192 protein-coding genes, 4 tRNA genes and 1 pseudogene (2 of these 197 only partly in view) are annotated in these 230,686 nt (G+C 34.3%); 83 read left to right on the forward strand and 114 right to left on the reverse strand.

Annotated elements, in window-relative coordinates; translation table 11 throughout:
* The 6 genes in view from trmB to EOJ36_RS00580 are tightly spaced (at most 18 nt apart) and all read right to left on the reverse strand, a layout consistent with a single transcriptional unit that may run on beyond the window.
* Positions 1-244: the 5' end (the start) of a tRNA (guanosine(46)-N7)-methyltransferase TrmB gene (trmB, locus tag EOJ36_RS00555; protein ID WP_127802072.1), read on the reverse strand. Its footprint begins 416 nt before the window's first position; only the first 244 of its 660 coding nucleotides appear in the window; its start codon is at positions 242-244; its stop codon lies beyond the left edge, outside the window.
* 1 nt (position 245) lies between these two features.
* Positions 246-1,547, reverse strand: coding sequence for a bifunctional folylpolyglutamate synthase/dihydrofolate synthase (locus EOJ36_RS00560; RefSeq protein WP_127802073.1), 1,302 nt, complete (start codon positions 1,545-1,547; stop codon positions 246-248).
* A gap of 5 nt (positions 1,548-1,552) precedes the next feature.
* Positions 1,553-2,455 (reverse strand): hypothetical protein, encoded by a 903-nt coding sequence (locus tag EOJ36_RS00565; protein ID WP_127802074.1) that lies wholly within the window; start codon positions 2,453-2,455, stop codon positions 1,553-1,555.
* Between the two features lie 3 nt (positions 2,456-2,458).
* Entirely contained in the window at positions 2,459-3,460 is a 1,002-nt protein-coding gene (locus EOJ36_RS00570) for an HU domain-containing protein (protein ID WP_164847795.1), read from the reverse strand.
* Positions 3,460-5,163 (reverse strand): TonB-dependent receptor, encoded by a 1,704-nt coding sequence (locus tag EOJ36_RS00575; RefSeq protein ID WP_127802076.1) that lies wholly within the window; start codon positions 5,161-5,163, stop codon positions 3,460-3,462. The genes EOJ36_RS00570 and EOJ36_RS00575 overlap by 1 nt, the downstream gene beginning before the upstream one ends.
* An 18-nt stretch (positions 5,164-5,181) precedes the next feature.
* The gene (locus EOJ36_RS00580; RefSeq protein ID WP_127802077.1) at positions 5,182-8,205 is read right to left on the reverse strand and encodes a tetratricopeptide repeat protein; all 3,024 of its coding nucleotides are present in this window, start codon (positions 8,203-8,205) and stop codon (positions 5,182-5,184) included.
* A 170-nt stretch (positions 8,206-8,375) separates the two neighbouring features.
* Here EOJ36_RS00580 and EOJ36_RS00585 point away from each other — a divergent pair, with 170 nt between their 5' ends.
* Positions 8,376-10,157 (forward strand): M61 family metallopeptidase, encoded by a 1,782-nt coding sequence (locus tag EOJ36_RS00585; protein WP_164847796.1) that lies wholly within the window; start codon positions 8,376-8,378, stop codon positions 10,155-10,157.
* A gap of 309 nt (positions 10,158-10,466) precedes the next feature.
* On the opposite strand, the gene EOJ36_RS00590 is transcribed toward EOJ36_RS00585, so the two are convergent.
* Positions 10,467-10,904, reverse strand: a complete 438-nt coding sequence (locus tag EOJ36_RS00590) for a peptidylprolyl isomerase (RefSeq protein ID WP_127802079.1) — start codon at positions 10,902-10,904, stop codon at positions 10,467-10,469.
* A 48-nt stretch (positions 10,905-10,952) separates the two neighbouring features.
* On the opposite strand from EOJ36_RS00590, the gene EOJ36_RS00595 reads away from it, so the two are divergent.
* Positions 10,953-11,711 carry a tetratricopeptide repeat protein gene (locus EOJ36_RS00595; protein WP_164847797.1) on the forward strand — a complete coding sequence of 253 codons (759 nt, stop codon included), beginning with the start codon at positions 10,953-10,955 and terminating at the stop codon, positions 11,709-11,711.
* Here the strand turns inward: EOJ36_RS00595 and menD are convergent.
* From menD to EOJ36_RS00625, 6 genes are all read right to left on the reverse strand, one after another.
* Positions 11,697-13,403 (reverse strand): 2-succinyl-5-enolpyruvyl-6-hydroxy-3-cyclohexene-1-carboxylic-acid synthase, encoded by a 1,707-nt coding sequence (gene menD, locus EOJ36_RS00600; RefSeq protein WP_127802081.1) that lies wholly within the window; start codon positions 13,401-13,403, stop codon positions 11,697-11,699. The two genes, EOJ36_RS00595 and menD, sit on opposite strands and share 15 nt — an antisense overlap.
* A gap of 35 nt (positions 13,404-13,438) precedes the next feature.
* Complete coding sequence (locus EOJ36_RS00605; RefSeq protein ID WP_127802082.1) at positions 13,439-14,302, reverse strand: sigma-70 family RNA polymerase sigma factor; 864 nt, start codon at positions 14,300-14,302, stop codon at positions 13,439-13,441.
* A gap of 58 nt (positions 14,303-14,360) precedes the next feature.
* A complete protein-coding gene (pnp, locus tag EOJ36_RS00610) occupies positions 14,361-16,514 on the reverse strand; it encodes a polyribonucleotide nucleotidyltransferase (RefSeq protein WP_127802083.1) in 2,154 nt (717 codons plus the stop codon).
* Positions 16,515-16,618: 104 nt separating this feature from the next.
* Positions 16,619-16,894 (reverse strand): 30S ribosomal protein S15, encoded by a 276-nt coding sequence (gene rpsO / locus EOJ36_RS00615; RefSeq protein ID WP_127802084.1) that lies wholly within the window; start codon positions 16,892-16,894, stop codon positions 16,619-16,621.
* Between the two features lie 43 nt (positions 16,895-16,937).
* The gene (locus EOJ36_RS00620) at positions 16,938-18,413 is read right to left on the reverse strand and encodes an LptF/LptG family permease (RefSeq protein ID WP_317125889.1); all 1,476 of its coding nucleotides are present in this window, start codon (positions 18,411-18,413) and stop codon (positions 16,938-16,940) included.
* Positions 18,400-18,786 (reverse strand): START-like domain-containing protein, encoded by a 387-nt coding sequence (locus EOJ36_RS00625; protein WP_127802086.1) that lies wholly within the window; start codon positions 18,784-18,786, stop codon positions 18,400-18,402. The genes EOJ36_RS00620 and EOJ36_RS00625 overlap by 14 nt, the downstream gene beginning before the upstream one ends.
* 133 nt (positions 18,787-18,919) lie before the next feature.
* On the opposite strand from EOJ36_RS00625, the gene EOJ36_RS00630 reads away from it, so the two are divergent.
* Positions 18,920-18,993 (forward strand) — tRNA-Met (locus EOJ36_RS00630).
* A gap of 215 nt (positions 18,994-19,208) precedes the next feature.
* On the opposite strand, the gene EOJ36_RS00635 is transcribed toward EOJ36_RS00630, so the two are convergent.
* The 6 genes from EOJ36_RS00635 to EOJ36_RS00660 all read right to left on the reverse strand — a co-directional run bounded on the left by EOJ36_RS00635 (position 19,209) and on the right by EOJ36_RS00660 (position 25,828).
* The gene (locus EOJ36_RS00635) at positions 19,209-19,538 is read right to left on the reverse strand and encodes a hypothetical protein (protein WP_127802087.1); all 330 of its coding nucleotides are present in this window, start codon (positions 19,536-19,538) and stop codon (positions 19,209-19,211) included.
* A 132-nt stretch (positions 19,539-19,670) separates the two neighbouring features.
* The gene (locus EOJ36_RS00640; RefSeq protein WP_127802088.1) at positions 19,671-20,840 is read right to left on the reverse strand and encodes a DUF5060 domain-containing protein; all 1,170 of its coding nucleotides are present in this window, start codon (positions 20,838-20,840) and stop codon (positions 19,671-19,673) included.
* 57 nt (positions 20,841-20,897) lie between these two features.
* Positions 20,898-24,197: a beta strand repeat-containing protein gene (locus EOJ36_RS00645; RefSeq protein WP_127802089.1), complete on the reverse strand. Its 3,300-nt coding sequence runs from the start codon at positions 24,195-24,197 to the stop codon at positions 20,898-20,900.
* Between the two features lie 11 nt (positions 24,198-24,208).
* Positions 24,209-24,709, reverse strand: coding sequence for a T9SS type A sorting domain-containing protein (locus tag EOJ36_RS00650; RefSeq protein ID WP_127802090.1), 501 nt, complete (start codon positions 24,707-24,709; stop codon positions 24,209-24,211).
* 57 nt (positions 24,710-24,766) lie between these two features.
* Positions 24,767-25,195, reverse strand: coding sequence for a deoxycytidylate deaminase (locus EOJ36_RS00655; protein WP_127802635.1), 429 nt, complete (start codon positions 25,193-25,195; stop codon positions 24,767-24,769).
* Positions 25,196-25,315: 120 nt separating this feature from the next.
* Positions 25,316-25,828 carry an FKBP-type peptidyl-prolyl cis-trans isomerase gene (locus EOJ36_RS00660; RefSeq protein WP_127802091.1) on the reverse strand — a complete coding sequence of 171 codons (513 nt, stop codon included), beginning with the start codon at positions 25,826-25,828 and terminating at the stop codon, positions 25,316-25,318.
* A gap of 81 nt (positions 25,829-25,909) precedes the next feature.
* Here EOJ36_RS00660 and holA point away from each other — a divergent pair, with 81 nt between their 5' ends.
* On the forward strand, positions 25,910-26,953 hold the full coding sequence (holA, locus tag EOJ36_RS00665) for a DNA polymerase III subunit delta (protein ID WP_127802092.1): 1,044 nt from the start codon (positions 25,910-25,912) through the stop codon (positions 26,951-26,953).
* On the opposite strand, the gene EOJ36_RS00670 is transcribed toward holA, so the two are convergent.
* The gene (locus tag EOJ36_RS00670) at positions 26,950-27,687 is read right to left on the reverse strand and encodes an SH3 domain-containing protein (protein ID WP_127802093.1); all 738 of its coding nucleotides are present in this window, start codon (positions 27,685-27,687) and stop codon (positions 26,950-26,952) included. The two genes, holA and EOJ36_RS00670, sit on opposite strands and share 4 nt — an antisense overlap.
* A 136-nt stretch (positions 27,688-27,823) precedes the next feature.
* On the opposite strand from EOJ36_RS00670, the gene EOJ36_RS00675 reads away from it, so the two are divergent.
* The 3 genes from EOJ36_RS00675 to EOJ36_RS00685 all read left to right on the forward strand — a co-directional run bounded on the left by EOJ36_RS00675 (position 27,824) and on the right by EOJ36_RS00685 (position 30,142).
* Positions 27,824-27,896 (forward strand) — tRNA-Lys (locus tag EOJ36_RS00675).
* Between the two features lie 75 nt (positions 27,897-27,971).
* Positions 27,972-29,342, forward strand: coding sequence for a M20/M25/M40 family metallo-hydrolase (locus EOJ36_RS00680; protein WP_127802094.1), 1,371 nt, complete (start codon positions 27,972-27,974; stop codon positions 29,340-29,342).
* Positions 29,339-30,142, forward strand: a complete 804-nt coding sequence (locus tag EOJ36_RS00685) for a ThuA domain-containing protein (RefSeq protein WP_127802095.1) — start codon at positions 29,339-29,341, stop codon at positions 30,140-30,142. The genes EOJ36_RS00680 and EOJ36_RS00685 overlap by 4 nt, the downstream gene beginning before the upstream one ends.
* Here EOJ36_RS00685 and EOJ36_RS00690 read toward each other — a convergent pair.
* The 5 genes from EOJ36_RS00690 to EOJ36_RS11905 all read right to left on the reverse strand — a co-directional run bounded on the left by EOJ36_RS00690 (position 30,131) and on the right by EOJ36_RS11905 (position 38,358).
* Positions 30,131-33,880 carry a tail fiber domain-containing protein gene (locus tag EOJ36_RS00690; protein WP_127802096.1) on the reverse strand — a complete coding sequence of 1,250 codons (3,750 nt, stop codon included), beginning with the start codon at positions 33,878-33,880 and terminating at the stop codon, positions 30,131-30,133. The genes EOJ36_RS00685 and EOJ36_RS00690 overlap by 12 nt on opposite strands.
* A gap of 19 nt (positions 33,881-33,899) precedes the next feature.
* On the reverse strand, positions 33,900-34,592 hold the full coding sequence (locus tag EOJ36_RS00695; protein ID WP_127802097.1) for a hypothetical protein: 693 nt from the start codon (positions 34,590-34,592) through the stop codon (positions 33,900-33,902).
* 127 nt (positions 34,593-34,719) lie between these two features.
* The gene (locus EOJ36_RS00700) at positions 34,720-35,892 is read right to left on the reverse strand and encodes a helix-turn-helix domain-containing protein (RefSeq protein ID WP_127802098.1); all 1,173 of its coding nucleotides are present in this window, start codon (positions 35,890-35,892) and stop codon (positions 34,720-34,722) included.
* A 25-nt stretch (positions 35,893-35,917) separates the two neighbouring features.
* The gene (locus EOJ36_RS00705) at positions 35,918-38,128 is read right to left on the reverse strand and encodes a xanthine dehydrogenase family protein molybdopterin-binding subunit (protein WP_127802099.1); all 2,211 of its coding nucleotides are present in this window, start codon (positions 38,126-38,128) and stop codon (positions 35,918-35,920) included.
* A gap of 47 nt (positions 38,129-38,175) precedes the next feature.
* Positions 38,176-38,358 carry a hypothetical protein gene (locus tag EOJ36_RS11905; protein WP_164847799.1) on the reverse strand — a complete coding sequence of 61 codons (183 nt, stop codon included), beginning with the start codon at positions 38,356-38,358 and terminating at the stop codon, positions 38,176-38,178.
* Between the two features lie 124 nt (positions 38,359-38,482).
* On the opposite strand from EOJ36_RS11905, the gene EOJ36_RS11910 reads away from it, so the two are divergent.
* The gene (locus EOJ36_RS11910; protein WP_164847800.1) at positions 38,483-38,632 is read left to right on the forward strand and encodes a hypothetical protein; all 150 of its coding nucleotides are present in this window, start codon (positions 38,483-38,485) and stop codon (positions 38,630-38,632) included.
* Positions 38,633-38,638: 6 nt separating this feature from the next.
* Positions 38,639-39,337: a 6-phosphogluconolactonase gene (locus EOJ36_RS00715; protein WP_127802100.1), complete on the forward strand. Its 699-nt coding sequence runs from the start codon at positions 38,639-38,641 to the stop codon at positions 39,335-39,337.
* A 157-nt stretch (positions 39,338-39,494) separates the two neighbouring features.
* Here the strand turns inward: EOJ36_RS00715 and EOJ36_RS12090 are convergent.
* Positions 39,495-40,319 (reverse strand): annotated as a pseudogene (locus EOJ36_RS12090) (hypothetical protein); the annotation flags it as partial.
* 290 nt (positions 40,320-40,609) lie between these two features.
* Between EOJ36_RS12090 and EOJ36_RS00725 the strand changes: the two are divergent.
* The 4 genes from EOJ36_RS00725 to EOJ36_RS00740 all read left to right on the forward strand — a co-directional run bounded on the left by EOJ36_RS00725 (position 40,610) and on the right by EOJ36_RS00740 (position 47,468).
* Positions 40,610-41,242: a hypothetical protein gene (locus tag EOJ36_RS00725; protein WP_127802101.1), complete on the forward strand. Its 633-nt coding sequence runs from the start codon at positions 40,610-40,612 to the stop codon at positions 41,240-41,242.
* 90 nt (positions 41,243-41,332) lie between these two features.
* A complete protein-coding gene (locus EOJ36_RS00730; protein WP_127802102.1) occupies positions 41,333-43,153 on the forward strand; it encodes a T9SS type A sorting domain-containing protein in 1,821 nt (606 codons plus the stop codon).
* Between the two features lie 15 nt (positions 43,154-43,168).
* Positions 43,169-46,177 carry an amidohydrolase family protein gene (locus EOJ36_RS00735; protein ID WP_127802103.1) on the forward strand — a complete coding sequence of 1,003 codons (3,009 nt, stop codon included), beginning with the start codon at positions 43,169-43,171 and terminating at the stop codon, positions 46,175-46,177.
* Between the two features lies 1 nt (position 46,178).
* Positions 46,179-47,468, forward strand: a complete 1,290-nt coding sequence (locus tag EOJ36_RS00740; protein ID WP_238944367.1) for an amidohydrolase family protein — start codon at positions 46,179-46,181, stop codon at positions 47,466-47,468.
* A gap of 154 nt (positions 47,469-47,622) precedes the next feature.
* On the opposite strand, the gene hemN is transcribed toward EOJ36_RS00740, so the two are convergent.
* Positions 47,623-48,975, reverse strand: a complete 1,353-nt coding sequence (hemN, locus tag EOJ36_RS00745; protein WP_127802104.1) for an oxygen-independent coproporphyrinogen III oxidase — start codon at positions 48,973-48,975, stop codon at positions 47,623-47,625.
* Positions 48,975-49,973 (reverse strand): L-glyceraldehyde 3-phosphate reductase, encoded by a 999-nt coding sequence (gene mgrA, locus EOJ36_RS00750; RefSeq protein WP_127802105.1) that lies wholly within the window; start codon positions 49,971-49,973, stop codon positions 48,975-48,977. The genes hemN and mgrA overlap by 1 nt, the downstream gene beginning before the upstream one ends.
* 82 nt (positions 49,974-50,055) lie before the next feature.
* Between mgrA and EOJ36_RS00755 the strand changes: the two genes are divergently transcribed.
* Positions 50,056-50,949 carry a sugar phosphate isomerase/epimerase family protein gene (locus EOJ36_RS00755; RefSeq protein ID WP_127802106.1) on the forward strand — a complete coding sequence of 298 codons (894 nt, stop codon included), beginning with the start codon at positions 50,056-50,058 and terminating at the stop codon, positions 50,947-50,949.
* 34 nt (positions 50,950-50,983) lie between these two features.
* Here EOJ36_RS00755 and EOJ36_RS00760 read toward each other — a convergent pair whose 3' ends face one another.
* The 4 genes from EOJ36_RS00760 to EOJ36_RS00775 are packed head-to-tail and all read right to left on the reverse strand — an operon-like array spanning position 50,984 to position 57,207.
* The gene (locus tag EOJ36_RS00760; protein WP_127802107.1) at positions 50,984-51,325 is read right to left on the reverse strand and encodes a hypothetical protein; all 342 of its coding nucleotides are present in this window, start codon (positions 51,323-51,325) and stop codon (positions 50,984-50,986) included.
* A 19-nt stretch (positions 51,326-51,344) separates the two neighbouring features.
* The gene (locus EOJ36_RS00765; protein WP_127802108.1) at positions 51,345-52,727 is read right to left on the reverse strand and encodes a 3-oxoacid CoA-transferase; all 1,383 of its coding nucleotides are present in this window, start codon (positions 52,725-52,727) and stop codon (positions 51,345-51,347) included.
* Positions 52,711-53,913 (reverse strand): thiolase family protein, encoded by a 1,203-nt coding sequence (locus EOJ36_RS00770; RefSeq protein WP_127802109.1) that lies wholly within the window; start codon positions 53,911-53,913, stop codon positions 52,711-52,713. The genes EOJ36_RS00765 and EOJ36_RS00770 overlap by 17 nt, the downstream gene beginning before the upstream one ends.
* A complete protein-coding gene (locus tag EOJ36_RS00775) occupies positions 53,914-57,207 on the reverse strand; it encodes a glycosyl hydrolase (protein WP_127802110.1) in 3,294 nt (1,097 codons plus the stop codon).
* Between the two features lie 131 nt (positions 57,208-57,338).
* On the opposite strand from EOJ36_RS00775, the gene EOJ36_RS00780 reads away from it, so the two are divergent.
* On the forward strand, positions 57,339-59,231 hold the full coding sequence (locus EOJ36_RS00780) for a sialate O-acetylesterase (protein ID WP_127802111.1): 1,893 nt from the start codon (positions 57,339-57,341) through the stop codon (positions 59,229-59,231).
* Positions 59,232-59,249: 18 nt separating this feature from the next.
* Here the strand turns inward: EOJ36_RS00780 and EOJ36_RS00785 are convergent, their stop codons facing one another.
* The 10 genes from EOJ36_RS00785 to EOJ36_RS00830 form a co-directional block, all read right to left on the reverse strand.
* A complete protein-coding gene (locus EOJ36_RS00785) occupies positions 59,250-61,727 on the reverse strand; it encodes a PIG-L family deacetylase (RefSeq protein ID WP_127802112.1) in 2,478 nt (825 codons plus the stop codon).
* A 6-nt stretch (positions 61,728-61,733) separates the two neighbouring features.
* Positions 61,734-63,125: a sialate O-acetylesterase gene (locus EOJ36_RS00790; RefSeq protein ID WP_127802113.1), complete on the reverse strand. Its 1,392-nt coding sequence runs from the start codon at positions 63,123-63,125 to the stop codon at positions 61,734-61,736.
* A gap of 100 nt (positions 63,126-63,225) precedes the next feature.
* Positions 63,226-64,593, reverse strand: a complete 1,368-nt coding sequence (locus tag EOJ36_RS00795) for a Gfo/Idh/MocA family protein (RefSeq protein ID WP_127802114.1) — start codon at positions 64,591-64,593, stop codon at positions 63,226-63,228.
* A 4-nt stretch (positions 64,594-64,597) separates the two neighbouring features.
* Positions 64,598-65,980, reverse strand: coding sequence for a glycoside hydrolase family 30 protein (locus EOJ36_RS00800; RefSeq protein WP_127802115.1), 1,383 nt, complete (start codon positions 65,978-65,980; stop codon positions 64,598-64,600).
* Positions 65,981-66,095: 115 nt separating this feature from the next.
* Positions 66,096-67,679 carry a SulP family inorganic anion transporter gene (locus EOJ36_RS00805; protein ID WP_127802116.1) on the reverse strand — a complete coding sequence of 528 codons (1,584 nt, stop codon included), beginning with the start codon at positions 67,677-67,679 and terminating at the stop codon, positions 66,096-66,098.
* A 21-nt stretch (positions 67,680-67,700) separates the two neighbouring features.
* Positions 67,701-69,569: a proton-conducting transporter transmembrane domain-containing protein gene (locus EOJ36_RS00810; RefSeq protein ID WP_127802117.1), complete on the reverse strand. Its 1,869-nt coding sequence runs from the start codon at positions 69,567-69,569 to the stop codon at positions 67,701-67,703.
* A gap of 1 nt (position 69,570) precedes the next feature.
* Complete coding sequence (locus tag EOJ36_RS00815; RefSeq protein WP_127802118.1) at positions 69,571-72,066, reverse strand: YbcC family protein; 2,496 nt, start codon at positions 72,064-72,066, stop codon at positions 69,571-69,573.
* A gap of 54 nt (positions 72,067-72,120) precedes the next feature.
* A complete protein-coding gene (locus EOJ36_RS00820; RefSeq protein ID WP_127802119.1) occupies positions 72,121-72,480 on the reverse strand; it encodes a hypothetical protein in 360 nt (119 codons plus the stop codon).
* Positions 72,481-72,586: 106 nt separating this feature from the next.
* Positions 72,587-75,973 carry a HEAT repeat domain-containing protein gene (locus tag EOJ36_RS00825; RefSeq protein WP_238944368.1) on the reverse strand — a complete coding sequence of 1,129 codons (3,387 nt, stop codon included), beginning with the start codon at positions 75,971-75,973 and terminating at the stop codon, positions 72,587-72,589.
* 4 nt (positions 75,974-75,977) lie between these two features.
* On the reverse strand, positions 75,978-78,404 hold the full coding sequence (locus EOJ36_RS00830; RefSeq protein ID WP_127802121.1) for a TonB-dependent receptor domain-containing protein: 2,427 nt from the start codon (positions 78,402-78,404) through the stop codon (positions 75,978-75,980).
* A gap of 144 nt (positions 78,405-78,548) precedes the next feature.
* On the opposite strand from EOJ36_RS00830, the gene EOJ36_RS00835 reads away from it, so the two are divergent.
* From EOJ36_RS00835 to EOJ36_RS00850, 4 genes are all read left to right on the forward strand, one after another.
* Positions 78,549-79,250: a DUF4405 domain-containing protein gene (locus tag EOJ36_RS00835; RefSeq protein ID WP_127802122.1), complete on the forward strand. Its 702-nt coding sequence runs from the start codon at positions 78,549-78,551 to the stop codon at positions 79,248-79,250.
* Positions 79,251-79,349: 99 nt separating this feature from the next.
* Positions 79,350-80,552 carry a PAS domain-containing sensor histidine kinase gene (locus tag EOJ36_RS00840; protein WP_164847802.1) on the forward strand — a complete coding sequence of 401 codons (1,203 nt, stop codon included), beginning with the start codon at positions 79,350-79,352 and terminating at the stop codon, positions 80,550-80,552.
* Positions 80,552-81,622 carry a response regulator gene (locus EOJ36_RS00845; RefSeq protein WP_127802124.1) on the forward strand — a complete coding sequence of 357 codons (1,071 nt, stop codon included), beginning with the start codon at positions 80,552-80,554 and terminating at the stop codon, positions 81,620-81,622. Before EOJ36_RS00840 ends, EOJ36_RS00845 begins: the two co-directional genes overlap by 1 nt.
* A 32-nt stretch (positions 81,623-81,654) precedes the next feature.
* Positions 81,655-82,317, forward strand: a complete 663-nt coding sequence (locus EOJ36_RS00850) for a sulfite exporter TauE/SafE family protein (RefSeq protein WP_127802125.1) — start codon at positions 81,655-81,657, stop codon at positions 82,315-82,317.
* On the opposite strand, the gene EOJ36_RS00855 is transcribed toward EOJ36_RS00850, so the two are convergent.
* The 8 genes from EOJ36_RS00855 to EOJ36_RS00890 form a co-directional block, all read right to left on the reverse strand.
* Positions 82,314-82,763 carry a FixH family protein gene (locus EOJ36_RS00855; RefSeq protein WP_127802126.1) on the reverse strand — a complete coding sequence of 150 codons (450 nt, stop codon included), beginning with the start codon at positions 82,761-82,763 and terminating at the stop codon, positions 82,314-82,316. The two genes, EOJ36_RS00850 and EOJ36_RS00855, sit on opposite strands and share 4 nt — an antisense overlap.
* The gene (ccoG, locus tag EOJ36_RS00860; RefSeq protein ID WP_127802127.1) at positions 82,760-84,160 is read right to left on the reverse strand and encodes a cytochrome c oxidase accessory protein CcoG; all 1,401 of its coding nucleotides are present in this window, start codon (positions 84,158-84,160) and stop codon (positions 82,760-82,762) included. The genes EOJ36_RS00855 and ccoG overlap by 4 nt, the downstream gene beginning before the upstream one ends.
* A 39-nt stretch (positions 84,161-84,199) precedes the next feature.
* Entirely contained in the window at positions 84,200-84,403 is a 204-nt protein-coding gene (locus EOJ36_RS00865) for a YgaP family membrane protein (RefSeq protein ID WP_127802128.1), read from the reverse strand.
* Between the two features lie 63 nt (positions 84,404-84,466).
* A complete protein-coding gene (locus EOJ36_RS00870; protein WP_127802129.1) occupies positions 84,467-85,210 on the reverse strand; it encodes a cbb3-type cytochrome c oxidase N-terminal domain-containing protein in 744 nt (247 codons plus the stop codon).
* A 12-nt stretch (positions 85,211-85,222) separates the two neighbouring features.
* Complete coding sequence (locus EOJ36_RS00875; RefSeq protein WP_127802130.1) at positions 85,223-85,402, reverse strand: hypothetical protein; 180 nt, start codon at positions 85,400-85,402, stop codon at positions 85,223-85,225.
* A gap of 1 nt (position 85,403) precedes the next feature.
* A complete protein-coding gene (ccoN, locus tag EOJ36_RS00880) occupies positions 85,404-87,536 on the reverse strand; it encodes a cytochrome-c oxidase, cbb3-type subunit I (protein ID WP_238944369.1) in 2,133 nt (710 codons plus the stop codon).
* Between the two features lie 10 nt (positions 87,537-87,546).
* A complete protein-coding gene (gene ccoS / locus EOJ36_RS00885) occupies positions 87,547-87,708 on the reverse strand; it encodes a cbb3-type cytochrome oxidase assembly protein CcoS (protein WP_127802132.1) in 162 nt (53 codons plus the stop codon).
* Positions 87,709-87,754: 46 nt separating this feature from the next.
* Entirely contained in the window at positions 87,755-90,211 is a 2,457-nt protein-coding gene (locus EOJ36_RS00890) for a heavy metal translocating P-type ATPase (protein WP_127802133.1), read from the reverse strand.
* Positions 90,212-90,346: 135 nt separating this feature from the next.
* Here EOJ36_RS00890 and EOJ36_RS00895 point away from each other — a divergent pair, with 135 nt between their 5' ends.
* Positions 90,347-90,730, forward strand: coding sequence for a cyclic nucleotide-binding domain-containing protein (locus EOJ36_RS00895; protein ID WP_127802134.1), 384 nt, complete (start codon positions 90,347-90,349; stop codon positions 90,728-90,730).
* 66 nt (positions 90,731-90,796) lie between these two features.
* On the opposite strand, the gene EOJ36_RS00900 is transcribed toward EOJ36_RS00895, so the two are convergent.
* The 3 genes from EOJ36_RS00900 to dnaB are packed head-to-tail and all read right to left on the reverse strand — an operon-like array spanning position 90,797 to position 94,674.
* On the reverse strand, positions 90,797-91,606 hold the full coding sequence (locus EOJ36_RS00900) for an SDR family oxidoreductase (protein ID WP_127802135.1): 810 nt from the start codon (positions 91,604-91,606) through the stop codon (positions 90,797-90,799).
* Between the two features lies 1 nt (position 91,607).
* Entirely contained in the window at positions 91,608-93,023 is a 1,416-nt protein-coding gene (gene rlmD, locus EOJ36_RS00905) for a 23S rRNA (uracil(1939)-C(5))-methyltransferase RlmD (protein ID WP_127802136.1), read from the reverse strand.
* A gap of 58 nt (positions 93,024-93,081) precedes the next feature.
* The gene (dnaB, locus tag EOJ36_RS00910; protein WP_127802137.1) at positions 93,082-94,674 is read right to left on the reverse strand and encodes a replicative DNA helicase; all 1,593 of its coding nucleotides are present in this window, start codon (positions 94,672-94,674) and stop codon (positions 93,082-93,084) included.
* Between the two features lie 108 nt (positions 94,675-94,782).
* Here dnaB and EOJ36_RS00915 point away from each other — a divergent pair, with 108 nt between their 5' ends.
* On the forward strand, positions 94,783-95,742 hold the full coding sequence (locus EOJ36_RS00915; RefSeq protein ID WP_127802138.1) for a PhoH family protein: 960 nt from the start codon (positions 94,783-94,785) through the stop codon (positions 95,740-95,742).
* Positions 95,743-95,787: 45 nt separating this feature from the next.
* Complete coding sequence (locus tag EOJ36_RS00920; RefSeq protein ID WP_127802139.1) at positions 95,788-96,222, forward strand: GNAT family N-acetyltransferase; 435 nt, start codon at positions 95,788-95,790, stop codon at positions 96,220-96,222.
* On the opposite strand, the gene EOJ36_RS00925 is transcribed toward EOJ36_RS00920, so the two are convergent.
* Positions 96,219-96,611, reverse strand: coding sequence for a DUF3127 domain-containing protein (locus tag EOJ36_RS00925; protein ID WP_394342703.1), 393 nt, complete (start codon positions 96,609-96,611; stop codon positions 96,219-96,221). The genes EOJ36_RS00920 and EOJ36_RS00925 overlap by 4 nt on opposite strands.
* Positions 96,612-96,679: 68 nt before the next feature.
* Here EOJ36_RS00925 and EOJ36_RS00930 point away from each other — a divergent pair.
* The 3 genes from EOJ36_RS00930 to EOJ36_RS00940 all read left to right on the forward strand — a co-directional run bounded on the left by EOJ36_RS00930 (position 96,680) and on the right by EOJ36_RS00940 (position 98,132).
* Positions 96,680-96,761: transfer RNA gene (locus EOJ36_RS00930), tRNA-Leu, on the forward strand.
* A gap of 36 nt (positions 96,762-96,797) precedes the next feature.
* Positions 96,798-97,766, forward strand: a complete 969-nt coding sequence (trhO, locus tag EOJ36_RS00935; RefSeq protein ID WP_127802141.1) for an oxygen-dependent tRNA uridine(34) hydroxylase TrhO — start codon at positions 96,798-96,800, stop codon at positions 97,764-97,766.
* Between the two features lie 3 nt (positions 97,767-97,769).
* Entirely contained in the window at positions 97,770-98,132 is a 363-nt protein-coding gene (locus EOJ36_RS00940; protein ID WP_127802142.1) for an iron chaperone, read from the forward strand.
* Positions 98,133-98,154: 22 nt separating this feature from the next.
* Here the strand turns inward: EOJ36_RS00940 and EOJ36_RS00945 are convergent, their stop codons facing one another.
* The gene (locus EOJ36_RS00945) at positions 98,155-99,033 is read right to left on the reverse strand and encodes a nucleoside phosphorylase (protein ID WP_238944370.1); all 879 of its coding nucleotides are present in this window, start codon (positions 99,031-99,033) and stop codon (positions 98,155-98,157) included.
* A gap of 6 nt (positions 99,034-99,039) precedes the next feature.
* On the opposite strand from EOJ36_RS00945, the gene EOJ36_RS00950 reads away from it, so the two are divergent.
* A complete protein-coding gene (locus EOJ36_RS00950) occupies positions 99,040-99,462 on the forward strand; it encodes a hypothetical protein (protein ID WP_127802143.1) in 423 nt (140 codons plus the stop codon).
* Here the strand turns inward: EOJ36_RS00950 and EOJ36_RS00955 are convergent.
* Complete coding sequence (locus EOJ36_RS00955) at positions 99,451-99,945, reverse strand: GNAT family N-acetyltransferase (protein ID WP_127802144.1); 495 nt, start codon at positions 99,943-99,945, stop codon at positions 99,451-99,453. The genes EOJ36_RS00950 and EOJ36_RS00955 overlap by 12 nt on opposite strands.
* A gap of 52 nt (positions 99,946-99,997) precedes the next feature.
* On the opposite strand from EOJ36_RS00955, the gene surE reads away from it, so the two are divergent.
* Together surE and EOJ36_RS00965 are read left to right on the forward strand one after the other, a co-directional pair.
* Entirely contained in the window at positions 99,998-100,777 is a 780-nt protein-coding gene (gene surE, locus EOJ36_RS00960; protein WP_127802145.1) for a 5'/3'-nucleotidase SurE, read from the forward strand.
* 34 nt (positions 100,778-100,811) lie between these two features.
* The gene (locus EOJ36_RS00965) at positions 100,812-101,804 is read left to right on the forward strand and encodes a cation diffusion facilitator family transporter (protein WP_238944371.1); all 993 of its coding nucleotides are present in this window, start codon (positions 100,812-100,814) and stop codon (positions 101,802-101,804) included.
* Here the strand turns inward: EOJ36_RS00965 and EOJ36_RS00970 are convergent.
* From EOJ36_RS00970 to EOJ36_RS00980, 3 genes are read right to left on the reverse strand one after another with little or no spacing between them, the layout of a single operon-like run.
* The gene (locus EOJ36_RS00970; RefSeq protein ID WP_127802147.1) at positions 101,790-102,488 is read right to left on the reverse strand and encodes an SDR family NAD(P)-dependent oxidoreductase; all 699 of its coding nucleotides are present in this window, start codon (positions 102,486-102,488) and stop codon (positions 101,790-101,792) included. The two genes, EOJ36_RS00965 and EOJ36_RS00970, sit on opposite strands and share 15 nt — an antisense overlap.
* A 2-nt stretch (positions 102,489-102,490) precedes the next feature.
* The gene (gene folE, locus EOJ36_RS00975) at positions 102,491-103,192 is read right to left on the reverse strand and encodes a GTP cyclohydrolase I FolE (protein ID WP_127802148.1); all 702 of its coding nucleotides are present in this window, start codon (positions 103,190-103,192) and stop codon (positions 102,491-102,493) included.
* The gene (locus EOJ36_RS00980) at positions 103,152-103,574 is read right to left on the reverse strand and encodes a 6-pyruvoyl trahydropterin synthase family protein (RefSeq protein ID WP_127802149.1); all 423 of its coding nucleotides are present in this window, start codon (positions 103,572-103,574) and stop codon (positions 103,152-103,154) included. Before EOJ36_RS00980 ends, folE begins: the two co-directional genes overlap by 41 nt.
* A 79-nt stretch (positions 103,575-103,653) precedes the next feature.
* Between EOJ36_RS00980 and EOJ36_RS00985 the strand changes: the two genes are divergently transcribed.
* From EOJ36_RS00985 to ispG, 3 genes are read left to right on the forward strand one after another with little or no spacing between them, the layout of a single operon-like run.
* Entirely contained in the window at positions 103,654-105,006 is a 1,353-nt protein-coding gene (locus EOJ36_RS00985) for a Gfo/Idh/MocA family protein (protein ID WP_127802150.1), read from the forward strand.
* 1 nt (position 105,007) lies between these two features.
* On the forward strand, positions 105,008-106,219 hold the full coding sequence (locus EOJ36_RS00990; RefSeq protein WP_127802151.1) for a sugar MFS transporter: 1,212 nt from the start codon (positions 105,008-105,010) through the stop codon (positions 106,217-106,219).
* A gap of 36 nt (positions 106,220-106,255) precedes the next feature.
* On the forward strand, positions 106,256-108,241 hold the full coding sequence (gene ispG / locus EOJ36_RS00995; RefSeq protein WP_127802152.1) for a (E)-4-hydroxy-3-methylbut-2-enyl-diphosphate synthase: 1,986 nt from the start codon (positions 106,256-106,258) through the stop codon (positions 108,239-108,241).
* A gap of 42 nt (positions 108,242-108,283) precedes the next feature.
* Here the strand turns inward: ispG and EOJ36_RS12050 are convergent, their stop codons facing one another.
* The 3 genes from EOJ36_RS12050 to gldC are packed head-to-tail and all read right to left on the reverse strand — an operon-like array spanning position 108,284 to position 109,924.
* Positions 108,284-108,475, reverse strand: a complete 192-nt coding sequence (locus EOJ36_RS12050; protein WP_127802153.1) for a DUF6728 family protein — start codon at positions 108,473-108,475, stop codon at positions 108,284-108,286.
* A gap of 47 nt (positions 108,476-108,522) precedes the next feature.
* Positions 108,523-109,572 (reverse strand): thioredoxin family protein, encoded by a 1,050-nt coding sequence (locus EOJ36_RS01005; protein ID WP_127802154.1) that lies wholly within the window; start codon positions 109,570-109,572, stop codon positions 108,523-108,525.
* Between the two features lies 1 nt (position 109,573).
* Positions 109,574-109,924 carry a gliding motility protein GldC gene (gene gldC / locus EOJ36_RS01010; RefSeq protein ID WP_127802155.1) on the reverse strand — a complete coding sequence of 117 codons (351 nt, stop codon included), beginning with the start codon at positions 109,922-109,924 and terminating at the stop codon, positions 109,574-109,576.
* 39 nt (positions 109,925-109,963) lie between these two features.
* On the opposite strand from gldC, the gene EOJ36_RS01015 reads away from it, so the two are divergent.
* Positions 109,964-111,202 carry a competence/damage-inducible protein A gene (locus tag EOJ36_RS01015; protein WP_127802156.1) on the forward strand — a complete coding sequence of 413 codons (1,239 nt, stop codon included), beginning with the start codon at positions 109,964-109,966 and terminating at the stop codon, positions 111,200-111,202.
* 1 nt (position 111,203) lies between these two features.
* Positions 111,204-112,484 (forward strand): dihydrolipoamide acetyltransferase family protein, encoded by a 1,281-nt coding sequence (locus tag EOJ36_RS01020; RefSeq protein WP_127802157.1) that lies wholly within the window; start codon positions 111,204-111,206, stop codon positions 112,482-112,484.
* 104 nt (positions 112,485-112,588) lie between these two features.
* On the opposite strand, the gene EOJ36_RS01025 is transcribed toward EOJ36_RS01020, so the two are convergent.
* The 4 genes from EOJ36_RS01025 to EOJ36_RS01040 are packed head-to-tail and all read right to left on the reverse strand — an operon-like array spanning position 112,589 to position 116,896.
* Positions 112,589-113,350, reverse strand: coding sequence for an acyl-CoA desaturase (locus EOJ36_RS01025; protein WP_127802158.1), 762 nt, complete (start codon positions 113,348-113,350; stop codon positions 112,589-112,591).
* A gap of 55 nt (positions 113,351-113,405) precedes the next feature.
* Positions 113,406-114,128 (reverse strand): RsmE family RNA methyltransferase, encoded by a 723-nt coding sequence (locus EOJ36_RS01030; protein WP_127802159.1) that lies wholly within the window; start codon positions 114,126-114,128, stop codon positions 113,406-113,408.
* On the reverse strand, positions 114,125-114,676 hold the full coding sequence (locus EOJ36_RS01035; RefSeq protein WP_127802160.1) for a hypothetical protein: 552 nt from the start codon (positions 114,674-114,676) through the stop codon (positions 114,125-114,127). The genes EOJ36_RS01030 and EOJ36_RS01035 overlap by 4 nt, the downstream gene beginning before the upstream one ends.
* A 12-nt stretch (positions 114,677-114,688) precedes the next feature.
* Positions 114,689-116,896, reverse strand: a complete 2,208-nt coding sequence (locus EOJ36_RS01040; protein ID WP_127802161.1) for a glutamine synthetase III family protein — start codon at positions 116,894-116,896, stop codon at positions 114,689-114,691.
* A gap of 236 nt (positions 116,897-117,132) precedes the next feature.
* On the opposite strand from EOJ36_RS01040, the gene EOJ36_RS01045 reads away from it, so the two are divergent.
* Positions 117,133-118,146, forward strand: a complete 1,014-nt coding sequence (locus EOJ36_RS01045) for a glutamine synthetase beta-grasp domain-containing protein (RefSeq protein WP_127802162.1) — start codon at positions 117,133-117,135, stop codon at positions 118,144-118,146.
* 246 nt (positions 118,147-118,392) lie between these two features.
* Complete coding sequence (mtaB, locus tag EOJ36_RS01050; RefSeq protein WP_127802163.1) at positions 118,393-119,712, forward strand: tRNA (N(6)-L-threonylcarbamoyladenosine(37)-C(2))-methylthiotransferase MtaB; 1,320 nt, start codon at positions 118,393-118,395, stop codon at positions 119,710-119,712.
* An 88-nt stretch (positions 119,713-119,800) separates the two neighbouring features.
* Here mtaB and EOJ36_RS01055 read toward each other — a convergent pair whose 3' ends face one another.
* The 3 genes from EOJ36_RS01055 to EOJ36_RS01065 all read right to left on the reverse strand — a co-directional run bounded on the left by EOJ36_RS01055 (position 119,801) and on the right by EOJ36_RS01065 (position 122,972).
* Positions 119,801-121,141, reverse strand: coding sequence for an ammonium transporter (locus EOJ36_RS01055; RefSeq protein WP_127802164.1), 1,341 nt, complete (start codon positions 121,139-121,141; stop codon positions 119,801-119,803).
* A gap of 39 nt (positions 121,142-121,180) precedes the next feature.
* Positions 121,181-122,320: an outer membrane beta-barrel protein gene (locus EOJ36_RS01060; protein ID WP_127802165.1), complete on the reverse strand. Its 1,140-nt coding sequence runs from the start codon at positions 122,318-122,320 to the stop codon at positions 121,181-121,183.
* Between the two features lie 304 nt (positions 122,321-122,624).
* Complete coding sequence (locus tag EOJ36_RS01065) at positions 122,625-122,972, reverse strand: 4Fe-4S dicluster domain-containing protein (RefSeq protein ID WP_127802166.1); 348 nt, start codon at positions 122,970-122,972, stop codon at positions 122,625-122,627.
* Between the two features lie 149 nt (positions 122,973-123,121).
* On the opposite strand from EOJ36_RS01065, the gene EOJ36_RS01070 reads away from it, so the two are divergent.
* Entirely contained in the window at positions 123,122-124,126 is a 1,005-nt protein-coding gene (locus EOJ36_RS01070; protein ID WP_127802167.1) for an acyl-CoA reductase, read from the forward strand.
* Here the strand turns inward: EOJ36_RS01070 and EOJ36_RS01075 are convergent.
* Together EOJ36_RS01075 and trpS are read right to left on the reverse strand one after the other, a co-directional pair.
* On the reverse strand, positions 124,114-124,665 hold the full coding sequence (locus tag EOJ36_RS01075; RefSeq protein ID WP_127802168.1) for a phosphatase PAP2 family protein: 552 nt from the start codon (positions 124,663-124,665) through the stop codon (positions 124,114-124,116). The two genes, EOJ36_RS01070 and EOJ36_RS01075, sit on opposite strands and share 13 nt — an antisense overlap.
* Positions 124,666-124,668: 3 nt before the next feature.
* Positions 124,669-125,640: a tryptophan--tRNA ligase gene (trpS, locus tag EOJ36_RS01080; protein WP_127802169.1), complete on the reverse strand. Its 972-nt coding sequence runs from the start codon at positions 125,638-125,640 to the stop codon at positions 124,669-124,671.
* Positions 125,641-125,758: 118 nt separating this feature from the next.
* On the opposite strand from trpS, the gene EOJ36_RS01085 reads away from it, so the two are divergent.
* The 3 genes from EOJ36_RS01085 (at position 125,759) to trxA (ending at position 130,398) form a co-directional block, all read left to right on the forward strand.
* The gene (locus EOJ36_RS01085) at positions 125,759-126,436 is read left to right on the forward strand and encodes a DUF2461 domain-containing protein (protein ID WP_127802170.1); all 678 of its coding nucleotides are present in this window, start codon (positions 125,759-125,761) and stop codon (positions 126,434-126,436) included.
* 2 nt (positions 126,437-126,438) lie between these two features.
* Positions 126,439-130,011: a DNA polymerase III subunit alpha gene (dnaE, locus tag EOJ36_RS01090; RefSeq protein ID WP_127802171.1), complete on the forward strand. Its 3,573-nt coding sequence runs from the start codon at positions 126,439-126,441 to the stop codon at positions 130,009-130,011.
* Positions 130,012-130,074: 63 nt separating this feature from the next.
* On the forward strand, positions 130,075-130,398 hold the full coding sequence (gene trxA, locus EOJ36_RS01095) for a thioredoxin (RefSeq protein ID WP_127802172.1): 324 nt from the start codon (positions 130,075-130,077) through the stop codon (positions 130,396-130,398).
* Here trxA and EOJ36_RS01100 read toward each other — a convergent pair.
* Positions 130,395-131,597, reverse strand: coding sequence for an aspartate aminotransferase family protein (locus EOJ36_RS01100; RefSeq protein ID WP_127802173.1), 1,203 nt, complete (start codon positions 131,595-131,597; stop codon positions 130,395-130,397). The genes trxA and EOJ36_RS01100 overlap by 4 nt on opposite strands.
* Positions 131,598-131,656: 59 nt before the next feature.
* Here EOJ36_RS01100 and EOJ36_RS01105 point away from each other — a divergent pair, with 59 nt between their 5' ends.
* Together EOJ36_RS01105 and EOJ36_RS01110 are read left to right on the forward strand one after the other, a co-directional pair.
* On the forward strand, positions 131,657-134,257 hold the full coding sequence (locus EOJ36_RS01105; protein WP_127802174.1) for a DUF5686 and carboxypeptidase regulatory-like domain-containing protein: 2,601 nt from the start codon (positions 131,657-131,659) through the stop codon (positions 134,255-134,257).
* A 112-nt stretch (positions 134,258-134,369) separates the two neighbouring features.
* Positions 134,370-136,538, forward strand: coding sequence for a sodium-translocating pyrophosphatase (locus tag EOJ36_RS01110; RefSeq protein ID WP_127802175.1), 2,169 nt, complete (start codon positions 134,370-134,372; stop codon positions 136,536-136,538).
* 77 nt (positions 136,539-136,615) lie between these two features.
* On the opposite strand, the gene EOJ36_RS01115 is transcribed toward EOJ36_RS01110, so the two are convergent.
* The 3 genes from EOJ36_RS01115 to EOJ36_RS01125 form a co-directional block, all read right to left on the reverse strand.
* Positions 136,616-137,182, reverse strand: coding sequence for a 50S ribosomal protein L25/general stress protein Ctc (locus tag EOJ36_RS01115; RefSeq protein ID WP_127802176.1), 567 nt, complete (start codon positions 137,180-137,182; stop codon positions 136,616-136,618).
* Between the two features lie 60 nt (positions 137,183-137,242).
* On the reverse strand, positions 137,243-138,184 hold the full coding sequence (locus tag EOJ36_RS01120; protein WP_127802177.1) for a ribose-phosphate pyrophosphokinase: 942 nt from the start codon (positions 138,182-138,184) through the stop codon (positions 137,243-137,245).
* 71 nt (positions 138,185-138,255) lie between these two features.
* Positions 138,256-140,520, reverse strand: coding sequence for an aconitate hydratase (locus tag EOJ36_RS01125; protein WP_127802178.1), 2,265 nt, complete (start codon positions 140,518-140,520; stop codon positions 138,256-138,258).
* A gap of 98 nt (positions 140,521-140,618) precedes the next feature.
* On the opposite strand from EOJ36_RS01125, the gene EOJ36_RS01130 reads away from it, so the two are divergent.
* The 3 genes from EOJ36_RS01130 to EOJ36_RS01140 all read left to right on the forward strand — a co-directional run bounded on the left by EOJ36_RS01130 (position 140,619) and on the right by EOJ36_RS01140 (position 146,384).
* Positions 140,619-142,901 carry a DUF5686 family protein gene (locus EOJ36_RS01130; protein WP_127802179.1) on the forward strand — a complete coding sequence of 761 codons (2,283 nt, stop codon included), beginning with the start codon at positions 140,619-140,621 and terminating at the stop codon, positions 142,899-142,901.
* Between the two features lie 106 nt (positions 142,902-143,007).
* Positions 143,008-145,491, forward strand: coding sequence for a type I DNA topoisomerase (topA, locus tag EOJ36_RS01135; protein ID WP_127802180.1), 2,484 nt, complete (start codon positions 143,008-143,010; stop codon positions 145,489-145,491).
* Positions 145,492-145,493: 2 nt separating this feature from the next.
* Entirely contained in the window at positions 145,494-146,384 is an 891-nt protein-coding gene (locus tag EOJ36_RS01140) for a bifunctional 5,10-methylenetetrahydrofolate dehydrogenase/5,10-methenyltetrahydrofolate cyclohydrolase (RefSeq protein WP_127802181.1), read from the forward strand.
* Between the two features lie 8 nt (positions 146,385-146,392).
* Here the strand turns inward: EOJ36_RS01140 and EOJ36_RS01145 are convergent, their stop codons facing one another.
* The 5 genes from EOJ36_RS01145 to EOJ36_RS01165 are packed head-to-tail and all read right to left on the reverse strand — an operon-like array spanning position 146,393 to position 150,670.
* Complete coding sequence (locus tag EOJ36_RS01145) at positions 146,393-147,292, reverse strand: class I SAM-dependent methyltransferase (RefSeq protein WP_127802182.1); 900 nt, start codon at positions 147,290-147,292, stop codon at positions 146,393-146,395.
* The gene (locus tag EOJ36_RS01150) at positions 147,292-148,938 is read right to left on the reverse strand and encodes a hypothetical protein (protein WP_127802183.1); all 1,647 of its coding nucleotides are present in this window, start codon (positions 148,936-148,938) and stop codon (positions 147,292-147,294) included. Before EOJ36_RS01150 ends, EOJ36_RS01145 begins: the two co-directional genes overlap by 1 nt.
* Before the next feature lie 4 nt (positions 148,939-148,942).
* The gene (locus EOJ36_RS01155) at positions 148,943-149,347 is read right to left on the reverse strand and encodes an EVE domain-containing protein (RefSeq protein WP_127802184.1); all 405 of its coding nucleotides are present in this window, start codon (positions 149,345-149,347) and stop codon (positions 148,943-148,945) included.
* A 2-nt stretch (positions 149,348-149,349) separates the two neighbouring features.
* Entirely contained in the window at positions 149,350-150,174 is an 825-nt protein-coding gene (gene menB / locus EOJ36_RS01160; protein ID WP_127802185.1) for a 1,4-dihydroxy-2-naphthoyl-CoA synthase, read from the reverse strand.
* Between the two features lie 46 nt (positions 150,175-150,220).
* On the reverse strand, positions 150,221-150,670 hold the full coding sequence (locus tag EOJ36_RS01165) for a DUF2452 domain-containing protein (RefSeq protein WP_127802638.1): 450 nt from the start codon (positions 150,668-150,670) through the stop codon (positions 150,221-150,223).
* A 70-nt stretch (positions 150,671-150,740) separates the two neighbouring features.
* Here EOJ36_RS01165 and EOJ36_RS01170 point away from each other — a divergent pair, with 70 nt between their 5' ends.
* The 11 genes from EOJ36_RS01170 (at position 150,741) to EOJ36_RS01220 (ending at position 161,228) form a co-directional block, all read left to right on the forward strand.
* Complete coding sequence (locus EOJ36_RS01170; protein ID WP_127802186.1) at positions 150,741-151,796, forward strand: AMP-binding protein; 1,056 nt, start codon at positions 150,741-150,743, stop codon at positions 151,794-151,796.
* Position 151,797: 1 nt separating this feature from the next.
* Positions 151,798-152,535 carry a hypothetical protein gene (locus EOJ36_RS01175; RefSeq protein ID WP_127802187.1) on the forward strand — a complete coding sequence of 246 codons (738 nt, stop codon included), beginning with the start codon at positions 151,798-151,800 and terminating at the stop codon, positions 152,533-152,535.
* Positions 152,536-152,539: 4 nt separating this feature from the next.
* Positions 152,540-153,964, forward strand: a complete 1,425-nt coding sequence (locus EOJ36_RS01180) for an aldehyde dehydrogenase family protein (RefSeq protein WP_127802188.1) — start codon at positions 152,540-152,542, stop codon at positions 153,962-153,964.
* A complete protein-coding gene (locus EOJ36_RS01185; protein WP_127802189.1) occupies positions 153,955-155,031 on the forward strand; it encodes a hypothetical protein in 1,077 nt (358 codons plus the stop codon). The genes EOJ36_RS01180 and EOJ36_RS01185 overlap by 10 nt, the downstream gene beginning before the upstream one ends.
* Before the next feature lie 40 nt (positions 155,032-155,071).
* Positions 155,072-157,018, forward strand: a complete 1,947-nt coding sequence (gene thrS, locus EOJ36_RS01190; protein WP_127802190.1) for a threonine--tRNA ligase — start codon at positions 155,072-155,074, stop codon at positions 157,016-157,018.
* An 85-nt stretch (positions 157,019-157,103) separates the two neighbouring features.
* A complete protein-coding gene (gene infC, locus EOJ36_RS01195) occupies positions 157,104-157,664 on the forward strand; it encodes a translation initiation factor IF-3 (protein WP_127802191.1) in 561 nt (186 codons plus the stop codon).
* A gap of 73 nt (positions 157,665-157,737) precedes the next feature.
* Entirely contained in the window at positions 157,738-157,935 is a 198-nt protein-coding gene (rpmI, locus tag EOJ36_RS01200) for a 50S ribosomal protein L35 (RefSeq protein WP_127802192.1), read from the forward strand.
* Positions 157,936-158,012: 77 nt separating this feature from the next.
* Positions 158,013-158,357: a 50S ribosomal protein L20 gene (rplT, locus tag EOJ36_RS01205; protein ID WP_127802193.1), complete on the forward strand. Its 345-nt coding sequence runs from the start codon at positions 158,013-158,015 to the stop codon at positions 158,355-158,357.
* Positions 158,358-158,403: 46 nt separating this feature from the next.
* Positions 158,404-159,165 carry a DUF3050 domain-containing protein gene (locus tag EOJ36_RS01210; RefSeq protein ID WP_127802194.1) on the forward strand — a complete coding sequence of 254 codons (762 nt, stop codon included), beginning with the start codon at positions 158,404-158,406 and terminating at the stop codon, positions 159,163-159,165.
* Positions 159,166-160,296, forward strand: coding sequence for a cysteine desulfurase family protein (locus EOJ36_RS01215; RefSeq protein ID WP_127802195.1), 1,131 nt, complete (start codon positions 159,166-159,168; stop codon positions 160,294-160,296).
* On the forward strand, positions 160,293-161,228 hold the full coding sequence (locus tag EOJ36_RS01220; RefSeq protein ID WP_127802196.1) for an XdhC family protein: 936 nt from the start codon (positions 160,293-160,295) through the stop codon (positions 161,226-161,228). Before EOJ36_RS01215 ends, EOJ36_RS01220 begins: the two co-directional genes overlap by 4 nt.
* Before the next feature lie 53 nt (positions 161,229-161,281).
* On the opposite strand, the gene dnaK is transcribed toward EOJ36_RS01220, so the two are convergent.
* Complete coding sequence (gene dnaK, locus EOJ36_RS01225; protein WP_127802197.1) at positions 161,282-163,168, reverse strand: molecular chaperone DnaK; 1,887 nt, start codon at positions 163,166-163,168, stop codon at positions 161,282-161,284.
* 158 nt (positions 163,169-163,326) lie between these two features.
* On the opposite strand from dnaK, the gene EOJ36_RS01230 reads away from it, so the two are divergent.
* A complete protein-coding gene (locus EOJ36_RS01230; protein ID WP_127802198.1) occupies positions 163,327-164,316 on the forward strand; it encodes a fatty acid desaturase in 990 nt (329 codons plus the stop codon).
* A gap of 170 nt (positions 164,317-164,486) precedes the next feature.
* On the opposite strand, the gene EOJ36_RS01235 is transcribed toward EOJ36_RS01230, so the two are convergent.
* Positions 164,487-166,751, reverse strand: coding sequence for a family 65 glycosyl hydrolase domain-containing protein (locus EOJ36_RS01235; RefSeq protein WP_127802199.1), 2,265 nt, complete (start codon positions 166,749-166,751; stop codon positions 164,487-164,489).
* Between the two features lie 82 nt (positions 166,752-166,833).
* The gene (gene pgmB / locus EOJ36_RS01240) at positions 166,834-167,484 is read right to left on the reverse strand and encodes a beta-phosphoglucomutase (protein ID WP_127802200.1); all 651 of its coding nucleotides are present in this window, start codon (positions 167,482-167,484) and stop codon (positions 166,834-166,836) included.
* A 116-nt stretch (positions 167,485-167,600) separates the two neighbouring features.
* Here pgmB and EOJ36_RS01245 point away from each other — a divergent pair, with 116 nt between their 5' ends.
* From EOJ36_RS01245 to EOJ36_RS01280, 8 genes are all read left to right on the forward strand, one after another.
* Positions 167,601-169,271 (forward strand): alpha-amylase family glycosyl hydrolase, encoded by a 1,671-nt coding sequence (locus EOJ36_RS01245; protein ID WP_127802201.1) that lies wholly within the window; start codon positions 167,601-167,603, stop codon positions 169,269-169,271.
* Positions 169,272-169,278: 7 nt separating this feature from the next.
* The gene (locus EOJ36_RS01250) at positions 169,279-170,601 is read left to right on the forward strand and encodes an MFS transporter (protein ID WP_127802202.1); all 1,323 of its coding nucleotides are present in this window, start codon (positions 169,279-169,281) and stop codon (positions 170,599-170,601) included.
* Between the two features lie 71 nt (positions 170,602-170,672).
* Positions 170,673-171,386: an N-acetylmuramoyl-L-alanine amidase-like domain-containing protein gene (locus EOJ36_RS01255; protein WP_164847804.1), complete on the forward strand. Its 714-nt coding sequence runs from the start codon at positions 170,673-170,675 to the stop codon at positions 171,384-171,386.
* The gene (locus tag EOJ36_RS01260; RefSeq protein WP_127802204.1) at positions 171,383-172,537 is read left to right on the forward strand and encodes a MalY/PatB family protein; all 1,155 of its coding nucleotides are present in this window, start codon (positions 171,383-171,385) and stop codon (positions 172,535-172,537) included. Before EOJ36_RS01255 ends, EOJ36_RS01260 begins: the two co-directional genes overlap by 4 nt.
* Complete coding sequence (locus EOJ36_RS01265) at positions 172,524-173,156, forward strand: hypothetical protein (protein ID WP_127802205.1); 633 nt, start codon at positions 172,524-172,526, stop codon at positions 173,154-173,156. Before EOJ36_RS01260 ends, EOJ36_RS01265 begins: the two co-directional genes overlap by 14 nt.
* Positions 173,143-174,867, forward strand: coding sequence for an IlvD/Edd family dehydratase (locus tag EOJ36_RS01270; protein WP_238944372.1), 1,725 nt, complete (start codon positions 173,143-173,145; stop codon positions 174,865-174,867). The genes EOJ36_RS01265 and EOJ36_RS01270 overlap by 14 nt, the downstream gene beginning before the upstream one ends.
* Positions 174,867-175,619, forward strand: a complete 753-nt coding sequence (locus tag EOJ36_RS01275; RefSeq protein WP_127802206.1) for an SDR family NAD(P)-dependent oxidoreductase — start codon at positions 174,867-174,869, stop codon at positions 175,617-175,619. The genes EOJ36_RS01270 and EOJ36_RS01275 overlap by 1 nt, the downstream gene beginning before the upstream one ends.
* The gene (locus EOJ36_RS01280) at positions 175,616-176,695 is read left to right on the forward strand and encodes a dipeptidase (RefSeq protein WP_127802207.1); all 1,080 of its coding nucleotides are present in this window, start codon (positions 175,616-175,618) and stop codon (positions 176,693-176,695) included. Before EOJ36_RS01275 ends, EOJ36_RS01280 begins: the two co-directional genes overlap by 4 nt.
* A gap of 68 nt (positions 176,696-176,763) precedes the next feature.
* Here the strand turns inward: EOJ36_RS01280 and EOJ36_RS01285 are convergent, their stop codons facing one another.
* The 9 genes from EOJ36_RS01285 to fucP all read right to left on the reverse strand — a co-directional run bounded on the left by EOJ36_RS01285 (position 176,764) and on the right by fucP (position 185,311).
* Positions 176,764-177,858: a D-TA family PLP-dependent enzyme gene (locus EOJ36_RS01285; protein WP_127802208.1), complete on the reverse strand. Its 1,095-nt coding sequence runs from the start codon at positions 177,856-177,858 to the stop codon at positions 176,764-176,766.
* Positions 177,855-178,637, reverse strand: a complete 783-nt coding sequence (locus EOJ36_RS01290) for an L-fucose dehydrogenase (RefSeq protein WP_127802209.1) — start codon at positions 178,635-178,637, stop codon at positions 177,855-177,857. Before EOJ36_RS01290 ends, EOJ36_RS01285 begins: the two co-directional genes overlap by 4 nt.
* The gene (locus tag EOJ36_RS01295) at positions 178,637-179,467 is read right to left on the reverse strand and encodes an amidohydrolase family protein (RefSeq protein WP_127802210.1); all 831 of its coding nucleotides are present in this window, start codon (positions 179,465-179,467) and stop codon (positions 178,637-178,639) included. The genes EOJ36_RS01290 and EOJ36_RS01295 overlap by 1 nt, the downstream gene beginning before the upstream one ends.
* A gap of 102 nt (positions 179,468-179,569) precedes the next feature.
* Positions 179,570-180,418: a fumarylacetoacetate hydrolase family protein gene (locus EOJ36_RS01300; RefSeq protein ID WP_127802211.1), complete on the reverse strand. Its 849-nt coding sequence runs from the start codon at positions 180,416-180,418 to the stop codon at positions 179,570-179,572.
* Positions 180,419-180,420: 2 nt separating this feature from the next.
* Entirely contained in the window at positions 180,421-181,095 is a 675-nt protein-coding gene (locus tag EOJ36_RS01305) for an SGNH/GDSL hydrolase family protein (protein ID WP_127802212.1), read from the reverse strand.
* Between the two features lie 6 nt (positions 181,096-181,101).
* Positions 181,102-181,866, reverse strand: coding sequence for an SDR family NAD(P)-dependent oxidoreductase (locus tag EOJ36_RS01310; RefSeq protein ID WP_127802213.1), 765 nt, complete (start codon positions 181,864-181,866; stop codon positions 181,102-181,104).
* A 131-nt stretch (positions 181,867-181,997) separates the two neighbouring features.
* Positions 181,998-183,647, reverse strand: a complete 1,650-nt coding sequence (locus tag EOJ36_RS01315) for a UxaA family hydrolase (protein WP_127802214.1) — start codon at positions 183,645-183,647, stop codon at positions 181,998-182,000.
* Between the two features lie 4 nt (positions 183,648-183,651).
* The gene (locus EOJ36_RS01320) at positions 183,652-183,981 is read right to left on the reverse strand and encodes an L-rhamnose mutarotase (RefSeq protein ID WP_127802215.1); all 330 of its coding nucleotides are present in this window, start codon (positions 183,979-183,981) and stop codon (positions 183,652-183,654) included.
* A gap of 1 nt (position 183,982) precedes the next feature.
* Entirely contained in the window at positions 183,983-185,311 is a 1,329-nt protein-coding gene (gene fucP / locus EOJ36_RS01325) for an L-fucose:H+ symporter permease (RefSeq protein WP_127802216.1), read from the reverse strand.
* A gap of 89 nt (positions 185,312-185,400) precedes the next feature.
* Here fucP and EOJ36_RS01330 point away from each other — a divergent pair, with 89 nt between their 5' ends.
* Positions 185,401-187,881 (forward strand): M14 family zinc carboxypeptidase, encoded by a 2,481-nt coding sequence (locus EOJ36_RS01330; RefSeq protein ID WP_127802217.1) that lies wholly within the window; start codon positions 185,401-185,403, stop codon positions 187,879-187,881.
* 1 nt (position 187,882) lies between these two features.
* Entirely contained in the window at positions 187,883-189,310 is a 1,428-nt protein-coding gene (locus EOJ36_RS01335) for an alpha-L-fucosidase (protein WP_127802218.1), read from the forward strand.
* Here the strand turns inward: EOJ36_RS01335 and EOJ36_RS01340 are convergent.
* Genes EOJ36_RS01340 through ligA form a run of 4 tightly spaced genes read right to left on the reverse strand, consistent with a single transcriptional unit; the run spans position 189,276 to position 192,910 of the window.
* Positions 189,276-189,734, reverse strand: a complete 459-nt coding sequence (locus tag EOJ36_RS01340) for a hypothetical protein (protein WP_127802219.1) — start codon at positions 189,732-189,734, stop codon at positions 189,276-189,278. The genes EOJ36_RS01335 and EOJ36_RS01340 overlap by 35 nt on opposite strands.
* Positions 189,715-190,017 carry a Dabb family protein gene (locus EOJ36_RS01345; protein WP_127802220.1) on the reverse strand — a complete coding sequence of 101 codons (303 nt, stop codon included), beginning with the start codon at positions 190,015-190,017 and terminating at the stop codon, positions 189,715-189,717. The genes EOJ36_RS01340 and EOJ36_RS01345 overlap by 20 nt, the downstream gene beginning before the upstream one ends.
* Positions 190,017-190,907 carry a 4-hydroxy-tetrahydrodipicolinate synthase gene (gene dapA, locus EOJ36_RS01350; RefSeq protein ID WP_127802221.1) on the reverse strand — a complete coding sequence of 297 codons (891 nt, stop codon included), beginning with the start codon at positions 190,905-190,907 and terminating at the stop codon, positions 190,017-190,019. The genes EOJ36_RS01345 and dapA overlap by 1 nt, the downstream gene beginning before the upstream one ends.
* A gap of 2 nt (positions 190,908-190,909) precedes the next feature.
* Complete coding sequence (gene ligA / locus EOJ36_RS01355) at positions 190,910-192,910, reverse strand: NAD-dependent DNA ligase LigA (RefSeq protein WP_127802222.1); 2,001 nt, start codon at positions 192,908-192,910, stop codon at positions 190,910-190,912.
* 39 nt (positions 192,911-192,949) lie between these two features.
* Here ligA and rpe point away from each other — a divergent pair, with 39 nt between their 5' ends.
* From rpe to EOJ36_RS01375, 4 genes are read left to right on the forward strand one after another with little or no spacing between them, the layout of a single operon-like run.
* Positions 192,950-193,612 carry a ribulose-phosphate 3-epimerase gene (rpe, locus tag EOJ36_RS01360; protein WP_127802223.1) on the forward strand — a complete coding sequence of 221 codons (663 nt, stop codon included), beginning with the start codon at positions 192,950-192,952 and terminating at the stop codon, positions 193,610-193,612.
* Between the two features lie 5 nt (positions 193,613-193,617).
* Entirely contained in the window at positions 193,618-195,642 is a 2,025-nt protein-coding gene (locus EOJ36_RS01365) for an OmpA family protein (protein ID WP_127802224.1), read from the forward strand.
* Positions 195,635-196,768, forward strand: coding sequence for an acyltransferase family protein (locus EOJ36_RS01370; RefSeq protein ID WP_127802225.1), 1,134 nt, complete (start codon positions 195,635-195,637; stop codon positions 196,766-196,768). The genes EOJ36_RS01365 and EOJ36_RS01370 overlap by 8 nt, the downstream gene beginning before the upstream one ends.
* 2 nt (positions 196,769-196,770) lie before the next feature.
* Entirely contained in the window at positions 196,771-197,514 is a 744-nt protein-coding gene (locus EOJ36_RS01375; protein WP_127802226.1) for a glycosyltransferase family 2 protein, read from the forward strand.
* Here EOJ36_RS01375 and EOJ36_RS01380 read toward each other — a convergent pair.
* From EOJ36_RS01380 to EOJ36_RS01390, 3 genes are read right to left on the reverse strand one after another with little or no spacing between them, the layout of a single operon-like run.
* Positions 197,509-199,086 (reverse strand): hypothetical protein, encoded by a 1,578-nt coding sequence (locus tag EOJ36_RS01380; protein WP_127802227.1) that lies wholly within the window; start codon positions 199,084-199,086, stop codon positions 197,509-197,511. The genes EOJ36_RS01375 and EOJ36_RS01380 overlap by 6 nt on opposite strands.
* A gap of 54 nt (positions 199,087-199,140) precedes the next feature.
* Positions 199,141-199,713, reverse strand: coding sequence for a carboxymuconolactone decarboxylase family protein (locus tag EOJ36_RS01385; protein WP_127802228.1), 573 nt, complete (start codon positions 199,711-199,713; stop codon positions 199,141-199,143).
* Between the two features lie 46 nt (positions 199,714-199,759).
* Positions 199,760-200,299, reverse strand: coding sequence for a peroxiredoxin (locus tag EOJ36_RS01390; protein WP_127802229.1), 540 nt, complete (start codon positions 200,297-200,299; stop codon positions 199,760-199,762).
* Between the two features lie 94 nt (positions 200,300-200,393).
* Between EOJ36_RS01390 and EOJ36_RS01395 the strand changes: the two genes are divergently transcribed.
* Positions 200,394-201,317, forward strand: coding sequence for a LysR substrate-binding domain-containing protein (locus tag EOJ36_RS01395; RefSeq protein WP_127802230.1), 924 nt, complete (start codon positions 200,394-200,396; stop codon positions 201,315-201,317).
* Here EOJ36_RS01395 and EOJ36_RS01400 read toward each other — a convergent pair.
* Genes EOJ36_RS01400 through EOJ36_RS01415 form a run of 4 tightly spaced genes read right to left on the reverse strand, consistent with a single transcriptional unit; the run spans position 201,304 to position 207,574 of the window.
* Positions 201,304-202,620: an MFS transporter gene (locus EOJ36_RS01400; protein ID WP_127802231.1), complete on the reverse strand. Its 1,317-nt coding sequence runs from the start codon at positions 202,618-202,620 to the stop codon at positions 201,304-201,306. The two genes, EOJ36_RS01395 and EOJ36_RS01400, sit on opposite strands and share 14 nt — an antisense overlap.
* Entirely contained in the window at positions 202,620-205,424 is a 2,805-nt protein-coding gene (locus EOJ36_RS01405; protein ID WP_127802232.1) for a DNA gyrase/topoisomerase IV subunit A, read from the reverse strand. Before EOJ36_RS01405 ends, EOJ36_RS01400 begins: the two co-directional genes overlap by 1 nt.
* Before the next feature lies 1 nt (position 205,425).
* Positions 205,426-206,004: an NUDIX hydrolase gene (locus tag EOJ36_RS01410; RefSeq protein ID WP_164847805.1), complete on the reverse strand. Its 579-nt coding sequence runs from the start codon at positions 206,002-206,004 to the stop codon at positions 205,426-205,428.
* Positions 205,988-207,574: an NAD(P)/FAD-dependent oxidoreductase gene (locus tag EOJ36_RS01415; protein ID WP_127802234.1), complete on the reverse strand. Its 1,587-nt coding sequence runs from the start codon at positions 207,572-207,574 to the stop codon at positions 205,988-205,990. The genes EOJ36_RS01410 and EOJ36_RS01415 overlap by 17 nt, the downstream gene beginning before the upstream one ends.
* 29 nt (positions 207,575-207,603) lie before the next feature.
* Here EOJ36_RS01415 and EOJ36_RS01420 point away from each other — a divergent pair, with 29 nt between their 5' ends.
* Positions 207,604-209,532 (forward strand): thioredoxin domain-containing protein, encoded by a 1,929-nt coding sequence (locus EOJ36_RS01420; protein WP_127802235.1) that lies wholly within the window; start codon positions 207,604-207,606, stop codon positions 209,530-209,532.
* Here EOJ36_RS01420 and ruvC read toward each other — a convergent pair.
* Positions 209,525-210,097, reverse strand: coding sequence for a crossover junction endodeoxyribonuclease RuvC (gene ruvC, locus EOJ36_RS01425; protein WP_127802236.1), 573 nt, complete (start codon positions 210,095-210,097; stop codon positions 209,525-209,527). The genes EOJ36_RS01420 and ruvC overlap by 8 nt on opposite strands.
* Positions 210,098-210,113: 16 nt before the next feature.
* Between ruvC and EOJ36_RS01430 the strand changes: the two genes are divergently transcribed.
* Together EOJ36_RS01430 and EOJ36_RS01435 are read left to right on the forward strand one after the other, a co-directional pair.
* On the forward strand, positions 210,114-210,743 hold the full coding sequence (locus EOJ36_RS01430; RefSeq protein WP_127802237.1) for a polysaccharide deacetylase family protein: 630 nt from the start codon (positions 210,114-210,116) through the stop codon (positions 210,741-210,743).
* Positions 210,740-211,516, forward strand: coding sequence for a TatD family hydrolase (locus EOJ36_RS01435; RefSeq protein ID WP_127802238.1), 777 nt, complete (start codon positions 210,740-210,742; stop codon positions 211,514-211,516). Before EOJ36_RS01430 ends, EOJ36_RS01435 begins: the two co-directional genes overlap by 4 nt.
* On the opposite strand, the gene EOJ36_RS01440 is transcribed toward EOJ36_RS01435, so the two are convergent.
* On the reverse strand, positions 211,482-212,252 hold the full coding sequence (locus EOJ36_RS01440) for an ATP-binding cassette domain-containing protein (protein ID WP_127802239.1): 771 nt from the start codon (positions 212,250-212,252) through the stop codon (positions 211,482-211,484). The genes EOJ36_RS01435 and EOJ36_RS01440 overlap by 35 nt on opposite strands.
* A gap of 14 nt (positions 212,253-212,266) precedes the next feature.
* Here EOJ36_RS01440 and EOJ36_RS01445 point away from each other — a divergent pair, with 14 nt between their 5' ends.
* The gene (locus EOJ36_RS01445) at positions 212,267-213,742 is read left to right on the forward strand and encodes a xylulokinase (RefSeq protein WP_127802240.1); all 1,476 of its coding nucleotides are present in this window, start codon (positions 212,267-212,269) and stop codon (positions 213,740-213,742) included.
* A 33-nt stretch (positions 213,743-213,775) separates the two neighbouring features.
* On the opposite strand, the gene EOJ36_RS01450 is transcribed toward EOJ36_RS01445, so the two are convergent.
* From EOJ36_RS01450 to EOJ36_RS01485, 8 genes are all read right to left on the reverse strand, one after another.
* Positions 213,776-213,859: transfer RNA gene (locus EOJ36_RS01450), tRNA-Leu, on the reverse strand.
* A gap of 70 nt (positions 213,860-213,929) precedes the next feature.
* A complete protein-coding gene (locus tag EOJ36_RS01455) occupies positions 213,930-215,168 on the reverse strand; it encodes an ABC transporter permease (protein WP_127802241.1) in 1,239 nt (412 codons plus the stop codon).
* 92 nt (positions 215,169-215,260) lie between these two features.
* Positions 215,261-217,285 (reverse strand): glycosyltransferase family 39 protein, encoded by a 2,025-nt coding sequence (locus EOJ36_RS01460; RefSeq protein ID WP_127802242.1) that lies wholly within the window; start codon positions 217,283-217,285, stop codon positions 215,261-215,263.
* Positions 217,285-218,361, reverse strand: a complete 1,077-nt coding sequence (locus EOJ36_RS01465; protein WP_127802243.1) for a DegT/DnrJ/EryC1/StrS family aminotransferase — start codon at positions 218,359-218,361, stop codon at positions 217,285-217,287. The genes EOJ36_RS01460 and EOJ36_RS01465 overlap by 1 nt, the downstream gene beginning before the upstream one ends.
* Positions 218,354-219,565 carry an ABC transporter ATP-binding protein gene (locus EOJ36_RS01470; protein WP_127802244.1) on the reverse strand — a complete coding sequence of 404 codons (1,212 nt, stop codon included), beginning with the start codon at positions 219,563-219,565 and terminating at the stop codon, positions 218,354-218,356. The genes EOJ36_RS01465 and EOJ36_RS01470 overlap by 8 nt, the downstream gene beginning before the upstream one ends.
* A gap of 1 nt (position 219,566) precedes the next feature.
* Positions 219,567-220,367: an ABC transporter permease gene (locus EOJ36_RS01475; RefSeq protein ID WP_127802245.1), complete on the reverse strand. Its 801-nt coding sequence runs from the start codon at positions 220,365-220,367 to the stop codon at positions 219,567-219,569.
* Complete coding sequence (locus EOJ36_RS01480) at positions 220,360-221,400, reverse strand: hypothetical protein (RefSeq protein WP_127802246.1); 1,041 nt, start codon at positions 221,398-221,400, stop codon at positions 220,360-220,362. The genes EOJ36_RS01475 and EOJ36_RS01480 overlap by 8 nt, the downstream gene beginning before the upstream one ends.
* Positions 221,401-221,404: 4 nt before the next feature.
* Complete coding sequence (locus EOJ36_RS01485; RefSeq protein ID WP_127802247.1) at positions 221,405-223,999, reverse strand: polysaccharide biosynthesis/export family protein; 2,595 nt, start codon at positions 223,997-223,999, stop codon at positions 221,405-221,407.
* A gap of 31 nt (positions 224,000-224,030) precedes the next feature.
* Here EOJ36_RS01485 and EOJ36_RS01490 point away from each other — a divergent pair, with 31 nt between their 5' ends.
* Positions 224,031-225,917, forward strand: a complete 1,887-nt coding sequence (locus tag EOJ36_RS01490) for a DNA topoisomerase IV subunit B (protein WP_127802248.1) — start codon at positions 224,031-224,033, stop codon at positions 225,915-225,917.
* Here the strand turns inward: EOJ36_RS01490 and EOJ36_RS01495 are convergent.
* The gene (locus EOJ36_RS01495; protein WP_127802249.1) at positions 225,914-226,237 is read right to left on the reverse strand and encodes a tetratricopeptide repeat protein; all 324 of its coding nucleotides are present in this window, start codon (positions 226,235-226,237) and stop codon (positions 225,914-225,916) included. The genes EOJ36_RS01490 and EOJ36_RS01495 overlap by 4 nt on opposite strands.
* A gap of 44 nt (positions 226,238-226,281) precedes the next feature.
* On the opposite strand from EOJ36_RS01495, the gene EOJ36_RS01500 reads away from it, so the two are divergent.
* The 7 genes in view from EOJ36_RS01500 to truB are tightly spaced (at most 45 nt apart) and all read left to right on the forward strand, a layout consistent with a single transcriptional unit that may run on beyond the window.
* Entirely contained in the window at positions 226,282-227,016 is a 735-nt protein-coding gene (locus EOJ36_RS01500) for an electron transfer flavoprotein subunit beta/FixA family protein (RefSeq protein WP_127802250.1), read from the forward strand.
* 3 nt (positions 227,017-227,019) lie between these two features.
* A complete protein-coding gene (locus EOJ36_RS01505; protein ID WP_127802251.1) occupies positions 227,020-227,940 on the forward strand; it encodes an electron transfer flavoprotein subunit alpha/FixB family protein in 921 nt (306 codons plus the stop codon).
* 45 nt (positions 227,941-227,985) lie between these two features.
* The gene (locus EOJ36_RS01510) at positions 227,986-228,549 is read left to right on the forward strand and encodes a bifunctional nuclease family protein (protein WP_127802252.1); all 564 of its coding nucleotides are present in this window, start codon (positions 227,986-227,988) and stop codon (positions 228,547-228,549) included.
* The gene (locus EOJ36_RS01515) at positions 228,546-229,427 is read left to right on the forward strand and encodes a cell division protein FtsX (protein WP_127802253.1); all 882 of its coding nucleotides are present in this window, start codon (positions 228,546-228,548) and stop codon (positions 229,425-229,427) included. The genes EOJ36_RS01510 and EOJ36_RS01515 overlap by 4 nt, the downstream gene beginning before the upstream one ends.
* Positions 229,428-229,431: 4 nt before the next feature.
* Entirely contained in the window at positions 229,432-229,626 is a 195-nt protein-coding gene (locus tag EOJ36_RS01520) for a DUF3098 domain-containing protein (RefSeq protein ID WP_127802254.1), read from the forward strand.
* Entirely contained in the window at positions 229,623-230,411 is a 789-nt protein-coding gene (locus EOJ36_RS01525) for an undecaprenyl-diphosphate phosphatase (RefSeq protein ID WP_127802255.1), read from the forward strand. The genes EOJ36_RS01520 and EOJ36_RS01525 overlap by 4 nt, the downstream gene beginning before the upstream one ends.
* Positions 230,402-230,686: the beginning of a tRNA pseudouridine(55) synthase TruB gene (gene truB, locus EOJ36_RS01530; protein WP_127802256.1), read on the forward strand. It continues 399 nt past the right edge of the window; only the first 285 of its 684 coding nucleotides appear in the window; its start codon is at positions 230,402-230,404; the stop codon falls past the right edge of the window. The genes EOJ36_RS01525 and truB overlap by 10 nt, the downstream gene beginning before the upstream one ends.

The raw sequence follows: 230,686 nt of genomic DNA on the forward strand, positions 1-230,686 counted from the left end.
CGGCAGAAGCAAGGCGATCACCTTTTACATCAATTCCAATAAAATTCTTTTGTGGAAATTCCTGCGCCAAACCAATGGAATACTCCCCTTTTCCACAACCCAATTCTAAAACAATGGGATTATCATTTTTGAAATAGTCACTTTTCCACTTTCCTTTGCAATGATCAAAAAAATCTTTAGGTCGCTGAATTACGTTTTCTAGCTCCGTTGCTAATTGATACTTTACTGATTTTCTTCTACTCAATTTATAATTCGTTTATTTCTGCAATTAAATAGGTACTTCCTATCACTAAAACTAAGGGAAATTCATTAGCCTCTTCTCTTACCTGAAGTAAAGCTTCATTTACATTTTTACATGTTTTTCCCAATAGTCCCCTTTTTTTTGCCAATTCATCTAATTCCTCCACCGGCAATTTTCTTGGATTATTAATTTCAGTGAAAATATAATCAGCTTCTTTTGGTAAAATCTGAAGCACCTTATTAACATCCTTGTCTTTCACCATGCCAATGATTATTCGTAATCGTTGAGAATCGCTTATTTCAACTTGCTCTAAGACTTGACTGATTCCAGCCTCATTATGGGCGGTATCTACAATGATTTTTGGATTTACATCTTGTAAAATCTGAAATCTACCTTTTAAATTGGTATTGATCTGTACATTTTGAATACCTTTTTTAAGGGCTGCCAAGGGTATTTTCAAAATAGTTAATTTTGAAAGCTGACTACATAAAGCAATAATTCCTTGAATATTTTTCTGTTGATATAGTCCTAATAACGCTGAATAAACAGCAAAATCTCCATAAAATTGTGATTTTACATCATATTTTTGAAATCCTTTATAATCATTTTCACTTATTGAAACGAAACAATCCTCCTCAGAAAATTGGAAAGGTGCTCCTAAATTTTTTGCCTTTAGAATAAAAATATCTTTGGTTTCCGACTTGTATTCTGATATAGTTACGGGAATTTTATTTTTAATAATACCGGCTTTTTCGGAAGCGATTTCTTGTAAAGTGTTTCCTAAAACGTCTTGGTGATCGAAACTGATATTTGTTATAAGAGATGCTAAAGGCCGAATGATGTTAGTAGAATCTAAACGACCCCCTAAACCCGTTTCGATAATGGCAATATCTACTTTTTCTTCTTTAAAATATAAAAATGCAAACAATACGGTCCATTCAAAAAATGAAGCATTAGAATTTAGAATAAAATCTTTGTGTTTTATGACAAATTGGGTGATCCAATCTTCAGGAATTTCAATTCCATCAATTTTAAATCGTTCAGTAAAATTTTTTAGGTGCGGAGAAGTGTAAAGTCCTACTTTATAACCTGCTTCTTGTAAAATAGAAGCCATGAAATGACTTGAACTCCCCTTTCCATTAGTACCCGCTATGTGAATACATTTCAGATTCTCCTGCGGATTTCCAAAGGCTTCACATAAACTTATAATATTTTCTAAGCCTGGTTTTAATGCCTTTTTTCCCTCTCTGTGAAATACAGGAAGTTGTTGGTACAAGAAGTCAAGGACTTCTGAATAAGACTGCATAAAACTTATTTAGAATTAATTTTAAATAAGATGGTTCCTGTTGAAACTTCTGGACGGACACCAGCTGAGGTTGGTCTAAAGCTTAATTTTTCAATTGCCTTTTTGTATTTTTGAGCTACGGTTGCAGATAGTGTTGTCTCGATAATTTTTAAAGAAATAATCGAACCATTTTCATCAATTTTAATTGAAAAACGAATAATACCTGTTTCGTCGGAATCATCATTTACCTGAGGTCTTGAGGCTAAGGCCCAACCCGTTAAATTAACAGACATTCCGTTACCCCCACCAACACCACTATTACTTCCACTTCCAGCACCCTTTTGACCTTTATAAATAGCAGAATTGTTTATATCACCATTCAATTGTCCTTTATCGCCAAGTTTACCAACATCAGTTCCATTTGAATTGCCCCCTATATTTTGACTTGTTCCTTTGGTTCCATTGGTGGTTTTCTTTTTAAAAAGGGCATTCTCATCAATTTTAGGAGGAGCTTCTACCGGAATAATTTCTTTTTTTACATTTTTTACAGTTTCAACCTTTTTCGCCACTGGTTTATCTTCCAATTTAACGGGACTTTTAACTTTGGATGTCAATAAACTTGCTTCACTTGGCTTTTCCTTAATTGTCTTAACTTCATTTTTAGGGGGAATTTCTGCTGGTGCAGATTCTTCCTTGTTTTGAGATTCATTTACTTGATTGTATGACTGGATTTCGCCACCTCCGATTTCAGAATTGCCATAATTTACTTCAAATCCACCAGCGGGGATTTCCATTTTTAATTCTTCTCCAGACCAAATTTTTATAGTAAAGAATAAGAAAAATAAAAGTCCATTTATTACTAGGGTAATAACAAACGCTTTAATTCTATTTCTTTTCTCTTCTTCTTTTTGTGCTATTACTTGATTCATTTTCTATTTTTTTTCAAAAACCCAAATGTCTAATTTATTATTTTTTTTAATTGAATCGGCCTTTTCATACCCCTCTTCCATTGAGGCAGCTACACCTATACTGATTCTATAATATTTATCAGTTTCATTTTTTTGGACTAGGTAAGCACCATCAATACCTTTACTTTTTAATTCTTCAATTCCTTGATTTGCTTTTTTCTCTGTTAAAAAACTACCAGCTATTAATTCAATTTTTGATTGAACTACTTTAACATTTTCTTCCTTAATAGGTGACTCTGGTTTAGCCTCCACTTGCACTAGGTTTTCTTTTGGCACATTAGTGGGGCTGGCTTGATTCGTATTTTGTTTTCCTAAATCAAATTTTGGAATTGGACTCAAACTAGATTCATATTGATTAACATTTGGTTCAGTTAAAACAAAAGTACTGACAGCTGCAATAAAAAAGAATAATATTAAATAAACATACGTTTTAGTTGATTCTTTTTTTACAGAAATTTTTGGTAAAACAGTCTCTGGTTTTGAAATTTCTAGAATAGGATTTACTATTTCTGGTCGAACTAATTTGGGTTGTGAAGGTAAATTAATTATAGTAGAAACTGCTGGTAATCCATACATCGATGGATTGAAATTGTGATTTTTCGATGGAACAAACAAAATGCTTTTCTCATCATTTAATGTAAAATATCCAATTTCTCCGAAGAAAAGTGTTTCATTTTGGGATAATTGCTTTTTCCAATCTTGAGTTACCTTCTCTAATTCTTGTTTTACTTTTTTGGGTGATAAATTAAACTTATTGGAAATCTCCGAAACTAAAAAACCATCATCGGTTTTTAATTTCTCATTGAAGGCAATCCATCTCTTTTTAGGTTCAATTTTTTTTGAACTTTCTTCGAAATGGAATTCCATTGAATTTACTACAAATCCACCAAATTGAGGAATGATAACACAATCATTCTCAAAAAGAAGATCTTCTATTAAGGAAATTATGTTAGTTTGTGTTAGCATTAATTAAATGAATGAGATAATCCTACTGTATAATTTATTCCTTGTACTCTATAATTTAAATATTTTTGATATTGTTTATCTAAGATATTGTTAATACTCACACTGGCATTGAATTTTTTCGAAATCAAATAATTGACCTTTAAATTTAAATCAATTATATCATTCAATTTTACTTCTTTATTGGTTGCCGGATTAAAGCCATACAATCCATTCATGTAATAAATATCAGGAGATATTATGATACGATCCTTAAATGTTATGGAATTATTAAATGAAATATTTAATAAAGGCTTTGCATAGGGTCTTGCCAAGTCTCCAATATTTAAGTATTCATTGTATTCTAATCTTAATATGGACAATAATCGTTCATTCAATTGAAAATTAACCTGTCCAGACACATTATAATTTTGTACTTTCTTAGTACCACCTACATAAACCATTTTGTATTTGGATGTATCTGCAGCTGTTGGAATGAAAAATCCTAAATTAGCAAATTCTGAATAATTGAATTTGATTTCGTAATCTATATTCTTTTCATTAGAACCTTTGAAACCTGCAAATAAATTGGTGGTTTCTTGTGGATTCATCAATTCCAAATTTTTATCTAACCAAGGGTTTTGATTAATGTTTTGTAAATATGAATAAAAGTGGGTGTCTCCTCCTAATCCTGCAAACAAATGTAAAAATTGAGTTGCTTTAACATCCAATTTTACTACAGGGTACCATTGTGTGGTAATACTACCTTTTAATTTATCTTTTTCGTTTACCACATTGATACCAGCATGTACAGAAACTTTGTTTGTCTTATAAAAAAATGAAGGCTTGATTTTGTATAATTGTCTTCTATTGTTTTCAGTAGTCGTATATTCAGATAAAATCATTTGGACATCAATATAGGATGAAAGCTCATCATTGATTTTCATAATTCCATTAAATTTTGAATCCCAAATCCATTCCTTATCTAAATTAGAACTGGATGTGAAATTTAAACTTGAGGTAGCCAAATAATCAAATTTTGAATCAAGTTTAGAATTTGCAATGGACCCAGAGTATAAAAATTTATCATAGGACACCTCTAAAAAATTATTCGGATAATTAATTGGCTCAAACATTCTTCCATAATAATTGTTTACAGAATTATTATATGAAATTTGTCCATTCAAAATATATTTTGAAGTATACGTTTTGCTGTATAATTTAATTTCATTTTCACTCCTACCAGAATAAACGGAATTTGTTGGTCCTCTTCTATTGGCATCGTGGTAAACATAAATTCCTCTAAATTGATTGGAATCTGGAGTAAAACCTAAATGTGCATTGAAATAAGTATGTGCATAATTTCCAATGCCAAATTTTAACATGTTTTTGTATTTGCCACCAAATTCGGAGGAAATGTCCTCCCCGCTTCTTGGACTTATAACTTGACTTGTAACTGTAGGTAATGAATTATCATCTAATTTACGTTCAGTAAAGTCGTATTTCATTTTTCTCCCTTTTCTTTTGTTTTCAATTTCTTGCAAAGGGTCAAATGTTCTTGAAATTTGCGGTTGCAATTCAATTTTTCTCTCTTTATCAATGACAATATCCTCATTTTGGATCGAACCTTCTTTTTTGGTTTGTTGTCCAAAAGCAAAATTGCTTAGCATGAAACTCAAACCGAAAATTGAAATGCTTAATAGGCTATTTTTAAAATATTTGATCATGTTCGTTCTGCTATTATATTATTTGGAAGGTAATGTGGCCAATTTAGATTTTGCTAATTCAACTACCTCTTTATCTTCTGAGTTATCAATAATTGATTTTAAAGTTGCTTTTGCCTGAGGAAGATTATTCAAGGCAATAAAATTATTTGCTAATAACAAATATGCTTTTCCAACAATATTATCGGAGGCTTCTGCAAAATCGTTTCTGAATTTATCCAAAATCATTTCACTAGATTCCTTGTATTTCTTTTGATCAAACAATATTTGTGCAATACGTAATTGACTTGTAGCGGCAAGGTCGCCTTTATCATAAGCCAAAGATTTTTGCAGCCAATTTACTTCACCCTCTTGATTCTTTAAATTTATCTGAATATCGATAAATTGTTTACATAATTTGAATTTTTCATCATTGCCTAAACTTGAATTCGCTAATAATCTTTCCGCAACAACTGTTGCAGAATCTATCGAATTACTTTCTAAAAAATTACGAAGAATTCCGAAATCGGAGGAGATGAATTCATTTGCACTGATATTTCTTGTTTGTAATTTTTGATACAAAACTGTTGATGCAGCATAATTTTTATTTTCGAATTCAATTTCTGCACTTCTTTGGATTGCTTTATTAACTTGAGGATGTACGTTTTGATTTATTATTTTTCCATAAAATTCTAAAGCTGTAGGTTTGTCACCGATTCTATTGGCAGCATCGGCAATAAGGTAAGTCACTTCAGTAACTCGTTCGTTTTCTGGATGTTTGCTTAAAAATCCTTTAAGAGCAGGTATGGCTTTGTCATATTTCTCTCCTAAATAGATGCTTTTTGCGGCATTAAATTGTAAATCAATATTTTCTTCAGTTTCTGGGGCCCCACTTTGGAATGCACTTAGTAATTCACCAAATTCTTCAGGACGGCCTACTTCGTTCAATTCCTCTTGCAAACCCAACAAAGCTTCTTTTGCATTTTTATCAGTTGCAAAACTTGTTATTATTTTTTTATAGTCTTTAATCGCCAATTCATGTTGATTTGTATTGCCGAAACTTTGTGCTCTTTTTAATAAAGCAGAACTTAAATAAGGACTGTTTGATTTGTTTTCAATTAAATCCGTAAATCCAACAATTGCATCTTTATACTTATTATTATTAAAAGAGATTAAATTTTCTTGATAAATCGCATCGTCTAGGTATTTAGAATTCGGATAATCTGTTCTAATTTTTCGAAAGGCTTGTTTAGCTTCAGTTTCCTTATTCAAATAGCTTAATGTCAATCCTCTTTGATAAATGGCATAGTCTTTATCTGTTTTAATTTGGTCAATCGCTTTGGTATAATAAACTAATGCATCATCGTAATTTTTGGAAACTAAATACGTGTCAGCCAAACGTAATAAAATGTTTGGATTTCCTTTTGATTCAGGACTTGCCAACATTTTGTCGGCATAGGTTTTGAATAAAACATTTGCCTTTGTAAATTCTTTGATATTAAAATAGGCATAAGCCAAACCCAAACGTACTTTTTGTTGAAAATCTGATGGATTTGCAACTTCAGGTTGACTCACCAATAAGGGGCTATAAATTTGTATGGCCTCCTGGTAATTTTTTAATTGAGAATATGCCTCTGCTTTGCCAAAGGTTGCATTGGCTTGAATATCCTTACTTTCACTTATAGAAGCCGCATTATTAAATAGAGTGATAGCTTCTTCAAGTTTATTTTGGTTATATGCACTAACACCTAAATTATAACTTAAGGTCTGAAAAGCTAAATTTAATTTTGGAGTTTTGTTTTGAATCCCTTTAAGATAATCCAATGCAGCATTTAGGTTGTTGGAATTAATAAAGGCATCTGCTACAATTTCACTAGCTTCCTCAGCATATTTACTTCCAGGAAAGGTCTTATTGAAATTTTGAATTTCATAAATCGTTTCACTAGCTTTTCCCATGTCCAATAAAACCTTTGCATAATTGAAGGCTGCATCTTCTTGGATATTTTTATTAAATGATAAACTTTTTGCAATGGATAAGGCATCTAAAGTTGCTTCCAAATTACCCGCTTTTAATTGTGCAAGTCCCAAGGTCATAGATGCATATTGACTCAAGGTATCTTTTTTAATGATCAAAGGTTTTAAAACATCTGCTGCTTTAGCAAATTGATTGGTTTTATAAAGAGAGTATCCAAAACGGTATTTCACTCCATTATCAATGGCACTTGGATTTAATTTTTCTGCTAATCCAAAATTATAAACGGCTTTTTCGAAATAGCCTAATTTAAATTGAACCTCTGCTACAAGTATAGAAAGTCCATCTAGTTTATAAGAATTTGAATTTTGCTTTAAAATAGGTTCAGCATAATTTAAAAGCTCATTGAATTTACCTTGGTGATAATAACACATGGAAACCCAATTTGGAATTTCAGCTCTAAATTTTGAGCTATTTTCAGCCCTTTGAAAATCACTTACTGCATCTGCAAATCTTTTTTCTTGGAAATTGATTACAGCAGAATAATATGAAGCAGCAAAAGCAAATTCTTCTTCTCTTTCAATTTTTATTTCATCGAAAATCTTTAAAGCATTTTTTAAAGATTTCATCTCATAATAAGAAACGCCTAATTTATATTTCGCTTCCAAATTAGTTTCAGAAGACCGACTTAAGTATTTTATAGCTTTGGTATAATCGGCATTTTCATAAAAAAAGTTTCCAATTCCCCTTAACAATTTAATGGATTGCGGATGCTCTGGATGATTGGATACAAATCTTTCTGCCAAAACCTCTGATTCAGGTTGTGATAAATACAGGGAACTCATAGTAATATAATACTCCGCCAAAACTTTTTGACCAGCTTGCTCTCCATTGATAGGTTCTAATTTTTGAAGATATTGAGTGAATTCTTCCTTGGCGGCAACATAATTTTTAGCATCAAAGTATTCTTTGGCTTGCCTAAAATGTAAACTATGATCTCTAAAGCTTAAAGTCTGTTGGGAAAATCCTAGATGTGCAGTAATTAGAAATGTGCAAAAATAAATTACACGATAAGTTATTTTATTTTTCTTCATTATTAGATGATTATAATAATCGCTTTAACTACAATAATACGAAAAAAAAGCCTAAATATTATATCATAAATGGAATAATTAGATACATTTTCTCGCAATTTTTATTCAAGAATTTTATTGTTTATTTTTAAGCTTTGAATTGAAAACTTTATTAGCAAATTAATATGAAAATGAAAATTACCATTTACCTTTTTGTGTTTGGAATTCTAAGCTCATTTGGCGTTGAATCTCAAATACTTACTCACCAACTTTCAATGTCTCAGCCCCAATCCCATTATTTTGAGGTGAGTACTAGTTTGGATATTAGTAAATTAAAAAATCATAATAAATCGTTTGTTGATTTTAAAATGGCGGCATGGACTCCGGGTTCCTATTTGATCCGAGAATTTGCCAAAAATGTGGAGCAGGTAAAAGCCAAATTGAATAATGAAACCGTTTCAATTCATAAAATAAATAAAAATACATGGAGAGTAAATTTTCCTGCTGGATTAAAAACGGGTATTATTCAGGTTTCTTATTTAGTATATGCCTATGAAATGTCGGTACGTACTTCTTTTTTAGATGATGCCCATGGATATTTGAATCCTGCCTCAATATTTATGTATGTAGAGGACCTTGCCAATCAGCCTATACAATTAAAAATTATACCCCATTCAAGTTTTTCAAAGGTTTCTACAGCGCTCTCTCCTTCTGGAAATTTTCAATATGTGGCTAAAAATTTAGATGAATTGATTGATTCACCAATTGAAATTGGAAATCACCAAGAATTTGAGTTTAAAGTGAAAAACATTCCACATAAAATTGCTTTTTATGGCCCAGCGAAGGTAAATTCAGAGAAGTTTTTACAAGATGTTCAAAAAATGTGTGAAACAGCCATGAACGTGGTTGGAGATCATCCATGTGATCATTATTTGTTCATCATCCATAATTTGAATCGCGGAGGCGGTGGATTAGAGCATTTGAATTCAACAACTTGTCAGGTTACACGTTCTGCTTATGAAAATGAAACAGGCTATACGGGTATTCTGAATTTATTAGCTCATGAGTATTTCCACCTATGGAATGTAAAGCGTATTCGCCCTATGGCTTTGGGACCATTTGATTACGAAAATGAAAATTATACTCACAATTTGTGGTTTTCAGAAGGAATTACATCTTATTATGCAGATTTGATTTTATTTAGAGCAGGATTTGTTTCAAAATCTAACTATTTAAAAGGATTAGCTGATGAAATTACTGCAGTTGAAAATACTCCAGGAAACAAGATTGAATCAGCTGCTGACGCAAGTTGGGACGCTTGGATAAAATATTATCGTCCTAACGAAAACTCTAGAAATTCTACTATATCCTATTATGATAAGGGTTCTGTTTTAGGAGGTGTTTTAAATCTTTGGATAATCAATGCTTCAAAGGGGAAAAAATCTTTAGATGATGTTTATAAGTTTCTCTATACAAATTATTATCAAAAATTAGGTCGTGGATTTACCGATGCTGAATTGGAAAATGCCTTTTCAGAGGTAGCAGGTGTTTCGGCAAAAGATTTGTTTAGCCAATTGATTTATGGAACCACTACCCCATCCTATGCAAATTTATTCAAAGCGGTGGGTTACGATTGGAATAATTTAAACGAAACCAAAGAATTGCCATTTTTAGGCCTTTCCACTCAAGGGACACGTGTTTCTTTGATTTATAGAAATGGTCCAGCTTATAATTTTGGATTAAATGTTGGTGACGAAATATTAAAGGTGAATCAAGAGAATTTTGAAAGCATAGATAAGCTTTTGGCCAATAAAAAAATAGGTGATTCTATCCTATTTACGGTTAAACGCGATGGTATGGAAAAAAATTATATGATTCCTGTGGTTAAAAGTCCTTTATCCCAATTTGAAATTAAGTCAATTGACAATTCAAGTGCTCAGCAGCAGGAATTGGAGAAAAAATGGCTGAAATGAGTTATGAGTTATGAGTTATGAGTTATGAGTTATGGGTTATGGGTTATGATGATTTTCGATAATTCATGCATATTTATAATAATTTGATTTATAATAGAGGGACTAGTTACTAGTTCCTCTATTTCTTTTTGCGAGGTAAAATCTAAAATTGAAAATTTAATAGTTTGCTCCATATACGGAGTTTCAAATTTTACAATGTATTTTGAATTCCACTCATAGAGCAAAATTTTAATTTCATCACAAGGAATTTCTTTTAAAAAATGCATAATTCATAACTCATAACCCATAACTCATAACCCATAACTCAATTTATTCCTCAACAATTTTAACAGAAACAATCTTATCTCCTTGTCTGATATCGTCAATAACTTCTAAACCTTCAACCACTTTACCAAAGCACGTATGCTTACGGTCTAAATGGGCTGTGTTTGTTCTGCTGTGACAAATGAAAAACTGAGAACCACCTGTGTTTGGACCTCTATGAGCCATAGATAATACGCCACGGTCGTGGTATTGGTTGTTTCCTGTTAATTCACAAGGAATTGTATAGCCTGGTCCACCAGCACCTGTACCAGTTGGATCTCCCCCTTGAATGACGAAATCAGGAATTACTCGGTGGAAAGTTACCCCATCATAATATCCCTTATTTGATAAATCGATGAAATTTTGCACGTGAATAGGTGCATCTTCTTGAAAAAATTCGATTTTCATTAAACCTTTGTCGGTCAACATTTCTGCGTATGCCATAATATCTTTTAAATTTGTTACCAAAATACAAAAGTACGCAAAATGCCTATGAAAATCTCGTTTCGAAATTTAATTGTCTTACTAATTGGACTATTTATCCTGCAATCTTGTCAATCTTCTGAAGAAAAAAAGAAATTAGAGGCGAGTAAGTTCTTTTTAAAGGGAAATCAGAAATTTGCTGAAAAAGAATATCGTGATGCTTTAAAATGGTATAATGAGTCCATTGAAAAGCAACCTGATTTGTCGGATGCCTATTATAATCGTGGTCTGGCCTATGTCGAAATTGATAAAATGGAAGAGGCTTATGCTGATTTCAACAAGGCGATTGCCCTAGATCCCAAATTTGCTCAGGCCCGCTTTAAAAAGATTGAAACCTTGCAGAATTTAAATCAGTTGGAAAAGGCAATGGATGAAGCGGAGGCTTTTGCGAAGGAATTTCCAGATTCTTCAGCAAATTTCAGACTGTTAGGCGATGTATATTTACAAAATAAAAAGCTGAATAATGCCAAATTAGCCTATAAAAGAGCCATCAAATTGGATTCTAAAAATTATGAGGCCATGATTAACGAAGGGGTGGTATATCAAGAGGAAGGTAATTTGGACTCAGCAGAAATATGCTTTAAAAAGGTATTATCAACAGGGAAATACACTGATTTGGTCTATAACAACCTCGGTTATTTAGAAATTCAACGCAAACAGTGGAAACTTGCTAAGAATTGGGTAGATAAAGCCTTGGATATTTCCCCTGAAAATGAATTGTATTTGAAGAATTTGAAGAAAATCGAAGACGAATCAGGACTTAAATAAGTTCATATATTCGGCCAATACATTTGCATTAGTATCTGGATTAGTGAATACCTCCAATATCATTCCAGAGTTACTTTTACTTGAAAGTTTAACTAGATTTTCATGTAGTTCTGCATTTGAATGTACAGCTAAATAATGCAATCCGGCATCATTTGCAGTGTTTTGTGCAGAGTTTGTCTGTCGGGTAGAAATTAGTGATTCTAATTCTGGTAGATCCTTTGCCCCTTCTAAATTTCTGAAGATACCACCTCCTGAATTATTCAAAACGATAATCCGCAAGTTTGGATTTAGATATTGATTCCACAAACCATTTTTATCATATTGAAAGGATAAATCACCGATCATTAAATAGGATAAATTGGTGTTTTCAACATTAGCTCCCACATAAGTTGAAAGTGAACCTTCTATCCCACTGGTTCCTCTATTACAATATATAAAATGCGCTGAAGTTGTTTGGAATGGTAGCCAATTGCTGTAACGAACGCTTAAGGAATTACCTAAGAATAGTGAACTCGGTCGCTGGGAAATATATTTCAAAATGGAATTGACAGCAATTAATTCTGACCATGTTTCTTGGGACTTATTTAAAAAGTCCATTTGCTTTTTGCTGACAATATTTGACAATTCTTTCCAAATACCTGAAAATGAATTTTGGTATTTACTGTTACTTAAATTTGTATTTAATTCAGTTAAGAATTCTAATGTTTTGCAATTGAAAATTTGACTTAAATTTTGAAAATTGTCAACTATTTGCTCATTATCTCCTTCATTAATCCACCAGGTAGAGGCATGTTTTTGTGCTCTTAAAAATAATTTAATTCGCTTTGAAACATGAGATTTTCCGATGTGAATGACAATATGTGGCGATAATTTACTCCAATTGGATTCGTTTGCTAAAACTAAATCGTGGTTTTGTATCACATGGTTTGCCCCATTGCTGGTGGTGTCCCCCACGCAAACGACTCCTTTGTTTTGAAGGTTTTCTAAAAGTGGTAAAATGGATTCAGTATCATCCATTTGCCCGATAGAAATCAATATTTTTTTATCAGCAAATTTTTGAGATTTGAAAAACTCTTGCAGGAATAAAGAATTAGTTTTTTTGAAGTTTAAAAATTGTACTTTTTTTATTTTTTCAGGAAATTTAAACTCTTCTCCTTTTGCGGGATAAAAGGGTTCAATTATCGGTATATTGATATGAATTGGTCCTTTTTTATTACTTACCAACTGTATCAATGCCTCATTTAGTAGCCTTTCTTGAAACCAGGATGTATTTGGATTAGCTGGATTAGAAACTGGGAAGTTGTACGACTTTTTAACAACAGTTGCTAAAAAATTCTCTTGTCGAATGGTTTGTCCATCCCATTGGTCAATCCACTCGGCAGGTCTATCGGCTGTTAAAACTAAAATGGGTATTTCCTGATGAAATGCCTCGACTATTGCTGGTGCCATGTTTAATCCGGCCGAGCCTGATGTGCAACAAATGGCAATAGGTTTTTTGGTAATAATGGCTCTACCTATGGCAAAAAACGCTGCAGAGCGTTCATCAACTAAAGAATAGGTTTTTAGTTCTTTATTTCTTTCGAAGGAAACAATTAATGGAGCATTTCGTGAACCAGGACAAATGATAACCTCTTCAATTCCATGGGCGGAAATGAGTTTAGATAAGGTCAAAAGTTCTTTTGGAAATGCCATAAACTAAAAAAAAGCCTCATTTGAGGCTTTTAAATTTATCCTAAATATGTTTTTAAAGCTTTACTTCTTGAAGTATGTCTTAATCTTCGGATTGCTTTTTCTTTGATTTGGCGAACTCTTTCACGAGTTAAATTGAATTTCTCACCAATTTCTTCTAAGGTCATGGCATGTTCACCATTTAATCCGAAATAAAGAGTAACAACGTCTGCCTCGCGATGAGTCAATGTAGATAAAGCTCTTTGAACCTCTCTGCGCAATGAATCATTGATTAAGCCAGTATCTGGTTTATCTTCAGAATCGTTCTCTAAAACGTCTAAAAGCGAATTTTCTTCACCTTGAACGAATGGTGCATCCATTGAAACGTGACGACCAGAGATTTTCAAAGTATCTACAACCTCACCCGTTGAGATGTCTAAAACTTCTGCTAATTCTTCTGGAGATGGTTCGCGCTCAAATTTTTGCTCTAATTCAGAGAAAGTTTTTGAAATTTTATTCAAAGAACCCACACGGTTTAAAGGCAAACGAACGATACGAGATTGTTCAGCCAATGCTTGAAGGATTGATTGACGAATCCACCACACTGCGTAAGAAATGAATTTAAAACCACGAGTTTCATCGAAACGTTGCGCTGCTTTAATTAAACCAAGGTTTCCTTCATTTATTAAGTCGCCAAGGCTAAGGCCTTGATTTTGGTATTGTTTAGCTACAGAAACTACGAAACGTAGGTTAGCTTTTGTTAATCTTTCTAAAGACAACTGGTCCCCATCACGTATTTTCTGGGCAAGAATTACCTCCTCGTCTGGAGTTAACAAATCAACCTTACCAATTTCTTGTAAGTATTTGTCAAGGGATTGACTTTCCCTGTTTGTAATCTGTTTGCTAATTTTTAGCTGTCTCATACGGCTTTTTTATGGGATAAAATGAGTTGGGGTTTCCAACTCATATCATATACTCAAATTAATTTTCAGACTTTTCTGTTTTCTCCGGTCTTTCAGGTTTTGGTAAAAGAGCTTTTGCCGATAATCTGAATTTACCAGTTTTCTTATCGATTTCTACCAATTTAACCTTTACAGCATCTCCTTCTTTGAATACTCCATCCATGGTTTCGATGCGATCCCAAGAGATTTCAGAGATATGTAATAAACCATCTTTTCCTGGTAAAAATTCCACGAAAGCACCAAAAGTTTGAATATTTTTAACTTTTCCGTCGTAAACTTCACCAACTTCAGGAATTGTAACGATTCCCTTCACCATGGCAACAGCTTTGTTCATAGCCTCTCCATTTGATGAGAAAATACTTACATAACCAGCATCTTCTTTTTCTTCAATGGTAACAGTTGCACCTGATTGCTTTTGAATGTCTTGAACTACTTTACCACCTGGTCCGATTACAGCACCAATTTGCTCTTTCAAGATTTTGATTACTTCGGCACGTGGAGTTTGTGGCTTGAATTCCTCTCTTGTTCCTTCAATAGCCTTCTTCATTTCACCTAAAATGTGCAAACGACCTTCTTTTGCCTGATTTAAAGCTTCTTCTAAAACAGAATACGATAAACCATCAACTTTGATGTCCATTTGACAAGCAGTGATACCTTTTTCGGTACCAGTTACTTTGAAGTCCATATCTCCTAAGTGATCTTCGTCTCCTAAGATATCTGATAAAACGGCATATTTTCCAGTATGTGGGTCAGAAATTAAACCCATTGCGATACCAGAAACAGGAGCTTTGATTTTAACACCTGCATCCATTAAGGCTAATGTACCAGCACAAACAGTTGCCATAGAAGACGAACCATTTGATTCTAAGATGTCTGAAACCACACGAATTGTGTAAGGATACTCATCTAATTTAGGTAAAACCTTCTTTATTGCACGCATTGCCAAGTTTCCGTGTCCTACCTCTCTACGTCCTGGTCCTCTATTTGGCTTCACTTCACCGGTTGAAAAACCTGGGAAGTTGTAGTGCAACATGAATTTATTATAACCTTGGAACATTGGTTGATCAATAATTTGCTCATCCATTTTAGTTCCTAAAGTAACAGTAGTCAATGACTGTGTTTCACCGCGAGTGAAAACAGCTGAACCATGTGGAGTTGGTAAATAATCAACTTCACAAGCAATGTTACGAATTTGGTTCAATTTACGACCATCTAAACGGAATCTTTCTTGAATTACCATTTGACGAACCGCTTCTTTCTCAATATCGTGGAAATAGTGCTTAGCCAAACCTAAATTTACTGTATGGTCTTCAGGTAAGCTATTGATATAGCCATCAATAATTGCATTGAAAGACTCTCTACGTCCAGATTTGCTTGGATTAGCCAATTTGGCTACATCGTAAAAGCTTTGGTAGTAGTTTGCCCACAATTGATCTTTTAATTCATCATCATGTGTTTCGTGGCAATATTCTCTTTTGGAGGTTTTTCCAACCGCTGCTTCTAATTCTTTTAAAGCAGCACATTGTAATTGAATAGCTTCATGAGCAACTTTTAATGCTTCAAGCATTTCAATTTCAGAAATCTCGTTTGCTTCACCTTCAACCATCAAAATATCCTTTGAATTAGCTGCAACGATCAATTCAAGATCTGCATTACTTAATTCAGAAGCATTAGGATTGATGATCAATTCACCATTGATTTTAGCAACACGAACTTCAGAAATTGGTCCATTGAATGGAATATCAGAAACCGCTAATGCAGCAGCAGAGGCTAAACCTACGTAAGCATCTGGTAAAACTTCTAAATCTGCTGAAATCAATTGGATGTTAACCTGAACATCTGCATGATAGTCTGATGGGAAAGTTGGACGTAATGCACGGTCCACCAAACGAGAAATTAATATTTCGTAATCCGATAAACGAGCTTCTCTTTTTAAGAAACTACCTGGAATACGGCCATTTGAGGCGAATTTTTCTTGATAATCTACTGAAAGTGGTAGGAAATCGGTTCCTTCTTTGTGCGTTTTAGCAGCCACAACGGTTGCTAATAACATCATGTTTCCAACACGCACGACAACAGATCCATCAGCTTGTTTTGCAAGCTTTCCGGTTTCGATAAGGATTTCTTTGCCATTAGGCATTGAAATACGCTTTTGAACTATATTATATGACATAAAAATTTTTGTAAATTCAAGAATGACTTGATTTTTGGTAGGTAATGTTAAGTGATGTGTTTAAGTAAACAGGGCTTCCCGTAAAGAAAACCCTGTTTATTACCTTATTTACGAATACCTAATTCCGCGATAATTGCACGATAACGTGTAATATCTTTACGGTTTAAATAATCAAGCAAAGAACGACGCTTACCAACTAACTTCAAAAGGCCTAAGCGTGTGCTATGATCTTTCTTGTTTTGTTTTAAATGGGCAGTCAAGTGATTGATTCTGAAAGTAAATAACGCAATTTGCGATTCTGCAGAACCAGTATCGATTTTTGACTTTGCTTTACCTTTTGATTCGAAAATCTCTTGTTTTTTTTCAGGTGACAAATACATCTTTTACCAGTTTAATGTTTAAAAAAATAATGAATTGACAAAATTACACTTTTTTTGCTGGATTAGCAAATTTCTTCGGCAATCTCGTCTTGAGGTTTTCCCAATACATTTTATAGACATCCCATTCGAAGAGTCGAGAGTCTTTGAGGGCAATACGCATAAAATAAAATCCGATGAGTCCTAAAATGATATTGGCCATCCAGGCACCTATTTGTAAAAGTATTTTACCTTCTTTGGCCATCTTCTCTCCTTGCTGCGTGATGATATACATCAATATGAAGAACGAAACAGCTACCACAATAGGTACACCAAACCCACCTTTTTTGATAATAGCGCCCAAAGGAGCTCCGATAAGGAACATAACTAAAATGGCCAAACTATTCGTGAATTTGTGATGCCATTCTAAATTCGTTTTTTTCAATTCTAGATTTTGAGAATCAATGGCTGATTTGTTGGAACTTCCAAAACTGATTAAATTTTGGGCAGCTTGAAATGCATCCGATTTGATTTTAGGCTTATTTACAATTCCTGAATCTAATTTATTGATACGAGCTGCAACCCAAGAAGTATTGTGTTTTAGGGTTTTTAGAGCAATACTCGGATCTTTTCTGAAGTATAAAAAATAGACATTATAGGAAGCTTTGTAGCCGTTTTTGATGGTATTGATTATTTTTTTCAAAGAATCGGCATCATAACTTAGCTCCACATTATTACGCATGATTTGGTTTCTGGAGAATTGGCTTTCGTCAGTTTTTTGTAAATCAAAAGCATCGAGCGACATCACCACCTTGCTTTTCCTAAATTGGTGAATGGCCACATCAGATTGATCTAAATTGGATCCCCTATCAGCATCTTCCAAATAATCTTTTCCGTTAAACAACTCAAATACTAAGTACCTTTTGTTTAAAATCGTGTACATTTTAGCTGAATCAGCTATGGTAACGTGTCGATTTCCATCGTTTAAGGTATGGTCGTAAATTAAGACGTTTTTAAGTGTTTTATTGTCGGGATATTTTTTACTAACCTTGATGGCATACCCTGGTAAATCGGTGTAAAAAATACCTTCCTTTATATTTAAAGTCGTTTTTGTTGTTTTGATATCATATAATAAACTCCAACCTTTCAAATTTGCCCATGGCAAGGCGATGTTGGTAAACCAAAACATGAATACTGAGAAAAGGACCGCCAAGGCTATGATGGGTCTAAAAATTCGGATAATAGATATTCCAGCACTCTTTAAGGCAGTTAGTTCGAAGTTTTCACCCAGTTTCCCAAAGGTCATTAAGGATGACATCAGGACTGCCAGTGGCATTGCCAAAGGTAAAGTGATGAGAGAAAAGTAAAAAAGTAATTGGAAATAGACTTCAATGCCTAAATCTTTTCCGAATAGGTCGGCGAAATAGAACAGCAAAAGTCTTAATAAAAAGATAAAAATGACAACGATTAAAGTGAGAAAAAAGGGTCCTGCAAAAGCCTGAAGAACCAATTTGTCAATTTTTCGTAGATTAACTCCCAACAATTTCCTTTAATTTTTCGGTTAAAAATTCCCAAAGTTCTTCCGCATCCTCATCTGATTTGAATTTTGAAGCGCTATCAATTATTTGTAGGTAAGTTGTATTAGAAACTTCACTTACATTTAATGACATATCTAAAATTCTTTTCGAGTCCCCTCCTCCATCAAATTCAAATTTGACAAATTTATTCAATTTACTTGAAACGAGATTAGCAAGGTGACTTTCATTGTCCCAAATCAAATTGAATTGTGTTGCGTTTTTCACAGTTACTTTGTCGGCAAACCATTGTTGCAAACCCGAAGCTGTACTTAAATAGGGGTACAAAACTTTAGGGGAAGCTTTTATTTCGAATTCAAATTGATATGCCTCGGATGCCATAAACTTGGGTTTTAATTGCCTGTCTAACAAAGATATAAATATTCTGTAGAATAGCAATTATTTACAAATTTACGAAGAATAATAAATAGTCCTTGCTTAAATTCGGCTTTTTTATTACTTTTGCAATCGATTTGGCGGGGTAGCTCAGATGGTTAGAGCGTTGGATTCATAACCCAAAGGTCGGCAGTTCGATTCTGCTCCCCGCTACGAAAAAAAGACAAGCGAAGGCTTGTCTTTTTTGTTTGTAACAAATCAAGCGGAGCCTTCGAGTTTTCTCGCTTCGCTCGACCTCAGGCTCCTATTTCGGTTTTTAAACAAATCCTCATAAATAAAAAAAAATTAAAGATACCTTTCAAACTCAGGTGTCAGTATATAGTTTAAGGAGACTGAGGCCGAGCGAAGCGAGGAAACTCGAAGCCTCCTTAAACACTTTCCACAATCAATACAAACGCCTGCCCTTTCCACGGAGAGGAATAGGATTTAAACATTTGATAAGTTTCAATTTCTTCTTTTGTTTCTCCAGTGAAAATGTTAAAATAAGTAACTTTTACTTGGTTGCTTTCCGGTTTTGGGATAACTGTATTAATGAAATCATTTTCTTTTGGAACAAAGTACAGATACAAACTTTTGTCGTTTGTTAAAGGATATCCGCTGGTGGAGAAATTATCAATTCCTATCCTACTGTTAATCGTTAATTTGGGTTTGTAGGCCTTTAATTCATTGAAATTGTACTTTGTAAATAGAGTGTTCAAATGTTTGTAATAATCAAACCTTGGTTTGGGAATTTTATTGAGTTGAAGCGCATCGTAAATCACAATATCCCAAGAAGTATTTTGCCAATAATAGGTGGAGTAAACTCCCGCAAAAACACATTGATAATTACGCTATAAACAGATATCCGGATTGGTATAATTTCCCACAAAGGTTGCATAAGGTCCTTTTTCATAGCCCCCATGTTCAATATTCATAATGGGTTTATTCGGATACTTTTGAACGGCATCAATCGTATTGGAATACAAATCCGATCGCCAATTTTGAATGGAAATGAAATCTACTTTTTCGGGTTCGCGAGAACAATATTCGTAGTCGTGCACCGTAATTAAGTGCTTGTAGGCATCATTTTTGCGAATTCTTTCAATACGCTCGTTGATGTAAGGGATGTCGCAGCGACCATAATCTAAAGCTTCCTTCGACACATCCCAAATGATGTTGGGATAAGCTTGGTATCTTTTAATAATGTAATCAAAATACTGATTATCTTCTTTGGAATACATTTTTGGCCAATTGACTTTCTTGTTCCAAACGTAAATCATTAAATGAGAGGCTAATCCATTTTCGTGCAATAATTGAATTTTTCGATCCAAGTTTTTGAAAAAATCGATATTTAATTCAGTGAAATCGGGCGATTCATTAGTGCCTTTAAAAACACTGTAATTCGGCTTTTTATAATCATATTGTGCAGGAATATCCTTTGCAACGGGCCAACCAACGTTGTAGGCATAAACATTCATTACGACCTGGTTAAATCCATTGGATTTGATGGATTCAATAATTTGTTTGGATTGAATTAAATTGTTGTTTTCGGGGTAATCCAAAGCAAACAACCAATCCAATTCAAAGGCTAAAGCGAAATAAGGTTTATCGTTTTGGTAAGCAAATTTTTGTGGATTTTTTGAATCGATTTGAATTTTGGGAAGCTTAGTAAGGGAACTTTGCGCCTTAGAAATTACTTGTCCAGATAAGCCATTTAAGTCTTTTTGATCAGAATTTACTTGGAATGTATATTTTCCTATTTTCTCCGGATTAAAACGAATCACAAATTCATCATTTCCATTGTAAAATCCAGGCACAGAAATGGATTCCTTATTTTCAAAATTGAAAACGGCTCGAAACTCAACATCAAAAGGTTTGGCTTGTTTAGATTTAAAAACAATATCTATCGGCTGATTTTGTTCAGTTGAATAGGTTTGTTTAGGTTTAAATGGTAAGTAATCTTGAGAATAACTCAAGAAATGTAAACTTATTAAGAGAAGAATTAGGGATTTTTTAAACATTCCTAAAATTAACAATTAACAATTAACAATTAACAATTAACAATTAACAATTAACAATTAATATATCTGTTGTAAGGTTACAATTAAAGAAGGAATTTCTGGCCTGATGGGACTAGTTCTAGCTCCTTGCGATTTGATAATTAAATTAGTGGCTGATCCACTCCACATAATTTCAACATAATCATTTGCATTTAGGTTCAGGAAAAAATTCCAAGCTGCAACAGTAGGTGCTGAGGTAGCAGTTCCTCCTGTGATTGAAATGTCTGTAGCAGAGTATGCAATGTCTGATTCATTTTTACGAAGCCAGATAGAAACATCTTCTGCAGATGTTCCTGTTGACCGATCCAATTGGGCAGAAAACTGCAAATTGTATTTTCCTGCATTTGCAACTTTTATTCGGGTTGGTACACCATTTCCATTCGATTCAATCGATACTCCGGAGGCAAAATCGGTAGTATTTAATTTCATGGCGTAGGCTGTATTTGCTAGAGCTAAGGTTTGAATTGATGTGTCATAAAATGCCCCATAGGATGCAGTTGAAACAGAATTTGTACCCTTTCCAAGGAGAATTCCATTTAAATTGGCTGTTCCAGTTCCTCCTTTGTTTACAGAGATTGTTGAACCATTCCACGTACCAGAGCTGATGGTACCCACAGAAGTTAAACTTGAGGATACTATATTTGATGCTAAGGTTGTACCTGTTAAAGCGGAGGCTTCTGCTGGAATGGTAATATTTGTGGACCCATCAAATGAAACACCATTAATATCTCTTGCGGTAGATAATTTTGAGGCAGTAGTTGCTGAAATAGCATTTGCATTTTGCTCTAATTTGTTGTCTAATGCAGTTTGAGTAGCAGTAGAAATAGGCTTGTTCAAATCTGAAGTGTTGTCTACGTTGCTCAAGCCTATTGTAGCTTTATCTAGTGTTTGAAATGTTTTATCACCTCTAAAATATTGAGAGTTAGTTCCTGCTGAAATACTTGGTTCAGCACCCAGAGCTGTTCTTGCGTTGGCCGCATTAGTTGCACCTGTACCTCCATTTGAAATTGAAATTGGAGTTCCATTCCAAGTTCCAGAGCTGATGGTACCCACAGAAGTTAAACTTGAGGATACAATATTTGATGCTAAAGTTGTACCTGTTAATGAGGAGGCTTCTGCTGGGATGGTAATATTTGTGGACCCATCAAATGAAATACCATTTATATTTCTTGCTGTAGTCAATTTTGTCGCTGAAGTTGCTGAAGCTGCATTTGCATTTAGAGCTAATTTGGTGTCTAATGCAGTTTGAGTAGCAGAAGAAATGGGCTTGTTCAAATCTGAAGTGTTGTCTACGTTGCTCAAGCCTATTGTAGCTTTATCTAGTGTTTGAAATGTTTTATCACCTCTAAAATATTGAGAGGTAGTTCCTGCTGAAATACTTGGTTCGGCACCTAGGGCAGTTCTCGCGGTGGCAGCAGTAGTTGCACCTGTACCTCCATTCGCAATTGAAATAGTAGTTCCATTCCATGTTCCAGATGAAATTGTTCCCACGGAAGTTAAACTCGATGAAATAACTCCTGATGCTAATGTAGTACCTGTTAAGGCAGAGGCATCTGTGAAGCCACTTCCACCGGTTGGAATGGTGATGTCGGCAGTGCCATCAAAAGCTACTCCATTAATGTTTCTAGCAGTGGCCAGTTTTGTGCTAGTGGCTGAATTACCAGCCATACTTCCTGAAACTGTATTTTCAATAAAGGTTTTTACGGCTAATTGAGATGGGTATCTGTCGTTATTTGCAGATGCTCCTCCTAAACTAACGCTATTTGATTTATTGCTTAGATCTTCTTTGTTATTAATAGCTGTTAATGTAGCTGAGGATACAGGTTTGTCTGCATCAGAAGTATTGTTTACATTGCCTAATCCTAATGCTGTTCTAGCAGTTTCAGCGGTAGTGGCTCCTGTACCTCCTTTTGCAATTGAAATTGTAGTTCCATTCCATGTTCCAGATGAAATTGTTCCCACGGAAGTTAAACTAGATGAAACAACTCCTGATGCTAATGTAGTACCTGTTAAGGCAGAGGCATCTGTGGAGGCACTTCCACCGGTTGGAATGGTGATGTTGGCAGTGCCATCAAAAGCAACACCATTGATGGTTCTTGCTGTAGTTAATTTAGTAGCAGAATTTGCAATAGTAGCAGAATTGGCAGTTGTGGCAATGGTAGCTGTAGCTGCGTTTCCGCTTGTATTTTGATTCCAAGTTGGAACTGTACCTGTTAATAAGGAGTATGGAATTCCACCTGCAGTTAAATTTCCCACGGAGGTTAAACTAGAAGATACAACTCCTGATGCTAATGTAGTACCTGTTAAGGCAGAGGCATCTGTGGAGCCACTTCCACCGGTTGGAATGGTGATGTCGGCAGTGCCATCAAAAGCAATACCATTGATCGTTCTTGCGGTAGTCAATTTAGTAGCAGAAGTGGCATTTTCATTAATGCCTAATTTGTTTGCTAAAGCCGATTGAGTCGCTGTTGAAATAGGCTTGTCAGCATCTGAAGTATTTTCAACATTCGAAAGTCCTACTGTATTTTTAGTTAAAATTTGCCATGTTTTATCTCCTCGAAAATATTGGTTTGTATTTCCTGAAAGTATCAATGGTTCATCACCTGTAGAAGTAGTAATTGTAATATCTGAAGTGCCATCAAAAATAATTCCATTTATTTTTTTTGCATTTAATAATTTTGTAGAAGTAGCCGCATTTCCTTTAATATCTCCAATAATTTTACTTCCTTCTAAACCAATTATTTTTTCATTTGGAATTGGAGTATTGAATAAATTATCTACATATACCTTAGAAGTTTTCAGGCCTAATTGAATGTTGTAAGGTTTAAGCATGGAGCTTGTATCGGCAATATTCAATTTTTTTTCTAGTCCAATTACATTATTTGCTGTGATGGCATGAGGGACAAGTCCTATTGGTGAAGTTCCTAAATCAATTAAGTTACCAGAATATTCTAATCCATTGGAAAAGTTTTCTGGTAAGATGGCAATTTTAATATTTAAAAAGTAATTGGATTCTTGCCATAAAATATCTCTGATGGATGCATTTAGTCCGTCAATTTTTTTTCCAGTGCCAAGTTGTAAATTAAATATCCCAGATTCGTTCGTTTTAGATAAAAAAACCTCTTTTAAACATAATTGGCCATTTACATTTGAATTTAAAATACTTGTTTCAATAAATAGTGATTTTCCTTTGGCAGGATTATTAAATTGATCTCTAGCTAGGGCCTGAAAATGAATACCACTTGTGTTTTGTGCAATTGAATAAAATGAAAAAAAATAACTTATTAAAATGATTGTTATGGATAGGTTCGCTTTCATAGATATAAAATTTAATCAACTTTCAAGACTTTAGTAGAAGTTATAAAAAGAGGAGATTCTATTGAAATAAAATAAGTTCCTGGTGCTAGATTACTAAAATCTATGTTTAATCCATTTAAAATTGAAATTCCAGTTTCTTCACTCTGTTTGACTATTAATCCTAGAATTGAATAGATTCTTAAAATATATTTATCTTCTAACGGTATTTGCTTTGCAAATTTTACCAGTGCATTAGACTTAAGAGGATTAGGGAAAATAAGTAGATAATTGTCTTTTAATTGATTGGATATTTCACAGGTGATTACAAATTCACCTGTAGATCTAGCACCCAAATAAATAATTAAACCGTTTTCAATTTGTATACAGGAATTATTATTTTTAAAAACTGTGGGGTTTGAAAAGGTTGGGTAGCTATTTAGGTTTCCAAAACTGGACATACTGAATTGTTGTCCGAAACTAAGGCTAGGATTTATAATAGTAAAAAATATAAATAGATAAAGTAGCTTTTTCATCGAAAAGCATTTTTTCCTCAATCTACAACATTTTTTTTATGGACAATAAATTAATCTTTAATTCTTTACATACTGCACCACCTCAACCCCAAATCTCCTCAGAAAATCAACCCCTTCATCGCTTGGTATTCCTTTGTAGGCTGCATAAGATTTCAAAAAAATCACCTTTTCTATCTTCATTGAATAGATAATTCTTGCACATGAAATGCAAGGAGATAATGTCACATAAAGGGTTGAACCTTCTACACTTGCTCCGTTTTTAGACGCATAAAGTATTGCGTTTTGTTCAGCGTGCAATGCCAAGGAGCAAGAACCTTTAGAGTCTCTCGGACATCCATCTGGCCCAAATTCTTCATCGCAATTATGTGTTCCAGCCGGCGGACCATTATACCCAATTGATATAATGCGTGTGTCTTTTGTCAACACAGCCCCCACTTGTGCCTTGGTACAATGAGATTTTTGCGCCAAATTTTGCGCTAAATCCATGAATATTTGATCAAAACCGATTTTCACAATTAACAATTCACAATTAACAATTAACAATTAACAATTCACAATTAACAATTCACAATTAACAATTAACAATTAACAATTAACAATTAACAATTAATGTTGCACCCCACCTGTTCCATGAACGTGTCCGTGGTCGATTTCCTCTGCAGTTGCAGCTCTTACCTCTAATACCTGGCCTTTAAACATTAATGTTTTTTCTGCTAAAGGGTGGTTAAAGTCCATTGTAACCGTTTCTGGTTTGATTTGAATGATCATACCTTGCATACGATTTCCTTGATCGTCTGTCATCGGGATGAAATTTCCGATTTTTAAAAGCTCTTCATTGTCTTTTCCATCAATTTGGAACAGATTTTTAGGCAAATCTACAATGGCATTTGGGTCAATTTTGCCATAAGCATCTTCTGGTTCTATGGAAAAATCAAACGTATCTCCAACTGCTAGGCCTTCTAAATTATTCTCAAAGCTTTCTGGTAAGCCACTCATGCCTTGAATAAAGCCCATGGGCTCTTCTGCATTTACGATTTCTGCTAATTCAGGATTTCCGTTTTCGTCTGGGAAAGATAATTCGTAACTTAAAAGTACGACTGTATTTTTTGTGATCTTCATCCTGTAAAATTATAAAAAATAAGGGAAAATAAGAATTTAGATTAATTTGAAAGAAAGCTTTTCTATCTTTGCAGGGTCAATATGAATAAAAGTCCACAAGAAGTTTTAAAGGACATTAAGTCCAAAAATTTAGCCCCAATTTATATAATTCATGGGGATGAGCCATATTTTATCGATTTATTGACAGATTCATTTGAGGCCAATGTTTTAGATGAATCAGAAAAGGGATTCAATCAATTTATTTTTTATGGTAAAGACCAAACCCTAGCTGCTATTCTTTCGAATGCTCGTCGATTTCCAATGATGGCCGAAAGGCAGGTTATTTTGGTAAAAGAGGCAAGTTTTTTAGAAAGTATAGGGAAGGGAAAATCGGATAGTAAAGATAAAGGAATTGATGATTTGAAGCTTTGGGAAGAGTATTTGAAAAATCCCATGCCTTCTACCCTTTTGGTTTTTACGGTTAAAACTGCCTTGACTGATAAAGCTAAAATATTTTCTTCCGTAAAAAATCAGGCGGTGGTGGTAAGTTCTCCAAAGGTGAAGGAAGATAAAGTGGCTGCTTGGTTGAAAGATTATTTGTTGCAAAATGGACTTCAAATTAATCCCGAGACATTAGATTTGATGGTATCCTTTGTGGGAACAGATTTGAAACGAATTGCTTTTGAGGCCGACAAATTAATAATTAATTTACCCAAAAATACAGTTGTAGGTTCAGAAGAAGTTGAAAAATACATTGGATTAAGTAAAGAGTATAATTATTTTGAATTGCAAAAAGCTATTGCCTATAAAGATGTGGCTAAGGCATCTAAGATTGCTTTTCATTTTGCACAGCAGGTAAAACAAAATCCGATTGCACCTTGTTTGATACAATTGTTTAATTTTTTCACTAAGGTTTTATTGGCCCATGATGCTGGAAATGTTTCAGATAGTGAATTGGCTCGCGAAATTGAGGTAAATCCTTATTTTGTTCGTGATTATGTGATTGCCCGAAAAAATTACAGTTTACCTAAGGTGGTTCAGATTTTGGAACAGATTAAAAATGCGGACCTAAAATTTAAAGGTATTTTAGGCAATCCATCTGAGGCAGACCTTTGGCTCGATTTAAGTTTTGCGATATTACACTAGTCGATAAACAATAAATCTTTGGTTTTGATATAACCAATTTCCCCTTCAATCAGGCAAGGGACCCAATCTCCCCTTTTGAAAATGTAATTTATATGTGTGCCCTTTGGTAGAATTTGAACCACAGGTGCTGCAGAAGAGGCAAAGTTGCGTGCATAGGTTTTTGTATTTGCACAAAGTCCTTGCGAGATAAACGATGGAAAATTATTGATTGCCAATAAGATAATGAGGTAGATTAAGAAAATTCCAACTTGATTTTTTGAAAAAGATTGGTTTTGGATTTTTTTAAGAAAAAGGCTTAGTCCCATTAAAATTGCGGGGAAAATTAAAATAGAAATTATGTAGCCGTAATAATTGAAGTAAAACCATTGTAAACGCGCCCAGATGTCCAGATCGTATCCTTTAAGCTTTCTTTTTTCGGCTATTTCATTCATTCGTTTAGAAATGGCCCAGCTGGCTTTTTGGGATTGATAAGAAGACAAGAAATATAATTCGTCTAACCAGTTATTTTTTTCTTTGGCAATGAAGGCAAGTTTTAACAAGATTTGTTTCTGTGCGGGTTTATTGCTTTCTAAATTTTGGTTATAGATTTTTTCAGCTTCTAGCAAATGGTTATTTTTAAATAACAAATCTGCCTTTTCAATTTCTACTCTATCTATTTGGGAATTAGCAATTTGAGCGATTGTGAAAAAAAAGATAAAGAAAAATATAATTTTATTTAGGGATTGTATTTGCATAATTCAAAAAACTATCTTAGTTTTGCACCGCAATAAGGGAAAAAAGTTTCTGATTTGCAAATGAGACTTGCCAGTGGCAAAGGCTCACATAGGACTCCAGAGTGGGTCACTAAAAATATACAAGCGTAAGCTTGATGATTCCGTAGCTCAGTTGGTAGAGCAATACACTTTTAATGTATGGGTCCTGGGTTCGAATCCCAGCGGGATCACAAAAAAAGCCTTTCAATCGAAAGGCTTTTTTGTTTTAGATTCCCTATCTTTAAAAGCATTTTCCTTATTTATCTATGAAATTACATTTCCTGCCTTTATTGGCATTGCCTTTTTTGTCAAATGCTCAATCAAACATCGATAGTTTATTTATCAAAAAGATGTCGGATGAGATCATGACAAATGGGAAGGCCTATGATCTTTTGTATGAATTAACTAAAAAAATAGGTGGTCGATTGGCCGGCTCTCCGCAGCAACAAAATGCAATTGTGTGGGGGAAGAAAAGTTTAGAGGCGATTGGGGCTGATAAAGTGTATTTACAGCCTTGTAAAACTCCCAATTGGAAACGCGGTGGTAATGATTATGTTGCAATCGTTGGAGTCAATGGTGAAGCAAGAATGCAACCACTGGCAGCATTTGCCTTAGGAAATTCGTTGAGTTCTAATGGTTTGATAGAAGCCGAAGTAGTAGCTATTACAAGTTTTGATGAATTGGAAAAACGAAAGGATGAGGTGAAAGGCAAAATTGTTTATTACCATAGTGTTTTCGATCCAACGAAAATTCAAACATTTAAGGCCTATGGCGAAAGTGGCGCATTTCGTAGAGCTGGGGCTAGCAGAGCAGCAAAATATGGTGCAAAAGCGATCATGATTCATTCTTTGAGTACTGCTCCTGATAATATGCCCCACACAGGAAGCATGACGTATGATGAAGCCTATCCAAAAATACCAGCTGTAGCCTTGGGTCCCAATGACGCAAAAATGCTGTTTGGACTAGCAAAAAGTGGACCTGTTAAAGTTCAATTACAGACTTATGGATTCTTCCTTCCAGATGCCGATGAAAGCAATGTAATCGCAGAAATTCGAGGATCTGAATTTCCTGATGAATTCATTACTTTAGGTGGACATTTAGATTCCTGGGATGTGAACGAAGGAGCGCATGACGACGGTGCTGGAATTGTACAAACCATGGAAGTTTTGCGGGTTTTTAAAACCTTAAACTATAAGCCGAAACGAAGCATTCGTTTTGTGCTTTTCGCCAATGAAGAAAATGGAGTACGTGGCGGTAACGAATATGCAAATCAAGCCAAAATCAATAAAGAAAATCACATTTTTGTTTTCGAAAGTGATGAAGGTGGATTTACACCACGTTCTATAGGAATAACGGCCCCTCCTGCCCAATTGGCTAAATTTCAGTCTTGGACTCCCCTTTTGAAGCCCTATGGATCTGAAATTACTACTGGAGGTGGTGGAACGGATATTGCTCCAATGTTAGGTGTTAATAAATCAACCATCTTGGCAGGCCTCATCCCTGATAGTCAGCGCTATTTTGATTTACATCATGCGAAAACGGATGTGTTTGAAAATGTGAATAAAAGAGAATTGCATTTGGGTGCAGTGAACATGGCAGCAATAATTTATTTAATTGATAAATACGGAGTAAAATGATTAAAACTACCATTCTATTTCTTTTTTGTGCTTTTTCAACCTTTGCACAACATTCGTTTTCAGTGTTGGTTTATACGAAAAACGGAACAGGTTACGTTCACGATAATATCCCTTCTGCTGTTGCGGCCGTTCAGCAATTAGGAAAAGAAAATCACTTTAAGGTAGATGTTTCTGCAGATCCTTCAGTTTTTGAAGAAAAGAATCTATCAAAATATAAGCTTCTGATTTTTACAAGTACTAACAATGATGTTTTCGACAATGATCAACAGCGCTTAGCCTTTCGTAGATATATGGAAGCTGGAGGTGGATTTGTAGGCGTTCATTCAGTTACAGGCACCGAACGCAAGTGGAACTGGTTCAAAATGATGGTTGGTGAAACATTTACTTGGCATGCGAAATTCCAGCCATTTAAAGTTATCAATATTGCACCTTCTCACTCATCCATGAAGGGAGTTCCCTTGAAATGGACAAAAGAAGACGAGTGTTATTTTGGAGCAGAATTATACCCCGGTATCCAAACACTAATGATGCATGAGGTTTCAAGCTTAGATATTTCGCAAAAAGACCTTATCGACAAAAATAAAGGAGTATTTGGTAATTATTTTCCAGCAGTTTGGACCCAAAACTTTCAGGGTGGACACGTTTGGATTACAACCCTTGGCCATGCCAAAGAAAATTACCAGGACCCCACCTATTTGAATCACCTTTTACAAGGTATTAATTTCATTGCCAAACAGGTGAATAAAATTGATTTCTCCAAGGCTTTTGCAAAAGGAAAAGACGATGGGTTAAGGTTTTAGTAAAGAATTTACAATTTTCTCTAATTTTTCAATTCGCTTGTTTTGTGTCTCTATTATTTGTTGTTGTTCTTGGATTCCTTTGGTAAGGATTGGGATAATCCCTATGTAATTTAAACTCAAAATTTTATCCTTATCGTCTGATTCTTTTACCAATTGGGGTAATATTTTTTGGACTTCTTGGGCAATGAATCCGTTTTCATGAATTGCATATTTATCATCTTTTAAAGTTTGTTTTTTATCATATTTGACTGGATTTAATTGTTTAATTAAATCAATTGAATTTTTTAAGGGAAAAATATTTTGTTTTAATCGAATATCTGAGCTTATTGAAATGTTACTAGATTCTATGGTGCCATCTACATGTAAATTTCCGTCACTATTTAACCCCATTCCTTTTTTTTGGCCAGCTTCAGGTCCAATTCGGAAATTAATTGTTGAATAATTTGGCTGTAATAATTGACCTGGGTCATTGAAATTATCAAAATACATATCCGCCTGCATGGTTCGGAAAACCATATTGCCATCCCCATCTAATTGGAATAGACCCTTATAAGGAGATGATGGGTTATTTGTTTCTGATACAAATCCAATAGAAGAACCATTTGCACTAGAAGGAGTTTTTTCTGGAGAAGATAATTGAATGCCGTATTCATCTGTACTATTTTGTCTAACTACTAGAGGAAAATTTGGAGTGTTCATTCCAATGCCCAACCTCTTAGTTAAATTGTTCCAGTATAATTTTGAGTCTGAATTAATACTATTTGTCCCATCATAAAAGGCTAATTCACCGGTATTGTTTGTGCCAGTTCCTGTAATTGGATTTGTCAGGGCATCTTGCTTGTTATCAAATCGTGTATAGTCAGTAGAGGTTAACAATCCTGTTGTGGATGTATTAGCATCTGGAATGTTATTAGCTCCACCAACAGTAGGTGCTTGCCAGTCGGCTGTTCCATCTGCCTGTATAGTTAGTACATCTCCTGTATCCCCTGAAACGCTTGGGAATTGTGTATTTCCAATTTTAATTAAACCAGGGAATCTAGTTGATCCATCATCACTGAAATACCATGTTTGTAAATTGGCTGGATCTCCAGTAAATAATTGGACACCTTCTTCTGTATACTTGCTGCCAGAAATATACGTAGGATGGTAATTGGCATCATTGTATTGTATGGTGAAGTCGTTATTTGTAGTGGTGATGGTCGTTGGATCAATTGAATTATTTCCCAGAAATATATTTCCAGGAACATAGGTAGCTCCATCATCTTTAAATCGCCATCTATACTGGTTTCTATTAGGATCTCCCACTAAAATGTTAGCATCATCTTCGGTAAACTTTATTCCAGTAATATAAGTTGGATTTTGATTGTCATCATTATATCGCAAGGTAAAGTCAGGATTCGTTGAACTGATAGTGGTCGGGTCATCTGGATTGTCTCCAACAATTAAATTTCTCGGAAATATTGCGTTACCATTATTACCATTAAAAGTCCATTTTAAAGGACCAAATTCAATTGTGGATTCGTTTTCTTTAAGTGTTAAGTAATTATAATTGCCATAATTTAGTTGAGTCCATTCTGCCCCCCAAGGTGCAAATAAATCTATAGAACCTCTCGAATCAGGATCCATTTCATTTATATTTTGAATGTCTCCTAATTTACTTCCATTTTCAAATTCAATAATTGAAGGAACTCCATTCGGTTTTAGATCCATTCCAATATTATTTCCAAAAAGTTTGAATCCAGTAATGCTCTGATAGTCTGTTGTCCTGTCAACAAAATTTTGATCTACATAGCTCTTGTTTGCTTTGGCATCAAGAGCAGTCTGCTGTGCTGTTGAAACGGGTTTATTGACATCAGCGATATTGTCAACGTTTCCTAAATTCACAGCAGATTTATCCAATGTCTGCCAAGATTTATCACCTCTGTAATATTGCGAGCTGGTTCCAGCTAAAATACTGGGTTCTTTTGTCAGTAATCCGGGAACAGTTGGTGAGTCTGCCGTGCCGGCTAAATCGCCAGTTAATTTAATTTTTCCTTTTAAACTTGATGAGGCATCAGCTACCCCCGATGAAACAGTGGCATCTACATAGTCTTTGATAATTTTTACGGAAGGATATTTTGTTGTGGATGTTGCATCTGCAGTAATATCAGTTGATTTATTATTGGCATCTTCCTTCAACGCCAAAGAAGTATTTACATCCAAGGTATTTGCTTTCAAGTTCAGCGCAGTCTGCTGTGCCGTTGAAACAGGTTTGTTGACATCAGCGGTATTGTCGACATTCGCTAAATCCACGGCCGATTTATCCAATGTCTGCCAAGATTTATCACCTCTGTAATATTGCGAACTGGTTCCTGCTAAAATACTGGGTTCTTTTGTCAGTAATCCGGGAACAGTTGGTGAGTCTGCCGTGCCGGCCAAATCGCCAGTTAATTTAATTTTTCCTTTTAAACTTGATGAGGCATCAGCTACCCCCGAAGAAATAGTGGCATCTACATAGTCTTTGATAATTTTTACGGAAGGATATTTTGTTGTGGATGTTGCATCAGCAGTAATATCAGTTGATTTATTGTTGGCATCTTCTTTTAATGCCAAAGAAGTATTTACATCCGACGTATTTGCTTTTAGATTCAGCGCAGTTTGCTGTGCTGTTGAAATGGGTTTATTGACATCAGCGGTATTGTCGACATTTCCTAAATTAACTGCCGTTTTATCTAATATCTGCCAAGATTTATCACCTCTGTAATATTGCGAACTGGTCCCAGCTAAAATAATGGGTTCTTTGGTGATATCTGTGACTGAAGAAGTAGCGGTACCAATCGTTGCATCAACATAATCTTTGATAAGTTTTACTGAAGGATATTTAGATGTTGAGGTTGCATCATTTTGGATACTTGTTGATTTATTATTTAGATTTTCAAAAGTGCCTCCTAAATTATTGACAGTACTTTGGATGGTTTCTGAAAAATGTAACACCTGTTCAATTTGATTTGAATTATCGTTTAACCGTTTATTGAACGCAGCTTGTGCATTATTTAATGTAGTAACCGAATTTGCTAATTGTAAAATTTTTGTTGAATCTGTTTGCAAGGTTGAGTTGATGGAATGAATTTGTTGATCAACAATTAAAAATGCATTCGCATTTTTTGATTCAAAGTTTGATAATTCGGTACCAAGTGACAATATGTTATTTGTGTTATTTTTAATCTCCTTGTTAATGGGTTCCAAATCTTTATTGACCAAAAAACCTACATCATTGGCGAAATCACTTAAGTTTTTGGGTGCAGATCGTACATTTTTATAATCTACAGATTCTGCATAAAAGGCATAAGGTGTGTAATTTAAGGGTTGATTGCTGACTTCTTTATAATTATTTCCTCCATCAAAATTGATACTTACTTGTAAAGATTTTGTATTTGAATCCCATTGAATGGCATCAAAATTTGGGTATTTTCCATTATTTTTTAAAACTTCTCCTTTTCCAATGGTAAGAATTATTAAACCAAATTCATCAGTAATAGTTTGTTGAACCTCCTCGTATTCAATTTCGGAGATATTTTTTAATGAAAATTTAACCCAAACTTTTCCATTGGATAATGGTTGGCCGGTAATTGCTATCCCAGGAACATCTAAAGGTTTTGGATCTAAAATTACTGCCTGGTAATGAATACCCTTCTCACTTTGCGAAAAAGAATGATTTGAAATGAAAAGAAGTAAAAGAATTGCATAAAATTTTTTCATCAAATTATTGTTTTTAAAACTAGTTTATGGCAAGTGTTAGTCCAATTGCCAGCAATTGACTGTCTATGGTTAATTTTCCTGTGTTTGATTCCGAAGGGATTAAGGAAGATTGATAATTGTAGGAAATAATTAAGTCAGTAGTTGTATTGACTTTGGCAGTAATTGCAAGTCGAAATCCTTTGAAAAATTTTATTCCATCAAACTGTGAATTTCCTGAAAGCGAATAAAATGAGCTGGCAGTTTGTTGTTGTCCTTGAAGTAATTTATTAGCAATTATTTGTGTTTCTGCATGGATGGAAAATCGTTTTACCAAATGAAGCACATAACCTAAGCCGATCGTGGCTCCTAGGTAATCTGTGTTATAAAGCAGGGCAATTTGTTGGATATTACCTACGGCATTTAGTTGGGACATTTGGATGCCTGCACTATATGTAAATTGACTTAAAATTTTCGATAAAAGTGGTTTTTTTGAAAATTTTAATACCTTTTCAGGAGATTTTGATTGTAGGTTCAATGTATCTAAAAAATTCCCTAAAAATGTTGCTTGTATTGTATTACCAGTTCCAGATTTTAAGTAATCTACTTGATAGCCTTGAGAATTTTCTAAATGATAGGTCGATATATTTCTACCAAAAGATAAGTTTAGTTTTTGACTATATAGGTTGGGAGTAATGAAAAATAAGGTCAATAGTTGTAGAACTATTTTTTTCATGTTAAATGCATTTATTTATTTGAAAATAAAACTACATTTAGCCAATAATATCGCCTATTATTTTTCTTTTAGGTTTATCCCATATTCCGAATCTGAAACTAATTACAAATTTGTTTACACATAATTTTTAGATTTCAAATCCAGAAAGATATTCAGATGGTGTACTGTTATAAAAACGGTTAAAGGCTCTATAAAATGAGCTTTTGGATGAAAATCCAGATTCTAAAGCAACGGCCTCAATTGTAAAATTATTAAGTGTTTCTTTATTTAGCTTTTGTAAAAAATGCGATAATCGCTTTTCATTTAGATAATCATTAAAGCGCTTATCGTAATAATTATTTATAATATAAGATAAGTCTCTAATAGGGATATTTGCTTCAACTGCTACCTGACTTACTGTCAAGTTGGGTTTTAAATAAGCTTTTGAATTATCAAAATAAGTTTCTAACTGTTCAATTTCTTTTGAATAATCTCCATAAATAAATGGAATTTTATCCAATTCATTTTCAATAAGTTTAGATTTTGTTTCTTTATATTTTACGAATGGTAAACCAGTAAGTGTTTGTGGATAAATTAGCAAATAAGTACAAATAACAAAAAAAGAAATTCCAAGTAAAAGGTTGGGTATTAGGTTTAAGAAATTGTTACTAAATAAATTTTCAATTGAAAAATATAGTGCAATTGAACTTAACAATGCTAAAAGTATACAGGTATTTGCTGCAGTAAAAACTTTCAACCAATTAAGGACTAATTTTATTTGAATTGCTATTTTTTGATTAGGATTTTTAGAATTGAATTTATAAATGAGTTCCCATTGAAAAATTAAATAAATAATAGCTTGAATTGGTCTAAATAAAAAAAATAGATTTTCTGAAAATAATCCTTGTTGTTTTTGAATGGAAAAATTTTTGTCATTTATAATTTGAATAATCAGTTGAATTTTTTCCGAATTAGGACGCAAATAAAAAGGTAAATAATTTATACTAAAGAAAAGGAAGGGTAATAAATGTAAGATGTCTATTTTATTGAACTTTTGTTCATTAAATAACATAGATCTTACATAAAAATATCCTAATGGTGGAATTAAAAATGTTATTGGTGCAGCTGTACGGTAAAAGAAGGGAACTTCTAAAATGGTTCCAGTAAAAATTAAAATGTAAATAGTAACAGTCCAAATTTGAAATAATATAAAAAAAGATAATACGTAATCTGAAAAGGATCTTATCGCATTTTTTTTAACAAGTAAAACAAATACTGAAAGTAAACCACAAATTATACTAGCTTTTAGGAAATCTATCATCTTATAAAACTTTTACAATTTATTCTCAGCTAAGTTCCTCCACAAACGGCTGGTTATACAGCCTCTTCCCTTTAGCTTGATACAAGGCATTTGCTAAGGCCGCAAATACGGGTGGATAAGCGGGTTCTCCCATGCCAGAGGGGTCAATTTCGTTTTTTACATATTGCACATCAATGGCTTTTGGGGCTTCATTCATGCGAATCATGCGGTAAGTATGGAAATTGTTGGCCTGTGGTACGCCGTTTTCGATGGTCATTTTGCCGTACATGGCCGTTCCGATACCGTCTACAATGCTTCCTTCTGCCAAATTATATAATCCGTCGGGATTAATGACAATTCCACAATCGATGGCGCAATATACTTTATTTACGATAGGCTCTCCATTTTTGATTTCAAGGTCAATTACGTGGGCAGCGTATGAATCGTGACAGAAATAGGCAGAAAAGCCTAATTTTTTTGATTTTTTTAGTGTATCCCAGTTCGATTGCTTTCTGGCCAATTCAATTACTTTCGCATAGCGATCTGCTTCGTACTCATTGTTTTGGCCCACTGGTTTTTCTTGGGCTCGATGCAATAATTCCAATCGGAAATCTATGGGATCTTTTCCTGCCACTTCAGCCACTTCATCCAAAAAGGATTGTTCTGCTGCCGCAATAAAATTGGAACGTGGTGCACGGAAGGAACCGACAGTAATGTTAGAATCAATGGTCCAATCTTCAGCCAAATAATTGTCCACCGCTCCTGCTGGGAAACGGTTGGCATATAAGGGTGACTCTGGAATTCCACCAGCTTTTACATGGAAACCAATCAAATTGTTATTTGCATCCAAGGCAGCTCGATACGTTGCGGTATAGGTTGAACGGTAAATTCCGGCTGTCATGTCGTCTTCACGGGTGTACAATAAATTTACCGGTGCTTTAACTTGTTGCGATATTAAAGCGGCTTCTATTAACCAGTGGGCATAAGATCTTCGACCATATCCCCCACCTAAGCGAGTCATTTTAATGTCGATGTTTTCAACTGGGATGTTTAATCGGGCCGAAAGAGCTTGTTCTGTAAACTCGGGTTTTTGCAAGGGGCCTGATAATTCTATTTTATCGCCTTTCACATCTGCAAAAAAATTCATAGGTTCCATACAATTGTGGGCCAGATAAGGACCATTGTACGTCCTTTCAATCACTTTTGCAGCATTTTTAAAGGCTTCGTCTACATTTCCGTCTTTTCTTCGAACAGTGGCTGGTTTGTTCAATTGTTCCTTCATTTGGGACAAATGAGTGTTGGTATTTTCCAATCCTGCTGGAATTTTTTCCACCAATTTCCGGCCCAACATGTTTCGATTTTGCGTGTAAGAAGTAATCGGCTGCCATTCAGCTTTTACTTCTTTTTTAGCTTTCATAACTGCCCAGGTTGAAGTTCCAACAATGGCAATCACCTCATTAAATGTGGTGGTATCGAAAAAGGTTTTTTCGTAGTTTTCGTTAAAAATTTTGATGGAAAAGGCATCTACAATGCCTTTCATTTTTTTGATGGGTGTTGCATCAAAACTTTTTAACGTTAAACCAAAAGCTGGTGGATGTACAACCATGGCATGCAACATGCCTGGTTTATGGGTGTCTATGCCATATAAAGGTTGACCGGTAACAATTTTTTTGATGTCAACATTTTGTTGCGAATGTCCAATGATGTTGAAGTCTTTGACCGATTTCAAAGGAACATTTTTAGGAACCTCTAACTTACTTGCCAAATCGGCCAATTCGCCATAAGTAGCTTTTTTGCCAGATTTTTGATGGATTAAGACTCCTTTATCAGTTGTAATTTCTTCTACCGGAACTTGCCATTGTTGAGCTGCCGCTTGGCGTAATAGTTGTCGAGCCGTAGCACCTGCATTGCGAAGCGTGTTCCAACCCGAATGAATGGCCTGACTGCCTCCTATAAATTGTCGGGTAAAATGCTTGGTATCTAAATCGGCTTGAATAACTTGAATTTTTTTAAAATCAACATCCAACTCCTCTGCCACAATCATGGGCATTGAGGTTTTTACGCCTTGTCCCGCCTCTGGGTTCGGCGACATAATCTGAATGATGTTATCAGAAGTAATTTTAACAAATCCATTTAACTCTGTTAACGAATTTGTGGCCTGTACAGATGTTGATTTTCCTGTGGCAAACACAGAAAAACTTAACATAAATCCGCCCCCTGCCAAGGCTGTTGATTGTAAAAAGGATCTGCGGTTCATAGGTTCTTATTTTACACTCCCGCTCAGCTCTGCTGAGTGGGAGAATACTAATTTAATCCTTTTTTCGCTAAAAACTCATACAATAAATCAGCAATTTTTATCTTTCTCAAAATCTTCTTTTTTGATTCCAATGGCACAAACCGAATCCGATGAACTGGCAATGTAGTAGGATATCGTTCCATAGATACTGTTGCTTCATATATGAACGAGGAGGCAGTTGGAAATGCCATTCAGCAGAGTTGCTAGGGAAGATTTGTTTATTACAACCAAATTGTTGATTCAAAGAGATGGATTTGATGATGTTTGGTGCAGAAATTATTGCTGCTGTCAATCAAATTGTATACCAAGTCTCGAATGATTGAAAATTTCTCCATTTTCGATTTTGCTTTAAGTGAATCGGATCTAAATGAAATAAAATCCTTAGATTTGAACTCTAGTCAGTTTTTTGACCATCGAGATGTTAATATGATTCAGTGGATGGCCGACAGAGATTTGAAAATATAGTTTTTTATGAACATTACTTATTTAGATTCATACGCAGCTCTTTCTGAAAAGGCTTCATCTATTATTGTACAAGAAGTGGAGGCAAATCCTTCTCTTCTATTTTGCGCTGCTACAGGTGGAAGTCCTACTGGAATGTATGCAGAAATGGCTAAAAAGAAGGAAGTTTTTCAGCAAATGCGCGTGATTAAAATGGATGAATGGGGTATTATCCCCTTGTCGCACAAAGATTCTTGTGAAACCTACCTGCATCAACATTTGTTAGGTCCTTTAGGCATTCCAACATCTCGTTATACCACATTTGATACCTCTCCCGAAATGGTGGAGGCAGAATGCAAGCGAATCAATGAATTTATTGGGGTAAATGGTCCTTTAGATATTTGTATTTTAGGATTAGGTAAAAATGGTCATATAGCCTTCAATGAGCCTGCAGAAACTTTACAGCCTGATTTTCATAAAGCTATTTTGGCTGAAAGTACTATTCAACACGACCCTGCGCTTTCAGCTGGTTCAGAACCCGCTTATGGACTTTGCGTGGGCATGAAAGGCATTATGCAATCGAAAAAGATTATCTTTTTAATTACCGGCAAGGGCAAGCAAGATGCTTTGAAACGAATTTTGACCAAGCAAATTGGCAGCGACTGCCCTGCTTCTTTTTTATGGTTGCATCCAAATGTTGAATGCCTAATTGACTCGTCTGCGGTTTAAATTTAAACGGACTTCTTTGATTCCATACTATTTTAGGCTCAAGCAAAGGAAAAATCCAAGATAAATTTTGGTGAATTAGAGGGTTTGTATGGCGCATGAAACCGATTAATTCAACCGGCTCTGCCCCTATTGAACTTTTAATTTCAAGGGCAGTTCGACCAAAATTTATACTTGAAAAATGTTGGGCAATTCCACAAGCAATTATATCGTACAACATATTCAAATACAGCATTTTTTCTCGCTGTATACTTTCTTCGTACCCTAAGAAATACGTTTCTAATTCCTTTCCATGACGGATTATTGTAGTGAATCCAACCAATTCATCTCCTAAATAATATCCACGTAAGATGAAATCCTCTCCCAGCTGTTTTTTAAACTCGTAAAAATGATTCTCTGGTAGAAAAAATGTATTGATAGGCGCATTTTGCGCCACATGTAAATAAAGTTGATGAATTTTTGCTTGGTTCGATAAGATATCCTCTACGCTCAGTTCTTTTGAGATAAGCTCTGCACCTTTTTTTCTACATCGTTTGAATTGATCTCTGTATTTTTTTTGCAAATCATTTACATAATCTGCTTCACTTTTCCAATTCGATTCAATGGAAAAAAGCATGGCAGGTTGTGTCGAAAATTCAAAATCATTTTGGAAAGTTGATGAGGTATTTTGAGTCACATTAAAATCTTTGATAAGTTTAATGTGGGCCTTTTTGTTCCAATTTTTAGCGATTAAATCTAAGGTTTCAACAACTTTTTGTTCATTTGCTTGGGGAGAAACGGCATAAGCATTTTGTCCGCTCAACATATTATTTCCCCAAATGAAAATTTTAGATGAAAAATTTTTGAAAAGAAAATTTCGAACTTGACTTTTAAAACAATTATCTCGATTGCCAAAACTGTTCAATGCCTCTAATTCAAGTTCTTGGATAAGGGCAGTTGCCACTAATTCCTTTTCATCAAATAAACCTACAAAAGTGCATTGCATGTTTTTGGGTGCAGCATTTTCAAGAACTTTTAAATACTTTGTTTGAAGAAAAATGCAAGAAGATGAAACAGAATCCCAGGAATTTGGTAAATCCTTTACAGAATTGAAAAACTGGTACGAATAATTGTTTGTCAAGGTGTTGGTAATAATAAGTTTAAACAAACTCAAATGGACTAAAAGTTCCCTTTTTCAGATATTTTTTATTTTAGACAAAAATTGTACTATTTTAATATGTCGATAAAATTTATTAATTTTGTTTTTGCATTTAAAGTTCAAATTGTATTTAATTTATGAAAAAATATCTATTATTAATCGTTTTTTTATTTTGTGTTTTTACGGGATATTCTCAAGTGGGTTCCATTGAATTGAGCACAGGAGGATTTTCATTTATTCCTGCATTTACCTCAAAAGAGCCTAATATTATTATTAATGCAGGTACAAATCAGACAAAGAAATTAACTGGAAATATCATGTTTATGACAAGGGTGAGAAGTATGACTCCCAATACGGTTGTAATCATGACACGCTACAAATTAATTGACCGTAAGTTTAAAGCTATTTTAGGAGTTCATTTACCCGCTATGCAGGTAACACCAGATTATCAAGTTACTAGTTTTTTTGGACAAGAATTAGCGACCTCCTATCCTATTTCAAAAGAATGGAACATCGGAACTTTTACCTTGCATGGAAAAGGGAGAAATTCAGATTTTGAAGCCCTATTGTTGGCAGGAAATGCCATATTTCATAAAAAAAGTTGGGGAGTAATGAGTCAGGCTTACTATTTAAATGTTGGTAATTTAACAGGGTTGGCAGAAACGCTAACTTATGATATCAATAAAACATTTCAATTGAAAGGTTTTATAAATTATACATTTACGGATGCTTCGGTAATTGGAACGGTTGGTGTGAAGTATAATCTGTAAGATCAATTTTATATTTTGGGGCTTTAAAAAGAAATTATTTGATTAATTTTTCAAAGAGATTATATTTGTTATTGCAACAATAATAATTGAATGATTAAAAAAATACTTTTTTTCTTATTTATAAATTTTATCTTTTTCCCGACTTTTAGTCAAATCATAGGTGATTTTTCATTTACTGGATTACCACAAGATAATCAGTTGTATCCTAGAAATTCTGCAAATGTTTCAGAAATAAGAATTTCTTGTGTTTCTGCAAAAACAACTTCTCCTAACCTAAAGATGTTTTTATATAGGAATCAAGCCTTCAAACAGGTTGTTTTACCTATTAATCAAATTTTCACGTTTTCTGTAAAATCTGAATTGGCAGAATATGATTTGTCCTTTTACTCTTATACTGGTAAAGATTCTGTATTAATAGTTAAAAGATCAAATATCGTTTCAGGTGATATAATTTTAGTTTCTGGACAATCCAATGCCAAGCTTGGGCCGATGAACAAAAATGTGTATCAAGGTGAGTTTTTAAGGACATTCGGTAAAAATTCTGATCAAGAGATTGATTTGAGTTCCTCTTATAATTTGTCTGATACATTATGGAGTCAACATAAGTTGAATTTAAATCTTGATCCCATTGCGGCAGATTATATGGGCTTGGGCCTTGGTCCTTTTGCTTCTGAGGTTGGTAAAAATTTAATCGAATCTGAAGGAATACCCATTGCAATTATTTCCAATGCTCAGCCAAGTTCCACAATTGATTATCATTTAAATTTATCAGGTGATTTGAAGAGTCCCAAGGGAGGTGATATTATGTATTATAAATTGGCTAAAGCCAAATTATTGGAAGCTGTCAAAACCATTATTTTCGTTCAAGGGGAAGCCGAAATATTAGGAAATGTGGCAAATACCTGGGTTTCAAAGTTTAATTTATTAAAGTCGAATTACTTAAAGTATTTTCCAAATTTAGTAAACTGGGCAGTACCTCAATTGAATATTTATCCTTTTAAATCTAGTTATTCAGCATTTTTAAGAGATGAACAGAGGCGAATGTCAACCCAAACTAACATGATTTCATGGGCTACTGTGGGAAATACTGGATTTGATGGTTTACATTATTTTGGAAATGCCTATAAAAGTGATCCTAATAATTTATATGCCTTCGAAAATCAAGGATATTTTCAAATGGCAAAAGAAGTTTCTAGAATTATTAGTAAAAAGGTTTATAATAAAAATTATGATCCGCAAATTCAAAGTCCAAACATTCAAAGAGCTTATTTTCCTGATGGAAAAATAAGAAATAAATTGATTTTGGAATTTGATGAAGGTCAAGATTTAGTTTTTTCTACAGACACTACAGTAACTGATGCTTCTGGTAAAAAAGTTACTCATTCGTTGAAAAATAACTTTTTTTGGCAAGCCTATAATCAAGGATCAATGGGCGCCTATATTACACAAATTTCAGCTTCAGGTAATAAATTGACTTTAAATTTTAATGTTGATTACGATGGAGAAATAATTAGTTATTTGCCAGAATTTCAAGGCGATAATTCGAATACGACTAATCCAGAAAACTATCCATTTCCAGGTCCTTTCCTTAAAAATAAACTCGGAATGCGTGCTTTTGCATTTAGTAATATTAAAATTGAATCTATTTTTCAAAATTTGGATGAATTCGAATTGTATCCAAATCCTGCTGGAGAATTTCACGATTGGATTGAAATGAAATGGCCTAAAAAAATCAATGGAACGGTAAGTATTTTAGATTTATCTGGACGAATAATTTTTACTAGGAAAATAACTGATCAACAAATTATTAATATTAACCTATTTGCAGCTGGATTAAAACGAGGAAAATATTTTATAAACTTCCAAAGTGATGCTGGTGGAAGTTTTTCAAAAACAATCATCAAATACTAAAAAAACAATTTATCTATGAAAAAACTTATTTTGACCAGTGGGTTTTTCATGAGCTTTTTATTCCTTAAAGCCCAAGAAACATTGCCCATTAATGGTATCCGCGACGTCCGATCTGGAACATTTGTATTCACCAATGCTACCATCATTACCCAGCCGAATACTAAATTGGAAAAGGCCAGTATACTCATTAAACAGGGTAAAATTGTAGCAATTGGAACCCAAATTAGTATTCCAACCGATGCGCAGGTAATTGATAGTAAAGGAAGATTCATTTATCCTTCGTTTATAGATGCCTATACCGATTACGGATCATCCTCGCCCCAAAATACAGGTAGATCATTTAATTGGGGAGCACCAGCACAATTTAAATCCAATAAACCAGGAGCTTTTGCATGGAATCAAGCCTTGCATCCTGAAATAAATGTTGTAGAACAGTTTTCTGCAGACGAAAATATCGCTTCAAATTTCAGATCGAATGGTTTTGGTACTGTTTTTACCCATTTGAAGGATGGAATAATCCGAGGCACAGGTGCAGTAGTTTCACTAGGTAAAAAAAATGATCAATTATTGGTGTTAAAAGCTAAAGCTGCCCAAGTATTTAGTTTTGACAAAGGTACTTCTACCCAATCTTATCCAACTTCTTTGATGGGAAGTATTGCACTTTTGCGACAAACCTATTTAGATGCCAAATGGTATCAAACCAAGCCTCTTTCTGAAGGTTTAAATTTATCACTTGAAGCTTTTAATTCGAATCAATCTATACCACAAATATTTTTGGCAGGAGCAGATAAATGGGCAGCCGTTCGGGCGGATAAAATTGGAGATGAATTTGGTGTGCAATACATCATTCGAGGTGGTGAAAGTGGGTATCAAAGAATTGCCGAGATCCAAAAAACAAAAGCGAGTTATATTTTAGATTTAGATTTTCCTAGTACTCCAGATGTTGAAGATCCTACACAGGCTAGATTATTGTCTCTGGCAGATATGCGCCATTGGGAATTGGCGGCAACCAATCCAGGCGTATTTGAAAAGAATAATATTTCATTTGCCTTAACTCAAGATATGAAGGATTCTAAAAGCTTTTTGTCGAATTTGAAAAAAGCAATTTCCTTGGGATTAAGTGAATCAAAAGCTTTAGAGGCCTTAACTAAAACTCCTGCTCAAATGTTGGGAGTTTATGATCAGGTTGGTTCCTTGGAAGTGGGTAAATTGGCTAATTTTATCATTACCGACTCTCCTATTTTCTCCTCAAAAGCTAAAATTTTAGAAAACTGGATTGCTGGAGATAAATTCACGATTTCAAGCGCTGATTACCCAACTTTCAGTGGTAAATACACTTTAAAAATCAATGAAAGCAATTATCAAATTGAGCTTTCAAAAGATTTGAAATTAAAAGTAATAGGAAAAGATACACTAGATGGAAAGGCATCCTTTGCCAATAACACGGTAACCTTAAGCTTTGCAGCGAGTAAGACTTCCAATGATTTGATTCGTTTAAATGGAAATTTATTGGGCTCTGAATTAACTGGAACAGGTTTTGATGCAACTGGACAATCAATTGTTTGGAATGCTTCTAAAGTATCCGAGGCATCTGAGAAGAAATCAGAGGAGGAAAAACAAAAATCCAATGACTTGATTTCTAAAATTACCTATCCATTTATGGGATATGGAAATGAGGTTCAACCTGCGCAAGAAACAATTTTAATAAAAAATGCAACCGTTTGGACTAATGAAAAAGACGGTATTTTAAGTCAGTCGGATGTCTTATTAAAAGCTGGTAAAATTCAAAAAATAGGTAAAAATATTTCTGAGGCAGGTGCTAAAATCATCGATGGAACAGGTAAACATTTAACAGCTGGTATTATTGATGAACACTCGCATATCGCCACCGTTTCTATCAATGAAGGTGCACAGTCAGTCACTTCAGAGGTTCGTATTGGGGATAATTTAGATCCAGAGGATATAAATATCTACCGTCAATTGAGCGGTGGAGTTACTTCTTCTCATATTTTACATGGTAGTGCTAATACCATTGGAGGACAAACGCAGTTGATAAAACTTCGTTGGGGAACAAATGACGAAGGTTTGAAATTCCAAGGGGCTGATCCATTTATCAAGTTTGCCTTAGGTGAAAATGTAAAAAGAACTACTTCTATGTCCAATAATCGCTACCCTGACACGCGTATGGGAGTTGAAGAAGTATTAGTCGATGCTTTTGACCGTGCGGCTGAATATGATAAAAATATGAAGGCCAACCCTTTGCTTACAAGAAGAGATTTAGAATTAGATGCTTTAGTGGAAATTATGAACAAAAAGCGTTTCATAACCTGTCACTCTTATGTTCAACCTGAAATTACCTATACCATGCGTGTGGTTGAAAATATGAAAAAGCAAGGTTATGACTTCAATATTAATACGTTTACACATATTTTGGAAGGCTATAAAGTAGCTGATAAAATGAAGGCACATGGAGCAAATGTTTCGACATTCTCCGATTGGTATATGTACAAAACTGAAGTTCAGGATGCTATTGCCTATAATGCTGCCATTATGTATAACATGGGATTGAATGTTTGTATCAATTCAGATGATGCAGAAATGGCGCGCCGATTGAATCAGGAAGCAGGCAAAACAGTTAAATATGGTAATGTACCAGAAGTAGATGCACTGAAAATGGTTACATTGAATCCGGCAAAGGCTTTACATGTTGATTCTAAAGTAGGAAGTATTAAAGTTGGAAAAGATGCAGATGTTGTACTCTGGACTGATAATCCTTTAAGTATTTATGCGAAATCACTTTATACAATTGTAGATGGAGTGGTTTATTTTGATAGAGAGAAAGATGCTCAAATGCGAGTTAAGATCTCTGAGGAGCGTAATGCTTTAGTCCAAAAAATGCTGAATGATAAAAAGTCAGGAGCAGCAACTAAACCTGTAAAACCAAGTGGTAAGGCACTTTTATTATGTAGCGACCATGATGAGCAGGATGAAAATCATACACATGAATCTCAAACTATTGAATAAGATGAAAATATATATAAAATTAAGTTTAATTACCTCCATAGGTTTTATACCTTTTATGGGTAATTCTCAAGAAACGATCTACCCAAGTTCTGCCCAAAAGGGAATAACCGCTATTACTCATGCAACAGTTCATGTGGGAAATGGAAAGGTTTTGGAAGATGCAAATGTGGTCTTCGAAAATGGAAAAATAACCTCAGTCGGGCAGGCCACTATCCCATCCTCCGCAACAATTATTGATGCAAAAGGGAAAAAAGTTTATCCGGGATTAATTTTGCCAAGCTCAGATATTGGTTTGCATGAAGTAGGAAATGGAGTGCGCGGAAGTAACGACTTTTTAGAAATTGGCGAAAATAATGCCAATATTCGCTCTATTGTGGCTTATAATGCCGATTCTAAAATTCTTGGCGTATTGCGTGAAAATGGAATTTTATTGGCAGGTGTAGCTCCAAGTGGATCTTTAATAGAAGGCCTTTCTTCAGTAGTTCAATTTTCTGCTTGGAATTACGAAGATGCTGCATATAAAATGGATAATGGGTTATACATCAATTTTCCAAATTATTCTACAAATCCCAATGCACATGGTCCTGCTAGCTCTTTGCAAAGGTCAAATGAAAGATTAGAGACAATTCGCCAATTTTTCAATGATGCAAAAGCTTATTTGGCTGAAAAGAACCATGTCTCCACAAATCTTCGCTTTGAAGCTATCAAAGGCCTTTTCAATGGCACTCAAAAATTGTTTGTTCGCGCTAACGGGGTTAAGCAAATGCTATTAGCAATTGAGTTGGCGCAATCTATTGGATGTCCACTGGTGCTTGTAGGTGCATCAGATTCCTATCAAATTGCTCCTATTTTGGCAAAAAACAAGGTCGCAGTTATTTTGGAGGAAGAACATGCCTTACCTTCCATGGAGGATGATGATATCGATCAACCGTATAAAACAGCATCCGTTTTACAAAAAGCTGGAGTTTTATACTGTCTAAACGATGGTCATACAGAATCTCGCTATCGTAATTTGGCATTTAATGCAGGTACCGCTGCCACCTATGGCTTAAGCAAAGAGGAAGCCTTAAGTGCCATTACCAAAAATACAGCTGAAATTTTAGGTATTGCAGATAAAACAGGAACTATCGAAGTAGGAAAAGATGCGAATTTGTTGATCTCAAAAGGTGATATTCTTGATATGCGAGGAAATCAGCTTGAAAAAGCATTTATTCAGGGAAGAGACGTTTCTTTGGATAATAAACAGAAGCAGATGTATGAGAGGTATAAATTCAAGTATAACTTGAAGTGAAAAGTCTAACGCTCAGCTGTGCTGAGTGTTGAATATTTTCAAAACATATTGTTTTGAAAAAAAAAATAAAAGCCGAGAGTTTAAACCCTCGGCTTTTATAAAAACTACAAGTTTTTTTCATAGCCAACACTCAGCACAGCTGAGCGTTAGTATTTTAAATTGCGCGACTAAAGGTTTTTGTTGTTCCAACAGTTTTCAAATCAAACGCCCTACAAATATTCCTTAGAAAGTGGAGGCCTAAAGCAGTTATTTGAAGTCCTTTTTCATTCCAATTGATGAATTGATCTTTTTCAAGTTCTTTAAGAATTGGAAATGAAAATTTCTTTAACAGTTCTAAATCTTTTTCTTGAAACTCCGTTTTACCGTTGCATGCAATATCTAAAATGTATTTTCGCATGGATTGGTCCGTTTCGCTTAAAAAATAACCTTTAAAAACTGCTAAGTGGCCTGATTGTATGCGTGCATAATAATCGTGAATGGTTTTTTCATTTTGAGCAAATCCATAAAATGCATCAGAAATGCTCGAAACACCTAATCCTAACAGTAATCCCGTTTGCTGTACCGTATACCCCATGAAATTTCGATGCAGTTTACCCTCATTTCTGGTTTTAACCATTAAGTCAGTAGGCAGTGCAAAATGATCCATTCCAATGTCTTCGTAACCGTTTTCTGTAAATAATTTTCTTCCTAATTGATACAAAAGTATTTTTTCATTTGCTTTGGGTAAATCATTTTCATCAAATAATCGTTGAACTTTACTAGTCCAAGGCACATGGGCATAACTGTAAAAAGCAATTCGGTCGGGCTTTATTTCCAAGGCGTCTTGAATGGTTTTTTCCATTCGTTCAAGGGTCTGCAAGGGTAAACCATAGACTAAATCTAAATTGACCGATTCATACCCTATTTCTCTAGCCCATTTAACCACCTGAATAACATTCTCTTGGGGTTGGATGCGATTTATAACAGTTTGTATTGCCGGATTACTATCCTGCATGCCAAAACTAACCCGATGAAATCCTAAATCAAATAGCGTTTTTAGGTGCTCATAAGTCGTATTGTTGGGGTGTCCTTCAAAACTATATTCTGGATTTTGGGGAACTATAGAATCTTTGAAAATATGCTCAAATATTCGTTTTAGGTTATTTGGCGAGAAAAATGTGGGTGTTCCTCCACCAATATGAATTTCCCTCAAAATTGGTTTTTGAGAAAATAAGGCCCTATATATATCCCACTCTTTTTGAAGGGCTAAAATATACTCCTCCTCAACATCGTGCGTATTGGAAATTTTTCGATTACAACCACAAAAAGTACAAAGTTTCTCACAAAATGGTAAATGCAAATACAGGCTGATCCCCTCCTTTTCATTACACTCATTAAACCTTTTAATCAAAAACGACTTCCATTTTTCTTGATCCAAATTTTCCTCCCAACTCATAACGGTTGGGTAACTTGTGTACCGGGGAACAGGAACATCGTATTTTTTTAATAAATCAAGGGAAACCTCCATTAAGCTTTTAAGATTTGGTCAATTTGTGTTAATTCAGGTTGAGTGAATGTTAAATTATCCAAACACTTTATGGAATCTATTAATTGTTGCGGACGACTAACCCCTAAAATGGTTGAAGTTACTCGTTTATCTCTCAATGCCCAAGATAAAGCCATTTGAGCCAAACTTTGTCCACGATCTGCAGCCAAATTATTTAAATTATGAATCATCTTCAATTGATGTGGATCTATTTGACCTGATTCGATTGCACCATTTCCTCTCCCAGAAGCAGCACGTGAATCAGCTGGAATTCCTTTTAAATATTTGTCGGTTAACAATCCTTGTGCTAAGGTTGAAAAAGTGATACAACCCATTCCTTCCTCCTCTAAAACATCCAATAAACCATCTTCAATCCAACGGTCTAACATAGAATATTTTGGTTGGTGAATCAAACAAGGAGTTCCCAATTGTTTTAAAAAAGTGGAGGCCGCCTTTGTTTCTTCTGGAGAATAAGATGAAATTCCTACATAAAGCGCTTTCCCTTGTCGCACAATCAAATCCAAAGCCGCCATGGTTTCTTCTAAGGGAGTATTAGGGTCTGGACGATGGTGATAGAAAATATCTACATAATCTAATCCCATGCGCTTTAAACTTTGGTCTAGGGAAGCTACCAAATATTTTTTGGATCCATAGTCCCCATAAGGACCCTCCCACATTTTCCATCCTGCTTTTGTAGAAACAATGATTTCATCTCTATGCGACTCAAATCCTTCTTTCAATACCTTTCCAAAAGTTGTTTCAGCTGATCCTGCAGGTGGACCATAGTTATTTGCCAAATCGAAATGTGTGATACCTTTGTCAAAAGCCAAATGAATCATTTCTTTGGCATTTTCATAAGAATCAATCGCTCCGAAATTGTGCCAAAGTCCTAAGGAAATGGCAGGTAATTTAATGCCACTGTTACCACAGCGATTATATTTCATTTTTTCGTATCTGTTGGGATCTGCTTTATAATTCATTTGCTAATAATTAAGAAATTAAACACTAAATTAGTAACTTAATGTTTTAAATTTTTAAAAAAGTAAAATTCTCATTAAAACTATGAAAAGAATCAGTTTTTTAAAGCCGTTATTAAGCCTTTCGTTGGTTTTTGCGGTGGCCTTAGTAGGTTTTAAACCAGTATCAACTGCATTTAATGCAGACAAGCCTTTCGGTGGATTGGCACTTTACACCGTTCGTGACGCTATGACTAAAGATGCTAGAGCTACTTTGCAAGCGGTTGCTCAAGCAGGTTATGTAAATGTTGAGTCGGCAGGTTACAATAATGGAAAATTTTATAATTTATCTCCAGCAGATTTCAAAGCTTTATTAGCCGAAATGAAATTGACTCCAATTTCTGCTCACCAAGGATCAGTAACATTTGATAACGTAGACCAACAAATTGCAGATTTGAAAGCAGTTGGTTTTAAGTATTTCGTTATTCCAGTTCCTCCTATGGGATTATTTGGTTACGATGCGGTTAACAAGAAAATGACAATGAAAGGTGGAGCTAAAAATTTAGCGGAAATCTTAGACAAATTAGGTGAAAAATGTGCAAAAGCTGGATTAGAGTTGTTGTACCACAACCATAATTTTGAATTTCAAAAAGATGCAGATGGAATTGTAACAATCGATTATTTGTTAGAGCATTGCAATCCAAAGTATGTAAACTTCCAAATGGACTTATATTGGGTTACGAATGCTGGTGCAGATCCAGTTGAATATTTCAAGCGTTACCCAGGTCGTTTCAAATTATGGCATGTAAAAGATATGGATGATCAAGGACGTTTTGCACCAGTTGGAAACGGTAAAATTGATTTCAAACGTATATTAGCGAATAAAAAACTTTCTGGAATGAAATATTATTATGTTGAGCAAGATGCTTGTTTCAACGAAACTCCATTAGAAGCAATTGTGATTTCACACAAGGGTTTGCAGAATATTGGGTTTAAATAAAAAAAAAGCCCGCTCGAATGAGCGGGCTTTTTTTTTATTGCGCTTTCCTCAAATCAAATTCCAAATCGTTATTCATAACGTTCATTTTCATCTTTAACACATCAGCTGTTAAAGTGCCAGAAACCTCTACTTCATTGCCCATTACCTCAATGAAGAATTTGATTTTATCTCCATCTACGCTTCCTTTTTTGATTTCAACATCTTGACCACTTGGATCTTTTGTTGTACCAGTTAAATTAGCTCCATCTGCTTTGAAGGTAAAAGCAATATCATACTGGTCCATGATTTTTCCTACCCACTTACCATTGATATCTGCGCAAAACGCAGCAACTGTTGTGAATAACATCAAACTTAGGGTAAAAAATACTTTTTTCATTGTGTTTATTGTTTAAGGTTTAAAATTTCATTTCAGGAATTTCTCCATTAATTATTAATTTTCCAATCGTTGCGGCTTTTATTTGGTCTACACTTACCCCTGGGGCTCTTTCTTTTAAGATAAACCCTCCGTCGGGATGAATTTCAAAAAAGCCTAATTCTGTCACAATTTTCTTAACACATCGAATACCCGTAATGGGTAAATCACAATTTGTCATTAATTTGGAATGACCATCTTTGCTTACATGTTGCATGGCCACAATGATATTTTTTGCCGAGGCAACCAAATCCATTGCACCGCCCATTCCTTTGATCATTTTACCAGGAATTTTCCAATTGGCAATGTCGCCATTTTCCGAGACTTCCATGGCACCTAAAACGGTCACATCCACATGTCCACCTCGAATCATAGCAAAGCTTTCTGCTGAATCAAAAAGGGACGCACCGTCTTCCATAGTGATGGTTTGTTTACTCGCATTGATTAAATCTGGATCAACTGCATATTCAAATGGAAAAGGTCCAATCCCTAAAAGTCCATTTTCTGCTTGCAGAGTTACTTTTGTGTCCTCTGGTATGTAGTTAGAAACTAGTGTTGGAATTCCAATTCCTAAATTAACGTAATCACCATTTTTTAATTCTTGGGCAATTCGTTGCGCTATTTGTTCTTTTGAAAGACCTAATCCTGACGATGCAGCATGTTTTTCAATGATTGTTGGTACATGAATTGTCCGCTTCTCTATGCGTTTTTCATAATTTGTACCTTGGAAAATTCGATGAATATAGATTCCAGGTACATGAATGGCAATTGGGTCCAAATGACCAGCTTCTACCAATTCCTCCACTTCTGCAATCACAATTTTGCCCGCTTTGGCCATCATCGGATTGAAATTTTGAGCAGTACCCCTGAAAATCAGATTACCCTCTGTATCTCCTTTCCATGCCTTAATTAGTGAGAAATCGGCCGTTAAGGCCAATTCCATTAAATAATCTTTCCCATTGAAATTGCGAATTTCCTTTCCTTGGGCAACTTCAGTGCCAATTCCTGCTGGAGTGTAAAAAGCTGGAATTCCAGCGCCACCACATCGAATTTTTTCAGCTAATGTTCCTTGAGGCAATAAATCAACTTCTAGTTCACCTGAAAGCATTTGTCTCTCAAATTCCTTGTTTTCTCCCACATAGGAAGAAATCATTTTCTTGACTTGCTTTTGGTGTAATAGCATGCCAATTCCGAAATCATCCACTCCGGCATTGTTTGAGATGCAGGTTAAATTATTGATACCGCTATTTTTAAGGGCATCTATGCAATTTTCAGGTATTCCACAAAGTCCAAAACCACCCAACATGATGGTTGATCCTGAACTTATATCTTTACATGCCTCAATAGCATTATTTACTACTTTCATATGAAATGGATTCAATTAAAATGGCTGATGCTCCTCCTCCACCGTTACAGATGGCTGCAATACCTAATTTTCCTTTGTTTTGTTGTAATTGATGCGCTAAGGTTACCACAATTCTGGAACCAGAGGAACCTAATGGATGTCCTATTGCAACAGCTCCTCCCCAAATATTAACTTTTTCATGTGTAATATTTAGTTCTTTCATGGCTATCATTGGCACCAATGCGAATGCTTCATTTATTTCAAAAAAATCAATATCATTAACCGATAAGTTGTTTTTTTGTAATAATTTTTGAATGGCTAAAACGGGTGTGCTGGTAAAATGTATGGCTTCCTGTTCTGCTTCGGCGTAATCCAATATTTTTGCAATTGGTTTAGCCTGATTATTTTCAGTAAATTCTTCTGATGCAATGAATAAGGCACTCGCCCCATCATTCATGGAACTTGCATTTGCGGCGGTAACCGAACCTTCCTTTGTGAAGGCTGGTTTCAAGCTTTTCATTTTTTCAAAATTTACCTTTTTGTAGGATTCATCTTCTTCAAAGCTGATTGTTTCACCTCTTTTTTGTGGAATTTCAATGGCACAAATTTCCTTTTTAAAATTTCCATTTTCGTAGGCTTTGGCAGCACGATTGTAGCTTTCGATCGCAAAAGCATCTTGATCTTCTCTGCTAAAACCAAATTTTTCAGCAGCAATATCTCCACATTCTCCCATGCTTTTTCCTGAAGAAACATCTGTTAAACCATCTTTCAATAGTCCGTCAGTCATTGCTAAATGACCAAATGATTTTCCTGTTCGAATATTGGATTGATAATAGGGAACTTGTGACATAGACTCCATACCACCTGCAATGCCTGAATCTATTTTACCTAAAGCTATGTCTGAGGCAATCATATCAATAGCTTTCATACCTGAGGCACAAACCTTGTTGACAGTTGTAGCACAAACAGAATTGGATAATCCTGCTAAATGAGCAACTTGTCGGGCAGGTGCTTGTCCTACATTTGCTTGTAATACATTCCCCATCACAATGCTTTCTGGTTCGGTCTTGATTTGTACTTTTTTGAGAACATCTTTAACGGCAAAGGCCCCAAGTTCTGGGGCCGAAATTTGCGCTAAACTGCCTAAGAAACTACCCATTGGGGTTCTTGAAGCAGCTAAAATATAAACGTTTTTTAAATAAGGCATTTAGTTTAAAATATTAATCTTCACAGGTCCTAATAAACCGGAAGGTTCAGTTTTCGATTCAGCTCTAATCACTGGCATCGGTATAAAAGTAATTTTATTTGCACCTGGTTGAGCATCTCCTACGAGTCTGTTTACCCAAGAATTGATCACTTTTACTTCTAAAGAATTTCTCCCAATGATAAAACTATCTGTAATATCGACAACAAATGGCTTTTTCCAAACTGTTTTTAGATATTTTCCATTTAAATATACTTCGGCAAGGTTTTTCACATCCCCTAAATCAATTTGTACTCGCTCCCCTTTTGAAATTGAATTTACTTCAAATTTATTACTGTAAGTTGCTTCTCCAGAGAAATATTTTACCCCCGGATCAGCATGTTGATCCAATGATTGTAAAGCTGATAAAGTAATTTCAGCGGGTGCTGAACGGTCTTTTTGAAAGGTAACTTTCCAAGGACTTTCAATCGTTTTTGTAGAAGCTATTTTAAAAGATGGGATGGTTAATTTTTGCTGTTTTGTTTCTCCATCAAATACGATGAAGATAGCATCCCAAGGCTTGAATGAATATCGGATTGTAGTTCTTCCTCCTTTTGTTTCATACGAAATCGATGAAATTTCACCTGTTTCTGGATTATACAATTTTGGAGTTTTCCCTGAAACTCTAAAAGATAATTGGGCAGAATTTTCGTTTTCAGTTCTGCTGTTTAACCAATAAATTTCTTTTTCACCATTTTTTCTGTGTTGAAACAATATTTCAGCAGTATTTTGTGAAATATTTACATCAGGAGAAACCCCTTTCGAAGATAATAAATTACTTAAATCTTTTCCAAATTGAACATTTGGTAAGGATTTTAATTGAGTCAACACTTGAGAATAAGTAGCTGAGTTATCTGACAAACTTGGACTGGCTTCAGGTGCAGTTCCGCCCACGATAACTCCCTCTTTTGCTAGGGAAAGTACTCTATTTAAGGTACCTAAGGTCATTTTTTGAGCCGAGGCATCCAAATACAACACTTGGTAAGAAGTACCACCCTTACTTACTAATTTTTTATTAGATGCTGAAATGGCATCTTTTAGAGCTGAAGAGTTTACAAAATCGAATTCATATCCTGCTGGAATTTTAGGAAGAGCCTCTTGGCACAATGCAGTGATGTTGTAATTCTCACCATAATAGTACAAAACATCGGCTACGTTTTTGCCTTCTTGTAGCAAATACGAGCTTCTACCTAAATAATCGCCCCAAACACGTGCTTGATTAGCCCAAGTTTCTTGTCGGGTAAACCATTGTCCGAAAGGCCCAAGTGAAAACCCTGGAATTAAATTATCCATAGGTTGGTGTACAGAAGTATGGATGACGAAACGGTTCAATCCTGAAGCTAATTCCATGTCAGCCGTTCTTTTCAAGGAACCTGGATGTGGTTGGTAGGAATTTCCTGCGGTTGTCATTGATTCACCAGCTACGATGTTTTGTCCATAAATATGTGCCACAGATGCAGATTCACGGATATCACCTCTTGAACGCACTTCTTCATCTTTTCCTGCTGCTAATGCCCCAGGTTGCCACATAGCAGCCATTGGGATATCTGCTTTTCTTTTCACATCCATTCCATCTGCAAGGAAGATTCGTCCATTTTCATGCGATTCGGTATAGCGTTTCATTCCTCTTTTGGCTAACAATTCGCCTATCAATTCGTAGTGATTTTCTACGATTAATTCACCAATGGTCTTTCTAAAGTCCCATAAAAATTTTTCACTATCTGCTGCAGAATTAACGATTCTACCTGCTAAAACAGGCATCCAAGGTTTTAAATCATACCCCCTGCGTTTTTGGAATTCATCAAACATGGCAGGAGTCCAAGTCATGTGTCCAGCCTCATACGAATCCAAAACCATGTGTGTAAGACCTTCTTTCCCCATGTTGCCACCGGATGCATCTTTGTACTGATCCAAATAGTTTTCTAGGTAACGAGTAACGGCCTCACGGTCTAATTTATCTACTTCCAAACCGGTTGCTTCTGGAGATGCAGGGTGATTTTTCTTACCAGTTAAAGAATAGCCAAATCGTAAAATGGCCCATTTGCCAGCTGGAGCATTCCAATTTAAACTTCCATCAGCATTCATTTTAGAAGTTAAATCTACTATTTCAGTTGATTTTGCACCTAATTCGGAAGGAATTGTTTCCATGTTATTCTCTTTCCAAGGCACAAATCCTGCCTTTGCTTCAAATAAATTAACTTTTGGTGTTGTATGTACCACAAATTCTGAAACCTGAGTTCCTTTGGGTTTTGTATCTGCTTTACCTCCAAACATGGCTTCAAATCCTGCTGGCGCTGGTGGCATAGTCTTGTACACCAAGCGAATTTTTTTGATGTTTAACGGGGCAAATGTTAAGGTATTTTGAGAAGTGATCAATCCTGGAACTTTAACTAATTCTTTAAAATTCACACCATCTTCTGAATATTGAAAGGAACGATTGTTTCCTGCACCCCTAAAAACTGCCAATTCTCCATAACCTTCATTGGCGAAGGTTACGCCATAAATTTTGGTTGGTTTTGAAAACTCATATTGAATATAGGTGTCCTCACCAGGAGTTTTGGGTTCTAAATAATCGAAATTTTCTAAATCGCCATCGGTTAATTTGGCCAAATTGAAAGTACCACCAGTGCTTGTAACAATGGGTGCCAATTCTTGCGTTGATTGCTCGTTTCCTTTGATAGGATAGGCAATTACGGCCACGTCTTTATAGAATTCTAAGGGTTTATGTGGTTTACCATCAGAAGATTCGAATCCACTATCTGCAATTCGTGAATTTTGCATAGGACCCGTGGAACCCGAAGGTTGTTTTAATTTATCATTAAATGGTTTTCCACCTTCAATGATGGTTTCTGTCCATACGTATTTTTTCATGGCATCACCCGGATTCACCCAGGGTCCACCTGTAACCGACCATCCTGGAGAACCTGCAATGGCCATTTCTAAACCTTTTTGCTTGGCTAAGTCCGTTGTAAATTTGAAGGCATCTTTCCATGGGGCAGTCATGTAGGAAAGTTTTTCCTTCACCATAACGGGCGTCATTAAGGAAGCATCAAAATTTTGGAAACCTCCAATACCTGTGCGCTCCATCCACTCCAAATCCTTTTGAATACCCTCTTTTGAAATATTTCCATTCATCCAATGCCACCAAACACGTGGTTTAGCAGATTGTGGAGGAGATTTAAATAATTGTGAATTTTGGGCAAATGCCAATGGAGTTAAGCCTAGTAAAAGTAAAGGCGTTAGAAATCTTTTTTTCATGTTTTCAGGTTTAATGCTCAAAGATTTAACTTATTTTTAAGCTAACTTTCCTTATCAAGTATAAGGATAGTCTATTATTTATTAAAAATTAGTAAATAATTTGATTGGATGTATAAAAATGTCTAAAAAATATGAAAAAAATTATTTTAGGAATGTTATTGTGTATTCCTTTTCTAACATTTTCTCAAATTAAATTACCTAAACTTATTTCAGATGGACTCATTTTACAAAGAGATCAGGCTATTCCAATCTGGGGTTGGGCCTCTCCTTTTGAAAAGATTGAAATAAAGTTTGGCAATCAAAAGGTTCAAACACAAGCAGATTCTGAAGGAAATTGGAAAGTTCTTATGAGCAAACAAAAGGCTGGTGGACCATTTGTCATACAAATTAAAGGTAAAAATACACTGGAAGTAAAGGATGTGTATCTGGGCGATGTTTTTCTTTGTTCCGGGCAATCGAACATGCAATTGTGGATGGGTCGATTAAAATACAAATATCCTGAAGAAGTTAAATCTGCCAATTTTCCATTGATTCGACAATTTAGAGTACCGAATGAATATTACTTTAAAGGTCCCAAAACAGATTTTACAGATGGAACTTGGAACTCAGTCAATCCAAAAACGATCCAAGATTTTTCGGGTGTAGCTTATTTTTTTGCCAAAGAGTTATATCAAAAATATCAAGTGCCTATCGGAATTATCAATTCATCTTTAGGTGGTTCCCCGATTGAGGCTTGGTTATCTGAATCGGCTTTGAAATCTTTTCCAGAAGCATTTCAGGAATTACAAAAATTTAAAGACGATGCATTAATCAAATCAATCGAATCAACAAATCAATTACAAAACAAGGTTTGGTATCAATACACACAGATATTTGATTCTGGTAAAAATACATCTGATTCAGATTGGAAAACCATTCAATTACCAGGTGTAATTCCTTCAAACAATCCTTACGGTGTTTATTGGCTTCGAAAAAAGATTCAAGTGCCTGCAAATATGGTTGGGAAAGAAGCGCTTTTGGAATTAGGTCGGGTGGCGGATGCGGATTCAGTTTTTGTCAATGAACAATTTGTGGGCACTACCTCCTATCAATATCCACCCAGACGTTATCCATTACCCAAAAATTTATTAAAAGTCGGAGAAAATAGTATATCTGTTCGTCTGATTAGTAATGGAACGATTCCAGAATTTATAATGGATAAACGTTATGAACTTACCACTTCTACCGATACCGTTTCTTTAGCTGGTGAATGGAAATTTACGCAAACAGTTAAAGCGAATGCCATTCCTGATCAAGTTTCGGTACGTTTGAAACCCGGAGGATTGTTCCAGGCAATGATTGCACCTTTGCAACATTTGAAACTAAAAGGAGTTCTTTGGTACCAAGGGGAAAGTAATGTGAACAATGCACCTAAATATGGAGAACTTTTAAAAACCTTGGTTCTGGATTGGCGAAATACCTTTCAAAATAATCAATTACCATTCATTGTGGCCCAAGTACCTAATTATTTGGCTACTCGGTTGGAACCCCTAGAAAGTAATTGGGCTGTTTTGCGTCAACAACAACTTTCTGTTTTAGAATTGCCTCTTACGGGAATTACCAACAATATAGACTTAGGCGATTGGAATGATATACATCCAGAAAATAAATTGGATGTAGCAAAAAGATTCGCGAAAGGTGCCTACCATTTGATGTACAATGAGGCCATTCTAGATGCTTCAGGACCTATTTGTACAAAAGCAGAAGATAAAGGAAAATACATTTTATTGACATTTTCGAATGTTAAAAGTGGATTACAAATAGTTGACAATCGGAATGTCAAAAATTTTACTATTGCAGGAATTGACAAAAATTTTACCAAAGCAAGCGCAGATATCAGTGGAAATCAAATTCGCGTGTGGAAAAGTTTACATTCTGATGTAAAATACATACGTTATTCTTGGGCCGATAATCCAATGCCTGTGAATGTATACAATAATGAGGGAATCCCCATGTTTCCTTTTGAAATAGAGATTTTAAAATAAAACCTCTATTTCAATTTTTTATTTGGAATTTGGATTGGATAATAAATTAGCAAATAATCTATAGGCACCTGGTACTGCAGCAGGTAATTCTCTGAAGAAAACTATTCCTGTGTAAATAAAACGACCTTTACCGTATTTCATTACAGCAATGTTTCCTTTGTCGTTCGACTCATTCGGATCATTGAAAACCAATGGAAATTCAACTTTGTCGGAATCAGAAACAGCGTTATAAATACTTCTTTCTTGTACCCAAAGATCAAAATCCTTTTCAGTAATTTTATTTGGGAAATTTAATACCTCATGATTTGGTAGCGCAAAAGTAGGTTTTGCATCTTCTAAGGTAATTCGATTTCGAGTAACAGTTAAAGGATAAGGTGACATATCAGCCTTCAATGGTCCTAAATTGCTCGCAGTATTGTACTGAACTACATAATTACCGCCATTTTTAATGTATTTCATTAATTCACGATACACATTGTTTCCCAAATAGTCGAGCGTATTGTAAGCTCTTACACCCGTTACAACGGCATCAAATCGTTTTAAATTATCAAATGTTAAATCGGATTCATTCAAAAAAACGATTTGATAACCAAGTTCTTTGATAGCTTCAGGAACCTTATCTCCAGCCCCTTTGATGTATCCAATTAATTTACCCGTTTTAGCAATTTTTGTATGGATGATTTCTAAATTGGCTGGGGTGAAATAATTTTGTTCTGGAATATGGTCGTAGGCAATGGTATGTTGCTCAAGGGAGTCGGTCCAAGAAGTATTTTTATTGATAAATCGCACTTTTAATCCCATTGTTTGCTTTTCTGCTGAGCCTAAAGAAGATTCTTTAATGTTTAAATTAACTTTAATTTTATCGCCTTTTTGCAGGTTCCGCTCATTGTAATCGGAATATAAAACCGTGTTTTTTCTATCTACAATTTCTATTCCGTTGATTTGAATAGCGCCCAAAGTTTGAATTGAAACCTCAACATTTTTGCTCGTTTTTGAGCCTTCGGGTATCATGATCACATTGGGCGATAAGGAAATTGAAGTTTTAGGAGTAAAATGTATAGGTTGTAAAATTTCCCCTTTCACAGGATCAATCGTTTGTTCTTTAATCCCTTTTGCAAATTCAAAATGTTCACCCAATAAGTCAAAACTCAATTGAACTTTCATGGCTGCATCCACATCTGCTTGTCCAACTTTTTCTGGATGTTCATTACCAAAATAGCCAACACTTCTAGGTTTTTCTAACCAATATGCTTGTGTGATGGAGTTCCCTGCCTTAATAGATTGGTTCCAAATCAACTTTTGATAAGGTTTTAATTGATTCAAGATCGTGTCTTTGTCAGCAATTTTTAATTGCAGGTTTTGAACAGGAATATTTGATCGAATGATCAATTCCGTTTTAACTTTAAAACGATCTCCTAAGGCTATATCACCATTATTGGTAGAAGAGCCAAAATAGATTACCCCTGCATTTTGAATCCATTCATCAATTTGTTGGATTTTTTTCTTTTTCCAAAAATCATTTGTATTTGATTTTACCAATTTGCGAAGTTCAACCATTTGTTGAATTGACGCTTCCGGATGATCAAATTTGAAGCTAGAAATGATTTCTTGTAGCTTGCTTTCGATCATTTTACCATTATCCACTCGATTCCAAGAAATGTCTATTCCATCATAAATTTTGTCTTTGGGCGCATCACCTTTTAAGGTTTGAAAGTACTCAACAGCATTTCCACGTTCTTGTGCCACTCCAAATCCTTGACTTTTGTGCTGGGACCTAGACAATGCGGCTAATTCACCGGTCGACATCCCTAATGCTGGCTGGTAAAAGCCTATAGGTACTTTAAATTGATCTTCTGAAGTAGTGACAGTACCTCCAAATCGAAACGTATTCCAAAGTAATCGTTTGGCTTGCCAGGTAGTAATTCCGTTTTTCAATTGTTCTGGAAAACGATTGGGATCCGCTGCAGCAGAAAAAGCTTCAATAGCTAATACAGCTGAGGCAGAATGTTGTCCATGTCCAGCACGGGAATCGGGTGGAAAACGTGTAAAAATGATATCAGGTCTAGTTTTACGTATAACGTAAACTAGGTTTGAAAGGATTAGCTCTTTGTTCCAAATTCGCAAGGCCTCATCGGTAGATTTTGAAAAACCAAAATCAATAGCTTGAGAAAAAAATTGGTTGGCACCATCTAGGCGTCTGGCAGCTAATAATTCTTGTGTTCGAATGAGTCCAAGAGCAATTCCTTGCTCATCACCAATTAAATTTTGACCCCCATCACCTCTTGTGCAGGAGAAATAATTGGTTTCCCAATGTTGGTCTCTTGCAAACCAAGTCAGCATATTGGTACTTTCATCGTCGGGATGTGCCGCCACATGCAAGACTGTTCCGAGTGTATTGATGGCCTTTAAATCTTCAAATAATTGCGAAGAATTGGCTTGTTGAGAATAGGCTGAATGCGCCCAAAGTACAGTAAATGCTAGAATTATTTTTTTCATAAACTTTTATTCTTCCCAGTTATCGGTTCTAAATAAATTTAAAGGTAAGCCTTCTTTGGAGAAAACATTTGGCATGGCTTCATTTGAAAAGGCGTAGCGAACAGCAACTGGATTGGGTACATCTTTCGACCAAACTACCATTGCATTTTTCTCCAATTTTGATTCTGCTGGATAAAATTTATGGTCTTCCCCAGCAATAAATAAATCGCCAACTGAATCCCCAGATTTTAAAACTAATTTATCCCCAACCTCTTTGAAATAGACTTTAATTTTATTTTTAGTTACTTCGTGACGGTCATATTTTGGATAAAAAATCGGTCCAGCTTCTTTGCCATAAACTTTAACTAATGCCAAATTGGCAAAACGATTAGCAACCTCAATTTTCAGATTTGGGTGAATATTTTTTACATCATCTACCAAATCAGTTAATACAACCATTGCAGTGTTTGGAGTTTGTAAAGAAATAGTTTGTTGCTCTCTTAAGCGTGCCCCTAATCCTTTAGCATAACCTGAATATGGTGCAATTTGTGCAAAATAAAAGGGTAATTCTTTATTAAATGCTGTTCTCCATGAAAGAATCAATCTATTCATCAATTGAGCATAAGTTGAATAATTTTCTACATTGCTCTCGCCTTGGTACCATAAAACTCCTGCTAAATTGAAGTTTTTGATGGGATGAATCATCGCATTGTAGTTATCACCCGGAATACTCGACCACCAATTATACGTTTTTAGTTTTTTGGCACTGACTAATAATTCTGGATTTGTGATAAATTCGTCTTTCGGAGTCCAAACTTCTGCTGGAGTACCGCCCCAATTGGAGCTAATTAATCCAACCGGTACATTCATGGTTTGGTGTAATTTTTTACCAAAGAAATAGCCAATGGCTGAGAAAGATTTCATGTCGTTAGGGTTACAAACTACCCAACGCGCTTTTACGTCTTCTTGAGGGGAATCAGAAACTGTTTTAGGGATGTAAAAGAAGCGAATACCATCAAAATTCGCATTTGGCGCTTCATCTAAGGCTTCTTTTAGGTTTTTGATTCCGCTCCATTCCATATTACTTTGTCCGGACAACAACCAATTTTCTCCAAATACAATGTCGTTTATTTGCAAAGGTTTTCCTTCGGAATGGATTGATAATTGATGTTTTCCTCCAGATTTCGGTGTTTGAATTTCAATTAACCATTTGCCATATCGTGCTTCGGTTTTGTAGGTGGTGGTGTCCCAATCGGATTTGACCTTTACAATTTCATTGGGATTGGTCGACCAACCCCAAATTTTAACTTTTGTATTTTGTTGTAATACCATGTGATCGCCAATAATGGCTGGTAGCATCACATCAGCAAATAGTCCGAATGGTAGTAAAATTGAAATTAAAACAATTATTTTTTTCATAATTAATAATTAATAATTAATAATTCATAATTCATAACCCAGGGTTGTCACCCCGGGCTATTTAAAATTGAACCCTTTCAGGGTTCGTTGAATTTTCAATTTAAACTTTTAATTTTTCCCTCGAATATGGTGCTCTGTATTCTCTAGCCAATAAAGCGGTTGCTTCAGGATCATTTTTGATCACTTTATTAACCGGATCATAGACAAGTGATCTACCTAATTTCATCGATAAATTGGCAATGATGCAACTGGCAGTTGAAATATGTCCTTGTTCAATATCTGCTACAGGTTTTTTGTTTTGATCAATGGCAGCTAGGAAATCCAACATGTGCAAACGTGTTGCTGGAGCTGCATTTAATTCAATTCTTTCTTCCGTATTGTCTTCAGGGTATTTTTCTCTTTCAAAAACACAATCTAAATGGATTTTTTGTCCCTTCGGATCAACTGGAATGAAATCTGCTCGCATGGTAGATAATTTCAATGTTCCTTTTTCCCCATATATGAATAATGCCCAAGGATAATCCGGATCTGGTGGGGTTCCCCACGTTCTGTGATTCCAAACGCAGTTGATATTTTCGTATTCAAAAACTGCAGTTTGCGTGTCTGCAATATTGGAAACGCCATCTTTTTGCACATAAATTCCTCCTTCAGCAGTGATTTTCTTCGGCCATCCTAAACCCAACATCCAACGTACCGTATCGAACATGTGTACGCACATATCACCTGTGATACCATTTCCATATTCCATAAAGGTTCTCCACCAACGAATGTGCGGAAGTCCGTCATATCCACGTTTTGGAGCAGGTCCACACCACATTTCATAATCTAAAAATTCAGGAACTTGTTGAATCGGTGGATTTCCATTGTTTCTCATGTGTAAATAACAACACATTTCAACATGGGCAATTTTCCCTAAAAGACCTTGGTCAACAATGTCTTTTTTTGCCTGAATGATATGTGGAGTACTTTTTCTTTGTGTACCCACTTGAACTGTTCTGCCATATTTTCTAGCAGCTGCCACCATTGCCTCTCCTTCTAAAACGTCAACTGAAATAGGTTTTTGTACGTAAACATTTGCACCTTTTTTAACAGCTTCAATCATAGTTAAAGGATGCCAATGATCTGGTGTGCCAACCAATACGATGTCGAATTGATTTTCGGCTAACATTTTTTGGTAGTTACCATATAATAAAGGAATCTTGCTTGTTTTGGCACGTTCAGCAACTAGTTTCCCAGCCTGATTCAGCATATTTCTATCTACATCACATAATGCAACCACTTCAACTGGAGCAACTTGCATTAAACGAAATAAATCACTTTTTCCATACCAGCCTGTACCAATAAGTCCTACTCTGATGGGCTTGCTTGGATTGACTAAATCTAATCCATAGGCTCCAAATTGTTGCATGGCCATCACTGCCGATGCGCCTTTTAGGAAATTTCTCCTGTTAATGTTAAATGTATTCATAGGTTTAGAGAATGATGTGACTTGTCGTACTGTTTTTGGGAACAAAAACGTGGGCAAATCTATTGTTTATTTTTATAGTTAAATCTTGGTCTTTTCCAGTTTCATTTTGAATTAACAATGCAAAACTTCCATCAGGTCTTTGTACAGCTACTTGCTGAATACCGGGTAGTTCACTTGAATTAATTCGAATGGAATTAGTCGGAATAAATTTACTTGCTTGTGCGATAATGTAGTATCCTTGGTTACGGGCTAAAACCGATTTTCCAATAGTTAATGCTCCCAAACATTCCGTACAACCACCTGGAGAATGCATTTTTAATTCAGGATCATTACTAATATTCCATTCCAATGCCGTTCTGGAATGATTTTTTAAGGAACCAATCACGACATTTTTGATGTGCCAATTGAAATCCCCTGCAAACTCTCCTTTTACCCCAGTCCACTGTTCTGTAAAAAATAATTCTTTATCGGGATGTGCTTTTTTTACAGTACTCATTGCCGAAATATCTCCATTGTATAAATGAAATGCACTTCCAAAAACATATTTTTTTGCTTTGGGGTCATTTAATATTTCAATAGGATATTCAGGTTTGTCGCAATTATGATCATACACAATGATTTTTGAGGTCAATTTTGCCGTTTCTAATGCTGGACCTAGGTGATTTTTGATAAATTCTGCTTGCGATTTAGCAGGCATGAATAAACTGGGGTTGTTTCCCGGATGCAAAGGTTCGTTTTGGGGAGAAAAAGCATAAATAGGTAATCCCAATTTTTTCATTTCTTGCAAATATTTCACTAAATAATTTGCATAAAGTCCATAATAATCAGCTTTTAACTCACCTCCTTTCGTTGAATTGTTTGTTTTCATCCAAGCGGGTGGACTCCATGGGGCAGCAATTAATTTAATACCAGGTTGAATCTTTTTGATTTTCAGTAAAAGTGGTATCAGGTATTTTTGGTCTCTTTTTAAACTGAAAGTTTCTAGTTTTAAGTCATTGGATTTTTCACAATAATCGAAAATTTCCTCGTCCATATCAGATGCAGCAATGCTTAATCGGAGGACAGAAATTCCAATTCCATCGTCCTCTAATTGAAATAATTCATGTAATAATTGATCTTCTTGAGCTTTGGGAAGACTTTCTATCATTTGGGCAGATGAACCTGTTAATGTAAAACCAAAGCCATCAATCGTTTGAAATTTTTGCTGCGGAAATAGTTCAATGCTTGGAAAAGAAAATGCTTTATCGCTTAAGAGATGATCTTCTTCGCGATAAAGCATTTTCTTTGTATCTGGACTCGAAATCCAGGATTGAATATAGGTTTGTCCTAATACCTTAGGAGCTAAAAATCCAATTAAACAAGTGATTAAAAGTATTAATTTTTTCATAGGTAAATATCTACCTATAAATATAAGAATTGTTAATTGTCAATTGTTAATTATAAATTAAATTTTTTAACCATTAACCATTAACCATTAACAATTAACCATTAACCATTAACATTTACTTCCTCTTCCTTGCCGCCAACTTATGCTTCGATACCGGTTCGTGCTCATGAAGTCCCATTATTTCCACGGTACCTCCCGTATGCTCATAATCATGTTTGAAGTGTTGGATGTTTTCCATTACCGAGTGGTCTACTAATTTGGTTTTGGTGAAGTCGATAACCACGTGGAATGTTGGAGGAATAGCTTCTAATTTTCTTTTTATTCCTAAGAAATTAGTAAACACTGCGGCTTCAGAAATTTCAACTAAATATTCATCATCAGTGAATGAAACTTCTGTTGGAGCATTGAAAATTGCCTTTAAAGGTTTTCCATTTACTAGGTTCACTATAATTTCTGTTAAAATACCAGCACCAATACCCACTAAAAGGTCAACGCCTAAAGTAAAAATAATGGTTACCACAAAAATCAATAATTGCTCTTTTCCGATTTCAAAACTGTGAATGAATTCTTTTGGATGAGCCAATTTAATACCCACAGTGATCAACATGGCAGCTAATGCTGCATTTGGAATCAATTCAATCAAATGTGAACCTAAAAGTACAAAGGCTAAAATAAAGAATCCGTGGAAGAAATTTGCCCATCGTGTTTTTGCTCCGTTAGCAATGTTGGCAGATGAACGCGCAACCTCTGAAATCATTGGTAATCCACCTAAAATTGCAGCTAATGTATTTCCTAATCCAGTTGCAATTAAATCTTTATTTGCATCCGACTTTCTTCTGAATGGGTCCAACATATCCATCGCTTTCACTGTTAATAAGGATTCTAAAGAACCTACTAAAGCGAACATTATCACGAACTTAACAAATGTTCCAGTTTGTGAAAATCCTGAAAAATCTACATTCCATTTGATATTGTCTAATAAATTTCCGATATGTACTAAAGCATATTTAGGTTCGGTAGTTTGGAAATCCATGTATAATTCGGCTGGAATTGCAATCGCTAAAACCACTAAAGGTGCAGGTATTTTCTTAATAATTGGATTTTTGATTTTTGGCCAAAACATCATAATTGCGAAACTGATGGCACCAATTAAGGTAGCACGTGGGTCCATTTCACGAATAAACTCAGGAATTGATGCAAATAACTCTAAAGGCTCCTTCCCTTTTGTTAAGGCAGGATTAACATCTAAAAATACCGGAATTTGTTTACCAATGATGATTAGTCCAATGGCTGCTAACATACCATGAACAGCAGATAAAGGAAAGAAATCCATCAATTTTCCCAATTTGAAAACCCCAAAAAGGATTTGTACTATTCCTGCGACCACCATGGCTCCTAAGGCTAAATGCCAGCCCATTTCTCCCCCACCAAATTCACTCACTGCACCTGCAACTATTACGATTAATCCTGCCGCTGGACCTTTAATTGACAAACGCGATCCCATAAATAGGGATACTACCATACCACCAATAATGGCAGTTACTAAACCCATAATGGGAGGAAAATCAGAAGCTTTTGCAATACCTAAACTTAATGGTAATGCCAATAAAAAAACGATGAAACCCGAAGTTGCATCAGATGCAAGATTTTCTCTCAATCCTGCAAAGCCATCTTTTGGCAAATTTTGTGTTGATTTCATAAAGTATATAATGTAAGTTTTTTAAAAATATCTATTGGAAAATGTAGAATGAGTTCTATAATTGGGCCCAAGGAATACTCGCGCATAAATTCGAATCGCAGATAATCCGTCCAAAATAAAACTCAAAGAAATTAAACTAGCCAAAACCAATTGGTCTTCACGAATGTGCGTGAAAATTAAATCTTCACCAATAAAGGTTGGAGTAATTGGAAAACCTGTAATTCCTAAACTGCACAAAAAGAATGCAAAAGCGATTTTAGGATGATTTTCAACCAAACCTTGAAATCTGTTTAAGGTTATTTTTCCTTCTTGTTTAAATAACCTTTGTAAAGTTATCGCACCGATAATTCCTGCAATCAAGATACCAACCAAATAAATTCCAGTTTCCTTTAAATAGTAATTTCCATTGATCGTTAAGGCCATGGCAACCCAAAAGTGATTAAACACAATTAGCCACCAGCTCATGCGAACACTTCGTCTTTGTGTAAAGGCTTTTAAAACTAAAATTAGGGCAATTCCTGCAAAGATTTCTGGTAAAAATGCTGTAACCTCTGAAGGTAAATTTTCCTTATTAATGTACAAATAAATGGCTAATCCGTAGGTTAAAACAAAACTTAGGATAAGTCGAAGTCCATTGAAGAAATTAAATTTTGACCCAATTTTTTTCAAAGGATTCCACAAATATTGGTACATCATTGAATCTAAATTCCACTCTTTCAAACACAAAACATAAAGGGTGTTTTGTAGTTTTGTTGGAAATGAATCTTCAATCGTTTTTCTTCTTGGTTCAAAATCATAAAATTGTTCTCTGATTAAATAGCTCACAACTGAGGGTGATACTAATAATTGATAGGTTCTTAAAAAGGCATTTCCAGCAAAATGGAAAAGTGCCAAATTTTCAAAACCTAAAGCAATTTCAATGAAAATTAAACCAATTTGCGCCAAGGAAGCATAGGCAATCTGACTCTTGACCGAGGATTGAACTCTTGCAATTCCTGTACCAATTAAAGCTGTCACCAAGCCCACCGCGGCAATTGCAATGCGAACAGAACTTTGATATTCCCAAAATGGAAAGGTTCTAATTAATAAAAATACCCCAATATGTACCGATAAGGAACCATAAAAAATGGCAGAAGATGGTGTTGGACCTTCCATGGCTCTTGGTAGCCAAGAAGAAAATGGCATTTGTGCCGATTTCGCCATGGCGGAAATCAAAAACATACTAGAAATGAACACACCAATCATAGAATGTGCATTTAAATGCTCATGTACCAACTCAGCATTATTCAACTGGTAGAAAGTGATATTTTGATGCCATAAATGGTGACTAGCCCACATGGCCAAAATAATACCTACATCAGCAACCCGATAAATTGAAAATACTTTTACAGCGTTTTTAACAGGTAAATAACGCTCTCTGTAAAAGGAAATCAATAAAAAGGATGAAATGCCGAGGATTTCCCACCCAATAAATAAGGTTTCTAAATTGCCCGATAAAATAATTAAACAATACCCCAAAAAGAAAAATAAGGTGGTATTGAAAAATCTTTTATAACCTGCTTCTCTGTGTAAATAATAGCGAGAATAAAGTGTAACTAAAAAGGTCAAAATAGAACCCACCAGCAAATAAACAGCTGTAACTCGATCAAATAAGAAATCGATTTGAAATACGTATTCTGGATTTTGATAGAGAATAACTTCCTTGATTTGAAGCGTCTCCGCACCTCCCAAAATCCATAAAACAATAAATCCTGTGGCAAGGGCTAATTGCAAGCCAACCAAACTAAAGGCCCAAACTGAAATGTAACTTTCATTCTTTTTGGGTAATACCAGGCTGATTAAGAATCCAATCAGGGGTATTAGGATGAAATAAGGAATGATATTTTGCATCTTACGCTTGATTAAATAAATAAACAGGGAAATTCTCTTGGTGACTCTCAATTAATTTGTCAATATCCTTGACTACCTCTATTTGTGTATTTAAAGGGATATATTCTTCAAATTGTCCTTTTTTAAACAAATACGTTTTTCGAGTTTCAGGATCAATGGCCACTAAAACCACCCATTCATTGATGAACCATTCGTACGTTGCAGGATTTTTTTGAATGGTATCCAAAACAACTTGTGGGTAATGTTCCACCATCAATAATAAACGAATTGGGTCATGGACTTCCGTCATTTGTGCGGGTAAGCCAGGACGTAAGTCGCCATCTATACCATTAGCCACACCAAATAATCCCATTACATTATGTGGTAATTTTGTGCCAGCGCCTAACTTTTCTTGGTCAACTCTTGAGAAATAATATTCTAAATTGATACCTCCGCAAACGGGTGCAGCCGCATTTAAAATATTGAGTAAGTATTTTCCCTCTGGATCTACCTTGAAGTCAAAACTATTTAAAAAGGATCTACGATCTAAGAAAAGACCTTTTGATAATTCCCTTTTACCCACTAAACAAAGCGCGTTTGTTGCATGATTTAACTCTGGCCTCGGTTCAAAAAGTGAAACGGAACGCAATAAGATTTTATCATGAATTTCTGCTGAATCTAAGGTTGTATCAATCGATTCAAATCTTCTAGAACGCTCTTTGGCATTATTATCTAAGGCAGTTTTAAACGTCAAGATTTGTGATTCATGTTGTTGCTTATAAATGGAGTTAGTAATTTCCTCATCATAAAATACAACTTCATCGCGTGTTGTGTCATGCAAGGCCCCTACAAATAAGGTGGTTTCAGGAATATTAATTCCTCTTTCCTTTAAAATGGCTCTTACTTCTGGTTTGTTGGCCATTTGACTCACCACACGTGCATTTACAGAACCTGCTCTTCCCGAACACGCCCCACAATCATAGGCTGCATAATGTGGATTATTCACTGAGCTAGCTCCATGTCCAACTACATAAACGATATCCGCAAAATGTTCAACCAAGCCAATACTTTTTAATAAAGCCTCTACCCGATTGGCCATTTCTTCGATTTTAAAACCTACCTGTAAATGGTTTTGCTGGGTTTCAAGCTCATCAAAATCAATTTTTAGATTGGAAAATTTATCAATATGACGCAAGGACGAGGCAGTTGCTGGACTCATTCCTGGTCTGAAAATATTGACAAATAATTTAATAGCCGACCAAAATCCCAAGGTTTGAGACATAATCCAACCAGTGTAGAAATTATGATTGTGCTTAGAGAAATGTAAATCTTTTTCTCTTTCCTTTCCATCGCCTAATTCCTTAATTAAATACTTTGGGGTAACTGGGGCTGGGCAAAGTTTAGTCAAGAATTTTCCACCAACAGGTTGATAGAAAAATTCCACACCGAAAAATCCGGGCGTACCGAATGTTTCACAGTTCGGATCCAATGATTCCAAATGTCTTCTTAAAGAACATTCTCTATCATCTATACAAAATAGTCCTTGGAAACTTTTATTTTGACTTTTAAAGACATTAGGATTATTAAATTGAATTCCTGCCAAAACTTGGTCATAAAATGTCCACTCAAAGGCTTCTTGCCAAATAGAAAGTACTTCCATTAACTCAGAAGGTTCAATTTCTGCATTAAAGGGTACCAATTTATCTATTAAATTATTTTCTAAAGCTTTCCAGTTTTCCTCACCTAATAAATAATTTAGGGAATCAATTTCAAGAATTAATTCGAACTGAATTAATTCCTCTAAACTAATTTTTCTAGAATCTAATAAACTCTGCGGTAAATCTTCTACCGTAGAAACCATTCCCGACCATCCTTGGTGGGCAAACTGTTGGTCAAATAAATATTGTTCGTATAAAGCAGAATTTGAACCTACAAGTTTTTTCAATAAAAACTCAATAGATAATTCAGTAGTAAACAATAAATTCTTGGTTGATTTGCTACGGAATAAACTAGAAAACGAATTGGATTCTAGTTTTTTAATAGCCTCTAAAAAAGATAAGTTTTCTAAAGGAAAATTCCATATAGAAATTCCTTGATCTAAAAATCCACCAACAATTCTAAATAAATTTGGGTGAATTAAAGAATCTAAATCAATTCCATATTGTTTTTTCCAAAGTCCACGTAAACGTCCCACTCGGGGTTCAAAATTGGCATCATATTGTCCAAATAAAAGCTTATTTTTCCAATTTGATGCATTGATTCCTTTTTTATCTTCTAAAATTCTAAGCAAAATCTTTTCATCAATTCGACCTTGATCAAAAAGTTTTCTGAATTCTTCTAAGGATAGATAAACTTGATAGCCTAATTTCTCATTTGCTGTATGTAATGCTTCGTGAAATGAGATATGTTGGAAGGCATGCAAGGTATTGTGATGAACAAAGTCCATCAAGGGCGCTTGTGCCGGTAGATAATGCTTCAATTCATGAAGCACTTCTTTTTCATCAAAATGCTGTTTCATCTTATTACAGAATAAATGCTAGTAAAATTTAATTAAATCGAAATTCAATAAATCCTACAGCCTTATATTTCTGAATACAATAAATAATGGGGTATGGTAAAATGAAAAGTACGCGATTTTTTTCTGAAGCGAAAATTGTACTTTTTTTATAAATTTTTGAAAAGAAAAGTTGCTTTGAAACTCATAAAACAGATTGAAATCTTGACCTATTTCATCTTCGTTTTCATCTATATCTTCCTCTTCTACAAAGAAACTGTAACCGCTTTTTTTATCTTCTTTAGTGGTTTTTTTGACAATATGGCCTGCATTTAGAGCACTGTTTTCAAATGAAAATCCATACGTTTTTTCAATGGCAAACAAATTGTTTACCATTGAAAAAAGTATTAAAAACAATATGATGTTTTTGATTTTCATTTTTCAAAGATACATATTTTAAATTATGAATTATGAGTTATGAATTATGAATTAGTCAAAAAAGTTAAAAACTCATAACTCATAACTCATAATTCATAATTCATAATTACTTCAAACTACTCAAATACTCCACCACATCTCTAATCTCTCTTTTTGTTAATAAACTACCCATTGGTGGCATACCTGATGGGAAATTTTCTCTTTTCTTAATTCGACTAACAGCGATTTTCAAAGGTTCTGCTTCTCCAGTTTTCAATTGAATTTCATGCTCATTTTCAATTAATAAGGTTCCTGATACTTCTTGTCCATCTTCTAAGGTAACAGAAATATTTCCGTAACCTGGAGCGATTCTAGCACTCGGTTCAATCAATGCTTGTAAAATTTGCTCCCTTGTTAATCTACTACCTACTCCCTTTAGTGAGGGTCCAACTTCTCCGCCTTGTCCACCAGCATTATGGCATCGAATACATTCTGCCGATTGATTTCTCAGGAAAACGTTGCTTCCTGCTTGAATTTCTCCACCATACAAAGCATCCATGAATTCATCCATTGGACTACCCGTTGAAATCTTCAAAGCATCTAATTGTGCAATTAATTTTTCATTTTTGCTTTTTTCAACCGCCTCAACCAAATCTAATCTGATTTCCTTAGGTAATTCTTTTTTTACCATTCTAGCCATCAAATCTTTTAATGTACTTTCAGATTTCTCAGCTTTCAATCTACCTAAACTTTGTAAAATAGATTGTTTCTCAGATAAACTGCCTTTTTCTAAAATTGGTTCCACAATACCTGGTAATTGTTTTGCGTCCAATTCAATTTTATCTACACTTGATAAGGCTAAACTTCTAATGGATTTGTCAGAATCTTCAATTCCTTTTTGAATTAAAATCGCCAAATTAGGATCATTTAAGGCAATTAATGAATTTAAAAATGCCAACCTAACCTTTGAATTCTTATGGTTTAAAAATAGTTGAATTTCCTCCGATCTGTAATTTTGAATATTCAATTCCCCCAATAACTTTGCTGTTGAAATTAAAATTTCTGGATTTGCCGATTGTAAATAACTTGGGATTTTACTTTCAACAAGTTTTGCTACATCAGCTGGATTTCTTTCTAATGGTCCACGATGGCGACCATCAACTCGGTCCATAACCGATGGATTTGCCCAAGAACCCAAAGTTGCAATTGCCTCTGCACGTAACACATCTGTAATTCCTTTTCTCTCTGAATAGTTGATCAATAATGAGATTTCTTTTGTTCCGCCAACACGCAAACAAGCATTTATAGCTCTTCTAATTAATGGCTCACTGCTGAATCGTTCATTTCCTAAAACAGCAGCCAATGCAGGTAGAGCATCTGGAATCGACTCATCGTCGTTAATGGCTCTTGCTGCTTCTGTAACAATATATTCATCTGAATCGTTTAAGAATTCTGCAACTTGTGGACTTTTTAATCTTCTTAAAACCAGTACTGCTGCTATGCGCAAACTTCTATTTGTAGAAGATTTTAAGGCAACAATGGGTTCTGTTTTTCCAATTCTACTTAATGCCAATACTGCTGCATGTCGAATGTATAAGTCTTTGTCAGCATTTTGTTCAATTACTTTCAATAAACTTGGTAATGCTTTTTCTGATTGTATTCTTCCCAGAGCTTGTGCCGCAAAAAATACTACTCGAGGCTCTGAACTTGATAAATTATCAATTAATTGGTCTTCTGCTCCTTTATCATATAAATCTCCTAGTACTTTGGCCGCTTGAGCCTTGATTTCGTTATCTGAATCTTTTAATAAATCATAAAGCAATTTGCCAATTTCAGCATGTTTTCCTGCCTGAATTCCCACTCCCCAAATACCATGAATACGTGCTAATTGATTTTCCTTTTGATTAATCGCATTTAAAAAGGCCTTGGTTCCTTCCTCCTTTCTGGTAACTAATTCAAATTGTGCCTTCTGGCGAACTCTTAAATCCGAATAAAACAATAATTCATACAATTGCGCAACAGTTTGACTTTCATAATTCATTTGAATCAATTGTTCAGTTCTCTTTCTTTCCTCAACCAAGTCTTTTTCGTTTTCAGCAACATCAATTTTCCAAATTCTACCAAAGTTTTTGGTATCCCATCCAAATACCCAATCCGCTGCATAAAGTGCTCCATCTGGTCCAAAACGGATACCTGTTGGTAAAATACCACTGGTTACATCAACTTCTGAATTAAAATCGAAACTTGCGCCTTTCGGCTTCAAATCAAATGACCAAATATGTGATCTACTTCCAAGTCCAATAAATTCTACTAAAAAGAATTTATTTAACCATTTTTTACCAAGGGCTGTACCCGGATTAAATAACATTCCGGTTGGACCGTTGTGGTAATTACGAATCGGTGGAATGATATATGCCGCTTGGCCTTCCCAACGTGGCACATACAATTTTTCGTCCATCCAAACCTTATATAAATTGTTTTTCGGATCAGTATATTTACCATATTGCCAATTCGATCTCCACCCTGCATCTGAACCTTCTACAACATGCACCAATCGCTCACTTTCTCCTGGATGATCTCCGTCGTTGTCAGAACTGATTAAATTGCCGTACTGGTCAAAAACAAATTCATGCGTATTACGTAAACCTGACGCAAAAACCTCAAAATTGGTTCCATCTGGATTCGAACGTACAATAACACCTGAATTTGGATGCTTAAAGGTTTTACCATCTACACTGGTAATATTTGCTCCAATATCTCCAATTTGCCAATAAATTTTTCCATCAGGACCTTCCGTAAGTCCCGACATACCGTGACCACCAAATCCTATATGAACTGCATAACCATGTGAAATGGATTTGGGATTGGTTAATAGTCCTTTTTTATTCGTATTTTCTAATCTCCATAAATCAGGTCCAACTGCTGCAAATGCATCTTTTTTACGAATTAAAATACCACCCGTAACGTCTGTTACTTCATCATTGAAGCCATTGAAAATTCGGGTAGAGCGATCAGCGAAACCATCTTTATCTTTATCTTCAATTTTCCAGATTTCCTCTTTTTCAACTGCTAAGTCTTTCCAATCATGCGAGCCATCTCCGTTCAAATCCTTTAACCAAGTATTTTTTTCTGAGTTTTCAGGTGCAAATATTTTGTGCAAAAAAGCTCTTCTGTCTTCAACCGATTGCAATCCGATCGATTCAGTCATCCAATCTCGGTGTCCACGGATATCAAATTCCGAATTTTTTTGACGATTTGTCCTAGCCAAGTAGATAGCTCCCTGATCATCTACGTCAATCGCAACGGGATCTGGAGCCAAAGAATCAGATGCCCAACGTGTAATTTGTAAACCATTGGCAATTTTGATGCCTAATTTATCCTTGGCTGCTTGTGCTTTTTGAGCTAAATTTTCCGGGTCTTCTAATAAGATTTTGTAAGTGTCTTTTTCATTTTGGTTGACACAAGAAATCGTTAAAAACGGCATTGCTGCCAGTAGGTAAAAAATTTTCTTCATAGTTCTATTGTTCTTCATCCATCATACTTCTGCGTTGCTTAGCAGCTTGTTTGGTGGTTTTAAATCTGTAATTAAAGGTCAAATTATAACTTCTTAAACGTCCTTGCATGTTGGAAGAAGTATAAAAAGTATCTCCGAATGTTTCGGAGCGCATAATTCTTGAATTAAAGATATCTAAAATATTTAAGGTTAGTGTTCCATTTCCTTTTAAAATATCTTGAGAAGCAGAGAAATCCATCCAAGCCAATTCTCCCCTTCTACCTTGTGCCGTTTTTTGAGGTGCCTCGTAATTGGCACGAATTTGCACATCTATTTTTTGGGCAATTTTTAAGCGAGAAGTGTGTCGTACAAACCAAGAAAATGTTTCTGCTGTGAAATTCTGATTGATGTTTGAGGCATTAATTTTAGCTCTAAAGAAATTCAAATTTAAATCTGCTTTCCAAATTCGATTCATGTTTTTAGAACCTGTCATTTCAGCTCCCATTGATTCTTCGTCAGCGATATTTTGTGGTAAAGTTTTGGAATATCCATTGGCATCGACAGTTCTAATTCGTTCTATTTTTCCGGTTGTGTATCGATAATATAATGAAGATGAAATACTTCCCTTATCGTAATAATGCACATTTCCTAGGTCAAATGACTCGGTAAATTGTGGATTCAGATTGGGATTTCCAGAGAAGAAATTTCGGTTGTCTGAAAAAGTTACAAATGGACTTAAATCATTATAAGTAGGTCTTCTTACCCTTCTTGAATACGAAAGTTGAAAGGAATTATCTTTTGATTTTGAATAAGTAAAATGAGCACTTGGAAACAAATTCGAATAATTTCTAGGGTTCTTCTCTCCTGTTTGTTGTAACTCTGTTTGAATATCCGTTAGTTCTCCTCGGATACCAAATTGATACGAAAACTTGTTTACCTTATTTCCAATGATAGCATAAGCTGCTGAAATATTTTCCTTGTAATCAAACAAGTTTTTTAAACCAGGAACATAATTAAAATTTCCATTTGCATCTTTTTCTTTTACCCAATAATCGTTGATCATATCTCGGAAAGAAGTTCGTAAACCAGTTTCCAATTTAATGTCTTTTGAGATTGGATTTACATAGTCTGCTTGTAAAATCCATTGGTGTTCAAATTCATCGTTTATAGAAGTTTGAACCTTTGAATTGGCTGTATATGGACTTCCATCTGCATATTTACTGACTTGTGTAAACAATTGGTCAGATTTTTCCCAATAATCCAAATAACGTAAATCAGCAGAAAATTCTTTCCCTTTTTTGGCAAATGATTTTTTAAAAGTTAAAGCATATTCCGCATTGGGTTCGGCTTCTTTTTCATCTTGTTGACGATCTGTAATGCTAAATAAATTTGATAAAGAACCTACATAATCTTGGTAATGAAAATCAGATATTCTTCTAACATCTGTCCGTCTGAAAATGTATGAACCTGTTAAAATTGTTTTATCATTGAAGTAATAATCAGCTCCACCACGGATATTATTTACTAATCCCGTTACATTATTTGAATTATTTTGTTTTAAATAACGTCTGCTGCCATCTGTACTATAAACTTCTTGGTAAATATCTGATCTTCCCGGCGTTCTTCTGTAGAACAATCCATAATTGATAAAGAAGTTTAATTTGTTTTTTCGATAGTTTAAAATTGCAGTACCTCCAAAGTTTTCTGGATATCCCGTATTGATTTCATAAGCAGCATTAAATCCATTGTTTTGGTTCTTTTTCAAAACTATGTTTATAATTCCTGCCATTCCTTCGGCTTCATAACGAGCTGAGGGATTGGTAATCACTTCTACTTTTTCAATTAAATTACCCTGTAAAGAGGATAATCCTGAGCTACCATTTGTACCTAATAAAGTAGACGGTTTTCCATCAATTAAAATTCGGACATTTTCTGATCCACGCAATCGGACTCCCCCTTCACCATCCACTTGAATGGAAGGTAAATTTCCTAAAATATCGGCTGCATTTGCTCCTTTGTTGGCTAAATCGGTTCCAATTTGAAAGGTTCTTTTATCTAAACCTAATTCCATTGAAGCCTTTTGACTCTTTACAGTTACTTCTTGCAATACTTTTTGAGAAGGTTTTGCAAATAAATTTCCCAAATTTTGACTTGATTTATCAGCATTAATTGAAATATTCTTTAATTCAAGTTTCTCAAATCCAATACTTTCTATGAGTATTTGATAATTTCCATAGGGTAATTCCAAAGAAAATCCTCCTTTTTCATCACTTATCCCACCTGTAATTAATTTTGATGGGTTTCCAGCGAATGCTCGAATACTTGAATAGGGAATTGCAGTCTGTGTTCCTTCTTCAAAAATTTTGCCTTTTAATTGGCCTTTTGGGGTTCCTTGTGAAAATGAATTGAAAAGGATGCAGAATAATAAACTAATACTTAGGTAATATTTCATAAATAGGTTTTGAACAAATATATAAAGGCAATTTCATATTCTTTATAATGATTTGTCAATTTTATAAGCTAAAAAATACTGTTTGGTCGAATAATTTGTTGAAAATTTAAAAACCTCTTTAATTTTAATCATCATTTATATTATATGAAAAAGAAAAATTTAATTTCCCTTACCATCGCATTTGCGTTTTTAATTTTAGGTACTACAGGTATTTTATTATGGTTAAAACAAAAGGCTCATCCCATTGAAATGGCTCACACCATTTTTGGTTTAATGTTTGTAGGGTTCGCTATATTTCACATTGTAAACAATTGGGATTCTATTACAGGTTATTCAAAAAGCAAAAAGACGGGAAGTTTTCAAAAAGAATTCATTTTTGCTTCAATCCTAGCCTTGGTTATTTTAGTTGGGGCTTTAACAGAAGTTTTAGAACCGGTAGCTGAATTTGGTAGAATTTTTGCAAAAGGTGGTCGCCCTAAGAATTTTGGCATCAATTTTGAAGAAAAAATAACCAATGATAAAATTGCTGGTAAAGATATATTTCTCCTAGTTCAAAAAAATCAAGAAGATGCATTTTCAAAAATTGCAGTTTCGATTCAAGATACCACTGGTAAATTAATTGATCAAATAGTAGAATTAAACCCAAAAGCCGAAGGTCCTCAGGCAAATTTATTTATCAACTCTAAAACCAAGGCAAAAGCCCCTTATGATTTAGTGGTGGAACTAAGTAATCCAAAAGAATCTTCTTCTAAAAAATTTAGAATTAATTCTGATCAATCGGGAGTTTATCGATTATCAACTGATTCAAGTTTAAAGATTAAGCAAATTTTGTTCGAGATTAAATAATTTCTGAATCTATTTATGAATTTAAAGCCGACGAAAGTCGGCTATTTTTTTTGTATAAGGCCTTTTAATTATGTAAATTTAAAATTGTATCATTTTCTTATGTTAACAAATTTTCATTTTAAAGCAATATTCAATGAAGCTGCCATTGGCATCTTGTTAACAGATTCAACTAGTACAATTTTGCTTTCAAATCCTTTTGCAGATAATTTGTTGGGATATGATGCTACTGAATTATTGGGACAAAATGTTTCTGTGTTAATACCTAATCATTTAAAAGAAAGGCATTCAGGGCATCTTGCTAATTATTCAAAGGATCCACTCGATAGACCTATGGGAGTTGGATTGGACCTAAAAGCCAAAAGAAAAGATGGTTCTCTTTTTCCAGTAGAAATCAGTTTAAGCCACTTTCATGACCAAGAAAAAATGTATTTCATTGCTTTTATAAGCGATGTGACTCTTAAAAGAAAAGTAGAAACTGAATTAATTTTACGCAATAAGGAAATCAATCAATTGAATGAAAACCTCGAAGAAGAAGTTTATTTAAGGACGCAAGCTTTGCAAAACACACTTGAAAAACTAGAAGCAAATAATGTAATTTTGGAGAATTCATTGCAAAAGGAAAAGGAATTGGGCGATTTAAAAACGCGATTTGTTTCCATGGCTTCACATGAATTCAGAACTCCCCTAACCTCAATTCTCTCTTCTGCTTCTTTGATTGAAAAATATGAAAAAACAGATGATCAAGCAAAAAGATCTCAACATATTAACAGAATTAAGTCATCAGTAGCTCATTTAACAGAAATTTTAGAAGAATTTTTATCTGTTGGTAAATTGGAGTCAGGTACTGTAGAAATTCACCCTTCTAGACAAGGTTTTAAAGAATTTTTAGATGATTTATTAATTGACTTAAGACCTTTAGAAAGTGCAACTCAACGAATTTTATTGGAATTTGAATCTGATTTTATTTGGGAAACAGATTTTTCAATTTTACGCAAAATATTGATCAATGCCCTATCAAATGCTTTAAAATTTTCTCAGAAAGATGTTTTTTTGAAAGTTAAAAAAGAAGATTCCTATGTTCAAGTTAAGGTTAAAGACCAAGGAATTGGAATTAGTTTGGAGGATCAGAAGCATCTCTTTGAAAGATTTTTTAGAGGTTCGAATGCAACCGTAATTCCAGGTACTGGGCTTGGACTTCATTTAATTGATCGGTATATTAAATTGTTAGGTGGACAATTGAATTTAGAAAGTGAAATTGATAAAGGAACTGAATTAACTATATTATTAATTAAAAAAGAATAATGAATACAAAAATTGTCATTATTGAAGATAGCGAAGATATTCGTGAAACAACAGCTGAACTTTTAGAATTATCAGGTTATACCGTTTTTCAAGCTGCCAATGGTTTAGAAGGTGTTCGTTTGGTTAAAGCTGAATTACCAGATTTAATTATTTGTGATATCATGATGCCGCATTTAGATGGTTTTGGTGTTTTGCAAGTATTAGGTCAAAGTCCAGAATTAGCACGAATTCCTTTTATCTTCCTAACTGCCAAAACTGATCGCTCAGATTTGCGCAAAGGAATGGAACTAGGTGCTGATGATTTCTTGACCAAACCTTTTCAAGAAATTGAATTGTTAAAGGCCATTGAAACTCGATTGAAAAAGAGCAAATTAGTAGAAGAACCGGCTCGCAATTTTGATAATTACGAAAAGTCAGATGTTTTATTAGCTCAAAAAGCACTTGAATTTTTAGATTTATCTACCTTTAAGGGTGATGTAAAATCTCAGAGTTTTTCAAAGAAAAGTTCAATTTATAATGAAGGAGACTCCCCATCTCGTGTTTATTTTTTAGAGTCGGGGAAATTAAAAACCTATCATACGAGTCAGGAAGGAAAATTATTTATAACCTCTTTTGTTAATGAAGGAGATTTTTTTGGATTTGTTGATGTTTTGGAAAATCAATCTTATCGAGAATCAGCAGAAGCTTTGGAAGATTGTAAGATTTTAAGTATTTCTTCAAGCGATTTCTTACGTTACATCAATGAAAATGTTCATTTAGAAGTATTTTTTAGAAAAGCTTTGACGGCCTATCTGTTCCAAAATGAAAAAATATTGTTCTCAATGGCCTATCAATCACTTCGAAAGCGCGTTGCTTTAGCTTTGATTGAATTGGCAGAAACGTTTGGTGGGACTATTAATAAACCTTTTACTATTCGACTTTCAAGAGAGGATTTGGCGAATCGTGTTGGTACTGCCACAGAATCAGTTATAAGAACTTTGAGCGAATTTAAAAAGGAAGGTTTAGTGGAAGTTAAGGGTGGAGAAATGACTATTTTGGACTTAAAGGCTTTGATGGGGCTTAAGTATTAGAGACGAGGGACAAGAGACAAGAGAAGAGAAATATGTACGGATTTTTATTGGGACTTACGGGATCTTGGCATTGTGCGGTTATGTGCGGACCGTTACAATCTTTTTTCTTTAATTCCTCTCAAAAAAACTACTGGGCATTCATAACTTATCAAATTGGTCGAATTTTCATTTACGCATTATTAGGATATTTAGTAGCCTATTTAGGTGTTTTAGGACTTTTTGCAAAGTTTTGGTATGTATATTTTGTATTGGTAGCCATATTTATTGCTCTACTTTTATTGGGTATAATTAAAGATCAAAGTTTTACTTTTTTGCATAAATTTTTCGGGAAACCTTTGCAGGAATTCGGTAAAAAGTTGGGCAATTTTCGATTTTTACTATTCGGAATGTCTAATGGATTTTTGCCATGTGGTTTGGTAATGGGTGGATTAGGAATTTCATTAATTCAAAATTCACCAAAACTTGGAGCCTGGAACATGGTGATTTTTGGTATTTCGACCCTCCCAGCACTCATTTTAACGCATTTGGGATTCCAGAAATCACTTTTAAGTTCTCAAAGTAAAGTTGGTAAAATCCTTCAATGGATTTCATGGTTCGTGGTTTTTGGTCTTCTTTTTCAAGGATTTTGGGGAATTTTGGCACAAGTTTCAGAAGCAGTAAAAAATCATCCCCTTACTCCTATTATTTGCCATTAAGGTTTGGTGATTTTTATTTCGGTTTCTTCCAAATACTCCTTCCCATCTTGCTTCCATGAAATGTAAATTTTCCATTTCCCCACATTAAGTTTTTGGGTTTCAATAGTAATTATTTCAGATGGAACAGCATAAGTAAAATGTTGGTCTAATTTTGCATCTCCCGGGAAAAAAAAGTCAACTTTTAAATCTGTTTTATTACCTGAAACTTTTAGCGCAAATGAATTTTCTTTCGCATCAAACATATATTCAACCTTATCAGAAAGTTTCTGGGTTTCCGACATTCTGTTTAATTTCTCTTGAAATTTTTGGCCGTCTTCGTAATAATGGTCGCCCACTAAATCTATTTGTTGCCTACTCATATTGACATAAAAATAGGCCATAAATCCTGCAAAGGCTATAAACGTAAGGACAATCCCATGCCCCCAATTGAATGAAAATTTACTCATGGTGCTATAAAACTTGATTTTAGACGTTCAGATTGTCCATTTTTATTTTTAATCTCAATATACACCTTTTTCCCTCTTTGCCAGTTGCCTTCTTTAATTTTTAGGAAGAAATTCCCCTTAATTAATTTACCTTTTTCCACTTGATTAACCGGATTTCCAATCCAAACCAATTCAAATGGTTTATCAGGTACTATTTCAAATTGTTCATCTTGAAAGGATTTGTTCAAAATTTCAATTTGATACATGTTGCTAATTTCATGGGTTTTCTCATTACTTTGAAAGGTCATTCCTGGTGTTCGCAAAATCGTGCCTTCCCAAGGTTTGCGGGTAATTAATAAATATGAAATAAATCCCAATAATAAGACTAAAACTAAACTATATGCCCCAATTCTTTTGTTGAATTTTAACTTCTCACCTTTTAAAACACCGTTTAAGGAGTCATAACGAATCAATCCTTTAGGTTTATGAATTTTATCCATCACCTCATCACAAGCATCTATACATGCTGTACATCCAATACATTCAAGTTGGTTGGATCCGTTTCGGATATCAATCCCTGTTGGACAAACACGAACGCACCAATGGCAATCGATGCAATCTCCTGTTTTGGGCGCTTCTGAATTCTTTTGAATTTTGCCTCTTGGTTCCCCTCGAACTGTATCATATTGCACATTGATCGAATTGTTGTCGAGTAATACTCCTTGTAAACGACCATATGGACAAACAACCATACATACCATTTCTCTGAATCGAGCAAATACAAAATAAAATACTCCAGTGAATATCAGAATCAAACCTAATCCTTTTAAATGCTGGATTGGTGGTTCCGTTACCATTTTTAACCACTCTGGATTACCCATAATATACATTAAAAAGGTATTTGCAATTGCGAAGGATATTATAAAAAAGATAAGGTGTTTACTGCTCTTTTTGACAATCTTTTCAGTAGTCCATGGACTTTCTGCCAATCGCCTTTGTGCTTTATCATCTCCTTCAATTAAATATTCGATTTTACGGAATAGCATTTCCATGAATATGGTTTGTGGGCAAGCCCAGCCACACCAAATTCGACCGAATAATACAGTAAAGAGACTAATGAAAATTAAAAATGATACTAATCCTAAGGCAACTAAATGAAAATCTTGAGGGAAAAAGGGTACACCAAAAAAGATAAATTGTCGCTCTATTACATTAAACATAAACAATGGATGTCCTTGATATTGCAACCAAGGCAATCCAAAAAGCAAAATCAATAATACCCATGAAAATACGGTACGCGCTTTGTATAGTTTTCCAATTATACGACCAGGGTAAATCCAAAGTCGTTTTCCATCCTTAGACTGATTATACAAATGATTTCTAAAATCCTCGTTCTCTAAATTAAATTGGGCAGACATAAAAAGAAAAGGTCCGTTGCCGGACCTCATTTTGTTTAATTATTTTTCACGGCGTGTACTTATTCCAAAGGGCATATAAAGTGGGCAAACTCTGATTAATCCTGTTAATGCAAACACAATTGCTATAATATATGCTACTAATTGGAACTCATTCGGAATGATTTCTGAATAAGCCAAAATTGCCAACACTGCGGCAAGCGCAAATCTAAAAATTCTGTCAAATTTACCTACATTAGCTTTCATAAAATTTATTTTAGTTTTTTATTAACAATTAACAATTAACAATTAACAATTAACAATTAACAATTATTTTACCTCCTCTCCTTGAGGCTCTTTCGCTCCTGGAGGATTCGTTCCTTTCAAACTTAAAATATAAGAAGCAACTTTTTGTACTTGAATTGGATTCAAGGTCTTATTCCAGGCAATCATACCTTTTTCAGGTACCCCTTGGGTAATCGTATGGAATACATTTTTGATTCCACCACCATGTATCCAATAGTTGTCAGTTAAATTTGGACCAACGCCACCTTGACCTTTATCTCCATGACATGCTACACAATTTGTTGCATACACCTTCGCTCCTTCTTCTAATTCTGCTTTTCCAGTTAGAGCTTTCGCATTATCCTCATTTACAGAATTAGCAAATTTCTTCATATACTCTTCTTTTGCTTTTTCTGCAATGGTAACTTCCGTTGTATATTCTTCGTCTTGCGATAAGCTGCTGTTTGGACTCAAATGATAATAGAATAAGTAAATTCCAGCAAAAATAATAGTGATGTAGAACAGGTACATGAACCACGGTGGAGTGGGATTATCTAATTCTACAATTCCATCATATTTATGCTCCATAGCAATTTCACCCTCTTTTTCAATTGGTTTTAATCCTTTGAATTTATCCCACCAAGATAAGTTTTCCTCCTCATCAACTTGGTTAGGGTCTTGGGTTAATTTTTTTAATACAGTAGAAAGTTGCAAGGTTACAACTAATACTATGATGCTGGTTATAATTAAAAGGCTAACCAACCATATTTCTGTTAATGAAAGATTCATAATTAGTTTGATTTAAGATTTTGAATCAGTTTGAGCATCTCCCATCGGAAGCTCTTCCATTTTATTTAAATAGCTTTTGTCCATTTTTAGGAGGTAAATACCCACTAATATAAAGAATACCAAAAACAATAACAGTGAGAATATCATGTATACATCTGCACCCGGAATGTTAGAAATGAATTGCTTAAACATATTATTGGTCTTTTTTGATATCTGTTCCTATTCTTTGTAAATAAGCGATTAAGGCAATAATCTCCTTGTCGTCCGACACTTTGATTTTCTCCTCTGCCAATTTGGTTTGAATATCTTTAGCCTGAGCCTTCAAATCATTTACGGCATTTTTGATTTGATAAGCATCATAAGGGACTCCTAAAGTCTTCATAGCAGAAAGCTTATCCTGTGTCTTGTCGGTATTTAATGTTTGATCAAATAACCATGGGTAAGATGGCATGATAGAACCTGGAGACATTGAGGTTGGATCCATCATGTGGTGATAATGCCATGAATGTGGGTATTTGCCCCCTTCTCTTTGTAAATCTGGCCCTGTTCTCTTTGAACCCCACAAGAATGGATGATCATATACATATTCCCCTGATTTACTAAATTCACCATATCTCTCCGTTTCACTACGGAATGGTCTTACCAATTGTGAGTGACAAGAAACGCATCCCTCACGAATATAAATATCTCTACCCTCTAACTCTAATGAAGTGTATGGTTGAACACTACTGATAGTAGGTACATTTGACTTAACCATAAAAGTTGGAATTAATTCAACTAAAGAACCAATTAAGATGGCAATTAAGGAGAATACTAACAATTGGAATGGTTTTCTTTCCAACCAACTATGCCAGTGTAATCCTTTAAATTCAGATTCATCAGTTACTTTTAACAAAGGAGCAGCTTCCACTTCTTCATCAGCAATTAAACTGCCTTGTGCCATGGTTTTAAACAAGTTGTAAGCCATAATAATTGCACCAACTAAATACAAAGTCCCTCCTAAAGCACGCATTTGATGCATTGGAATTAATTGCAAGGTAGTATCTAAGAAATTTCCATATTGTAAAGTACCTTCTGCAGTGAATTGCTTCCACATCATACCTTGAGTAAATCCAGAGATATACATTGGAATGGCATAAAAAGCAATACCTATGGTTCCGATCCAAAAGTGGGTTTTAACCAATTTCTCCGAGAATAAGGTCGTATTGAAAATTCTTGGAACTAACCAATAAAGAATTGCAAAGGTCATGAATCCGTTCCATCCTAAAGCCCCAACGTGAACGTGTGCTACAACCCAATCTGTAAAGTGTGCAATGGCATTGATGTTTTTTAATGACAACATAGGTCCTTCAAAAGTTGCCAAACCATAAGCCGTAATGGCAACAACCATGAATTTCAAAATATTGTTTTCGCGAACTTTATCCCATGCACCTCTCAAGGTTAACAATCCGTTGATCATACCTCCCCAAGATGGAGCAATCAACATAATGGAGAATACAACACCCAATGATTGTGCCCAATCTGGTAAAGTAGAATATAATAAGTGGTGAGGCCCAGCCCAAATGTAGATAAATATTAATGCCCAAAAGTGAAGAATGGATAATCTGTACGAATAAACCGGACGATTGGCCATTTTAGGCAAGAAATAATACATCATACCCAAATAAGGGGTCGTTAAGAAAAATGCTACTGCATTATGTCCGTACCACCACTGCACTAAGGCATCCTGAACTCCAGAATACACATAATAACTTTTTAAGAAACCAATCGGTAATTGAACTGAGTTAACTAAGTGTAATACAGCAACTGTAATGAAAGTAGCGATGTAAAACCAAATAGCCACATATAAGTGTCTTTCTCTACGTTTTACAATGGTTCCAAACATATTGATACCAAATGCAACCCAAACCAAGGTGATTAAAATATCAATTGGCCATTCTAATTCAGCATATTCATGAGAAGTTGTAATACCTAATGGAAGTGTTACTGCTGCCAATACAATGACAGTTTGCCAACCCCAGAAATGGAACTTAGATAAAAAATCACTAAACATACGCGCTTTCAACAAACGCTGCATAGAATAATAAGCCCCAGCAAAAATAGCATTACCCACGAATGCAAAAATTACCGCATTGGTGTGGAGTGGTCTAATTCTACCAAATGAGCCATATTGCGTCACGTTTGCTGCTGGTTCAAATAATTGCGTTGCAACGATTACACCAACTAACATGCCAACAATCCCCCAAATAATGGTGGCTACTGCAAAGTTTCTGACAATTTTGTTGTCATAACTAAACTTTTCTAATTGTACAGATTGTTCTTTCATATGTAAAGATTTATTTTTTTTCAGAATCAGATTTGATTTCATCCATTAATATACGCATTCCAGGAGTTACTAGGTCGTTTTGTTGTCCTGATTTGACAGACCAAATGAAGGCCCCTAAGAATCCAAGGGCTAAGACAAAACTTACACTTATTAATACGTAGATGATATCCATTTCAAACAAAGTTCAACTTTTTAAGGTACTTTTTTTATGACATTTATCAGTTATTAGGTCGCAGGCTGCTGACATCAATAAGGTTTTGCATCTTCCTACCTTTAAAATTCATTCCTAAGGTAGCAATTAGCAACATACTCAATGAATTTACTGGCATTAAAATGGCTGCAACTATAGGAGAAAGTGTTCCTTGAACCGCAAAACTCAAACCAAATAGATTATAAATTACAGATAATGCAAAACTGTATTTGATTACCTTCATTCCAAATTGGGCAAAAGTTAAATATTTAGCTAGATATTTAACATTCTTTCCATTTAGAATAGCATCACTAGCAGGTGTAAATTGTAAATGATTTTCTGAAACGGCAATGCCTACTGATGCCTCTCGTAAGGCTCCAGCATCATTGAGCCCATCTCCTACCATTAATACTTTTTTGCCCGACTTTTGTAAACTCTGAATGAACTCCATTTTTTCCATGGGACTCATCTCAAAATGAATATGGGATTCACCAGGAAACCAATCTGATAGAGGACCTGCTGCTTGTTTTTTATCTCCTGAAAGTAAATAAAGTTCATAATTCATGCGTAAATTATGTAAAAGAGCTTCAATGCCTTCCCTGTTTTCCCAAGGAAAATCCATAAACCCAATAAATTCATCTCCAATTTTAATATAAATTCTTGATTCAGAATGGAAATAATCTTCGGGTTCTTCCTTAGGTACTCCCAACCATTTAGGAGAACCAATTTGATAAAGAGTTGAATTCCATTTTCCTTGTAATCCCTTAGCAGTTAATTCTTTAAAATTAGAAATAAATACACGTTCTGAGTATCCTAATTGTTCTATGTATTTTTTAAGTTGTCGAGATAAAGGGTGAGTTGATTGTAGCGATAAGGAATATAATACGTTCCATTCTTCAGGTAATAAACCTCTAGTAAAATGTATTTTTGGCGATTGTTCCTTGTGTAGGGTTAAAGTGCCCGTTTTATCAAATACAATGGTATCAATATTTGCAAATCTTTCGAGTGATTGCGTATTTTTAAAATATAAATTAAACTTGGATAACCAGCGCATTCCATGTCCCAAAGCAAAAGGGTAAGATATTGCCAAGGCACATGGGCAGGCAATAATTAACACACTTACTACAGCATTAGACCATATTTTGGGATTAACGATTCCCCAATATACCCCTACCGAAATAGCCAGGGTAAATAATAAAATGGTAAAATACATGCCTGTTTTATTGGCAAAATTTTCCCAATTTTCAGTTTTATATAAGGGGTTTTTAAAAGAGTTTTGTTCCCATAATTGGGTTAATTGACTATGCTGAAGGTCCTTGATTACTTCAATTTCAATCATTTCACCCGTGTGTCGCCCGCCAGCAAATAAGGAATTTCCTTCCTTTATTTCAATAAAATCACTTTCTCCTGTGACAAAACTGTAATCTAATTTTCCACTCCCTTTACGCAAAATAGAATCAGCAGGAATAATTTCTTGATTTCTAATTAAAAGTCGGTCTCCAACTTTAAGTTCAGCTAAAGGAATTTGGATTTCACTTTTATTGATCCATTTGCTGACACTCATTGGAAAATAAGAAGTATAATTTCTATTGAACGAAAGAAAGTCAAATGACTTTTGTTGGAACCATTTACCTACTAACAAGAAAAATATCAACCCCGTTACTGAATCCATATATCCAGCCCCATGATGACTTATAATTTCATAGGCAGAGCGACTATATCCTACTACAATTCCCAATAATACGGGTGCTTCAATGGTAAGTTTTTTAAGTTTCAAATGTGACCACACATTTGAAAAATAATCGCTAGCAGCATAAAATACAGAAATACTACCTAAAAATAAATTTAAATACCCAAACCAAACAGCCAACTTGGGGTCATCTAAACCAAGGTATTCGGGAAAGGAAAACAACATAATGTTGCCCGTACAAAATCCTGCAATTCCTAATTTTAGCAAAAGCTTTTTGTCTACAAACACATTATTTCTTTTCGAAGTAGCTTCATCCTCAGATTGAATTAAGGGTTCATAGCCTATTTTGCTAAGCAAATTTGCCAATTGACCAATACTCAAATCTTTTTCCTTAAACCAAACAGTTAATTCCTTTTTGCCAAAGTTTAATTGACTCTTAATTACATTTTCGTTGAGCTTATGCAGATTTTCTAATAAATACAAACATGACCTGCAATGGATGGAAGGTAAATAAAAAGTTAGTTTGGAAAATTCATTATTAGCAAATGTAATTAAGCGATTTCGAAATTGCGGACTATCTAAAAATTCAAATTGATGTGTACTTGGTGAAATACCTGGATTTACATCACAAGTATAATAATCCATTAAATCTTTGTCGTGCAGTAATTCATAAACCTTCTGACAACCTGAACAACAAAAATCCTTTTGATCAAAAATGATGGGTTCCTCTTGACAAACCTCGCCGCAATGGAAACATTGGGCCTTTTCTAAGGTGATTTTGGATTGATGATTCATAGAGGAGCAAATAATACATCAAATTTCTATGAATATACAGGATGTAAAACTGATAAAAAACATTTATTGTGATGAAATTAATCAGTTACTACTTTATTTATAGGATGTACCTTCGTGTCGATATCAATTTAATTGATGAAAAACTTATTTAAAGATACAGAAGACAAGTTATTGGCCAGTGGGATAGAAATATCTTATCTGCCAGATGAGTATTTGTTTCGGTTTGGTCAGAAGGCAGATTTCGTTTTTTATGTTTTGAAAGGTAAAATTTGTTTGGAAACACCAGATAATAAGGGGTATATTTTAGAAGATCAACCAATGTTTTTAGGAATTGAAGAATTGGTGAATCAAAAAAAACACACATTTTCTACTCACACGATTGATTCTTCAAAGTTTTTAGTCTATGAAAAGAATTATTTCCTTTCATTGATTCAAGAATTTGATTTAGAAAATGATTTTATAAAAGCAAAACAAAATGAATTGAATGATTTTTTCCAAACTTCTACGCCTAACCATTAAAGATTTTACATAGAGTGGTAAGTTAAAAGGGTGCAAAAAGCCAAAAGATTATTTCTTTTGGCTTTTTTATTTTAGCGGACTATCTTTTTCCTTTTTCAAGGTATTGTAAACCATCTTATCGATAAAACCACTAAACAACTTGTTTAAAAATACTGTCAATTTTCCCTGAAAAGTCAATACCAAGGTTTTCTTTTTGCTTTCAAATGCCTTGTAAATTTCCTTTGCTACTTCCTCTGAACTCATCATCTTTGATTCTTCTCGCATGGTCTCTCCTGTTATTTTGCCTTCGGAATTAAGAGATGCATTTCGAATATTAGAAGCAGTAAATCCAGGACAAGCGATTAACACATGAACACCTGTTCCAATAAGTTCTGTTCTAAGGGCTTCCATGAAGCCATTCATTGCAAATTTGGAGGCCGAATAGCCTGAACGTACGGGTAGTCCTCGGTAACCTGCTATAGAAGAAATCCCAATAATTCCCCCCTTTCGTTCTTTGATATAAGGCAATGCCGCATGAGTTGAATAAACTGTTCCCCAGAAGTTGATATCCATTACTTGCTTCATTACGTCCATTTGAACACTTTCAAACATCGAACGCATGGAAATACCTGCATTATTAATCAATATATCAATTCCTCCAAATTCTGAAACAACTTGTTGAATCATTTGTTTAGTTTCTTCCTCATTAGCAGAATCACATTTAATGCCCTTTGCTTGTATGTTATTTTGAATCAATTCATTTTCAACGGATTTTAGGTTTTCAGCATTTCTACCTGTTATTACAACAGTATATCCATGATTTCCGTATTCAAAGGCCAATGATTTTCCAATTCCTGAGGAACCACCAGTAATAATTACAACTTTAGAGGAGTCCATATTAGCGTAATTTTAATTTTACAATATTTTCTACGTGATGTGTCTGAGGGAACATATCCACCGGGTGCACCACCTCAACATGATAGGCTGCATCTAATATAGCCAAATCTCTGGCTTGAGTGGCAGGATTACAACTCACATAGACAATTGTTTTTGGTAAAACCTTTAAAATTTGTAGAGTTACATCCTCATCCATCCCAGCCCTAGGTGGATCCGTAATAATTACATCTGGTTTGCCATGAACAGAAATAAATTCATCTGTTAATAACTTTTTCATATCTCCAGCAAAAAAAGTGGCATTTTCAACCTGATTGATTTGGGCATTTACTTTAGCATCTTCTACCGCCATTTCAACATATTCCAAACCAACTACTTTTTTTGCTTGATTGGATAAAAATAAGCCGATAGTTCCTGTTCCAGAATACAAATCATAAACTACTTCATCCCCTTTTAAATCAGCATATTTGCGAACCAATTGATACAAATGAAGTGCTTGTTTGGAGTTTGTTTGGAAAAATGATTTCGGACCTATTTGAAACGATAAATTTTCCATTTTCTCCACAATAAATGGTTTTCCATGGTAATTTATCACCTCTAAATCATGAAACGTATCATTTCCTTTCTGATTTACCACATAATTCAGGGAAGTAATTGATGGAAACGATTTTTTGATGAATTCCATCATTTTTCCAATTTCTTCCTCAGTAGCAAAAGCAAATTGAACAACTACCATCCATTCGCCTATACTGGAATTTCGAATGATTAAATTTCGAAGTGCCCCCTCCTTTTGATTTTTTAATTCATAAAAGGAAATACTCTCTTTTTCAGCAAAGTTGCGAACTGCATTTCTTAGAGTATTTGATGGTTCAGGCTGCAAGTGACAATTGTTCACTTCAAGGATTTTATCAAAACGACCAGGAACGTGAAATCCTAATGCATTTAAAGAACCTAAGTCCTCTTTGCCAATTTCATCTTCAGTCAACCAACGCGCTTGGGAAAAAGTGAATTCTAATTTGTTTCTATAAAAATAGTGTTCTGAAGAGCCACTTATTGTTTCAAACGCAGGAAGCTGAACTTTCGCGATACGTTCTAAATTATCTTTTACTTGTTGATTTTTAAATCCTAATTGAGCCTCATAACTCACATGTTGCCATTTGCAACCTCCACACACTCCATAATGCTCACAAACCACTGGAACATGATCTTTAGATAAAGCTTGAATATTAATAGCCTGAGCTTGCTTAAACTTCTTTTTATTTCGGATTATTTTTAAATCACAAACGTCGCCTGGCGCTACTTGTCCTTGAACAAATATGATTTCGTCATTTACTTTTGCAATACATTTGGCCTCTGCTGCATAGGCCAATATGGTAATACCTTCTATGATTTGCTGTGTTTTATCTTTCCTTCTACTCATTTTGCAAAGGTAGGAAAAAGTGAGCGAGTGAGAAAGTAAGCAAGTGAATAGTCTTGATTTACATCGGTTCCTCAAATGGATCGAAATCTGCACTTGGTGCAGCATTAGAATTATTTAATTTAGAACCTTTGAAAATTGATTCCTCCTTGGCATTGTCAAAATCTCCACTGGTATCTCCCAAATTGCCTAAATTTCCCAAGTTGCCTTCAAATTGGTCTGCATCCAAATCACAATATTTTGTGTATTTGCCAATGAACTTCAACCAAACATTTTCTAAAGAACCTGAACGGTTTTTAGCCATAATGATTTCTCCCATGCCCATTACAGAGTTACCGCTGTCATCTTGGGTGATTCCATAATAGTCTGGACGATAGATAAACATTACTTGGTCAGCATCTTGCTCAATGGCTCCCGATTCACGAAGGTCAGATAATTGAGGTTTTTTGTTTCCTCCGCGAGTTTCCGTAGAACGATTTAACTGGGAAAGTGCAATAACTGGTATATCCAATTCCTTTGCCAATTGTTTTAAAGCTCTTGAAATCTGTGAAATTTCTTGTTCACGATTACCACTTGGCCCTTTTCCAGATGAATCACCTGTCATTAATTGCAAGTAGTCGATAACAACCAATTCGATGTTTTTCTGCGCTTTTAGTCTTCTACATTTTGCACGTAATTCTAAAATGGAAAGTGCTGGGGTATCATCTATATAAATGGGTGCATCATACAATTTTTTGATTTTTGTATGCAATTGCTGCCATTCGTGTGGTTCTAATTTCCCTTTTCTGATTTTCTCCGATTCAATCTCTGCTTCGGCAGAAATGATACGATTTACCAATTGAACCCCACTCATCTCAAGCGAGAACAAGGCCACAGGTTTATCAAATTCTACCGCTGCATTTCTACAGGCCGAAACAACAAAGGCCGTTTTTCCCATACCCGGGCGTGCTGCAATGATGATTAATTCTTGTCGTTGGAATCCAGATGTTAATCTATCCAATGCGGTAAAGCCTGAAGGAATACCTGTTAAGCCACTTTTTTGTAATTGTTTTTTTTCCAATTCATCTACTGCCTTTTTCAAAATATCCGACATGCTTTCGTAGTTCTTACGGATATTTGATTCGGCAATAGTGAATAATTCCTGCTCCATTTTATCCAAAATTTGAAACACGTCAGAGGTGTCTTCATAGGATAACTTTTGGATTTCGGATGAGATGGAAATTAATTGTCTTTTTAGGTATTGTTCAATGATAATCCTTGCGTGAAATTCAACGTTTGAAGATGAACTTACACGTGAAGTCAATTGGGCCAAATAACTTGCGCCTCCAGTTGCTTCTAAATTCCCATTGGTTTTAAGGTAATTATGAACAGTTAATAAATCAACTGGCTGAGAGGCTTGAAAAAGACCTTGTATGGCTTGGAAAATCTTTTGATGTGCTTCTTTGTAAAAGGAATCAGGTTTCAATAATTCAATAACGTTGGTCAACGGTTCTTTTTCCAACATTAAGGCTCCCAAAAGGGCTTCTTCCAAATCAACAGCCTGAGGAGGCAGTTTTCCTAAGCCCAAATCGCCCAAACGAACGGGACCATTTGACCTTGAAATACCTGATGAATTACCTCTCCTAACTTGATTTGATGAACTATTTATTTCCATACAACAATTTTACAAAAATTTTATGGAAAATTATCATCTTTCTTATAGGATTAAACTCAAGGATTTGATTATTTTTATGTTATTGTTTTAACCCAAATAAAATAGCTCTTGTTGGAAAAAATTATTCAATTGTCTGAGGTATCCCTAATCGATTTTTTAGGCGCTGCCAATAGTAATTTTCAATTGTTAGTGGCGGCTTTTCCACAAACCAAATTAATTGCACGTGGTGAACAACTTACGGTAAGAGGTTCCGACGACCAAATTGCCTTGGTGGAGGCCATTGTTAACCAATGTGTTCAACACCTTGAAAAACATCACACCCTTTTACCAGTTCATGTTAAAACGTACATAGATGCAGTTTTAAATCCTACAGGTGAAGAGGTTGTTACTCCTTGGGTCGATGATAAGGATGTTTTATTGTTCGGAAATAAAGGTTTAGTCATTAAGGTAAAAACGCCCAATCAACGAAAATTGGTGGAGGCAGCGGCTAAAAATGACATCGTTTTTGCTATTGGACCCGCGGGTACAGGTAAGACTTATACAGCAGTTGCTTTGGCTGTAAAGGCCTTAAAAAATAAAGAGGTAAAGAAAATTATTATTACGCGTCCTGCTGTGGAGGCTGGTGAAAATTTAGGTTTTTTGCCAGGCGATTTAAAAGAAAAAATTGACCCGTATTTGCGACCAATTTATGATGCCTTGGATGATATGATTCCGGCTGAAAAATTGAAATTTTACATTGAAAATAGAACGATTGAGATTGCGCCATTAGCCTATATGCGTGGTCGAACTTTAAATAAAGCATTTATTCTTTTAGATGAGGCTCAAAATACGACCTCCATGCAGATGAAAATGTTCTTAACCCGTATGGGTATTCAATCTAAAATTATCATTACAGGTGATAAATCTCAGGTGGACCTACCTAAAAATCAAGTTTCTGGATTAGGTGAATCACTTCATATATTGAAAGGAATTAATGGGATTTCTTTTGTGGAATTAGATGGAAGTGATGTGGTTCGACATAAGTTGGTGAGGGCAATTATTGAGGCATATGAGAAGAAAGTGAGCTAGGGAGTCAGTGAGCCAGTGATCCAGTGAGCAAGTAATTTTTGAGAAATGCAATATCAAATAATAGAGGCAAAAAGTTTAGAGGAAATACAACAGGTATTCCAAATTCGAATTGAAGTATTTGTGGATGAGCAAAAGTGTTTACCCTCAGAGGAATTTGATGAATTGGATGCTGAGGCGAGACATTTTTTGTTATTTGTCGAAGGAGCACCAGCTGCAACGGGTCGATTTAGAAAAACCGATAAAGGAATAAAAATTGAGCGGATAGCAACTTTGTCAAAATACAGAGGTAAAAAATTGGCTACCTATATCATTCAACATATAATAAAGGTAGCCAAAGAACAATTTCCAGAAATAAATAATTTTTATTTACATTCTCAACAAACGGTAATGCCATTATATGCTTCTTTAGGATTTAAACCTTATGGTAATACCTTTATGGAAGCTGACATCGTTCACCAAGCAATGGAATGTGTTTTTTAGAATGGTAAATCATCGTCCCCTTCAGCTGCTGCTGCCATTGGAGGGAATTTCGCAGCTCCTGTAGAGGCATTAAATTCAACATTCGAAGGTACGCTTGAAGGTGCAGTTGTCTCTGCTCCCATTCTTTCGATTCTGTAGGCTCTTAATTCAGTGTACCAACGCTCGTTGTATTCTCTTGATTCTGGAGAAAATTGAATTTTTAAAGTTTCGCCATCAGCAATTTGACTTAAATCTTGGGTTCTGTCTCCCCAAGCTGCTAAACAAACTTTTTTAGGATATTGCTCCTGTGTTTCAATAACAAACTCTTGTTTAATCCAATTTGTACCGTTTTTTCCCGTTCCGGTTACCTCACCTAATTTCTTAATTAATTTTCCGCTAATCTCAGCCATGATTTTTGTCTTGATTTAATTTTTTCGATTGGCAAGTAAGTAAATTATTGGTAATTTTGAAAATCTTTGGCGATGTGGTGGAATTGGTAGACACGCTACTTTGAGGTGGTAGTGCCGCAAGGTATGGGAGTTCGAATCTCCCCATCGTCACTTTTAATTTTTTTTTAACGGTAAATCATATTGAAAATGAAGCCTTACAGCGTGTTACTTTACTATAACTATACTCCAATTCCAAATCCCGAAGAGTATAGAGAAAAACATCACCTATTTTGTTTAAAAAATAATTTACTTGGCAGAATTATTGTTGCTTCTGAGGGATTAAACGGAACAGTCTCTGGTTTAAAAGAAGATTGTGATTTGTATATGAAATGGTTGGAAAACGATCCCATTTTTTTCGGTTCTGATTTCGATTTTAAAATTGAAGAGCACGATAAACATACATTTGCAAAATTACATGTACGCGTTAAAAATGAAATTGTTCACTCCGATTTACCTGTAAATCCGCGGGTTCGAACAGGCAAGCATTTAAAACCTGCAGAATTTAAAGAAATGCTTAAAAATGACCCAGAAGTGGTGTTGGTCGATATGCGTTCCAATTACGAACATGAATTGGGCAAATTTAAAGGTGCTTACACCTTTGATATGGAGAATCTACGCGATTTACCAAACCATGTTAATGAAATAGATCATTTAAAAGACAAAAAAGTTATCACTTATTGTACAGGTGGAATTAAATGCGAAAAAGCGTCTGCCTATCTTTTAGATCAAGGATTTACGAATGTATACCAATTGCATGGTGGAATCATTAAATATGGATTAGAAGAAGGCGGAGAGGATTTTGATGGCTCATGTTATGTCTTTGATAATCGAGTAGCTACAGCCGTAAATTCAGTTAATCCAGAAGTGATTTCAAAATGTCATGTTTGTTCCGAAATCTCTGACCACATGGTCAATTGTGCGAATCCAGAATGTAATGAACATTTACCAATTTGCCCATCTTGTTTAAAAGAAATGGAAGGTGCTTGTTCTAAGGAATGCAAAGAACATCCAAGAAAGCGCCCATATAATGAAAAAGGATATTTTTCTAAAAATTCAGACGGATATTCCCCAGAATTGGGTTATAAATCATTTTCAAGAAATGAGATCAAGGTATAAGGTATGAAGGAAAGTTTAGCAAAAAATATTGATGAGTTTATATTGTCTCAGACACCTGAATTGGTTGAGAAATTAAGTGAATTACGCTTTGTAATTAAGGAGGTTTGTCCAGAAGCAGAGGAATCAATTAGTTATATGATGCCAGCTTTTAAATATAAAGGTAAACCTCTTTGTTATTTTGGAGTTTTCAAAACTCATATTGGTTTTTTTCCTACACCAGGCCCTATTGCCTTTTATGAAAATGATTTGAAAGGTTATAAATGTTCAAAAGGAACTGTTCAAATTCCTTTTAAAATTGAATTACCAATCGAATTAATTAAGAAATTAGTTGCCCATCGGATGAAAACAATTTCAATTAACTCATAACTCATAACTCATAACTCATAATTCATAACTCATAATTTATTACAAGTTCAATTAATCGCTCTATTTGGAAGTCCGGTTTTTTAGAAAATTCTTTTGTAACTCGATTCGCCAAGATCGCATTGAAAGATAAGACTTTATGTCCCAATAGCTTTCCAAAAGCATAATAAGCTGCAGTTTCCATTTCCAAATTGGAGGGTTTTAATTGACCCAATCTACAATTTCTGATTTGTTCCAAGTAATTTTTTTTATTGTTCTTAAGTCGAATTTCTCTGCCTTGAGGTGCATAAAATCCAGGTGTTGAAACGGTAAGTCCCTCAATGAAATTCAAGTTTTTGTATTTTTTTACTAATTCATCACTAGATTTTGAAAGATAAAATGAGGTGTTTTTTGGAAAATTTTGTTTAAAAACTTCGACCTCATCTGAATTAAAATCCTTTAAATTTTCATCAAAATCATAGAAATCAGACAAATTATCTATACCAATTGCAGCTTTTGATACAAGGAAAGAGTCTACTGGAATATCTTCTTGGATGGAGCCTGAAGTTCCAATTCTAATCAATTGTAATTTTCTTTTATGTGATTTAATTTCTCGAGTTTTAAAATTAATATTAGCCAATGCGTCTAATTCTGTCATTACAATTTCTACATTGTCAGGCCCAATTCCTGAAGAAATAACTCCAATTCTTTCACCATTTTTTTCTCCAAAATGACTTACAAATTCTCTTTTATGAATCTTATCCGTTATTTTGTCAAAATATTGAGAAACCATCGGTACTCTTTCTGGGTCTCCAACCATAAAAATTCGATTAGGTAATTGATCCGGATGAATGGCCAAGTGGTAAGCTGTTCCATTAGAATTGATGATAAGATCGGTACTCGATATAATATGATTTGAATTCATTTAAATATGTTGGAACTTAAAATTAAATTAATTGAGAGGATTACAAAAGAAATCGGGGATAAAATCCTTGAAACTGAGAAATCTTATCAATTAGCGAAAGAGTCTAGAGATAGTGATACTAAAAGTAGTGCTGGAGATAAATATGAAACAGGTCGAGAAATGATGCAGAAAGAAATGGATAAAAATCTGGCACTCATACATCAATATAAACAACAATTAATTGAATTGAATAAAGGCAGCTCAAAATTTATTCGAACATCTCAAGGTGATTTTATCGTTTGTATTGGTTTAGGTAAATTAGTTATTGAAGGCAAAAATTACTTTGCTATTTCTTGGGATTCCCCAGTTGGCCAACAATTAAAGGGTAAAAATTCGGGCGATTCGTATGTTATTAATGGAAAAGAATTTAAAATTGAATCAATTTTTTAAATCCAATTCCATGATATAATCATTCATGAAATATCCATTTCCAATTTCTAAATCTATCTCAGATGCAACTTTAAAGCCTTTTTTTAAATAAAATTCGTAGGCAGAGTTATGGCGATTGACATTTAATTCGATTGTTAGTAAACCTTGTGAAATAGCCAATTTCTTAACGGTTTCTAAAAGTAAAGTCCCCGCTCCTTTTTCTTTTGTGAATGGATTTGTATATAACTTATGTAATTTCCCTTTTTGTTGATTTATTTTTTCAAATGCTGCAAAGCCCATAGCCTGATTGTTTTCATTTTCTAAAATGAAAAAATGTATTCCCTTTTCAAATTGTTTATTCAGTGAATCATTTGAATACATCATTTCAAGCATAAAAGCACATTGTTCTTCACCAATTATGTGTAAATATGTTGGTCGCCAGGCGGCTTCTGCAATTATCTGAATATTGATAATATCGTTTTTGTCTGCTTTTCTTACCTTCATTTCTTAAATTTCTGACTGCAAATTCGTATTTTTGTTTTTAAAATCAAAAGATATGAGCACCACAAAACCTCTCATTTTAATTGCCAACGACGATTCCATTTATTCTAAAGGAATTTGCGTTTTAACCGAAATTATGGCGGAAATGGGCGAAGTTGTAGTTGTTGCTCCAGACACTGTTCAATCTGGAATGGGACATGCAATTACTTTAGGTTCACCACTTAGGGTTACAGAAACACAAGATTTTGGTCCAAATATTAAATCCTATAAATGTTCGGGTACTCCTGCCGACTGTGTAAAGTTTGGAAAACACTATTTGTTAAAAGGTAGAAAAATTGATCTGGTTGTGAGTGGAATTAATCATGGATCAAATGCCTCTATTGCAGTTTTATATTCAGGTACTATGTCGGCAGCCATTGAAGCAGCAATGGAGGGAATTCCTGCCATCGGGTTTTCTTTATGTGATTACGCCCACGATGCAGATTTTTCGCATTGCCACGATTTTGTCATTAAAATTGCTCAACAAGTGCTTATTCATGGTCTTCCTAAGGGATTAACTTTAAATGTTAATTTCCCTGCGAAATCTGCTGAGATTCCCAAAGGAATCAAGGTTGGAAAACAGGCTAATGCGGTATTTAGAGAATCCTTTGCTGAAAGAAAAGATCCTTATGGACAACCTTATTATTGGATGGATGGTGAGTTGGAAAATTACGATTTAAACAATAATACCGATTTAGATGCCTTAGAAGAAAATTATGTTTCTATTGTGCCGGTTAAATATGATTTGACGGATTATGAGGAGCTAGAATTAATGAAAAAGGAATGGGAGCTTTAAATAATTATGAATTATGAATTATGAATTATGAATTATGAATAAAAAGCAGTGGATCATTTCATTGGCATTTGGATTAAGCCTTGCAATTATGTCGGCAAAATTCTATGCTTATTTTTTAAGTGGATCCACTACCCTGTTGACGGATGCATTAGAATCAATTGTAAATGTGGTTGCTAGTGGTTTTGCATTTTATTCTATCTATTTGGCCTCTCTACCTAAAGATTTAAATCACCCCTATGGTCATGGTAAAATAGAATTTTTTGCCTCAGGGTTAGAGGGTGTGTTGATTTTCCTTGCAGCTTGTTATATATTTTTACATGCCAGTCAACATCTTTATTCACATCCACCTATTGAATCTTTAGATATAGGAATCTTAATTTCCTTGGTTTCGGCCGTATTGAATGGACTTCTTGGAGCCTTTATGATACATATCGGTAAAATAGAACGTTCATTAACTTTAGAAGCGGATGGTAAACATATTCGATTAGATGCCTTGAATGGATTATTTATCGTTTTTGCCCTTGCCATTACCTATTTTACAGATTGGCTTTGGGTCGATTCGGTAGCATCCATTTTTTTCTCCATTTTGATGGTTATTCAAAGTATATCTTTGGTTCGACAAGCCGTGGCTGGACTAATGGATGAAATGAATCCGTCTGTGTTTAAAAACATGATAGATTGGATCACCAAGCACCAGAAATCTGAGTGGATTGATTTACATAATTTACGTATTCAACAATATGGTGGCGATTTACATATTGATTGTCATTTGACCCTTCCACGATATTGGGATTTGAATCGTGTCCATGAAGAAATTCATGAGTTTGAAGAAACCATTAATTCAGCATTGACATCTCACATAGAAATATTTGTTCATGCAGATCCATGTCTGGATGAATGTTGTTCACATTGTACAATATCAGATTGTCCCATAAGAAAAAGTGAATTGATTAGGCCAATTCAATGGAATCAAGTGAATTTGGCATTAAATCAAAAACATTTTAATGAGCAATTACAAGGGTTTTAAGGTACTTAATCCCCCGTCTAGGTGTAAAATTTGACCTGTCATCCAAGAGTTTTTGGGAGAAAGTAAAAAATAGGCTAAATCGGCAATTTCTTCGGGTTCACCTATTTTGTTCAAGGGATGCCTTTTAGCAGCAACTTCAATTTTCTCAGGTGAGTTTACTAAAGCTCCTGCAAGTTCTGTTTTAGTTAAAGAAGGTGCTATTGCGTTTACTTTGATGTTTAAAGAGGCGAATTCAGCTGCTAATGATTTTGTTAGTCCTTCAATTGCACCTTTAGAACTTGCAATGGAAGCATGAAAACTCATTCCAGTTTGAACGGCAACTGTTGAAAATAAAACAATAGATGAAGAACCAGCTGCTTTAAGCTGTGGTAGCAAGGTTTGAATGACTTCAACAGCCCCTAAAAAATTGATTCTAAGGTCTTTTTCGAAGTTTTCAATCGTAAATCGATTGAATGGCTTTAAGTTAATAGTACCGGGAGCATATACCAATCCAGCTATCGGTTCATTAACAGACTGGAAAATTTCTGATGCAGATGATTCTGCATCCCAAATAAAATTTTCAATTCCTTGTAATTCTGAGGCTGTTCTGGAAAAATTAATTACTCGATGATTTTCTTGGATTAATTTTAAAGCAATTTCTTTACCAATTCCCTTACTAGCACCAACAATTACATAAGTTGCCATACTTATAATTCTATAGAAGTTAAAAACTCTTTTCTAGTATCCTGATTGTGAAAATTTCCACCAAAAAAAGATGTTACTGTAGATGTGGAATCATCTTTAATACCTCTTGATGATACACAAAGATGTTTTGCATCCATAATAACTGCCACATGTTCTGTGTTTAATACTTTTTGCAGATGCTTTCCAATTTGAATTGTCAAACGCTCTTGAACTTGAGGTCTTTTTGAAAAATAATGTACAATTCTGTTCAATTTGGATAATCCGATAATCTTACCTGAGGAAATATAGGCAATATGAGCTTTTCCAAAAATAGGAACAAAATGGTGTTCGCAATTGGAATAAAAGTTGATATTTTTTTCTACCAACATCTCATTGTATCCAAATTTGTTTTCGAATAATGTGGCAGCTGGTTCATTTTTAGGATCTAAACCACTAAAGATTTCTTTAACAAACATTTTTGCAACCCTTTTAGGCGTTCCTCTTAATGAATCGTCAGTTAGATCTAATCCAAGTGTTTGCATGATTTCCTTAAAATGACCTTCGATTTTTTTGATTTTTTCATCATCTGTCAAATCAAATGCATCTTCCCTCAAAGGAGTATTTACAGAGGAGCCAATATGATTGTCCCCCATTTCTTTTTCCTTGGCAGAAAAGGCATCAGAATCAATAAGCAGGGAATTCAACGAAATTTCGTTCGGTTTCATATAGTTTAATTTTAAGGTCAATGTTTGTTGGAATAACTTTTCGGAGCTTTTCGTAAACCACAACTGCTATATTTTCTACAGTAGGATTTAAATTTTTAAACTCTGGTACGTCTAAATTTAAATTTTTGTGATCAAATTTTGAAATAATTTCTTCTTGAATCCAATTTGATAAAATTTTTAAATCAACAACATAGCCTGTCTCTGGATTGATATGTCCAATTAATTGTACTATCAACTCATAATTATGGCCGTGATAATTGGGATTGTTGCATAAACCAAAAACTTCGTTGTTTTTCTCATCGGTCCAATCGGCATTATATAAGCGATGTGCAGCATTAAAATGCTCTTTTCTAAAAACACTAATTTTTTTTGCTTCTATCATATTTGAAAAAATCCTATAAATTTACGTTACTATTTATGAAAATTACCTTTAAACAAACAAAAAATACTATTTAATCTTTATGAAAAGAAGGAAGTTTATTACTAGTTCCTTGATTATAGGCTCAACTGCCGCCATTTATCAACCATTTTCAGATTCTAAATCATTAGAACAAAAAAATGTTCGATTAGGTTTCATTGGTGTTGGACTTCGTGGTCGGAATCATTTAGAAATGGCATTGTATAGAAATGATGTGGATGTTGTGGCAATTTGTGACGTTGATCCTAAAGCATTGGCCCTTGCCCAAAAGATGATTTCTAATAAGGGAAGAAATCCTGCAATTGAATATGGAAAAGGAGACCACGATTTCGAAAACCTTGTTAAAAGGGATGATATAGATGGTGTGATAATTGCTACTCCATGGGAATGGCATGTACCAATGGCCCTAGCTTCCATGAAAGAAGGGAAATATACTGGTGTAGAGGTTTCTGCTACTGTAACCCTAAAGGAAAGTTGGGATTTAGTCAATATGCACGAAAAAACTGGAGCACATTGCATGATTTTGGAAAATGTTTGTTACCGTCGAGATGTAATGGCTGTATTGAATATGGTTCGCCAAGGTATTTTTGGAACTTTATCCCATGTGCAATGTGGCTACCAACACGATTTACGTGAGGTTAAATTTAACGATGGTATAAATCCATATGGAGGTGGAGTTGAATTTGGTGAAAAAGGATTTTCTGAGGCAAAATGGAGAACACAACATTCTGTAGATAGAAATGGAGATTTGTATCCAACGCATGGCTTGGGTCCAGTTGCAGAAATGCTGAATATTAATAGAGGAAACCAGTTTTTATATCTTACTTCCATGGCATCTCCTTCCATGGGTTTACACGATTACATTGTGAAAAAAGGTGGAGAAAATCACCCAAATGCAAAAGTGAAATTCAAATTAGGAGATGTGGTTCAAACCATGATTAAATGTGCAAATGGAGAAACAATTTTGATTACTCATGATACCAATTTGCCTCGTCCCTATTCTTTAGGTTTCAGAGTTCAAGGAACCAATGGAATTTGGACAGAAGATAATAAATCTATTTATCTGGATGGAGTTTCGCCTAAAAAACATTCTTGGGAGGAATTTAAGCCTTATCAAGAAAAGTATGATCATCCTCTTTGGAAAAACCATGCTTCAGATGCCGAGAATGCAGGACATGGTGGGATTGACTATTTCGTTTTAAGGGCCTTTATTGAAGCTATTAAAAACAAAGTGGCCCCTCCTATTGATGTTTATGATGCTGCAGCTTGGTCAGCCATTTCACCATTATCAGAAGAATCGATTAAAAAAGGCTCAACAGCCGTTCAAATACCTGATTTCACTCGTGGAAAATGGAAAACAAATAAACCTATTTTTGGACTAACTAACGAATATTAAAATGACCTCACAAAAATCTTCCGGAAACGGAGCCTTACTTATTATTGGAATATTATTCTTTGTATTTGGTTTTGTAACCTGGGTAAATTCCGTATTAATTGCATTTTTTAAATCTGCTTTTCATTTAAATAATTTTCAGTCGCTTTTAGTAGCCTCTGCTTTTTTTATTTCGTATTTCGTGATGTCAATTCCCTCTTCCTGGGTTTTGGCTAAATCTGGATTTAAAAATGGCATGTCTTTTGGTTTATTCGCTATGTCGATCGGTACTTTACTTTTTATTCCTGCAGCAAATTCAGAGAATTATGCTTTATTCTTATTGGGATTGTTCATTATTGGTTCAGGCTTGGCTCTGTTACAAACTGCCTCCAATCCGTATGTAACAATTTTGGGTCCAAGAGAGAGTGCTGCAACCAGAATCTCATTCATGGGGATATGCAATAAAATTGCGGGAATTTTAAGCCAATTTATTTTTGGTAGCCTATTATTATCAAATGAAATTGGTGACAAAGTTGATTTAGGTATAGTTATCAAGCCTTACGCAATAATGACTTTAGTTTTAGTGGCCTTAGCTATTTGGATTCGTTTTTCTGCTTTGCCTGATATCGATTCAGATGAGGAAGATTCTGAGCAAGAAATTGCTACGAAAAAGACATCTGTGTTTCAATTTCCAAATTTGGTTTTAGGTCTTATTGCATTTTTCTTGTATGTAGGTGTAGAGGTAATGGCTGGTGATACCATTATCAATTATGGTACTTCTCAAGGATTTGCAATGGATGAAGCGAAGAATTTTACTTCTTTTACATTGTACGGAATGTTGGCTGGTTACATTGCAGGAATACTTTTTATTCCCAAATTAATTTCTCAACAAACTGCATTAAATATTTCAGCCATCTTGGGAATTGTATTTTCTTTAGGTACGGTATTTGCACCCAATCCAACATTATCAGTAGGTAGTTTAGCATTTTTAGGATTGGCAAATGCATTGATGTGGCCTGCATTGTGGCCATTAGCAATTGAAGGATTAGGAAAATTTACTAAAATTGGTTCTGCTTTAATTGTGATGATGATTGCGGGAGGAGCTATTTTGCCTTTGGCATATGGACATATAGCAGATTTAATTGGCGATACAAAAATGGCGTATTCGATTATGCTACCTTGCTATGTGTTCATTTATTATTATGCAGTAAAAGGTCATAAAAAGAAGTCTTGGTAAGGAATTTTGCCTATTTTTGTATTTTAATTTACAGTTTTGGACGCATCTCAATCTCTTATAAAAAATAGTAATATTTATGCACCATCTTTGGTGAGCTATGTTCGTCGACAAACCATTCCAGTTCAGATAGGTGACTTGATGATGGGTTCGGATTATCCAATTCGAGTGCAATCTATGACAACCGTGGATACAATGGACACATTAGGTTCTATTGAGCAATCCATTCGAATGATTGAAGCAGGATGTGAATTAGTTCGAATTACTGCTCCTTCTGTCAAAGAGGCTCAAAATTTAGAGAATATAAGAAAAGGTTTGCGCGAAAGAGGCTATACTACTCCCCTCGTTGCAGATATTCATTTTACACCCAATGCAGCGGAATTAGCGGCAAGAATTGTTGAAAAAGTTCGCATCAATCCTGGAAATTACGCAGATAAAAAGCGTTTTGAGACGATTGATTATACAGAAGCATCTTATGCTGCTGAATTAGAAAGGATTCGAGATAAATTTTTACCGTTAGTAAAAATTTGTAAGGAATATGGAACTGCCATGCGAATTGGCACCAATCATGGTTCATTGTCAGACCGTATTCTAAGTAGATATGGCGATACCCCTCTTGGTATGGTGGAGTCAGCCCTAGAGTTTTTGCGGATTTGTGAAGATGAGAACTATTTCAATATTGTCATTTCAATGAAGGCTTCCAACACGCAGGTGATGGTAGAGGCTTATCGATTATTGGTTCAGCGGTTAAATGAGGGTCAATTTAAACCATACCCATTGCATTTAGGAGTTACTGAAGCAGGAGACGGTGAAGATGGTCGAATTAAATCTGCTGTGGGTATTGGAACGCTTTTGGAAGATGGCTTGGGAGATACGGTTAGGGTATCTTTGACGGAAGATCCAGAATTTGAAATGCCAGTAGCACGAGATTTGGTCAATCGTTATTCTCAAAGAAAGAATCTTTCAGGTAAAATTGAAGCCTTCCATACAGAAAATACAAATTTTGATTCGCCAATTAATCCATTTGTACACCAGAGAAGAAAAACTTTTGAAAATCATACATTAGGTGGACATCAAGTGCCTCGTGTTATTGCTGATTTTTCAAATGAATCCAAAATTAATTTAGCTTCATTGAAATCTATTGGTCATTTTTACTTGCCTGAACCAGATAAATGGGCGATGAACGATCTGGGTGCCGATTTTATTTATACAGGCCAACAGCAGGTGGATTTTATGTTGCCCAATGGATTGAAACAAATTCAGGACGTAAGTTTGTGGGCAAATTCAACTGATGAAAATGTATTTCCTCTATTTACCCTAGCTGAATTGACATCTTTTGCTCAGCGAAATCCAATTTTGAATTTTGTAAAAATAGATGCAGATGAGGTTATTCAGAATAAAAATTTTATACAAACATTATCAGCAGATAAAACCTTAATTCCAATTATTCACTCGAATAATGAACACAATATGCCTGAGATTCGTCGGGCAATGTTTGAATTGATTCAAAATGAAGTACAAAATCCGGTAATTTTCCATTTTACCTATAAAGATTTAAATGCGGATCAAACACAGTTGTTTGCTGCCACTGATGCTGGTGCATTGTTTTTAGATGGATTGGGAGATGGCCTGATGATAAGTTTGGATGAAAATCGAAATGAATATCTAAAAACTTCTAATTCTTTGGCCTTTGGAATACTGCAAGCAAGCAGAATGAGAATTTCAAAAACAGAATATATTTCCTGTCCCTCTTGTGGTAGAACTTTGTTTGATTTACAAGAAACTACAGCCAAAATTCGAAAGCAAACAGACCATTTAAAGGGAATTAAAATTGGAATTATGGGTTGTATTGTAAATGGTCCTGGAGAAATGGCAGATGCTGATTATGGTTATGTGGGTATTGGGAAAGATAAAATTTCCTTATATCGTGGACAAGAAATAGTTAAACGCTCCGTCCATTCAGATACCGCTGTTGAGGAGTTGATTCAATTGATCAAGGATGATGGGAATTGGAGGGAAATATAATTATGAATTGTAAATTATTAATTATTAATTATTAATTATGAATTAGTTTCTCGTTACAAATCGGTAAATAATAACGATTAAACAAATCAAAAACATAATAATTGATATTTTGTTGATAGTATGCATCGCTCGAAGGTTAAAATTTCTTTTTTCACCTTCTTTTGGCTTTTTAAATACTCTAATGAAATAATAAAAAAGCTCTCCTAATTTAAATTGATCTTTTATTCTGCTCATTTTTTTGTTTTTTTATAATTAACAATTAACAATTAACAATTAACAATTTATTTCGTTCCAAAGGCACAATAATTCTTTTTTGCAAATTGAATGGTTTTCGGGTCTTTGGTTTTGGACTTGATGAAGTCGCATAAAAACTGATATTCTTTGGGTCCAGGTGCGCTAGGAAGGGCATCTAAAACCTTTTGAATGATGGCTAAAGCCTCTTTGTTTTTCTTTGCTTTAAATAAAATTCCACATTCAACCATCCAAGTTCTTCGTACAATAGAACCATCGTCTAAACCAACTTTTTTCATCTGGATCTTCAATTTTTGTAGACCAGTATTACTCATTTTATTTGCCTGAGAACTAGTTAATACAATTTGAAAAATGTTTTCATAAGTCATGCGGACAGAATTTGCATCAAATTGTCTTTGATATACCCCTAAATTGCTAACAAAATAATCAAATAAAGGATTTTCATTATTCATCAAGGATTTACCTAAAAAATTAAATGAATTCCTGCTTGAATATTGATTGGCGGGAATTAATTTAATGTATTCGTTTAAGGCTTTAATGTTGGTTAAAGTATCACCAGAAATACGTGCGATTTCAGCATAATTCAATAAAAATCCAGGATTCTTCTCCCCTTTTTTTAACCTTTCAGCCATTTTATCATAATGTTCAGCAGTATTAGCGGCTTTTTGACCAATAGAATTAACATTTATCACCGAATTTTCACCTTCTCCAAAGATTCTTGCCTGCACCAATTTCATCGTTTTGGGGTCAAAAAATAAAAAAGTTGGTGTAGCATTGATGATAATTTTTAATTGGCGAAGAATTTGATAATTCATCTGCTGACGTAAATCCAATTGATAATTTATGAATTTTGCATTGTAAAGTGCTCCTACCTGGGGTTGTGCAAAAGTGCCTTTAAATGACTGACAAACATGGCAATCGGGGGCATAAGCCTCAACAAACAAAAGCTTATTTTGTTGTTTGGCTAGTGCAATAGCTTGATTAAAGTTTTTGTTAGTCAAAAATTGAATTCCTCTTTGGGCATAAATATTTTGAAAAGCACAAAAGAGAAATAGGGATAAAAAGGCTTTTTTAAGCATTTTATTGTTGTTTATTTAATGTTTCTATTTCCTTTTTCAAATTCAAGGATAATTTTCTACACACGCTATCAACTTCTTTCGCAAACTCTTCATCTCCAGTTGCTTGAGCAGATGCGTCTGAAATTGTTCCCAATACTTCAATGAAAAAACGTTTCATGTCCAATACTTCCATGTCTTTTGTCCAAAGAGGCAAAGTTAAAGTTCCTTTATGGTAAGGGTCCCAAGTAGCAACTAAAATAGCTTTTGTTTCTTCAATTCCTTCATTTGGATTGTCGGTTGCAGACCAAGAAATCTGTTCAGGAATATTTTGATCGTCTAATTGTATTTTAAAGTTAATTTCAGAATGTTTCATTTAATTTAAATCGTATTTTTGTAAAATTACAAAAACTAAATGGTTCGAGCAGAAATAATTACAATTGGGGACGAGATTCTTTATGGACAAATATTGGACACCAATACCCAATGGATTAGTCAAGAGTTAGATAAACTTGGGATTAAAACTGTTCGTAAATCGTCTGTAGGCGATGCCCGTGAAGCTATTGTGGGGATTTTTGATGAAACACAAGGACGTGCAGATTTAGTGATTATCACTGGAGGATTAGGGCCAACAAAAGACGATTTAACAAAAAAAATATTAGCAGATTATTTTGGTTCGGAATTGGTTTTACACCCTCAAGCATTGGAAGATGTTACTGAGTTTTTCAAAATTCGGGGAAGAGAATTAACCGAAATAAACCGTTCTCAGGCGTTTTTGCCAGCTAATTGTACATTTATTCGGAATGCTCAGGGAACTGCACCTGCCATGTGGTTTGATGAAAAAGGAATCATTTGGATATCCATGCCTGGCGTACCTTTTGAGATGAAGGCAATTATGGAAAAGGAGATTTTACCAAAATTGGCAGGTCATTTTAACACGCCTACAATTGTTCACAGAGTTATCAAAACTGTTGGAATTGGCGAATCTTATTTATCAGTTTTAATTGAAGATTGGGAGAATAATTTACCCGAACATATTAAATTGGCTTATTTACCAAGTTTGGGCTTAGTAAAATTACGATTAACTGGTTTTGGAAATGATGAAATTCAATTAAAAAAAGATATTGCAATTTGTGAGACCTCCCTAAAGAAAATTGCAGGTGAATATATTTTTGGATATGAAAATGACGAATTGGAATCTGTAGTGGGTGAATTACTAAGAAATAAAAATGAAACAATTTCGGTTGCAGAGTCTTGTACAGGTGGATTTTTGGGGCATAAATTTACTTCCATAGCTGGTAGTTCTGATTATTTTGTAGGTGGAGTCTTGGCCTATTCAAATGAAATAAAATGTAACTTATTAGGAGTTGAGTCAGAAATTTTAAAGAATTTTGGTGCGGTAAGTGAAGAATGTATTCGCCAAATGGCTGATGGTGTCAGAAAAATGACTGGTTCTACTTATGGACTTGCTACCTCTGGAATTGCAGGCCCCGGTGGTGGTACAGAGGATAAACCTGTTGGGACAGTTTGGATTGCCTTATCGGGTCCGAATGATACCATTACCCAAAAATTGACTTTGGGCGGTTCTCGAAAACATAATATAGAATTGAGTACAATAGCTTGTTTGAATTTATTGCGAAAGAAAATACAGTAATATGGCATTGACAGAAATTATTATGCCCAAAATGGGTGAAAGTATCATGGAAGCTACTGTTTTAACTTGGTTGAAAAAACCGGGGGAATTTGTGGAAGCGGACGAATTTATTTTAGAAGTTGCAACAGATAAAATCGATACAGAAGTGCCAAGTCCCATTGCAGGGGTAATAAAAGAGGTTTTGGTTAAAGAAGGTGAAATTGCAGAAATTGGTAAGCCCATTTGTGTGATTGATGCTTCAGAAAATCAGCAAATAAATTCAGAAATTCCTTCGCCTGTATCCTTTCAAGACGTATTTCAAGCAAATGATTCTTTGGCTAATTTAACAGATTTGTCTTTGTCGAATCCGGAGGATGGAGAAACAGGTAATCCATGGATTTCACCATTAATCAAACAAATTTGTTTGCAAGAAAATGTTTCTCAGCGTGAATTAAGTACTATTAAAGGTACTGGTTTAAATAATCGCATCACCAAAAAAGATGTATTGAATTACATTGCTATTCGTAATTCTAAGCATACAATTTCCTCAGGGACCTTGAGTCAAGGTGCTGGCATGCGTTTGCCAGGAGATGTAGTTACAGAAATGGATCGCATGCGTAAAATGATTTCTGAACGTATGGTGGATTCTAAACGTGTTGCTCCCCACGTTACTTCCTTCATTGAGACAGATATGACTGATGTGGTTTTATTTCGTGAAAATTTAAAAACTCATTTCAAAGAAAAATATAAGGAAGCTTTTACCTATACGCCTATCCTTTTAATGGCAACGGCTAAGGCCTTAAGTGATTTTAAAGGTATGAATATTTCAGTTGAAGGTAATTTTATTGTTCAACATGACCAAATTAATTTAGGAATGGCAGTTGCCTTACCAACAGGTAATTTAATTGTCCCAGTTATTCATGAGGCTGATAAGCTGTCATTGCTTGAATTAACTCAAAAAGTAAATGATTTGTCTAATCGGGCTCGTTTAAATAAACTTAAACCTGCAGATTTGGAAGGAGGTACATTCTCTGTTTCCAATATAGGTTCATTTGGAAATATCATGGGTACTCCTATTATAGTTCAACCGCAAGTTGGAATTTTAGCTTTTGGAGTCATTGAAAAGAAACCTGCTGTGATTACTACGAAAAACGGAGATGAAATTGCTATCCGTTCAAAAATGTATATTTCTCACTCTTATGACCACCGTGTAGTTGATGGTTCCTTAGGAGGAAGTTTCTTGAAACGTGTTTCAGATTATTTAGAAAAGATATTAGATTGGGTAGAGGTGAAAGAGTTATGAGTTATGAGTTTTGAGTTATGAAGTTAAAATAAAAAAGAGACGAAAATGCAATTGCAAACTCGTCTCTTTTTTTGTCTCTAGTCTCTTGTCTCTAGTCTCTGATCTTAAAACTTAGCATCAGCTGGTTTAACATTCATTTTGATAATGCGTAACCAAATAAGAATTTTGATTAATGGGAAAGTCGGATCGAATTCAAACCATTTAGTTGCAAAATTTTCACGATTTGGTAATTTATGGTGATTGTTTTGGAACAACTCTCCCATCATTAAGAAATCGAAAATTAATGAATTGCGTGAATGGTCGTGATTATCGTAATTTTGGTAACCATATTTATGTCCTGACCAGTTAACAATTGCACCATGAACAGGACCCATAAGGAAGTGAACAGGAAGTAAAAAGAAAAATGCCCAGTGCATGTCGAATTTTACAAAAGCAAAAATGTAAAATGATGAATAGGCAACTCCCCAGAAAATTCTAGAAATCCATGAATCACCAATTGACTCTATCGTTTTTGAAACAGGGTAATTGTGCTCAAAACGATCTTCAACATTTGTTCTACGGTTTAAAACAGCATTGTAAATATCTTTTGTTTTCCACATCATAGTGAAAACATTACTTGAAAACATTGGGCTATGTGGATCCTTAGCTGTATCTGAAAATGCATGGTGCATTCTGTGTAAGATCGCATAGGCACGTGGCGATAAAAAGGAAGATCCTTGAGATAAATAGGTTAAAAAGTAAAAGAACTTTTCCCAGAATTTATTCATTAAGAACATCTTATGAGCCGAATAACGATGTAAAAAAAACGTTTGGCTAAATAAAGAAACGTACCAATGAATAAAAAATGCAGGAAGTACTAATTGCATGATATTTTGTTTTTGTTTAAAAATATGGCACAAATTTACTAAAAAAAATGTAAAACTAGGCTTTTAAATCACCTTTTTGGATTGCAAATGCGGCAGTACAAATGAGTCCGGCCGTTTCAGATCGTAAAATTGATTTTCCTAATGAAAATGGTTCATATTTATTTTGTTTTAGAGTCTCAATTTCTTCCATTGAGAAATCGCCTTCTGGTCCAATTAAAATATGAGTTTCTGATTTCTGTTTGGCTATTTCCGCCAAACTTGATATATTTTCATTTGAAATATAAGCAAATGCTTTAACGCTTTTTTCTGAATTTAATTGTGTGATCAGGTTTTTGAAACTTAGAATTTCGGATAATTGTGTTTTATATAGCTGTTTGGATTGTTTTAAAGCAGAAACAATAATTTTATCCAAACGATTTAATTTAATCTCTTTTCTTTCAGAGTTTTTTGAAACAAAAAATCCTATCGATTTAATGCCCATTTCTGTACATTTTTCTACCATCCATTCCATTCGCTCCATTTGTTTGGTTGGGGCAATCCATAAATGTAGTTTTTGCGGGTTTTCTGGTAAATTTTCGACTACCTGTAATTCTTTGAAATAAACTTTTTTCCCTTCAATCTTTATGATTTTGGATACATATTTTGTTCCATTTCCATCCAACAAATAAAATTCGCTTCCTACCCCCATTCGCAATACCTTACTTGCATGGTGAGAATCCTCATCACTTAAGTGTGTAGTTTGGGTCGGATTTTCTAGAAAAAATACTGGAAGGTTCAATTTTCTTCATTTTTAAAGGAATACATGGTCTCATCTGCTTTAAATGTGCCATTATTGAAATTTTGAATAAAATTTTCGATTACATCATCCTCTAAAGTTGGAACATATAAAGCGGCTTCTATGCCTATTCCGAATTCAAATTGCTCATCTAATTGAATAAATTCAGAAACTTTTATTTCATCGGTTTCTTCTAATTCCTCAATTACCTCTAAAATCATCATTTCAACTTCTTCATCCAATTGTTCATTGGCCGTGTAAGTTTCATCTCTACTTTCTATTGGTATATATAAAGGGTATTCATTCATTACTTCGCGCTCTGCTTCTTCATAAATTACACTTGAATAATGTAATTGCAAAGTGTAAAGCATGGCGTCAAACACGACCTCTCTCCCATTGTAATTTCCAATGAATTGAATGTGTGCCATTTCTTTGTCATTGCCAATTGGCAAATCATCATCTTCTATGAAAATGAATGATTTGCCTTCAGCTTGACATTTTTCTTTAACTTTTTGAATTTCTTCGGCTAAAAAACCTGGATTTGAATTCATGAAATGTATAAATTACTTGATTAATAATAATTCACGATACTTTGGTAAAGGCCACTCATCATCGTCAACAACAAGTTCTAATTTATCCACAGCATATCTGATTTCATCAAAGAAACCTTTTACTTTCGTACTGTATAAGTGTGCTCTTTCTGCGATATCATCTACATTATTAGCTTCCTTACGAGCTTCTGTCATTTCGTTTTGTAAACGAACAATTTTCGAAGTATACTCAGAAATTTTCTTAATCATTTCAATAGTAGGCTCATAGAAAGATTTATCTATTCCAATTTCTTTTTGACCTTTTACATTTTCTACCAAAGATGTTTGGTATTTAATAGAAGTTGAAACAATGTGGTTAATAGCCATATCACCAATTACACGAGATTCAATCTGAATTTTCTTGATATAATTTTCTAATTCAATTTCATAACGAGCGTGCATTTCTTCTTTTGAATAGATGCCGTATTTGGTAAATAATTCAATGGATTCTGGTCGTGTATAAACATCTAGTGCTTCTGGAGTAGATTTCAAGTTAGATAAACCTCTTTTTTCTGCCTCTTTAACCCACTCGTCTGAATATCCATTTCCTTCGAAACGAATCTTTTTAGACTCTTTGACATATTTTTTCAGAATCTCCATAATAGCCAATTCTTTCTTTACGCCTTTGTCTAAAACAGCATCAACATCTTTTCTGAAAGCAATTAACTGGTTTGCAACAATAGTATTTAGAATGGTCATTGGAGCTGCAGAGTTTGCTGACGATCCAACAGCACGGAATTCAAATTTGTTACCGGTAAATGCAAATGGTGAAGTTCTGTTTCTATCTGTGTTATCCAAAATCAATGATGGAATTTTGTTGATTCCTAATTTTAGATAAACATTATCTCCTTTTTCTAAGGTAATATCCTCAATATCTTTCATTTTTTCCAAATCGTCAAGAACTTGACTCATGGTTGAACCCAAGAAAGCAGAAACAATAGCAGGAGGAGCCTCATTCGCACCTAAGCGGTGCTCGTTGCCCGCTGATGCAATAGAAGCGCGTAACAAATCGGCATTGTCATGTACGGCCTTCAATACATTTACAAAGAAGGTTAAAAAGCGTAAGTTTTCTTTTGGTTTTGAAGAAGGGCCTAATAAATTAATTCCTGTATCAGTTGCTAATGCCCAGTTGTTGTGCTTACCTGAACCATTAATACCAGCAAATGGCTTTTCATGGAATAATACTTTGAATTTGTGCTTTGTAGCCACTTTGTTCATTAAATCCATTAATAAAGCATTGTGGTCACAGGCTAAATTTGCTTCCTCAAAGGTTGGAGCTACCTCAAATTGAGCTGGGGCAACTTCATTATGTCGAGTTCTAACTGGAATTCCTAATTTCAAGGCTTCAATTTCAAAATCTACCATAAAAGCATTTACGCGATTAGGGATGGATCCAAAATAATGATCTTCTAATTGTTGTCCTTTTGCCGGCGCATGTCCAAATACAGATCGTCCTGCCATCATTAAATCTGGACGAGCATTGTGTAAGGCTTCATCAACCAAGAAATATTCCTGCTCAATACCAACAGTTGGAATTACCTTATTTACATCACGATTAAAAAATTCTTTAATGACAGCCGTAGCAGCTTTGTCAATCAATTCGATTGATTTTAAAAGAGGTGTTTTATAATCAAGGGCCTCACCTGTATATGATACAAATACAGAAGGAACGCATAAGGTTGCAGTTCCAGTAGAGTTTTCCATGATGAATGCTGGCGATGAAGGATCCCATCCGGTATAGCCTCTTGCCTCAAATGTCGATCGAATACCTCCATTTGGAAAAGAAGAAGCATCTGGTTCTTGTTGAACTAAGGCAGAACCCTTGAATTTTTCAACAGCCTTACCATTGCTTAAGTCAATATCAAAAAATGAATCGTGTTTTTCAGCTGTAGTACCTGTTAATGGTTGAAACCAGTGTGTATAATGAGTTGCTCCTTTTGAGATAGCCCAAGATTTCATGGCAGCTGCAACTTCGTCTGCTGCATCACGGTCAATTTTAGACCCGGTTTGAATTGCGGTTGTGATTTTCAAATAAGCCTCTGGAGATAACAAGGAACGCATCACTTCATCATTGAAAGTCATGCTACCATAATAATCTGTTACTTTTTCTGAAGGAACCTTAACATTGGTACTCTGTCGCGTTTGAGCAAGGTCTAACGCTTTAAAACGATTGATAGCCATATTATGTGAATTAATTTTAGTAAAAATAGCCAAAATTTCCCTTGATTTAAAATTTGAAAAATACTTTAATTGGATTGTTTTTTGGGGATTATTTAGAGAAAAATTGCATTTAATAGATTTTGTGGTTCAAAATTAGTTAATTTTTTAAACAAAAGTATTGTTTTTGTCAAAAGTAGGTTTAATTTTGTATTCATAATTCACGAAAAAACTATTTTTCAGCAAAAACAAGTATAAAAATGGCAAAGTCAAAATTAGAGTACATTTGGTTAGATGGTTATAAGCCTACTCAAAGTTTACGTTCAAAAACTAAAATTGAAAACAACTTCTCAGGGAAATTAGAAGATTGTGATGTGTGGAGTTTTGATGGTTCTTCTACAGAGCAAGCTGTTGGAGGTTCATCTGACTTATTATTAAAGCCAGTTTTTATTTGTGCTGATCCTGCTCGTAAGAATGGATATTTAGTAATGTGTGAAGTATTGAATTCTGATGGTTCTGCGCATGAGTCTAATGGTCGTGCTACTATTGAAGACGATGATAATGATTTCTGGTTTGGTTTTGAACAAGAGTATTTCTTGTGGGATCCAGAAACTAACAAGCCATTAGGATTTCCAGTAAATGGATATCCAGCACCACAAGGACCTTATTATTGTTCAGTAGGTGCTGCGAACGCATTTGGTCGTGATATTGTTGAAGAACATTTAGATTTATGTTTAGAGGCTGGTTTGAACGTAGAAGGTATCAATGCTGAAGTTGCTGCTGGACAGTGGGAATTCCAAATTTTTGACAAAGGCGCTAAAGGAGCTGGAGATCAAATCTGGGTTGCTCGTTATATTTTAGAAAGATTAGGTGAAAAATATGGCGTTGCTATTAACTGGCATTGCAAGCCACTTGGACAATTAGATTGGAATGGTTCAGGTATGCATGCTAACTTCTCAAATACTACATTGAGAACTTGTGGTGACAGAAAAGTTTATGAAACAATCTGCGAAGCATTTGCTCCCGTAGTTAAAGAACATATTGAAGTTTACGGTGCTGATAATCATTTACGTTTAACTGGAAAGCACGAAACTCAATCTATCGATCAATTCTCTTATGGAATTTCTGATAGAGGTGCATCAATTCGTATTCCAATTGTAACAGTGGAAAAAGGATGGAAAGGTTGGTTAGAAGATCGTCGTCCAAATTCGGCTGCAGATCCATACAAAGTTGCTTCTAGAATTATTAAAACTGTAAAAACAGCTAAGTTATAATTTAATTTTGCATTTATATACTATTGAAAATGGCGGGATTTCCCGCCATTTTTGTTTTAAAATCAACTAATAGATTTTAAATATAAGTTTAAAATTTGTGAAATTCTTTCTTCTTATTTAAGGGGAAATACGTACCCTTACCCCCTGCAATATACAGCAAAAAAAGTTCAGTTGTTTGATAAATTAATTTTCTCAAATTCGCTCCTTAAATGCAATTTTATTACCTTTGCGGGCTAATAAGTTTACATGAAAAAGGTTGCATTTTATACGCTAGGTTGTAAATTAAATTTTGCTGAGTCAAGTGCCATAGCTCGTTCTTTGGAGCCATTGGGATTCTCTCGTGTAGATTTTGCTGAACATCCTGATTTATTTGTGATCAATACTTGTAGTGTGACCGATCATGCAGATAAAAAATGCAAAAAGGTGGTTCGAGAAGCTAAAAAAATCAACCCCAATTCAGTTGTAGCAATAATTGGCTGTTATGCTCAGTTGAAACCAGAAGAGATTGTTCAAATTCCTGGAGTTGATTTGGTTCTTGGAGCAAATGAAAAATTCAAATTACCTGAATTAATTCAGCCATATTTAAATAAACCTTCCGAACAACATCCTAAAATTATTGCTTCGGAAATTCGATACGATTTAGATTACCATGCCTCCTATTCTTTAAATGATCGTACAAGAACTTTTTTGAAGGTACAAGATGGTTGCGATTACCCTTGTTCCTATTGTACAATTCCTCTGGCACGTGGACAAAGTAGGTCAGGAAAAATAGCTGAAATTTTACCTTTGATTGAAGAGATTGGAACAAATGGAGTAAAAGAAATTGTTTTGACAGGAGTAAATATTGGTGATTTTGGTATTCAAAATGGTCAAAGAAATGAATCGTTTTTCGATTTAGTGAAAGCAATTGAAAACCAAAACGATGTACATCGTTTTAGGATTTCTTCTATTGAACCGAATCTACTAACCAATGATCTGATAGAATTTTTGGCTTTAAGTCAAAAGTTTGTACCCCATTTTCATATTCCTTTGCAATCAGGATCCAACGCAGTGTTGCGATTGATGAAAAGAAGGTATCAGAGAGAATTGTATGTAGATAAAGTGGAGAAAATTAAACATGTGATGCCGAATGCATGTATCGGAGTTGATGTAATTGTTGGGCATCCGGGAGAAACGAATGAATTGTTTTTGGAAACATTTGAGTTTATCAATCAATTAGATGTAGCTTATTTGCATGTGTTTCCCTATTCCGAGCGACCAAATACTTATGCCGTGGCTATTCAACCCAAGGTGATAAGTAGGGATAAAACAGAGCGTGCGAAAATGTTACATATTCTTTCTGAAAAGAAAAAAAGAGCATTTTATGAATCTCAATTAGGCCTGAAAGGGCAAGTTTTGTTTGAGGAATCTGCTGAAAACGGTATGATGGAAGGTTTTTCTGAAAATTATATACGTGTTTCTGTGCCGTATGATCCTTTATTGGTAAATACAATTCAGCCTGTCCGCTATAAATCCATTGATTCTAATGGATTAATGAAATCTGAAATTTTATTGCAATTGGTTTAAAACAAAAAAGCCGGAATCTAAAAGTTTCCGACTTTATTTGAAACAAAACCACAAGAATCATTAATCTGTGGTTGTATTTAATTGTTTTTTAGTTGATTGATTCGTCGTGTTGTGAAATATCTAAGCCAATTTTTTCTTCTTCTTCAGTTACACGTAATGGAATTAATGTATTTGTAATGATAAGTAAAATATAGGATCCAATAAAAGCAAAGGCAGAAACAATTACCAATGCAAGTAGGTGTTTGAAAAACAAGCCAGTTTCTCCATAAAATAATCCATTAGTTGTTACAGCAGCATTTACAGCGCTTGTAGCAAAAATACCAGTCATCAACATTCCAACCATTCCTCCAACACCATGACAAGGAAATACATCCAAAGAATCATCCAATTTAGAGTTTAATCTCCAATGAGCTAAAATGTTTGAGATTATTGCCGCAACAACTCCAATAAAAATAGCAACTGGAACTGTAACGAATCCAGAGGCTGGAGTAATTGCTACAAGACCAACTACTGCACCAATACAGAATCCAAGTGCACTTACTTTTTTACCTTTTGTTACATCAAAAAGTACCCATGATAAACCAGCAGCTGCCGCAGCAACGTGGGTTGTAGAGAAAGCAGTTACGGCTAAAGAAGAGGCTCCTACCGCCGAACCAGCATTGAATCCAAACCATCCGAACCATAATAAACCAGTTCCTAATAAAACGTATGGAATGTTGGCAGGAGGTAAAATGTTTGATTCAATATGTGATTTTCTTCTTCTTAAATACAATGCTCCAGCTAATGCAGCCCATCCAGCCGACATGTGAACAACTGTTCCTCCTGCGAAATCTAAAACTCCTAAGTTGAATAAAAATCCATCAGGATGCCATGTCCAATGCGCCAAAGGTGCATAAACGGCTACACAGAATAAAATCATAAACAATACAAATGCTTTAAAGTTAATTCGTTCAGCTAATGCCCCAGAAATAAGTGCAGGAGTGATTACAGCGAATTTCATTTGGAAAAATGCAAATAGAGCAAATGGAATTGTGAATTTTAATTGATCTGCAGAACCTAAGGCTAATTTATGATCGAAAACATGGTTGAACATGAAAAAAGTTCGAGGGTCTCCGATGAATCCTCCGATGGAGTCTCCAAATGCAAGAGAAAATCCAAAAATAATCCAAATTACTGAAATAACCCCCATGGCAATGAAAGATTGCAACATGGTTGAGATTACGTTTTTGTGATTGACCATACCACCGTAGAAATAAGCTAATCCGGGAGTCATTAATAGTACAAGTCCTGATGAAACTAACATCCAGGCGGTATCTCCTGTATCGACTCCTTCAGTGGGCATTGTTCCTGGTAATTCAGTGTATAATGCAAGAATGGAGAGTCCAATCAATACCAATAAAGGTATCCAAGTTGATTTTGAGTTTGCCATAATTTTAAATGTTTAAATGCTTGATTAATTAGTTTTGTTTTAAAATTTGTAAATAAATACTGTTCCAAAAGTGGTTTGTGAGCTGGTGGCTTTTCCTTTGCTATCTACAAATTGATTTGTTTTGTAGGCATCGGTTCTTATTTCTGGTTTGATTAAAAGATGTCCTTCCGCAGCAGTAAAAGTAGCTGTAAGGGTTAATGATTTGACATCTGTACCTGTAGAATTTCCGTCAGCATCTATATAACGTAATGCTCTTGCACCAGAAGTGTTATCAAATACCTCATAGCGTGCTCCAAGGCTAAATTTATCAGTAAAAGCATAATTACTATAAAAGGCTACTCCACCCCATGTTTTATTGTTTCCAACGTTTCCGCCTCCTTGATAGTCACCTGTTTGGGAGCCATATGCAGCATTTAATCCTACAAAATATTTAGAAGTTAATTGGTAGGAAGTTGTTAAATCCAATAAATTGTAACTACTCCCATCATTGTCATTAGACTCGTCTGATGTAATTCCATTTAAATAAACGTTCCAACCTTCTTTAGGTGATATAAAATATTGAGCAATTAATCCTTTAGATGAATTGTTGTCATTTAAATTGTCGACATTATTTACAACCCCTACCATCACTGATGATTTTTCTGAGAAGGCATAGGCAGCTTTCGCTCCAATATGGTAAAATGGTCCATTGTTAAACAAATTGGATAAGGAATAATTGTAGTTGACTGGTGCGTCAATTACTTCGTAACCAATATGGGTACCGAATTGTCCAGCTGTAAAGGTTAATTTTTCACTTGCCTTCCAATTGAAATAGGCTTGTTTGATCGCGATGGCTGATGTTGCCTTTCCTTGGCCTAAAGGACCAATTACGTTGCCATATTGGCCAAGGTCTGCATTGGGGCCAAAAGTTAAATCAACTACTACGTCTGAACTTTTAGTAGAGTAGTTGAATTTAGTTTGAACTAGTCCTAAGGAAAATTGATTTGATTTTTGATCGAATGCTCTTTCGTATCCAGAAACTCCCAAATTGCTTCTTGATGCAGGGCCATTTCCGTTAAATAAATAATACGAGTCGATGTAACCGGAGAAAGAAAATTTTGAACTTTCAGTTACCGTTTCTTGTCCAAATCCGCAAAATGCTAAAAGGGCTAAAACGAATGTTGTAAAGGACTTTTTCATAGGCTTGATGATTTTTTTGTTATAAATGCTTGATTACTGAAACAAAGATTAGGATATTTTTCAGTAATTACAAGAAAAAACAATAAAAATTAAACCTATTTTTTGTGTTTTTGCAAAAAATATGCAAAAAGTGGTTAAAATTTAAACTTAAAAATTAATATTTTGCAAAAATGAAGAACAGGAACGAGAGACTAGAGACGAGAAAAGAAATGAGAGACGAATTGATGGAATAAAAAAAGACGAGAGAAGCATTTCGCCATCTCTCGTCTTTTGTCTCTAGTTTCTATTCTCTCGTCTCTATTATCTATTCCGCATGCAGCCAAGCTTTTTTCGCCAACAAGGTTTCCTTGTCTTCTTCGTGGTCCGGATCTGGTACGCAACAATCTACAGGACAAACAGCCGCACATTGTGGTTCCTCGTGAAAACCTGTACATTCAGTACATTTATCAGGAACGATATAATAAAATTCATCAGATATTGGATCAATTGGTGCTTTAGCATCCATAGCAGAACCATCCTCCAATTCAACTTCAGTTAAGGCTGTTCCTCCAGCCCAAGTCCACTCCACTCCTCCTTCATATATAGCTGTATTTGGACATTCTGGTTCGCAAGCCCCGCAATTGATACATTCTTCTGTAATGATGATAGCCATTTCTATAAAATTTTAAAAGACTTAGGTCTTTGTTGCTAAAAAATTTACGCAATTTACGAACAGAATTTTGAATAGTATATATTTTTAGTTGACTATTGTAAAAATTTTAGAACTTTGTATTAAATTATTTAATTGCAAACGTCAAGATTATGTCAAAAAATACCTTTTTGGATTTAATTACCTACCTAAAAGAATATTTTACATCTTCATCCAATGAAGAAAAAATTGAACTTTTCATAGAAAAAGCCTTGGGGCAAAATCCCTGGTTTACTCGTGATTTGGTTGATTATTCAATGGATGCCATTCAAAAGCAATTCTTTGACAGAAATAAATGGGAACATTTTTTTGAAGAACAGGGACTGCCTAAGCAAAGTACTCCTAAAAAAGTTGGAATTGTTTTACCAGGAAATTTACCTGCAGTAGGTATGCACGATGTTTTGATGGTTTTAGCCTCGGGAAATATTTGTTTAATCAAATTGAGTTCTCAAGATACTCCCCTAATGCAATTATATGTAGAGGTTATTCAATCCTTTGGAAAATTTGAAATTCAAATAGTTGATAAAATTAAAGATTCTGAGTTTGTAATCGCTACAGGTTCCGACACCACAGGTAATTATTTTGATCAATATTTTAAAGATATTCCACGTATTATTCGTAAAAATCGAAGTTCATTGGCAATTCTTTGGGGAAATGAATCGAAATCTGATTTTGAAGGTTTGGCAAAAGATATTTTTACGTATTATGGTTTGGGGTGTAGAAATGTATCCTCTATTTTTATCCCAAAAGATTACGATTTAATTCCTTTATTTGATGTGCTGACCACCTATCAGTGGGTAATGGAACATCATAAGTATTCAAATAATTACCAGTACCAAAAGACTTTATTTTTATTAAATCAAGTCCCACATTTCGACTTAGGCAATTTATTGGTTCTTGAAAAACCAGAATTAGTTTCTGCAGTGGGAGTTTTACACTTGCATTATTATTCTAATGAGCAAGAATTAAAAGAAATGCTTGTAGGTTTTGAAGAAAAAATTCAATGCAAAGTCGGAATTGGCCAGGATTTAATTCCGTTTGGTTTGGCGCAAGAACCTAGTTTAAGTGATTGGGCAGATGGGGTGAATACTTATAGAATTATGAATTATGAATTGTAAATTATTAATTCATAATTCATAATTCTTTTAATCCCAAAAGCCACTCCCATTCCAATCAATCCCCCCACAATTACATCTAATGGGTAATGAGCTCCCAAGTAAATTCTACTATATGATATAATTGAAGCCCAGGCTATTATTAAATATAGCATGTTTTTGTTTTTTGTAATTAAATATAATCCAATTGCTAAGGCAAATGAATTAGCAGCATGAGATGAACAAAAACCAAATTGTCCACCGCAACCATCTGCTAAATGAATCCAAGATTGAAAGCTTGCTTCATGACAAGGTCTTAGTCGCTGTATCCAAGGTTTAAGGATTGAAGAACAAATTTGATCCGAGATTGCAACTGATATAATTAAATAAACAATTGGCTTCCAAGATTGTTGTTTGAATTTTCGAATTAAGTAATAGATTATCAAAAGATAGAAAGGGATCCAAACATATTTATTAGAAAAAAATATCATTACAGAATCAAACAATTCCGTATGGTGAAGGTTTATCCATTTAAATAATTCGCTATCCCAACTTGGCCACATAAATTAAAATTTAAAAACTTCTCGGACGCGTTGAATTGTTTTTTGTGCGATGGGTTCTACCTTCTTCTCTCCTTCTTCCAGCTTTTGTTCAATTATTTTTGGATTGTTCATGTAGTAATCAAACTTTTCACGCGCATCAGCAAATTTTCTCATCATTACTTCGTGAAGTGCTTGTTTTGCATGTCCATAACCGAAGCCACCAGCCAAATAATTAGAACGCATTTGGTCAATTTCTTCTTTACTAGCAATCAAATTAAATAATTTGAAGGTGATATCATTTTCAGGATCTTTCGGATCTTCTAAAGGAGTCGTATCAGTAACGATTTTCTTTATTTGCTTTAACAAATCCTTTTCAGGCAAGAAAATATCAATGTAATTATTGAGCGATTTACTCATTTTCTGGCCATCAATACCTGGGATAGTCATCACTTCTTCACTTATTTCAGCTTCTGGAATGACAAAAATATCTTGCTTAGCTAAGCGATTTACAGCTGAAGCAATATCTCGTGTCATTTCAATATGCTGCCGCTGGTCTTTTCCTACGGGAACAATATTTGCATCATACAACACAATATCTGCCGCTTGTAAAACGGGATAGGTAAACAATCCTGCATTTACATCTGCCAATTTGCTCGATTTATCCTTGAAGCTATGTGCATTTGCTAGCATTGGAAAGGGCGTAAAACAGTTTAAGTACCACATTAATTCGGTATGGTATGGCGCTAATTTAGATTGACGATAAAAGAAATTTTTGTCAGTATCAAATCCAAAAGCTAACCAAGCGGCAGCAATAGCTAATGTGTTATTTCTAATAGCTTCACCATCTTTTAAACTAGTTAATGTATGTAAATCGGCAATAAATAAAAATGATTCATTTCCCGATTTTTTAGATAACTCAATTGCAGGAATGATGGCCCCGAGGATGTTTCCAAGGTGAGGTCTGCCTGAAGATTGAATTCCGGTTAAAATGCGCATAAATTTTGTTAAAAAAAATTTCACAAAAATCAATAAATTCATTCAAATATCCACCATTTTTTCTGTCAAAATCCTAATATTTTTTTTAAATTCGTTATTCTTTCCCTAAACGAATTTTATGTCCCTCTCATCTGAGTTAATTTCTTTTTTATGTAACCTTAAAGCTAATAACAATAGAGAATGGTTTGCAGACAATAAAAAGGAATTTCAGGTGGTTAAAATTCAATTTGATGAATTTGTAAGTTCCCTAATTCATGATTTTTCAGCTTTTGAAAACATGGCAGGTGTAGAGGTGAAAAATTGTGTATTTCGAATTTATCGAGACGTGCGTTTTTCAAAAGACAAAGCACCTTACAAACCTTGGTTTTCTGCTGCGTTTTCTGAAGGTGGTAAAAATTCCCCCTACATGGACTATTACCTACACATAGAACCGGGAGGAAAATCGTTTATTGGAGGTGGAATGTATGCGCCCGAACCAGCACATTTAGCTAAATACCGTCAAGAAATAGATTACAATGGTGACCATTTGGTAGCACTTATTCAAGACCCAAAATTTGCTGCGAACTTTGGACAATATCAAGGTGATGCCTTGAAAAAAGCTCCCAAAGGCTATTCAGATGATCATCCCAACTTAGAATTATTAAAACAAAAACAACTTTTCTTTTGGAAACATTTTACAGATGATGAATTGTTGAAAAAAGATTTTCAAGAAAAAGTTATTCATAATGCTAAACTTTTAAAACCTGTTCTAGACTTTTTAAACACCTCAATTTTCGACAAAGCCCCAACTGAATAAATATGCAATTTTCCCATTTACACAATCATTCACAATTTTCATTACTAGACGGGGCGTCTAAGATTTCTGCAATGTTTAAAAAAGCAAAAGCAGATAATATGCCAGCCGTGGCCATAACAGACCACGGTAACATGTTTGGTGTATTTCAATTTGTAGCCGAAGCTGGAAAACATGGGGTTAAACCCATTGTGGGCTGTGAGTTTTATGTGGTTGCAGACCGACACAAACAATCTTTTACCAAAGAACAAAAAGATAAGCGGTATCATCAGTTGTTTTTAGCTAAAAATCCGGAAGGCTATCAAAATTTGGTGAAACTCTGTTCATTAGGTTTTATGGAAGGGATGTATTCTAAATATCCCAGAATTGATAAAGAATTAGTTTTAAAATATCATAAAGGCCTTATTGCTACTACTTGCTGTTTGGGAGCAAGCGTCCCTCAGGCTATTTTGCGCTCAGGTGAAGAGGAAGCTGAAAAGGAATTTAAATGGTGGTTAGACCTATTTGGAGAAGATTATTATGTAGAAGTTCAAAACCATTTTATTCCTGAGCAACAGCAAGTTAATGATGTATTATTAAAGTTTGCAAAAAAGTACAATGTAAAAGTAATTGCTTCTAACGACTCCCATTATTTAGATCGTAAAGATGCCAATGCACATGATATTTTATTGTGTATTAACACAGGTGAGAAGCAGTCCACTCCTACTTATAAAGATGTAGAAAACGATATGGATATGCGTGGAAAGCGTTTTGCTTTCTATAATGACGAGTTTTATTTTAAGTCTACGGAGGAAATGACCCAATTGTGGTCGCATATTCCTGAGGCGATTGATAATACCAATGAAATTGTTGGAAAGGTAGAAACCCTTGAATTAAAAAAGGATGTATTACTTCCTAATTTCCAAATCCCTTTAGAGTTTGCCTCTCAAGACGATTATTTAGAACATATAACTTGGGAAGGCGCTAAAAAGCGTTATGGTGATATAGATCAGGTTAAAGAAGAACGTATCAATTTTGAATTGCATACCATTCGAACGATGGGTTTTGCTGGTTATTTCTTAATTGTTGCCGATTTTATTAATGCGGGAAAAGATTTAGGCGTTTACGTGGGTCCAGGTCGTGGTTCTGCCGCAGGTTCTGTGGTTGCTTATTGTTTGGGTATTACAAATATTGATCCCATTAAATATGATTTACTATTTGAGCGTTTTTTGAATCCAGATCGTAAGTCATTACCCGATATTGATACGGATTTTGATGACGAGGGTCGCCAAAAGGTTATTGATTATGTGGTTGATAAATATGGCAAAAATCAGGTAGCACATATTGTTACTTATGGTACCATGGCCGCTAAAATGTCGATCAAGGATGTTGCCCGTGTTTTGGATTTACCTTTATCCGATTCCAATGCCTTGGCCAAATTGGTACCTGATAAGCCTAAAATTTCATTAGACCGTGTGGTAAACGCACCTTTGACGGGCGATGGTTCTTTGGCAGATAAGGAAGGGTTAAGTGCAGATGAATTGGAACAAGTTAAACAATTGCGTGAAATAAAAGCGCAAGGAGGTTTGGCTAGTAGAGTGATAGATGAAGCGCTTGTTTTGGAAGGCTCTGTGCGTGGAACAGGTATTCATGCTGCAGGTATTATCATTGCCCCATCTGATTTAACTGATATTTTACCCGTTGCAACCAATAAAGATGTTAACTTATTAATTACCCAATTTGATGGTGGTGTAATTGAAAATGCTGGAGTAATTAAAATGGACTTTTTGGGCTTGAAAACCTTGTCTATTTTGAAGGAAGCAGTTCGACTCATCAAGAAAAATCATGGTGTAGATATCGTTTTGGATGATATTCCTTTGGATGATGCAAACACCTATGAGTTATATCAGCGAGCAGAAACCAATGGAACTTTCCAGTTTGAATCTGCTGGAATGCAAAAACATTTAAGGGACTTAAAACCTGACCGTTTCTCCGATTTAATTGCCATGAATGCCTTGTTTAGACCAGGACCCATGGTTTATATACCCAATTACATTGCCCGTAAACATGGTAGAGAGGCCATAGAATATGATTTGCCTGAAATGGAAGAATATTTGGCAGATACTTATGGAATTACGGTTTACCAGGAGCAAGTAATGCTTTTATCTCAAAAATTGGCAAATTTTACCAAAGGTGATGCCGATGTATTGCGAAAAGCCATGGGTAAAAAGGATAAGGCAACCATCGATAAAATGAAAGGTAAATTTATGGAAGGTGGTGCAACAAATAATCATCCGGCCGATAAATTAGAAAAGATTTGGACCGACTGGGAGGCATTTGCCCAATATGCATTTAATAAATCGCACTCGACCTGTTATGCTTTTGTAGCCTACCAAACAGGTTATTTGAAGGCAAATTATCCTGGAGAATACATGGCTGCCGTTCTTTCCAATTCATTAGGAAACATTGAAAAAATTACTTTTTTCATGGATGAATGTAAACGAATGGGTATTCCATTATTAGTTCCAGATGTAAACGAATCTGAAAGAGCATTTGCTGTGAATAAAAAGGGACAAATTCGTTTTGGTTTGGGTGCAATTAAAGGTGTTGGTGAGGCTGCAGTTGATATTATTGTTGAGGAGCGTCAAAAAAATGGTGATTTTGTAGATATTTTCGACTTTATTTCACGGGTAAATACTCGAGTAGTTAACAAGAAAAACTTTGAAAATTTAGTTTATGCTGGGGCATTTGATTGTTTCAAAGAGATTCCAAGAGATGCCTATTTTGCTGTAGATCCTTCAGATAATATCGGTTTCATTGAGCGAATCATTAAATATACGGCTAAGGTTATTGAATTAAAATCTACAGCTTCCACTTCTCTATTCGGAGATATGGGGGCAGATAGTGGATTTGATATTCCGAAACCTAAAATTCCCCAAGGAGAAGGTTGGTCAATTATGGAGCAATTGAAATACGAAAAGGAAGTTGTTGGGGTCTATATTTCTGGTCACCCCTTAGATGATTATAAAATTGAAATTAAGAGTTTTTGTAATTCAACAGTTGCACAATTAGAAACTCGACCAAATTCCTTACAATCCTTTGCCGGAATTGTAACAAAAATGCAAACGAGGACGGCCGGTAACGGAAATCAATTCATGATTTTTAGTATAGAGGATTTAACTGGAACTTATGAATTCGCCTTATTTTCAAAAGATTATTTAGAATTTGAGCGATATGTTCAACCCGATCGGCTGTTGTTTGTACAAGGAACTTATCAGGCAAAGAATAAGTATTCAGATCAGATGACTTTCAAGATTAGTTTTATGGAATTGCTTTCTGAGGTTTTGGAAGACAGAGCCAAGGAATTACGAATGACATTTAATATCAAAGATATGAACCAAGCAACATATGAATCTGTTGCAGAAATTTTGGAGGAAAATAAAGGGAATAAAAAACTCATCATGGAGGTTTATGATGAAGAAGCAAAAATTAGTTTAGAATTATTGAGTAGAAAAAGTCAGGTAAATATTTCTAAAAAACTAATAAAGCAACTTGATAACTTAGAAAATGTAAATTTTAAATTGATTTCTAAAAATTAATGGAATTATTTAGGGCAATTTTGTGTTTTAACTTAAATTTGAATTTTAAAAATAAAAAATAACATGGGAAAATATGTAGAGGCAACAGATGCCAATTTTCAAGAGTTAATAGGAACAGACACTCCAGTTTTAGTAGATTTTTGGGCTGAGTGGTGTGGTCCATGCAAAATGATTGGTCCAGTTGTGGAAGAGTTAGCTGGGGAGGTGGAAGGAAAGGCAATTGTTGCTAAAATGAATGTAGATTTAAATTCAAATGTGCCTGCATCTTTGGGTATTCGTTCAATTCCAACTTTGATGGTTTTCAAAAATGGTGAAATGAAGGAAAGATTAGTAGGCGGAAATATTCCAAAGGCAGTGTTAGCAGAAACTTTATTAAAGCACGCTTAATCAGCTTTTGAAACCTTATCAATGGCTTGTAACAAGATGTTGCAGGCCATTTTTATTTCCTCTGGAGTGATAATTAAAGGTGGCGCAATGCGTAAAGAATTGTCGCAAAAGAGAAACCAGTCTGTAATTAATCCTAGCGGAATTGCTTCATCGATAATGGCTTTTACCGTTTTGAAATCTTTAAATTCCAGCGCCATCATCAATCCAGCATGTCTGAAATCCTTAATTAATGGATGTTTTAGAAGTTCTAGAAATATTTTTTCCTTTTCTAAAACTTGATCAACCAGGTTTTCGTCTAAGATTACTTGTAAAGTTTCTAATGAGGCGGCGCATGAAACTGGATTCCCTCCAAATGTTGTGATATGACCAAGTACTGGGTTGTCCATCAGGCTCGACATTTTTTCTTTCGATGAAATAAATGCACCCAAAGGCAGACCTCCTCCCATTCCTTTGGCAGTAAGTAAAATATCTGGTTCAATCCCCATTTGTTGAAAGGCCCAAAAAGTACCTGTTCTGCCAAATCCAGATTGAATTTCATCGATAATTAATAACGTTCCCGTTTCGTTACATTTTTTTCTTAAACCTTGAAAATAGGATTTCGGGGCGGTCCTCACTCCTGCCTCACCAGCAACTATTTCAATGACCACTCCAGCTGTTTTAGTAGATATTTTTTCTAGATCTGCTAAATTTCCATGTTCGATATGTTTGATATCCGGTAAAAGTGGTCGAAAACTATTTTTGAAAAATTCATCACCTGCTAAGGATAAGGCTCCTTGGGTAGCCCCATGATAGGCATTTTTACAAGCAATGAATTCGGTTTTTCCCGTGAATCGCTTTGCCAATTTCATGGCACCCTCGGTTGCTTCTGTTCCAGAATTGGTAAAATATACCTGTTGTAAATGGTTGGATTTTGTGGTTTCAATCAGCTTTTTTGCTAATTGAACTTGTGGCGATTGAATATATTCTCCATACACCATCAAGTGCATGTATTGATCTAATTGGTTTTTAATGGCCTGAACAACCCGAGGATGTCTATGGCCCACATTTGATACTGCAATCCCTGAAATTAAATCGATATATCTTTTTCCTTGAGTATCAATTAAAAATATTCCCTCAGATCGTTCAATTTCTAAAGCCAGCGGTGCGTCAGACGTTTGAGCAATATGATTTAAAAAGAGTTGACGTTGGGAAATATTCATATAGTAAAATTAACTATATTTAAGTATCCTTTTAAAAACTAAACCACTAAATTTATCTCATGCGCATTAAATTATTTATCCTCTTTGTATTTGTAAGTATTCAAAGTGTTTGGTCTCAGTCAATTTCTGGAATCATAAAAAATACCAAAGGGGAACCACTTCCTTTTGCTAGTTTATGGGTTTCCAATTTAAATAGAGGTACTTTGGCCAATGAAAATGGTGAATTTCTAATGAATTTGGGTACTGGCGAACATGAAATTACTTTTCGATTTTTAGGACATGTTCCGCATTTGGAAAAAGTTGTTTTTCAAAAGGATTCAAAAGATAAGAAATTTGAAATAAGATTAATTGAGCAGTCTATTTCATTGAAAGAGGTACAAGTTGGGGCACTCAAGGAGGATCCGGCAATTCTTATGATGAGGAGAATGATTGCAATGGCCCCATTTCATTTACAAGAAATTCGAAATTATACAGCAAAAGCTTATATAAAAGGTACTGGAAAGGTAAACTCTATTTCTCCCCTCATGAATAAATTGATTGGGAAGAAAATGGAAAAAGAATCTGGTATCAAAGCTGGTTCTACTTATGTTTTAGAGGCAATTAATGTTTTAGAATATAATAAACCCAATCAATTAAAAGAGCGAGTAATTTCAAATAGAAATAATTTGCCTGCACAGCTGAAAGCCCAGGATTCACCAAATTTACGAATTGCACAAACAAATTTTTATAGAAGTAAGGTTTGGGGCAGTTTGATCTCTCCCCTTTCCTCCAATGCCTTTTCTTATTACAATTTTGCCTATTTAGGCAGTTTTAAATTGGGTGAGCAAACAATAAGTAAAATTCAGATTCGTCCCAAAATGATTTCGGATGATTTATTGAGTGGAACGATGAATATTGTAGAGGATACTTGGAGTATTTATTCATTAGATTTACTCATTAAAACAAATAATACGAGTAACCACATGTATGAGCAATGTGCAAATTTTAATGGGGTTTGGATGCCCGTTCAGTATGAGGTTAGTTTGGCTATAAATATGATGGGAATTGATGCCAGTTTTAAATATATTACACAAATTAAGCAATATAACATCCATATCGATCCAAAGTTTTTGGTGAAACCTCAAATAATTGATGAGCGGGTGCAAAAAGGTTTAGCCAAGGAGATTGACCAAGAGAAAATAAAAAACTCCAATCAGGCAAGTAATTCATTTTCTCAAGAAATTACTCGGAAAAAATTAAGAAAGGCTCTTCAACAAATTTCAAAAGAAGAAAAGCAAAAAGTTACATCTGAAAAGAAACTTACCTATCAAAATGAATATGATTTTGAGATAGATTCATTGGCGAGTAAAAAATCTGAAGATTATTGGGAAAAAGAACGCGAGGTTCCTTTGGTGGAATCTGAAATTAAGGGTTATAAAGAAGCTGATTCCATTTATGCAGCTGGAGCAAAAAAAAGGTTAGAAGATTCGGTTAGAAATCTACCGAAATTTAAATTTTATCATTTGTGGACAGGTAAAACTTATGATTACCAGAAAAAACAAATTGGAAATAAAATTCATTTGGACGGTATTGGAATTTATTATAGTGCTTTGGATGGCTTATATCTGACCAACAAATTAGAATTTTTACATGCCAATTCCCGACAAAATTTTGTAAATATTTCAGGTGATTTAAGATATTCAACTGGACTTAATCGATTTAATTATTCAATTGATTTTCAAAAATCTTATGATGGTAGTCGACAATATATAAGGTTCAGATTTGGTGATGAAATTCAACAAAAAAATACGGAAAGTATTATTTCTGAAAAAATTGCAAGTTTATATGCCCTATTTCATAATCAAAATATTGTAAAATTTTATGAAAATCAATTTGTGAATTTAACTTATCGATATCGTTTAAATTCTAAATTTCTATTTTCAACTATATTAGAATATCGGCAAAGAAATGATTTGGTAAATACTAAATCTAAAGGAATTTTTAATTTAGATGGAAAGGAATTTGAATCCAATGATCCTTTGAATTTAGAGATGGGTCCCACTAAAATTTGGAATGACCAGCAACTGTTTTATCAGTTTGGAATTAAATATCAACCATTTTCAATTTGGAGAAGATTTAATCAATATTCCTATTTAGGTGATCAAAATAAATTAGTTGCTGAGTTGAAATATAAGCAAGCACAATTGGATAATTCATTTTCATCTATTGAATTTTCCATCAAACAAAAAATAAATCTGGAGCGATTTGGAGAATTTTCTTATTTTCTTGGTGTCAATACTTTTATTAAAAAGCCTTCTAATTTTCTAGATTTTAAGCATTATTCAGGAAATGAAATTCTTTTTATTGGGAAAAATTCTTCTAATTTTTTGGCTTTACCTTATTATTTAATGAGTACTGCCGGAAATAGTATTTGGGGTAATATTGAGTATCATCCTCGAAAATTATTATTAAATAGAATTCCTGCATTATATATGTATGGAATTCGTGAATCATTGAAATTTAATTTTATTCGAAATGAAAATTCACCAAAATCTAAATTATATCAAGAGTTGTCATATGGTTTTGATGGAGTTTTAGGTGGATTTGGCATTGATATTGTTAAACCTTTTGGTGATTGGATTCCTCAAGATTATAAAGTGCGAATTCGTGTTCCATTATAATTGGATATATGGGTCAATTATCTTATTTTCGTTCTAAATTTTTTTTAAATAGTACCAAATGCACTTTGCACTACCTACTATTAACTTTTAACAATTAACTATTAATTTTTTTATGAATTCAATTGTTTACTTAGTTCCTGCTTTTGGTTTAGTAGGTTTATTGTACACTGCATGGAAGTTTAGTTGGGTTTCTAAACAAGATGCAGGAGACGACACCATGCAAACTTTATCTGGTTATATTGCCGATGGAGCCATTGCCTTTTTAAAAGCTGAATGGAAAATTTTAGCCTATTTTGCTATTCCTACTGCCTTAATTTTGGCTTGGTTGGGTAGTCAAGAAGGTGAAGGATTCCACTCTTCTCCCCTTATTGCCGTTGCATTCTTAATTGGGGCAGTATTTTCTGCAACAGCTGGATATATTGGTATGAAAGTGGCAACTCAAGCAAACGTTCGTACGGCTCAAGCTGCTAAAAGTTCATTAGCCAATGCACTTTCGGTTTCTTTTACAGGTGGTTCTGTAATGGGTATGGGAGTTGCCGGTTTAGCAATTTTGGGTTTAGGAGGTTTATTCATCTTATTCTACCAAATTTTTGCAGCTGGTCAAGGTCTTACTTCAGTTGAAATGAAAACAGCTATCGAAGTATTAGCTGGTTTTTCTTTAGGAGCTGAATCAATTGCTTTGTTTGCTCGTGTTGGTGGTGGTATTTATACAAAAGCTGCTGATGTTGGTGCCGACTTAGTAGGTAAAGTTGAGGCAGGAATTCCTGAGGACGATGTGCGTAATCCAGCAACAATTGCGGATAACGTGGGAGATAACGTAGGTGATGTCGCTGGTATGGGTGCTGATTTATTTGGTTCTTATGTGGCAACAATTCTTGCAACTATGGTATTGGGACAAGAAATTGATGTTTTAGATAATTATGGTGGATTCTCTCCAGTATTGTTACCTATGTTAATCGCTGGAGTTGGTTTATTAGCCTCTTTGGTTTCTACATTTTTTGTACGTATCAAAAGTGAAACATCTTCTGTACAGAGTGCATTGAATATGGGTAATTATACTTCAATCATCATAACGTTTGTTGCGTCTTATTTCTTAGTGAATAATATTTTACCATCAAAATTAGTATTAAGAGGATTTGAATTTTCTTCAATGGACGTATTTTATGCTATCATTGTAGGTTTGGTTGTGGGTACTTTGATGTCAATTGTAACGGAATATTATACTGCTATGGGTAAGCGTCCAGTTGATTCAATCGTTCAGAAATCTGGAACAGGGCATGCAACAAACATAATTGGTGGTTTAGCTGTTGGAATGGAATCTACAGTTATTCCTATTTTGGTTTTAGCTGCTGGTATCTTCTTCTCATATAAGTTCGCTGGAATTTATGGAGTTTCTATTGCAGCTGCAGGTATGATGGCTACAACAGCTATGCAATTAGCTATTGATGCGTTCGGACCAATTGCAGATAATGCAGGTGGTATAGCAGAAATGTCACAATTACCTTCAGAGGTTAGAGAAAGAACAGATAATTTAGATGCTGTTGGAAATACTACTGCTGCAACAGGAAAAGGATTTGCTATTGCTTCTGCAGCCTTGACTTCATTAGCTTTATTTGCTGCTTTTGTAGGTACTTCTGGAATTACTAAAATTGATATATATAAAGCAGATGTTTTATCTGGTTTATTTGTAGGCGGTATGATTCCATTTATTTTCTCAGCATTATGTATTTCTGCGGTAGGTAAAGCTGCTATGGAAATGGTGAATGAGGTTCGTCGTCAGTTTAGAGAAATTCCAGGAATTATGGAATACAAAGCAAAACCTGAATATGAAAAATGTGTGGCTATTTCAACGGAGGCTTCTATTCGTCAAATGATTTTGCCTGGCGCTATTGCTTTATCTGTACCAGTAATCGTTGGATTTACCATGGGTCCTGAGGTTTTAGGTGGTTTATTAGCTGGTGTTACAGTTTCAGGTGTTTTGATGGGTATTTTCCAGTCTAATGCTGGTGGTGCTTGGGATAATGCAAAGAAATCTTTCGAGAAAGGTGTTTTAATTGACGGACAAACTTTCAAGAAAGGTTCTGAACCTCATAAAGCTGCTGTAACTGGTGATACAGTGGGAGATCCATTCAAAGATACATCTGGACCATCTATGAATATTTTGATCAAATTGATGTCAATTGTTTCTTTGGTAATTGCTCCTTACATTGCTGTGAAAGATTCTTCATCAGCAAAAGTTGAGAAAGCACCGATTGTAAAATCGATTGTTGCTAAGAAATAAATTGCTCGGTCGAGTAAAAAAATAACCACCTGAAAAGGTGGTTATTTTTTTGTCTCTATCAGAAAAATCCGTTTGAATTAAGCAGTTAATTTACCTCTTAAAGCTCTTGGGATATCGATTGTTGCAACTGGATTGCTTGGTGGATTTAAAATCTCACAACCTTCAACAGTTAATTTGTTTACTTTAACAGTTTGACCTAAATCTAAACCAGAAATATCAGCTGTAACGAAATCAGGAATATTTTCAGCTAAACCTTTTAAAGAAACTTTACGTAATTTTTGTACCATTTTACCCCCTTTGATAACACCAGGAGAATTTCCAATTACTTTGATAGGTACATCAATTTTAATTGGTTTGTTTGCAACGATTTCTAAGAAGTCAACATGTAAAATCATTTCATTTACTGGGTGAAACTGTGCATCTTTTAAGATTGCACGATAGATATCGCCTTCAATGTTTAATTCCACTTCGTGTACCTCTGGAGTGTACAATAAGTCGCGGAATAAAATCATTGGAACTGCAAAGTGAATTTGGTCTTTTCCACCGTATAAAACGCATGGAGCTAATGATTCAGCACGTAAATCTTTTGCACTTTTTGTGCCTAGAGTTGATCTTTTGTAACCTACAACCTCTAATTTTTTCATTTTTTTGTTGTTTGTGTTTTTAGTCTTTCGCCGTGGCTATCCCCTAAAAACGGTTAATAATTAGTACTTTATAAATAATGAACTGATAGATTCATGATCTCTGATTCTTCCGATTGCCTTTGCAAATAATTCAGCTACAGAAAGAACCTTAATTTTATCGCAAACTTGTTTTTGAGGTATGGTATCTGTTACCAATAATTCTGTTAAAACAGAGTTTGAGATATTGTCGTACGCATTTCCAGATAAAACTGGGTGAGTTACCACGGCACGTACAGATTTTGCACCTTTGTCCATGATTAATTGAGCAGCTTTGCACAAAGTACCTCCTGTATCAATTAAGTCATCCACTAAGATTACATCAGCACCTTCTACATTACCAATTAATTGCATAGAAGCCACTTCATTGGCACGTTTACGGTGCTTATCGCAAATAACCATTTCTGCATTAAAGAATTTGGCCATATTACGTGTTCTTACTACCCCTCCAACATCTGGTGATGCAAATAAGATTTTTTCTAAATTTAACGATTTCAAATACGGAACAAAGATTGCATTGCCTTCCAAATGATCTACCGGGAAGTCCATGAAACCTTGAATTTGTCCTGCATGTAAATCGATTGTCATCAAACGATCAGCTCCCGCTGCAGTCAATAAATTAGCCACTAATTTAGCTCCTATACCAACTCTTGGGCGATCTTTGCGGTCTTGACGAGAATATCCAAAATAAGGAATAACAGCAGTAACATAGTGTGCAGAAGCTCTACGTGCTGCATCTATCATCAACAATAATTCCATTAAATTATCTGCAGTTGGGAATGTTGATTGAATGATGAAAACATCACATCCTCTAACAGATTCATCAAAACTTGGCGAAATTTCACCATCCGAAAAGCGAAGAGTTGTTACTGCTCCAAGGTCTTTGCCATAATATTTAGCAATATCTTTTGCTAAGTATTGGGAGGCTGAACCTGAAAAAATTTTTACGGCATTGATGGCGGCCATTGTGTTTGATGTATTAAGTATTTAGAAGAAATAAGGCGCAATATTAGTTTTTTTGCGCCTTAATAACAAATTTATTTTACAGAAGCTCGGATGATGTTTAATGCACCACCTGCCTTAAACCACTCAATTTGCTGCGCATTATAAGAGTGATTCACTGAGAATGATTCTTTTGAACCATCTTTATGTGTCAATTCAATTGTCAAAGTTTTCTCTGGAGCAAACTCTTTTAATCCTAAGATTGCAACTGTATCATCTTCTTGAATTTTATCGTAATCAGCTTCGTTAACAAATGTTAAAGCCAACATTCCTTGTTTTTTCAAGTTTGTTTCGTGAATACGAGCAAAAGATTTTACCAATACTGCGCGAACACCTAAGTGACGTGGCTCCATTGCCGCATGCTCCCGTGAAGAACCTTCACCATAGTTGGTATCTCCTACTACAATTGAACCAATTCCTGCTGCTTTGTAAGCTCTTTGAGTAGCTGGAACAGCTCCGTATTCACCAGTCAATTGATTTTTAACTGAATCAGTTTTCTCATTAAAGAAGTTTACAGCTCCAATCAACATATTATTAGAAATGTTATCTAAGTGTCCACGGTACTTCAACCAAGGACCTGCCATTGAAATATGGTCAGTAGTACATTTTCCTTTTGCTTTGATCAATAATTTTAATCCACTGATGTCGTTTCCTTCCCATGCAGCAAATGGATCTAATAATTGTAAACGATCTGATGTTGCAGCAACTTTTACTTGAACAGCTGAACCATCTTCTGCTGGTGCTTGGTAACCTGCGTCTTCAGCAGCGAATCCTTGCTTTGGTAATTCATCTCCACTTGGAGCTTCCAATTTAACTTGTTCTCCTTTTTCGTTGGTCAAGGTATCAGTTAATGGATTGAAAGTTAAATCACCAGCGATAGCTAAAGCTGTTACCAATTCAGGAGATGCAACGAATGCGTAGGTATTTGGATTACCGTCAGCTCTTTTTGCAAAGTTTCTATTGAATGAGTGTACAATGGTGTTCTTCTCTCCTTTTTCAGCACCTGGTCGAGCCCATTGACCGATACATGGTCCACACGCATTTGAGAACACAGTTGCACCAATTGAATCAAAAATTTCAATTAAGCCATCTCTTTCAATTGTATACCGTACTAATTCTGAACCTGGTGTAATTGTAAATTGCGCTTTTGTTTTTAAACCTTTAGCTGCAACTTGTTTTGCTAAAGATGCAGAACGTGCGATATCTTCATATGAAGAGTTTGTACAAGAACCAATTAAACCCACCTCAACTTTAGTTGGCCATCCATTCTTTTCAGCTAATTCCTTCATTTTTGAAATTGGAGTAGCCAAATCTGGAGTAAATGGACCATTTAAGTGTGGTTCTAATGTATCCAAGTCGATTTCAATAACTTGATCAAAATAAGCTTCTGGATTTGCATAAACCTCTGGGTCAGCTGTTAAATGTTCTTTAACACCGTTTGCCAATTCAGCAACATCAGCACGACCAGTTGATTGAAGGTAACGAGCCATTGAATCATCATATCCGAAAGTTGAAGTTGTTGCTCCAATTTCAGCACCCATGTTACAAATAGTTCCTTTTCCTGTACATGACATAGAAGTAGCACCTTCTCCGAAATACTCAACTACACAACCCGTACCACCTTTTACGGTTAAGATACCTGCAACTTTAAGGATAACATCTTTTGCAGAAGTCCATCCGTTTAATTTACCTTTTAATTTAACACCGATTAGCTTAGGGAATTTCAATTCCCATGCTAAACCAGCCATTACGTCGCAAGCATCAGCTCCACCTACACCAATGGCAATCATACCCAAACCACCTGCGTTAACCGTGTGAGAGTCGGTACCAATCATCATTCCACCTGGGAATGCATAATTTTCTAAAACTACTTGGTGAATAATACCAGCACCTGGTTTCCAGAAGCCGATACCATATTTATCTGAAACTGAAGATAAGAACTCATACACTTCTTTGTTTTTATCTACAGCAACTGCTAAATCTGTATTTGAACTAACTTTTGCTTCAATCAAGTGATCACAATGAACAGTTGAAGGAACAGCAACCTTTGGACGACCCGCCTGCATGAATTGCAATAAAGCCATTTGGGCAGTTGCATCTTGCATCGCCACACGGTCTGGTGCAAAATCAACATAAGATGCACCTCTTGAAAAAGTAGAACTTGGCGTTCCTTCCCAAAGGTGACTATAAAGAATCTTTTCTGTTAATGTCAGCGGTTTGCCTACAAGCTTTCTAGCAGCTTCTACTCTAGCAGGCATTCTTTCATAAACCGCTTTAATCATTTCAATGTCAAAGGCCATATCAAAAATTAGTTTTTATAAAATTGTCCGCAAAAATAATAGATTCTTGCCAATTTTTGACTTTTTTTGTACATTATTTAATCTGTATTTAGGCAATTTTGGGCTTTAAACGTTTACTTTTCTTTTTTTTACAATTTGTTTTAGTAGTTTTTTCAAAAGAAGCTATCGCTCAAGCTATTTTGGCAGATTCTGTTTTGAAACTTATTATTAAAAATGCGCCCTATAAATCTTCTCAATTAAAAGGCTATTCATTTAAAGCATCGGTAACTGAACGTGGAAAATTTGATCATATATTAGGTGTTGGTAAAAACCGAATTGCTAAGACCGAAGGAATTCTTGAAAATAAATGGTTTGGACAGAAAAACACTAATAATGTTCAGGTTATTTCCTTAAATCAAACGCAACAAGAAGTAGAGAAACTTGAACTTTATTCCAAAAAAAGTGGTAAACCTACCCCTTTTTTCTGGCCAGATTTTTACCAAGATTTAGTAGGTCCCTCATGTGTTTCACCATTTAACTATTTTGCAGATTATTACTACAATTTAAACTATCAAAGAGATACACTAATTCAAGGTCAAAAATGTTTTACCTATAATTTTTCTCCAAAATTCACTACAGATAGATTGTTTAAAGGGTCATTTATCATTTCAGAAACTGGATTTTTGGTGAATATGCAATCGATTGTTTCTTCCGATGCAATTGATTATCAACTAAACCTGACTTATCAATTTTCTTTAAACAAATGGTTACCTCTTAAGGCTAATTTTAAAGTAATTGGAGGGGTTTTGGGGAATAATGGTGTTTTTGAGTTGGAAGAAAATGTTATTTCAGAAATCACAGCTTCCAAGAATGTTGAACTTTTGCAAATCCCTTCAAAAATTCAGGAGAAATTAAATATTGCAGAACGTGTATTTGATGAAGTTTTCGTTTCTCAAATGTTGGGAACTTTACATGATTCGATGATTCAAAAATGGAAACAAAGGCCAGAAACAGGTGTTGAAACTATTGATTCCATTCGTTATAGTCCAAATTATACCATTCTTTATCAAGAAAATTTAAACGATGAAAAAGAGGGAAATATTGAATTTGACGCATTAAAAACCTCTAAATTTCAACCTTATCAACTAATTTTTAGTAAATCATTCTTCTGGGGTGAGCGACAAAAAGATTTTTATCCATATGAGATCTATTACAAATCACCTTTGTTTGATTCGAATTACAATACTGCGGAAGGGTTTGTTTCGGCCGCAGGTTTGGTTTTCAGAAGAAGATGGTCACGCTACAGTATGTTCGAAATGGAATATATGGCCCGACATTCCTTTCCCTTGGATCGAACTACGGGATATGGGAAAGTACGATTTAAAACAGATAAATCAGATGTTGTGTTAACTGGTGGTGATTATGTACAACAATATAATTCTGAAATAAGTATTTCCCCCGAAATGAACTCATTGGCTACCCTTCTTTTGAAAAATAATCAAATGAAGATTTATAGAAAGCAGTTTGGGAGTTTATTTTTCAATCATAAGTTTTCAAGTAAATTCTTCGTAAAAACTTGGATTGAATATGCCAAAAGGATTCAAATGAATAATATCACCGATTATTTTTGGATCAATTATTTGAATCGTGATTTTACTTCTAATAATCCCACTAATGCTGAATATGCTGTAGAAGGATTTGCAGATCACAAAGCATTTACAACCACTTTTCATATTGGATTCAGGCCTAATTTGACCTACACTTATGTAAATGATGAAAGAAAACCGGAGTTAGGTTCCTCTCCTCTTTTCTTATTCAAATATCGTGCTGGCTGGAAAGGAGTTGGCGAATCAGTTGCCGATTTCCATCATTTAGAATTATCCTACATTCATAATGTTGAGTTTTCGCCCTGGATAAAAAGTGGAATACAAATAAATACTGGAACTTTTTTAGGACATTCTCCTGATTATTTTATCGATTACAAACATTTTAATGGAAATTATAACTTATTGATGACTGGAGAAAGTTTAGCCTCTCATCGTTTGGTGGGTTATTATCAGAACATAACCACGGGTACCAATCAGCGTTTAAATGTAAGTCACTATACCTACTCTACTGGAGGTCCTTATCTGGAAGCCTTATCAATTACTCAATTTTCAAATCTTTGGTTGAAGCCCTTTTTAGGAACAAAAAAGGCCTACGTGAAAGAATTGTTGATTGCCAATTTTGTTTATTTGCAAAACAGAAACCTGATTTATAATGAAATAGGTTACGGTTTAGATGGAGTTTTTAAAATATTGAGATTAGAAGGAATTGCAAATTTTACCAATGGTAAATTCAATTACATTGGTTTTCGTATCAACATCAATACAAGGATTCGAGTTGGAAATGTAATTGATTAATCAAAAAATTGATTTTTTCTTAGTTTGGAAAAATTATTGATTGCATTTGTTTAAAGTAGACTTATATTTGAAGTCCGATTGAAATTTTGAAGGATTTTTTAAAGCAATGGCAAAGAATTTAGTAATCGTTGAGTCGCCTGCCAAGGCAAAAACCATAGAAGGGTATTTAGGAAAAGATTTTGTAGTGAAATCATCGTTTGGTCACGTGCGTGATTTACCTACAAAAGGCGATAAAGCTATTGATATAGAGAATGACTTTGCCCCTAAATATGTCATTTCAACTGATAAAACCAAAGTTGTGAATGAATTGAAATCTTTGGCAAAATCTTCTGAAGAGGTATGGTTAGCAACTGACGACGACCGTGAGGGTGAATCTATTTCTTGGCATTTAAAAGAGGCTCTAGGACTTAAAGATGACACAAAACGAATCGTTTTTAGAGAAATTACGAAGTCGGCCATACAGAATGCAATCCTTCATCCTCGTACTATAGATATGGATTTGGTGAATGCCCAACAGGCTCGTCGAATCATGGACCGAATCATTGGATTTGAACTATCGCCCGTTTTATGGACTAAAGTTCAAAGGGGTTTATCTGCTGGACGTGTGCAATCGGTAGCAGTTCGATTAATCGTTGAACGTGAAAAAGAAATTGAGGCATTTGTACCTCAAGGTTCCTATAAAATTTCTGCCTTATTTAATTTACCAGGTGGGAAGATTTTGAAAGCCGAATTACCTAAGAATTTTGAAACAGAAAAAGATGCTATGACTTTTGTAGAGGCTTGTGTAAATGCAGAATTTTCTATCAAATCTTTGGAAACTAAACCTGCCAAAAAATCACCAGCTCCTCCATTTACCACTTCTACGCTTCAACAAGAGGCTTCCAGAAAATTGGGTTATGCTGTGGCAACAACGATGTCTGTAGCTCAAAAATTATACGAATCAGGACGTATTTCTTATATGCGTACGGATTCTACAAGTTTATCCCAGGAGGCTCGTGATAAAGCAAAGCATGCAATTGAAGCCAATTATGGCCCTAAATTTCATCATGCACGACAGTTTAAAACCAAAAATGAGTCGGCACAGGAAGCCCACGAAGCCATTCGTCCAACTGATTTTGAAGTAAATACCATCACAGGGGATTCTCGTGAAAAGAAATTGTATGAATTAATTTGGAAGCGTGCTATTGCATCTCAAATGTCGGAAGCACAAATTGATCGTACTACTGCTCAAATCGCTATTTCTACTTCTAAAGAGGTATTAGTTGCAAGTGGTGAAGTAATCACTTTTGAAGGTTTTCTAAAAGTATATTTGGAAGGAAAAGATGATGAGGAGGAGGATGAAAACCAAGATATGTTGCCTCCTTTAAATGTAGGGCAAATATTAGATTTAAATGAACTAAGGGCTGCAGAACGTTTTACACGTCCAGCTGCTAGATATACCGAAGCTTCCTTAGTTAAAGCTTTGGAAGAAAAAGGAATTGGTCGTCCTTCAACTTATGCACCAACCATTTCAACTATTATTAAACGAGAATATGTGGTTAAGGAAGATCGTGAAGGTAAAGAGAGATCAGCTAAATCAATTGTTTTAAAAGACAAAAAGATTACTGCCAGTACAAATAAAGAGGTTTTTGGAACTGAAAAAGCAAAATTATTCCCAACTCCAATTGGTACTTTAGTTACTGACTTTTTAGTGGAAAATTTCGATGATGTTGTAGATTACAAATTTACAGCGGACATGGAAGATGAGTTCGATAACATTGCCAAAGGTAAATTATCATGGACTCAAATGATGAAAAATTTTTATGGTGATTTTCATAAAACCATAGAAGAATCAAAATCCATTTCAAGAAGTTCTGTGGGTTCTGCAAGGGAATTGGGCGTTGACCCAAAAACAGGTAAAAATGTTTCAGTTCGCTTGGGTAAATTTGGACCCTTCGTTCAATTAGGTGATGCGGGAGAAGAAGAAAAGCCCACTTTTGTAAATTTAGACAAGAGCCAAAATCTGTCTACACTAACCTTTGAGGAAGCTTTAAAATTATTGGAGCGCCCAAAATTGCCTCGTGAAATTGGCATTTATAAGGATGAAGCTGTAATTATTGGCGCTGGTAGATTGGGTCCTTACATTCGCTTCGATAGCAAATTTACTTCTTTACCTGCTTCCTATGATCCTTTTACAATTGAATTAAAGGAAGCAATTGAAGTGTTGGAACAAGCTGAAAAAGCTGCTGAGGCAGATGGTTTAGGACAATTTGAAAATGAATTGGTAAGTACTGGTAAAGGTCGTTTTGGACCTTATGTAAAACATGCCGGTAAATATTATTCTTTAGGAAAGGGCGAAACCCTAACATCAATTACCTTAGAAAAAGCCATTGAATTAATTTTAGCCAAACGAAATTTAGAAGCCAATAAGTTTTTAAAGGAATTTCCAGAAAATGATTCCATTAAAGTGGTTAACGGAATGTATGGACCCTATATTCAAATTGGAAAGAGAAATGTTAAAATTCCCAAAGGTACAGACCCACATAGTTTAACCTTGGAAGATTGTATTAAATTAGGAGAAGATGCTCCTACAACAAAGAAGAAAAAATAAAAATGGGACAAATCATAGATGGTAAAATGGTTGCCGAATCCATGAAGGCAGCAATTGGTGAGGAGGTTAAAGATTTACTTGCAGCTGGTAAAAGAGCACCTCATTTAGTTGCAATTTTAGTGGGTAATAATGGTGCTTCTGAGACGTATGTAGCCAATAAAGTTAAATCATGTGAAGAATTAGGATTTGCTTCTACCCTTTTACGTTTTCCTCCGAGTATTACTGAACAAGAATTATTAGCTGAAGTTGAAAAGGTAAATAATAATGCTGATATGGACGGATTAATAGTTCAATTACCATTGCCAGATCACATTAACCCAGATAAAGTTATGGAGACCATTCATCCTTCGAAAGATGTTGATGGTTTTCATCCAATCAACATTGGACGAATGGCTAAAGGATTGCCGGCCTTTATTTCAGCAACTCCACAAGGAGTTTTGGATTTGTTGGCATACTATAAAATTGAAACATCTGGAAAACATTGTGTAGTAGTTGGAAGAAGTCAGATTGTTGGATTGCCGATGTCTATTTTAATGCAAAGGAATCATCCCGTGGGTAATTGTACGGTAACACTTACACACTCCAAAACGAAAAATTTAGAAGAAATTTGTTCTCAAGCAGATATTGTAATTGCTGCTTTAGGAAGACCCGAATTTATCAAAGCCAACCATATCAAGCCTGGTGCAGTGATTATAGATGTCGGATTAACACGTGTGGAAGATCCAAGTAAAAAATCTGGATTTGCATTAAAAGGAGATGTTGATTTTAATGATGTGTTTGAAAAATGCTCTTATATCACACCTGTACCTAAAGGTGTTGGACCTATGACAATCGTTTCTTTAATGAAGAATACCTTGCTTTCTGCAAAAGGAAAGATTTATCCTAAGGCCTAATAAGGCCTTTATTTTTTATGAAATCTGTGAAACACTCCTAAAGGTAATTTTCTTTTGTAATTATCTTGGATATACAATTCACCACTTTCAAAATCCTTAGGAACATCAAATATTCCATCCATTAGGTTATTAATAATCAGTGTTGAAAAGCCCATTGAGTATAAATTGGATAATACTAAATGCTCTTTTGAGTCGATGATTTCTTTGACTGAACGTAATAAATCATCTATTTGTTCTTCTAATACCCATTTTTCGCCATCAGGACCACGTCCATAGGCAGGTGGGTCAAGTAACACTCCCTGATAAAAATTACCTCTTCTAGCCTCTCTTTTTACAAATTTCAAAGCATCTTCTGCCATCCATCGGATACCATCCAATTTTGATTGCTCCATGTTTTCACGTGCCCAAGATAAAACGGGTTTTATTGAGTCAACGTGGGTAACATCTGCTCCAGCTTGTTTGCAAGCCAAACTTGCACCACCTGTGTAGGCAAATAAATTTAAAAATTTAGGTTTGCTAGAAAAGGTTGGTATTTCTTTAGCTAAATATTCCCAATTAGAAGCTTGTTCCGGGAAAATCCCAACATGCTTAAAGGAAGATAAAGAAATTTTAAATTGAAGATCTAATGTATCAGATTTATAAGGCATAAACCATTTGTCAGGTACTTTTTGATGTGCCATCCAAATTCCTTTTTCTTGACTACCCTTTTCTTTTTTGAAATTGGCATCAGCTAATTTTTCCCATTCAGATTCACTTAAATGCCTTTGCCAAACAGCCTGTGGTTCTGGTCGTCTAGTAATAAACTTTCCAAAACGTTCTAGTTTTTCGAAATTACCTGTATCAATTAATTCGTAATTTTTATCCCAATTCAGAGGTGTTTCAATGGAAATGTGCTGATTTTGCGCCATTATTTAATATTAATTTTGTTTAAGTAAAACACAGATCTTTTACCCTCATCCTCATTCGAAATATTTTGAAATCCATTGGCCAAGAAATAATTTCCATACCAATAATTCAATTCTGTTTTACTTGTTTTCTTTACTTTATCATTTTCATTCAAAGATTCAATTTCGTGAACTTCTTCCTTTTCGTCTGCTCCATTCATTGGAATCGTTTTGGAAACAATCTGATTACCTATAGCATAAGAAAGGATGATTTGATCTCCCTGAATAAGGGTTTTAACCTTTTGCGTTAACTTATCTTCTTTAGTGTTTTTTAAATCAATACTTTTATCCCAAAGTAAATTTCCATCTTTATCAAATGACATGATGATACCATGTGTATAAACCCAACCATCAAATTGTTGTTGATTACCATACGAACCGTATCCTCTGTAACCCCAAGGACTGTAATAACTTGAAAATGGGGAATAAAGTCCATAGTTTCCATATCCCCAACGGAATGGGCTGTACAACATAGACCAAGGAGAATAAAAACTGTATGGACTTAGCATATAACCTGGCATAGAATATACTCCATACATAGTTCCATATGGATTAAAAGCTGAATATGCATATTTGTAATCCGCATAAAATGATTCTGCAACTACTAAATATTGATCGCCTTGCTTAATTATATCGTGAACAATAAATCGATAATCTAAACGTAAATCTTCTCCTTTATCTTCTTTGCTTTTAATCTTTTTTTCTTGTTTTTCTTTTTGTTTTTCACCTAAAAAATTGAAGAAATTTTGAAATTTGGTAAAACTATAAAATTTTGAGTTTTGTACGGTTCCATCCAAAAAAGAGGCAAAAAACATCCCCTGAGAAGTTGGTCCTTTACTTGACCCAATTGTATTTTTATGTCCATAGGTACCAACCACAACCTGTAAACTATCATTTAACTGATTACTTTTTGCATTCATCATTGCAAATTCATCATTGGGTTCCATCACAATTTGATTGTATTGATTTCCCGCTTCGTCGAACGAACGAACAATTAATTGATAATTTTTAGGCTTATTTCCAGAGCTGTAGGTAATATTTACTAACTTTTGAGTTGTATCTATGTCCATGGATTGGATTTCCGATTGTCCTTTTACAACAGAAGGTAAGATTCTTGTAGATTTTTGAGACAAATTGGTGTATAAAACCATTGGCTGTGAATTGATAATTCCACCAATGAATACCGATTTATTTAGTACTCTAAAATTGGAAATTTCCATTCGATCAACAGAATAAATCTGGTATTTTTCGTATTTACCATTACTTAGATCTATCCTAAAAATGGCATAGGCATTACTTTTAAATCGGCTAAATAAAAGGTGAACATATCTGCCGTCATAACTATGCGTCACATAATCCATGGATGCGTCAATATTCCCCGAAAAGGTCCAATTTTGATGAAAATCGGTATCCAATTTGGCTAAATGAAAATCTGTTTTGCTAACTTGTGTTAAAACAATTAATCCTTTTTCTCCTAACGGAATATTAAAAATGGCCGCATCACTATTTTTGACAGGTATTTCTAATCGATTTAAATTTTGAGCATTAGTTTGAAATTGTCCAAAAATTAAAAGGCAAATAATTGAGAAGGAAAGGCTAATGTTTTTCATAAATTTATTCACTTAGGGCTATTATAATATCAAATTCTTCTTTTAAAACCGGTTGGACAGACAGTCTTGAATTTTTGATTAAAACCATGTTTTCAAGTCGAGAGTCTTCTTTTATTTGTTTTAAAGAAACACTTTTATTTAATTTTTTAATCGGCTTAAACTCAACTACCACCCATCTTGGGTCTTCGGTAGTTGGATCTTGGTAAAATTCTTTGGTAACCTCAGCAATTCCAATAACTTCCATACCTTCATTTGAATGATAAAAAAGTGCCCAATCTCCCACTTGCATGGCTTTCATGTTGTTTCTTGCCTGGTAATTTCTTACCCCATCCCAAACAGATTTCCCCTCTTTAACGAAATTATCCCAAGAATATTTGAATGGTTCCGATTTTATTAACCAATAATTCATACTTAAGGGAATTTAGGGAATTTTGAAAAGTCTGGTTTGCGTTTCTCGATGAATGCATTTTTACCTTCTTTTGCTTCATCTGATAAGTAATATAACAAAGTTGCATTACCAGCAAGTTCCTGAATACCGGCTTGACCATCTAATTCTGCATTGAAAGCAGATTTTAACATACGTAAAGCAATTGGTGATTTATCTAGCATTTTTTCACACCATTCAACCGTTGTTTTTTCTAGTTCTTCCAAAGGCACAACTTTGTTTACTAATCCCATGTCTAAAGCTTCTTGTGCATTGTATTGGTCACACAAATACCAAATCTCACGTGCCTTCTTTTGTCCTACCACACGTGCCAAATAACTTGCCCCAAATCCACCATCAAATGAACCTACAATAGGACCAGTTTGACCGAAACGCGCATTTTCTGCAGCAATAGATAAATCACAAATAACATGTAAAACGTGTCCGCCTCCAATTGCCCAGCCTGCAACCATTGCCACTACTGGTTTTGGAATTGATCGAATTTGTCTTTGAAAATCTAATACGTTTAATCGAGGTACTGCATCTTTTCCAACGTAACCACCATGTCCACGTACACTTTGGTCGCCCCCACTACAAAATGCTCTACCACCTTCACCAGTAAGAATAATAGCTCCAATGGATGGTTCTTGTCGAGCATATTCCATAGCTTCCGACATTTCTTTTACAGTCTGCGGTGTAAAGGCATTGTGCTTGTGCGGTCTATTGATAGAAATTTTAGCGATTCCTTTGTATTGAGAAAAAATTATTTCCTCAAAATCTTTAATCTTCTCCCAGGCAAAATTGGTATTCATATTTTAACTTATTTTTATCTTTCAACTTTCAACTTTCAACTTTCAACTAATTATATTCCACCTCCCAAGTATGATCAGCCAATAACAATACTTTGGCCAAAAATTTACTGTATTTAAATGATTTTCCCCATTCATTTGGACTAATTAATGATAATAAATCTGTTCCATCTTCCTTTTCGTATAAATAATAGGTTTGGTTGATGATGGGTTCAAATCCCATGGCAGCTTCATAGATTCTTTCAGAAATTTCTTTCCTTTCGGCAAGCATTTTTGCTTGCTTGGCCAAAATCTCCATTTGTTCGTACAATTGGTTCATTTGTTTGTCTGTTTGCTGGCGCATGGCCAAAACAGAACGACCCTTTACTTTTCCAATATCTTCTGGTTTGATCACAGCAGAACCTGCTGTATGAGCATAGGGTAATAAGCCAGGATTTTCTGTAGTTTTATCCTTATTTATTGGATTAATAAACTCGTTTTTACTTGCTTCTTCCTTCATTAAATCAAAAATGGAAATCAAACCACGAAATTAGAGAATGTTTCCTTAATTTTGGTAGTTTTTTACATTTATGCAAGTAATTTCTTTTCAAAATTTGGACAACTTTATACCTCAATCAGAATTTGAGGAGAAGGTCTTACTTTTTTGTCAAGATTGGAGGAATAACAAACAAGATTTTGAGTTTTTTACTTCTGGTTCCACAGGCACTCCCAAACCACTCAAAATTCAAAGAGAACAAATGATTAATTCTGCCCAACAAACAATTGATTGGTTGGGTCTTGAAAAAGGAAATAACGCATTTTTGGGTTTATATCCCAATTATATTGCAGGGGCAATGGTTTTGGTTCGTGCACTAATTGCCCAAATGAATTTAATATTAGTTGAGCCTCAGGAGAATTTTTTTTCTGAATTTACTGCCGACTTACCTCCTATTCATTTGGCCTCTTTTGTACCGAATCAATGGAAAACCTTATTAATGTGTAATTTAGAATTAAATAATTATTTCGGACAGGCAAAAGGGATATTACTTGGTGGTTCGGATTTAGATGAGGAAACAAAGGCAATAACAAGTTCTCAATGTAGGTTTCCAGTATATTTGACCTACGGAATGACAGAAACAGTTTCCCATATTGCATTTCAATCCCTTTCAATGAATCTTACAAATTATTTACAAACACTTCCCAATGTTCACATTTCAAAAGATTCAAATGATTGTTTGGTAGTAAGCTCTCCCTCAACTTTTGGAGAAAAAGTTGTAACCCAAGATTTAGTTGAAATTATAAGTGATTCAACCTTTCGAATAATTGGTCGAAATAATCGAATAATTAATTCAGCAGGTTTGAAAATAAATCCAATAGAATTAGAAAAAGAAATTGGCTTCTATTTTAAGGGTATAAATGTTTCCTTTTTTATAACTGGTTTATTGGACGAATTTTATGGTCAAAAGGTTGTTTTAATTGTAAAAGGAAATGAGTTTATTTATTGGAATGACTTAATTCAATATTTAAAAGGTAAATTTGATAAAAATTGCCTACCAAAGGAATATATTTTGGTGAAGAAATTTGAAATTACTACGAGTGGAAAATTAGATATTTTGTCCACCTTAAGAGCAAATAATTTAAATTAGAATGAAATTATATTACGAGAGTCCACAAGATGTACCTGCTCCCTACCATTTGGAGGCAAAAATTGAATGGTTGGCTGTAGAGGCTGATTTTTCCAAAATTCAAGTGGATGTGCAATATGTTGACAGGGAGGATTTTTCAAAAGAGGAATTACAGGCTGAAGGATTGAATCCAGAGAATCATTGGACTTGGAAGGGTGATTTACCTCAAGTTTGGCATTCAATTTTAAAGGATAAATTTTCAGAATATAAAACTGGAGAAGCTTCTCCTAAATCTTCTGAGCCTTTTATTGGTCTTGAAAAAGGAACTCAGGTTTATAAGCCAAAGGATAAGTTGGATATAGAAGACGAATTTATTCAAGAGTTTTTGCAAGCAATATTTGAATTGGCAGAAATGGAATTGCCGCTTTATTTAGGATTTCAATTTTGTAATTCAAAGGACCAGTGGTTAAAGGTAGAAGGTGAATTGTCATTTGCCAATAGAGCCTTTAATTACATAGAGGATGGCAACGAAAATAAGGTTAAAAATGCCTCTTTTGATGAAATAAAGTATCTGATGGGCGAATTGTTTATTGGTGAATTTTTAATGGATAAGGGTGCTGAGGAACTGAAAAATAAACAATCCTTTGCAGTTTTTCCTGGAGATGGACTTTGGTATGTGGCGGGAAATTCTTGGAAAAAACCAAATGGAAATCACCATTATTTTGATAAATTAGAAGCTACATTACAGAAACTATTTTAATAAAATGGAAGGTCTTTCATTGGATATCGAAAATCAAATTGCAGACGTTTTTAAATTGCAGCAAAATGCAGTTGTTCGTATGCGAAATTCGAGTGCAAAGTATCGAATTCAGCAATTGAAAAGACTAAAACAATATATTCTTGATCATGAAAAGGATATTCTGGAAGCCATGTATAAAGATTTTAAAAAACCGGCCTCAGAAGTATTGTTAGCTGAAATCTTTGGAATTAAGCATGAAATTGATCAAATTATAAACTCGCTTTCTGATTGGATGAAACCCAAAAGCGTGTCTAATCCACTTTTTTTAACGGGTACAAGTTCCTTTATTCAATACGAATCTAAAGGATTAAGTTTGATTCTTTCTCCGTGGAATTATCCTTTAAATCTTTGCATTAATCCGCTTGCCCTTTCAATAGCCGCTGGAAATACGGTAATTTTAAAGCCCTCAGAATTAACTCCAAATGTTTCACATTTTATTAAGCAAATGATTATTCATCTGTTTGATAAATCCGAAGTTTATGTTTTTGAAGGTGAGTCTCATGTTGCTTCTGCCCTTTTAAAATTAAAATTTGATCATATTTTTTTTACCGGAAGTCCAGCAATTGGTAAAAAAGTGATGGAAGCTGCCTCTAAACATTTGATAAGTGTTACGCTTGAATTAGGAGGAAAATCGCCAGCAATTGTACATGAGTCTGTTGATTTGTCTGTAACAGCTAAAAAGATTATTTGGGGTAAATTCTTTAATAACGGTCAAACCTGTATTGCACCTGATTATCTTTTCGTTCATTCAAGCATATTCGAAAGCTTTTTGGAAGCCCTGAAAACTGAAATTATTCACATGTATGGTGAAACAATTGCAGATTATTCAAAATCTAATTCCTATGCTAGAATAGTAAATGAAAGACATTTTCAACGGCTAATGCACCTTTTAGAAGATGCCATTGTTAAGGGTGCTAAAAAATTTTTTGGAGGTGAAAATAATCCTTCTGACAATTTATTAATGCCTACCTTACTAACAAATGTTACAGAAGATATGCAAGTGATGATTGATGAAATATTTGGACCAATTTTACCAATTATGCCCTTTCATCATGTAGAAGAATTGGTAGAATATTTTAAAGATAAAGACAAACCTTTAGCATTCTATATATTTTCAAAAGACAAAGAGTTTGATCAGTTTTTACTTCAAAATACGAGTTCAGGTACCGCGGTTATCAATGATAGTTTAATTCAATTTGGGCACCCAAATTTGCCATTTGGCGGAGTAAATCATTCCGGAATTGGAAAAACTTCTGGCTATTTTGGTTTTTTAGAGTTTAGTAATCAAAAATCTGTAATTCGTCAAAGAACCAATTTAATGCAAATGATTTATCCACCTTATACTATTAAGGTACGTTGGATGATTGAAAAAATGGTGAAATGGTTGTAAGATTTAGCTTGATTTTCCTATTAACCTTTTCTTTGTTAGCTTGTAAAGAAGAAGTAGAGCACAAAGGAAGCGAGATTCCTCCAGGAACTGTTCTAAATTCACCTGTTCAATGGGAGCGACAAATACTGTATTTAAATTCTCTGATTCAAGAAGATGATCAGGCGATTTTGCTTTTTTACAGAGCTCGGGCCTATTTTAATACCCATCAATATCATTTGGCTAAATTGGATATGGATAAATTGATGAATCGCTCAAATGAAATTAGTGATGAATATAATTTATTGAATGCATGGATTCAGTTAAAATTAGGGAATCTTGAAAAAGCTCAACAACTCATTCAAATGAGTAAATATGGAAAAAATCAATTTTCGAATACCTCCACTTTTTTTCTAGAATTATATATTCAAAAGAAACAATTGAATTTGGCACAGCAATTATTAACACAAATAAAAAAAGATTCAATTCATAAAATAGCAAATCCGATATTAGAATTATTAGTTGTAGGTGACACTTTGAGTTTGAAACGTTATGTTGCCAATAATACACAGATGGCTTTTAAAGATGAATTTTCAGAACGAACCTATTTGAATTTTGCAATTGATTTAGTTCCGAGCTTACATTTTCAATCTAATTGTTTAAAAGAATTAAAAAAATATCCCAATGATCCTTATTATTTACACGCTTGGGGAATGTTTTTAAAAAAAATAAACAAATTAGAACTTTCAGAAAAAGTTCTTTCAAAAACCCTATCCTTGCATCCAGATAATATGCAGTTTAAATATGATTTTGGGCAACTAATGTTGCAAAAAAGAGATTATGGTAAAGCTTTTGAGTATTTTTCAAAAATCCCGAAAAGTTCAAATTTATTTTGGTTGGCACAAAATGATAAAATTATTTGTTTATTAAATTCCCAACAAAAAACACAAGCCAAAGCCTTGTTCGACACCTTAATGAAGATTTCTCCTCAAAAAAATCAAGTTTATACAAGGTACTATCGCTGGTTTGTCACCACAAAAGATTCTTTGAATCAAATTAGGCAGGATACTTTATTGAATTTGAACCAATAATTAGGGTTTATTTTGTACCTTTGCACAAATTTTTTATTGAATGATTAAAATTACTTTTCCCGACGGACAAGTTCGTGAATATCAAAATGGAGTTACACCTATGGATGTGGCTTTATCCATTTCAGAAGGTTTAGCTAGAAACGTTTTATCTGCCAAGGTAAACGGACAAGTGGTTGATGCCTCTATTGCTATTCTAGAAGATGCAAGTTTACAATTATTGACCTGGAATGATGATGATGGTAAGAAAACCTATTGGCATTCATCTGCTCACTTAATGGCAGAAGCTATTGAGGCTTTGTATCCAGGAACTAAATTTGGTATTGGTCCAGCTATTGAGCATGGGTTTTATTACGATATTGACCTAAATGGACAAGAATTTGGTTCTGATCAATTCAAGGAAATTGAAGATAAGATGATCGAATTGGCGAAAGCCAAGAGTGAATATGTGCGCAAGGATGTGTCGAAAAAAGATGCTATAGCTTATTTTCAAGAAAAAGGTGATGAGTATAAATTAGAGTTATTAGACGGTTTAGCAGATGGTTCTATAACCTTTTATACCCAAGGAAACTTTACAGATTTATGTAAGGGTCCACATATTCCCCAAACAGGTTTAATTAAATCTGTAAAATTATTAAGTGTTGCGGGTGCTTACTGGCGAGGCGATGAAACCCGTAAACAAATGACACGTATTTATGCCATTACTTTCCCTAAGGCTAAGGAATTGGAAGAGTACTTGTACTTGTTGGAAGAGGCTAAAAAACGTGACCACAGAAAGTTAGGTAAAGAATTAGAATTGTTTGCATTCTCTGAAAAAGTTGGAATGGGTTTGCCACTTTGGTTGCCGAAAGGAACTTTATTAAGAGAAAGATTAGAAAACTTTTTACGTAGAGCACAAATTCGGGCTGGCTACTCCCCTGTTGTTACCCCACACATTGCAAGTAAGCAATTGTATGTAACTTCTGGGCACTATGCAAAATATGGTAAAGACTCTTTCCAGCCTATCCGTACTCCAGAAGAGGACGAAGAGTTTTTCTTGAAACCAATGAATTGTCCGCATCACTGCGAGATTTATAAAACGAAACCAAGAAGTTATAAAGATTTACCTCTTCGTTTGGCAGAGTTTGGTACGGTTTACAGATATGAGCAACATGGTGAATTGCACGGATTAACTCGCGTGCGTGGGTTTACGCAAGATGATGCACATATTTTCTGTCGCCCAGACCAGGTTGAAGGCGAATTTATGAAGGTAATTGACCTTGTTTTGTATGTATTCAAGGCTTTAGGATTTACTGAATATAGTGCGCAAATATCCTTACGTGATCAAGAAAATCGTGAAAAGTATATTGGTGATGACGAAGATTGGGATAAGGCAGAGGCTTCAATCATTAAATCTGCTCAAGAAAAAGGATTACCTACAGTGATTGAATACGGTGAAGCTGCTTTTTATGGACCTAAGTTAGACTTCATGGTGAAAGATGCTTTGGGGCGTAAATGGCAATTAGGAACTATTCAGGTAGATTATCAGTTACCACAAAGATTTGAATTAGAATACACGGGTTCTGACAACTCAAAACATAGACCTGTAATGATTCACCGTGCACCATTTGGCTCATTGGAGCGTTTTGTGGCTATTTTGATTGAAAACACCGGTGGAAACTTCCCATTGTGGTTATCTCCTGATCAGTTGGCAGTATTACCAATTTCTGAAAAGTACGAAGATTACGCCAATGAATTGTTTTTGCGATTGCAGGAGGAAGATTTGAGAGGATATGTGGATCACCGTGATGAGAAAATTGGAAGAAAAATTCGTGATGCTGAGGTTCATAAAGTACCCTTCATGATTATTGTTGGAGAAAAAGAACAGGCAGAAGGATTAGTAAGTGTGCGCAAGAAAGGACATGGCGATTTAGGTTCAATGACTTTAGAGGCATTTATGGCTTTAGCACAAGAAGAAATTCACCAATTAACTTTTAATTCTCACAAATAGAGAAGATTATCAGTTAATAGATTGCAAAAAAGTTAAATTTAGTTTAGCTTTCGGATTGAAATAAACAATTAATACAAAATAATTTATGGCTTTACGCCCAAACAACAATTTTAGAGGTCCTAAAAGAGAAGAAGATCAACACAGAACCAATCAAGGTATCCGTGGGGTTAATGAAGTTCGATTGGTAGGAGAAAATGTAGAACAAGGAGTTGTTTCTATTGCAAGAGCATTGCAAATTGCTGAAGAACAAGGTCTTGATTTAGTTGAAATCTCTCCCAATGCTGTTCCTCCTGTTTGTAAGGTAATTGATTATGCGAAGTTCAAGTATGATCAAAAGAAAAAGCAAAAGGAAATCAAGGCAAATGCAACCAAAACGGTTATTAAAGAAATTCGTTTCGGTCCTAATACTGATGACCACGACTTTAACTTTAAATTAAAGCATGCCATCAACTTTTTAAAAGAAGGTGCTAAAGTGAAGGCTTATGTGCATTTCGTAGGTCGTACCATTGTTTTCAAAGACAGGGGTGAAATGTTGCTATTGAATTTCGCTAAAGGCTTAGAAGAAGTTGGCAAACCAGATGATATGCCAAAATTAGAAGGTAAAAGAATGTCTATTATCTTCTCCCCAAAAGCTAGTAAAAAATAAGTAATCTATATTAGGGAATTTGAAGGTATTTTCTTACTTTTGCATTCCAAATTTAAAATTTAATTTTTAAACAATGCCAAAAATTAAAACCAACTCTGGAGCGAAAAAGCGTTTCAAAGTAACAGGATCTGGTAAAATTAAGCGTAAGCACGCTTTTCATAGCCATATCTTGACTAAGAAAACAACTAAGCAAAAGCGTAATTTAGCTCACGCTACCTTAGTTTCTCCGGCTGATCATGACCGCGTAAACGTATTATTAGGTCTGGCTTAAGCCATTAAAGTTATTGTTCAACCTGATGTAGGCTAAAGTTTTCGAAAGAAACGCCTCATGTCAAAAAACAAAAAATTATGCCAAGAAGTGTCAATCACGTTGCCTCAAGAGCAAGAAGAAAAAAAATCTTAAAGTTAGCCAAAGGCTTTTATGGTCGCGGAAAAAATGTTTGGACCGTAGCCAAAAACAAAATCGAGAAAGGTTTGCAATATGCTTACCGCGATCGTAAAGTAAAGAAAAGAGATTTCCGTGCATTGTGGATTCAAAGAATCAACGCTGCAGTTCGTCAAGAAGGTATGTCTTATTCTGCATTCATGGGAAAATACAACAAATCAGGTATGACTATGAATAGAAAGGTTTTAGCTGATTTAGCGATGAACCATCCAGAAGCCTTCAAGGCAATCATAAAAAAATTAGCATAAGCTGTTTAGAAAGTCCCAAATTTTGGGACTTTTTTTTATTACTTCCATGAGCACTTATATACTTCAACTAAAAGAAAAAATACAGCCTCTTCAAGGCCAATTACTCAATCACCCGATTAACACGTATTTGAATTCATTTGATGACTTGAAAAAGTTTATGCAGATACATTCCTTTGCTGTTTGGGATTTTATGAGTTTAGTGAAAAAATTACAAATAGAGTTTACATGTGTTTCTTTACCTTGGAAACCTGTTGGAAATCCACAAACTCGTAGATTAATTAATGAGATTGTTTTCGGAGAAGAATCTGACGTAGATCAACATGGACATCCCTTAAGCCATTTTGAGTTATATGTTTCTGCCATGCGAAATTTGGATATTCCGGTTTTGCCAGAATTAAACCAACTGCTAAAAACCAATTCAATTGGAGAGCTTATTGAATTAATTCCCGATTTGAATTTGGATGATCGCGTTAAGAATTTTTTAATTTTTACGTTTGAATCCATTCAAAATAAGGCAATTCATGAAATTGCAGCAATTTTTACTTTTGGTAGAGAAGATTTAATCCCTGCCATGTTTACAAAAATTGTTACCCAATTAAAGAATGATTCGAGCAAATCAATTAATGAATTGATTTATTACTTAGATCGCCATATTGAAGTGGATGGTGAATCTCATTCTCATTTGGCTTACGAAATGATGGAAGAATTGTGTGGGTTTGATGAAAAAAAATGGCTGGAAGCACAAGATGCCGCTATAGAATCTTTAAAAAATAGATTAAATTTATGGGATGCAATTATTGAAGCATAAATGAACTTCCCTATCTATTTAGACAATGCGGCCACAACTCAAGTTCATCCAATGGTTTTGGATGCTATGTTGCCTTATTTTTTAGAAAATTATGGAAATTCAGGATCTCAACAGCATCTTTTAGGTTGGCAGGCCGATGAAGCCATCGAAAAATCAAGAAAAGTAATTGCAAATTATTTTCAAGTAAAGTCCCGACAAATCATATTTACCTCTGGAGCCACAGAAAGTAATAATTTAGCCATTCAAGGTTATTTAAAAAACTTTCCTGACAAAGGTCACATCATTACCACCCGAACTGAACATAAGTCGGTATTGGCAGTTTTTCAGGCCTTAGAAAAGGCAGGTTGGAACGTTTCCTATTTGCCGGTTGATCAATTTGGAGCAATTGATTTAAATGAATTAAGATCATCTATTCAAGCAAAAACTCGATTAATTTCTTTGATGTGGGTCAACAATGAAACCGGTTTAATTCACCCAATTAAGGATGTTTGTCAAATTGCCAAAGAAAAAAACATTGTGTTTCATTGCGATGCTACACAAGCATTGGGTAAAATAGATATTTCCAAAGGGAAATTACCGGATTTAATTTCCTTCTCTGGACATAAAATTTATGGACCCAAAGGAATTGGTGGTTTGGTTATTTCAAATGAAGATATTCAAATTTATCCCTTAGTTTTCGGTGGTGATCAAGAAAGAGGTTTACGTTCTGGTACCTTACCAACCCAACAAATTGTTGGTTTAGCAAAAGCCTTTGAATTGATTCCTGAATTATTAACTAAAAATGAGTTTTATTCTAAATGGAAAAATCGAATTGCTGATTTACTAACAACTAAATTTTCTGAATTAGTTCAAATTAATTCCTCTGATAATTCTGTTCCTTCAATTTTGAATTTTTCTATTAAAAGGTTTGATTGGGAGGAAATGTTTGAAAAGCTTTCCAAATTAGCTTTGTCAAACGGTTCTGCATGTAATGCGAAATCCCAAAAGCCAAGTTATGTTTTACAAGAGTTAGGAGTACCTTCAGCAACAGCTTTGTCTAGCATTCGCTTATCGATGGGTTATTTTATAACGGAGGAAGAAATGGAAGTTGCTTTAGTCTATTTAGAACAACAATTAAATCTGATGAAATGAAAGAGTGGGTACAGATAATTGACAAATTAGAGGAGATTTTAAACTCAAATGAATCTTTTGCTTTAGCAACCGTTATTCAAGTTGAGGGCTCTACCTATCGACGAGTGGGAGCTCGAATGTTGATTATGGAAAATGGCAATTGGATCGGAAGTATATCGGGAGGTTGTTTGGAAGGCGATATGTTGAAAAAGGCCCGATTGACTATGTCGAGTCAAGAGGTAAAATGGGTAACGTATGATACACGAGATGAAGATCCATTCGCCTTGGGAATAGGTTTGGGATGTAATGGAAAGATTGATATTTTAATTGATCCAAGTCGTACGCGAATTGAAAATTTTGCAAAACAGCTTAAATTGGCATTAGCATCTGAAAATGGATTGGAGCTTTTTTCACAATGGCCTTTAACTGATGGAGAAGTATTTGAGTTAAAAGAATTCATAAATCCTCAGCCAAGAATTTGGGTTTTCGGTAACCAATTTGATTCCCATAGTTTGATTCTAATGGCAAAGCAGTTGGGCTGGAAGGTTATGTGGGTGGGTAATACATTGAAAATGTCCAATGAAATTAAAAAACTTTGTTTTAAGGTATTTGATTGGGATAATTTTGAAGGAATTCAATCTTCGGATTTGTTGGTGCAAATGACACATGATTTAGAACGAGACGTGGAAATATGCTCTAAATTAAATGAAATTCCTGATGTTTTTTATTGGGGAATATTAGGACCTCAAAAAAGATTGGAACGCATAAAAGACAAATTATCGGAATCTCAGATTATGCTTAAAAATGGCATCCACTCTCCTATTGGATTAGATTTAGGTGCTGAAGGTCCTGATGAAATTGCAGTATCCATAATTGCTGAAATCATTGCTAAAAAAAATAAGCGAGATGCCCAACCCTTGAAATTAAGGGGAAAAGCAATTCATGAAGCATAAAAAAAATCCTGGGTTTCCCCAGGATTTTTCACTTTTCACTTTTCATTCTTCACTTACTTTACTTCTTCAAAAGATACATCTTCTGCGGCATCAGATCCACCAGCGTTAGCATCAGCAGTTTCTGTTGCACCACCTTGGTCACCTGCAGCATACATCTCTTGAGAGGCAGCCTGCCATGCATTGTTTAATTTCTCAACTCCCGCATCAATTGCAGCTAAGTCTTGTGAAGCATGTGCAGCTTTTAATTCAGTTAATGCAGCTTCAATTGCAGACTTATTTCCTTCAGATAATTTCTCGCCGTATTCTTTCAATTGCTTGTCAGATTGAAAAATTAATGAGTCAGCTTGGTTGATTTTCTCAACTTTTTCTTTCTCAATTTTATCTGAAGCTTCATTAGCTTTTGCCTCGTTTCTCATTTTTTCGATTTCAGCATCAGTTAATCCACTTGACGCCTCGATACGGATTTTTTGTTCTTTTCCAGTTCCTTTGTCTTTCGCAGAAACGTTTAAGATACCGTTTGCATCGATATCAAAAGTAACTTCAATTTGAGGTACTCCACGTGGTGCAGAAGGAATTCCATCTAAGTGGAAACGTCCTAATGAACGGTTATCTTTTGCCATCGGACGCTCACCTTGTAAAATATTTAATTCTACAGAAGGTTGATTGTCGGCAGCGGTTGAGAATACTTCAGATTTCTTAGTTGGAATGGTTGTATTTGCTTCAATTAATTTTGTAAATACACCACCCATTGTTTCGATACCCAAAGAAAGTGGAGTTACGTCTAACAATAACACATCTTTCACCTCTCCTGTTAATACTCCACCTTGGATTGCAGCACCAATTGCAACTACTTCATCAGGATTCACTCCTTTTGATGGTTTCTTTCCGAAGAATTTCTCTACTTCCTCAACGATACGAGGAATACGTGTTGAACCTCCTACTAAGATAACCTCATCAATATCTGAGTTTGTGTAGTTTGCATTTTTCATGGCTCTACGACAAGGCTCTAAAGTTCTTTGAATTAAGCTATCAGCTAATTGCTCAAATTTCGCACGACTCAATGAACGAACTAAGTGCTTTGGAATACCATTTACTGGCATGATGTAAGGTAAATTGATTTCTGTAGATGCTCCAGCAGATAATTCGATTTTTGCCTTTTCAGCAGCTTCCTTTAAACGCTGTAAAGCCATTGGGTCTTTACGTAAATCGATTCCTTCATCTGTGATGAATTCTTGTGCCAACCAATCAATGATTACTTGGTCAAAGTCATCACCTCCTAAGTGTGTATCTCCATCAGTAGATTTTACTTCGAAAACGCCATCTCCTAATTCAAGGATTGAAACGTCGAAAGTACCACCACCTAAGTCGAACACTGCAATTTTCATGTCCTTACCTTGCTTATCAACTCCGTAAGCCAGAGCTGCTGCTGTAGGCTCGTTGATTATACGCTTCACTTCAAGTCCTGCGATTTGTCCAGCTTCTTTTGTAGCCTGACGTTCTGCATCATTGAAATAAGCTGGAACAGTGATAACAGCTTCTGTAACAGTTTGTCCTAAATAATCTTCAGCAGTTTGCTTCATCTTCGTTAAGATCTGTGCAGAAATTTCTTGTGGAGTATATAAACGATCACCAATTTTAACACGTGGAGTATCGTTGTTTCCTTGTTCAACGTTGTAAGAAATCGTTTTCAATTCTGATCCTACTTCAGAATATTTTTTACCCATAAATCTCTTTACAGATGAAATGGTATTTTGCGGATTGGTGATTGCCTGTCTTTTTGCTGGATCACCTACTTTACGCTCGCCATTTTCCAAAAACCCTACGATTGAAGGTGTTGTTCTTCTTCCCTCCGAGTTAGCAATTACTACTGCCTCGTTACCTTCCATTACGGCCACACATGAGTTGGTGGTTCCTAAGTCAATTCCAATAATTTTTCCCATATTAAAAATAAATTTTTCCCTTAGTTTATCAATTTGAGTGCCAATTTGAAATTGAGTTTAAATTTCTGACATATTGTCACGGATTGCAATTTATTTGCCCATATGCGTTCATATAGTCAGTAAAAAGAGCTAAATTGCATAAAAAATAAGCTAGAAATATGTCACATCCGACTGATTTTAATTGGGTAGAAACTTCTGAACCACACCGTAAAAGAACTAGAGAAATTATTAAAAACCACCCAGAGGTTAAGAAATTGATTGGAAAAAATCCAAATACTATTTGGTGGATTTTGGCATGCGTGGGTGTTCAAATAGCTGTCGCTTATTTTTTAAAGGATCAATCTTGGTGGTTGATAATCGCAACAGCTTGGGTTTTTGGTGCATTTCCAACTCATACGCTTTTTGTTTGTATTCATGAGGCATCTCATAATTTGATTTTCAAAAAAACATCTTGGAATGTTTTTGCAGGGATCATCGCAAATTTTCCCTCTTTAGCACCAACAGCCATATCATTTAAAAATTACCATTTGAAACATCATGCCTTTCAAGGTGTACATGAATTAGATGCCGATTTACCCGATTACTGGGAAGCAAAATTGATCAATAATTACTTTATTGGAAAAGCTATTTGGTTGCTATTATATCCGTTTTTTCAGGCTATTCGTACCATTCGTTGTATTGAATTGGCTGTTTTTGATAGATATGTAATAATGAATATTATTTGTCAATTAGCCTTCGATGTCGCAATCGTTTATTTTTGGGGATGGCCTGCTTTGGCTTATATGGGATTAAGCTTTTTATTTTCAGTAGGTTTTCATCCACTAGGTGCTCGTTGGATTCAAGAACATTATTTGGTGTTAGATAAAAACCAGGAAACGTTTAGTTATTATGGTCCATTGAACGGAATTAATATGAATGTTGGATTCCACAATGAGCACCATGATATGCCTTCAGTGCCTTGGAATAATTTACCAAAATTAAAGGCGATGGCGCCAGAATATTATGATAATTTGAAGTACCATACTTCTTTTGTGAAATTGTTCTTCACCTTCTTATTCCAACAAGAAATAGGCTTATTTAGCAGAATTGCTCGTAAAGAAAGAGGTGGGGTTCCTTTGACGGATACTTCTACTCCAGACTTGGATTAGGTAATAGGTAATAGGTAAGTCTTGCGCTCAGCTCTGCTGAGTGCATACTATGTTTGAAATTTGTAGTTTCAAAAAAGAAATTTATGATTGAAACTTGTAGTTTCAATGAATTTTATCGAACAAAATGTTCAATTTATATTGCACACTTGGCAGAGCCAAGCGTGAGGTTTTCAACTTTCAACCTTAACCTCAATTTGAGGACCTGATAATATTTTAATTTCTGTTCCTTTCTTTCCAACATTAACTTCCAATTGCGTCTCTCTGAAATTAATCTTAAAAGCATAAGAATTCCAATGACTTGGTAAAAATGGTTTGAAGTGTAATTGGTTATTTTTTACCTTCATTCCACCAAATCCTTTCACAATCGACATCCATGTCCCAGCCATCGAAGTAATGTGACAGCCGTCTTCTGTGTCGTTGTTATAATCATCTAAATCTAAACGAGCAGCCCTGTTATAAAATTCATACGATTTATCTTCTTTGCCCAATTTCGCAGCTAATATACTGTGTACGCATGGACTTAAAGATGATTCATGTACTGTAAACGGCTCATAAAAATTATAATTTCTTTCCAATTCCTCTAACGAGAAATCATCTTCAAAGAAATAAATTCCTTGTAATACGTCAGCTTGTTTGATGTACACCGAACGCAGGATTCTATCCCATGACCAATTTTGATTGATTGGACGTTGTCCTGCAGGAATTCCACTTACGGGAATCAATTCCTTATCTAAGAAACCATCTTGCTGTAAATATACTCCCCTTTTTTCATCTCTTGGGAAGTACATATTGGAAACAATATGCTCAAATTGAGTGATTTCTGCTTGCGTAAAGTTGGTTGAAGAAATTTTTTGATTGGCTTCTGAATTGAAATCTTTCAAAATTTCTTGATAAACCTCTAAGGTATATTTTAAACACCAAGTAGCAATGTAATTCGTGTACCAGTTGTTGTTTACGTTGTTTTCGTATTCATTGGGTCCTGTTACCCCCAACATTACATATTTTTGTTTGTCTTCCGACCAATTAACGCGTTGTGCCCAAAATCTAGCAATACCCACTAATACTTCCCATCCATACTCTACCAAATGCTTGCGATCTCCTGTATAATCTACGTAATCTTTAATCGCATATGCAATCGCTCCATTCCGGTGAATTTCTTCAAAAGTAATTTCCCATTCATTATGACACTCCTCACCGTTCATCGTAACCATCGGATACAAAGCTGCACCTTTAGAAAAACCTAATTTTCCAGCATTTTCTATGGCTCGGTCTAACTGCTTCCAACGATAAATCAATAAATTTTTGGCAACTTTTTGAGGGGCCGTGGCTAAATAAAAAGGTACACAATAGGCTTCAGTGTCCCAATAAGTAGACCCACCGTATTTTTCACCAGTGAAGCCCTTTGGGCCAATGTTTAATCGCTCGTCTTCTCCGGTATAAGTTTGATTCAATTGAAAAATATTGAAACGGATTCCTTGTTGTGCAGCGATATCGCCATCAATAATGATGTCGTTTATTGCCCATTTTCTTCCCCAAGCTACTGAATGATCTTTGACCATTTGTTCGAATCCTTTTTCAGCAATTCGATTTAAATAATCTTGGCCTTTTTGTTCAAAAGTGGAAACCTTGTGATTTTCGGATGATAAATTAACTGCAAATTTTTGTATTGTTAATTCATCTCCTTGGTTCAAAGAAATCGAATAATTTAATCCTGTATATTTTACTTGTTGAATTTTTTCAGCCTGCAAGTCTTGAATTTGGTTATTAACAAAGAGTTTAATTAGTTGACCTGTATAAACTTCAAAACCAGTTTTTAATGTTTTAGACCAAACAAAGGAACTATTTTGTCCAAAACCTGTTTTAACTTCTTCCCAAAATTTCTCTCCATAATTGGAATCCTTGTTGGAAATATCTCCGTCAATGAAAGCTTTTATTTTAACATCTTTGGATGAAAAATTCTCAGCTGTGATTGAAAAAGAATAGGCAACCGACTCATCATCGGCCATCGAATTGATTCTTTTAGAGACAATTGATACTATATTACCGTTTGCTAATTCAATTTTACATTTTCTAAACAAGAAACCTTCTTTCATGTCCAGTTCTCTGTAAAAATCTAAAATTTTGGCAGTATGTAAATCAACAACAATACCATCAATTGAAATTTCTAATCCCAACCAATTGGCAGCATTCAATACTTTAGCGAAATATTCTGGATAACCATTTTTCCACCAACCAACACGTGTTTTGTCTGGATAATAAACACCAGCCACATAATTTCCTTGGAGTGTTTTTCCTGAATAGGTTTCTTCAAAACTTCCCCTTTGTCCCATTCTACCATTCCCTAATGAAAAGACTGATTCTGTTATTTCGTTAAATTCTGGATGGAAGGAGTCTTCAATAATTTTCCAAGGATTGTGTTGTAGATACTGTTTCACTTAAATATAAAATTAAATGGCTTATGATTAATTTCAAAAATAAGAAGGTTCGCACAAATGATTAGCAGAGTGCTAAACTGTTTTATTGAAAATTTAAAAGGTCTTTACTTAAAATCCCTTCAAAGCTTGAAATAACTTTATCTGCTTGATTTAAAACAGAGACTTCTCCGATTCCAACAGCTTTCATCCCTCCTGTTTTGGCTGCCTCTACTCCAGCAACCGCATCTTCGAAAACGATGCATTCAGCCGGACTCACTCCCAATGCCTCAGCACCTTTTAAAAACACTTCTGGGTCGGGTTTACTTTTAGTTACCTTATTGCCATCAATAATTGCATCAAACCAATGCATTAATCCTGTTTTGTTTAGTATTATTTCTGCGTTTTTTGAAGCAGAACCTAAGGCAATTAAATAACCTTCTTTTTTTATTTGATCCAAAAAATCACTAACTCCCGGTAAAATTTCATTGGGATTCATTTGAGAAATTAATTCCAAATAATGCTCGTTTTTTTCAATAAGCCATTTAGATTTATCTTCTTCAGATGCTTGAACTCCCGCCCAATTTAAAATTCTATCCAAAGATTCAACTCGAGAAATACCTTTTAATTGCTCATTTTGCTCTTCTGTCAATTGATAGCCAAAATTTTGTCCCAGAGCTCTCCATGCCTTAAAATGGTAAATGGCAGTATCTACTAACACACCATCAAGATCAAACAAACAAGCTTTGTATTTCATGTATTTTAATTTTAAAATTTTTATCAAAACGTAAAATTATTACTTTTACAAATTCTAAAAAAGTATTTAAAACAGTGCTACACTCTCTTTTTTCGCATAAGTTCGTTATCTACCAAATGATGTTTCATCTTTGGGGTAATCCTAATAAAGTTGTTATTGAAAATGGTTCGCTCCAAGAAAATGGTGTAACCAAATTCAAAGATGTATCTTCTAAAGCCTTAAAAGCTCTTAAAAAGAAAGGTATAACCCATATTTATGCAACTGGGTTAATCGAACATGCCACCATGGAGGATATGTCGAAATATGGATCTCCCTTAGATCATCCGGATGTAGTTAAGGGCCGAAGTGGCTCCCCTTTTGCCATTAAGGATTATTATGATGTAAATCCGTTTTTTGCCGATCAGCCTGAAAATCGATTAGATGAGTTTCAAGCAATGTTGGACCGTATCCATCAAGAAGGTTTAAAATTAATCATTGATTTTGTACCCAATCATTTGGCCAGAAACTATTATTCAGATAAAAAACCAAAGGTAATTGTAGATTTTGGAGCGAATGATGATGTTTCTAAATCATTTGACCCCAATAATAACTTTTATTACCTCCCTGGTACTCAATTTAGTATTCCAGAGGGAGTTAATTCTCCTGTAAAGTCTACCATTCCTTACGTTGAAATTCCTGCAAAAGTAAGTGGGAATAATGTTTTCAATGCGCGTCCTTCCATCAATGATTGGTTTGAGACAGTAAAATTGAATTATGGGGTCGATTTACAAAATCACAATTCAACACATTTTAATCCGATTCCAGATACCTGGAACAAAATGACAGAGGTATTGTCCTATTGGACTTCTAAAGGAGTAGACGGATTCCGTTGTGATATGGCAGAAATGGTGCCAGTTGAGTTTTGGGAGCATGCCATTTCGAAAACAAAAGCGCAAAATCCGAATTTGATTTTTGTGGCAGAAATTTATCAACCTGCTATGTACAAAGAATACATTTTCAAGGGAGGTTTTGATTATTTATACGATAAAGTAGGATTGTATGATGCGGTTCGTCGTTTGATGGAAAACAAGGAATATGCAACTGTTGAGGATATTACCAAGGTTTGGCAACATGAGTCGGGTGATTTTGCTCAACACATGCTTCGCTTTTTGGAAAATCACGACGAGCAACGAATCAATACGCCTTCTTTTGCTAAAAATAATTTATGGTCGACTATCCCTGGAATGGCAGTAACAGCCTTGTTGCACGATGGTCCCCTGATGATTTATGATGGTCAGGAATTTGGTGAAAAAGCAACGGAAAAAGAGGGATTTAATCAGGCAGATGACCGAACTTCGATGTTCGATTTCTATCGAATTGAATCACATCAACGTTGGATGAATGATGGAAAGTTTAATCAAGATTTATTGACCGTAGAAGAAAAAGCCTTAGATGATTTTTATGTGGATTTGATGAAATTTGCCCAAAAAGAAGCTGTTTTTACTTCTGGTAAATTTTTCGATTTACAATATGCACAAGGTGCAAACTATGATCACAAAAAGGTGTATTCCTTTTTGAGGTATACAGAGAAAGAAGCCAATTTGGTGATTTGTAATTTTGATGCGCATCAGACAAAACAATTTTCAATTGAAATTCCTGCCTTAGCCATGGATATGATGCAAAGAAATCAAATAAATTTGACCAAAAAGAAATATTGGATTGCGCCTAATGTCGGGGAACAAGCCCAAGTAAAAGGTCAGGAAATTAAGATTCCTGCTAATTCTGTGATGATACTAAACCTTAAATAATTGAACAATGAACAAACCAAAACTTAGTTTAGGACAAATCATCAACATGAGTGTTGGTTTTTTGGGAATTCAATTTGGCTTCGCCCTTCAAAATGGTAATGCTTCTCGTGTTTTACAAAGTTTTGGAGCGGATGTGGAACAATTGTCCTGGTTTTGGTTAGCAGCTCCTTTAACTGGAATGATCATTCAACCGATTATTGGATTTTATTCGGATAGAACTTGGAATGGTTTAGGCAGAAGAAAACCTTTCTTTTTAACAGGTGCGATCATCGCAGCTACCGCCCTCTTATTTTTTCCGCATTCTGGTGCATTGGCAGCCTATTTGCCTCCTGTGATGGTGGGTGCAGGTATTCTAATGATGATGGATGCCTCTTTCAATGTGGCTATGGAGCCATTTAGAGCCTTAGTGGCAGATAATTTACCGGAGGAACAAAGTACTTTAGGTTTCTCTGTTCAAACATTTTTAATTGGTATTGGGGCTGTTGCTGGTTCTTGGTTGCCGTACATTTTTGCTAATTATTTAGGATTTGCAAAGGATGCCCCAGAAGGACAAATTCCTGCCAATGTGCAATATTCCTTTTATGTTGGGGCCGCAGTTTTCATAGGGGCCATTTTATGGACCATCATTTCAACCAAAGAATATTCTCCTGCAGAACGTGAGCAAATGGGCTATTCAGTTGAAGATTCAGTGCATGATTCTTTAGGTTCTGTATTCAATTACATCAAAGAAATGCCTCAAACCATGAAACAATTGGGCTTGGTGCAATTTTTCTCATGGTTTGGCTTGTTTTCGATGTGGGTGTTCTCCACTCCTGCTATCGCGCATCATGTGTATGGACTTTCCATGGATGACCACAGCTCTTCGGAATATCAAACGGCTGGTAACTGGGTAGGTATTATTTTCGGGGTTTATTCTGCGGTTTCTGCGATTTATGCAATGTTTTTGCCAAAAATTGCAAATTTGATAGGTAACAAAGGAACACATGCTTTTTCTCTAATAATGGGTGGAATTGGATTGATTTCGATTTATTTTATCAAAGATCCGAATCTATTAATTTGGAGTATGGTTGGCGTTGGAATGGCTTGGGCAAGTATTTTGGCCATGCCGTATGCTATTTTAGCAGGTTCTATTCCTTTCAATAAAATGGGTGTGTACATGGGAATATTTAATTTGTTCATTACCATGCCACAAATTGTGAATGGTATCATTGGTGGACCCATCGTCAAACATTTTTATGCAGGAAATGCGATTTATGCAATTGTAATGGCTGGAATTTTCTTTATTTTTGGGGCAATATCCGTCCTAATGATCAAAGAAAAAACCAAATGAAATTTATAAAATCCTTTTTAATTTTTTCCTTATTCTCTTTTACCCTTTCAGCGCAAATTATTTCGCCTGATTTGAGAAAACACATTCTGGAAGCTAGAGAACAGCAAAATCATATACAGCTTGCAAAATATTTTTTAGGCAAGCCTTATGTAGCTTTTGCACTTACAAAAGAAAATCCAGAACAATTAATTACTGATTTAAGTGGATTTGACTGCGTGACTTTGTTTGACAACGTGTTTGCCTTGTACACTTCCAAAGGAATTGATTCTTCTTATATCAATCAATTGATCAAAGTTCGCTATTTTCACCCGGGTCGTATTACTTATGAAAACCGTAATCATTATTTTTCTTCTACCATTCAAAAATTAGAAAAGTCTGGTTATTTAAGTCAAGTCCGCGAATCCAAATTTGAGGTTTCAAGTCCCAAAAGTTTAGATGTACTTTCAGAACATTTAAAAAAACATCGTTACCAAATTTCCATCGATTCCATTGAACACATGGAAAAACAGTTCAGTAACGCTCATTTGAACTATTTTCCTACCAAATCAATACCAAAAATATCACATTTAATCCAAGAAGGCGATTTGGTGTTGTTTGTAACCAATAATAAAAACATGGATTATCACCATGTGGGATTTTTGGTTAAAAAAGGGAAAAATTGGCACGTTTTACACGCATCACAACAATATAAAAAGGTAATTGTTTCTCCAGAAAGTTTAGAGGAATACATGCACAAGCATTCATCCTTTCCGGGTATTCAAATTTACCACCTCAATCTGCCATGAAAAAATACAATTTCGACGAAGTAATCGACCGCAAAGGAACCAGTAGTTATAAATGGGATAATGCAACGTATCCAGTGGGGAAAGAAATGTTACCCATGCCCGTGGCAGATATGGATTTTAAGATTGCCGATGAAATCATTGAGGCCTTAAACAAGGTGACTGAGCATGGTGTTTTTGGTTATTCTCTTCCCGATGAGGAATTGAAATCCTTGATGCAAGATAAACTGAAAAAAGATTATCATTGGGATACCGAATTGGAGTGGCAAGTGTGGATTCCGGGAATTGTTCCAGGTATTACAGCTGCTTGCGCTGCCTTTGCTAGTGCTGAAAGAGGAATTTTAACTTCCATTCCTGTGTATCACCCTTTCCATTTAGTGGCTGGATGGTTAAATAAGCCTTTGAAAACTTTTGGAATGCTTGAAGTGGAAGGTCGTTGGACCTATGATTTTGAGGAAATGGAACAACGATTGCAAGAAGGTGCAGATGTCTTTTTATTCTGTAATCCACATAATCCGGGCGGTACGGTGTTTAATCAAACCGAAATTGACCGAATTGTTGCCTTGTGCAAGAAATATAATTGCAAAATCATTTCAGATGAAATTCATGCGGATATTCGCTTGTTTCCACAATCTGATCATATTTGCATCGGAAATAATTTTGGAAATAGTCCAAATGACTCAATCAGCTTTTTTGCGACTACAAAAGCCTTTAATACGGCTGGATTAGGTATTTCCGTGGCTATTATTCCAGATCCGCAAGTTAGAAATGAGTTTTTGAAACATACCTTTGGATTTTTACCGATGTTGTCACGACACGCGATTGAAATGAAAAAGGCTTGTTTGAAATTTGGTTCAACCTGGTTAAGTCAAATGCTTGATTATGTGCAAATTAACCATCAAATGTTAAATGAATTTGTTGCAGAATCAAAAGGACTGAAAATGGTTTCTTTGGAAGGTACCTACTTGGCTTGGGTGGAATTTGATCCTTCCTTGGGCGATTTTCAACAGAAATTATTTGAGGCAGGTTTACATGTTTTGCGCGGGGAACAATTTTTAGGAAAAAATGCGGTTCGCTTAAACTTAGCAACAACAAAATCCAATGTGCAAAAGGCAATTCAAATCATGCAAAATGTATTGAATGAAACTAATTAAAATACTTGTTGGCACCATTTTACTTTTAAGTTTTGGGTATCTCCTGAAATTCATTCTTGAAATGGAGGAAATTGAGCATCAAGAAACCTTTGAATCAAGTATTCCAGTAGATTCTAATCAATCTATTGATAAAAATATAAGTCAGTTCATCGACACCACCTCTACGGAATCTACTATTGGTTCAACTACGCATATCGGTGATTATAAAGCCGAATTTCAGGATGGGAAATTGAAAGTGTTTACTTTGGATAATTTGCTTTTGGAGCAAAGTATTTCTACCAAGGGATTTCAATACCTTCTATCTTCCGACCTAAATACTGATGAATTGCCTGAATTTTGGTTGTTTTTCAAAGAAAATAAAGGCGTCAAAGTCTTGGGATTTCAATTGAAAAAGGCTAAATTAATTCCTTTAAATTTTCCAGAAGTAAAAGGTCGGCAACGAATAGGCTATATAGGAAATGATAGCCTTTATTTGGAAAAAGGTTTACTTGTAAGAGATTTTAAATTTTCGGGAGATGCAAATTCTGATTTTCCCGAAGGATTTAGAAAATGTTTTTACGCTTTTGGACTAGATAAAAGCTTTGTATTAAAGAAAACTTTAGACTATGAAAAACGATAACGATTTGAATTTACGCTCGAAACAGTGGTTTGGAAAGACCGGAAAAGACGGATTTATTTACAGAGCTTGGATGAAAAATCAAGGTATTCCCGATGATTATTTTCAAGGAAAACCTGTGATTGGTATTTGCAACACCTGGTCTGAATTGACCCCTTGCAATGCCCATTTTAGGGAATTAGCCGAATTTGTTAAAAAAGGAATTATTGAGGCAGGTGGATTTCCAGTGGAATTTCCAGTGATGTCGCTTGGTGAAACCTTAATCAAACCTACCGCCATGTTGTACCGCAATTTAGCCAGTATGGACGTGGAAGAATCGATCCGCGCCAATCCAGTAGACGGTGTAGTCTTGATGTGCGGTTGCGATAAAACCACTCCTTCCTTGGTGATGGGTGCCTGTTCAGTGGATTTACCTACTTTGGTGATTTCTGGCGGACCGATGATGAAGGGTAAGTTTAAAGGAAAAGAGATTGGTACATCAGATGTATGGCGATTTGCAGAAGCCTATAAATTGGGTGAATTAACACAAAAAGAATTCATAGAAGCAGAAGCTTGTATGGCGCGAACGCCAGGACACTGTGCCGTAATGGGTACTGCCTCAACCATGGCAACTATGGTGGAAGCTTTGGGTTTGTCATTACCACAAAACGCAGCCATTCCAGCAGCTGATGTGAGAAGAAAGGTCTTGGCGCAGGAATCAGGTCGACGCATTGTAGATATGGTACGTGAGGACCAAAAATTATCCAAAGTATTAGTACGTGAAGCTTTTGAAAATGCTATTCGCGTAAATGCTGCGACGGGCGGATCGACCAATTTTGTGATTCACTTATTGGCCATTGCCGGACGTATTGGTGTTGATTTGCATTTAGATGATTTCGATAAATTCTCAAAATCCATTCCGCTTTTAGCTAATGTGCAGCCATCTGGTGAGCATTTTATGGAAGATTTGTACTATGCCGGTGGATTACCAGCCTTGATGGAGCAAATGAAAGAATATTTACATTTGAATATCAAAACGGTGAATGGTAAAACGGTTGCAGACAACATCGCCAACTCTCCTATTTACGACGATAAAATCATTTCAACTTTCGATAAAGCCTTTAAAAAAGATTCTGGCATTGCAGTTCTTCGTGGCAATTTAGCTCCCAATGGAGCTGTTTTGAAGCCTTCAGCGGCAAGTAAGGAACTATTCAAACATCGCGGAAAAGTAGTTTTGTTTGAAAATATTGAAGATTATCACGCACGTATAGATACACCTGAGTTAGACATTGACGAAAACTCGGTAATGGTCTTGAAAAACGTGGGACCTAAAGGCTATCCCGGTATGGCAGAAGTTGGTAACATGGGAATTCCGAAGAAATTATTGGAAAAAGGAGTAAAAGACATGGTGCGTATTTCGGATGGTCGTATGAGCGGCACCGGATTTGGAACCGTGTTGTTGCACGTATCTCCAGAAGCTGCTGCAGGTGGACCCTTGAATTGGGTGCAGAATGGTGATTTTATCTCTATCGATGTGGAAAATAGAAGCATCAACTGGGAAGTTTCAGACGAGGAATTGGCGAAAAGAAAACAAGCGCATCCTTTACAAGCTCCTAAAATGGATCGTGGCTATGTGAGTTTATACATCGATCGCGTGCAACAAGCCGATGTGGGTGCAGATATGGACTTTTTAGTGGGTGGTTCAGGTTCAACGGTAACCAGAGATTCGCACTAATGAAAAAATTTGTTGTTACCGGCGCTGCCCAAGGCATTGGTTTTCAAATAGCCAAAGATTTATTGGATCAGGGTCATTTTGTTATTTTAAATGACCTTGATTTTGATTTATTGGTACTTGCTGCCAAACAATTGAATGAAGAGGGTTTTGTGAATTTTAGTGTAATTTCTTCAAATGCAGCCTCCCATGAATTTTTGGAATTTTTAGATATTGAACTAAACAATACTCCAGGCGATTTGTATGGAGTGGTTTGCAATGCCGGAATTACAACGTTTGGTGATTTTTGGAGCTATCAACCCTCTTCTTTAGAGGCCATTTTAGAAGTAAATATCAAAGGAACCTTCTTTTTGATCCAAAAAATTGCCAGTCATTTACGTGATAAAAAATTACCAGGATCGGTGGTCGTAATATCATCCGTAACCGGACACATTGCGCATCCGAATTTGGCAGCATATGGCATGACAAAAGCCGCATTGAATCAATTGGTGAAGAATTTGGTCATTGACCTCTCTCCTTTCCAAATTCGCATCAATGCCGTTTCTCCTGGGGCTACCTTAACCGAAAGAACCCAGTCCGATAGCCAGTATCAAAACAATTGGTCGGAAATAACGCCATTGGGCAAACCCGCCACTGTGCAAGACATTTCAGAGGCAGTCTTGTTTTTCCTTTCAGAACAAAGTAAACACATAACAGGTCAGGCCTTGGTAGTAGATGGCGGCTGGACCAGTGTGGGCATTCCTCCCAACTCATGAAACATAGACCCTTACTCATAGACGCCCATTTAGACCTCAGCATGAATGCTTTGGAATGGAATCGCGATTTAAGAGCCAGCATACAGGATATTAACGAACGAGAAGTCGGAATGACCGATAAACCCGATCGTGGCAATGCAGTGGTCTCCTTAGACGAATTGCGAAATGGTAACATCGGCATTGTTGTAGCCACGCAAATTGCACGCTATGTAAAACACGGATCCGATTTACCCGGTTGGCACTCACCCGAGCAAGCCTGGGCGCAAACGCAAGGACAATTGGCCTATTACAAAGCCTTAGAAAGTTTAAGAGAATTGACCCCCATTCGCAATTTGAGCGAATTGGAAAATCATTTACAAGATTGGAACCATTCTAAGGAATCAAAAAAGAAAATAGGTTACTTGTTAAGTTTGGAAGGAGCTGATTCCATTGTCAGTGTAGAATATGTAGATATCGCTTACCAAAATGGCCTTAGAGCCATAGGACCCGCGCATTATGGTCCCGGCAGATATGCCCAAGGCACCAATGCCACAGGCGGGCTCGGTCCACAAGGTAAGGCCCTTTTGCACAAAATGGAGGAATTGAACATCATATTAGATGCCACTCATTTATGTGACGACAGTTTTTGGGAAGCCATGGAGCATCACCACGGGGCTGTTTGGGCGAGTCACCAAAACGCAAGAGCGCTCGTCAACCACAACCGACAATTTTCAGACGAGCAATTCAAAGAAATCATATCTCGCGGCGCCTTCATCGGCATGCCGCTCGATGCCTGGATGATGGTCCCGAATTGGGAACGCGGCAAATCCACTCCACAGAACATGAATGTCACGCTCGAAATCCTAATCGACCACCTCGTTCACATCTGCGATTTAGCTGGCAACACCCAGCATGTTGGTCTCGGCACCGACTTAGATGGAGGATTTGGCAGAGAGCAGTGTCCCGCAGACATCGAAACCATTGCCGATTTACAGAAACTTCCAGAATTACTTTTGAAAAGAGGGTTTTCAGATGATGATGTGGATGGGATTTGTAGTGGGAATTTTTTGAGGTTTTTGAGGAGGGTTTGGAAATGAGGGTTATGAGTTATGGGTTATGTGTTATGGGTTTAAAGCTAGAAGTTAGAAATTTCATAACTCATAACTTAAATCGTAATCCTCCTCCCTCTCCCCAACACTTCCCACTCCCCAACTTTCTTCCCATTTTCAATCACTTGTAAACTCTGAGTCAGATTAATCGTCGGACACACGTGATAGGGTTGCATCACGATCACTTCGCCAACCGCGTATTGGCTGGAATCTCCTGCTTCGACAATTCCATGTTCTTCAGATTGACTCAAGAGTTTGAAATCTGGATTAAACAGGAATCGTACGCGGTTATCTATCGAGTTTTCTGGGGCAACGGATTTGTGACCCATGTCTAAACAAATAGTGCGGTTGGTGGGTTTAGAGATAATTCTACTTACAATATACACCGCTTGCTCTAAACTGTGTTCGGGATATAGGGCTTGGTAACCGGCATCGGTGAAGACAAAGGTGCCGGGACTGCACGTAAATTGTTTTTCTGCGTAATGTACTAGAAAGCTGGGTGTACCGCCTACCACATATTCTAAATACGGAAATTGAGCGTCTAAGCTTATTTTTAAATCCCAAAATGCCTCAAAATCCTTAGCTACATGCGCTTGTCGATCAGTAATCGATGCATCTCTGATATGCCCATCGTAGGCATGTATGCCTTTTAAATAGATATTTGTACAAGTATTTAATTGAATGATTAATTCCAAGGCTTTTTCGGGCACAATGCCAGTCCGATTCATCCCGACATTTAAATCAATATATACATTCAAACGTATCGCTGCCTGAGCGGCAGCGGCTTGATACTGTTGAAGGGCAACTGCATCGTCGCACAATGCAGCAAAAATGGTTTTTGGGTATTTTTGGATCAATTGAATGAATCGTGTGACATGCGGACCTGTCAATTGCATGGAAATCAATACATCGGGGGCTTCCGATAATGCCAATAATTCAGCTTCAGCAATAGTTGCAGCTTTGAATTTGGTCACACCAGAAGCCAAAAGCATGTCATTTACTTCTTTGGTCTTGTGGGTTTTGATGTGTGGACGTAGTCGATCAACATCCCCTACTTTTTGAATCACCCAGTCGATGTTTCGCTGAACGATTTCAGGGAAAACAACCACTCCGGGCGTTAAAATGTTGTCAAAATTTTGAATTGGTATCATAATAAAGCACGATCTAGGTGCACATAACCGCCATCTACATGGATGATTTGTCCGGTCGTATGACTCGACTTACTCGATAACAAAAAGGTGACCATGTCGCCTATTTCTTCTTTGGTTGTCATGCGATTTCCTAGTGGAATTTTATTTTGTATGTTTTGAAGTGTTTCTTGCGGATTCTCTAAGGTCTGAATCCATTTTTCATATAATGGTGTGTAACATTCAGCTACAATTACTGAATTAACTCTTATTCCGTATTTCAATAATTCAACCGCCCATTCGCGCGTTAAGGCGTTTCGACCTCCATTGGCTGCTGCATAAGCAGAAGTTCCACCTTGACCCGTTTCGGCTGTTTTGGAGCCAATATTTACAATCGGTCCTTTGCTCTTTTTCAAATACGGCAAACAGGCCTGCGCCATCAAATAATAATGCGTTAAATTAGCATGAAGCGATTGCATGAACTTTTCGTAAGACCCATTTTCTAATCCCACCCCGTCATTTACTCCGGCATTATTTACCAAGCCATCTATTCGGCCAAAATATTTCGCAATTTCTTCTACCACACGTGCGCATTCCTCAGGTTTGGTCAACTCAGCCACGAAAGAAAATGCTTGTCCACCCGTGGCATGAATCTTCTCAATGCATTTTTGATTATCAGCCTCATTTCTACCCACAATGGCCACCATGGCCGATTCCAAAGCCAAACTCTGACTAATACCCTCCCCGATTCCTTTGGCCCCACCTGTTACAATAATTACTTTTTCTCTTAATCCTAAATTCATTATGCTTCAGTTTGATAAAATGAAAGACAATTCTTCGAATTGATTAATTCTTGCTCATATACACTTAATTTTTCAATGGATTTCGCATAAATTTCCAACCATTGATCCAATTCTGCCGCTACTAAAACAACAGGATAATCCGAGCCAAACATCAAGCGATTTGGTCCAAATGTTTCTAATGCAACATCAATTAATCCCAAAATTTCTTCTTCTTTCCAATTTGTCCAATTGGCTTCTGTGACGATTCCGGAGATTTTAGCAGAAACATGGTCCAAAGATTTGAAACCTTGCATTTCCTTTTTCCATTGACTAATATCACCCGATTTCAAAGGTGCCTTCGCCAAATGGTCCAAAACTATTTTTTGTTGGTTATGTACTTGACAAAACTGTATGCCAGATGCTAGTTGATGCGGATAGATCAATAAATCATAGGTATAATCAAAAGCATTCAACAATTTAACACCTCTCGAAAAATTGGGTCTTTGTAAAAAATTAGGATCTATTTCTCCTTGAACAATGTGTCGGAAACCCTTCAAATCCTCAAATTGAGAAAAATACTCCAATTTTTCTTCAATCGAATCATCTTGTAAATCTACCCAACCCACAACTCCTTTGATAAACGTATTTTGCTCCGCCAAGGATAACAAAAACAAGGTTTCCTCCTCCGACTGATCGGCCTGCACCGCTATGCAGCCCGTAATGCCTCTTTCCAGAAATATAGCTTCCGCCTCCAATGGATAAAAATCCCTGCGAATACGACCCATATCAGGCGTAATCCAGGTATCCCTTTCTTCGTTATAATTCCAAAAATGTTGGTGGGAATCGATCATTTTTTTATTGTTTGGCAACCCCAAGGGTTTCCATTCATCTTTTGGCAACCACAAGGGTTGCCATTCATCTTTTGGCAACCACAAGGGTTGCCCCTTTATACCTTATCCCTCATACCTTATACCTTTCTGTCTCTGCTCCCCTAATCCATCCATTCCCAAGGTCATTACATCCCCTGCTTTCAAATAAATGGGGGGATTAAATCCTAATCCTACACCATGCGGCGTACCGGTAGAAATTACGTCTCCAGGTAACAGCGTCATGAATTGTGAAATGTAAGAAACTACTTGAGGGACATTAAATATCAATTGGTTAGTATTCGATGTCTGGAATCTTTTGCCGTTTACATCCAACCACATGTTCAAATTATGAACATCTTCAATTTCATCTTTCGTTGCCAAAAAGGGTCCTAATGGTGCAAACGTATCGCATCCTTTACCTTTCGACCAGTTACCACCTCTTTCTAATTGAAAAGCTCTTTCTGAAATATCATTATGCAAACAATATCCTGCGATGTAATCGTAAGCGTCTTTTTCTTCTACATAAGAGGCTTTTTTGCCAATAACAATAGCAAATTCAACTTCCCAATCCGTTTTTTCAGAGTTTTTCGGGATGATCACATCATCGTTTGGTCCAGAAAGTGCTGTTGTACTCTTAAAAAACAAGATAGGCTCTGTTGGTATCGCTGCTCCTGTTTCTTTGGCGTGATCTGCATAGTTTAATCCCACACAAATGATTTTAGAAGGTCGCGCCACGCAAGAACCTAATCTAGAAACCTCTTTGATTTCTTTCAATCCACCTTTTGCAAGCACAGCCTCTAATTTTGCCAATCCATCGTTTTCGAAAAAAGATTCATTGAAATCTGCAAAATGTTCCGATACGTCAAAATATTGTTCTCCGATTAAAACGGCCGGTTTTTCCTTCCCTAAAGCTCCAATTCGTACTAATTTCATTCTTATAAATTTTTAATGGTTGCCCACATGGTTTCAGCTAAAAATTGATTTCCTGCTTCGTTCAAATGCACGCGGTCGGTTGTTAATACGCCAGAAGCTTTGTTTTCAATGTTATTTTTAACCTCATAATCCATGAATGATTTACGTAAATCAATCAATTTTACTTTATTGTTTTCAGCAATTTTGCGAATCATTCCAGAGAAAAAATTCAAATCGCCATCGTTCTCATTTGTGTTATCATTTTTTTCACCAATCACAGTTGGAGTGCAGATAACTACTTGTGCACCAGTGTTTTGAAGTCTTTTGATTAAAGCGTTATAAAAGCGTTCGAACTTGTCTGCATCTGTTCCTGTTCTAGAGGTTGTCTTATGCCAAACATCATTGATACCAATGTAAATTATGACAATGCTTGGTTTTTTGGCAATGACATCTTCTTCATGACGTAAGTATAAATCATACACTTTATTGCCACCAATTCCCGCACCAATCAACTCATATTTATTAGCCAATCCTTCCTTTTCAATGATTGAACTCATTTTAGTGATATAACCCGTAGGTCCTACGCCAGCTTGCGTAATTGAATCTCCGAAAAATACAATTCTAATGGGATTATCGGCACGAAACGAAAATAGGCTAATCGCAAGAATAGCGATGCTTGAAAGTAATTTAATTTTCATAGTTTTTTAATTGTTTAAATATAAAAAGCCTCCATCTATGGGATAATCGCAACCGGTTATAAAGGATGCCTCATCTGAACATAAATACAAAGCTAAGGTAGCAATTTCTTCTGGTTTTGCCATCCGACCTATCGGCTGGGTTGCAGATAATTTTTGAAACATTTCTTCCTGATTGTTCGGATAGTTTTTGGCAATAAATCCATCCACAAATGGCGTATGTACTCGTGCTGGTGAAATACTGTTGCAACGAATGCCTGCATGTAAATAATCCTTGGCAACCGACTGGGTCATGGACTTGATTGCCCCTTTGGTCATTGAATAGCCAAATCGATCTGGAATTCCTACCGAAGCTGCAATAGAAGCCATATTGATAATTACGCCAGCTTTCTTTTCCAACATACCTCCAATAAATGCCTGCATGCAATGAAAAGCACCTTTCACATTCACATCAAATATTCGTTGAAAATCCTCTGATTTCGTATTTTCCAAATTGCCAATTTGTGCCACTCCGGCATTATTTACCAATATATCAACTGTTTCAATTGATTTCGCTAAATCTTGAATTGCCGACAAATCAGTAATATCTACAAAATGTAATTTGGAATTGTGTTGAATGGCTTGAACCTCTTCAATAGTATTTCGGCTACTTGTTGTATCCAAATCAATAATATGCACCTCCGCCCCCTGCTGTGCAAATTTTAACGATATCGCCCGACCAATCCCTGATCCTCCGCCTGTAACGACTATTTTTTTACCTGTGTAATTGAACATATTATTTTTATTTTAGGGGTTTCACCACTTTTATTCCTGGGGTTTCACCCCAGGCTATTTAAAATTGGACCCCTGCCCTTCAACCACAAGGGTTGCAACTAACTCATAACTCATAACTCATAACCCATAACTCACAATGAAACCCCACGTCTCCAAAACATAAAATCATCTTGCCCCAATTGCATGGCCTTGGTTTGCACCTCCCCAGAAGCCAATTGAATGACATATTCTAACACATCTTCTCCCATTTCCTCCACTGTTTTTTCACCAGAAATGATCGGACCACAATTGATATCAATGATTTCAGGTAATTTTTCAGCCAAACGAGTGTTAGTTGATAATTTCACCATAGGACTAATCGGATTTCCGGTTGGTGTTCCTAAACCTGTGGTAAACAATTGGATCGTCGCTCCTGCCCCTGCCATTCCAGTTGTTGCCAATACGTCGTTTCCTGGAGTACAAACTAGATTTAATCCTTTTTTGGTTACATATTGACCATAACCCAACACATCTTCAATCGGAGAAGTCCCCGCTTTTTTTGCTGCTCCTGCAGATTTAATGGCATCGGTTATCAAACCGTCTTTTATATTTCCTGGCGATGGATTCATATCAAATCCTGCGCCAACTAATGCTGCTCTCCTAGCATATTCCTTCATTAAATAGCCAAAATTGTCTGCCACTTCGGCATTCACTGCTCTGTTTTGTAATTCTTGTTCTACTCCGCACAATTCTGGGAATTCTGCAATCATTACCGTGCCCCCAAGTCCTACGATTAAGTCTGCTGTGTGTCCAATCGCCGGATTCGCTGAAATGCCAGAAAATCCGTCGGATCCTCCACATTTGACCCCAACACGCAATTTCGATAAAGGTGCTTCTGTCCGTACTTGTTTATTGATTTCAACTAATCCTTCGAAGGTCTTTACAATAACTTCATTTAGTAAATTCTCTACTCCACTGCCTTCATCTTGCTGCTGCTCAAAGAAATGAATGGGTTTCGCAAAATTGGGGTCTTTTTCCTTTAATTTGTTTTTAAATACCTCTATTTGTGAGTGTTGACATCCTAAACTTAAAATTGAAATCCCTCCTACATTCGGATTGACACAATATCCAGCTAGTAAAGCACATAGATTCTCTGAATCATCCTTGTTTTCTCCGCAACCACTCTCGTGGGTCAAAAATTTGATCCCATCTACATTTGGGAATAATGGACTTTTGAAAACCAAGGGACCTTCAATCTTTTCTTCTACCAATTCAAGCGATTTTCCTGTCTCAAATTGTTTTTTTAATTGGCCGACACGCTGTGTAAATGGATCTTGACGTTCAAAACCTAATCCTTTCACAAACGCATTTTTTAACAACTCAATATTTCTGTTTTCACAAAATACCAATGGAATAACTAGCCAATAATTAGCTACTCCCACTTGTCCGTCTGCTCTTTGGTATCCTTTAAATGTTCTATTTTTAAATTTATCTACATTAGGAGCTGTCCAAGTATAGTCTTTTTGCTTGCCTTGAAATTCCTGCGATGCATGGTGCAAATTGAAAGTATGGATTAAACCTCCTTTGGGTATGTCTTGACTTGCATGTCCTACCAACACCCCATACATATACGCATTGCCATCTTTTGGGATGGCTTCAATTGTAAATTTATGTTTGGCAGCGATGTCTTCTACCAAGGTAATTTGATTACCTGCATGTTCAATTACATCACCTTTTTTTAAATCTTGTAGGGCAACTAATAAATTATCCTCTGGATTAATCTGTAAAAAACGCTTACTCATAAAATTATAAATCAAAAATTTGTTTTGCTAATACCCACTTTTCTCCTGCTTTTGTACCAGGAATAATTTGTTGAAATCCGGCCATTTTAGTTTCCCATTCAACCACTTTTGGATCATTGGAATCCATTTTACTTTTTTCATCAAACGAAAATTCATCATTTGCCTCAATTAGCATCACCATTCTGTTTTCAAATCGGAAAATTTCCATTTTTGAAATTCCTGAATCCTTGATAGTTTTTGCAATATATGCCGGAATTTCCTTATGAATGTTTTCATATTCCTCAATCAATTGAGGGTCATTCTTTAAATCCAACATTAAAGTAAATTTCTGCATATTAATTTGATGTTTTATATCCTTTCGCAGCAAAAAATACAATGTATATAAAACAAACCAAAGGAACAATTAGGGCAATGGATGGTCCAATTTTAAATAAATAGGCAGTAATGGGTGGAATAATAGATCCTCCTACAATCGACATAATCAATAAGGATGAGGCAAGTTTCGAATTGTCGCCTAAGTTTTTGCATGATAATGCAAAAATGGTTGGGAACATGATGGATTGGAAAAAATAAACCATCATTAAAGCAATTACCGCCCAAATTCCACTTCCAAAAATACAAATGATCAATGATGCCACAGCACCCAAGGCATAAATCGTTAAGACCTTGTTAGATTCAAATTTGCCCATAAAGTATGTTCCCACAAATCTGCCGCACATGAATAAGATAAAGGCAAAAGATGCATGAAAACTGGCTATTTGTACATCGCTCATGGAACTGCTGATTTGATATATTTTTTCAACAATCCATAAATTTGAATTACGTGCCAAATCTAATTTGAAATCAACAAAATTTCCCCAAATGGAAACCTGGGCTCCAATATTCAGGAATTGAGCCAAAACACCCAATCTCAAATGTTTAATTTTCAACAATTGTCCAATAGACAAATTCCCTTGTTGTTCATTGGAAGAAGAAGTAACCTCTGGCAGTTTCGTTAATGCAAATAAAATGGCGATGATACCAACCGCAATTCCAATGATGATATATGGACTTTGCACCGAATTTGCTGCTTGAATTCGAATCGCTTCAGCTTGTTCAATGGGTAATTGCGCTAATTGATCTTTGGTGTATTCATTTTCTGAAAAGACAAATAAACTTCCAATGACGGGTCCTAAAATGGTGCTTAGTCCATTAAATGATTGCGCTAAATTTAATCGGAAATCGCCCGATTTTGCATCTCCTAAAACCGTTACATATAAATTACCTGCAGTTTCCAAAAACGCAATACCACTTGCAATTAAAAACAGTGCAAATAAAAAGAAACTGTATTCACGAACACTTGCAGCTGGATAAAATAAAAAGGCTCCGATGGCATACATGCCTAAGCCAAACAAAATACCCATTTTGTATCCGTATTTTTTCATGACAATTCCAGCAGGTAAAGCCATCACGAAATAGCCAAAATAAAAGGCTGTTTCAACAATGTTTGCCTGCCACCTTTGTAAATCTAAGGCGATTTGGAATTGTTTTACCAAAGTACCATTCAAACTATTAGCTAGACCCCAAAGAAAAAATAAGGAAGTGACGAGTATTAATGGAAATAAATAGTTTTTAGAGCTGTTTTCTGATGTACTAAGCGTCGATTTTTCAACAGGTAGTGCCATAATGGGTAATTTATAGTAAAAGTAGTTTAGACTTTTAATTTACCCTTATTTTTCATAATTTCATTGATTCTTCACAATAAATTATAGATATGTACAAAAAGTTACTCTTTTTTATCTCCATTTCATTTTCAATTATTGCACAAAAATCGCCCAAAGAATTTTTAGGCTATGAATTAGGAGATCAATTTACCTACCACCACCAAATTGTTGATTATGCAAAACACATAGCAACCTCAAACACTCAGAATTTTCAATGGGTATCTTATGGGAAAACCAACGAAAGAAGAGAATTGGGACAATTAATTATTACATCCCCAGGACTACAATCAAAACTTGATGCCATTAAAAGAACCCATTTACAAATCATCAATGGTGAAACAAAAGCTACTTTAGAAACTCCTTTAATCATAAATCTTTCCTTTAATGTACATGGGAATGAAGCAGCAGGTTCTGAAGCAGCTTTGGGTTTAATGTACGATTTGGCCATTAAATACAATGAATTAGTTCAAAAAATGGCTGGAAAAAGTTTTGTTATTTTACTTGATCCTTGTATCAATCCAGATGGCAGAGAAGCCTATGCCACCCAATTTAATCGCAAAAATTATTTTGCAGGAGGAAATCCAGATCCATTAGATCAAGAACATTTTGAAGGAAAGGTTTCGGGTCGTTATAACCATTTTCTTCATGATTTAAATCGCGATTGGGCATGGCAAACCCAAATTGAATCCAAGCAACGTATTTCCTTTTATCAGTCTTTTATGCCTATGTTGCATGCAGATTTCCATGAGCAAAGTGGTCAACACTCCTATTATTTTCCTCCAGCTGCCAAACCTTATTTGAATTTTATTTCTGACGGGACCAAACAGTTGCAAGAAAGTGTTGGGAAATCTTTTTCCAAATTATTCGATAGCAAAGGTTGGACATATTTTACCTCTGAAGTCTATGATTTGTTATATCCTTCCTATGGAGACACCTATCCAATTTTGAATGGAGCTTTAGCAATGACATTAGAACAAGGTGGCATAAAAGCGGGATTGAGTCAAAAATTGAACAATGGTGATACCTTACATTTTTCTGAAAGAGTTTTACACCATAGAACTTTAGCCAATGATTTGGTGAATTGGAGTTTGGAAAATGCAGAACAATTGAAATCTGTTTTTTATGCAAATCATGAAAAGGCAAGAAATAATCCAACAAATCAATTTAAAGTCTATGTGATTCCCCAAGACCAAATAGCCAAATCTAAAGATTTAATTGATTTGTTAAGAAAAAATAGAATTGAAATGGGGCTTGCTGGTAAAGAGTTTTCTGCACAACAACCCTATTCCTTTTTTGATGATAAAAATATACTCAATTATAAAGTTGGCGCGAATGATTTAATTATTTCAACTTTTCAAAGCGCCTCTCCAATGGCTCAAGTCTTACTGGATCCAGTGATTGCCTTAGAAGATAGTGTAACCTACGACATCACTGCTTGGAATATGTTCCAAATTCATGGAATTAAAGCCTATGGATTAAAAGAAAAACTGGTTCCTGTTAATAATTTCAAATGGGATCAGGTCAAAAATATTTTGGAAAATGATGCCTTGGGTTTCTATTTTTTACCCCAAAATCCAGAAGATATTGAATTGTTATTAAAAGCAAAAAAAATGGGATATGAAATCGTTTTCAATGATTTACCCCTAGAAAAAGATGGAAAGAAAATTGAACCCGGAAACTTTTTTATTTTTTCTAAAAACAAAAGTTTAAAGGACTTCACGCCTCTTATACGCTTAGCAGATGCAGGTAATATTTCATTAAATTCATTGAAATCCTTTCGATTCGACAAAGGAGCAGATTTAGGCTCAGAACATTTTAAATATTTTCAAACCCCCAAAGTGGCAGTAATTGCAAATGAAAATTTCGACACCAATCAACAAGGAGAATTGGCATATTTTTTCAAATCCAATTTTAAAAGTACTGCAACCTATATTCATTTAAATGATTTCCTTACTAAACCAATCGACCATTACACCCATTTATTCATTCCTTCTTCTAATTTTAAATTAAATGAAGGAGAATTAAAAACGGTTCAAAAATGGATTTCAAATGGAGGTAAATTAATTTGTTTTGAAAATTCAATCAATTCGTTCTTGAATGCGCCATTTGATTTAGGTAAAAATTTGAAAGAATTGAAAGATACTACTGAATCCAAAGACATATATGTCCTGCGAGAAAGAAATGCTTTGTCGTCAACAATTGGTGGAAATTTGTTAGAAGTTAATTTAGAAAATAGTCATCCTTATGGTTTTAGAAATCAAAATTCAAAAACTTATATTTTGAATACTTCCAATTCTTTATTTGCTTCTTCTGGCGATTTTAATCCTATTTTGAAAACAGGAAATTCTCCAAAAGTGAATGGATTTTTAGGTTCAAAAATCAAAAAACAAATTTCAAATACGGTTTGGTTTGGATCGAAAGAAATTGGAAAAGGTACCATAAGTTGGTTTAATTTTAATCCAATTTTTAGATCGATTCCAACGCAAGGTCAAACTATTTTAGAAAACATTCTTCTATACTCTAATTACTAAAATGAAAAAGATTCTATTCCTTTTATTGTGTTTTTATTCTTTTCAAATTTTTGCACAAATTAAACCTGTTTTGCCTCTTCCCTCTCAAAAACAATTGAAATGGCAAGAATTGGAGTACTATGGATTTGTACATTTTAACATGAATACCTTTACCAATGTGGAATGGGGTGAAGGAAAAGAATCACCACAACAATTTAACCCCAAGCAATTAGACTGCGAACAATGGGTAAAAATAGCTAAATCTGCAGGAATGAAAGGCTTGATTCTTACAGTTAAACACCATGATGGTTTTACTTTGTATCCTTCCAAATTTACAGATCATAATATTTCAAAATCTCCATGGAAAAATGGCAAAGGAGATGTTTTGATGGATCTCTCAAAAGCATGTAAGAAATATGGTATCCTTTTAGGGGTTTATCTTTCTCCTTGGGATCGTTTTCATCCTGCCTATGGTACAGAAGCCTACAATCAGGTATATGTAAATATGCAAAAAGAAATTTTGCAAAATTATGGTTCAATTTTTGAGTTTTGGTATGATGGTGCAAATGGTGAGGGTCCTAATGGGAAAAAACAAATTTACGATTGGCCTCTTTTCAATGGAACAGTTGAAAAATTAATGCCCAATGCCATTCAATTTTCAGACTCTGGTCCTGATATTCGTTGGGTAGGAAATGAAAAGGGTTTTGCCTATGATGAAACATGGAGTCCCATCAATAAAAATGAAATTTATCCGGGTTTTCCAAAATTCGACAATTATAAAAACGGCCAAATCAATGGTTCACACTGGGTACCTGTGGAGGTAGACGTGAGTATTCGTCCAGGTTGGTATTACCATCCTGAACAAGATAACAAGGTTAAAACTCCGGATAGTTTGATGAAGATTTATGTAGCTTCAGTAGGAAGAAATGGAAATTTATTGTTAAATATTCCAGTAGATAATCGCGGACTAATTCATCCAAATGATTCTACAGCCCTGCTGCAATTTGCCGAATTGCGTAAAAAATCATTGAAGAACTTAATCAATTCAACGAATACGCAAATTGATGTAAGCTCATTGGAATCAAATTATTCCAAAAATAATTTGATTGATTTAAATAAGAAAACATTTTGGGCGGCTAAGTCCAATGATTCTACTCCTTCAACAACTTTAAACTTCAAAAATGTGATTTTAGCTAATTCCTTGGTGATTCAGGAGCCTATTTTCTTGGGACAGAGGATTGCGGAGTTTGAAGTGATTTTGGAAAACGAAAAGGGAGAAAAAGAAACAATAAAGGCCAAAACCGTTGGAAATAAACGAATTTTGACCTTTAATGAACGACTTTTAAAGTCAGTAAAAATTGTATTTTTGAAATCAAAAGCCCAAGTTTTAATCTCAAATATTGAGTTGTATCGAATTATTTCAAAACGTAACGAATCGCTTTTCCAGTAAAGGTGTAACCTGTGCTGGTTTGCGAAGTATAAACCTGATATTTAATATCCATCAAAGCAGTAGCACCTTTGTCAATGGCTTGTTGTACCAATTGGTCTAACAATTCTTTCTTTTTCACATTCGAATTGCCAATGTAAAGCATTTTTCCGTTGGCAGTTTGTTTGTTTTGTAAAGGCTCTTCCCCACTGATACTGATGGTTTCAATATCCGTATAACTTGTTTTGGGCTTTTCTTGATCAGTTGCAAAAAATATGTCAATGTCATATTTAAGTGGTACTTGAAAGCCTAATCCCGAATGAGTTTCTAAACTTCCATCTTTTGGATTTTTAGAATAATAGGTATTTGGTTGTAAATTTTTTCCACAAGAAAAAAATACAAGGGCAAATCCCAATAAATAAACTTTTTTAAATTGTTTCTGAATCATAAATCAAAACCCTCTCCCAATATTTAGAACAATCTTCAATAAATTTTAAATGAACTGGCACTTCTTGATATACATCATGAGCTGCTTCATTTTCAAATACAGTTAACAAACAATAGTCATAAGTTCTGTCGATTACAGGTCGATTGGTCGCTGCAGGGGTACCTACATTAAATTGTACCAATCCATCAATTGTACCTAAAGTTTTTACACCTCTTTCAAAATCTGCAATTTCAGCAGCCGAAAGTCCTTTTTTTAACCAAAAATTTACTACGTGAACGAACATTATTTAATTAAATTTTCTTGTTTGATAATACTTTTTAATTTTTCTCCTAATTCATTAGATGCCGCAGCCAGTGGCATACGTACTTGAGAATCACAAATTCCTAAAATTTCTAAAATTTTCTTTACTCCTACCGGATTACCCTCCTCATACAAATAAGGATCAATGGTTAAGAAGGATCCTAAGGCTTTTCTTGCTTCAGCAAATTTGCCATCTAATCCTAAATGAATCATGTCTGAAAACTGTTTAGGGAAAGCATTGGCAATTACTGACATAACCCCTACACCACCTATAGAAATAATTGGTAAAGCCTGAACATCATCTCCAGAAATCAAAAGAAAATCTTCTGGTTTATGGTAATTGATTTCCATACATTGTTCAATAATACAACTTGCCTCCTTGATACCAATGATATTTGGGTGTTCTGCTAATTTTAAAACTGTTTCAGCAGACATATTAATTCCAGTTCTTCCCGGAATATTGTACATAATCATGGGAACTGGTAATGCATCAGCTAAGGCTGTGTAATGTGCTATTACTCCTCTTGCACTTGGTTTATTATAATAAGGACAAACCGATAAAATTGCATCAATCCCATCAAAAGACGTTTCTTTGATTTGTTTCAATAGGCTTTCAGTGTTGTTCCCCCCTAAACCATAAACAATTGGAAGGTTCTTGGAATTTGCCTCTTGTACTGTCGCTAAAATTTGTTTTTTTTCGTCAGCTGTAGTTGTTGCCGATTCTCCTGTTGTCCCTTGAACAACTAAGTAATCTACCCCACCTTCACTAACATATGCCACCAAGTTTTTAAGTGCTGAGAAATTTATTGATTTATCAGCGTTCATTGGTGTTACCATTGCGGGTGCAACCCCGTGAAATTTTGAATACTTCATACCTAAGAAATGAGGCTTAAAAATTCATCCTCATTGATAATTTTAATATTTAAACTTTGAGCCTTTTCCAACTTGGCAGGTCCCATATTTTCGCCTGCAACTAAGAAATCTAATTTAGAAGAAATGCTGGAAAGCACTTTTCCCCCATTTGAAATTATTTTGGACTTTAAGTCGTCTCTTTCAAAGTTTTTAAAGACTCCCGAAATTACAAAACTTTTTCCTTCTAACGCCTTGCTTTCGTAAACTATTTCTTTAATTTCTTCCTCAAATTGTAATTTAGCCTCTTGAAGTCTTTCCAAAAGTTTGATATTATCTTCATTGCCAAAATAATCAATTAAACTTTGAGCAATGCGCTCACCAATTTCAGGCACTTCAACCAACTGCTCAAAACTTGCCTCTTTTAGTTTTTCCAAGCTATGAAATACTTGAACTAATTTTTCTGCAATTGTAGCTCCGACGTGTCGAATGCCTAAACCAAATAAAACTTGTCTGAAAGGTATTTGTTTAGATTTCTCAATGGAACTCAAAATATTTTGAATGGATTTTTGCTGAAATCCTTCTAATCCAACTAAGTTTTCAGCCTTTAAATCGTATAAATCTGCAGGATTTCTTACCAAACCCAAAGAATAAAATAATTCAATAGTTTCCGATCCAATGTTTTCAATATTTAGTGCCTTTCTCTGGATAAAATGCTCCAATTTGCCTTTTTGCTGGGGTGGACATTTTGTATCATTGGGACAATAATGGTTTGCTTCTCCTTCCAAACGGATCAATTCTGATCCACAATCTGGACAATTTTGAGGGAACTGGAATTTTAAAGCCCCATCTTTTCTTTTTTGTAGATCAACTCCCGTAATTTTTGGTATAATCTCTCCACCTTTTTCCACAAATACCCAATCACCCTCGTGTAAATCCAATCGATCCATTTCATTGGCATTGTGAACAGAAGCTCTTTTTACCATGGTTCCAGCCAAATAAACAGGTTTTAAATTGGCAACTGGGGTAACATTTCCGGTTCGACCAACTTGATAGGAAATGGATTCTAAACTCGTATGGGCTATTTCTGAGGGATATTTAAAGGCAATTGCCCAACGAGGCGATTTGGCTGTAAATCCTAATCGTTCCTGTTGACTAAAATCATTGATTTTTATAACAATTCCATCTGTATTCAGAGGTAATTCATTTCTTCTATCAGCCCAAAAATCAATATAGCTTAAAATCTCATCTATCGTTGAACATTTTTTCCAAGTTTGTGAAATGGGAAATCCCGCTTCTTTGAAATATTCTAAACTTTCCGAATGCGTTTGAAAAGGATTATCATTTGAAAGAAAAGAATAAATAAAGCACTCCATTTTTCTTCTGGCAACTTCTGCAGAATCTTGCATTTTGAAAGTACCCGATGCAGCATTTCTTGGATTGGCCAAGGGTGGCTCTCCTTTAGCACTTTTTTCTTCATTCAAACTTTCAAATGAACTTAATGGCATGTAACCCTCTCCTCTTAGTTCAAAGGATTGAGGTAGATTTTTGGAATTTATTTTTAATGGAAGTGATCGAATGGTCTTGACATTATTGGTAATATCATCTCCCCTCGTTCCATCACCACGCGTAACACCTTTTTGAAGAATACCATTTTCAAACCAAAAAGATAGCGCAACACCATCAAATTTTAATTCGCAAATATATTCGTAAGGTTCCCCTTCCAACCCTTTTTGAACCCTTTCATCAAAATCTCTTAAATCTTTTTCATTGTAGGTATTGCCCAATGAAAGCATTGGAAATTGATGCGTAACACTTTGAAAAGTTTTTGTGATACTTCCTCCTACTCGTTGAGTTGGACTATCTGGTAAAGCAAATAATGGATTCTCTGCCTCTAATTGAATTAATTCATTTAATAACAAATCAAATGCATGATCTGAAATTAAACTTTTATGCTCTTGATAATACGCCTGATTATAGGTATTTATCAATGCAATTAACTCATCCATTCGTTTTCTTACGTCCATTACTTCTAATTAATCCTTAAAATTAATTAAATTTGTAGTATGGAAAAATTAATCATTGCCCCTTCAGTTTTAGCTTGTGATTTCTCGAAAATTGGTCAAGAAGTTGAAATGTTAAATCAATCTGCTGCTGAATGGATTCATATTGATGTGATGGACGGGGTCTTTGTTCCCAATATATCTTTTGGTTTCCCTGTTTTAGAGGCTATTCAAAAGAAATCTTCTAAAGTATTGGATGTACATTTAATGATTGTGAATCCCGAAAAATACATTGAAACCTTTGCAAAAGCAGGTGCTAATATTATCTCTGTACATTATGAAGTTTGTCCTCACGTTCATCGTACAATTCAGCAAATTAAAGCCGCTGGTTGTTTGGCAGGAGTCGTTTTGAATCCAGGAACTCCCACTTCAGTTTTAGAAGATATCATATCAGATTTAGACTTGGTATTGATCATGTCTGTAAATCCAGGATTTGGTGGCCAAAAGTTTATTCCAAATGCCATCAAAAAGACAAAAGAAATAAAAGATATGTCCATAAAATATGGAAATACCAAGCTTAAAATCCAGATTGACGGTGGTGTAACGGTTGCAAATGCAAAGGATTTGGTAGATGCTGGTGCCAATGTTTTAGTTGCAGGAAGTTTTGTTTTTAACTCAGAAAATCCTATTCAAACAATTCAAGATTTAATCAATAGCGTGCAATAAAAAAAATGCGGAAATTCGGAGGATTTATATTTTTATTTCTTGCATTTTCCTTTTCAATGGCTGCTCAGAAGGTCCATTGGGCTCAAAAAGTTTTAACTGTTTCAAGTGAGTTCTCTGACCCTTTAATTCAAACAAGAGAAAATAAGGCTATTCAAATCCTTGGTAAGCCTAGTAAATATCCAAAATTTGGCCCTTCTGGGGCTGCTTGGCAAACACTTACTGCCGATTCCCCTGATAATGAATACATCATTGTTGAATTTGATTCCTTGATGTCGATTCGACAAGTAGCAATTTTTGAAAATTTTGGTGCAGGTTCCATTACTCAAGTAGATGGACTTGATTTAAATAAAAAAATTTACCCTATAAAAACATTTAATCCGGGTTATCAAAGAGCAAACGGACAAGTAACTAATATCGTTTTACCTCAATTAACTTCATTTCAAGTTAAATATATTCGTATAACCCTAAATTCTCAACGTATTAAAGGGTATTCTCAGATTGATGCAGTCGGGATTACAAACTCCACGAAACCAATTGAAGAGTCAATTCAATTACCCATAAATTCAAGTGCAGAGTTTTTTCGCGAAAATATGGGTTCCCATATCAATTCAGATTATAATGAAATTTGTCCAGTCATTAGTCCTGATGGACAAACCTTGTATTTTACCCGTTGGAAGCATCCTGATAATATTGGTAAATTCAAGAACCAAGACATTTGGTATTCTACTTTAGATGAAAATAAAGAATGGTCAAAAGCCAAGTTGTTTCCTGAACCCATTAATAATGAAGAAAATAATGCCATTTGTGGTATTTCTCCTAATGGAAAAACACTTTTATTGAATAACGTGTATAAGCAAGATGGAACGATGGAAAAAGGTGTTTCCTTTGCTTATCTTTTACGTACGGGCGATTGGTCCTTCCCTGTTCAGGCCAAAATTAAAAACTTTAAAAATAGATCCGAATATTCTGAATATACCTTAGCACCCAATGGCAAAATTTTAGTTTTCACTACTGAAATGAAAAACTCCTTTGGTGCCAAGGATATGTATGTTTCGTTTGCCTCAGTAGATGGTACCTGGACAGAACCCCAAAATTTGGGCCCAGTAGTAAATACAGGTGAAGCAGAAAGTACTCCATTCATTGCACCAGATGGTGTAACACTGTATTTCTCCTCTCCTGGACATATTGGATATGGCAACAATGATATTTTTATGACCCGTCGTTTAGATGATACTTGGACAAATTGGTCGGAACCTGAAAACCTGGGACCAGTAATTAATACTCCACAATGGGATGGATATTTTTCTGTTTCTGCCAAGGGCGATTATGCGTATTTTAGTTCGGTTAATGAAAAAAATAATGCAGAAGATATTTATCGAATAAAAATTCCAGAAAAAGTTAAACCATTAGCATTAGTTCAAATGACTGGACAAATTCAATTAAAAAAATCACTTGAACCAACTGCTGCCCAAATTTTTATTAAAGGTCCATTACCGTCTGATACATTAACCATTGAACATGATCCTTATCTTGGAGATTATTCCTTCCTTTGGCCTGCTAAAAAAGCCTTTACCATTGAAGTTAAAAAGAAAGGATTTTTAACCTTGGTTGAAAAATTCGATTATTCCAAAGAAAAACTATTTACCACTGTTAAACGAAATTTTGTTTTGGATGATCTACCATTAAATAAACGGTTCAACTTGCCAAATTTGATATTTGAACAAAGTAAATCTGATTTATTGCCTGAAGGTTTAGCTGATTTGGATAAAATTATTCTTATTTTACAGGAAAATACAACTTATAAAGTGTTTTTAGAAGGATTTACTGATAACCAAGGAGATTGGAATGAAAATTTATTGCTCTCCCAAAAACGGGTAAATAATGTTAAGGATTATTTGGTTTCAAAAGGTATTTCCGAAGAAAGAATTAGAACAAAAGCTTGGGGAAGTAGCAATCCTGTTTCAAGTAATTTAATAGAAGAAAAACGTAAATTTAATCGTAGAGTTGAATTTACCATCGTTAATGAGTAAGACAAATAAAATAGCTCATGTTTATTTTGAACAGCTAAATGGTGTACGTTTTTTGGCTGTCCTTTTGGTTTTAATTGATCATTGGTTTGCTGAAACATTACCTATTCCTTTAGGGCATTTAGGCGTTGTTATCTTTTTTGTTTTAAGTGGTTTTCTAATTACAAGAATCTTGTTTGAACAGGCCGATGATATTCGACAAAATTCTATTTCTTTTTGGGTAAAGGTTAAAAATTTTATTGTTCGTAGATCACTCAGAATTTTTCCAATTTATTTTCTTGTTTGTTTTTTAGGCTTGGTTTTAAATATTTCTCCAATTCGCAAAGAATGGATTTGGTTGTTTACTTACACGCCTAATTGGTATATAATGTTTAAACATACCTGGTTGGGCGTTTGGGATCACTTTTGGAGTTTGGCTGTTGAAGAGCAATATTATTTACTATTCCCCTACTTTATATTTTTATTACCAATTAAGAAATACAAATGGTTATTTCTTTTTATGTTATTGGTTGGGGTTTTAAGTCGATTTATTTTTTATATAAATTATACAGCAATTGAACGCGAAAATTTTTGGCTTATCAATTATGTCAATCCATTTGCGGCAATTGATTGTTTTGGTTTAGGTGGAATTTTAGCTTATTTTTTTCATTTTGGTTTTTTTGAAAAAGTAAGAAAATGGTTTAATGCACTAACTATTATTTTTGCATTAATCTTAACTATAAGCATCCTCCTATTAAATCATTTTCAAGAATTAAAACATGCAAGTTTTGGATTTTTAGTAATTGAAAGATTTATTTTTGCCCTTTTTTCATTTATATTTTTAGGCTATTCTATTCAAGGAAAAGCTTCTGTTTTAGGCAAATTTTTAACATTTCAACCTATTGAATATTTAGGTAAAATATCCTATGGAATTTATTTATATCATAACTTTATATTTAATATTTATCATAATCAAGGAAATACACTTTTTGGTTTTTTAGATAATAGGTTTGGGTTGTCTCAAATATTTTTATTTCAAAATCAATTCTTGCTTTTTTTGTTTAATTTTGTCCTATTAACCATTTTAGCTTTCCTATCTTGGAATTTAATTGAAAAACCATTTAACAAGCTAAAAAACAATTTTAATTAAATATGTCTTTAGAATTAGCCGTTGTAATACCTGCCTATAACGAAGAAGCTTGTATCCAACCCGTAATTGAATCATGGGTGAATGGACTTTCCAAAATTGTACCTCAAGAAAATCTTAAAATCATCGTTGTTAATGATGGTTCGAAAGATAAAACAGGAGAACTTTTAGATGAATTAGCTGGAAGAAATTCTAATGTAACGGTGATTCATCAAAAAAATGGTGGCCATGGAAAGGCCGTCGTTACAGGATATGAAGCTGCATTGGAACTAAATCCAAGTTATATTTTTCAAACGGATTCAGATGATCAATTTTTGGTGGAAGATTTTGCTACATTATGGAATCGAAGATTTGAGTCAAAATTTATTTTAGGATTTAGACAAGTCCGTCATGATGACAAATTTCGCTTATTGATCACACGAATTTTGAAATATTCACTATACTTTATTTACGGTACTTATATTTCTGATGCAAATATTCCTTATCGTTTAATTGAAAAAGATTTTTTGAAAAAATTAATTGATTCTTTACCTAAGCAAACCCCTTTTGCACCCAATATTTTCTTATCGGTTTTAGCTAGAAAGGCTGGACAAAATACCTTGGATATTCCTGTACACCACATTGAAAGACAAACTGGAGAAGTTTCCATTCGCCACTTTAAATTATTGAAGGTTTGTTGGCAGAGTTTTAAAGAGCTATTTAATTTTAGAGTTAAAATTAATTCGTTAGTTAAAAAAATAAAATTATAGGAAGCTAATTACTGAATTTTCAATCTTTTCCATTTGTAAAATAGAAAAATTTGAATCAATTATTATTTTAAAGTATGAGTATGGATTGGATTTGTCTAAATTTAAATTTTTAAAATATAAATATTCATAATTAGTAAATAGAAAGGAGTTTAATGGCAAAATATCCTTTATATTTTCGTTCTTTAAAATAATTAAAAATGCATTTTTATTTATATTTTTAATAGGAAATTTGCTCTGAAAAATTGTTAATTTAAATGTGTTTGAGTTTTCTCTAGAGAAATTTATTTTTGACTCAATATTCTTAGAATAATTTTTAAATTTTACCGCTTTTATTATAAGATTGGTATCAAGTAACTTATCAGTAAATTTAAAATTTGTTTTACTAAATAAATTATTAGTCTTTCCCCCACTTTCATTAAAACTATAAAATGAGCCATTTCGTTTAAAGCTCATTTCATCTGAAATTAATTTAGATTTACCTAAGTAATAATTATTTATTCCAATATAATTTCCGTAGAAAAATATAAAACCTCCAGTTAAACAAAGGGGTAAAATTAATCTAGGGAACTGAAGTAAAATTTTGTAAAAAATAAATAAACAAAAAATGTAATGGTAGAATTTGAATCTTAAGGCAAGTGATGTATTTAATAATTCATTCCCATCACCTCTGGCAATGGATACCATCGCCGCCATTCCAATTAAGGTTAAAATAATAAGATCTATTGATTCTATATTTAATTTTTTAGTTTTTTTGAAATCTAAATATTTTAAATAGAAAAAGCTAATTAATGATATTATACCCCAAATTGTGTTTATTAAAAAAGGGTGACCATTACTTCTTAAAGGAAACGCCCCCCCTAGAAATAAGAAAAAAGATTGAATTTTATTAGACCAAAGATTTAAAAAGTTTGAGTGTGAATCGTTAGGATTTATTCCATCTGAAGGGAAATTATAAAAAATAAAAAATATAATTATGGCTACTGCTAATACTGAATAATATTTTACAATGGATTGTTTTTTTAATAATAAATATAAAATTGTTAGAGGCAAAATAACCAATCCTTCTCCACTGATAAAAGGACATATTATTGAGATAATTAATGCAAAATAGATTTTTCTAGGTAAATAATAGGCGTAAATTATTAAAAATAAAAGAGAAGAAAAATGTTGCCCTGCACTCATTAATCCAAGATTATCAATATGACAATCGAGGTTAAAATATATAAAAATAAATGGTAGTAAAAATGTAATTTTTTGCTTCTTAAAATTTAAAATTTTGGCAGAAAAATAAACAAAAAATATATTTTGAAGTAAATTAATTGCTAAGGTTAAAATTTTAAAATTGATGCTGCTAAATATTTTTACGTATACCAAAAGATATAATTTGGAAAGGATTATTTTATGCGGAAATGCTTGGTATTCAAATAGAAATTTAATTAATTCCCAAAGGGTAAACTCTGATTTTTCAAAATAGTATACTACTGATAAAAAATTATAATCATCCTGCGAATTAGGAAAATTTAATATTACTTCGTTTTGAAAAAAAAATATTACTAAAATGCCAATAGACATTAAAGTAATATTTTGAATTTTACCCTTAATATGTAACAATAGATGGAGTTTAAACTACAATATTACTAATAAACTCTTAAATATTGCAGTTAATCGAACAGCATCAAATATTCGAGCTTCACTTGCTCCATGATTTCTTACCGATTCTTCATGTGACCTAACACACATTTCACAACCGTTTAAAGCAGAAACAGCTAAACTCGCTAATTCAAAAAATTCTTTTCCTAAAACAGGATTCATCATGATCGACATTCTGATACCCACAGGCGCAACATTGTAATATTCTTTATCAACAAAATGTTTGAATCGATAAAATACATTGTTTGCATTTAATAAAGAAGTTAAAGCATGTATCTCATTGATTTCAGCTTCTGTAGCCCCCTTTTCGATACATTTCTGCGTTAAAGAATTTATTGTTAATTCATGCTTTTGATTTACAGAAACAGATAAGGCTAATAAATAGGCTTCTTTCTCATTTAAGTTGGGGAATTTTAAAGCATTAGAAACATTAATTTTTAAATCTCTAACATATCGATGATCAGCAGCATCTAATTGCTCTAATAGTGGAAATTTAATTTGAGAATCTAATCCCAATTCTAGTAATAAATTATCTCTTGTTTCGCTCATGGTCTTAAAATTTAAATGCCCCGAATTTCGGGGCATTTGATTTGAATTATAATGTTGCCTCTCCTGGCTTCCAGTTACATGGACACAACTCGTCTGTTTGTAAAGCATCCAATACACGGATTACTTCATCTACATTTCTACCAACGGATAAATCATTTGCAGATACCCAACGGATAATTCCTTGTGGATCTACAATATAAGTTACACGGTAAGCAACTTTATCTCCATCAGTTAAAATTCCTAATTCCTCCGCTAAACTCTTAGAAGTGTCAGCCAACATAGGGAATTTTAATCCTTTTAGGTCAGCATGGTTGTTTCTCCAAGCCAAGTGAACAAATTCTGAGTCTGTTGATGCACCAATTAAATTAGCATCTCTGTCTGCAAAATCTCCAGCTCTTTTGTTAAATTCTGCAATTTCTGTTGGACATACAAATGTGAAATCTTTTGGCCACCAAAACATTACCATCCATTTTCCCGACTTGATATGATCTTCATTTGTGATATCTACAAATTCAGTATCTAAAGTAACAACTGCTTTTTTTGAAAACGTAGGAAACTTTGCTCCTAATCCTAACATGTGTGACATTTTTTTCTTTGTTTAAATTTGATAATGCAAATATCAACAAGGTTTTACTATAAATCAAATTTATATTTTTTATATTGCTATAAAATTTACTTATATGACTTTAACTCAATTAGAATATATAGTTGCAATCGCAGATTTTAACAGTTTTTCAAAAGCTGCAGATCATTGCTGCGTAACTCAACCTGGGCTAAGTATTCAAATAACAAATTTAGAAGATGAGTTACAAATGTCTCTATTCGACCGAAAGTCCAAACCTATTGTACCAACTTCTTATGGTGAAGAAATTATCAAGCAAGCGCGAATAATTTTAAATGAAGTAAGTAATTTAAAGGCGCTATCAAAAGGCTATGGGACTCAAATTTCTGGTAATATTAATGTAGGAATTATCCCAACAGTTGCCCCCTATTTAGTTCCAAAGTTTTTATCCAATTTAAATAAAAAATATCCAGAACTTCAAGTGATAATATCTGAATTAACCACTGAACAAATCAAACAACAAATTAAAGAAGGTAAAATAGATTTGGGGATTTTGGTTACCCCCTTAAATGTAGATTCATTAAATGAAATACCCCTTTATTACGAAGAATTATTATTGTTTTCAAATTATTATTCAACCAAAAATGAAATAGCAAAAGAAATTAAACCTGATTTATTGTGGCTTTTAGAGGAAGGCCATTGCCTTTCTAATCAAATTAATTTCATCTGTAACCTTAGAAATTTAAAAAATAAAAATTCAAACTTTGTTTATAAATCGGGTAGTTTGGAGACCATAGTACGCTTAGCGAACGATTCTAATGCTCAAACAATAATTCCACTTATGGTATTGGACTATTTGCCACAAGAAATTAAACAGAAGACTTTTGAAATATTACCCGCTAAACCTTTTCGTGAGGTGTCGCTCATTCATAATAAATCTTTTATTCGAAAAGCTGTACTAAAAGCAATTCAAGAGGAAATCTTAACCTGTATACCTGACAATTGGAAATCTAAAATGGAAAGAAATATTATTCCGATTTAAGTGCTATTGAATTTAATTTTAGCAATTTACTTAGGAAAAATAGGCTTATCAGAAATAAAAAGATTAAAAAGAAAACCCCATTTCTCATATTGCCTGTAAATTGAATGAAAAGTCCAAATACCGCAGTGCCAATTACAGTAGAAAGTCGCTCGCACACATCATAAAAACTGAAAAACGATGCAGTATCTTTTTCATTTCTGGGACAAAGCTTTGCATAAGTAGCTCTACTATTTGCTTGTATTCCACCCATCACAAATCCTATTCCTCCAGCTAAAATAAAGAAGTTTAACTCGTCTACTACTTTATACGCATAAAAACAAACAATTATCCAAATGCAAACAATGCTTATTAAGGCTTGAATATTACCAAATCTCTTGGATAAATATGCACAAGTATAAGATCCAGGAATGGCTATTAATTGAATGATTAGGATGGTAATGATCAGGGATTGAGAAGGTAAATGTAATTCTTGACCACCAAATAAAGCGCCTAAAAATAAAACAGTTTGCGCCCCCATATTATAAAAGAAAAAGGCAAAAAGATAATTTCGAACGACAGGTAATTGCTTGATTTCTTTTAAAACATTTCTTAATTCTTTTAATCCACCTAACCACCAATGTTTATGTTCAATTGATTTGGTTTTGATTGATTTAGGTAAATAATAAAAAGGTATTTGAGCAAAAACTATCCACCAAATTCCAACTGTTAAAAATGAAATTCTTGAAGCAACTCCACCAGAAATATTGCCATACCATTCTGGTTTTAAAACCATACTTAAATTTTGTAAAAGCAATAAAACGCTACCAACGTATCCCAAAGTAAATCCTTTGGCACTTAATTTGTCAAACCGGTCTGGACTTGCAATCTCTGGTAAATACGAATTGTAAAATACAATGCTACCTCCCCAACCGATGATTGAAAAAAGGAAACCTAATGTGCCTAACCAATAATTTCCTTCTGTAAAGAAATACAAGATCATGCAACTGACAGAACCTAAGTAACAAAAACCTTTCATAAAAGATTTTTTATTACCTAAGTAATCTGAAATACCTGAAAATATGGGAATACCAACAGCCAGAAACAGAAAAGCTAAGGAAATAGTATAGGAATAAACAGCAGTATTTGGGATTTGTAATCCAAATATATTTAATACTGTTGGATTTGAAGCCCCTAACATTACAGCTGCAATTGGAAAATATATAGGAAAAATTGCAGAAGTTATAGTTAATGAATGAACCGAATTAGCCCAGTCGTAAAACGCCCAAGCTGTTAATACTTTCGGTTGATTCAGTTTTCCTTCCATTAAAATAAGCCTAATTGTTCACCTGGATTCCCCTTTTCATAATCATCAGGTAAGTTTTTTATTTCAAAAGGAACATCTTCACTTTCCCCTTTAAACTTTTCACTTTCAACTTTCAACTCTCCACTTTCCTTTTCAATTTGTGGCATATTTACAATAAACTCTGGCTCGTCTTCTGTTTTCTTTTCCTCCAAATTATTTATCACAAACTCCGGTTCATCTTCCTCCACCTCACTTTTAACTTTCAACTTTTCACTCTCAATTTCATTACTTTCCACTTTCAACTCTGCATTTTCCACTTTCAACTCTTCACTTTCAACTTCCTCCGTTTCAGTGGCAATAAATTCAATTTCTGTTAATTTGTTGAAATTCAATTTATTTCCAATAGCCTTCCATCCTCTTACTTCAACTAATTCATCTATTGGCAATAAACTGATTTCTGTGTTTTTTCCGTCTGGTTTTGCTTTTATCTGAACGTCGGGTGCATAATTGTCAGAAACCGCCAACAATTTTGAAGCCTTATGTTCAGTTATAAAATGGAATTTTTTATCAACGGTCGAAGTTTCAATTTTGAAACGTTTAATCATGTTTACTTTAGTTGCACCATCAAAATAAGCCGCGGAAATAATTCCATTTGGGTTGAATTTATGCAAATACAAAACTTCTTCGCTTGGATAACGATTCGTTAATTCAAAATTGGTTAATTCATATTGACCATTTTTTGAAATGACAAGAATTAAATCTTTAGGTTCAAAATTTCCAATATGTATCCCATGTTCATCTCTATTTAATCGGCCAATTGTTGGATCATACCAAATATCTACTCCACCAAGGGTTGAAATTCCTGCCGATTTTAATACAATTTTTCTAACAGGATATTTTGTCAATAAATTTCCCATTGATTCCCTACCTTTGATTGCCAAATTTTTGAAATCATAGTCAAATTGCTTGATCTTAGCCTTACAACTCGCTGTTAAGTTCACTTGAATTACCTCTGCCTCTCCGTTTTCATTAGCGGAAAAATAAGTAATTTTTGACTTACTATCTGCTCCTACAATTTTATATTCACGGTCTCTTGTTACAGCTGTAACTTTAAATCTTTTTACATAGGATTGACCAGTTTTTCCATCACTGTATGTTAAGTTATAAACTTTTCGGTCATCATTTTTCTTGAATACTGAACAATAAATAATATCCTTGCCTACAAATACTTTATCTTGAACTTTCGTAACAACGCAAACTCCGTTGGATCTAAATACAATAATGTCGTCAATGTCTGAACAATCCATCACATATTCATCTTTCTTTAATCCATAGCCAATAAATCCATCTTCTCTATTTACATAAAGCTTCTGATTGGCTGCAGCTACTACTGTTGCTGAAATGGTATTAAAATTCTGGATTTCTGTTTTTCGTTCTCGACCTTTTCCAAATTTTGCCAATAGATTTTTGAAATAATCAATAGCATATTTGATAAGATTGGCCAAATGAAATTCAACTTCCGCTAATTCTTCTTCCAAACGTCTCATGGCCTCATCGGCTTTGAAACTATCAAATTTTGAAATTCTTTTGATTCGAATCTCTAATAATCGTAAAATGTCATCTTCTACAATTTCTCTATAAAAATCCTTTTTGAAGGGTTCTAATCCTTTATCAACGGTTTCAATAACCAATTCAAAAGTTTCACATTCTTCTATATCTCGGTAGATTCTGTTTTCTATAAAGATTTTTTCAAGTGAACTAAATAATAACCTTTCTAATAATTCACCTTTTCTGATTTCTAATTCTTGTTTAAGTAAATCAACTGTCTGGTGTGTATTTACTTTTAATATTTCCGAAACTCCTACAAAATGAGGTTTTTCATTAATGATTACACAGGCATTCGGAGAAATGGATACTTCACAATCTGTAAAGGCATAAAGTGCATCAATAGTTACGTCTGGACTAATACCCGGAGCCAATTGAATTTGAATCTCTACATCTTTTGCAGTATTATCAATTACTTTTTTGATCTTGATTTTACCAGTGTCGTTCGCCTTGATAATTGAGTCAATCAGCGAGGTCGTGGTTGTTGAAAAGGGAATGTCTTTTACAACTAATGTTTTTTTATCTAATTCCTCAATTTTTGCTCTAACTCTAATTCTAGACCCTCTAACTCCATCAATATAATTCGAAACATCTACCATCCCTCCGGTTTGGAAGTCAGGGAAAATTTCAAATTTTTTATTAGATAAAATATCAATAGATGCTTGTATCAATTCACAAAAATTGTGAGGCATGATTTTTGTGGCAAGTCCTACAGCAATACCTTCAACACCCTGAGCTAATAATAAAGGGAATTTTACGGGTAAAGTAATTGGTTCCTTTTTTCGACCATCATACGACATTTGCCAATCTGTTGTCTGCGGATTGAAAACAACTTCTTTTGCAAATTTTGAAAGTCTTACTTCTATATATCGAGCCGCCGCTGCCCCATCACCTGTTCGCAAATCGCCCCAGTTGCCTTGACAATCAAATACTAAATCCTTTTGACCTAAATTTACAATAGCATCATTAATAGAAGCATCACCATGCGGGTGAAACTGCATCGTTTGTCCAATTACATTTGCAACCTTGTTGAATCTGCCATCATCCATCTCGTTCAAAGCATGCAAGATTCTTCTTTGAACAGGCTTTAAACCATCTTCTACAGCAGGCACTGCTCTTTCAAGAATTACATAAGATGCATATTCCAAGAACCAGTTTTCATACATTCCCGAAACGGCAATTTGTTCTTGTAATGATCCTCCTTCCAATTCTTCACTCATATTAATTAATAGTAAATGGGTCTTTCAAATAAATGTTTTGATAAATTATGATGGCTGTGGCTCCCCAAATCGTTTCATTTTCATATTCAAAATAAGGAGACCAAAATTTTTCTCCATTTATTTCTATCTGATGTGCTTTTAAAAATTCTTGATTTCTAAAAAATGAAACAGGTATTTCAAAAATACGATTTATTTCTCTTTTATTTATCTCAAATTCATGGTTTTTATCAACAAATGTTAAATAGGGAAATAAAAGGAAATTTGAAACCTTAACCCAAACAGGTTGAAGTGTTTTAAAATCCTTATTTTTTAAATCTACCCCTATTTCTTCCAATGATTCTCTGATTGCAGTCTCTAATAAATCGCCATCAGATTCATCCATTTTTCCACCAGGAAAGGCCATTTGACCGCTATGATGTCCATCGTATTCATTTCGTTTAATTAATAAAATGGTTGGATTCATTTCATCCAAATTATTTATTATAACGCTTACAGCAGCTTTTTTCGCATCATAAATTATGTCATTCTGTTGAATGAGTTCATTTTGAACTTTCAATAAGGGTTCAAATAACTTTTCCATTTGATTGTATGGCAATAGAGATTGCTTTGGCACAATTAATGCCATCTAAAGCGGCCGACATAATTCCACCAGCATATCCGGCTCCTTCTCCACATGGAAATAATCCTTTGATTTCCGGATGCTCCAAGGTATCTCGGTCCCTTGGAATTTTCACAGGTGAGGAAGTTCTACTTTCTAATCCAATGATTTGACCAATATTACTTCCAAATCCTTTCATTTTTTGATTAAAATCACTTAATCCCTTTGCCAAAGGTTCGGAAATATAATCTGGTAAAAAATCTCGCATTTCGCCAGAAATTATTCCAGGTACATAGGATGTTTCATGTAATTCTTTTGAAATTTTACGGTCTATAAAATCCTGAGTCCTTTGGGCAATGGCTTGCTGGGTTCCACCTGATAACTCATGTGCCCTCTGTTCCAATTCTTCTTGCATTTGCATTCCTGCCAATGCTCCAAATTGTTCATATTTTTTCAAATCTATTTCGTTAATACTAACAACTATTCCAGAATTAGAAAAATAAGAATCTCGCCTTGAGGGAGACATTCCGTTTACAACAACTTGATTTTGTCGGGTGGCAGAGGGTACAATAAATCCTCCGGGACACATACAAAAAGAAAATACACCTCTTTGAATTCCTTTAAAATAACTTTGAGTTACTAAACTAAAACTTGCTGGAGGTAAATAATCTGGACGTTTAGTAAGTTTGTATTGGCACTCATCAATAAACTGTTGAGTATGTTCAATTCTTACCCCCATGGCAAATGGTTTTGCCTCAATTTTTATATTTTTCGTTTGAAGTAATTCAAAAATATCTCTTGCTGAATGTCCAGTAGCTAAAAGCACGGCCTCTCCTAAAAATTCAATATTTTCATTTACAACAACGCCTTTAATTACATTTTTTTGTAAAATGAAATCTGTTACTCTACATTTAAAATGTACCTCACCTCCACATTCAATGATAAAATTTCTAATACCAGCAATAATATTGGGTAATTTATTGGTACCAATGTGTGGATGTGCCTCATATAATATATTTGGATTTGCACCAAAGGATACAAAACAATTTAAAACTTCTAGTATATCCCCCCTTTTTGTACTTCTCGTGTATAATTTACCATCAGAATAAGTTCCAGCACCCCCTTCACCAAAACAATAATTGCTATCCTCATTAACTAAATTATTTTTATTAATATTCGCCAAGTCCCTTCTTCTTTCCCGAACATCATTTCCACGTTCTAAAATAATTGGCTTATGTCCCAATTTAAGTAATTCTAATGCTGCAAAAAGTCCAGCAGGACCAGAACCAACAACAATTACTCGTTTAGCATTTGCTTTTAATTTAATGGGGTTTATTTTATAATTTGCTGAAAAATCAAATTCTTTAGGATATAATCCAATTTTAAGATTACATTTTATTTGCCTAGATCGAGCATCAATTGATTTTTTTTCAATTCGATATTGCTGTTTATTAAGTACATTTGTTCCTAATTCTGCCTCTAAAAATGAATGTAACATTTCGGGCGAATTAGCAATTTCAGGATGTACAGTGAATTCTAAATAATCTGGCATAATGAAAATTTTCACAAGTTACGAATTCTATGAATAAGCTCGCCAATCAAGTTAGTCCTTATCTGCTTCAACATAAAAATAATCCAGTTAATTGGCAACCTTGGAGTGATGAAGCTTTACAAGAAGCATTTCAAAAAGATAAACCCATAATTTTATCTATAGGGTATTCTGCATGTCACTGGTGCCATGTGATGGAAAAGGAATCATTCGAAAATGTGGAAATAGCACAATTAATGAATGAGCATTTTATCAATATTAAAGTGGATAGAGAAGAACGGCCTGATATTGATTTTATTTACATGGATGCTATACATGCCATGGGTTTACAAGGTGGTTGGCCATTAAATGTTTTTTTAATGCCAGATCAAAAACCATTTTACGGGGGTACTTATTTTCCTAAGAATAAATGGAAAGAATTATTGAATTCTATTTCAAGCGCCTATAAAAATCATAAACTGGAATTACAAAATTCAGCGAATGGATTTGGTGAAACCTTAAATGCTGGACTGCACCTTGATTCTAAATTTGAATCTTTATTCCAATTAGAAAATATTTTACAAAATATTCGTAATCAAATTGACCCACATTTTGGTGGACTTCAAAGGGCCCCAAAGTTTCCGATGCCCAGTTTGTGGAATTTATTAGAATCTTTACCAAAATCCGTATTGAAATACTCAAATTTAGAAATTTTACAAAATTTGACCTTAGATAAAATGGCTCAGGGGGGCATTTATGATCAAGTAGAAGGTGGATTTTCTCGTTATTCAGTCGATTCCGAATGGTTTTGTCCGCACTTTGAAAAAATGCTTTATGATAACGGACAATTGATAAGCATTTACTCAAAAGCATATCAAAGAACCCAAAAGGATTTATATGCAGAGGTTATTTATCAAACTATTAACTTTCATTCCATTAAAATGAAAAGTACTAATGGATTATATTATGCCGCATTAGATGCTGATTCTGAGGGTGAAGAGGGTAAATATTATGTTTGGACATTTGAAGAACTTAATTCAATAATTCCTTTAGAACAGCATGTAAAATTTTATGAACATTTTTCAATTTCTAAAAATGGTAATTGGGAAGCTTCGAATAATATTTTGTTTAAAAAAGATGACACATTAAATGAATTATTTGAAAAAGAACTCAATATTCTTCGCCATAAAAGAAATCAACGAATTGCTCCTGGATTAGATAATAAACATATTCTTTCTTGGAATGCAATGTATTTAATTGGTTTAATTGATTCATATAAAGCTCTTGAATCTGATTTTATTTTTGAAGAATTAGGAAGTCTTTACAAATCAATTGAAAAAAATTTCTTTAACAACCATCAACTATTACACCAAACCCAATTTACTAATAAACCAATTCCCGCATTTTTAGATGATTTGGCTTTTTGGGCTTTGGCAAATGTCCGTTTGTTTTTGATTTTTTTTGACCCAGTTTATTTAAAGAATGCTGAACAAATATTGTCTGAAATTATTTCTGATTTTTATGATGAAAAAATATTTTCCTTTTCTTATTCAAATCGAAAAACCAATCAATTAATTGCCAATAAAACCGAATGGACAGATTCTGTCATACCTTCTTCAAATTCAGTTGTTGTTGAGGTATTGTTTTGGATGGGAATATTAAAAAATAATGCAGAATACACTCTTTTAGCCAAGCAAATACTTGAAAAAATCTTACCTAAGGCAATTGAAAATCCAACTTATTTTTCAAATTGGCTTCGAATTCATTGCGAATGGATTGAATTTCCGAAAATGATATTGAAAATATATGATGAAGATTTTACTTTAGAAGACAACCTTTTATCTAATGAAAATCTTGAAATTATAAAATATAAAGACGTTTCGGCTGAAAAGAAATTTATGCTATGTTGTGGTGATCGCTGTTTACAACCCACAAATTCTATTGAAGAATTAAAATCCCAATTGAATGAATTAACTATTTAATTCGACCTGGATTTTCTGACACGAATGCGCCCCATCCTTTTTTTGTTCCTTTATTGGTTGCTGTAATTGAATTGGCATGAAAGTGATGACAAATGGCAATCCCAAGTGCATCAGTCGCATCTAATAGCTTGGCATCCAATTGAATACCCGCAATTACTTCAACCATTTTTGCTACTTGTTCTTTTGCAGCATTGCCATTACCTGTAACAGATTGTTTAACTTTCTTAGGCTCATATTCGGCAATTGGAATTTCTTTTGAATAGGCTAATCCCATTAATAGGCCCTGAACCCTTCCTAGTTTTAGCATGGATTGAATGTTTTTACCAAAAAAGGGCGATTCCATTGCCATTTCATCAGGCATAAACTCTTCTAAAATACCTTTTACTCGTTCGTAAATTTTTAAAAACTTTAACCCTTGTGTGGAATATTTTTCTAAACGTAAAACTCCATATTGTAGAATGGTAATATCAGATCCCTTTACCTTAATTAATCCATAGCCCAATACATTTGTTCCAGGATCAATCCCTAAAATTATTTTTTCTGAATTTGAACTAGTATTTTGCATAGGATTTTCAAAAGGAATGTTTTTACACGCTTTACCTTCAATTATTAAAAAACTATTTCCCAAATTTTATTGGGAGATTCCTCCATTGGATCATTCAGATCGAAGAATATATTTTACCTTCGACGATGGTCCTACTCCCGAAATTACCAAATTTGTTTTAGATGAATTGAAAAAAGCTGATGCAACTGCAACTTTTTTTTGCATTGGTAAAAATATTCAAGAGAATCCTAACCTTATTACTGAAATTGTTAATGCACAATGCACTATTGGAAATCACACAATGAACCATTTAAATGCTTGGAAGGTATCTCCTAAAGAGTATTTGGAAAATATTGAATCTTGTGAAAAGTTAATAGAAGCATATGGTGCTCAAAGTGTTGGGTTTCGACCACCTTATGGCCGATTTACCCGTATATTTTATAAAAATTTTATCTCTCATAAAATTTTTATGTGGACCATTTTGACTGGCGATTACAATAAAAATTTAAATCCAGAATCTATTTTAAAAAAATGTATTCCAAAATTAAAACCCGGTCAAATAATAATTTTTCACGATAGTTTAAAAGCATTTCCCATTTTAAAAATAATATTGCCTCAACTTTTACTGGAATGTAAAAGGTTGAATTTGAAACCATCAGCCTTATGATTGATACGCACGCACATTTTTACGACGAACTTTTTTTAAATAATTGGGATAATTCCGTTGATGAAATTCAACAAGCAGGCATAAAAGAAATTTGGTTACCAAATTGTGATTCCGAATCATTTAAAGACCTTAAAATGATTTGGGATAAAAATCCAGATTTATTTAAAGCAATGGTGGGACTTCACCCTACTTATGTAAAAGAAAATTTTAAGGAAGAATTGGCATTTGTCCATAACCAATTAGCGAGTAATCAGAATATTTTAGCAATTGGTGAAATTGGTTTAGATTATTACTGGGATACTACATTTCAGATTGAACAAATTGATGCATTTGAAACTCAATGTCATTGGGCAATGGAAAATCATTTATGGATTGATATTCATTGTAGAAAGGCCTATGCTGATTTAATTAAAATTATCCGTAAAAAGGAATTTAAAGATCTAATTGGAATCGTTCATTGTTTTTCAGGAGATGCTGCTGAAGCTAAGCATTGTGTTGAAAATGGCTTTTTTTTAGGTATTGGAGGTGTAATTACTTATAAAAACTCTACCTTATTTAATGATATAAAAGATATCCCTTTAGATTATTTGGTTTTGGAAACAGATGCTCCTTATTTAACACCAGTCCCTCATCGTGGTACTCCAAACTCACCTAAATATATTCCTTTAATCGTGCGTAAAATAGCAGAACTTTATCAGGTTTCAGAGGAAGTTGTAATTGAAAAAACCACAAAAAATGCTAGCCTTTTGAAAGCTTTTTCAAATGTTCAATAGCTTTTTGAGTAGTATTGATATAATTTTCTATTACCTCTCGTAATTGAATCATTTTCTTTTTTTGAGAGGTAAAAAATTGTTGCCAAGTACCCTGAAATTCAATTTTTCCCTTCTCCATAACTGCAATTTTATCTCCTAATTGAATAACATCAATTAAATCATGCGAGATCATTAGGCAAGGTATATTCAATTGATTAATTAACTCTCTAATTTGTTGGCTGATTTCTGTTTTTTGAACAGTATCTAATTGACTAAATGGCTCATCAAGTATTAGCGCTTTAATGGGTTTACTAATGGCCTGAATGATCGACAATTTTTGTCGCTCACCTCCTGAAAGTGTCGAAATTTTTGAACCTATTAATTGTTTTATATTAAATTGATGTATTAGATTTTTAATTATTTTATCTCCTTCTTTTTTAGTCTTCTGTTGAAATAACATTTCTAAAAATTCTAATACTGTATGATTTGGTTTTAAATGTAATTTTTGAGGTACATAACCTATTTCAGGAAATTCCTTAAACAATCTATCTAAATTGGTATTTATTGATTTACCATTGATGGCAATTTCTGCAGCTTCAGAGATTGTACTTCCACTAACTAAATTGGCAATGGAACTCTTACCACTACCACTTTTCCCTATTAATGCTAAAATACTTCCTGATTTAATTTTTAGGTTAATATTATTTAAGCTAAATTGGTCATTTACTTGAAAAGACTTAATTTTTATATTTAACATCTAACCTATTTATTATGTTATTGTGTGGAATTGATTTAGGAACATCATCTATCAAAGTTAGTATCGTTGATGCATCTAAACAACAATTAATTCATTCTGTTTCATTTCCTGAAGAAGAAAATGAAATTATCTCCCCTCAACCCGGTTTTGCCGAACAATCTCCTGAGCATTGGTGGTTTTGTATTAAAGAAGGAATTAAAAAGGCAAATAGTTCAAAAAAATACAACCCATCAGATGTAATTGCAATAGGTATTTCTTATCAAATGCACGGAATGGTGATCGTAGATCAGGTCGATAAAGTTTTAAGAAATTCAATAATTTGGTGTGATTCTCGAGCAAGTCAATATGGCGATAAAGCATACAATCAGCTCGGTGCAGATTTTTGTAATTCCCATTATTTAAATACACCTGGTAATTTCACTGCCTCTAAACTAGCTTGGGTTAAGGAACATGAACCGGAAAAATTCTCTAAAATAAAACATCTTTTACTTCCAGGTGATTATGTTTCGTTTCAATTTACTGGCAATTACACCACCAGTGAATCTGCATTGTCGGAAGGTATTTTATGGGATTTCACCAAGAAATCAATTGCGACTGATTTAATGAATTATTATGGCTTTGATCATTCAATAATTCCTCCCATTCAACCAGCTTTTTCTAACCATGGACAAATTTTACAATCTATCGCTCAAGAATTAGGCTTTTCTCCAAAGGCAATTGTTGGATATAAAGCAGGAGATCAACCTAATAATGCGCTCTCATTAGGTGTTTTACATCCTGGTCAAATTGCAACAACTGCCGGTACATCTGGAGTGGTTTATGGTGTTTCAGATGAATTAAAATTTGATCCTTTATCTCGAGTAAATTCCTTTGCTCATGTTAATTATACATCTGATTTTACTAGAATTGGAGTTTTGATGTGTATCAATGGAACAGGTATTTTGAATCGTTGGATTAAACAACAATTTTATCCTAACCTAAACTATTCACAAATGAATGATTTGGGTGCTAAATCGCCAATTGGTTCCAAAGGACTCAATTGTATTCCTTTTGGAAATGGGTCTGAGCGTATTTTTAATAATAAAAATATTGGAGCTAGTTTTACCAATTTAGATTTTAATAATCATGGTGGAGCTGAAATTATTCGTTCCGCTCATGAGGGTATTGCTTTTTCAATGGTATATGGAATTGAATTAATGGCAAATGCGGGTATATATCCATCTTTAATGAAAGCTGGAAAAGCAAATATGTATTTGAGTCCAATTTTTACCCAAGCTATTGTTAATACTTCTAATGTGCCAGTGGAATTAATGGAAACAGATGGTTCCTTAGGCGCAGCATTAGCAGCAGGTGTTGGTGCAGATATTTATACAAGTGCAGATGAGGCAACCCAAAATTTAAAGGTTATTGAAACAATCATTCCAACAAGTGACTTTCAAACACTTTATCAGGATATTTATTTGAATTGGAAAGAAAATTTGAAGGTTTAAAAAGTAAAAGCCTCTCGAAATCGAGAGGCTTTGTACCCAGAGCCGGAGTCGAACCGGCACGGGATTGCTCCCACGGGTGTTTGAGACCAGCGCGTCTACCAATTCCGCCATCTGGGCAATTCAAAATTGCATTGCAAAAGTACCTTTTTATCTCTAATTAAGCAAATAATCCTTTAAAATTATTGGATTATTCGTATCGCAATGATTCAATAGGATCCATTTTTGAGGCTTTAATCGCAGGATAAATTCCTGAAAATAAGCCAACTAAAATACAAATGATAATTCCAGAAATCATCCAAAGCCAAGGGATAATAAAGCTTGCTACTCCACCACTTATTCCTTGGGCTATCAGGTTACCAATTGGAATAGCTATTAATATTCCCCCTAATCCTCCTAAAATACAAATAACAATTGCCTCAATTAAAAATTGAAGGAGAATTTTAGTTGGCGTAGCACCTAATGATTTCCGGATTCCTATTTCTCTAGTTCTTTCAGTTACTGAAACCATCATAATATTCATTAAGGCAATAGAAGCACCTAATAGCGTAATAAATCCTATAATAAATCCACCAATACGTAAACTACCAGTTATACTGTCAAAACTTTTTGCAATTGAATCAGATCTTTCTAAAGTAAACGAATCTTCTGCGCCAATTGCATCCATCCTTACTTTTCTCATAACTCCTCTAGCCTCTTCCATAAAATCATCTAGGTTGTAGATGTTTTTTGCAGATGTTGTGATATCATAGTTTAATGATCTCCCTCCCGCCATTTTCCTTCCAGTTTCTAAAGGAACCATTACCACTCGGTCATCTCCACCTCCCATCATATTTCCTTTTTTCGCTAATATTCCAACTACTTTTAATTGGATACCATTAACTGTAATATTTTTATCTAACGGAGATTCTTTTTCAAATAATTGATCAATTACATCTACCCCTAAAAGACAAACATTCTGTGCTTTTTCAAAGTCATTTTTAATGAAGTTTCTGCCCCCACCGATTTTATAATCTTTTAATTCAAGAAAATAATTATCAACTCCCCATAAACGTGTATTGGGATTAGTCTTCTTTGATTCATATTTAGCAATTGCATTTCCTGTCACACTTGTTTTTAAAGTTACTTTACCTTTATCAGCAAATGTTGCTTTATACCTTATGGCCTGTCTAAAATCAATGTTTTTATATCTTTTCTCGCGTTGCCCCTCTCTTCTAATTTGCATTAAGGGCCTATTTCTAATTTCAAAGGAATTGGCTCCAAGACTTGCAAAGGAATTATCTACACTACTTTGAATTCCGTCAATGGCGGTTAATATACCTACTAAAGCAGTTATTCCTAGGGAAATAATAAGTGCTGTTAATACAGTTCTTAATAAATTACCTTTAATTGATCTTAACCCTTCAAGTATATTTTCTTTTAAATTCATTTCTATGAAATTACAATTTAAGGCAATTTACGGGTAATATTTCAGAGTCTTTAACCAATAATCCATAGCTAGAACCATTAAAATAAATTATGCTATTTTAATTTTCTTAGGTAATAATTTCCTGCTTTGACGGTTAATAAAGAATCACAATTAACTTTTTTTGTATCTAAAAGAATATCGCCTTTTTGTGGCTTTATTACTTCACTAGAAAAAAATAGATAATCTGTGCCTTCTGGAATTGCTTGAATACCCTTTTCAAATGGATTTATGGGCGTTAATTTTCTTGTAAACTCATTTCCCCAAAGAGGATATTCATAATCATCGTTTAATGTTCCTAAGGCAACCTTTGCATTTTTAGGTACAATTTTTTCAAAGTTTAAATAGGATTTTGTAATATCTGGTCTACTTATAGTTAATGCTTCTATCCTATTTAGGTTAAATATCGATTTTTGACCATAATAATCAAATAACAAAGCCCTTCTGTGTAGTGAAATAGTGAAAAATGCTGATAACCCCACTAGAAAAATAAATCCTAAACTTGAATATTGAAATATTCTATTTTTAGTCTGCAACATTTTTTCAAATAAGACTCCTGTGATTGGCAATAAATAAATAAATGAGCTTTGCATGTATCTGCCCTTCCAAGGGTCATAAGCAGCAGTAAAGGATAAGGCTAAGAAATGTAAAATGAATGCAAAAAATAAAATACTTAATACACCCCTATTATTGATTTTTTTGGAGAATATTAACAAGAAAATGGAAAGTAAAAATATTATTGAAATAATCCCAACAATAGGGGTTCCATTAGCAAATAAGTCCCTTCGACCAAATTCGAAAGGCAAAATAGTGAAATTTGTTTCTGATACTAAACCAAGATGAAAATATTGATCAAGAAATTTAAAAGGTTCTTGACATAAATTATTTATTCTTTCAAAAGCAGGTATATTTCTTAATCCATCCAAATTAAATAAATCAGATGTATATCTGATGGTATTTCTACTTCCCTGTTTAAACAAATTACCTAGATCACCTGCTCGTTCAATGGACTGATGTTGGGTAGCTGTTTTGGGACCAATAGGATGTCCATAATTTACCATATTGGAAAGATATCCGCAAGGAGCCACAATAATAAGAAGGCTGATAAAATTTGTAATAATAATATACTTAAAATGGCGCAATGGCCTTTCGCTTCTTTTCTTATAAATAAAATAACTATACAAAATAAATAATGGAGGAAAAGAAAATACAAATGTTATCTTGTGTGCTAATGCAATAGAAAACACAATTGAGCCTAATAAAATATACCTCTTTTCGAATTGATCAAAATATGAAATTAAATAGTAGACTAAAATTGATAAATAACATGCTAAAACTATATCTGAATCAGTTGTTGTAGATTGAATAAGAGAAATAGGTATCAATAAATATATACATGAAACAATTAATCGAGTTTTAAAGGTATACCCCAATCTTTTACAAATCCCATAAAATGCAAATCCAGTAATAATATAACTTGAAAAATTTTGAAACTTAAACCAAATTTCACTCTTTTCATGTAAAAGAAATGGGTAAACTTGTTGATTGGGAAAGCTTTTAGGATATGTATCGATATTCCAATTAGTACCTATAAAATGTTTTGTATTTCCATTTTGAATAAAATATAATATTCTATTCAAATGCCCCGTCATACTGTCCCATTCGTTGGGTGGATTTACAAAATAACTAGTTAAAAGGCACAAGAATACTGAAAAAACAAAGAAAAAGAGAATCTGAAAAAATCTTTTATGAAAAAAAGATGATTCCTTAACTTCTTCAGATATTTTTTGAATATTTCCCCCTAATAATTTGAAAGTTGATTTATGATTTTCAATAAATTCAAAATTCTTAAAAAATTGATAGATTATTAAAGCAATAAAAAAGGGTAAAACACCCCATAGGATGGGGCTATACCATAAACCAATAAAGGATAAAATATAACCAGATATGCTTAAACTAGTTGAATAAATTAAAAAACCGGTAATAATAATTTCTGAAAAATTATTAGTTGAGATCTTAGAAGATATTTTAAGATTTAATAGAATAAACGATAAAAAAAGAATGAAATAAATATATCCCATTATTTTAAATTTGTTTTTAAAATTGTACAAACTTCTAAAACCTCCTCATATGTGATTTCTGAAGAAAGAGGTAAACACAAAATTCTTTTAGAAATATTTTCAGAAACCTTGCAATTTTGCCTTGAAACGAAAGGTAACAAATTGAGTGATGGATAAAAATATCTTCTTGGATAAATATTCTTTTGATTAAATTCTTTTACTACGTTTAATAAATTAGATTCTGTATCAAAGAGTACCGGAAAATAAGAATGATTTTTTTCAATATTATCATTCCATTTAAACAATTTTAAATTTGGTAAATTATTTAGTTCAGTTTGATACCAATCAAAAACTAATTTCCTATGTTCAACTATTTTATTGAAATGGTTTAAATTTACTAAACCCATTGCCGCATGAAACTCGGAAGTTTTGCCATTTATTCCAGGTAAAAAATAGTCGTCAGATTTGTGTCCAAAACTTTTTAAAAGCCTAATTTTCTCAGCTAATTTATCATCATTTGTAAAAATAGCCCCACCTTCAATAGTATGAAAAACCTTTGTGGCATGAAAACTACAAGTACTAACCGTACCATAATTAAATATAGATTTGCCTTTATAATTTACCCCAAAACAATGTGCCGCATCAAATATGATCGGAATATTATGCTCATTAGCCAAAAATTCTTGAGCTTCCAAATCACCTGCATTTCCATAAACATGAGTTGTTAAAATTGCCTTTGTTTCGGAATCTATTTTTGAGCTAATATCAGATGTCTCACAGGTTAAACTTTTCGAATTAATATCTGCAAAAATTGGTTCGCAGCCTTCCCAAATTATTGAATTTAAAGTAGCACAATAAGAAAAAGGTGTGGTAATTACTTTTCCCTTTATTTCTAAAGCCTTAATAGCCAATTGTAAAGCTATTGTACCATTTGTTACATAGATAGCATGCTTTACGCCTGTAAATTCAATTAATTTTTTTTCTAGTTCCTTTACTAAAGGTCCTTCATTCGTAACTTGTCCATTATGCCAAATTTTTTCTAAATAACTTATATATTCAGAAATTTCGGGTAAAAATGTTTTGGTTACATTAAGCATCTAATCTCAAATTTGTGGTTTGTCGAAAGTTAAAAGGAAAATTTGGACGAACATATCCTGGCCATTTTCCAAACCATACAGCGTTTTCTCTGAAATCGGCTATATCAAAGGTAATTAAATTTTCAAAGTTGTGTAGTACTATTGATTGATCCTTTACAACCATTAATGAGATCATATAATTTCCATCATTTAAATAATTCCCAGGAAATTCTAAATTACCTGTTATGATCCCATCATTCATTAATTTAGGCTCGGTTGCGATATTTAAAATACATTCACCTGTTGCTGAATATAAATGCAAACTTAAATTTAAGGTGGTATTTTTTAACTGATTCCAAAACTCAAAGGTTAGTGTAAAACTATTTCTAATATCCAGAAATTCTTGATCCTCAAACAATTTAGGCTCTAATTTACAATATTTAAGCCTAATAGCATCATTACCTGGAGCTTCATTAATAGTTGTATATTCTTGAATTAAAATATTTTTTTGGTGCTCAGCCAGATAATTATTTAGAATATTTCCAGTTTCACCAAAGGCTTTTGTTTTACCTCTTTCAAGATAAAGGGTTTTATTGCATAGGTTACTTACAGCAGTAATATTGTGACTCACAAATAAGATGGTTCTATCCTTTTTAGAAACTTCCTGCATTTTACCTAAAGATTTCTTTTGAAAATCAATATCACCCACTGCTAAAACCTCATCGACAATCAGAATATCTGGATTTAAATGAGCGGCAATTGCAAACCCCAAGCGAACATACATACCCGAACTGTATCTCTTAACAGGTGTGTCAAGGAAATTTTTAATTTGTTCTCCAGCAAAATCAATAATTTCTTCAAAATTTGAATCAATTTCATGCTTTTTCATCCCAAGAATTGCACCATTTAAATAAATGTTTTCTCTTCCTGTTAATTCTGGATGAAACCCTGTGCCAACCTCTAATAAAGAGGCAACTTTACCTTTTATAGTGACATTTCCTGAGGTTGGATTTGAAATTCTACTTAATATTTTTAATAAAGTAGATTTACCAGCACCATTATTTCCAATAACGCCTAAACGATCTCCTTGATTAATCTGAAAACTAACATCATTAAGTGCCCAAAATTCTTTTTTACCTGAATTATTGAATAAGTTTAAAATTGATTTGGTTTCTTGTGTATTGACCAAATATTTTTTAGAAATATTTTCAACTTGTAAAATCATCTTAAATATGGTCAACTAAGGTTTTTTCTTTTTTTATAAAAATAATCACTCCAATAATAAATAAAAATAACGTGACTATTAATGAAATTAAAATTAAATTGAAGTGTATGGTATAATTAGGAATTAAAAAATATCTACCTAATTCAATGATTCCTACCAAGGGATTTAAAGCATAAAAATAAGATATGTAATCTTCAAATTTTACCGATTGAATCGAATATACAACTGGAGTTAGGAAAAAACCATATTGAACAATCAAAGGGCTAACATGCTGCAAATCTCTGTATTTTATTGAATTTGAAGCAAAAAATAAACCTAATCCAAGACTCATTAAACTTAAAAAAAGCAATATTATTGGGATCCCTAAAAATAAAAAGCCAATGGGAAATCCAAAATATATACTTATTATAATATATATTATCAAGCCTAATATAAAGTCAATAAACGGAACAGCAAGCGATGCGATACCTAAAATGATTCTTGGAAAATAAACCTTTGTTACCAAATTAGTATTTGCTAAAATACTAATTGCAACATTATTAAATCCATTTGCAAAATAATTCCAAAAAATAATACCTGATAAAATAATTAATTGTACAGGTACACCATTTATTTCATTTATGTTAGCTATTTTTTTAAACATAAAAATGAAAATAATTAATGTAGCCATAGGGCGAATTATAGCCCAAAGTATCCCTAATAAAGTTTGACTGTATTTTACCTTTAAATCTCTTTGGATAAAGATGGAAATTAAATTAAATTCCTGAACTAATTCTTTAAAATAGGAAACTATGTTAATCATTTAAAAACTCCTTATAAACTCTTACAAAATATAGAAGAACAATTACTGATAATGCACCTACTAATGTTCCAAATACAGTCAAAAATCCCCATCTATAAGGATTGGTGTAGGTTGGTAAATCTGATTTAGAAATAATATTGACGAGAGGTGTTTCCTTAGCTAAGCTAAATTTATAATTATCGTAATTTCTAATTGCCTCATTATATAAACCTTGTAATTGGCTTGAATTTAGTTGAAGTCTATCAGCAGTTATTTTAGCACTTTGAAAAACAATTTGTTGATTTTGATCTGCAAATTTTGCTAACTTTCCTTGTGTGTAGTATAATGCATTTCTCAGACTATCTACTCGTTTACCTAATATTGAAACTAATTCAGCTGACTTTTTAGTTTTATTTTTAATGTATATGTCAGTTAATGAATTTAAAACATTATTTGCCCATAAATATGATAAAGTATCATTTGGAGTAATTACCTTTACTTTTCGGAAGGAAGATAAATCACTTTCTTTTTTAAAGCTTGTAATTTCCATAAAATAACTAGCTGCAAAACTTAAAGTTGATTTTTGCTCATCAGTAAGACTATCTATATTTGCTTTTTGAGGGAAATATTTACCTTTTATATTTTCGAAATACCAAATGCTTGTATGGTTTTTAATTAAATAATTTATAAATAATTCTTTTTTTCCAAAATTATTTATAGGTAGTAAAAGAGCTTTTTTATATACCACAGGCAATTTAACCAATTCTTCAAAGTTTCCATTTGAAAATATATTAGACGACTCACCGTTATTTGCAAGACCAAGTAAAGAGGATAATCCTCCCCCATCATTTCCTCCAGGTGCATCAATTGTGAAATATATTTCAGCTGAATATTTAGTTTCTTTGAATTTAAAATATTCAACTATTCCTCCCACTATTCCACCAATAATTGCTCCAGTAAGTAATGCAATGTAATTCTTTTTGAAATATGGTATGATTAACAAAAATCTTGCCACATAAAACTTAACAGAGAATTGGTCTTCTGGTAATTTCATAAATTTATTTTGTAGTTGCTTGTACTAATAAATATAAACTAATTAGACTTGTTATTGTACCCGTATAAATATTCACCATGCTTGCAACTTGCTGTGCATTTTTTGTCATAGTTGGTATAATAATTTCGGAACCAGGCTTTATTTTAGGATATGATTTAAAAATTAAAAAACTTCTTGCTCTGTCAATGTTGCCATTTGCATAAATAACATAAGCACGTTTTCTAGCAGATTTTTGAGTAAAACCTCCAGAATGATTTATATAATCTTTAAAATTAAAATTACTTTTATAGGCAACCGTTGTCGGATGTATTACTTCTCCACTAATTTTTACAGTTTGTTTTAAAATAGGAATATCTATTACATCTCCATCTTCAACTGTTAAATCATCCACCCCCCCCGGATTTTTCAATAAATTATTTAAATCAATTCCAATTTTTTCAAATTCAATGGAATTGTTTTTATCGTTTGATTTAATCTGACTTGAAGAATTGTTAAGGTTATTTAGTTGATCTTCTCTCAAACTTCTTTCAAAGTCAGACTTTTTCCTTTTTCGCAATAAACTCGCTCCTTCTAAATTTGCAATTAATGTTGGATTGCCAGCTCGAGTAATTAATGAACTTATTTTTTCATCTTTAATTTCAAGACCATAAACACCTGGATATTTTATCTCTCCTTTTACCGTTACAAATTGTTGAATTTGATAGGTAGAAGAAGACCTAATAAATACTTCATCAAAGGGCTCTAGTTTGAACTTTGATGCATTTTGATCAAGATTTAAATCCTTATTAATTGAAAATTTGAAAATTTCTCCAATTTTATTCTGAATTAAATTATCTTCAGTAAAACTCTTATTTCTTCTTACGATTTCAACAATTCCTAAATTCGCTGATTCTCGTAGACCTCCAGCCTTCAAAATTAAATCTTCAACCGTCATATTATTAATGAACGGTATGGTTAATTTATTTTGACGCTCTAACAATTTATTATTTGATTCTTCAGAAATTAAATTCGAATTAATTTCATTTTCAGTATTTAAATTATTTTCACCATTTTTATTATTTTCTTCAAATTTATTTTCATCAATTTTTTCTGATGCAGTTTGAAGCTTTGAACTTATGCTCTTTGAAGTTTTATCTGACTTATTTTTAGATTCAATTTTTGTATTAATTTCCCCATGAATTGTTACAGTAAAATTCTCCTTTAAATTGTCAATTCCAGATACAAAAATCTCATCTTCCCTTTTTAAATTAATATCTTCAGATTTTTTTGACAATAAATCATTGTAATTAACTGCAAGGTTTTCAAAGGTGTTGTCATTTTTTAAGCGCTTTATTAAAATTCTAGAAGTAAATGCATTTTCTTTGAAACCACCAGATTTACTAATTAACGAAAGTAATGTTGGACAATTTTCTAGCGAATAGTATCCTGGTCTCCAAACTTCACCAAATATATTTAATCGATTTTCATATCGATTTTCAGTAATCCCCTCTATGGAAATTTGATCACCAGCTTTTAATAAAAAACTTCCGGATAATTCTGTATTAACATCTAAAACTTTTCTTTCTTTATTAGTAAAACGAGTGATTTTAACATTTGCAGTGTAAGCATCTTCTGAAAATCCACCACCAAATAGATTGATTGCCTTCTCTAAGGTTTCGTTTTCAACAAATTCATATAGCATTGGACGTTTTATTTTTCCAATAATATTTATTCTATTTTGATACAATCCAACTTTTAAAATATCTCTATCTTCTAACGTGAAATCATTTTTTAATATCCCTCCTAATAAATAATCGTATAAATCAATTGTACCAATTACTTTATTATTTCGTATAAGTTCTATCTTTCTAAAGGTTCCTTGGGTAGTAGGACCACCTGCTAAATACAATAGATTCATTGCCTTAGCTAAGGATGGAACAGTGTAAATTCCTGGATTCTCCACTTCACCTTGTACTAAAACATTAATTTGACGAATATTTCCAAGTGTAATACTTGCATACAAGTTGGTTGCACTTGCTCCACTTCCTTCTGATTTTAAACCTAAAAATATTTTCGAAAGCTTTGAGACAATTTTACGTTTTACTTCTTGTATAGTTAATCCACCTACATGTACATTTCCTATTTTGGGAATTTTAACCGTTCCTTCTGCATTTACAGATAAAGTATAATGGTCTTCAGAGTACCCATAAATATCCACAATTAACTCATCGTCAGGTCCTACTATATAATTTGACGGAGTCGCAATTTTAAGATTTGGTTCAAAATATAAGTTTTTATTTGTGAAAATAGATTTACCGAAAATGTATTTTTGAAGCGTATCTTTTGGATTAACTTCAGAGATATAATTTTTACCACTAATAGTAAGACTATCTTTAATTGGTTTGCCAGTTCCATTATTACTTAATTCTCTAGGTTTGACATTTGGTTTTGTCGGATTTTGAAGCGTATTATTTAAATTAAGGCCATTACCTACAGGCGATAAATTGTTCATTGAATAAGGTAAGACTTGACTATATATTTTTGCTGAAACTGTGAAAAATAATATACTTAAGATTGTAAAAAAACGATTCACCTTTTTGAATTTTTGATTAGATTGCAATTTAATTGAATTTTTTCAAAAAGTAAACAAAATGGCTGGTGAGGAAATAACAAATCAAGAACCAATCTATAACGACGATAGTATACGTTCTCTTGATTGGAAAGAACATATCAGGCTTCGCCCAGGTATGTACATTGGTAAACTTGGAGATGGATCATCTTCTGATGATGGTATATATGTGTTGGTAAAGGAAATTATGGACAATTCCATAGACGAACACATGATGGGATATGGTAAAAATATTGATGTTAAAATTTCAGAGCATAGAGTAGAGGTTCGAGATTTTGGTAGAGGAATTCCTCTGGGTAAGGTGATTGACTGCGTTTCGAAAATTAACACAGGTGGTAAATACGACTCCGGGGCCTTCCAAAAATCAGTTGGATTAAATGGGGTTGGTACCAAAGCAACAAATGCTTTATCAAGCTATTTTCGAGTACAATCTCATAGAGAGGGTAAAACAAAATGGGCTGAATTTAACAAAGGTGAATTGACGAACGAGTCCAAAAATTTTGAAGATTCTACCTCTAAAAGTGGTACATTTATTTGTTTCGAACCTGATAATACTATTTTTAAAAATTACCATTTTATCCCCCAATTCCTAGATAGTTTATTTTGGAATTACGCTTACTTAAATGCTGGCTTAACCATTAATTTTAATGGCCAAAAGTATTTTTCTCAAAATGGTTTACTTGATTTATTATCCAAAAAAACGAATGCTGAAGAAAACAGATACCCCATTATTCATTTAAAGGGAAATGATATTGAATTGGCCATAACTCATAATAATCAATACGGTGAAGAATATTATTCTTTTGTAAATGGACAAAATACTACCCAGGGAGGAACCCATTTGGCAGCTTTCCGTGAAGCAATTGTAAGGACTGTACGTGAGTTTTATAAAAAGGACTTTGATCCTTCTGATGTCCGTGCAAGTATAGTCGGTTCAATTGCAATAAGAGTACAAGAACCTGTTTTTGAATCACAAACCAAAACAAAATTAGGCTCCACTAATTTATCACCAGATTCAGAATCCCCTTCTGTACGTTCATTTGTTGGTGATTTTGTAAAAACAGAACTTGATAATTTTTTACATAAAAACCCAAGTACTGCTGATGCCCTTTTAAAAAGAATTTTACAATCTGAACGTGAACGAAAAGATATTGCGGGTATTAAAAAATTGGCCAACGAAAGAGCTAAAAAGGCGAATTTGCATAATAAAAAATTGAGAGATTGCAGGGTTCATTTAACAGATGAAAAAGCAGACAATAAACACGATTCCATTTTATTTATAACAGAAGGTGATTCTGCTTCTGGAAGTATTACCAAGGCACGAGATGTTCAAACTCAAGCAGTTTTTAGTTTAAGAGGAAAGCCTTTAAATTGTTTTGGCCTAACCAAAAAGATTGTTTACGAAAACGAAGAGTTTAATTTATTACAACATGCCTTAGATATTGAAGATACGTTAGATAATCTTCGATATAATAAGATTGTCATTGCCACCGACGCTGATGTGGATGGGATGCACATTCGTCTTTTGATTTTAACTTTCTTTTTACAATTTTTCCCTGATTTAGTTAGAAATGGTCATATTTTCATTTTGGAAACTCCCCTATTTAGAGTAAGAAATAAAAAGGAAACTATTTATTGTTATTCTGATGAGGAAAGAAGAAATGCAATTGAGAAATTAGGTCCTCGCCCAGAAATTACTCGATTTAAAGGTTTGGGTGAAATTTCACCTGAAGAATTTGGCAATTTTATTGGAGAAGAAATAAAATTAGAACCCGTAATTCTTGAAAAGGATTTTACCATTCCTCAATTATTAACTTATTACATGGGCAAAAATACACCAGATCGCCAGAAATTTATTATTGAAAATTTAATTGTTGAAAAAGATCTGGAAGAAATAATGATTGCTTAGAAATGAATATCCAAAAAGGCCTGAAGTTCTCTTCGGGCTTTTTCATTTTGTAAATCCTTTGCTAAGTCGATTCCCTTTTGTCCTATATATTCTAATTCCTCTTGGCTTTGATTTATCTTACAAGTAATCGCAAAGTCTAAATAAGTTAAATAAGTAGGTAGATATCCTGGAAATTGATTTAGAATTTTCCTGAATTCAGAATTTGCATCTTCTATCCTATTTTCTTTTTTATACTCAAGAGCCAATAAATAATAATTAAATGGATCTTGAGGCTCTTTTTTGATCTCTTCCTGAAGAAATTTTAAGTTACTTTCTTTCATTTTTAACAAATAAATAGTATGCTTGCATACTAATTTAAAATAATATGAATATACTCGTTTGTATTGGCATCGTTCCTGATACTACCTCAAAATTACAAATAGATTCAAGCACAAACAAAATTGATTATAACGGTCTAACAATGATTATTGGGCCTTATGAGGAATATGCTTTATCTAGGGCCGTAGAAATTAAAGAGCAGGTAGGTGCCAATGTTTCGGTTATATATGTTGGTGAGGATGCATCTTCAGAGCAAGTTTTGAGAAAATGTCTTGCAATTGGTGCAGATGAAGCTTTTTGGATCAAAACTGCTGCAGTATCTTCAAGGCAGGTAGCCAATGAAATATATAATTTTTTACAAACAAAAAAGTATGATTTAATTTTAACTGGAAAAGAGTCAATTGATACGAACTCGGGTTTAATGCCTAATTTATTGGCTTTAAAATTGAACATCCCCTATTTCACGCCAGTAATGAAATTAGAACTAATAGGAAATTCAAGCGTGCAAATAAAAGTGGAGGTTGAAGAAGGAACTGCTGAAATTGAGGTTAATTTACCTCTGATCCTTGGTTGTCAAGAACCAATTGCTGAATGGAAAATTCCTTCCATGAGAGGAATTATGTCTGCAAGGACTAAACCACTTACAATTTTAGATCCATTAGGGGTAAAATCTTCAAATAGTATATCTGATCAAGTAATAAGCAAACAAAGACTTCAGAAAAAAATTGAAATGGATTCTATAAATGATTTAGTAAATGTTATTAACCAAATAAATAAATAGAATATGAATCATCAACTAATTATTTGTGAGCCTAAAAATAGTAGAATTTCTGATTCTATTATAAATTTACTCAGCACAATCAAAGCAGATTCAATTCACTTATTAGTGATTTGTGAGAATAACGTTATATACAATATTCCTTTCATCGAAAATTTAACAATTTCAGGTGTAAAAAAATCAAATAATTCATTTGATTTCTTTGACTTTGAATTGGTAAAACAAAATTTTACAGACGAAAGCAATTTTATCTATTTTGAAGCTACTAAAAGATGTACCCAATTGGCTTCCCTTTTAGCAGAAATTTTTGATACTGAGATACGAATGAATGTAGATTCAGTATCCAATGAACAATATACTGTTCAAATATTTTCTGGAAAGGCAAAAACAACTTATTCGGTTCTTCAGGATAAACCCAATATTCTAGGAATTGTTTCAAATTTCAGTTCCAATTTTGCTATTAGTGATTTTAAAGAAGTTCAAATATCAAATTGGGTTGAAATTGACAATAAACCTGCTCAGGTGAAAATTTTAGATTTGCAAAAAAGTAATTCGGGTATTTCATTAAAAGATGCCAAGGTTGTTGTTGGAGCAGGAAGAGGTATGAAAGCTCCAGAAAATTGGGGAATTATAGAAGACTTAGCTAAAAAATTAAATGCCGGCTTAGCATGTTCAAAACCTGTCTCAGATATTAATTGGAGACCGCATCATGAACATGTTGGCCAAACAGGCATTAAAATTTCTCCTAAATTATATATTGCCTGTGGAATATCAGGGGCAATTCAACATTTAGCTGGAGTAAATGGTTCTGAAATAATTGTAGTAATTAATAATGACCCAGAGGCCCCCTTTCATAAAAATGCCGATTATTATATAACCGAAGATTTATTTAAAGTAATTCCTAGCTTGTTAAATAATCTTAATTAGCCAAATATTAGCTAAAAATTAGTAAATTTGTATTTTTAGTTAGTATTGGAAAAACAACTGTCTTTATCGGTCGTCTCATTATCGCCTAGTGACTTAGGTTCAAATTCATACATTCTTTTAATGAAGTGTAATGAAATTGACCAATATGTATTTCCAATAATCATTGGTCAATTAGAAGCCCAGGTAATTTCTATTTTGTTAGAAGGTTTAGAGGTAGTTAGACCTCTTACCCATCAATTAATTTATAAAATTCTGGAAGAAGCTGAACTTCAAATTGATAAGGTTGAGATTGTTGATTTTAAGCAAGGAATTTTTTATTCAAATTTAAGTTTAAAAGGCGAATTTAAAAATATTGAATTAGATGCAAGACCCTCAGATTCCATCGCGCTTGCTATACAAGCTAATTCAAAAATTTACATCAAAGAGCAGTTATTAAAAGAAATATGTATTCCAATGGAAGACAATCTTTTAGAGGAATCTATTGATGAAATAGAGAAACCTCTTAATTTGGTAGATTTGGAAAAACAGCTTCAAAGTGCAATTGATAAAGAAGATTATGAAGTAGCGGCTAATTTAAGAGATCAAATAGAAAAATTTAAAAATAAATGAAATATTCAAAGTCTAAACCATTGTCAACAAGCATTTTGTTGATTTTTTCTTTGAGCGTATTATATATTGTTCTTTCTATCTTTATCCAAATTATTTTTGGATTAGGGCAATTTACCAATGAACTTAAGAAAGAGATAAAGCTTTATGTGTATGTGGATGATTCACTTTCTTTACAGCAAGTAGATAGTTTAAAAAACCAATTGCAACAATTGCGATTTGTTGATAAGGAAAAACAAAACTCAATCGTTTTAACTTCTAAAGATCAAATTGCAAGAGATTTTCTTGCTTCAAGTCATGAGGATTATCAAAATTTATTGGGAGAGGAAAATCCTTTTAAAAATTTGCTAACTATTGATATTTCAAACAGTTACAAGAGTTCGATTAAAGTTGATTCTATTGCAAATTTACTAAGAAGTATAAATGGAATATATGAAGTAACCTACCCTTCTTCTTTTTTACATTTACTTATACAGAAAACAAAAACGATTTCTGTTATTTTATTTGCATTAGCTTTAGTGATTATTTTAATTACTTATTTTCAAATTTCAAATTATATACGTTTGGTCATACATTCCAATAGAGTATTGATTAAATCTATGCAATTGCTTGGTTCTACTGATTCTTATATTCGAAAACCATATTTGCTAGAAAATCTTAAAAATGTGTTTCTTAGTTCAATAATTGGAATTATAGTTTTAAACGGTTTTTATTTTTATTTAGGTAATAATATTCCTGAAATCAATGCCTTCATTTTTTCAAATCAAAATTTATTAATCGTATTGGGATTAAGTTTTGTGATTTTGTTTATTTTTTCATTTGTTTCTACAATATTTTCAATTAATAAGTACTTATCCATTCAAAGAACAAATTTGTTTTAATCCTATGAAATTTCCATTAGATAGTAAAAGAATAAAAATATTGTTAGCAGGTATTGTTACAATGTTTATTGGTTTTTTTGTAATGACTTTAGATAAATCTGAATTTGGAATGGGCTTTTTAGGCATCACCCTAGGACCTATTTTAGTTTTAATTGGTTTATTAATTCCTGTTTTTTCTCTTTTTTCTATTAAAAAATGATTTCAAATTTCTTGTCATTCATTTTGGGACTTATCGAAGGTCTAACTGAATTTTTACCCATTTCTTCTACCGCGCATTTACTTGTAGCTGAAAAAATATTGGCAATAAAATCGAATCATTTTACTAATTTTTACACCATATTTATTCAACTAGGAGCAATTTCAGCAGTTCCTGTTTTATATTTTAAACGTTTGATTAAATCTATTAAGATTTATATTTTTATCATTTTATCCTTTATACCTGCAGCTATTTTTGGTGTATTGTTTGATGATTTTTTAGAATCATTATTTTCAGGTTATTGGTTTATTGTAGGTTCTTGGTTTTTGGGTGGTATTATTCTTTTATATATTGATAAATGGCTAAAACCTAATGAAAGTAAAATTCAATTAGAAGATGATTTAAATCCATTCAATGCCATAAAAATTGGTTTATTTCAGTGTTTAGCTATGATACCGGGAGTTTCAAGATCCGGTGCCTCTATTGTAGGCGGAAGAATTACAGGATTGAGCCATAAAAATGCTGTTGAATTTTCTTTTTTATTAGGAATGCCAACTATATTAGGGGCAAGTTGTAAAAAGTTATTAGATTATAAAGACGAAATTCATACTTTCATTCAACCCGATTATATCATTAGCCTTTCTATAGGTTTTTTTGTAAGTTTTATTGTCGCATTTCTCACGATTAGATGGATGGTGAATTTTGTTTCTACTAATGGATTTAAAGTTTTCGGATATTATCGAATTATTACAGCAGTTATTTTAGCACTTTATTTGGTTTGGAATTAGTAGAAGATAAATTTTATTTAATAGATAAACCGGCCACGTGGACTTCTTTTGACATTGTTAAAAAAATGAAGTTTGCTGGTCGATTTAAAAAAATTGGACATGCAGGTACTTTAGATCCTTTAGCAACTGGCTTGTTGATTGTTTGCACTGGAAAATACACTAAAAAAATTGAATATTTTCAATCCCTCCCAAAGATCTACGAGGGTATTTTAGTTTTGGGTAAAACTACTCCTAGTATTGATTTAGAAACAGAATTTGATTCGGAGGAGTATCCT

This window comes from Sandaracinomonas limnophila (assembly GCF_004005965.1).
Taxonomy (GTDB): Bacteria; Bacteroidota; Bacteroidia; order Cytophagales; family Spirosomataceae; genus Sandaracinomonas; species Sandaracinomonas limnophila.

Bases quoted from the DNA above. Each gene is read 5' to 3' on its own strand.
- EOJ36_RS00560 (WP_127802073.1), bottom strand. From the start codon at position 1,547: ATGCAGTCTTATTCAGAAGTCCTTGACTTCTTGTACCAACAACTTCCT.
- EOJ36_RS00565 (WP_127802074.1), bottom strand. From the start codon at position 2,455: ATGAATCAAGTAATAGCACAAAAAGAAGAAGAGAAAAGAAATAGAATT.
- EOJ36_RS00570 (WP_164847795.1), bottom strand. From the start codon at position 3,460: ATGCTAACACAAACTAACATAATTTCCTTAATAGAAGATCTTCTTTTT.
- EOJ36_RS00575 (WP_127802076.1), bottom strand. From the start codon at position 5,163: ATGATCAAATATTTTAAAAATAGCCTATTAAGCATTTCAATTTTCGGT.
- EOJ36_RS00580 (WP_127802077.1), bottom strand. From the start codon at position 8,205: ATGAAGAAAAATAAAATAACTTATCGTGTAATTTATTTTTGCACATTT.
- EOJ36_RS00585 (WP_164847796.1), top strand. From the start codon at position 8,376: ATGAAAATTACCATTTACCTTTTTGTGTTTGGAATTCTAAGCTCATTT.
- EOJ36_RS00590 (WP_127802079.1), bottom strand. From the start codon at position 10,904: ATGGCATACGCAGAAATGTTGACCGACAAAGGTTTAATGAAAATCGAA.
- EOJ36_RS00595 (WP_164847797.1), top strand. From the start codon at position 10,953: ATGAAAATCTCGTTTCGAAATTTAATTGTCTTACTAATTGGACTATTT.
- menD (WP_127802081.1), bottom strand. From the start codon at position 13,403: ATGGCATTTCCAAAAGAACTTTTGACCTTATCTAAACTCATTTCCGCC.
- EOJ36_RS00605 (WP_127802082.1), bottom strand. From the start codon at position 14,302: ATGAGACAGCTAAAAATTAGCAAACAGATTACAAACAGGGAAAGTCAA.
- pnp (WP_127802083.1), bottom strand. From the start codon at position 16,514: ATGTCATATAATATAGTTCAAAAGCGTATTTCAATGCCTAATGGCAAA.
- rpsO (WP_127802084.1), bottom strand. From the start codon at position 16,894: ATGTATTTGTCACCTGAAAAAAAACAAGAGATTTTCGAATCAAAAGGT.
- EOJ36_RS00625 (WP_127802086.1), bottom strand. From the start codon at position 18,786: ATGGCATCCGAGGCATATCAATTTGAATTCGAAATAAAAGCTTCCCCT.
- EOJ36_RS00640 (WP_127802088.1), bottom strand. From the start codon at position 20,840: ATGTTTAAAAAATCCCTAATTCTTCTCTTAATAAGTTTACATTTCTTG.
- EOJ36_RS00645 (WP_127802089.1), bottom strand. From the start codon at position 24,197: ATGAAAGCGAACCTATCCATAACAATCATTTTAATAAGTTATTTTTTT.
- EOJ36_RS00650 (WP_127802090.1), bottom strand. From the start codon at position 24,709: ATGAAAAAGCTACTTTATCTATTTATATTTTTTACTATTATAAATCCT.
- EOJ36_RS00655 (WP_127802635.1), bottom strand. From the start codon at position 25,195: ATGGATTTAGCGCAAAATTTGGCGCAAAAATCTCATTGTACCAAGGCA.
- EOJ36_RS00660 (WP_127802091.1), bottom strand. From the start codon at position 25,828: ATGAAGATCACAAAAAATACAGTCGTACTTTTAAGTTACGAATTATCT.
- holA (WP_127802092.1), top strand. From the start codon at position 25,910: ATGAATAAAAGTCCACAAGAAGTTTTAAAGGACATTAAGTCCAAAAAT.
- EOJ36_RS00670 (WP_127802093.1), bottom strand. From the start codon at position 27,687: ATGCAAATACAATCCCTAAATAAAATTATATTTTTCTTTATCTTTTTT.
- EOJ36_RS00680 (WP_127802094.1), top strand. From the start codon at position 27,972: ATGAAATTACATTTCCTGCCTTTATTGGCATTGCCTTTTTTGTCAAAT.
- EOJ36_RS00685 (WP_127802095.1), top strand. From the start codon at position 29,339: ATGATTAAAACTACCATTCTATTTCTTTTTTGTGCTTTTTCAACCTTT.
- EOJ36_RS00690 (WP_127802096.1), bottom strand. From the start codon at position 33,880: ATGAAAAAATTTTATGCAATTCTTTTACTTCTTTTCATTTCAAATCAT.
- EOJ36_RS00695 (WP_127802097.1), bottom strand. From the start codon at position 34,592: ATGAAAAAAATAGTTCTACAACTATTGACCTTATTTTTCATTACTCCC.
- EOJ36_RS00700 (WP_127802098.1), bottom strand. From the start codon at position 35,892: ATGATAGATTTCCTAAAAGCTAGTATAATTTGTGGTTTACTTTCAGTA.
- EOJ36_RS00705 (WP_127802099.1), bottom strand. From the start codon at position 38,128: ATGAACCGCAGATCCTTTTTACAATCAACAGCCTTGGCAGGGGGCGGA.
- EOJ36_RS11905 (WP_164847799.1), bottom strand. From the start codon at position 38,358: ATGGCATTTCCAACTGCCTCCTCGTTCATATATGAAGCAACAGTATCT.
- EOJ36_RS11910 (WP_164847800.1), top strand. From the start codon at position 38,483: ATGATTGAAAATTTCTCCATTTTCGATTTTGCTTTAAGTGAATCGGAT.
- EOJ36_RS00715 (WP_127802100.1), top strand. From the start codon at position 38,639: ATGAACATTACTTATTTAGATTCATACGCAGCTCTTTCTGAAAAGGCT.
- EOJ36_RS00725 (WP_127802101.1), top strand. From the start codon at position 40,610: ATGAAAAAATATCTATTATTAATCGTTTTTTTATTTTGTGTTTTTACG.
- EOJ36_RS00730 (WP_127802102.1), top strand. From the start codon at position 41,333: ATGATTAAAAAAATACTTTTTTTCTTATTTATAAATTTTATCTTTTTC.
- EOJ36_RS00735 (WP_127802103.1), top strand. From the start codon at position 43,169: ATGAAAAAACTTATTTTGACCAGTGGGTTTTTCATGAGCTTTTTATTC.
- EOJ36_RS00740 (WP_238944367.1), top strand. From the start codon at position 46,179: ATGAAAATATATATAAAATTAAGTTTAATTACCTCCATAGGTTTTATA.
- hemN (WP_127802104.1), bottom strand. From the start codon at position 48,975: ATGGAGGTTTCCCTTGATTTATTAAAAAAATACGATGTTCCTGTTCCC.
- mgrA (WP_127802105.1), bottom strand. From the start codon at position 49,973: ATGAATTATAAAGCAGATCCCAACAGATACGAAAAAATGAAATATAAT.
- EOJ36_RS00755 (WP_127802106.1), top strand. From the start codon at position 50,056: ATGAAAAGAATCAGTTTTTTAAAGCCGTTATTAAGCCTTTCGTTGGTT.
- EOJ36_RS00760 (WP_127802107.1), bottom strand. From the start codon at position 51,325: ATGAAAAAAGTATTTTTTACCCTAAGTTTGATGTTATTCACAACAGTT.
- EOJ36_RS00765 (WP_127802108.1), bottom strand. From the start codon at position 52,727: ATGAAAGTAGTAAATAATGCTATTGAGGCATGTAAAGATATAAGTTCA.
- EOJ36_RS00770 (WP_127802109.1), bottom strand. From the start codon at position 53,913: ATGCCTTATTTAAAAAACGTTTATATTTTAGCTGCTTCAAGAACCCCA.
- EOJ36_RS00775 (WP_127802110.1), bottom strand. From the start codon at position 57,207: ATGAAAAAAAGATTTCTAACGCCTTTACTTTTACTAGGCTTAACTCCA.
- EOJ36_RS00780 (WP_127802111.1), top strand. From the start codon at position 57,339: ATGAAAAAAATTATTTTAGGAATGTTATTGTGTATTCCTTTTCTAACA.
- EOJ36_RS00785 (WP_127802112.1), bottom strand. From the start codon at position 61,727: ATGAAAAAAATAATTCTAGCATTTACTGTACTTTGGGCGCATTCAGCC.
- EOJ36_RS00790 (WP_127802113.1), bottom strand. From the start codon at position 63,125: ATGAAAAAAATAATTGTTTTAATTTCAATTTTACTACCATTCGGACTA.
- EOJ36_RS00795 (WP_127802114.1), bottom strand. From the start codon at position 64,593: ATGAATACATTTAACATTAACAGGAGAAATTTCCTAAAAGGCGCATCG.
- EOJ36_RS00800 (WP_127802115.1), bottom strand. From the start codon at position 65,980: ATGAAAAAATTAATACTTTTAATCACTTGTTTAATTGGATTTTTAGCT.
- EOJ36_RS00805 (WP_127802116.1), bottom strand. From the start codon at position 67,679: ATGAAATCAACACAAAATTTGCCAAAAGATGGCTTTGCAGGATTGAGA.
- EOJ36_RS00810 (WP_127802117.1), bottom strand. From the start codon at position 69,569: ATGCAAAATATCATTCCTTATTTCATCCTAATACCCCTGATTGGATTC.
- EOJ36_RS00815 (WP_127802118.1), bottom strand. From the start codon at position 72,066: ATGAAACAGCATTTTGATGAAAAAGAAGTGCTTCATGAATTGAAGCAT.
- EOJ36_RS00820 (WP_127802119.1), bottom strand. From the start codon at position 72,480: ATGAAAATCAAAAACATCATATTGTTTTTAATACTTTTTTCAATGGTA.
- EOJ36_RS00825 (WP_238944368.1), bottom strand. From the start codon at position 75,973: ATGAAGAAAATTTTTTACCTACTGGCAGCAATGCCGTTTTTAACGATT.
- EOJ36_RS00830 (WP_127802121.1), bottom strand. From the start codon at position 78,404: ATGAAATATTACCTAAGTATTAGTTTATTATTCTGCATCCTTTTCAAT.
- EOJ36_RS00835 (WP_127802122.1), top strand. From the start codon at position 78,549: ATGAAAAAGAAAAATTTAATTTCCCTTACCATCGCATTTGCGTTTTTA.
- EOJ36_RS00840 (WP_164847802.1), top strand. From the start codon at position 79,350: ATGTTAACAAATTTTCATTTTAAAGCAATATTCAATGAAGCTGCCATT.
- EOJ36_RS00845 (WP_127802124.1), top strand. From the start codon at position 80,552: ATGAATACAAAAATTGTCATTATTGAAGATAGCGAAGATATTCGTGAA.
- EOJ36_RS00850 (WP_127802125.1), top strand. From the start codon at position 81,655: ATGTACGGATTTTTATTGGGACTTACGGGATCTTGGCATTGTGCGGTT.
- EOJ36_RS00855 (WP_127802126.1), bottom strand. From the start codon at position 82,763: ATGAGTAAATTTTCATTCAATTGGGGGCATGGGATTGTCCTTACGTTT.
- ccoG (WP_127802127.1), bottom strand. From the start codon at position 84,160: ATGTCTGCCCAATTTAATTTAGAGAACGAGGATTTTAGAAATCATTTG.
- EOJ36_RS00865 (WP_127802128.1), bottom strand. From the start codon at position 84,403: ATGAAAGCTAATGTAGGTAAATTTGACAGAATTTTTAGATTTGCGCTT.
- EOJ36_RS00870 (WP_127802129.1), bottom strand. From the start codon at position 85,210: ATGAATCTTTCATTAACAGAAATATGGTTGGTTAGCCTTTTAATTATA.
- EOJ36_RS00875 (WP_127802130.1), bottom strand. From the start codon at position 85,402: ATGTTTAAGCAATTCATTTCTAACATTCCGGGTGCAGATGTATACATG.
- ccoN (WP_238944369.1), bottom strand. From the start codon at position 87,536: ATGAAAGAACAATCTGTACAATTAGAAAAGTTTAGTTATGACAACAAA.
- ccoS (WP_127802132.1), bottom strand. From the start codon at position 87,708: ATGGATATCATCTACGTATTAATAAGTGTAAGTTTTGTCTTAGCCCTT.
- EOJ36_RS00890 (WP_127802133.1), bottom strand. From the start codon at position 90,211: ATGAATCATCAATCCAAAATCACCTTAGAAAAGGCCCAATGTTTCCAT.
- EOJ36_RS00895 (WP_127802134.1), top strand. From the start codon at position 90,347: ATGAAAAACTTATTTAAAGATACAGAAGACAAGTTATTGGCCAGTGGG.
- EOJ36_RS00900 (WP_127802135.1), bottom strand. From the start codon at position 91,606: ATGGACTCCTCTAAAGTTGTAATTATTACTGGTGGTTCCTCAGGAATT.
- rlmD (WP_127802136.1), bottom strand. From the start codon at position 93,023: ATGAGTAGAAGGAAAGATAAAACACAGCAAATCATAGAAGGTATTACC.
- dnaB (WP_127802137.1), bottom strand. From the start codon at position 94,674: ATGGAAATAAATAGTTCATCAAATCAAGTTAGGAGAGGTAATTCATCA.
- EOJ36_RS00920 (WP_127802139.1), top strand. From the start codon at position 95,788: ATGCAATATCAAATAATAGAGGCAAAAAGTTTAGAGGAAATACAACAG.
- EOJ36_RS00925 (WP_394342703.1), bottom strand. From the start codon at position 96,611: ATGGCTGAGATTAGCGGAAAATTAATTAAGAAATTAGGTGAGGTAACC.
- trhO (WP_127802141.1), top strand. From the start codon at position 96,798: ATGAAGCCTTACAGCGTGTTACTTTACTATAACTATACTCCAATTCCA.
- EOJ36_RS00940 (WP_127802142.1), top strand. From the start codon at position 97,770: ATGAAGGAAAGTTTAGCAAAAAATATTGATGAGTTTATATTGTCTCAG.
- EOJ36_RS00945 (WP_238944370.1), bottom strand. From the start codon at position 99,033: ATGAATTCAAATCATATTATATCGAGTACCGATCTTATCATCAATTCT.
- EOJ36_RS00950 (WP_127802143.1), top strand. From the start codon at position 99,040: ATGTTGGAACTTAAAATTAAATTAATTGAGAGGATTACAAAAGAAATC.
- EOJ36_RS00955 (WP_127802144.1), bottom strand. From the start codon at position 99,945: ATGAAGGTAAGAAAAGCAGACAAAAACGATATTATCAATATTCAGATA.
- surE (WP_127802145.1), top strand. From the start codon at position 99,998: ATGAGCACCACAAAACCTCTCATTTTAATTGCCAACGACGATTCCATT.
- EOJ36_RS00965 (WP_238944371.1), top strand. From the start codon at position 100,812: ATGAATAAAAAGCAGTGGATCATTTCATTGGCATTTGGATTAAGCCTT.
- EOJ36_RS00970 (WP_127802147.1), bottom strand. From the start codon at position 102,488: ATGGCAACTTATGTAATTGTTGGTGCTAGTAAGGGAATTGGTAAAGAA.
- folE (WP_127802148.1), bottom strand. From the start codon at position 103,192: ATGAAACCGAACGAAATTTCGTTGAATTCCCTGCTTATTGATTCTGAT.
- EOJ36_RS00980 (WP_127802149.1), bottom strand. From the start codon at position 103,574: ATGATAGAAGCAAAAAAAATTAGTGTTTTTAGAAAAGAGCATTTTAAT.
- EOJ36_RS00985 (WP_127802150.1), top strand. From the start codon at position 103,654: ATGAAAAGAAGGAAGTTTATTACTAGTTCCTTGATTATAGGCTCAACT.
- EOJ36_RS00990 (WP_127802151.1), top strand. From the start codon at position 105,008: ATGACCTCACAAAAATCTTCCGGAAACGGAGCCTTACTTATTATTGGA.
- EOJ36_RS12050 (WP_127802153.1), bottom strand. From the start codon at position 108,475: ATGAGCAGAATAAAAGATCAATTTAAATTAGGAGAGCTTTTTTATTAT.
- EOJ36_RS01005 (WP_127802154.1), bottom strand. From the start codon at position 109,572: ATGCTTAAAAAAGCCTTTTTATCCCTATTTCTCTTTTGTGCTTTTCAA.
- gldC (WP_127802155.1), bottom strand. From the start codon at position 109,924: ATGAAACATTCTGAAATTAACTTTAAAATACAATTAGACGATCAAAAT.
- EOJ36_RS01015 (WP_127802156.1), top strand. From the start codon at position 109,964: ATGGTTCGAGCAGAAATAATTACAATTGGGGACGAGATTCTTTATGGA.
- EOJ36_RS01020 (WP_127802157.1), top strand. From the start codon at position 111,204: ATGGCATTGACAGAAATTATTATGCCCAAAATGGGTGAAAGTATCATG.
- EOJ36_RS01025 (WP_127802158.1), bottom strand. From the start codon at position 113,350: ATGCAATTAGTACTTCCTGCATTTTTTATTCATTGGTACGTTTCTTTA.
- EOJ36_RS01035 (WP_127802160.1), bottom strand. From the start codon at position 114,676: ATGAATTCAAATCCAGGTTTTTTAGCCGAAGAAATTCAAAAAGTTAAA.
- EOJ36_RS01040 (WP_127802161.1), bottom strand. From the start codon at position 116,896: ATGGCTATCAATCGTTTTAAAGCGTTAGACCTTGCTCAAACGCGACAG.
- EOJ36_RS01045 (WP_127802162.1), top strand. From the start codon at position 117,133: ATGGCAAAGTCAAAATTAGAGTACATTTGGTTAGATGGTTATAAGCCT.
- mtaB (WP_127802163.1), top strand. From the start codon at position 118,393: ATGAAAAAGGTTGCATTTTATACGCTAGGTTGTAAATTAAATTTTGCT.
- EOJ36_RS01055 (WP_127802164.1), bottom strand. From the start codon at position 121,141: ATGGCAAACTCAAAATCAACTTGGATACCTTTATTGGTATTGATTGGA.
- EOJ36_RS01060 (WP_127802165.1), bottom strand. From the start codon at position 122,320: ATGAAAAAGTCCTTTACAACATTCGTTTTAGCCCTTTTAGCATTTTGC.
- EOJ36_RS01065 (WP_127802166.1), bottom strand. From the start codon at position 122,972: ATGGCTATCATCATTACAGAAGAATGTATCAATTGCGGGGCTTGCGAA.
- EOJ36_RS01070 (WP_127802167.1), top strand. From the start codon at position 123,122: ATGTCAAAAAATACCTTTTTGGATTTAATTACCTACCTAAAAGAATAT.
- EOJ36_RS01075 (WP_127802168.1), bottom strand. From the start codon at position 124,665: ATGTGGCCAAGTTGGGATAGCGAATTATTTAAATGGATAAACCTTCAC.
- trpS (WP_127802169.1), bottom strand. From the start codon at position 125,640: ATGCGCATTTTAACCGGAATTCAATCTTCAGGCAGACCTCACCTTGGA.
- EOJ36_RS01085 (WP_127802170.1), top strand. From the start codon at position 125,759: ATGTCCCTCTCATCTGAGTTAATTTCTTTTTTATGTAACCTTAAAGCT.
- dnaE (WP_127802171.1), top strand. From the start codon at position 126,439: ATGCAATTTTCCCATTTACACAATCATTCACAATTTTCATTACTAGAC.
- trxA (WP_127802172.1), top strand. From the start codon at position 130,075: ATGGGAAAATATGTAGAGGCAACAGATGCCAATTTTCAAGAGTTAATA.
- EOJ36_RS01100 (WP_127802173.1), bottom strand. From the start codon at position 131,597: ATGAATATTTCCCAACGTCAACTCTTTTTAAATCATATTGCTCAAACG.
- EOJ36_RS01105 (WP_127802174.1), top strand. From the start codon at position 131,657: ATGCGCATTAAATTATTTATCCTCTTTGTATTTGTAAGTATTCAAAGT.
- EOJ36_RS01110 (WP_127802175.1), top strand. From the start codon at position 134,370: ATGAATTCAATTGTTTACTTAGTTCCTGCTTTTGGTTTAGTAGGTTTA.
- EOJ36_RS01115 (WP_127802176.1), bottom strand. From the start codon at position 137,182: ATGAAAAAATTAGAGGTTGTAGGTTACAAAAGATCAACTCTAGGCACA.
- EOJ36_RS01120 (WP_127802177.1), bottom strand. From the start codon at position 138,184: ATGGCCGCCATCAATGCCGTAAAAATTTTTTCAGGTTCAGCCTCCCAA.
- EOJ36_RS01125 (WP_127802178.1), bottom strand. From the start codon at position 140,520: ATGGCCTTTGACATTGAAATGATTAAAGCGGTTTATGAAAGAATGCCT.
- topA (WP_127802180.1), top strand. From the start codon at position 143,008: ATGGCAAAGAATTTAGTAATCGTTGAGTCGCCTGCCAAGGCAAAAACC.
- EOJ36_RS01140 (WP_127802181.1), top strand. From the start codon at position 145,494: ATGGGACAAATCATAGATGGTAAAATGGTTGCCGAATCCATGAAGGCA.
- EOJ36_RS01145 (WP_127802182.1), bottom strand. From the start codon at position 147,292: ATGGCGCAAAATCAGCACATTTCCATTGAAACACCTCTGAATTGGGAT.
- EOJ36_RS01150 (WP_127802183.1), bottom strand. From the start codon at position 148,938: ATGAAAAACATTAGCCTTTCCTTCTCAATTATTTGCCTTTTAATTTTT.
- EOJ36_RS01155 (WP_127802184.1), bottom strand. From the start codon at position 149,347: ATGAATTATTGGTTAATAAAATCGGAACCATTCAAATATTCTTGGGAT.
- menB (WP_127802185.1), bottom strand. From the start codon at position 150,174: ATGAATACCAATTTTGCCTGGGAGAAGATTAAAGATTTTGAGGAAATA.
- EOJ36_RS01165 (WP_127802638.1), bottom strand. From the start codon at position 150,670: ATGAAGGAAGAAGCAAGTAAAAACGAGTTTATTAATCCAATAAATAAG.
- EOJ36_RS01170 (WP_127802186.1), top strand. From the start codon at position 150,741: ATGCAAGTAATTTCTTTTCAAAATTTGGACAACTTTATACCTCAATCA.
- EOJ36_RS01175 (WP_127802187.1), top strand. From the start codon at position 151,798: ATGAAATTATATTACGAGAGTCCACAAGATGTACCTGCTCCCTACCAT.
- EOJ36_RS01180 (WP_127802188.1), top strand. From the start codon at position 152,540: ATGGAAGGTCTTTCATTGGATATCGAAAATCAAATTGCAGACGTTTTT.
- EOJ36_RS01185 (WP_127802189.1), top strand. From the start codon at position 153,955: ATGGTTGTAAGATTTAGCTTGATTTTCCTATTAACCTTTTCTTTGTTA.
- thrS (WP_127802190.1), top strand. From the start codon at position 155,072: ATGATTAAAATTACTTTTCCCGACGGACAAGTTCGTGAATATCAAAAT.
- infC (WP_127802191.1), top strand. From the start codon at position 157,104: ATGGCTTTACGCCCAAACAACAATTTTAGAGGTCCTAAAAGAGAAGAA.
- rpmI (WP_127802192.1), top strand. From the start codon at position 157,738: ATGCCAAAAATTAAAACCAACTCTGGAGCGAAAAAGCGTTTCAAAGTA.
- rplT (WP_127802193.1), top strand. From the start codon at position 158,013: ATGCCAAGAAGTGTCAATCACGTTGCCTCAAGAGCAAGAAGAAAAAAA.
- EOJ36_RS01210 (WP_127802194.1), top strand. From the start codon at position 158,404: ATGAGCACTTATATACTTCAACTAAAAGAAAAAATACAGCCTCTTCAA.
- EOJ36_RS01215 (WP_127802195.1), top strand. From the start codon at position 159,166: ATGAACTTCCCTATCTATTTAGACAATGCGGCCACAACTCAAGTTCAT.
- EOJ36_RS01220 (WP_127802196.1), top strand. From the start codon at position 160,293: ATGAAAGAGTGGGTACAGATAATTGACAAATTAGAGGAGATTTTAAAC.
- dnaK (WP_127802197.1), bottom strand. From the start codon at position 163,168: ATGGGAAAAATTATTGGAATTGACTTAGGAACCACCAACTCATGTGTG.
- EOJ36_RS01230 (WP_127802198.1), top strand. From the start codon at position 163,327: ATGTCACATCCGACTGATTTTAATTGGGTAGAAACTTCTGAACCACAC.
- pgmB (WP_127802200.1), bottom strand. From the start codon at position 167,484: ATGAAATACAAAGCTTGTTTGTTTGATCTTGATGGTGTGTTAGTAGAT.
- EOJ36_RS01245 (WP_127802201.1), top strand. From the start codon at position 167,601: ATGATGTTTCATCTTTGGGGTAATCCTAATAAAGTTGTTATTGAAAAT.
- EOJ36_RS01250 (WP_127802202.1), top strand. From the start codon at position 169,279: ATGAACAAACCAAAACTTAGTTTAGGACAAATCATCAACATGAGTGTT.
- EOJ36_RS01260 (WP_127802204.1), top strand. From the start codon at position 171,383: ATGAAAAAATACAATTTCGACGAAGTAATCGACCGCAAAGGAACCAGT.
- EOJ36_RS01265 (WP_127802205.1), top strand. From the start codon at position 172,524: ATGAAACTAATTAAAATACTTGTTGGCACCATTTTACTTTTAAGTTTT.
- EOJ36_RS01270 (WP_238944372.1), top strand. From the start codon at position 173,143: ATGAAAAACGATAACGATTTGAATTTACGCTCGAAACAGTGGTTTGGA.
- EOJ36_RS01275 (WP_127802206.1), top strand. From the start codon at position 174,867: ATGAAAAAATTTGTTGTTACCGGCGCTGCCCAAGGCATTGGTTTTCAA.
- EOJ36_RS01280 (WP_127802207.1), top strand. From the start codon at position 175,616: ATGAAACATAGACCCTTACTCATAGACGCCCATTTAGACCTCAGCATG.
- EOJ36_RS01285 (WP_127802208.1), bottom strand. From the start codon at position 177,858: ATGATACCAATTCAAAATTTTGACAACATTTTAACGCCCGGAGTGGTT.
- EOJ36_RS01290 (WP_127802209.1), bottom strand. From the start codon at position 178,637: ATGAATTTAGGATTAAGAGAAAAAGTAATTATTGTAACAGGTGGGGCC.
- EOJ36_RS01295 (WP_127802210.1), bottom strand. From the start codon at position 179,467: ATGATCGATTCCCACCAACATTTTTGGAATTATAACGAAGAAAGGGAT.
- EOJ36_RS01300 (WP_127802211.1), bottom strand. From the start codon at position 180,418: ATGAAATTAGTACGAATTGGAGCTTTAGGGAAGGAAAAACCGGCCGTT.
- EOJ36_RS01305 (WP_127802212.1), bottom strand. From the start codon at position 181,095: ATGAAAATTAAATTACTTTCAAGCATCGCTATTCTTGCGATTAGCCTA.
- EOJ36_RS01310 (WP_127802213.1), bottom strand. From the start codon at position 181,866: ATGTTCAATTACACAGGTAAAAAAATAGTCGTTACAGGCGGAGGATCA.
- EOJ36_RS01315 (WP_127802214.1), bottom strand. From the start codon at position 183,647: ATGAGTAAGCGTTTTTTACAGATTAATCCAGAGGATAATTTATTAGTT.
- EOJ36_RS01320 (WP_127802215.1), bottom strand. From the start codon at position 183,981: ATGCAGAAATTTACTTTAATGTTGGATTTAAAGAATGACCCTCAATTG.
- fucP (WP_127802216.1), bottom strand. From the start codon at position 185,311: ATGGCACTACCTGTTGAAAAATCGACGCTTAGTACATCAGAAAACAGC.
- EOJ36_RS01330 (WP_127802217.1), top strand. From the start codon at position 185,401: ATGTACAAAAAGTTACTCTTTTTTATCTCCATTTCATTTTCAATTATT.
- EOJ36_RS01335 (WP_127802218.1), top strand. From the start codon at position 187,883: ATGAAAAAGATTCTATTCCTTTTATTGTGTTTTTATTCTTTTCAAATT.
- EOJ36_RS01340 (WP_127802219.1), bottom strand. From the start codon at position 189,734: ATGATTCAGAAACAATTTAAAAAAGTTTATTTATTGGGATTTGCCCTT.
- EOJ36_RS01345 (WP_127802220.1), bottom strand. From the start codon at position 190,017: ATGTTCGTTCACGTAGTAAATTTTTGGTTAAAAAAAGGACTTTCGGCT.
- dapA (WP_127802221.1), bottom strand. From the start codon at position 190,907: ATGAAGTATTCAAAATTTCACGGGGTTGCACCCGCAATGGTAACACCA.
- ligA (WP_127802222.1), bottom strand. From the start codon at position 192,910: ATGGACGTAAGAAAACGAATGGATGAGTTAATTGCATTGATAAATACC.
- rpe (WP_127802223.1), top strand. From the start codon at position 192,950: ATGGAAAAATTAATCATTGCCCCTTCAGTTTTAGCTTGTGATTTCTCG.
- EOJ36_RS01365 (WP_127802224.1), top strand. From the start codon at position 193,618: ATGCGGAAATTCGGAGGATTTATATTTTTATTTCTTGCATTTTCCTTT.
- EOJ36_RS01370 (WP_127802225.1), top strand. From the start codon at position 195,635: ATGAGTAAGACAAATAAAATAGCTCATGTTTATTTTGAACAGCTAAAT.
- EOJ36_RS01375 (WP_127802226.1), top strand. From the start codon at position 196,771: ATGTCTTTAGAATTAGCCGTTGTAATACCTGCCTATAACGAAGAAGCT.
- EOJ36_RS01380 (WP_127802227.1), bottom strand. From the start codon at position 199,086: ATGTCTATTGGCATTTTAGTAATATTTTTTTTTCAAAACGAAGTAATA.
- EOJ36_RS01385 (WP_127802228.1), bottom strand. From the start codon at position 199,713: ATGAGCGAAACAAGAGATAATTTATTACTAGAATTGGGATTAGATTCT.
- EOJ36_RS01390 (WP_127802229.1), bottom strand. From the start codon at position 200,299: ATGTCACACATGTTAGGATTAGGAGCAAAGTTTCCTACGTTTTCAAAA.
- EOJ36_RS01395 (WP_127802230.1), top strand. From the start codon at position 200,394: ATGACTTTAACTCAATTAGAATATATAGTTGCAATCGCAGATTTTAAC.
- EOJ36_RS01400 (WP_127802231.1), bottom strand. From the start codon at position 202,620: ATGGAAGGAAAACTGAATCAACCGAAAGTATTAACAGCTTGGGCGTTT.
- EOJ36_RS01405 (WP_127802232.1), bottom strand. From the start codon at position 205,424: ATGAGTGAAGAATTGGAAGGAGGATCATTACAAGAACAAATTGCCGTT.
- EOJ36_RS01410 (WP_164847805.1), bottom strand. From the start codon at position 206,004: ATGGAAAAGTTATTTGAACCCTTATTGAAAGTTCAAAATGAACTCATT.
- EOJ36_RS01415 (WP_127802234.1), bottom strand. From the start codon at position 207,574: ATGCCAGATTATTTAGAATTCACTGTACATCCTGAAATTGCTAATTCG.
- EOJ36_RS01420 (WP_127802235.1), top strand. From the start codon at position 207,604: ATGAATAAGCTCGCCAATCAAGTTAGTCCTTATCTGCTTCAACATAAA.
- ruvC (WP_127802236.1), bottom strand. From the start codon at position 210,097: ATGCAAAATACTAGTTCAAATTCAGAAAAAATAATTTTAGGGATTGAT.
- EOJ36_RS01430 (WP_127802237.1), top strand. From the start codon at position 210,114: ATGTTTTTACACGCTTTACCTTCAATTATTAAAAAACTATTTCCCAAA.
- EOJ36_RS01435 (WP_127802238.1), top strand. From the start codon at position 210,740: ATGATTGATACGCACGCACATTTTTACGACGAACTTTTTTTAAATAAT.
- EOJ36_RS01440 (WP_127802239.1), bottom strand. From the start codon at position 212,252: ATGTTAAATATAAAAATTAAGTCTTTTCAAGTAAATGACCAATTTAGC.
- EOJ36_RS01445 (WP_127802240.1), top strand. From the start codon at position 212,267: ATGTTATTGTGTGGAATTGATTTAGGAACATCATCTATCAAAGTTAGT.
- EOJ36_RS01455 (WP_127802241.1), bottom strand. From the start codon at position 215,168: ATGAATTTAAAAGAAAATATACTTGAAGGGTTAAGATCAATTAAAGGT.
- EOJ36_RS01460 (WP_127802242.1), bottom strand. From the start codon at position 217,285: ATGGGATATATTTATTTCATTCTTTTTTTATCGTTTATTCTATTAAAT.
- EOJ36_RS01465 (WP_127802243.1), bottom strand. From the start codon at position 218,361: ATGCTTAATGTAACCAAAACATTTTTACCCGAAATTTCTGAATATATA.
- EOJ36_RS01470 (WP_127802244.1), bottom strand. From the start codon at position 219,565: ATGATTTTACAAGTTGAAAATATTTCTAAAAAATATTTGGTCAATACA.
- EOJ36_RS01475 (WP_127802245.1), bottom strand. From the start codon at position 220,367: ATGATTAACATAGTTTCCTATTTTAAAGAATTAGTTCAGGAATTTAAT.
- EOJ36_RS01480 (WP_127802246.1), bottom strand. From the start codon at position 221,400: ATGAAATTACCAGAAGACCAATTCTCTGTTAAGTTTTATGTGGCAAGA.
- EOJ36_RS01490 (WP_127802248.1), top strand. From the start codon at position 224,031: ATGGCTGGTGAGGAAATAACAAATCAAGAACCAATCTATAACGACGAT.
- EOJ36_RS01495 (WP_127802249.1), bottom strand. From the start codon at position 226,237: ATGAAAGAAAGTAACTTAAAATTTCTTCAGGAAGAGATCAAAAAAGAG.
- EOJ36_RS01500 (WP_127802250.1), top strand. From the start codon at position 226,282: ATGAATATACTCGTTTGTATTGGCATCGTTCCTGATACTACCTCAAAA.
- EOJ36_RS01505 (WP_127802251.1), top strand. From the start codon at position 227,020: ATGAATCATCAACTAATTATTTGTGAGCCTAAAAATAGTAGAATTTCT.
- EOJ36_RS01515 (WP_127802253.1), top strand. From the start codon at position 228,546: ATGAAATATTCAAAGTCTAAACCATTGTCAACAAGCATTTTGTTGATT.
- EOJ36_RS01520 (WP_127802254.1), top strand. From the start codon at position 229,432: ATGAAATTTCCATTAGATAGTAAAAGAATAAAAATATTGTTAGCAGGT.
- EOJ36_RS01525 (WP_127802255.1), top strand. From the start codon at position 229,623: ATGATTTCAAATTTCTTGTCATTCATTTTGGGACTTATCGAAGGTCTA.